The following is a 220,898-nucleotide window of genomic DNA, read 5'->3' on the forward strand; positions in this document are numbered from 1 at the left end:
TGATGCGGTGGCGCGCCGCGATCTCCTCCTGGGTGCCGTGGCTCATGTTGAGTCGGAACACGTCCGCCCCGGCCGCCGCGAGGGCCGCGATGGTGGCGTGGTCGCTCGACGCGGGGCCGAGCGTGGCCACGATCTTGACGTTCCGCATACGGCGCATTCTTTCTCCTCCCGCGTCGGCCTTGCCTGCGCGCTAACCGTGTTAGGGATATCACCGCGTCAGTGCGGCATTTCGCTTTCGCGCGCAACCCGGCTGTGGCATGGGCCGGCGTCAGATCCGCATGACCGACCACGCCTATCATATCCAAGGCGCTGCGCGCCCGGCGCGCTGGCTCGTCACCTGCGACCACGCGACGAACCGCGTGCCGGAGGCGATCGGCGGCGGCAGCCTCGGCCTGCCGGAGGCGGAGATGGCGCGCCACATCGCCTACGACCTCGGCGCGGCGGGCCTCGCCCTCGCGCTGGCCGAGCGGCTGGAGGCGCCGGCGATCCTGTCGGATTTCTCGCGCCTCGTGATCGACCCCAACCGGGGCGAAGACGACCCGACGCTGGTGATGAAGCTCTACGACGGGACGATCATCCCCGGGAACCGCCACGCCGACGCGGCCGAGGTCGAGCGCCGCCTCGACCTGCTCTACCGGCCCTATCACGCGGCGCTGGCCGATCTCGCGGCGCGGCGGGACGACACGGTGATCCTGTCGGTGCATTCCTTCACGCCGCAGCTGCGCGGCCGTGCGCCCCGGCCGTGGCACATCGGGGTGCTGCACGGCCACGACACGCGGCTCGCCGATCCGCTGATCGCGCGGCTCTCGGGCGAGGGCGATCTCTGCGTCGGGCGCAATCAGCCCTACGGCGGGCATCTGCCCGGCGACGCCATCGCGCGCCACGCGCTCGCGGAGGGCCGGCTCAACGTGCTGGTGGAGGTTCGGAACGACCTGATCGGCACCCCGGCGGAGCAGCGCGCCTGGGCCGACCGGCTGGCGCCGGCGCTCATGGCGGCGCTCGCGGACACGGGGCTCTGAGCACGCCTTGAACCGCGCGCGCCGGAGCCGCAGGTTCTGACGACAGAGAGGAGGGCCCGACATGGACGAGCAGACCCGCACCGAACTCGAGGCCGCCGCCTTCCGCCGCTTGCGCCGGCACCTGATGGAGGACCGGCCGGACGTGCAGAACATCGACCTGATGAACCTCGCCGGCTTCTGCCGCAACTGCCTGAGCCGCTGGTATCAGGAGGCGGCCGCCGACCGCGGCATCGAGATGGGCAAGGAGGAGGCGCGCGAGATCTTCTACGGCATGCCCTACGATCAGTGGAAGGCGGGGCATCAAACGGAGGCCAGCGCGGCGCAGCAGCAGGCCTTTGAGAAAAGCTTCGCCGAGAACGTCGGCCGCGAGGACGGCTGAGCCGCGGGCGCATAGCGCCCCGGCCTGTGCGGCCGGGGCGGATCTTGGGCCGTGCCTCAGCGCGGCGTTTCGCTCTCGGCCTTGCCCTCGAAGCGGGTCACGGTGACCGTCTCGGCGTCCGTCTGCACCTGCTCCTCGGGGAGGAAGAGCGCCTCGGTCTCGATCTCGACCTGCTGGCCGGTGACCGGCTCGCCGGGGATGCCGTGGCGGGGGTGGTCCTGATCCGTCGGGAGCACTGCCGATGCGGTGCCGGCGGCGACGAGAAGGGCGGCTGCGGATGCGATCGTGGTTTTCATCGTTGTCCTCTTTGCGTGGAGGCCCGACCGGCCGGGCCGGTGCGGGCGGTTGCGTCATCGTTTCGTGACAGGGATCTGGGGTCCGGTCGGCGCCGGTTCAAAGCACATGCGATCAACGGAATGTGTGCGGGCGCACATGCCGTGCAGCCGCAGTATACTGCGCCATTCTTTGTTTTATTTCAGGAGCTTGACGCCGGGTCGCGCACGCGCGGCTCACAAGCCTGCGACCGCCTCTTGCCGAAATCGGCTGTCAGTGTGCGCTGCCGCAGGGCGCCGGCCCGGCGCGGGCGCCGGGCCGGGCCGCCCGCTCAGATCGCCGCCTTGCGGCTCTCCTCGAGGTAGATCTCGCGCAGGCGCGCCGCGACGGGGCCGGGCGCGCCGGTGCCGACCGGCGTGCCGTCGATCTCCACCACAGGCATCACGAAGGTGGAGGCGGAGGTGACGAAGGCCTCGTCGGCGGCCTGCGCCTCGGCGATGGTGAAGGGCCGCTCCTCGACCTCCATCTGCGCCTCCTCGGCATAGCGCAGGACCGCGGCCCGGGTGATGCCGTGCAGGATGTCCACCGAGCGCGGGCGCGTGACGATCCGGCCCCCGGATACGATGTAGGCGTTGTTCGAGGTGCCCTCGGTCACGGTGCCGTCCTCGACCATCCAGGCGTCGTCGCAGCCCTCGGCCTTGGCCATCATCTTGCCCATCGATGGGTAGAGAAGCTGCACCGTCTTGATGTCGCGCCGGCCCCAGCGCAGGTCGTCGATCGAGATCACCCTGATCCCCGTCTTCGCCTGCGGCGCCTCGGCGAGGCCGGGCTTCGACTGCGTGAAGAGGACCACGGTCGGCGCGACCTCGTCGGGGTCGGGAAAGGCGAAGTCGCGGTCGGCCGGCGCGCCGCGGGTGATCTGAAGGTAGATCAGCCCGTCGGTCAGCCCGTTGCGGCGCACGAGTTCGCGGTGGATCTCCAGCAGTTCGTCGCGCGTGACGGGCGCGTGCATCGAGAGCTCGGACAGCGAGCGGTCGAGCCGCGCGGCATGGCCGTCGAAATCCACGAGCTTGCCGTCGAGGACGCTGGTCACCTCGTAGACCCCGTCGGCGAAGAGAAAGCCCCGGTCGAAGACCGAGACGCTCGCCGCGTCCTCGGGCAGGTAGTCGCCGTTCACGTAAACGGTTCGGGTCATGGCGCGTGCTCCTCGTCTCGGTCCCCTGCTGTCTCCGCGCGATCCGCCGCGAGGTCAAGACGGGGCGTGTCGCAGGGGGCCGGCGACGCCGCCGGCCGCCCGCGTCAGCCCCAGAGCGCGGCCTCCGGCGGGTGCACGCCCTCCGCGTCGTAGACGAGCGGCGGCTCCCGGTCCTCGGCCAAAAGGAGCGGGCCGTCGAGGTCCACCACCTCCGCGCCCTGCGCGGCGATCACCGCGGGCGCCATGGCGAGCGAGGAGCCCACCATGCAGCCCACCATCACGCGGTAGCCCGCCGCTCGCGCCGCGTCGCGCAGCGCGAGCGCCTCGGTCAGCCCGCCGGTCTTGTCGAGCTTGATGTTGACCATGTCGTATTTCCCCGCGAGCGCGGGCAGCGACGCGCGGTCGTGGCAGGCTTCGTCGGCGCAGACGGGCAGGGGGCGCGCCATGTCGCCCAGCGCGTCGTCCGCGCCCGCCGGCAGCGGCTGCTCGACCATTTCGACGCCGAGCCGCAGGAGATGCGGCGCGAGATCGGCGTAGACCTCCGCCGTCCAGCCCTCGTTGGCGTCCACGATCAGCCGCGCGTCCGGCGCGCCGGCGCGCACCGCCTCGAGCCGCGGCATGTCCTCGGGCGTGCCGAGCTTGATCTTCAGAAGCGGGTGGTGCGCGTTCGCGGCGGCCTTCGCGCGCATCGCCTCCGGCACGTCGAGCGAGAGCGTGTAGGCGGTCACCAACGGCCCCGGCGCGGCGAGCCCCGTGATCTCCCAGACGCGGCGCCCGGCGCGCTTGGCCTCCAGATCCCAGAGCGCGCAGTCCACCGCGTTGCGCGCCGCGCCGGCGGGCAGCGCTTCGGCGAGCGCGGCGCGGTCGAGCCGTTCGGGCAGCGCCGCGATCTGCGCGGCGACGCTGTCGAGCGTCTCGTCGTAGCGCGCGTAAGGCACGCATTCGCCCCGCCCCGTGGCGCCTGCGTCGGTGGCCCGCACGGTCAGGACCTCCGCCGCCGTGCGCGAGCCGCGCGAGATCGTGAATACCTCCCGGAGCGCGAAGGCCTCGCGCGTCACCTCGATCTGCACCGTGTCCCTCCGTCGCCGGTCACCCGGGACGTGCCAGTAGCACAGCCGCGCCCGGCGAGACAGGGCGCGGCGCGACCTATCCGTTCGGATGGGTGCGCCATACGGAAAGCCGCTGGCGCACGACGCGCGGATGCGTATCTTTCGATAAATCGAGGGAGGCGGGGATGCGCATCATTTCGGCACAGTCGCAGGCCGAAACAGCCGCGGCGGCGGCGGAGGACGTGGCGCGGGCGCTCGACGTCGATCGTCGCGGCGCGCCCGATTTCGTCGCGCTTCATTTCGGCGACGCGATGCCGGCCGAGGCGCTGCGGGCCGCCGCGCGCAGCGCGCTCGGGACGGAGGCGCTGCACGGCGGGTCCTCCTGTCTCGGCGTGATGTCGCGCGACGGCCTCGCCCTCGACACCGGCGGCGGCGCGGCGGCGCTCGCGCTCTACGATCCCGAGGGCAGCTACGGCACCGCGTCGCGGGACCTCGGCGACGACGCGACGGCGGCGGCGCGGCAGGCGGCGGAAACGGCGCTCGCCGCGGCCGGCCGGCCGGGCGAGCTGCCGGATCTCGTCTGGCTGACGACGGCGCCGGGGCGCGAGGAGCAGGTGCTCGCCGGGCTGCGCGCCGTCTTCGGCGCGGAGACGCCCATCGTCGGCGGCAGCGCGGCGGACGCCGACGTGCAGGGTGGCTGGCGCCAGATCGGCCCCGGCACGAGCCACGCCGACGGCGTGGTGGTCTCGGTTCTCTTCCCCTCGCGGCCGATCGCCTCGGTCTACCAGAGCGGCTACGGCCCGACGGGCCGGAGCGGGGTCGTCACCCGCGTCGCCGGGCGGCGGCTCTACGAAATCGACGGGCGCCCGGCGATGGAGGTCTACCGCGACTGGACGGGCGGCGCGGTGCCCGCGGCCGGTGAGGCCCCGGTCTCGATCCTCGCCGACGCGACCTTCTGGCCGCTCGGACGGGTGGCGCGCCATGTCGCGGGCGTGCCCTTCCACCTGCTCGGACACCCGGCCGTGGCCTATCCCGACGGGTCGATGGATCTCTTCGTCGATCTCTCCGAAGGCGATCGGCTCTGGCAGATGGCGGGCTCCTCCGACAGCCTCGTGGGGCGCGCCGGCCGCGTCGCCGCGCAGGCGCGCGAGGCGGCGGGCGGCGCGGGCGGCGCGCTCGTGATCTACTGCGGCGGATGCATGCTCGCCGTGCGCGAGCGCATGGAGGACGTGCGCGCCGGGGTCGACGCCGCGCTGGAGGGCGCGCCGTGGATCGGCGTCTTCACCTTCGGCGAGCAGGGCGTGCCGCCGGGCGGACAGGCGGAACACGGCAATCTCATGATCTCGTGCACGGTCTTCGCAGATCGGGTATGACAGACCGAGCGGACGCGTGCATGCTGCTTGGCGTCGTTTTGCACCGCCGGTCCGGCGTCCCCGCCGCCGGCAGATGCGGGCGGCGGGCCGACCGGGTCCGGCATGAGGACGCGGGCGCCGTAGGGACTGAAGATGACGATCGAGACGGAGACCGGCTTCATCTCCCGGGAGGAGTTCGACCGGGAGCGCCGCGCCCGCGAGGCCGCCGAGGCGGAGCTCGAGGCGCGGACGTCCGCGCTGCGCGAGGCCGAGGAGCGTCTCCTGCGCGAGCGCGAGGCGCTGCGCGCCGCGCTCGCCGAGACCGAAACGGCCCGCGCCCGCGAAACCGCGGCGCTCGAGGCGCAGTCGATTCTCGCCCGCGCGCTCGAGGCGCTGTCGGGGCGCACCGGCGCGTCGGAGGCCATGCAGGCGTTGCTCGACACGCTGCGCGAGGCCTACGGCTGCACCGACGCCTGTTACCTTCAGGCGCATGGCGGCGGCGGCGTCCGGGTCGCCGCGGCGGCGCGCCGCGACCGGGCGGGCACCGATCTGCCGCTGCCGCCGGTGACGCTGTGCCGCGCCCGCCGGATGGCGGGGCTCGCGCCGGCGGCGGGCGATGCGCCGCTGCCCGAGGGCTTCGCCGGGTTGTCCACCGTGCTGATCGTGCCGCTCGGCCTGCACGAGGAGACGGCGGGCGCGCTCCTGCTGTGCGGCGCGGAGCGTGCGCCCTTCACCGCCGCTGACCTGCGCCTGATGGAGCGCGTCGCGGCGATCGCCGTGCAGACGCTCACGGCGCTCCGCGAGGCGCGGCGCCACGCGCTGCTCGTGGCCCTGATCGAGGGCCGCGCGGTCGAGGAGACCGACGGCGTGCTCGACGCGCCGCTGGAGGCCGTGCACCGGGCCTTCCGCCGCCTGACCGACATCCAGGGCGAGGTGGTGGGCATCCTCGGCTCGCTGCTCGATGCGGCGCCGGACGGGATCGACGCCGCGCTCGACCGGGCGCTCGCGCGTCTCGGGCGCGCGATCGGCGCCGACCGCGTCCGCCTCCTGCGCCTCGCCCCCGGCGAGATGGCCGTGCAGGCCGCGCACCTCTGGTGCGCCGACGGGGTGGCGGCGGACGACGCGGGCGCGGCGCAGGGGCTCGCCGCGTGGCACGCGCGCCTCGCCGCGGAGGAGGACGTGCTGATCCCCGACGCCGCGGCGCTGCCAGAGGACTCGCCGGACCGGGCGGCGCTGGCCGCGGCGGGCACGCGCGCCCTCCTCGCCGTTCCCATGCGGCAGGACGGCGTCCTGCGCGGGGTCCTGTCCTGCGAGGTGGTGCAGGCGCCGCGCAGCTTCCTGCCCGGAGAGGTCCACCTGATCCGCTCGGTCGGCAAGGTGGCCGATTCGCTCCTCGCCCGGCGCGAGGCGGAGGCCGCTGCGGCGGCCGCGCACGCGGAGACCGCCGCGGAACGCGCGCGGCTGGAGTCGGTGCTCGAGGCGATGCCCGATCTCGTGGTGGAGCTGGACCGCGCGGGGCGCTTCGTCACCTGGCACTCGGGCGCGGTGATCGTGCCGGACGAGATCGGCGCGGCCTTCGCCGGTCAGACGCTCGAGGCGATGCTGCCGCCGGAGCTCGCTGCCGAGGCGCGCGCGGTGCTCGCCGAGATCGACGCCGGAGGCGTGCCGGAGCCGCGCGACTTCGCGTTCGACGTCACCGGAGAGGGCGCGCGGCGCTGGCAGCTCTCGGCCTCGGCGAACGGCACGGCCGGATATCTCTTCGTATTGCGAGACGTGACGGAGGCCCACGAACAGACGGCGCGCATCGCGGAACTCTCGGAGATCGCGCAGCGCACCTCGAACCTCGTCGTGATCTCGGACGCGGCGCGGCGGATCACCTGGGTCAACCGCGCCTTCGAGGAGACCTCGGGCTGGTCGCTCGACGAAGTGAAGGGCCGGAGCGCCGGCAGCTTCCTGCAGAGCGAGGAGACCGATCCCGAGACCGTCGCGCAGCTGCGCGCCGCGCTCGACGCCGGAGAGCCGGTGCAGGCGGAAATCCTGAACCGGGCGAAGGACGGCCGGCCCTACTGGATATGGCTCGACATCCAGCCGCTGCGCGGCGCGGACGGCACGCTCGAGGGCTTCATGGCGGTGGAGACCGATGTGACCGAGCGCCGCGCGCAATCCGACGCGCTGCGCCGCGCGGCGGAGGACGCGGCGCAGGCCCGCGCCACGCTCGAGGCGGCGGTCGAGGCGCTGCAGGACGGTTTCGTCCTCTTCGACGCGGACGACCGGCTGGTGATCTGCAACGAGCGCTACCGCCAGATCTACCCCCGCTCCGCCCCGGCGATCGTCCCCGGCGCCACCTTCGAGGAGATCCTGCGCTACGGCCTCGCGCGGGGCGAATACGCCGAGGCCGCGGGGCGCGAGGAGGCGTGGCTCGCCGAGCGGCTGGAGCGCCACCGCGCGTCCGAGAACGAGATCGAACAGGAGCTTTCCGACGGGCGCTGGCTGCGCATCTTCGAGAAGGCGACGCCCGACGGTGGGCGCGTCGGGCTGCGCGTGGACGTCACCGCGCTGAAGCTCGCCGAGAAGCGCGCGCAGGCCGACCGCGCCGCGGCCATGGAAGCGAGCCAGGACGGCATGGCGATCACGGACGCCGAGGGGCGCTTCCTCTACATGAACCGGGCGCATCTGGAGCTCTTCGGCTACGAGTCCGAGACCGAGGTCATCGGCAAGTCGTGGCGGATGCTCTATCCGCCCGCGGCCGCGGCCTGGATCGAGACGCACGCGATGCCCGAAATCGCGCGCACCGGGCGCTGGACCGGCGAGATCGAGGGCGTGGCGCGCGACGGCGCGCCGGTCGATCAGGAAGTCTCGCTCGCGCTGAAGGCCGACGGCGGCCTCGTCTGCACGACGCGCGACATGCGTCCGCGCCGGCGCGAGGCCTCGGAGCGGGCGCGCCTCCACGAAGAGCTTCAGCTCGCCCGCCGGCGCGAGGTGGTAGGGCAGATGGCGGCCGGCCTCGCGCATGACTTCAACAACCTGCTCGCCGCGATCTCCGGCAGCGCCTTCCTGATCCAGGACACGGCGCCCGGCACGGTCGCCGAGGAGGCGGCGCGGCGGATCGAGGCGGCGACGCAGGGCGCCGGGGACCTCGTGAAGCGCCTGCTCACGCTGGGCCGGGGGGAGGCGGCGCGGGAGCGGATCGACCTCTGCACGCATCTCCGCGAGGCGGCCGATCTCATCCGGGCCGGTCTGCGCGCACCCGCGCGGCTCGCCCTCGAGCTGCCGGACGCCCCCGTCGAGGTCGAGGCCGATCCGACCGACATCCTGCAGCTCGTCCTCAACCTCGGGATCAACGCGCGCGACGCGCTGGGCGACGGCGCGGGGGAGATCACGATCGCGCTCGACCCGGCGGACAGCGCCGACCTCTCCGGCCCCTTCGCGCTCGGCCGGCCCGACCCGGCGCGGCGCTACTGCCGGATCACCGTCTCTGACACCGGCGTCGGCATGACGCCGGAGACCGCCGCGCGCGTCTTCGAGCCCTATGCCACCTCGAAGGGCGCGGACGGCTCGGGGCTCGGGCTCGCCATCGTCTCCTCCGTCGTCGCGGCGGCTGGGGGCGCGATCCGGCTGGACAGCCGGGTGGGCGAGGGGACGACCTTCGCGGTGCTCTGGCCGGTCACGCCGGCGGTGGCCGACACGGCCCCGGAGAGTGGGACGGGCCGGCTCGACGGGCGCGCGGTTCTGCTCGTCGACGATCAGCAGGACGTCCTCGACGGGATCGCGAGCTTCCTCGAGGCCGCCGGCGCCGAGGTCGCGCCCTCGGACCAGCCGCAGGATATACTGGACGCGCTCGAGGAAGATCCCGGAGGATTCGATCTGCTCATCACCGATTTCGACATGCCCGACATGGACGGCGCCACGCTCGCCCGGGCGGCGCGCGAACGCGCGCCCGGCCTTCCCGTGGTGCTGGTCACGGCGCTCGCGGACCTGCCGGTACGTCACGATGGACTTTTCGACGCCGTGCTCGGCAAGCCGGTGCAGCGGGAGGCGCTCGTCGCGGCCGCGGAGGCGGCCATATTGAAAACCGAAGACCGAGGAGCCGCGTCATGCGCATCCTGATCGCGGACGACCACGGGTTGCTGCGCGACACGCTCGAACTCTGGTTCCGGCACGAGGAGATCGAGGTCACGCCGACCGAGGATCTGGACACGGCGCTGGCGGCGATCGCGCGAGAGGCGCCCTTCGATCTCGTTCTCCTCGATTACGGCATGCCGGGGATGAATGGCCTCGACGGCCTGCGCCGGACGCTGGCCGAGGCGAAGGGCGCGCGCGTCGCCGTCATGTCCGGCGTCGCGTCCCGCGACGTGGCCGAGGCGGCGCTCGACATGGGCGCGGCCGGGTTCCTGCCCAAGACGCTGCCCGCGAAGTCGATGGTCCACGCCGTGCGCTTCATGGCCGCCGGCGAGCAATACGCGCCGGTCGATTTCATGACCGCCGCGGCCGTGCCGGAGGGCGGCAACGCCCTTGCCGACCTGCTGACCCCGCGGGAGCGGCAGGTGCTGGAAAAGGTGGGCGCGGGGCTCTCCAACAAGGAGATCGCCCGCGCGCTCGGCATCCGCGAACCCACGGTGAAGCTTCACATGAAGACGCTCTATCGCAAGATCGGCGCCAGCAACCGGACGCAGGCGGCGCTGATGGCGAAGCAGGCCGGGCTGGTCGGCGCGTTCCGCCCCGCCGAGCCGCCGCAGGGCGCGCCGCGCGCCCGTCGTCAGGGCTCGTGACCGGCGCTCGCGCCAATCCCGGCACGGTCGACGCGGGCCGGCCGGGGTCTAGCTCTCTCCCATGCGCACTGTCTTCGCCCTCGCCGTCGCCGCGCTCGTGATCGCGGGCCACGTCGGGCTCTGGACCTCCGACGCGGTGCCGCCCGCGCTGAAGGCCGACCTGACGCGGATCAACGCGCTCGCCTGGGGCGTGGTGCTGCTGCCCGCGGGCGGCGTGGCGCTCTGGCGCCGCGCGCATCGCCGCCGCGCGGCGGAGACAGCGCGCCGGGCGCCGCGCGCACCTTGACCGCGCCGGGCGCGCGCGGATAGGCGCGCCGGGTCACCCCGAGGAGCGCCGCCCATGTCGCAGACCCTGACCGTCGCCGCCGCGCAGTTCGCGAGCCACATCGGCGACCCGGACGCCAATTTCGGGGAGCACCACGTCTGGGTGGCCGAAGCGCGCAAGGCCGAGGCCGACGTGCTCGTCTTCCCCGAGCTCAGCCTCGCGGGGCATTACGGCGCCGAGCGGCTGCTCGACATCACCATGAAGCGCAACGATCCCCGCCTGCTCGCGCTGTCGCGCGCGGCGGGCGAGACGATCCTCGTCGTCGGCTTCATCGAGGAGGGACCGGCCGCGCAGTTCTACAACGCCGCCGGCGTCTACAAGGGCGGGCGCTGCATCTACCTGCACCGCAAGATCAACCTGCCCTCCTACGGCAAGCTGATCGAGACCAAGTACTACGCGCAGGGCCGCTTCGTGGACACCCACGCCATCTCCGAGGACTGGCGCCTCGGGCTCCTGATCTGCGCCGATCTCTGGAACCCGGCGCTCGTGCACCTGGCGTTCCTGCACGGGGCGACGCTGCTGGTCTCGCCGATCTCCTCGGGCGTCGAGGCGGTGGGCGAGGCCTTCGACAACCCCGCCGGCTGGGCGGCGACGATGCACTTCTACTCGATGATGTACGGCGCGCCCTCGGTCATGGCGAACCGCGTCGGCCCGGAGGAGGACCTGACCTTCTGGGGCGGCTCGCGCATCCTCGGCCCCTTCGGCGAGCCGCTCGCCGTCGCGGGGACCGAGCCCGAACTCATCGCCGCGACGGTGGACTACGCCGAGGTGCGCCGCGCCCGCGCGCTCCTGCCCACGGTGCGCGACAGCAACATGGGGCTCGTCGAGCGCGAGATGAACCGCCTGATCGACCGCCTCGGCGTGCCCGACATCATCCGCGACGACGGCTGAGGTGGACGGGCGATTTTTCGTACGAAAAATCGCCGCCGCGCCCTGGGTGGCCGGCGCACCGCGCTGGGGCTCGAAAATTCTTCGTACGAAGAATTTTCGCCCGGCCCGGCGGCGCCGCCGGGCCCCTTCCACCGGGGCGCGCGATCGGCTATCTCCCGCGCGTTCCCGAAGCCCGAAGGACCGCGCCATGAAATTCACCCTCTCCTGGCTCAAGGACCATCTCGACACGACCGCGGGCGTGGCCGAGATCGCCGAGGCGCTGACCGACCTCGGCCTCGAGGTGGAGGAGGTGCACGACCCCGCCGCGCGGCTCGCCGGCTTCACGCTGGGCAAGGTGCTCGAGGCCGAAAAGCACCCGGACGCCGACCGCCTCCGCGTCTGCCGCGTCGAGACCGACCGGGGCGAGGCGCAGATCATCTGCGGCGCGCCGAACGCCCGCGCGGGCATCACCGCGGTGATCGCGCATCCCGGCACCTATGTCCCCGGCATCGACACCACGATCCAGGTGGGCAGGATCCGCGGCGTCGAGAGCCACGGCATGATGTGCTCCGAGCGCGAGATGGAGCTTTCGGAGGAGCACGACGGCATCATCGAGCTGCCCTCCGGCGAGGTGGGCGAGCGTTTCGTCGACTGGCTGGCCGTGCATGACCCGGCCAAGGTGGACCCGGTGATCGAGATCGCGATCACCCCCAATCGGCCCGACGCGCTCGGCGTGCGCGGTATCGCCCGCGATCTCGCCGCGCGCGGCCTCGGCACGCTGAAGCCGGTCGAGAGCGCGCCGGTCCCCGGCGCCTTCCCGAGCCCGGTGGGCGTGACGATCGACGCGGACACGCGCGACGGCTGCCCGGTCTTCGCGGCGCGCGTGATCCGGGGCGTGCGCAACGGCCCCTCGCCGCAATGGCTGCAGGACCGGCTGCGCGCCATCGGGCTGCGCCCGATCTCGGCGCTCGTGGACGTGACGAACTTCTTCACCTTCGACCGCAACCGCCCGCTGCACGTCTTCGACGCGGCCCGCGTCTCGGGCGATCTGCGCGTCCACCGCGCCGCGGGCGGCGAGACGCTCGAGGCGCTCGACGAAAAGACCTACGCCTTTCCCGAGGGCGCCGTCGTGATCTCCGACGACGCGGGCCCCGAGAGCATCGCCGGCATCATGGGCGGCGCCGCGACCGGCGTGACCGAGGAGACGGTGGACCTCGTCCTCGAAAGCGCCTTCTGGGATCACGTGCAGATCGCGATGACCGGCCGCGCGCTCAGGATCAACTCCGACGCGCGCTACCGCTTCGAGCGCGGCGTCGATCCGGCCTACACCCTGCCGGGGCTCGAGGACGCGACGCGCATGATCCTCGATCTCTGCGGCGGCGAGGCCTCCGAGGTGGTCGTCGCCGGCGCGGTGCCGGACCACGCCCGCGCCTACCGGCTCGACCCGGCGCGCGTGCGCTCGCTCGTCGGCATGGACCTGCCCGAGGCGGAGCAGCGCCAAACCCTGACCGCCCTCGGCTTCACCCTCGAGGGGGACATGGCGCATGTCCCCTCGTGGCGGCCCGACGTCATGGGCGAGGCGGATCTGGTCGAGGAGGTCGCGCGCATCGCGAGCCTGACGAAGCTCGAGGGCAGGCCCCTGCCGCGGCCCTCGCCGGGGGTGACGGCGCCGGTGCTCACGCCGCTCCAGCGCCGCGAGCAGGCCGCGCGCCGCGCGCTGGCCGCCGCGGGCTTCAACGAGTGCGTCACCTACAGCTTCATCGACGCCGCCGCGGCGCGGCTCTTCGGCGGCGACGACCGCCTCGCGCTCGAGAACCCGATCTCTTCCGAGATGACGCACATGCGCCCCGACGTGCTGCCCGGCCTCCTGCAGGCCGCGGCGCGCAACCAGGCGCGCGGCTTTTCGGACCTCGCGCTCTTCGAGATCGGCCCGGCCTTCCACGGCGCCGAACCGGGCGAGCAGCACCTGCAGGTCGCGGGCCTTCTGGTGGGGCGCGCCGTGCCGCGCAACGTCCACGGTCCGGCGCGCGACGCCGACACCTTCGACGCCAAGGCCGCCGCCGAGGAGGTGCTCGCCGCGCTCGGCGCGCCGGCGGGGGTGCAGGTCCTGCGCGGCGGGGCGGAGTGGTGGCACCCGGGGCGCCACGGCCGCGTCTGCCTCGGCCCGAAGAAGACGCTCGGCACCTTCGGCGAGCTGCACCCGCGCGTGCTGCAGGCGCTCGACGTGAAGGGGCCGGCGGTGGCCTTCACCCTCTGGCCGGAGGAAATCCCGCCGCCGCGCCGCGCGGGCGCCGCGCGCCCGGCGCTCGCGGCCTCCGACCTGCAGGCGGTGGAACGCGACTTCGCCTTCGTGGTTGACGACCGGGTGGAGGCGGCGAAACTGGTCTCGGCCGCGCGCGGCGCCGATAAGGCGCTGATCGAGGACGTTCGGGTCTTCGACGAGTTCGCGGGCGGCGCGCTGGGCGAGGGGCGCAAGTCGCTCGCGCTCTCGGTGCGCCTCCAGCCGCGCGAAACGACGATGACCGAGGCCGAGATCGAGGCCGTATCGGCCCGCATCGTGGAGAAGGTGAAGGCTGCCACCGGCGCCGAGTTGCGCGGCTGAACCGCGCCCGGGGCGGCCCCGAGACGCGAGGAGGCCGCGATGTTCGAGGACCGGAAAGAGGCGGGCGAGGCGCTGGCCGAGCGGGTGGCGGCCGCGCGCCCGGAGCGCCCCGTCGTGCTGGCGCTGCCGCGCGGGGGCGTGCCCATCGCCGCGACGGTGGCCGAACGCCTCGGCGCGCCGCTCGACCTGTTGCTCGTGCGCAAGCTCGGCCTGCCCGGGCACTCCGAACTCGCCGCCGGCGCGCTGGTCGAGGGCGACCCGCCGCAGGCGGTCTACAACCCGGAGGTGCTCACCATGGCCGGCCTCGACGAGCGCGACTTCGAGGGCCAGATCGCCGACAAGACGCAGGAGATCGCCGAGCGCCGCGCGCGCTGGCTCTCGGGGCGCGCGCCGGTGGATCTGTCTGGACGCACGGCGATCGTGGTGGACGACGGCATCGCCACGGGCGCGACCGTGCGCGCGGCGCTGCGCGGCCTGCGCGCCCGCGCGCCGGCCGCCGTCTGGCTCGCCGTGCCCGTCGCGCCGCCCGATACGCTGGAGCGCCTCGCCCACGAGGCCGACGAGGTGATCTGTCTCGACCGGCCCCGCGACTTTCAGGCGGTGGGGCTGCACTACCGCCGGTTTCCGCAAGTGAGCGGCGAGGAGGTCGCCGACATCCTCGCCCGGTTCGACACCTCCGACAGGAGACCCGAATGACGCTGACCGTCTATCTCGCCGGAGAGATCCACTCCGACTGGCGCGAGGAGGTGAAGACCGCCGCCGCCGGGCTCGACGTGCGCTTCACCGCGCCGGTGACCGACCACGCGGCGAGCGACGACTGCGGCGTGGCGATCCTCGGCGCGGAGGAGGACAAGATCTGGCACGACCGCAAGGGCGCGCTCCTCAACGCCATCCGCACCCGCACCGCCATGGAGGAGGCCGACGTGGTCGTCGTCCGCTTCGGCGAGAAATACAAGCAGTGGAACGCCGCCTTCGACGCGGGCTACGCCGCCGCGCTGGGCCGGCCGCTCGTCATCCTCCACCCGCCTGAGCACGACCACGCGCTCAAGGAGGTGGACGCGAGCGCCAACGCCGTCGCCCGCGAGCCGCGCCAGGTCGCCGACATCCTGCGCTACGTGCTGGAGGGCCGGCTGCCCTGAGGGCGCCGGCCGCGGCGCGCCCACACAGGACAGGCCGCCCGGCGCCGGGCCTCCGCCCCGCGCTTAACGCGGCCGGGGCGCCGCCTTGGCCGATCCGCGCCCCGCGGCGGCGGCGCCGCTGCGTCGGGCTCATCCGCGCGGGCGGGGTCATGGCGTCGGCGTTCGCCGGGCTCCCGGCCCGTCCGGATCTTCAGCGACAGGCGGCGGCCGCGCTCCCCGGCCTCAGGCGCCGGGGGTCGACATCCCCGACGCGGCGCCGCGCGGCGATCGTGGCGCGCCGTCTCCGCCCTGCGGCCCCACGCGGCGACGCGGCGCTCGGCGTGACGGTCGCCCTGCTCGCCGGCACGCTGCGCGCGGAGGGCGGCGCAGCCCTCTCCCCTGAAACCGCCCCGCCCATCATCTTGGCCGAAATACTCCGGGGGGAGTCGCGCCGCAGGCGCGACGGGGGGCAGCGCCCCCCGCGCGGCGGCTCAGCCCTCGCGCGGGGGGATGTCGCGCGCGCGGATCACCGCCGGCCGCGCGAGGAATCGGTCGAGATAGGCCACCGTGCGCGGGTGCTCCTCCCAGCCCACGAGCGCCTTCGCGCCGTAGAAATCGAGCGCGTTCAGCCACGGCGCGAGCGCCATGTCGGCGATGGAATACGCGCCCGCGATCCACTCGCGGTCCTCGAGCGCGGTCTCGATCACGCCGAGCAGGCGGCGCGCCTCGCCCACGTAGCGCTCGCGCGGGATCGGGTCGGCGACCTCCGCGCCCTTGAACTTCACGAAGAAGCCGAGCTGCCCGAAGAGCGGCCCCACGCCGCCCATCTGGAACATCAGCCACTGGATCGTCTCGTGCCGGCCGCGCGGGTCGGCGGGCAGGAAGCGGCCGGTCTTCTCGGCGAGGTAGATCAGGATCGCGCCCGATTCGAAGAGGCCGAAGGGGCGGCCGTCCGGCCCGTCGGGGTCGATGATCGCCGGGATCTTGTTGTTCGGGTTGAGCGAGAGGAACTCGGGGCTCTTCACGTCTGCGTCGTCGAGCGTGACGCGGTGCGCCTCGTAGGGCAGGCCGGTTTCCTCGAGGAACACCGAGACCTTGATGCCGTTGGGCGTCGGATAGGAATAGAGTTGCAGGACCGAGGGGTCCTGCGGCGGCCAGCGGCGGGTGATCGGAAACGCGTCGAGCGATGCCATGCGGGGCTCCTTTCTGTGCGCCGCGCACCCTAACCGCTGGCGGCCCGAGGGAAAGAGGCGCGCGCCGGCGACACGACCGGGCGCGGTGCGAAGCGCTGACGAGGGAGAGCGCCATGCAGACCCTGACGGAGGTGGCGGCAGGCTACGGCCCGCTCTTGTGGACGGCGCTCGAGGCGCTGGTGGTGCTCGGGGTCGGCTGGACCCTCGCCGCGATGATCGCCCGCGCCGCGGGCCAGCGGATCACCGCGAGCCGGCGCATCGATCCGACGCTCGGCCATTTCGCGGCGAGCGTGATCCGCTGGGGGCTGCTCCTCGTGGTGGCGATCGCGGTGCTCGGCGTCTTCGGGATCGAGGCCACGAGCCTCGTGGCCGTCCTCGGCGCGGCGACGCTCGCCGTGGGGCTGGCGCTGCAGGGCACGCTCTCCGATCTCGCCGCCGGGGTGATGCTGGTCATCTTCCGGCCCTACCGGGTCGGGCAGTACGTCGACATCGGCGGCACCTCGGGCACGGTGGCGCGGATCGATCTCTTCGCGACCGAACTGACCACGTCCGACAACCTCCAGGTCATCCTGCCCAACGCCCGCGCCTGGGGCGCGGTGATCACCAATTACTCGGCGCACGACACCCGCCGGCTCGATCTCACCGTCGGCATCGACTACGGCGACGACCCGGAGGAGGCGATGGCGATCATCCGCCGCCTCGCCGAAGACGACGACCGCGTGATGGAGGACCCGGCCCCTTCGGTCCACGTCGCGGCCCTCAGCGAGAGCGCCGTCGACCTCGGCGTGCATCTCTGGTGCCGGGCCGGGGATCACTGGGCGCTGAAGTGCGACATGCTGAAGCGCGTCAAGGCCGCCTTCGACGCGGCCGGCGTCACGATCCCCTATCCGCACCGCGTCGAGGTCCGCAAGGACGGCTGAGCGGTTTGTGTCGCGCGCCCGGCCGCGCTAGGCCCTCCGGCAGGGGCGTCGCCCCGCCGCAGAGGAGAGCCGCCATGTCCCGTCCCGCCGGAGCGCCGCGATGAGCCGCACCGCCCTCGTCACCGGCGCCGCCGGCTTCATCGGGTTTCACCTGGCGCGCCGCCTGCTGGCCGACGGCTGGCGGGTGGTGGGCCTCGACGCGCTGACGGATTACTACGACCCGGCGCTGAAGCGCCGGCGCCTCGCCCGTCTCGAGGAGACGGCAGGCTATGCGCATGTGACGGACCGGATCGAGGCGCCGGGCGTTCTCGCCGACCTGATGGCCGAGCACGCGCCGGAGGCGGTGCTGCATCTCGCCGCGCAGGCCGGCGTGCGCTATTCGCTGGAGGCGCCGCGCAGCTACCTCGAGAGCAACATCGCCGGCACCTTCGAACTGCTGGAGGCGGCGCGCGCGCATCCGCCCGCGCATCTGCTCATCGCCTCGACCTCTTCGGTCTACGGCGCGAACACGGCGATGCCCTACGCCGAGACCGACCGCGCCGACCACCAGATGTCCTTCTACGCGGCGAGCAAGAAGGCGACCGAGGCGATGGCCCATTCCTACGCCCACCTGTTCGGCCTGCCGGTGACGCTCTTCCGCTTCTTCACCGTCTATGGGCCCTGGGGGCGGCCGGACATGGCGCTCTTCAAGTTCGTCGCGGCGATGCTCGAGGGGCGCCCCATCGAGGTCTACAACCGCGGCGAGATGATGCGCGACTTCACCTATGTCGACGACCTCGTGGAGGCGGTGGCGCGCCTGATCCCGGCGGTCCCGGGCGCGCAGCCGGTCTGCGAGACCGACAGTCTCTCTCCGGTGGCGCCGTGGCGGGTCGTCAACATCGGCAACGCGCAGCCCGTGCGGCTCGGCGATTTCATCGCCGCGGTGGAGGCGGCGCTCGGCCGGCCGGCCGAAAGGACGCTCCTGCCGATGCAGCCGGGCGACGTGCCGGCGACCTGGGCCGACGTGACGCTCCTCGACGCGCTGACCGGCCCGCGCCGGGCGACGCCGCTCGCCGAGGGCGTGCAGGCCTTCGTGGACTGGTATCTCTCCGAGTATCGGGCCGGGGACGCAGGGCCGCGTTGACGCCGCCCGCGCGCTGGAGGACAACGCGCGCGGAACAGGCGACGGGAGCGCAGGGCACATGAAGATCGCCATGATCGGGACGGGCTATGTCGGCCTCGTCTCCGGGGTGTGTTTCTCGGACTTCGGGCACGAGGTCGTCTGCGTCGACCGCGACGCGGAGAAGATCGCGCGGCTGGAGCGCGGCGAGGTGCCGATCTACGAGCCGGGGCTCGACCGGCTCCTGGAGAAGAACGCCGCCGCCGGGCGGCTGCGCTTCACGGGCGACCTCGCCGCGGCGCTCGACGGCGTGGACGCCGTTTTCATCGCCGTGGGCACGCCGACGCGCCGCGGCGACGGGCACGCGGATCTTTCGCACGTCATGGCCGCGGCCGAGGAGATCGCCCGCGCCGCGCCCGACGGCGTGGTGATCGTGACGAAATCCACCGTGCCGGTGGGCACCAACCGCAAGGTCCGCGAGGTCGTGGCGGCCGCCAACCCGGCGCTCGACTTCGACGTGGCCTCCAACCCCGAGTTCCTGCGCGAGGGCGCGGCGATCGACGACTTCATGCGCCCCGACCGGGTCGTCGTCGGCGTCGAGAGCGAGCGCGCGGCGGAGGTCATGGCGGCGATCTACCGCCCGCTCTACCTGCGCGATTTCCCGGTGGTGACGACCGATCTCGAGTCCGCCGAGATGATCAAATACGCCGCCAATGCCTTCCTCGCCACGAAGATCACCTTCATCAACGAGATCGCCGCGCTCTGCGAGCGCGCGGGCGCGGACGTGAAGGAGGTCTCGAAGGGCATGGGCCTCGACAAGCGGATCGGGCCGACCTTCCTGCACGCGGGCCCCGGCTTCGGCGGGTCGTGCTTTCCCAAGGACACCCGCGCGCTCGCCCGGATCGGGCAGGAGCACGGGCTGCCCCTGCAGATCACCGAGGCGGTCATCAAGATCAACGACGAGGTCAAGCGCCGCATGGTCGAGAAGATTACCGAGCTCTGCGGCGGCTCGGTCAACGGGCTGACGGTCGCCGTGCTCGGCGTGACCTTCAAGCCCGAGACCGACGACATGCGCGAGGCGCCCTCGCTGACGATCGTGCCCGCGCTGGTGGGCGGCGGGGCGCGCGTGCGCGTCGCCGACCCGCAGGGCCGGCGCGAGGGCGAGGCGCTGCTGCCCGGCGTCGCGTGGTGCGACGACGCCTATGCGGCGGCCGAGGGCGCGGATCTCCTCGTCCTGTTGACCGAGTGGAACGAGTTCCGCGCGCTCGACCTCGCCGATATCGCCGGCCGCATGGCCACCCCCCGCCTCGCCGACCTGCGCAACGTCTACTCGGCCGAGGCCGCGCAGGCCGCGGGCTTCGCGGCCTATACGGCGGTCGGGCGCGAGGGGGTCGGGGCGGACTGATCCTCGGGCGCGGCCTGCGGCGGCACAAAAGGAGGCATTGCGCCCATGCGCGCGCTCGACGGGTTCGGCCATCGCGGCACGGTGGGGCTGACGCTGCTCGCGTCGCTTCTCTGGGGCGTGTGGTGGATCCCCATCCGCTGGCTCGAGAGCGGCGGGCTGCCCGGGGTCTGGGCGAGCCTCGCCATGGGGCTCGCCGCGCTGCCGGCCTTCGCCGTGCTCGCCGCGCGCGAGGGGGCGGGCGGGCTGACGGCGCCGCGCGCGCTCGCCGGGGCGCTCTGCGTGGGGCTCGCGGCGATGCTCTACAGCACCGCGCTCGTCTTCACGGACGTGGTGCGCGCGGTGGTGATCTTCTACCTCGCGCCCGCCTGGTCCATCCTGATCGAGTGCCTGTTCATGGGCCGGCGCTGGAGCCTCAGGAGCGCCGGGGCGCTCGCGCTCTCGCTGCTCGGGGTGGCCGCGATCTTCCGCTTCGACGTGGCGGCGGACCGCTGGGCCGCGGGCGACGCCATCGCGCTGGTCTCCGGGCTCGCCTGGGCCGTGGGCGCGGCGCTCGTCTTCGCCCGGCCCGGGGGGCGGCCCGCGACGCTCGCGCTCTTCGCCACGCTCGGCATGGTGGCCGCGGCGGCGGGGGTTCTGGCGCTCTCCGGGGGCGCGGCCGGCCGCTGGCCCGGCGGCGGGCCGGCGCTCGCCGCGACGCCGCTGGCGCTGGCGACGGGGCTTTTCTACCTGGCGCCCGTGCTGCTGGTGACGCTCTGGGCGGCGCAGCGCCTCGCGCCCGCGGCGATGAGCTTCCTGCTGACCGCGGAGATCGTGGCCGGCGTCGTCTCGGGGGCGGTGCTGCTGGCGGAGCCCTTCGGCTGGCCCGAGGCGGCGGGCGCGGGGCTGATCATTCTCGGCGCGCTCGTCGAGGCGGGCGCGCCGGTGGGCGCGGCGCGGCGCAGCGGGTGAGCCGCGGGAGGGGGCTGTCCGCCCCCTCTTGGCCTGCGGCCAATTCACCCCCGAGAGTATTTGGGCCAAGATGATGGGGCCGGGCGGGAGCTTTCGGCGGCGTTCGACGGCGTCGGTCGCGCGGCGCGTCGGAGGCGGGACATGGCCCGGCCGATCGGATCGAGGGGCATCGACCGGCGCGAAGAGGGCGGCGCGCGGGGGCGCGCAGATTTTCTGGAACCTGTGCCGTGCCGTCACGTTTCCGGTGTGCGCCTTTGACATCCAGAGGTGCCTGTCCCTCCCCAAGGCGGTTGCGTCCCCCGGCGCGGCCGCCTCCCCTTTTTTCACGGGATCGCGCGTCTGCCCTGCGGCATGGGTGCGTTGGCCCTTGCCGGCGGGTGCGGTCGCCATGGGGCGAAGGTGTCCGGTGCGCCGAGCGCCTGCCGTGCCTCACCGGACGAAAACAGGTTGGACTAAGGGGCCCGGTGGCGCGCCGGCGGGCGTCGTCCGTCCGCGCGTCCGGGGACGGCGGAGGCGCAGGCTGCAGGTCCGGGAGGGTGTCGCCCCGGGGGCCGCGCCGCTGAGGTGCGCGGCCGCTGCCGTGCGCCTGTGCCCCGTGCGCCGGGCCCTTCGGCCGCCTCGCGAGAGCGGCCGTGTCACGTGTCCCGACGCCGCTGTCCCGCCGCGGGGCGGGGGCGGGCGCAAAAAGGCCCGCGACACGGGATGCCGCGGGCAGCCGGGCGCGGCCCAGGGATCAAACCGCGCCGTGGGGGCGGGACGGGCCTCAGGCCGCGTCCCTGTTCACATGTCCGGTGGCGATCTCGGTGAAGGCCCGGTCACCGTCGTAGGACTTGTCGAGGCAGGTCTGCGCCGCGCCGGCGTCCTCGTCGAGGCCGAGGCGGCGGGCGAAGGCGCGGATCGTGCCGTAACCGGCGATTGCGTAGTGGGCCATGAGCTGATAGGCGGCGATGATCGCGGCGTCGCGCGTGTCGCCGTCGGTGAAGCGCTCGCCGAAGATCTCCTTCTCGGTTTCGGCGACGAGCCCCTCCATGCCGGCGCTGTGGCGCGCCGCGGGGTCGGCGCCATGCGCCGCGGCGAGCTGGGCCATGGTGTCCCGCCCGCGTTGGATCCCGTCCACGCCGCGCTCGAGGGCGGCCTTCAGCTCGCTGTCGGTGGCGGCCTCGGCGAGCTTGCGCGTCACGGCCTCTGATTGACGGCAGGCGCTGTGCATGTCCTGCACCTGCTCGAGATAGAGGTCCTTCAGGTCGTCGTTGGCCATGGGAACGTCTCCTTCGTCGCGGGCGCCGCCTGTGGGCGGCGCTTCGGAGGATCAACGGGCGCGGCCCGGGCCTTGTTCCTGCGCGGGCCGGCGACGGCCTGCGGGGGTTGACCGCGCGCGTGGCGCGCCTGCCCTGACCGGCTAGGAAACGGCCCCGCCGGGGCGGTGCCGGCGGGGCCGTGCGGGCCGGAGCCGCGCGGCGCGCTCAGCCGTCGCCGCCCGCGTCGAGCGGCAGCGCGAGGAAGGTGTAGGCGCCGTTCCGGAAGACCCGGAGGAGGAGCGGCCGGTCGCCCTCGTCCGCCGCGGCGGCGGCCTCGCGCAGGGCGGCGACCTCGCGCAGCGCCTCACCGTTCGCGGCGGCGATCACGTCGCCCTGGCGGAGGCCGGCGGCCGCCGCGGGCGAGCCCGGCGCGACCCCGGCGACGACGAGGCCCTCGACGCGCGGGGGCAGATCGGCGCGGGCGCGCAGCTCGTCGGTGAGCGGCGCGACCGTCACGCCGAGCCGCGACTCGCCGTCCCGGCCTCGCTCGGGCGCCTGCCGGCGGGGCTCTCCGCGCGCGAAGAGGCCGGCGGGCTGTTCGCCGATGGTGACGGTGAGCGTCTCCTCGGACCCGTCGCGCAGCACGGTGACGGGCACCTCCTGCCCGCTTTCGAGCGCGGCGACCGCGAAGCTCAGCGCGCGCGGATCCTCGATCGCCTCGCCGGCGATCGAGGTGATCACGTCGCCCGCCCGCAGGCCGGCCGCGGCGGCGGGGCTGTCCTCGGTCACCTGCGCGACGAGCGCGCCGCCCGCGTCTTCGGGCAGGTCGAGCGCCGCGGCGAGGGCGGCGTCTACGGGCTGCATCCGCACGCCGAGGTAGCCGCGCTCCACCTCGCCGTCGTCGCGCAGGTCCGCGATCACCGACTGCGCCACGCGCGAGGGCACCGCGAAGCCGATGCCGACGCTGCCGCCCGAGGGCGAGACGATCGCCGTGTTCACGCCCACGACCTCGCCCGCGGTGTTGAAGAGCGGCCCGCCCGAGTTGCCCCGGTTGATCGCCGCGTCGGTCTGCAGGAAGGCGTCGTAGGGGCCCGATCGGATGTCGCGCGAGCGCGCCGAGAGGATGCCGGCGGTGACGCTCGCCTGCAGGCCGAAGGGGTTGCCGATGGCGACCATCCACTCGCCGACCGCGACATCCCGCGAATCGCCCCAGGCGACGGCGGGCAGCGCCGCGTCGGTCTCGACCTTCAGCAGCGCGAGATCGGTGGCCGGGTCGGTGCCCACGACCTCGGCCTCGAGGCGCGTCTCGTCGGCGCGCACCACCTCGACCTCCTCGGCGCGGCGGACGACGTGATCGTTGGTGACCACGTAGCCGTCGGGCGAGATGATGAAGCCCGAGCCCTGCGCGCGCATCGGCCCGCGCTGCATCGGCCCCGGCCCGCCGAAGAAGTCGCGCAGGCCGGGTGGCAGCTGCGGGCCGGGCCGCGGCCCCTCGGCGCGCGCCGGCGCGGTCGAGAGGATGCCGACCACCGCGGGCTGCTTGTCGGCGACCATCGCCGCGAAGCCGGGCGGCGTGGCGTAGCCGTTCCCGGGGGCGGTGGTCTGCGCGCTCTCCTGCGCGCCGGCGGCCGGCGCGGCGAGCAGCGCCGCGGCGAGCGCGGCGGCCCGGGGCGCCTGCGGAAGGGCGGACGGTCTCGTCATCGGGGTGCCTCCTTCGGACGTGTTTCGGTGGATCAGGCCGGCGCCGCCTCTGTCGCGGCGGGCGCGGCGTGCAGGGTGTCGGCGTCGAGCCAGGCGCGCACGGTCCGCGCGAAGCGCCGCTGCGCGGTGAGCATGGGCAGGTGCCCCGTGTCGGTCAGCTGCGCGACGCCCGCGGGCAGGGCGCGCGCGAGCTCCAGCTGGTGGGCGACGGTCACCACCGGGTCGCGCCGGCAGATCACGACCGTCACCGGCGTGGCGAGGCGCGCGAAGCTGTCGAGCGCGCTCTGCCCCCGCGCCCAGACCGCGAGCGCGCGGATCGTCGCCGGATCGCCCCCGGCGAGGTCGCGGCGCATCGCGGGCGGCACCGCTTCCAGCCGTTCCCCGGGGGCGAGGGAGGCGGTCATCCACGCCGCGAAGCGGTCCGCGTCGGCGAGCCAGTGCCGGATCAGCACCTGCGCCGAGAGCGGCCCGACGAGCGGCATTCCCGTGGCGACCCGCACGCGCAGCGTCGCCCGCTTGCCGCAGTCGCCCGCGTGGATCGCGCCCACGACGAGCGCTCGGGACACGAGATCGGGCCGCTCGCGCGCGATGAGGAGCGCGAGGTAGCCCCCGAGCGAATGCCCGATCAGCTGCACGGGCCGCCCGCCGCTTTCGGCCTCGATCACGTTCGCCATGTGCCGCGCGAGCGCCGCGGGCTGGGCCAGCAGGGCCGCGGCGCCCGGCAGCCGTGGCGCGTCCGCGCGGTGGCCGGGCAGGGGCGGCGCGAGCACGGCCTCGAGGCCGAGCGCCTCCCGCAGCGGCGCCCAGAGCGCGGGGCTCTCGAGCAGACCGTGCAAGAGGACGACCGGCCCGCGCGGCCCGGCCGCCGGGGCGGGACCGGCGCCTGCGCGCGTCTCCGGGCAACGAAGCTCTTGCGACATGCGGGCCCCTCGCCGGCCGGCGCGGACCGCCCGCGCCGTCGCGAGGCCAACACCGGCGGGCGCCCGGCGGTTCCCCGCGCTCAGGCCGGCGCGGTGACGGCGCGCCCCGCCGCCGCGCGCACGAGCGCCGCGAAGATGCGGCGCTGCGCGGCCTGATAGAACAGGTGCTCCGGGTGCCACTGCACGCCGAGGGCGAAGGGCGGGCCGGGCCGCTCGATCGCCTGGATCATGCCGCCCGCGTCCTCGGCGGCGACGCGCAGCCCTCGGCCCAGCCGGTCCACCGCCTGCGTGTGAAGCGCGTTGACAAGCATCTCCTCGCGCCCGGCGATCCCGGCCAGGAGCGTGCCCCTGCAGGCGCGCACGCGCCGGCGCGGCAGGATCGTGCGGTAGCGGCGCGAGCCGGGAAAGGCCGCGTAGGCGTCGGCGTGGAGCGTGCCGCCGAGCGCGACGTTGAGCATCTGCGCGCCCCGGCAGATGCCGAGGACGGGCAGGCCGCGCTCCAGCGCCTCCTCGGCGAGGCGGCGCTCGAGCGCGTCGCGCGCGGGGTCGAGGCGCACCTCGGCCCGGATCTCTCCGCCGTAGAGCGCGGGCGAGATGTCGTCGCCGCCGCCGATCACCAGCCCGTCGACCGTATTGAGCTCCGCCGCGCGCCCGGTGCCCCAGCGCACCGCGCGCCCGCCCGCGAGCCAGACGTTCAGCGCGACGAGCGGAAAGATGCGCCAGCCCGAGCGCGCCGAGGTGGTCACCGCGATGCGCGGCCGCGCGGTCATGCCTCCTCCGCCGCCGGGCCGCCCGCGGGCGCGAGCGCGGCGAGGGGGCCGAGCGCCGCGGTCACCGCCGCGCCGTCGGCCGCCGCGGCGAGGCGCGCGGCGAGCGCGTCGTCGGCCGCCACGCGCTCCACGAGCCACCAGCGCCGCCAGTCGTAGGCGAGGCTCCAGCCCGCCTCGCCGAGGCGGCTTTCTGGCTGGCGGAAGTGATAGGCGGGCCGCGCGGCGACCGCGCCCGCCGCCGCCGGGTGGCGCGCGAACCGCTCCGGCGCGAGATGCGCGTAGGCGGGCATCAGGTCGAGCCCGTGGTTGCGCGACGACAGATGCGCGTCGATCAGGTCGAAGAGCGCCGCGGGCGGCGCATCGGGGGCGAGCGCGGCGAGGGCGTCCCTGAAGCCCGGCGGGAAGGGCGCGGTGAAGGGGAGCACGCGCCGGCTCATGTCCATCGGGTCGCGCGCGCGCAGCCAGTCCTCGAGCAGCGCGAAGGCGCGCGCCACGCGGGGCAGGTCGCGCCCGGTCTCCGGGTCGGCGAGCGTGACGTTGAGGTGCAGCCCGAAGCTGTGCACGAGATGCGCGCGCGAGCCCTCCGCGCCGGCCTCCGCCAGCGCGGCGGCGAGCGCGTCGGCCGCCTCGAGCCGGTCCTGCGCGAGCGGCTCGGTCACGATCTCGATCGGCACCACCTGCCGCGCCACGGCGACGCCCACCTCGGCCGCGCGGTCGGTGCCTTCGGGCCTGAGCGCGGTGTCGAGATAGACCTTGAGCGTGCCGAGGCGGCTGTCCTCGACGCGCCATTCGCTCGCCGAGACCTGCCGCACGCGCCCGCCCGCGACGTCGCGGCAGAGCTCGGCCGCGGCATCCGGGGCGAGCGCACCGAACTCCAGCTCGACGCCGACCGCGCGCGGCGCGCCCGACCCCTCGGGCAGATCCGGGAGCGTCGGAAAGCGCGCGTCGGGTGGATGCGCGGGCAGGGGGGAACGCTGGGCCATCCTGTGAAGGCTAGACCGGGGCGCGCCGCGCGTCCAACGCGGGCGGAACCCGCCGCTGGGGCGCCTCCTTTCGTGAACAGCGATCCCACCCGGAGGAGGCGAACATGACCCGCTCCGCCCGAGAGACCCGCCGCGGCGCGCCGGAGATCCGCGTGCCCGCCCACGATCCGCGCAGCGACCGCGTCGAGGTGCCCCACGCCGCCAACGGACCGGCGACGCCCGTGCGCTCGGGCCGCGTGCCCGTGAGCCCGGGCCGCCGCCCGCGGGCGATGGGCACCGGCGCGATCCCCGAAACGCGGGTCGATCTCGACCGGCCCGATGCGGCGCACACGCCCGGCGGCCCGGCCTCCGACACGCGCACGCCGCCGCGCGACGGCCCGCTCTCGGCGCCGAGCGACGCGCCCGGCGCGCGCCGGGCGACGGCGCTGCGCCACGGGCTGATCGCCCTCGCCGTCGTGGCGGCGGGCGCGCTGGCGGTGGTGCTGCTCTGAGACACGGAAAACGGCCCCGCCGAAGGGCGCGGCGGGGCCGGCTCGGGCGGGGCGCGACGGGCGATCAGTACCAGCCGCCCTCGGCGACCTCGGGCATCTCCTCGATCGCGCTCTCGGTCATGTTGGTGACGTAGTCGATGGACCCGGCGCCGGCCTCGATGCGGCGCACGTCCTGCATCGACAGGAGCACCGTCTGGTCCCCGATGTCGAGGAAGCCGCCGTGCTCGATCACGAGGCCCGCGGCGGTCCCGTCCTCGTTCAGCACGACGTCGGTGATGCTGCCGACCTGCTGCCAGTCGTCGCGCACCGCCTCGAAGGTGGTGGCGTCGGTCCAGTCCTCGTCGGACCACTCCTGGGCGACGGCGTAGACGTCGCCGCCGACGATCTCGGAGGTGCGCAGCATCCCGGCGAGCGCCGCGTCGGAGGTCATGCCGCTGGCGTAGTCGTCGGTGGCCACGACGCCGTTGCCGTCCGCTCCTTCGCGCGGGGTGGGGTCGGTCTCCGCGGTCATGCCGTCGCCGGTCTGCATGTCGGTCTGATCGCCGCTTTCCTGGGCGAGGGCGGGCGCCGCGGCGAGCGCGGCGGCGGACGCGAGAAGCGTGAAGCGAGTCATGGGGTCCTCCTTCGGTGGACGTATGGCGCGGGGCGGGGCAGGTCCTCCGCCGCTCTTCGGTGAACGTGAGGGCGGAGGCGCAGTTCCCCGTGCGCCACGGCCCGGCGGCGCGCCGCTCAGGCGGCGGCCATTTCGCGTGGGTCGTGCATCCCCTCCTTCACGCCGAAGCGCACGAGCGCCACGTTCACCGGCCAGGCGGCGAGCAGGCCGAGCGTCAGCGAGGTCATCATCGAGGTCCAGAACAGCACGTCGCCGAGCCCGGCGTCCCGCGCGAGCCAGAGGTCCACGCCGATCGCCACGACCTCCATCACCACGATCGAGGCCGTTTCGCTCAGGAGCGAATCACGCAGCGCCCGCCCGAAGGGCACGCCGTCGTGCAGGAGCGGGCCGAGGGTCAGCACGATCCCGAAGGTGAAGGCGAAAGCGAAGGTGACGAGCGCGGTGGGCGTGGTGCCGAGCGCGAGGATCCCCGCGGCGAGGATCAGCCCCACGATCTCGCCCATGCCGCAGCCCGAGTAGCAATGCGCCGTCGAGCGCCAGCCGCGCCGCCAGATGGTGTCGCGCGCGATCTGCTTGCGCCCCGTGGTCCAGTAGATCAGGAGCCCGACCGGCCCCGAGTAGAGCGTGGTCAGCGCCCAGACCACCTTCATCAGCGGCCCGATCTCGGGGTTGGCGCGGCGGAAATCGGCCAGCAGGACGCCGACGCTGGCGAGCGACAGGGCGAGCCAGACGATCAGGACGGCGGGCTGCGCGAGGAACGCGGCGAGAGTCTGATGCACGGGTGGCGCTCCGTCCGGGGACGCCGCGCCAACCCCGCCGCGCGGGCCGTGGTTCCGTCCGCGCTCCGCTCAGGCCGGTGGCGACACGGGGCGTGACACGAGCGTCGTCGTCCTCGATCTCGCGTAGGTGCGGCCGGGCGCGATGCGTGGTGCGTCGCCGCGTGGCGCGGACGGCGCCCCTGAATGGGCCGCAGGCGCGGCATGCCGAGCACGCTTGCGGCAATCGCCCCGCCGCGGGCGAGGGGCGCGCCGGTGAGCAGGGCGGCAGAGCTCCGGGCCGTCGCCGCGGGCCGGCAGGCGTGCGCGGCGCGGCGGGCCGGGCGGTGGCGCGGGTCGCGTGATCCATGGCGAACTTCGCTCGTTGCGCGGGGGCTATCGGTCGTTCGGCGCGTGTCCGATGCGCTGGGGGTGCGGCGGTTTCACGTCTCGACACCGGCTGTCACTCCGCTATGTCTGGCGACGTTGACACGAAGGAGACACGGCATGGACGGCAGCAGCATGCAGCAGGACCTCGCGCCGGAGCTCGCGGCGCGGCGGGAAGCGGCAATGGCGTCGCTCCGCAGATCGGCGCAGGCGCGCGAGGCGCAGGGCTATGCGCTCATGGCCGCCGCGATGAGCATGGCGCCCGCGGCGGAGGGCGAGGGGCTCCTCGGCAAGGCGGTGCATTATTCCAAGCTCTTCCTCATCGCCTTCGCGATGCTCGCGCCCAACTACCTCGTCTGGCGCCTGCTCCTCTGAGCGGGCCGCGACGCGACGGCCGGGGCGGCGACGTCCCGACCGCCGGTCCCCGTCCCGCGGCCGAGGCTCGACGCCCACGCCCCGCCGGGACGCTGTTTCTCCTCTGACATCTTATCAACCGGTCGCTCGGGCCGATGCCCGCCCGTGGTGGCGTCGAACACCCGGTGTCGCAGGCGCCGCCATTTCGTCTGGCGCGCGGTCGAAAGGCGTCGCCGCCGGGGAAGGAGATCGCGCGGGCGATTCGGTGAGTCTGCGGCGCTTCGGCTTGGGATGGTCCGCGGACGTATCATGCAGGCTGCGGGGACAGCGCGTCGCGCCCCTCGCGACGGTCAGGCATCTCTAGCCGTCAAGGCGCGTCTTGCGGTCGGCCGGACCTCGTCGCGGCGCGCGTGACGCATCCGATCGACCGGCCTCGGCGACACGCGCCGCGTGTCGGCGTATCGCGCTCATGTCCGCAATGTCGGAGTTTTGGTGGAGCCTACCGGGATCGAACCGGTGACCTCTTGCATGCCATGCAAGCGCTCTCCCAGCTGAGCTAAGGCCCCTTCGGTGTCGCGTGAGTAGTGGGAGCGCGGCGCGGGATCAAGCGAAAAAATCCGCGCCGCGACGTCAGCCTTCGTCCTCGTCCGAGGAGACGTCCGCGATGTCGTCGAGCGAGACGTTGCCGTCGTCCTCGTCCTCGAGCACCTCGTCGCCGAGATCGACGTCCACCGAGTCGCCCTCGATGACTTCGCCCTCTTCCGAGGTCTCTTTCGTGCTCTTGCCCTTTGCGGGTTCGGGCTCGGGCGAGAGCATCTTGCTGCGCCCGGTCTCGGTATCCACGATCTCGCCCGTGTAGGGGCTGACCACGGGATCGCGGTTCAGGTCGTAGAAACGCTTGCCCGTCGTCGGGCAGAGCCGCTTCGTGCCCCATTCTTCCTTGGGCATGGTCATCCTCTTCTCGTGTCCGCACTTGCCGGCGACTCGGCGCTCCTGACATAAGGGCGCGAGGCTTGTCAAAAGGCTTCGCCGAAGACCGCCGGAGATCGCGCATATGGGCCAACGCGTCCTGCCGGGCAACCCCCCTCTGACGCTGACACTCCGCCGCTCGGCGCGGGCGCGGCGCATCGCGCTGCGCGTCTCGGCGCTCGACGGGACGATCACCCTGACGGTGCCCCGGGGCGCGAGCGAGGCGGAGGCGCTCGACTTCGCCCGCGCAAAGGCCGATTGGCTGCGCGCGCGCGTCGCCGACCGGCTCGGCGCGGTCGTCGTCGGCCATGGCGCGGCGCTGCCCGTGGAGGGGCGCACCCTCACCCTCGCGCCCGGCGCGGGGCGGCGGGTGCAGGCCGAGGGCGCGGTGCTGCGCGTGCCCGGCCCGGCCGAGCAGGCGGGCGTGCGGACGCAGGGCTGGCTGAAGGCGCTGGCGCGCGAACGGCTGGCCGCGGCCGCGGACCGGCACGCCGCCTCGCTCGGGCGGCCCTATGCCCGGATCACGCTGCGCGACACGCGCTCGCGCTGGGGCTCTTGCTCGGACCGGGGCGCGCTCAGCTTTTCGTGGCGGCTGGTCATGGCGCCGCCCGAGGTGCTCGACTACGTCGCCGCGCACGAGGTCGCGCATCTGGCCGAGATGAATCACTCGGCCGCCTTCTGGGCGGTGGTCCGCCGGCTCTACGGCCCGCACGAGGCCGAGCGGCGCTGGCTCCACGAGGAGGGACCGGCGCTCCACCGCTACCGCTTCGGCGCGCATTGACGCGGGCGCGTGGCGTGATCACAGATAGGCCATGCTGCTCGCCCCACGCTCCTCCGAGGCGCTGCCCGCCGCCCATGACCGCGTCTATCGCGGGCTGCGCGCGCGCGTCATGCACGGGCAACTCGCGCCGGGACAGGCGCTGACGCTGCGCGGCATCGGCAAGGAGTTCGACGTCTCGATGACGCCCGCGCGCGAGGCGCTGCGCCGGCTGGTCGCGGAGGGCGCGCTCTCGATGACCTCCTCGGGGCGGGTCTCCACGCCGGAGCTCTCCAACGAGCGGATCGAGGAACTGGCGGCGATTCGCGCGCTCCTCGAGGTCGAGCTCGCGAGCCGCGCGCTGCCGCGCGCGCACATGGCGCTGATCGACCGGCTGCAGACGATCAACACCGCCGTCGGCGAGGCGGCGCAGCGCCAGGACGCGGTGGCCTACATCCGCGCCAACCTGGAGTTTCACCGCACGCTCTACCTGCGCGCGCAGGCGCCTGCGATGCTGGCCATGGCCGAGACGGTCTGGCTCCAGATGGGGCCGACCATGCGGCGGCTCTACGCCAAGCTCCAGCGCCGCGAGCCGCCGCAGTATCACCGCCTCATCATCGCCGCGCTCAAGGCGGGCGACGAGCCGGGCCTGCGCCTCGCGGTGCGCTCGGACGTGACGCAGGGGCTCAAGATGCTGGCGAGCTGATGGGCCACGTCGAGACCGCGACGCTCGCGCCGGTGATGCTGGCGCTCGGCGGGCTCTTCCTCGCGGGGCTCGCGGCGGATACGCTCGGACGGCGCACGGCCCTGCCGCGGGTGACGCTCCTTCTGGCCTGCGGGATCGTGGCGGGGGGCGGCGGGCTCGACCTGATCCCGCAGGCGGCGCAGGACTGGTACGGCTTCCTGTCGGTCACGGCGCTGACGATGGTGGCCTTCCTGCTCGGCGGCGCGCTCGACGCGGGCACCCTCGCCGCGCACGGCCGCGCGATCCTCGCCATCTCGCTCGCCATTGTCGGCGTCACCGCGCTCGCCGTGGCGGCGGGGCTCTGGGCGGTCGGGCTCGACCCGGCGACGGCGGCGGTGCTCGGCGCCATCGCAACCGCCACGGCGCCCGCCGCGACGCAGGACGCGATCCGCCAGAGCGGGGCGCGGGGCGGTTTCGTGGACACACTCCGGGGCATCGTGGCCATCGACGACGCCTGGGGCATGGTGGCCTTCGCGCTCGCCGTCGTGGCGGCGCAGGCGCTTCTCGGGGCGACCGGCGGGCAGATGCTGGCCGACGCGGCCCGCGAGATCGGCGGCGCGCTGGCGCTCGGCCTCGCGCTGGGCTGGCCGGCGGCGATGCTGACCGGCCGGCTCTCGCCCGGGGAGCCCCTGCAGACCGAGGCGCTCGGCCTCGTCTTCCTGACCGCGGGGCTCGCGATCTGGCTCGAGGTCTCCTTCCTGCTCGCCGGGATGACCGTGGGCGCGGTGATCGTGAACCGCGCGCGCCACCACGAGCGCGCCTTCCACGAGATCGAGCATATCCAGTGGCCCTTCATGGTGCTCTTCTTCGTGCTCGCGGGCGCCTCGCTCGACCCTGGGAAACTCGCCGCGCTGGGCGGGCTCGGCGCGGCCTACGCGGCGCTCCGGGTCGGCGCGCGGATGCTCGGTGGATGGCTGGGCGCGCGCCTCGCCGGCGCGCCGCGGCGCGAGCGCTGGCTCTACGGCCCGGCGCTCCTGCCGCAGGCGGGGGTCGCGGTGGGCATGGCGCTGGTCGCCGCGCAGGAGTTTCCCGACCGCGCCGAGACGATCCTGACGCTCACCATCGGGACGACGGTGCTCTTCGAGTTGATCGGCCCGGCGGCGACGATATGGGCCGTGCGGCGCGCGGGACGCTGACGGGCGGCGCGTGGCGCGCCGGAATGGGGGCGGCGCCGATCGCCCGCGGGCGCCGGCCATCGACCGGAGGTCGGACGCGGCGCGCCGGGCGAAAGCGCCCGCGTTCAGCCGGCGAGGCCGCGCGCGCCCATCTCGAGGAACTTGTCGCGCCGGTCGGCCCGCAGGCCCGCGCGGTCGGTCCCCTCGAGCTCGCCCAGCATGGCGCGCAGCGCCTCGCCCACGGCGGCGATCGTGCCCTCGGCGTCCCGATGCGCGCCGCCGAGGGGTTCGGACACGATCCGGTCGATCACGCCGAGCTTCTTCAGGTCCTGCGCGGTCAGGCGCAGCGCCTCGGCCGCCTCGCGCATCTTCTCGGCGTCCTTCCAGAGGATCGAGGCGCAGCCCTCGGGCGAGATCACCGAGTAGATCGAATGCTCCAGCATCGCGACGCGGTTCGCCGTGGCGAAGGCCACCGCGCCGCCCGAGCCGCCCTCGCCCACGATGACCGAGACGAGCGGCACGCCGAGGCCGAGGCACGTCTCGGTGGCGCGCGCGATCGCCTCGGACTGGCCGCGCTGCTCGGCGCCCTTGCCGGGGTAGGCGCCGGGCGTGTCCACCAGCGTGATCACCGGCAGGCCGAAGCGGTCGGCCATCTCCATCAGGCGGATCGCCTTGCGGTAGCCCTCGGGGCGCGCCATGCCGAAGTTGCGCTCCAGCCGCGTCTTGGTGTCGTGGCCCTTCTCGTGTCCGATCACCATGACGGGCCGGTCGTCGAACCGCGCGAGCCCGCCGATCACCGCGTGATCCTCGGCGAAGTTGCGGTCGCCGGCGAGCGGCGTGAACTCGGTGAAGAGCGCGTCGACGTAGTCCGCCCCGTGCGGGCGCTGCGGGTGGCGGGCGACCTGGGTCTTCCGCCAGGGCGAAAGGTCCTTGTAGAGCTGGGCGCGCATGGTCCGCGCCTTCGCGTCGAGCGCCTCGGCCTCGGCGTTGAGGTCCACGCCCTCGCCGGAGCGCGCGAGCGCGCGCAACTCCTCCGCCTTGCCCTCAAGCTCGGCGAGCGGCTTTTCGAAATCGAGATAGATCGTCATGACCGCCTGTCCGTGTTCCGCGGGTATATGACGACGGCCCCCGGCGGATGCAACCGGGCACGCGGGCGCCCCCGGCCGGAACGACGAAGGGCGGCCCCATGGGGCCGCCCTTCGCGCGCGTCGTGGCGAGCGCCTCACCGTGCGGCGATCATCTCGGCCTGTTTCACGATGACCTCGGCCTGCTTGATCGAGGCGATGTCGATCAGCTTGCCCTTGTAGGTCGCCGCGCCCTTGCCGGCGGCCTTGGCCTCTTCCATCGCGGCGATGATGGCGCGCGCGTCCTCGACCGCCGCGTCCGTGGGCGTGAAGACCTCGTTGGCGAGCGCCACCTGGCTCGGGTGGATGGCCCATTTGCCGACGCAGCCCAGCGTCGCCGAGCGCAGCGCCTGCGCCTTGAAGCCGTCGGGATCGGAGAAGTCGCCGAAGGGGCCGTCCACCGGCAGGAGGCCATGGGTCCGGCAGGCGGCGACGATGGCGACGATCGGGTAGTGCCACGGATCGCCGTAATGCGTCTCGCGCGTGCCCTCGTGCTCCTTGGGCGAGAGCATGTAGTAGTTCGACTGCGTGCCGCCGATGTGCGTCGTCGCCATGCCCATGTAGGCCGCGTAATCCGCCGGGCCGAGCGAGAGCGCTTCCATCCGCGGGCTCGCCGCCGCGATCTCCTCGACATGGGCGAGGCCGGCGGCCGTCTCGATGATCGCCTCGAATCCGATGCGCTTGTCCTTGCCGCTCGCCGCCTCGGCGGCGGTGGCCAGCGCGTCGACCGCGTAGATGTCGCCGGCGCAGCCCGCCTTGGGGATCATGATCAGGTCGAGCCGGCCCTTCGTTCCCTCGATCAGCTCGACCACGTCCTTGTGCCAGTAGGGCGTGTCGAGCCCGTTGATCCGCACCGAGAGCGTCTTGGCGCCCCAGTCCACGTCGTTGATCGCGTCCACGACGTTCTTGCGCGCGGCGTCCTTGTCGTCGGGCGCGACCGAGTCCTCGAGGTCGAGGTTGATGACGTCGGCGTCGCTCTTGGCCATCTTCTCGAAGAGTTCCGGCCGCGAGCCGGGGCCGAAGAGCTGGCAGCGGTTGGGACGCGCCGGCGGCGCGGGGGGGATCGTGAAGCTCATGCGGGTGTCCCTCGTCTGTCAGGATGCGGAAATTCCCTCCGCGGGCTAGTGGATCGCCCCCGCGCGCGCAAGAGTGTTTCGCCGCGCCGCCGCATCGTGCAGCTTTGTGAGGCGACGCCGGCGGGCGGCGGTCCCGGCGGGGCAGGATGCCGCGCAAGCGGGCGCCGGCGGGAGGATCTTGCGCGCAGCGCGCGCTGTGCGGGAGCTTTGCGATGCATTTCCCGCACGTCGCGTTAGACTGCCCCCGAACGAGGGAGACCGCGATGATCCAGACACCCTACCTGCTCTTTCTGGGCGACGCGCCCGATCCGCTCGCCGCGAAGGTCGCGCAGGGGATCCGGGACTGGCGGCCCGAGAACGCCGTCGGCCAGTACCGGATGGCGGGCTGCAAGGCCGATCTCGGGCTTCCGGACATGGATCTCGCCGCGGCGAAGGCCGCCGGGGCGCGCACGCTGGTGATCGGCGTCGCCAACCGCGGCGGCGTGATCTCCGCCGCGTGGAAGAAGGTGCTGATCGCCGCGCTGGAGGAGGGCTTCGACCTCGCCTCGGGGCTCCACAACCTGCTGCGCGACGAGGAGGATCTCGTCGCCGTGGCGAAGGCCACCGGCCGCATGCTGCACGACGTGCGCGTGCCGGAGGTGGCCTATCCCATCGCCGACGGCACGCCGCGCGCGGGCAAGCGGCTGCTCGCGGTGGGCACCGACTGCTCGGTGGGCAAGATGTACACAACGCTCGCCATCGACGCCGAGATGCGGCGCCGGGGCATGGCCTCGACCTTCCGCGCGACGGGGCAGACGGGCATCCTGATCACCGGCGACGGCGTGCCGCTCGACGCGGTGGTGGCCGATTTCATGGCCGGCTCGATCGAGTGGCTGACGCCGGCGAACGCCCCGGACCACTGGGACGTGATCGAGGGGCAGGGGAGCCTCTTCCACGTCTCCTATTCCGGGGTGACGATGGCGCTGATCCACGGCGGCGCGCCGGATGCGCTGGTGCTCTGCCACGAGCCGACGCGCCCGCACATGCGCGGGCTGCCGGACTACCCGGTGCCGCGCCTCGAGGATCTGCGCGATCTCTCGCTGACGCTCGCACGGGTGGCCAACCCGCGCTGCGTGGCGACCGGCGTCTCGGTGAACACGCAGCACCTTTCGGAGCAGGAGGCCCTCGACTACTGCGCCGAGGTCGAAGCGCGCATGGGCCTGCCCACGGTCGATCCCTTCCGCCACGGCGCCGCGCGCCTGATCGAGCCGCTCGCCGCCCTCTGAGCCCCGGGTCCCCGTCGCGGACCACGGCTGCCCGCCGGACGCGGCGCCACGTCCCGGGGCGTCTCGCCCGGCAGGTCCACACCGCCCGCCCCCATCATCTTGGCCCAAATACTCCGGGGGTGAATTGGCCGTGAGGCCAAGAGGGGGCAGCGCCCCCTCCCTGTCCGTCGCCGCCCCTCGAGACCCGCACTCGAGCGAGAGCGCCCGCCGCGGCTGCCGGCCCCCTGCCGGGCGGGACGACGGCGCGCGCCTGCGCCCCCTCCCGTGCCGCGGCCGGTCGCCGGAACGAGGCCTGTCCGCCGCGCGACATCGCATCCACGGTGCCCCGCGCCCGACGCGCGCCCGGTCGGGCGCGAGGAGGGCCGGAACCGCCGCGCGGGCGGGGCGTTCCGTCAATGACGGGCTACGGCCCGTGCCGCAGACGGGAGCGACGCCATGCAGATCACCGACCTCGAGACCCTCGACCTTTCCAAGGGTCAGGAGGCGCGCTCGGCCGAGGCGCAGATCGCCGGCGCCTTCGACGCGTTCGGCGCCAAGGCCTCCGACCCCGCCCTGACGGCGCTCCTGCACGGCGAGGTGCCCGAGGCCGCTGGCCACCGCGACGCGCTGGCCGAGGTCATCGCCGCGCATGACGCCGCCCCCCGCGCGCACGCGGATCGGAAAATGCGCGCCATGCTCGACGAGGCGGACCGCTGGGCGGGCGCCATCGAGGACGCCGGCGCGCGCGACGCGGCGCGCGGCGCCTCGGCGCAGCGCGGGCAGCACGACGAGATCGCGCGCCATTGCAGCCTCGTGGCCCGGGCGAAACCGCTCGGCATGCGCGACCGGTCGCGCCTCGAGGCCATCGTCGCCGCGGAAAAGGAGGCCGACGCGCGCCTGACCGAGATCGCCGAGGCCGGCGTCACCACCGAAGCCGCCTGACGCCCGCTGCGGAGATCCGACATGCAGCCCTCTCGTCCCCCCGCCGCCCCGCCGGACGCTCTGCAGAGCGCCGGCGCGCAGGCCGCGGCGCCCCTCGCCGAGCACATCGCACGGGCGGCCGAGCCCCTGCCCGAGATCGACGACGCGGCCTTCGCCCGCGCCTTCGACCGCTTCGCCGACCGGCGCGTGGTGCTCCTCGGGGAGGCGAGCCACGGCACCTCGGAGTTCTACCGCGCCCGCGCGGCGATCACCCGGCGGCTGATCGAGGAGCACGGCTTCACCCTCGTCGCGGTGGAGGCCGACTGGCCCGACGCCGCCGCCGTGAACCGCTACGTCGCCCATCACGCGCCGCGCGCCGAGGAGGCGCGCGCCTTCCACCGCTTCCCCGACTGGATGTGGCGCAACACGGTGGTCGAGGGCTTCGTTCACTGGCTGCGCACGCACAACGCGCGCCTCCCCGACCCGGCCGCGCGCGCGGGGTTCTACGGGCTCGACCTCTACAACCTGCGCGACGCGATCGCGGAGGTGCTCGCCTATCTCGACCGGGTGGACCCGCAGGCCGCGCGCGTCGCGCGCGAGCGCTTCGGCTGCCTGACGCCCTGGCAGAAGGATCCGGCGGTCTACGGGCGCGCGGCGCTCACCGAAGGCTACGCCGCCTGCGAGGAGGAGGTCGTCACGCAGCTGCGCGATCTGCTGGCGCATCGCCTCGACTACGCGGCGCAGGACGGCGAGAGTTTCCTCGACGCGGCGCAGAACGCCCGGCTGATCCGCGCGGCGGAGCGCTATTACCGGATCATGTACTACGGCGGCGCGGAAAGCTGGAACCTGCGCGACACGCACATGTTCGAGACGCTCTCCAACCTCCTCGCGGCGCGGGGGCCGGAGGCGAAGGCCGTGGTCTGGGCGCACAACTCCCACATCGGCGACGCGCGCGCGACCGAGATTGGCGCGCTGCGGGGCGAGCTCAATCTCGGCCAGCTCTGCCGCGAGCGCTGGGGCGACGAGGCCGCGCTGATCGGCTTCGGCACCAACACCGGCACCGTCGCCGCCGCGAGCGACTGGGGCGGGCCGATGGAGGTCAAGCGCGTGCGCCCCGCGCGCGCCGACAGCGTCGAGCGGCTCTGCCACGAGAGCGGCGTTGGGCGCTTCCTGCTCGATCACCGGCGCGATCCGGCGCTTGCCGAGCGCCTCGCCGAGGCGCGCCTCGAGCGCTTCATCGGCGTGATCTACCGCCCCGAGAGCGAGCTCCTGAGCCACTACGCCGACGCGGCGCTCTCGCGGCAGTTCGACGCCTGGGTCTGGTTCGACGAGACCGAGGCGGTCACGCCGCTGCGCGCCGAGCACCTGCGCGCCGGGGTGCCGGACACCTATCCCTTCGGCCTCTGACGGGGGCGCGGCGCGGGCGCGACGTCGGCGGCGGGGGAGGGGGGCTGTCCGCCCCCCTCTTGGCCTTCGGCCAATTCACCCCCCGAGAGTATTTGGGCCAAGATGATGGGGCGGGGGCTGCGTGGCCGTCCCGCTGGAGGGCGCGGTCGCGGGAGGTCGGTTCGGCTGAGGGGAAGCCGGTGTGGTGGCGCACGAAAAAGCCCTGGCACCGCGGGTGCCAGGGCCGGAAAACCACTACGGCCCGTCAGGGCGCCGCGGTTCAGCTTCGCAGCCGCTCAGAGCAGCCCTTCGCGCTGCGCCTTCTTGCGCGCCAGCTTGCGTGCGCGGCGAATGGCCTCGGCCTTTTCGCGTGCCCGCTTGTCGGACGGTTTCTCGAAATGTTGCCGGAGCTTCATCTCGCGAAACACGCCCTCGCGCTGGAGTTTCTTCTTCAGCGCGCGGAGCGCCTGATCGACATTGTTGTCGCGAACGCTGACCTGCATGTAGGGGTCACCACCTTTCCGTCTGGACGTTGCGCCATAAGTGAAGCGGCACTATAGCCGCGTGCGCGGCCCGAGTCCACTGCGCGGATGCGACCTCTGGACAGATGCGCGCCGCGCGCCTTGAATGGCACGCAGACGTCCGACGCCCGACGCCCCAATACCCGAGGAGGTTCCATGCCCGCAGACATGCCGCCCGAGACCGACCGCGAGGCGCTGCTCGACGCGGCGCTCCTGCATGTGCCCTTCGACGGCTGGTCGGAGGACGCCTTCCGCGCCGCGGTGCGGGATGCGGGCGTCGAACCCGCGCTCGCCCGGGCGCTCTTTCCGCGCGGGGCGGTGGATCTCGCCGTCGCCTTCCACAAGCGGGGCGACGCGCAGATGGAGGCGCGGCTCGCCCGGGCCGATCTGTTGGGCATGCGCACGCGCGAGCGGGTGAGCTTCGCGGTGCGCGCCCGGATCGAGGCGGCCGGCGACACGGAGGCGGTGCGCCGCGCCGCGTCCCTCTTCGCGCTGCCGCCCTACGCGCCCGAGGGGGCGCGGCTCATCTGGGAGACGGCGGACGCCATCTGGACCGCGCTCGGCGACACCGACCGCGACGTGAACTACTACACCAAGCGCGCGACGCTCGCCGGCGTCTACTCCGCGACGGTGCTCTACTGGCTCGGCGACGACACGCCGGACGCGGCGGCGACCTGGTCCTTCCTCGACCGGCGGATCGAGGACGTGATGCGCATCGAGAAGGTCAAGGCAAACCCGGTGGTCAAGCGGCTCTTCGCCGGCCCCGAGTGGGTTCTGAACCGGGTGGCGGCGCCGCGCGGGCGCGGGGCCGCCGACATGCCCGGGCACTGGCCGGCGCCCGCGCCGCAGGAGTGACGCCATGGGAGAGCGCATGATGCGCGCCGTCGAGATCGGCGAACCCGGCGGGCCGGAGGTCTTGCGCGCCGTGACGCGCCCGGTGCCCGAACCGGGGCACGGCGAGGTGCTGATCCGCGTCGCCTACGCGGGCGTCAACCGGCCCGACGCGCTGCAGCGGGCGGGCGCCTACGCCCCGCCGCCGGGGGCGTCGGACCTGCCGGGGCTCGAGGCCGCGGGCGAGATCGCGGCCGTCGGCCCGGGGGTCGCAGGACTGTCCGAGGGGGATCGGGTCTGCGCCCTGCTGCCGGGCGGGGGCTATGCCGACTACGCCGTCACCCCGGCGGCGCATTGCCTGCTGGTTCCGGCGGGCATGGGGCTCGACGCGGCCGCCTGCCTGCCGGAGACCGTCTTCACCGTCTGGTCGAACGTCTTCATGCGCGGCGGGCTCGAGGCGGGGGAGCGGTTTCTGGTGCACGGCGGGAGCTCGGGCATCGGGACCACGGCGATCCAGCTCGCCCGCGCCTTCGGCGCGCGCGTCTTCGCCACCGCCGGCTCCGAGGAGAAATGCGCGGCCTGCCTGCGGCTCGGCGCGGAGCGGGCGATCGATTACCGCGCGGAGGATTTCGTCGAGGTGCTGAAATCCGAGGGCGGCGCGAACGTGATCCTCGACATGGTGGGCGGCGACTACATCGCGCGCAATCTCAAGGCGCTGGCCGAGGAGGGGCGGCTCGTGCAGATCGCCTTCCTGCAGGGGCCGAAGGCCGAGATCAACTTCGCGCCCCTGATGATGAAGCGTCAGACGATCACCGGCTCCACGCTGCGCCCGCAGTCCGACCTCGCCAAGGCGCGCATCGCCGAGGGGCTGCGCGCGCATGTCTGGCCGCTGATCGAGGCGGGCCGCATCGCGCCGGTCATGGATTCGGAGTTCGCGCTGGAGGAGGCCGCGGCGGCGCATGCGCGGATGGAGAGCTCGGCGCATATCGGCAAGATCGTGCTCCGCGCCGCGGGCGGCTGATGGCGGGCGAGGAGACGCCGGCGCGGGCGACCCCGCTCGACCTGTTGCACGACTGGGCCGTGCGCGACAGCTTCGAGGCCTTCCGCGAGCCCATGGCGCGCGCCATGCTCTTTCCGGAGAAGGCCGACCTGCGGCGCTGGGCCTGCGCGCGGGCGCGCGACCGCTTCGGCGCCGGCGGGCTCTACGCCGAGTTCGGCGTCTGGCGCGGGCACGGCGTCAACCTCTTCGCCCGGGTGCTGCAGGAGATCGGCGTTACGGTCTGGGGCTTCGACAGCTTCGAGGGGCTTCAGGAGGACTGGACTGGCCACCCGCGCGGCGGGCGCAGGGGCCGTTTCTCGACCGGCGGCGCGGCGCCCGAGGTGCGCGCGAACGTGCGGCTGGTGCAGGGCATGGTGCAGGACACGGTGCCGGGGTGGCTGGCGGAGACGCCGGGCCCCGTCGCCTTCGCGCATGTCGACCTCGACACCTACACGCCGACGCGCTTCGTCCTCGACGCGCTCTACCCGCGGCTCGTGCCGGGCACCGTGCTCGTCTTCGACGAGCTCTACGGCTACCCGGGCTGGCGCGCGCATGAATACCGCGCGCTCACCGAGGCGCTGGGCGCGGAGGGCTACGACTTCGTCGCCTTCTCGGAGCAGGCCGTGGCGCTGGAGATCGCGGCATTGCGCTGACGGCGCCCGGGGAGGGGGGCTGTCTGCCCCCCTCTTGGCCTGACGGCCAATTCACCCCCCGAGAGTATTTGGGCCAAGATGATGGACCGGGACGGACCGGGGTGGTGGCGGGGCGATCGCCCCTTTCCTTCGCGCGGTGCGTTCATTATATGCGCGGTGAGTTCCCCGACAACTCGAACCGCCCCGGCCCGGGGCAGCCCGATCCCGGGCGGCGGGGAAGCCGTATTCGAGGAGATATCTGGCATGGCGAAACTCTTGCATCCGAAGGCGACCGCCGTCTGGCTCGTGGACAACACCACGCTCACCTTCAAGCAGATCGCCGATTTCACCGGCATGCACGAGCTGGAGATCCAGGGCATCGCCGACGGCGACGTGGCCGCGGGGGTGAAGGGCTTCGACCCGGTGGCCAACAACCAGCTCGAGGCGGAGGAGATCCGCAAGGGCGAGGAGAACAAGCTCTACAAGCTGAAACTGAAGCCGAACCCGGCGGCGCGCGACGAGGACAAGCGGCGCGGCCCGCGCTACACGCCGCTGTCGAAGCGGCAGGACCGGCCGGCGGCGATCCTCTGGCTGGTGAAGTTCCATCCCGAGCTCGCCGACAGCCAGATCTCTCGGCTCGTGGGCACGACGAAGCCGACGATCCAGTCGATCCGCGAGCGCACGCACTGGAACATCGCCAACATCCAGCCGATCGATCCGGTGGCGCTGGGGCTCTGCAAGCAGACCGAGCTCGACGAGGCGGTGCAGAAGGCGGCCGAGCGCAAGGCGCGCGCCGGCGAGGTCATGTCCGACGACGAGCGCCGGCGGCTGGTGACGACCGAGCAGAGCCTCGGCATGGAGGCCGAGCCGCGCATGCCGTCCTCGATCGAGGGGCTCGAGTCGTTCACCCTGTCGGGCGCGCCGGAGGAGAGCGAGGAGGAGGCACCGTCGGAGGAGAGCTACCGCGACGCCGAGAGCTTCTTCAACCTGCCGGGCGACCCGGAGGAGGACGACGACGAGGACGAGGAGGCCGGGCGCGGCTGAGGTCTGGGCGCGCCGGGTCGGGGCCGGGTGCGGGTGGCGCAGCCGTGCCCCGCGGTAGGCCTTTCGTCCGGCCGGGGCGCGGCGCATCACCGATCGCGGAGAGAGCGGCGACGCAGGGCGCGAGGTGGCCCTGTCGCGGTCAGGTGCGGCTCGGCGTCCGGGCGGTGCCGCCTGCCGCAGTGTCCGGGCAGGTATGCTCGGGGCCGCAGGGGCCGGGTGACATGCTGCGGCGGTGCGCGCGCGAAGAGGCCCGGCAGGGCCGATGAGCGCCCGCTCAGAGCGGCTTGCGCGCCTCGAGGGCGGCGGTGATCGTGCCGTCGTCGAGGAAGTCCAGCTCGCCGCCGATGGGCACGCCCTGCGCGAGCGACGTCAGCGTGACGCGCGCTTCCAGCTGATCGGCGAGGTAATGCGCGGTGGTCTGCCCGTCGACGGTGGCGGGGAGGGCGAGGATCGCCTCGCGCACCGCCTCGTCGTCGATCCGCGCCAGCAGCGTCGGGATGCCGAGCTCCTCCGGCCCAACCGCGTCGAGCGCCGAGAGCGTGCCGCCGAGCACGTGGTAGCGCCCGCGGAACACGCCCGCACGCTCCATCGCCCAGAGATCGGCGACCGTCTCGACCACGCAGATCTGCCCGTTGGCGCGCGCGGGATCCGCGCAGATCGGGCAGAGCGCCGCCGTGCCGATGTTGCCGCAGCGCTCGCAGGCCTGCGCGGTGTCGGCGACGAGCTGCATCTGCCTCGCGAGCGGGCCGAGCTGGCCCTCGCGGCGCGCCACGAGGTGCAGCACCGCGCGCCGGGCCGAGCGCGGCCCGAGGCCCGGCAGCTTCGCCATCATCTCGATGAGGCGTTCGATCTCGGTGGGCTGGGTCATGCCCCGGCGCCCCGCGCGGGCCGGATCAGAACGGCAGCTTCATGTCGGCGGGCAGGCCCATCTCCTCGGTCAGCTTCTGCATCTGCTCCTGCGCCGATGCGTTGGCCTTGGTCTGCGCCTCCTTGATGGCGGCGAGGATCAGGTCCTCGACCACCTCCTTGTCGTCGCCCGAGAAGATCGAGGGGTCGATGTCGAGCGAGGTGAGCTCGCCCTTGAGCGTCGAGACGGCCTTGACGAGCCCGCCGCCCGCCTCGCCGGTGACGGTCATGGCCTTCATCTCTTCCTGCAGCTCCGCCATGCGCTCCTGCATCTGCTTGGCGGCCTGCATCATCTTGGCCATGTCGCCCATCTGGCCCAGTCCCTTGAACATCTCAGGCTCTCCCGGTTCGGGTTGTGTCGCGGTCTAGATACGTGCGCGCTGCGGGCCGGGCAAGGCGGGGCGCGCAACGCCGGGCGGGCGCGGCACGGTGGCGCGGGCGCGCTCAGTCCTCCTCGAAGGGGTCCCATTCCTCCTCGACCTCCGGCAGCGCCTCCTCCGAGGCGGCCTCGGCCGCGGTGGGGGCGGGGCGCACGGAGGTCACCTTCGCTTTCGGGAAGGCGGCGTAGACCGCCTGCATCAGCGGGTGACCGTGGAGCGCGGCGGCGCGCGCCTCGGCGACGGTCGGCCCGCCGCCCGCGTTGACCACCGTCACCGACCAGCGCGCGCCGGTCCACTCCTTCAGCCGCCGCGCGAGCTCGGGGATCAGCCCGTCGGGGGCGTCCGGCGTGAGCTCGGCCTCGATCCGGCCGGGGCGGTAGGCGGCGGGCTTCAGGCAGTGCTCCACGTCGTAGAGGAGCTTGAGCTCGCCCTGCGCGCGGATGAGCTCCACCACGTCGTCGAAGCGCGGGTAGGCCCAGAGCGTCTCGGGCGCCTCGGCGGGGGCGAGCGCGGCCTGCGGGCCAGCCTGCGGGCCGCCGGAGGGCGCCTGCGGCGGGGCGGCCGCGCCGCGCGCCTGCGTCGCCCCGCCCGCGGGCGCCCCGGAGCCGGCGTGGCCGGCAGGCCCGCAGCCGGGGCCGGCGGGGGGCGGCTGATCCTGCAGGCGGCGCAGCAGGTCCTCCGGCGCGGGCAGTTCGGCGACATGCGTCAGCCGGATCACCGCCATCTCGGCGGCCATCATCGGGTTGGGCGCGATCGCCACTTCCTCGAGCGCCTTCAGCAGCATCTGCCACATGCGCGTGAGCGCCCGCATGGGCAGCCGATCGGACAGGTCCTGCCCGCGCCGGCGCTCCTCGGGCGCGACGGTGGGATCTTCGGCGGCGCCCGGGGTGACCTTCACCACGCTGATCCAGTGCGTGATCTCGGCGAGGTCGCGCAGCACCATCGCCGGGTCCGCGCCCTCGGCGTATTGCGCCGAGAGTTCCTCGAGCGCGGCGTCGGCCTTTCCTTCCATGATGCGCTCGAAGAGGTCGAGCACCCGCCCCCGGTCGGCGAGGCCGAGCATCGCGCGGACTTCCTCGGCGGTGGTGGGGCCGGTGCCGTGGCCGATCGCCTGATCGAGGAGGGAGGTCGCGTCGCGCGCCGAGCCCTCCGCCGCGCGCGCGATGAGCGCCAGCGCGCCGTCCTCGATCTCCGCGCCCTCGGCGGCGGCGATGCGGCGCAGCATCTCCGTCATCACCTCGGGTTCGATGCGGCGCAGGTCGAAGCGCTGGCAGCGCGAGAGCACCGTCACCGGCACCTTGCGGATCTCGGTGGTGGCGAAGATGAACTTCACGTGCTCGGGCGGCTCCTCGAGCGTCTTGAGGAGCGCGTTGAAGGCCGAGGTGCTGAGCATGTGCACCTCGTCGATGACGTAGACCTTGTAGCGCGCCGAGGCGGCGCGGTAGCGCACCGAATCGATGATCTCGCGCACGTCGCCGACGCCGGTGTTAGAGGCCGCGTCCATCTCGAGGACGTCGACGTGCCGGCCCTCGGAGATCGCGGTGCAGTGCTCGCAGACGCCGCAGGGCGCGGTGGTCGGCCCGCCGGTGCCGTCCGGGCCGATGCAGTTGAGCCCCTTGGCGATGATCCGGGCGGTGGTCGTCTTCCCCGTGCCGCGGATGCCGGTCATGATGAAGGCCTGCGCGATGCGGTCGGCGCGGAAGGCGTTCTCGAGCGTGCGCACGACCGCATCCTGCCCGACGAGATCGGCGAAGGTCTCGGGCCGGTATTTCCGGGCGAGAACCTGGTAACCGCCGCTCTGGGTCTCGGACATGCCCTGTCGCTCCTCGGGGATTCGCGCGCCGGGACAGACTAGGCCGCGCGCGCGGCGAGTTCCACCGCCGCCCGCGGATCGTCCGGCGCGCGCCGCCGGGCCCGGTGCGGGCGTTCCGATCACTCATTGCGTCGGGCTGTCGGGGAAGGTGAGAGGTTGGAAAGCGACCCAAGCGGGGCTCGTTACGGCTGCTTCCTTCCGGACCTGACCGGGTTGGCGAGGCGCTTGCCCGCACCAACCTCTCAAGCTGGGATGTAGCGACCGTGCGGCGCGCCCGCAAGGGGGCGCGGCGGCCGCGCGCTCAGAGATGCAGACGCAGGCGCAGGAACCCCTCGGCGTCGGTCCCGAGGTCCTCGGGCGCGAAGGGCGCGATGTCGGCAAGATGGGCGCGCGCGCCCGGTGCCGTGGCGAGGATCGCCGTCGTCCCCGGCATCGGCGCGAAGGCGAAGGCGGCCGCGGACGGCGGATCGAGCGGGCCGCGCGCGGCGAGCGCGTCGAGCGTTTCGCGATTCGTCACCGGCCGGGGCAGGGGGACGACGGCCTCCGCCGGCGCCGCCCCGGCGGCGAGGCGGTGGCTGTTCGTGGCCAGTAGGAAACGCGCCTCCGGCGCCACCTCGCGGCCGTGGCGCAGCACGCGGCGCAGCCGGGCGGGATCCTCCGGTGGCGCGGCGAGGTCGATCTCCGCCGTCACCCCCGCGATCATGTCGAGCGTGTAGGCGCGCACGCCCGGCGCGAGGAGGGGGGCGTCACGCGCCCCCGGTGCGAGGCGCGCGAAGGCCGCCGCGCTCCGCGCGAGCCAGCGCCGCAGGTCCGCGCCCGTCAACACCAGCGCGCGCAGCGCGTTCGGGAAGGGGTAGAGATCGTCCAGATGCCGGGCCTGCAGCGGGCCGGCGGGGATGTCGGTGAAATGCGCGGGCCCCGCGCGGCCGCCGGCGCGGAAGGGCGCGGCGGCCGAGAGCACCGGCAGCCCCGCCCATTCGGTGCCCGCGACCGCCTCGGCGAGCCAGAGGCGCTGCGCCTCGGCCACGACTTGCACCGCCGGGGCGCGGCCGAGGGCGGCGAAATGGGTGTGAAGCGCCACGCGGCTTTCGCCGACCGGCCGCCGGATGCGCGCCAGAGCCGCCGATTGCGCGGGCGCCAGCCGGGCGGAGAGCGCTCGGTCGCCTGCCGCCTCTCCACTGGCCGCGCCGGGCCGCACGAGGCGCCCGTGGCCGCCGTCCACCCGCCAGCGCCCGCCGTCGCGCACGAGGGCGAGCTCGATCACCCCGAGCGCGCGCCCGCCTGCGCCCGGCATCGTCGCGGGACGTCCGTTCAGCCGCCCGGCGGCGGGGTCCACCGCCCGCGCGGCGGCGTGGTCCGGCCCCGGAAAGGCGAGATGGGTGTGCCCGGCGACGAGGGCGTCCACCCCCTCGACCTCGGCGACGGCGAGCGCGGCGTTCTCCGCGCCCGGCGCCGTCGCCGCCGGGTCGATCCCGGCGTGGGCGAGCACGACCACGACCTCCGCGCCCGCCGCGCGCAGCGCCGGCACCCGCCGCCGGGCGGCGGCGGCCATGCCGGTGACGCTGAGCCCGCCGGGAAAGTGATGCGCGTTCCAGCGCGCCACACCCGGCGTCGTCAGGCCGAGGACGCCCACCCGCAGCGGGTGGCGCACCCCCGCGCCGTCGGCGATCTCGCGCTCCAGCAGCGCGACGGGCGGCAGGACGGAGGTGCCGTCCGCCTGCACGAGGTTGCCGAGGACCACCGCCGGCCCGGCCTGTGCGGCGAAACGCCGCACCGCCGCGAGCCCGAAGTCGAAGTCGTGATTGCCGAGCGTCGCCGCGTCGTAGCCGAGCGCGCGGAAGGCCTCGGCCACCGGCATCGGGCCGGGGCCGCCGGTGCCCGCTTCGCCGAGGGGCGTGCCCTGCAGCACGTCGCCGTTGTCGAAAAGAAGCGTCGCCCCCGGCCCCGCGCGCAGCCGCGCCATGACCGGGGCCAGCGCGGCGAGCCCGGCGCCCGGTGCCGGGCGGTCCGACAGGTAATCGTAGCCGAGCAGATTGCCGTGCAGATCGCTCGTCGCCATCAGGCGCAGATGCGCCTCGCCGGCGCGGAGCCGGCCGAAGGTCTCGTCGTCGGGGTGCACGTCGAACGGTCGGCGCCTCGGTTGGATCTCCGCGGCCGGTTCCGGCCGCGGGGTCGAGCGTAGCGGCCGCGCGGGCGCCATGCAATCATGGGTTGTTTTATCGCTTTCTCTTTCGCGTCTCTGGGCCTCTGGCTTCCGCCGCCCCGCCGTGCGAAACCCACGCCCATGCGGATCGCGGAACAGGTCACTTTCGGCGGCTCGGCGCTCGACCGGGCGGACGCGCTCCGGACGGATCCGGCCGCGCTGGCGGCGGCGCGGGCCGATCCGCGGGCGCGGGCGGTCGCGCTCTGGCGCGGCAAGCCGCTCCTCGCCGGGGCGCGGCGCGACCGGCTCGCGCGGCTGCCGCTCGGTCACCCGGCGCTGGCGACGGCCGCGACCGACCTGCTTCTGGGCTGCGAGGCGGGCGCGGCGGTCTTCGCCGCCGATCTCTCCGCCTGGGTGCCGCCGGAGGGCGTGCCGGAGACGCTCGGCGCCTTCGCCGACCCGAGCGAGCAGCGTCACCCGGCGCTGCCCGCGGATCACGCCTTCGCCGAGTTGCGCACGCACATGGTCGCCCTCGCCCCGCGCGACGCGGAACTCGCGGCGACGGCGCGCGGGCTTCTCGGCTGGCACCGCAGCCACGGGTTCTGCGCCCGCTGCGGGGCCCCCAGCGCGGCGGAGCGCGCCGGCTGGATGCGCCGCTGCACCGCCTGCGGCGCGGCGCATTTCCCGCGCACCGATCCGGTGGCGATCATGCTGGTGACGCGCGGCGATCACGCGCTGCTCGGCCGCTCGCCGGGCTTTCCCGAGGGGATGTATTCGCTCCTCGCCGGCTTCATCGAGCCGGGCGAGACGGTGGAGGCCGCGGTGCGCCGCGAGGTCGCCGAGGAAAGCGGCATCCGCGTCGGGCGCGTCGGCTACATGGCGAGCCAGCCCTGGCCCTTTCCCGCCTCGCTGATGATCGGCTGCCACGCGGAGGCGGTGAGCGCCGAGATCCGCGTCGATCCGACCGAGCTCGAGGACGCGCTCTGGATCACGCGGCGCGAGTTGCAGGATGTCTTCGCCCATGCGCACCCGCGGCTGTCCGCGCCGCGGCCGGGCGCGATCGCGGAGTTCCTGCTGCGCGCCTGGCTCGCCGACCGGCTGGACTGAGCGGCATGCGCATCAAAGCCGAGACGGAGGTCGCGCTCGCGCCCGGGGCGGCCTTCGACGCGCTCGCCGCGCTGCCGCCGATGGAGCATCTCGCCCGGCATCGCGCGCTCGAGGTCGCGCGCCTCGACGCCACGCCGCCCACGGCCGAGGGCGCGCGCTGGCGCCTCGCCTTCACGCTCGCCGGGCGGCGCCACTCGGTCGACGTGCGCCTCGCGCGGGTCGCGCGGCCGGAGCTCCTGTTGTTCGAGAGCCGGGGGGAGGCCGTCGCCGCGACGACGCGTCTCGCGCTCGCAGCCTCGGGGCATGGCGCGCGGCTGCGCGTGGTGCTCACGCCGGAGCCGCGCGGCCTCGCCGGGCGGGTGGTGATGCAGGCGGCGCGCCTCAGGCGGGAGCGGATCGAGGCGGGCCTTGCCGCGCGGCTCGAGGCCTACGCCCGGCGGCTCGAGGCGCAGGTCGGCTGAGCCGCCTCAGCGCTCGTGGCGCATCGGGTGGGCCGGGTAGACGCCGAGAATCGTCAGCGTGTCGGTGAAATAGTCGAGCTCGTCGAGGGCGAGGCGCACCGACGGGTCCTCCGGATGGCCCTCGATGTCGGCGTGAAACTGCGTCGCGTGGAACGAGCCGCCGACCATGTAGCTTTCGAGCTTGGTCATGTTGACGCCGTTCGTCGCGAAACCGCCGAGCGCCTTGTAGAGCGCGGCGGGGATGTTGCGCACGCGAAAGACGAAGCTCGTCATCATGCCGTGGTCGCCGCGCCGGGTCAGGTCCGGCTCGCGCGCCATGACGAGGAACCGCGTGGTGTTGGTGCTCTGGTCCTCGATGTGGCGGGCGAGCACGTCGAGCCCGTAGATCTCGGCGGCCAGATCGCCGGCGAGCGCGGCGAGCGCGGGCTCGCCCGCCTCGGCGACGTGGCGCGCCGAGCCGGCGGTGTCGGCGCCGGTGACGCGGTGAATTCCGTGCGCGCGCAGGAAGTTGCGGCACTGCCCGAGGAGCATCGTGTGGCTCATCGCGCGCTCGATCCGCTCGAGCGGCGTGCCGGGCAGGGCGAGCAGGTTGATGTGCACCCGCACGAAGGCCTCGTCCACGATGTGCAGCCCCGAGCCCGGCAGCAGCGCGTGGATGTCGGCGACGCGCCCGAAGGTGGAGTTCTCCACCGGCAGCATGGCGAGTTGGGCGGAGCCGTCGCGCACCGCCTCCATCGCGTCCTCGAAGGTGCGGCAGGGCAGCGCCTCGAGCTCGGGGCGGGCGTCGTGACAGGCCTGATGCGAGTAGGCGCCGGGCTCGCCCTGGAACGCGATGCGTGCGGTCATGGTCGCCGTCCGTAAAAGATCCCCCCCGAGGGGGCCATTTGGTCGCGCCCTCTACACCTTGCGCCCCGAGGGTGGAACCCTATAGATACCGCGCGACGGACACCGGGAGAGGCGGCGACCCATGCTAGACACGATGACGTTCACGAAGGTTCTCGGCGGCTTCTGCGGGGCGCTTCTGATCTTCCTTCTGGGGACATGGGCGGCCGAGTCGCTCTACCGCGTCGGCACCTACGGCGAAGAGACGGCCGCCTACGTGATCGACACCGGAGAGGAAGAGGCGGCGGCCGAAACCGAAACCGCGGACGCCGAAGAGGTGGCGGAGCCGGAAACGCCCTTCGTCCAGCTCGTCGCGCAGGCCGACGCCTCGGCCGGCGAGAGCGTCTGGCGCCAGTGCGCCGCCTGTCACGCGATCGAGGAGGAGCGCAACGGCGTCGGCCCGCACCTCAACGGGCTGATCGGGCGCGAGATCGCCTCCATCGACGGCTTCCGGTATTCGGGCGCGCTGCCCGAAGAGGGGGCATGGACCTGGGAAAACCTCGATCCCTGGCTCGAAGCGCCGCGCGAGTTCGCCTCCGGCACCTCGATGGCCTACGGCGGCCTCGCTGACGCCGAGGATCGCGCCAATCTGATCGCCTATCTCTACAGCTACACCGAGGGCGCGGAGCTGCCCGAGGCCGAAGCGGCCGCCGCACCTGCCGAGGAGGCGCCCGCGACCGAGGAGGCCGCGACCGAGGAGGCTCCCGCCGCGGAAGAAACCGAGATGGCGGCGGTTGAGACGGAAACCGTGACCGAAGAGGCGGCGACCGAAGAGGCGGCGACCGAAGAGACCACGGACGAAGCCCCGGCGGAGACCGAGATGGCCGCCGCGGCGGATGACGCCTCGGGCGGTGGCGAAATGTCCGAGTTCGCGCAGGCCGTCGCCAACGGCGACGTCGACAACGGCGCGAGCGTCTTCCGCCAGTGTCAGGCCTGCCACGTCGCGGATCAGGAGCAGAACCGCGTCGGCCCGCACCTCGTCGGCATCATCGGCCGCGAGATTGGCTCGGTCGAGGGCTTCCGCTACTCCGGCGCGCTGCCCGAGGGCGAGTGGACGGTCGACGAGATGAACGCCTGGCTCGAGGCGCCGCGCGACTACGCGCCCGGCACGACGATGGCTTACGCGGGGCTGCGCGACATGCAGGACCGCGCCGACCTCGTCGCCTGGCTCAAGTCGCTCGAAAACTGAGGCAGGCCTCGGGAACGCATTCGCCGCCGCGCCCGCACCCCGGGCGCGGCGGTTTTCGTATGGTCGCCCGATGCGTCCGGAGGGCCGGCTCACGCATTCGCAACTTGAACCGGCGGGATGTGGCAATCTAGCGTGGGCGCGCCATCTTGTGCAGGCGAAAGACCCGTGACCGGCAGCCGGAGGACCCGCTTCATGCCCGCATCCCGCGCCTCGCGCCCCCGCCGCGCGCTCGCCCTCGCCGCCGCGATCGCGGCCTTCGCCGGCGCGGGCTGGAGCGCGCCCGAGACGCCGCGCTTCACGCCGGAGCCGAGCGAGGCCGCGCTGGCGCAGGGCGCCGAGGAGGTCGTGGTCACCCATGGCTACAACTTCTTCGGTAAGCTGAGCTATCCGCCGGATTTCGAGCATTTCGACTACGTGAACCCCGACGCGCCCAAGGGCGGGGAGATCTCGCTCTGGGCGCCGGGCACCTTCGATTCGATGAACCCCTATTCGCGCAAGGGCCGGGCCGGGCGCTATTCGTGGATGATGTACGAGTCGCTCCTCGGCAGCATGCCGGCGAGCGGCGCGGGCCTGCCCGCTGACCGGATCGGGGAGGCCTACGGCCTGCTCGCGTGGAAGGTGGAATACGACCCCGGCAAGACATGGGCGATCTTCCACATGCGGCCCGAGGCGCGGTTCTCCGACGGCACGCCGGTGACGGCGCACGACGTGGTGTTCAGCCACGAGCTGCTGCTGGATCAGGGCCTTCCGAGCTACGCGCAGGCGGTGTCTCGCCGCGTTCTCTCGGCCGAGGCGCTGGACGACCACACGGTGAAATTCACCTTCGCCGAGGGCATCTCGCGCCGCTCGCTCATCGATCAGGTGGGCGGGGTGCCCGTCTGGTCGCAGCGCTGGTTCGAGGAGACCGGCGCGCGCCTCGACGAGCCGCGGCTCGAGGCGCCGGTGGGCTCCGGCCCCTACATCGTCGAGGAGGTGGACGTGAACCGCTCCATCACCTACCGGCGCAACCCGGATTACTGGGGCTGGCACCTGCCGATCAACAAGGGCCGGCACAACTTCGACCGCATCCGCGTCGAGTATTTCGCCGACGACAACGCCGCCTTCGAGGCGTTCAAGGCCGGCGTCTACACCTTCCGCGCGGAAGGAAACTCGCGCAAATGGGCGACCGGCTACGAGTTTCCGGCGGTGGACGCGGGGCAGGTCGTGCTGGAGGAGCTGCCCGACGGCACGCCGCCGACGCCGACCGGGATCGTCTTCAACCTCGGCACGGAGGTCTTTCAGGACAAGCGCGTGCGCGAGGCGATCTCGCTCGCCTACAATTTCGAATGGACCAACGCCTCGCTGCAGTACGGGCTCTTCGAACAGCGCCATTCCTTCGTGCAGGACACGCCGCTCATGGCCGAGGGGCCGCCCGAGGGCGCGGAGCGCGCGTTCCTGCAATCGCTCGAGGGCGTCGAGATCCCCGAGGCCGTGCTGGAGGAGCCCGCGCGGCGCGCCCATTCCTCGAGCGAGGGCCGGCTGATCGACCGGCGCAACCTGCGCCGCGCGATGGGGCTTCTGGATGAGGCCGGCTGGACCGTGGGCGACGACGGCATGCGCCGCAACGCCGAGGGCGAGGTGCTGAGCCTCGATTTCCCGATTTCCTCGTCCTCCTCCGCGACGCTCGAATCGGTGGTCGAGACCTTCGCGCAGAACCTCGAGCGCATGGGCGTCGACATCACCGTCGAGCGGATCGACCCCTCGCAGTACACGCTGCGCTCGCGCGAGCGGGACTACGACCTGATCTTCGACAACTACCGCGCCTTCCTGCAGGCGGGCACCGGCCTCATGCAGATGTACGGCTCGCGCGAGGCGGAGTTCAGCCTGTTCAACCCCGCGGGCCTCGCCAGCCCGCTGGTGGACGCGGTGATCGAGGCGGCGCTCGAGACCGACAGCCGGGAGGAGGAGGCGGCGGCGCTCATGGCGCTCGACCGCGTGCTCCGGCACGAGTTCTTCATGATCCCCGTCTGGTACAACGACAGCCACTGGGTCGCCTACTGGGATCAATACGCCCACCCCGAGGAGATGCCGCCCTACGCGCTCGGCACGCTCGATTTCTGGTGGTACGACGCCGAGGGCGCCGAGGCGCTGCGCGACGCCGGCGCGCTGAGGTGATCCCGGCATGAGCGCCTACATCCTCCGCAGGCTGTTGCTGATCATCCCGACGCTGCTCGGGATCATGGTCATCAACTTCACGCTGGTGCAGTTCGTGCCAGGCGGCCCGGTGGAGCAGATGATCGCGCAGATGCAGGGGCAGGGCGACGTCTTCGAGGGCTTCGCCGGCGCGGGCGAGGACGCGGGCGCGTCGTCCGCCGAGGAGCTCGAAGGCTACGCCGGCGCGCGCGGCCTGCCGCCGGAGTTCATCGAGGAGCTCGAGGCGCAGTTCGGCCTCGACGAGCCGCCGCTCGAACGCTTCTTCGGCATGCTCTGGGATTACATGCGCCTCGACTTCGGCGAGAGCTACTTCCGAAAGATCGGCGTGACGGAACTCATCCTCGAGAAGATGCCGGTCTCTATCTCGCTCGGCCTCTGGTCCACGCTGATCGCCTACCTGGTCTCGATCCCGCTCGGCATCCGCAAGGCGGTGAAGGACGGCACGCCCTTCGATCACTGGACGAGCGGGGCGATCATCGTGGCCTACGCGATCCCCGGGTTCCTCTTCGCGATCCTGCTGCTGGTGCTGCTGGCGGGCGGGAGCTACCTGCAGATCTTCCCGCTGCGCGGGCTGACCTCCGAGAACTGGGAGGAGCTCAGCCTGCTGGGCAAGGTGGCCGACTACTTCTGGCACATCGCGCTGCCGGTGGCGGCCTCGACGATCTCGGCCTTCGCGACGCTGACGCTGCTGACGAAGAACTCCTTCCTCGACGAGATCAAGAAGCAATACGTCATCACCGCCCGCGCCAAGGGCGCGAGCGAGCGGCGCTTGCTCTACGGTCACGTCTTCCGCAACGCGATGCTGATCGTGATTGCGGGCTTCCCGGCGGTCTTCATCGGCGTCTTCTTCACCGGGAGCCTCATCATCGAGACGATCTTCTCGCTCGACGGTCTCGGCCGGCTCGGCTTCGAGGCGGCGGTGGCGCGCGACTACCCGGTGATCTTCGGGACGCTCTTCATCTTCGGCCTGATCGGGCTGATCGTCGGCATCATCTCGGACCTGATGTATGTCGCCGTCGATCCGCGCATCGACTTCGAGAAGCGGATGGGCTGAGCCATGCAGGAGCGCGCGCCCGACGTCACCCCCACCGAGGAGGCGGTCCCCTACAAGGAGCGGATGCCGGGCCACATGGCGCCCGCGCCGGTCGCGCCGCCCCAGAAGCGCAGCTGGCTCTCGCCGCTGAGCCAGCGGCGCTGGCGCAACTTCAAGGCCAACCGCCGCGCCTACTGGTCGCTGATCGTCTTCTCGGTGCTCTTCGGGCTGTCGCTCTTCGCCGAGTTCCTCGCCAACGACAAGCCGATTCTCGTCAGCTACCGGGGCGAGATCCGGATGCCCGTCTTTCAGTTCTACCCCGAGGCGGCCTTCGGCGGCGACTTCAAGACCGAGGCGATCTACCGCGACCCGGAGGTGCAGTGCCTGATCGTCACCGGCGGGCTCGGCGACTGTTTCATCGAGCCCGAGGCGCTGATCGAGGACGCGGGCGACGGCGTGGTGAACGGCTCCGAGATCGAGAGGGGCTGGCTGCTCTGGCCGCCCATTCCCTACGCCTACGACACGGTGGTCGACCGCCCCGGCGCCGCGCCCTTGCCGCCCAACGGCGAGAACCTGCTCGGCACCGACGACACGAAGCGCGACGTGCTCGCGCGGATCATCTACGGCTTCCGCCTGTCGATCCTCTTCACCCTGATCGTCACGGTGCTCGCCTCCACCATCGGGATCGTCGCGGGCGCGGTGCAGGGGTTCTTCGGCGGGCTGCTGGACCTGATCTTCCAGCGGATCATCGAGATCTGGCAGGCGACGCCGGCACTCTACATCATCATCATTCTCTTCGCGATCCTGGGGCGAAGTTTCTGGCTGCTGGTCCTGCTGACCGTGCTCTTCGGCTGGACGGCGCTCGTGGGCGTGGTGCGCGCCGAGTTCCTGCGCGCGCGCAACCTCGAATACGTGCGCGCGGCGAAGGCGCTCGGCGTCTCGAACTGGACGATCATGTTCCGCCACATGCTGCCCAACGCCATGGTGGCGACGCTGACCATGCTGCCCTTCATCGTCACCGGCACCATCGCCACCCTCGCGGGGCTCGACTTCCTCGGCTTCGGGCTGCCGTCCTCGGCGCCCTCGCTCGGGGAGTTGACCCTTCAGGCCAAGCAGAACCTGCAGGCGCCGTGGCTCGCCTTCACCGCCTTCTTCACCTTCGCGATCATGCTGTCGCTGCTCGTCTTCATCTTCGAAGGGGTGCGCGACGCCTTCGACCCGAGGAAGACCTTCAAGTGAGCGCGCTGCTGACCGTCCGCGACCTTTCCGTGACCTTCCGCCAGGAGGGCGAGGCGGTGCGCGCCGTGCGCGGCGTCTCCTTCTCGGTGGACAAGGGCGAGACCGTCGCGCTCGTGGGCGAGAGCGGCTCGGGCAAGTCGGTCTCGGCGCTCTCGACGGTCTCGCTCCTCGGCCCGGCGGCGGAGGTGAGCGGGTCGGTCACCTACGACGGCCAGGAGATGATCGGCGCCGACGAGGCGCGGCTGCGCCGGGTGCGGGGCAACGACATCAGCTTCATCTTTCAGGAGCCGATGACCTCGCTCAACCCGCTCCACACCATCGAGAAGCAGCTGCGCGAGAGCCTCGCGCTGCATCAGGGGGTGGTGGGCGACGCAGCGCGCGATCGAATCCTCGACCTGCTCGAGCGTGTCGGCATCCGCGAGGCGGAAAGCCGGCTGGGCGCCTATCCGCATCAGCTCTCCGGCGGGCAGCGCCAGCGGATCATGATCGCCATGGCGCTCGCCAACCGGCCCGACATCCTGATCGCCGACGAGCCGACCACCGCGCTCGACGTGACGATTCAGGCGCAGATCCTGGAGCTTCTCGCCCGCCTCAAGGCGGAGGAGGGGATGGGCCTTCTCTTCATCACCCACGACCTCGGCATCGTGCGGCGCATCGCGGACCGGGTCTGCGTGATGAAGGACGGCGAGATCGTCGAGAGCGGCGAGACCGCGGCGCTCTTCGCCGCGCCCCGGCATCCCTACACGCAGATGCTGCTCGCCGCCGAGCCCGCCGGCACGCCCGAGCCCGTCGCCCGCGCCGCCGAGGAAGTCGTGCGCACCGACAACCTCAAGGTCTGGTTCCCGATCCAGCGGGGCTTTCTCAAGCGCACCGTGGGCCACGTGAAGGCCGTCAACGACGCGACGATCAGCGTGCGCGCGGGCGAGACGCTCGGCATCGTGGGCGAGAGCGGCTCGGGCAAGACGACGCTCGCCATGGCGCTCATGCGGCTCATCGGGTCGGAGGGCGGCATCACCTACATGGGCGAGGACGTGAACGCCTGGTCGGTGAAGAAGCTCCGCCGCCTACGCCGGGACATGCAGATCGTCTTTCAGGACCCCTACGGCTCGCTCAGTCCCCGCATGACCTGTCATCAGGTCATCGCCGAGGGCCTCGGCGTGCACGGCATGCGCGAGACGGGGCGCGACGAGCGCAAGCTCGTGGCCGAGGTCATGGCCGAGGTGGGCCTCGATCCCGCGACGATGGACCGCTACCCGCACGAGTTCTCCGGCGGGCAGCGCCAGCGCATCGCCATCGCCCGCGCCATGATCCTGCGGCCGAAGCTCCTCGTGCTGGACGAGCCGACGTCGGCGCTCGACATGACGGTGCAGGTGCAGATCGTGGATCTGCTGCGCGAGCTTCAGGCGCGCCACGGCATGGCCTATCTCTTCATCAGCCACGACCTGCGCGTGGTGCGCGCCATGGCGCATCAGGTCATGGTGATGCAGGACGGCGACGTGGTCGAACACGGCCCCGCAGAGGCCGTCTTCGAGCGCCCGCGCGAGGCCTACACCCGCAAGCTCCTCGCCGCGGCCTTCGATCCGCCGGGGCGCGTGGCCTGAGGCCCCGCTGGGCCGCTCAGAGCCCCGGAAATTCCACCGCGACGAGGGCGTGATCGCTCGCATGGGGGCGGTGCCAGCCCGTGCCTTCGAGCCGGCGGCCCGCGTGGCGCTCCGCCTCGCGGCCTAGCCCGGCGCGGTGGAGGCGCGGGCGCGCCTGCGCAAAGCGCCCGGCGAGCGCGGGCGAGGCCAGAAGCGCGTCGGGCCGCCCGTAGCCGCCCGAAACCGAATCGTGCCACGACCAGCGCTCGCCCGGCGGAAGCCGGCCGAGCAGGTCGACCGAGAAGGGCGCGAGCAGCGGCGCGATGGCGGGCGCCTCCCCGCCCGCGGGCTCGTTCAGGTCGCCGAGCACCAGCCAGAGCGCCGCGGCCGGCTCGGCGAAGCGCGCCTCGATCAGTCGGCGCACCGCCTCGGCCTCCAGCCGGCGCACCCGCCACGCCTTCTTCGCGCGGGGATAGGGCGCCTTGAAGTGGCAGACGAAGAGGGTGAGCGCCCCGACCCGCGCGGTCAGGCAGTCGCGGCGAAAGACCGGGCGCGCCGGATCGATCCATCGCGGCGTCTCGAGCCCGAGGTCGGCGGGCGTGAGCGCCGCGTGGCTTTCGACCTCGGCGAGCGGCCGGCGGCTCATCAGGGCGACGTCCTGCCCGCGCCCGTCGTTGCCGGGCAGGCAGACCCGGTGCGGATAGCGCGGGCCGCCGAGCGGCGCGAGCAGGCGGTCGTGGAAGGCGTCGAGCGCGGCGCGGTCGAAGACCTCCTGCAGGGCGAGGACGTCCGGCGCCGCCTCGGCGATCAGCCGCGCGCCGAGGCGCCGGTCGTCGGTGTCGTGGCGGGCCGCCTCGGGCCCGGTCTCCACGTCCATGTCGCGCGCGCCGTCGAAGTGGCCGTGGCGCAGGCGCAGGTTCTGCAGGTTGAAGGTCGCGACGCGCATCGGCCCTCCCTGCGCGCGCTCATCGGCCCGTCGCCGGGCCTCTTCGCGAGACGCGCCCGCACGGGCGCGCCGAGCGCCCCCGTCAAGAGCGCCCGTTCATGAGCGCCCCCCGTCAGATCGCGGGGGAGTGCCCCGCCTTGTCGAGCTCGTAGGCGTCGAAGGCGCGCGCGATCATCCGCGTCAGCGGCCGCGCCGGACCGGGCACGGAGAGCCCTGTCTCGGTCACCTCCAGAAGCCCGTCGAAATCGCGGTCTGCGGCGCGGAACATCTCCATGAGCCGGTCGTGCGGCACGCCGAAGTCGCGCGCGATCTCGTCGGCCTCCACGCGGAAGTCGCACATCAGCGCCTCGATCACCCGGCCGCGCCAGCGATCCTCGTGCGACAGGATGTGCCCGCGCGCGGTCGAGAAGCGCCCCTCGCGGATGGCCGCCGTGTGCGCGGAGGTGGCCGGCGCGTTCTGCGCGTAGCCCTGCGGGAAGCGCGAGATCGAGGAGGCGCCGACGCCGATCAGCGCCTCGGCGGTGTCGTCGGTGTAGCCCTGGAAATTGCGGCGGAGGTGGCCCGTCCGCGCGGCGACGCCGAGCCCGTCCTCGGGCCGGGCGAAGTGGTCGATGCCGATCTCGTCGTAGCCGTCCCAGACGAAGAGCCGGCGCGCCACGTCGAAGAGCGCGAGCCGCTCCTCGGGCGTCGGCAGCGCGTCCGACGGGATCATCTGCTGGCGCTTGGCCATCCAGGGGACATGCGCGTAGCCGTAGAGCGCCACCCGGTCGGGCGAGAGCGACAGGAGCTTCTGCACCGTCTCGGTGATGCGCTCGCGCGTCTGGTGGGGCAGGCCGTAGAGGATGTCGGCGTTCAGGCTCTCGACCCCGCGCGCGCGGATCATCTCCACCGCGTCGCGCGTGACGTCGAACTCCTGGATGCGGCCGATGGTGTTCTGGATCTCCGAATCGAAGTCCTGCACCCCGATCGAGGCGCGGTTCATCCCCGCGGCGGCGAGCGCGTCGAGGCGCGGGCCGTCGATCTCGTTCGGGTCGATCTCCACCGAGAACTCGTAAGGATCCGAGAAGGGCGCGACCTCGGCCGTGGCCTCGGCGAGCGCGGTCATCATCTCGGGCGTCAGCAGAGTCGGCGTGCCGCCGCCCCAGTGCAGGCGGCGAATCGTCACGCCGGGCGCGAGGCGGTCGCGCAGCATGGCGAGCTCGGCCTTGAGCACCTCGAGATAGGCCGCGACCGGCGCGTCGCTCTGTGTGCCCTGCGTGCGGCAGGCGCAGAACCAGCAGAGCCGACGGCAGAACGGCACGTGAATGTAGAGCGAAATCTGCGCCCCGGCCGGCACGGCGCCGACCCAGTCCGAGAAAACGCCCGAGTCGACCCCGCCCCCGAAGTGGGGGGCCGTCGGGTAGCTCGTGTAACGCGGCACCTTCGCGTCGAAGAGTCCGAGCTTTGCGAGTTGTGTTCGGCTGACCATGTCACTACACTTAGACAGGAGGGAGCGTAAGGGCTTTGACCCAGATCAACACGCGCGAAGAAGGCGTTACATGCTGAATGAACCGATGTCCTCCCTCTCGCAGAACTGCTCGGATTGTCCGATCCGTCACCGAGCCGTCTGCGCACGCTGCGACGGAGACGAGCTCTCGCAGCTGGAGGAGATGAAATACTACCGCACCTTCGAGCCGGGGCGGACCATCGTCTGGTCCGGCGACCGGATGGATTTCGTGGCCTCCGTGGTGTCGGGAATCGCGACGCTGAGCCAGACGATGGAGGACGGGCGCACCCAGATGGTCGGCCTGATGCTGCCGTCGGATTTCATCGGCCGCCCCGGGCGGACGACCTCGGCCTACAACGTCGTGGCGACGACCGACGTGGTGATGTGCTGCTTCCGCAAGAAGCCCTTCGAGGCGATGATCGAGCGCACGCCGCACATCGCGCACCGGCTTCTCGAGATGACGCTCGACGAACTCGACGCCGCGCGGGAGTGGATGCTGGTGCTCGGCCGCAAGACCGCGCGCGAGAAGATCGCGTCGCTCCTGTCGATCATCGCGCGGCGTGACGCGTCGTTGCAGCTGCGCGGCACGCAGGGGCCGCTCGTCTTCGACCTGCCCCTCACGCGGGAGGCGATGGCCGACTACCTCGGCCTGACGCTCGAGACGGTGAGCCGGCAGATGTCGGCGCTCAAGCGCGACGGCGTGATCGAGCTTCAGGGCAAGCGCCACGTGACCGTGCCCGATTTCAACCGCCTCATGGAAGAAGCGGGCGACGACGCGGACGGCGGGCTGCTGGTCTGACGCGCGCGGCGTGACGCCACGGGCGGCGGCTGCGTGGTGCGCAGGCCCCTCGGGTGTGGCGATGGCGGCTGAGGGCGGACGCGTAACGCCCACGCGGCTTGCCAGGGAGCGGAGCGCGGCGCGCACGCACCCTGCGGGCGCCCCGGCATCGCGCGGACAGGCCGCTCCTTACCCCGCCGCGGTTCCGTCCTGCCAGCACGGCAGCAGGTCGCCCGGCTCCGGCGTCGCGTGATAGACCGCGCGCGCGATGGCGCGCGACAGGCACAGCGCCGCGGCGTGCCCGATCATCAGCCGTTCGGTCTCCGGCGCCTCGAGCGGGCTCGCGCCGGTCGCCACCCCGAAGACCAGATCGCCGTCGTTCGGCGTGTGGGCGGGCACCACGGCGCGCGCGATGCCGTCCTGCGCGGCGGTCGCCATGCGCTGCGCGTCGGCCTTGGTGAGCGCGGCGTCGGTGGCGACCACCGCGATCGTCGTGTTGCCCTGCGCGGCGAAGGCGGTGTGCTTGCGGCTTTCCAGCGTCCGGCCCAGCCCGGCGGCGGGATCGGGGCCGAGACCGCCGAACTCGCCCCCGATCTCGTAGGGCGCGGCCCAGAAATGGCGCTGCCCCGGCGTGGTGACGGCGCCCACCGGGTTCGCCGCGACGAGCGCGCCGACGGTCGCCCCGGTCTCCAGCACGAGGGAGGCGGAGCCGAGCCCGCCTTTCAGCATCCCGGTCAGCGCCCCGGCCCCAGCGCCCGCGGTGCCGAGCGCGAACTCCGCCGCCGCGGCGGCGTAGGCGCGCGCGCCGAGGGCGGGGTAGGGGCTCTCGGTCCAGTCCTTGGCTCCGCCGTTCAGCAGGTCGAAGAGGATCGCCGCCGGCACGATGGGCACCCGCGCCGGCCCGACCGCGAAGCCGCGCCCCTCGGTGCGCAGCGCCTGCACGACGCCGTCCGCCGCGGCGAGGCCGAAGGCCGAGCCCCCCGACAGCACGAGCGCATGCACCGCCTCCACCGTCTTGTCGGGCGCGAGGAGGTCGGTCTCGCGCGTGCCGGGCGCGCCGCCCATGACGCTGACCGAGGCGGTCAGGGGCGCGTCGGCGGTCACGACGGTCACGCCGGACTTCAGCGCCGCGTCCGCGGCGTTGCCGACCCGGAGGCCGGGGACATCGGTGATCAGGTTCCTCGGTCCGGGTCTCATCGCATCCTCCCAACGCCGTCGCCGCGCGTCGTCTCAGCAGGTTTCGCCGCGTCGGGCAATGCGTCGGAGCGCACGCGAGAGGTCGTTGCCCCGCCGCACGGCTTCTGAGACACTTCCCGTCACGGGTCCGAAACAGGAGTCTCCATGCCGCTGCGCGCCGTTCTCGCCTCGCTCGCCCTCGTCGCCGCCGGATGTGCGGCCGTCGTGTCCATGCCGGAGCCGCCCGAGGGGCAGGCCCTTTACGCCGAGTATTGCGCCGCCTGCCACGGCCCGGGCGGCCGGGGCGACGGGCCGCTCGCGGGCGAGGGCGGGCTCGCGCCGCCGGATCTCACCCGGATCGCGGCGCGCCGGGGCGGCACGTTTCCGCGGGCCGAGGTTCTGTCCACGATCGACGGCTACACGCGCGGGCAGGCGCACGGCGTGCAGATGCCGGAGTTCGGCGATCTCCTGATGGGAGAGACCGTGCCGGTGGATACCGGCGACGGGCGGATGTCGCCGGTGCCGCGCCCGCTCGCCGCGCTTCTCGTCTACATCGAAAGCATCCAGCAGGAGGCATCGTGATCCGCACCGCGCTCACCCTCGCCGCATTGGCGGCGGCCGGCCCGGCGGTCGCCCAGGACCCGGAGGCGGGCGAGGCGATCTACCGCACGCACTGCGCCGCGTGTCACGGCATCGACGCCGAGGGGAACGGCCCGATGGCGGGCGTGCTCACGATCAAGCCCACCGACCTCACCGCGCTCTCGGCCGACAACGACGGCGCCTTCCCGTCGCTCGACGTGGTGCGGCGCATCGATGGGCGCGATCCGCTCGTCGCGCACGGCAGCCCGATGCCGGTCTACGGCGATTTCTTCGAGGGCGGGCGCGCCGTCGCCGTCTCCGCGCCCTCGGGTCAGCCGGTGATGACGACGGAGCCGGTCGCCGACCTCGTCGCCTGGCTGCGCAGCGTGCAGGACTGAGGCGCCGCGGGTGGGCCGGGGCCTGCCCGGCGCCGACCCGCGGCCCGCATGAATGGCGCAAGGGCGGTCAGCCCCGCCAAGCCAGGGCTGCGTCGCCGGCAGGCGCACGCCTCACCGGCGCGCCCTGCCTGACCGACGGCCTCAGCCCCGGCAAATCCCCTCCACCTCTACGCCGCGCCAGGGCACGATCACGTTCGCCCCGGCGAGCGCGGCGTCCAGATCGCCGAGCGGCAGCGCCTCGCCCAGCAACGCGCGCAGGCGGTGCGTGCGCGGCGCCTCCGGGTCGAGCACGGTGCAGCAGACGTATTCCTCCATCACGGCGCCCTGCTGCTCGTAGCCGAAGTCGAGGAAGTCGGCCGTCTCGCTCTCGAAGAGGTAGGGATCCTCCGAGCGCATGTGCTCGCCCGCCGCGCGGAAGGGGTGGTAGCCCGTGCGCTCCCGCGCCTGCCACTGCCAGACGTGGGTGAGCTCATGCGCGAGCAGCATCGCCTCGGCCAGATGGAGCCGCTCGGGGAAGTCGGGCAGGAAATCCGGGGCGTAGAGATCGCGGCGGAAGAAGACCCGGTCGAAGAGCGCCACGGCCCCCGGCGAGACCTCCACCGGTTCGCCCACCGCGCCCGGCGGCCAGATCCGCTCCCGGCAGCTGGTGCGCGGGCGGGGCGGGCGGACCCAGGTGTAGGAGCCCACGAGCGCGCCGTCGTGGAGCCGCACCCGCTCCACGTCGAGCGCGGGACCATGCGTGAGTGCGGCGAAGGCGCGCTCGCCCTCCGTCAGCGGCCGCCCGCAGGCCGCGAGCGCGAGACAGAAGAGGAGAAGGGCGCGGCGCATGGGGGAAGGATACGCCCGCGGGCGAGGCGGACAAGGGCGGCCGGTCGTCGGCGGTGCGGACCTGCGCGGATCGTGACAGGGCGCCGGGCCACGCCCGCGGTCTTGTGACCGGGTGACGCGCGACTCTGCGGCCTCACCCCTCCCGGCACCGCCGATCAGGGCAAGGCGCCGCGTTTCTGGCGGCGGGGTCCGCCGCGCGGCGATGCGGAGCGCCCGCGCCGGGGAACCGGGCGGGCCGCGCGCGCCTTCCCCCGGCATGGCCGACGCCGCGCGCACCGTGATCGTCCACGAGACCGCCCGCCCGCCGCGTGGGGGCCTCTGGCTCGCCGCGCTCGCCGTCGTGCCGCTGCTGCTCGCCGTGCCGGCGCTCTGGCTCCTGCCCGGGGACCTCGTGCGGGAGGCGGCGCGGCTCTGGGCGGCGGCGCTCACGCTCTTCTTTTCCGGCGTGCGGCGGGGGCTGAGCTTTCGCACCGAGGGCGGGGCGACGGGCGCGCAGATGACGGCCTTCGCCGGCCTCTTCGCCGCCGGGCTCGCCGCGCTGCTGCTGCCGCCGGTCGCGGCGCTCTGGCTTCTCGCCGCGGCGCTGGGCGCGCTCGCGCTCGTCGATCCCCGGGCGGCGGAGCGGGGCGAGGTGCCGATCTGGTTCGCGGGGCTGCGCGCGGTGCAGATGCCGGTGGCGGCCGTGGCCCTCGCCGCGCTCGCGCTGCTCTGAGCGCGGGCGCGGGCCATTGACCGGCCGGGGAAACCGCCGCATATGCGGTCGCATGACCGAGCTCGCCTATATCCGCAATTTCTCCATCGTCGCGCACATCGACCACGGGAAATCCACGCTCGCCGACCGGCTGATCCAGCTCACCGGCACGGTGGCCGAACGCGACATGAAGGAACAGCTCCTCGACGCGATGGAGATCGAGCGCGAGCGCGGCATCACCATCAAGGCCAACACCGTGCGCATCGAGTACCCCGCGCAGGACGGCCATACCTACATCCTCAACCTGATCGACACGCCGGGGCACGTCGACTTCTCCTACGAGGTCAGCCGCTCCATGCAGGCGGTGGAGGGCTCGCTTCTCGTGGTGGACGCCACGCAGGGGGTGGAGGCGCAGACGCTCGCCAACGTCTATCAGGCGATCGAGGCCGACCACGAGATCGTGCCGGTGCTCAACAAGATCGATCTGCCCGCCGCCGAGGTCGACCGCGTTAGCGAGCAGATCGAGGAGGTCATCGGCATCGACGCCACCGACGCCGTGCAGATCAGCGCCAAGACCGGCGTCGGCATCCCCGACGTGCTCGAGGCGATCGTGCGCCGCCTGCCGCCCCCGCCGGAAGGCGACGCCACGAAGCCGCTCAAGGCCATGCTGGTCGATTCGAAATACGACCCCTACCTCGGCGTCGTCGTCATCGTGCGCGTGATCGACGGCGTGCTGAAGAAGGGGCAGCGCATCCGCATGATGCGCACGGGCGGCACCTACGACATCGACCGCGTCGGCGTCTATCGCCCGGCGATGGAGAACGTGGACGTCCTCCACCCCGGCGAGATCGGCTACATCACCGCCTCCATCAAGCAGGTGCGCGACACTCGCGTGGGCGACACCATCACCACCGAGAAGCACGGCTGCGCCGACCCGCTCCCCGGCTTCAAGCCGAGCCAGCCGGTCGTCTTCTGCGGCCTCTTCCCCGTGGACAGCGCGCAGTTCGACGACCTGCGCGAGGCGGTGGAGAAGCTCGCGCTGAACGACGCCTCCTTCACCTACGAGGTCGAAAGCTCCGCGGCGCTCGGCTTCGGGCTGCGCTGCGGCTTCCTCGGGCTTCTGCACCTCGAGGTGATCCGCGACCGGGTGGAGCGCGAATACGCGATCGAGCTCATCACCACGGCGCCCTCGGTCGTCTATCACGTCTACATGAAGGACGGGGAGCGGATCGACCTGCACAACCCCGCCGACATGCCCGACCCCTCGCTCGTCGAGCACATCGAGGAGCCGCGGATCAAGGCGACGATCCTCGTGCCCGACGAGTTCCTCGGCGACGTGCTCAAGCTCTGCCAAGAGCGCCGGGGCCTCCAGCTCGACCTGACCTACGCCGGCAACCGGGCGATGGTGGTCTATGACCTGCCGCTGAACGAGGTGGTCTTCGACTTCTACGACCGGCTGAAATCGGTGACCCGCGGCTACGCGAGCTTCGACTACGAGATCACCGGCTACCGCGAGGACCGGCTGGTCAAGATGCAGGTGCTCGTCAACGACGAGCCGGTGGACGCGCTCGCCACCATGGTCCACCGCGACCGCGCCGAACAGCGCGGCCGGGCGATGTGCGAAAAGCTCAAGGACCTGATCCCGCGCCACATGTTCAAGATCCCGATCCAGGCGGCGATCGGCGGTAAGGTCATCGCCCGCGAAACCCTCGCCGCGCTGCGCAAGGACGTGACGGCGAAGTGCTACGGCGGCGACGTCTCGCGCAAGCGTAAATTGCTTGATAAGCAAAAAGCTGGTAAGAAGAAGATGCGCCAGTTCGGCAAGGTCGAGATCCCGCAGGAGGCGTTTATTTCGGCGTTGAAGATGGATGGGTAGACGGGCTTGTGGTGTCAAGTCTCTTTCGGACACGGCGTTCCGAATTATGTCATTGGTATCCGACAGCTTCTATGCTGCGTCGTAGCATGGGCTGAGCCCAGAGTTTTATAGGAAATTGATGGGCTTGAGCCGCGCCAGCCCGCCAGGCGGCGCGGCTCGAGATCAATGTCTACCGAAACGCGGGCGCTTTCTGCGCGTGCTCGCGATACACTTGGAAAATCTGCTCGAGTTGCTCCTCGCAGGCCTCGGCGCACTCCTGAATAAGGTAGGCAAAGTAGTCCACGTCAAGATCATGCCCGTCGATGATCAGGGAAGCGATGAACTTCATCTTTTTCAGGGCGTTATCCGAGTCTTGAGGTTGTGTTTCTAAAATACGCCGCTCGAGCACCTCCAAGTGATACTGAAACAACGAAATCTTCACGTCCTGTTCTTCCAGTCGCTCCAGTTGGGAGTCGACCGACGGGTCGCACTCCATCTTCTTTGAGAGAAGGGAGGCCGGAAGCTTGAATCGCCGGACGAGGGATGCCCTGCGACGGCCTGCCTCAGCGCTTGTATAGTGAGGCTCATCAGGCGGCCGGCGATCGGCATCGTCCTCAGGCGGCTGGTAATGACCATTGTCTTCGGGCGCAGCTACCGCTTGCCGCACGGCCTGTGTGAGTTCTTCTGCCTCAGCGGTTTGTTCATCGGATTTCCGCGCTGACAAATCGGCCTGCCGCGTCAGACGTTGCGCCATCTCCTCGAGTTCTTTGGTCGCCTCGTCCAGAGCTTGCACGAAATGCCAATACTGACGCGTCAACTCAATAATCGATTCGTCTTTCGGCTCAAGCCCGTGCGCGATTGCAGTCTTGAGTCTCTTTCTGTCTACTAGGCCCATCATTGCATCCCCTCATGTGTTCTGGCGGTGATCAGTCAACTAGGACGTGTGCCACGAGAGGGGGGATAACCTGCGGTTCGTCTAAAAAGTGGGGCGAGTCTGGGATGTCTTCTGGGCCTAATTTCGGCACCGCGGCCTTCTTGGTTGATGAAACCTTAACGCTGCGGCGGATACACCACCTCCCTGAACTCCCGCCACTCCCGCTTCGAGAGCCCTGATGTCTCCTGCGTCACCTCCTCACCGTTCAACATCCGGCGGAGGCAGTCGAGGGCGGCGGCCGACAGCGTCGCGCCCCCCACGCGGTAGTCGAGGAAGGCCTTCCACGCCAGCGGGACCCAGTCGGCGACCAGCCGCCCGATCTCCTCGGCGTAGACGCGGATCTCGTATTGCGCATGGGTGTCGGCCCTGAGCCGCAGGAAGTGGAAGAGGTTGTGCAGGTCCGTCTTCCAGTACCACTGTGTGTAGATGTTGGCCGGCAGGTTCATCCGCGCGAGCTCGCGGGCGAGGCCCTGCTGCCCCTCGGTCGAGATCATCTCCTCGTAGTGGTCGTAGGCCCGCGCGGCGTCGCCCTTGAGGATCTCCAGCACCCGCGCGGATTCCTCCGGGCCCAGCACCTCGCCCCGCCCTTGGTTGTTCACCGTGGACTGCGCGGCGAGCGCGGACGGATCAGGGATGTAGAACTCCCGGTCGAGGATCGAGTAGCGCGCCGAGTATTCGTTGACGTTCGCCGTGCGGTGGCGGATCCACTGCCGCGCGACGAAAACGGGCAGCTTCACGTGCAGCTTGACCTCGCACATCTCGAAGGGGGTCGAGTGCCAGTGCCGCATGAGGTAGCGGATCAGCCCCTCGTCGTTCGAGACGTGCCGCGTGCCGGCCCCGTAGCTCACCCGCGCCGCCTGCACGATCGCCGCGTCGTCGCCCATGTAGTCGATCACCCGGACGAACCCGTGGTCGAGCACCGGGTGCGCAGTGTAGAGATGCGCCTCCATCCCCTCGGAGACCGCGCGCAGGGTCTGGCGCGGCGTGGCGCGCTGTTGCGCGATCTCGTCTTCCTGCTCGGGCGTGAGCGGCATGGGCGACTCCTCCAGGGGTGACTCGGTTTTGCGGCGACCATATCTTGAGAGGCGGCGCAGGAAAACCACCAGATCGGGTGGCGGCAAATTCGCCGCAGTCCGCGGAAAAATCGGCGATCCGCGGAGCCCCACACGTTGACGCGAGCGCGTCACACGCGGAAGTTTGCGAAAAACCCAAAAGATACGAGGACGCGTGCAGTCATGACCCGATCCCTGTCGCTGCTCTCCGTGCTGGCGCTGGTCGCGGCCTGCTCCAGCAGCGAAGATGGTTCGAACCCGTTCGATCCGCCCCCGCCGGACGACGGCGGCGAGACCTCCGACGACGGTCAGCCGCCCCCCCCGCTCGGCGGCGGCGCGCTGCCGCCCGGGACCGCGAACCCGACGCCGGACGCCTCCATCACCCGCTACGAGGAGCGGACCGACCGCGGCGACGGCTTCGCCGAGGCGCCGAGCTACGACGCCGCGACCGACACCTTCGTCGTGGACAACCTGCCGTTCGACGGCGACAACACCTACACCCGGGACGCCGCGGTGGCGAGCCTCGGGCCGCCGGGTGCACAGGGGCCGTTCGCCGTCTACGAGAACGCGGATACCGTGCCTGACCCGGAAACCGGCACCCCGATCGATCAGCTCGCGCACAAGGTGCTCTTCCAGCGAAGCCCCTCGGGGCGGACCGAACTCGTCATCATCCGGGCGGCCGACTACGAGCCCTTCGGTTTCGGCGGCTGGGCCTACCAGCGCAACGGCGGGGTGGAGCTGCCGGAGACGCTGCAGGCCACCTTCTCGGGCGATTACGCCGCGCTTCGTGATTTCGACGGTCGCGCGGGACTGGAATACGCGACGGGTGCGGTGAGGCTCGACGTCGACTGGGAGGATTTCAACGGAACCTCGGTACAGGACGCGATCAAGGGCACCATCACCGATCGGCGCATCTACGATCTCTCCGGCGCCGATGTGACGCAAGATTGGCTCGACGCGCTCGGCGAAGAGGCCGGCCGGCCCATCATTGATCTGCCGGCCGTGCAGATCGTTATCAGGCCGAGCACCGTCGACCAGAACGGAGAGATCGCGGCGACCGTGCGGAGCGCCTATACCGACGACGCCGGGGAGCCGCAGCAGTACGAGACCGGGACGCTGAACGCGATCCTCGCCGGGCCGACGCCGGACGAGATTGTCGGCATTGTCGAGATCGAGAGCGATGATTTGATCTCGGGCGACGGCACGGTCCGCGAAACCGGAGGGTTCGTTGCGAACCGCTAGGCGGTCTCCATGGTGCCTTCCGCCTCGTCTCGTCATCATCGGCCTTTTGTGCGTCTTGTCCGGCCTGCCGGCGCAGGCCGGAGAGGCGGAAGTCACACCCGATGAACTGCGCGCCGTCGCCCGAGAGGCATTGCGCCGCGCCGAACCGGATGTTGCCGTCGGCTACGCCGAAGCCCTGCTGACGCGAAACGACGAGGATGTCGGCGCCCATCTCCTTCGCGCCCGCGGCCTGCGCGACATGGGGCGTGAGGGTGAGGCGCGTGCTGCGGCGATGTCGGCCTGGCGGCTGGCCGACACGCCCGAAGCGCGGCATGCCAGCGCGCTGGTGATGGCGCAGGCGCTCGCCTCGGCGGGGCAACGGACGCGCGCGCAATGGTGGCTGCGCCGGGCTGTCCATCACGCGCCGGACGAAGCGGCGCGACGACGCGCCATTCGGGATTTCCGCTACGTCCGGGCGCGCAATCCATGGTCCACCGAGCTCCGCTTCTCGGTCGCGCCGCGCTCCAACGTCAACGGAGGCAGCGCACGGTCGACTATACGGATCTACGACCTGCCGTTCGATTTTCGTCTCAGGGGGAGCGCGCAGGCGCTCTCGGGCACCGAGATCGCCGCGGGCGTCTCGACAGGCTACCGCCTGCGCGGGTCGGCGCGGCGCAAGACGGAGGCGATCCTGCGTGCGGATTACCGGACCTACCGGCTGACGGACGACGCGCAGGACAAGGCACCCACCGTCGAAGGCTCTGATTTCGCACTCGGATCACTGGCCGTGACGCTCGCCGAAACCTGGCGGAGCCGGACGGATGGCGCCCCGCGGCGGGTCGCCGCCACGCTGGGGCAGGTCTGGTATGGCGGCGCGCCCTACACCAGCTTTCTGCGCCTTTCGGGCAGGCGGCACTGGGCGCTCGGGTCCCGCAGGACCGCGCATGTTTCGGTCATGGCCGAAGCCCAGCGAGGCCGCGACGGACGGGCCGACAGCGGCAAGCTGCGTGTCGGCGCCGGCACCGCCCGCCAGCTTGCGTCCGGGCATCGCCTGCGCCTTCACGTCGCTGCGACGGCAAGCCGGTCCCGGGCCGCCGCGCGCGACTACGACCGGCTCGAGGCCGGCGCCCGGCTCGACCTCGCGGAGCCGGTCCTGGGCGCGGTGCTGGATTTCGGCCTTCGCGTCGAAGGTGAGAGCTACGCCGGCCGGTTCTTCGGGATGACGGGGCGCGAGGACAGGACCGTGACACTCGACGCGACGGCCGATCTGGCCGAGCTCGAACAGTATGGCTTCATGCCGTCGGTCACGATCCGCGCCGAACGCACCCAGTCCACCCTCGGGCTTTACGACACCGAGAAGCTGGGGCTCGAACTGGGGTGGCGCTCGGCGTTCTGACGGCCCGCCTCTCGACTCTCGAGCGCGGGCGCCTAGGATCGTGCGGGCACCAACGGAGGAGCCGCGCGCATGACGATCCGCTACCTGCACACGATGGTCCGGGTGAAGGACCTCGAGGCGTCCAAGGCCTTCTACGAGCTGCTCGGCCTCGTCGAGACGCGGCGCATGGACAGCGAGCAGGGCCGCTTCACCCTCGTCTTCATGGCGCCCCCGGGGCAGGAGGAGTGCCCGGTCGAGCTGACCTACAACTGGGACGGAGACGAGGGGTTGCCCTCCGACAGCCGGCATTTCGGCCATCTCGCCTACGAGGTGGACGACATCTACGCGATGTGCCGTCACCTGCAGGACAACGGCGTGACCATCAACCGCCCCCCGCGGGACGGGCGCATGGCCTTCGTCCGCTCGCCCGACAACATCTCGGTCGAGCTCCTGCAGAAGGGCGAGGCGCAGCCGCCGGCCGAGCCCTGGGCGAGCATGGGGAACACCGGGCATTGGTGAGGGCGCTCGCCCTCCTCGCCACGCTCTGGGCGGGTGCGGCCGGGGCGGCGGAATGCCGGCTCGCGCTCCTGCTCGCCCTCGACGTGTCGAGTTCGGTGGACGCGGAGGAACACGCGCTCCAGCGCGAGGGGCTCGCCGCGGCGCTCGCCGCGCCCGAAATCCGGCGCGCGATCCTCGGCGAGGCGCCGGGGCACGTGGTGCTCGCCGTTTACGAGTGGTCGGGGCGCAACCAGCAGGACGTCGTGCTGCCCTGGACGGTGCTCGACGGCGACGCCGCGATCGACCGGGCGGCGGCGGCGCTGCGCGGGGCGCCGCGCGCCTTCTCGCGGTTTCCGACGGCGGTGGGCTACGCGCTCGGCTTCGGGGTCGGGATGTTCCGGCGCGGGCCGGACTGCGCGCGCCGGGTGCTCGACGTTTCGGGCGACGGCATCGGCAACGACGGCTTCGAGCCCGTCCACGCCTACCGCCATTTCGACTTTTCCGGCGTCACGGTGAACGGCCTCGCCGTGGGCGGCCACGATCCGCAGGTGCGGGACTACTACATGTTCGAGCTGCGCCGCGGCCCCGGCGCCTTCGTCGAATACGCCGAGGGCTACGCCGACTTCCGCCGCGCGATGGAGCGCAAGCTCCTGCGCGAGATCCGCGGCATGGTGATCGGGCGCGCGGGCGACTGAGAGGGTGGCCCCGCGCTCGCGTCGGTTTCGACCGATGCGCGGCGGTGGCAGCGTCCCGGGCCGCCCCGGGTGCGCCCGCTGGCGTGATCCGGGCGATCGGGGCAGGGCGCGCCCGCCGGCTACGCTCACTCGGCCGAGACGCGCTCCTCGCTCTCCCATGTGCCGGCGGCGGCGAGGATGCGCTCGGGCGTCTCGAAGGCCTCGCGCAGGAGGCGTTCGTAGAGCGCGGCCTCCGCCGCGCGGTCGAGCGGCGCGTCGGCGCCGGAGACTATCATCAGCGCCTCTTCCAGCGCGGCGACGGTGCCCGAGCCCTCGTCGAACTGCGCCTTCTTGCGCCAGACGAGGCTCTCGGGCAGCAGGTCGGCCACCGCCTTGCGCAGGATCCATTTCTCGGTCGTCGGCCCGGTGGATTCGCGCGCCTCCGGATCGGTGCGGCGCATCTTGAGGGTGGCGGGAATCGACTGCGCGAAGTCGATCAGGTCGCGGTCGAGGAAGGGCGTGCGCGCCTCGAGGCTTTCGGCCATGGTCACCCGGTCCACGCGCTGCAGGTTGATGTTGTGCATCGCGTTCAGTGACCGGGTGAGCTCCTGCGCGAGCTCGTGGGGGTGGTCGGCGTAGCCGTGGTGGTAGGTGTAGCCGGCGAAGAGCTCGTCGGCGCCCTCGCCGGTGAGCACCGCTTTCACGTGCCGCGCCGCGAGGCGGGCGGCGAAATGCGTCGGCACCGCCGAGCGCACGAGGTCCACGTCCGCGCTTTCGAGGTGGTAGATCACATGCGGCAGGACGCGGGCCACGTCGCGGGCGGTGAAGACCTCCTCGTAGTGGTCCGAGCCGATGTGCGCGGCGACCTCGCGCGCTGCGGCTAGGTCGGCGCTGCCCTCGGTGCCCACGGCGAAGGTCTTGAGCCGGTAGGGCGCGAGGCGCGCGGCGAGCGCGGCGATGATCGAGCTGTCGAGCCCACCGGAGAGGAAGCTGCCCACCTCGACGTCGGCCAGCATCCATTTCGCCACCGCCTCGTCGAGGACGAGGCGCAGCTCGCCGGCCACGGCCTCCACGTCGAGGCCCGGCTCCTCCTCGGCGGCGCCGTGGGGCGTGCGGTACCACTGCCGCAGGCCGTCGCGGCTGTCGTAGAGCATGCCGGGGCCGATCGCCTCGACCGCCTCGACCTCGATGCCGTCGAAGGCCTTGAGCTCGGAGGCGAAGGCGAGGCCGCCGCCGATGCGCGCCATGTAGAGCGGCTTGATGCCCAAGGGATCGCGCGCGGCGATGATCCGCGTCTTCGTCGCCAGCACGAAGGCGAACATGCCGTCGAGCCGGGCGATCCAGCGCAATTCGCCCGAGCGGAAGAGATGCAGGATCGACTCGCTGTCGCTTTCGGTCTCGAAGGCGCTCTCGCCGAGGATCGCGCGCAGGTCGGCGTGGTTGTAGATCTCGCCGTTGGCCACCAGCAGGTCGCCCTTGTCCCAGATCGGCTGGCGCCCGTCCTCGGGGCCGATGATCGAGAGGCGGCAGTGCGCCATCACCACCGGCGCGCCCTGACCGCGCACCACCTCGACCGCGTCGGGGCCGCGGTGGGCGATCTTCGAGACCATCTTCTCGGCGAGCGACTCGTCGCCGATGTTCCAGAGACAGACAAATCCGCACATGGGTCCATTCGCTTTCGCTGTGCCCGGACGCGGCGCCGGCCGGGCGCGCGGGGCGGCCGGCCGGAGGGCGCGTCGATATGGGCTGAAGCTTTCCGTGCGTCCGAGAGTAAGGGCTCCGCCCCGGGGCACAAGGGCGATTGCGACGCATCCGGCACACGAGACGTCGTTTTCAGGCCATGACTGGGGCGTCCTGCGGCACGCCCGGCACAGCTCGAGTACGGGGCGCGTTGCACCGGGCCGCGATCCGCTGGAAAATGGGGCCGCCAGAGGGAGGACGCCCGAGATGACCGAGACCACGCGCGAGGCGCTGCGCGCCGCGGCGCTCGCCTATCACGCCGAGCCCGCGCCGGGGAAACTCGAGGTGCGGGCGACCAAGCCGCTCGCCAACGGCCGCGACCTCGCCCGCGCCTATTCGCCCGGCGTGGCGGAGGCGAGCCTCGAGATCGCGGGCGACGAGACCGCGGCGGCGCGCTACACCACGCGCGGCAACCTCGTGGGGGTGGTCACCAACGGTTCGGCGGTGCTCGGCCTCGGCGACATCGGCCCGCTCGCGGCGAAGCCGGTGATGGAGGGCAAGGCGGTGCTCTTCAAGAAATTCGCCGGCATCGACTGCTTCGACGTCGAACTCGACGCGCGCGACCCCGAGGAGCTCGCCCGGATCGTCTGCGCGATGGAGCCGACCTTCGGGGCGATCAACCTCGAGGACATCAAGGCGCCGGACTGCTTCGTGGTCGAGCGCATCTGCCGCGAGCGAATGAACATCCCCGTCTTTCACGACGACCAGCACGGCACCGCGATCGTCGTGGGCGCCGCGGCGACCAACGCGCTGCGCGTCGCGGGCAAGCGGTTCGAGGACATCAAGGTGGTCTCGACGGGCGGCGGCGCGGCCGGGATCGCCTGCCTGAACATGCTGCTGAAGCTTGGCGTGAAGCGCGAGAACGTCTGGCTCTGCGACATTCACGGCCTCGTCCACGCGGGCCGCGAGGTGGACATGAACCCCGAGAAGGCCGCCTTCGCGCAGGAAAGCGACAAGCGGACCCTGTCGGAGGTGATCGAGGGGGCGGACCTGTTCCTCGGGCTCTCGGGGCCGAAGGTGCTCACGCCCGGGGACGTGGCCCGCATGGCCGGGCCGCCGATCCTCTTCGCGCTCGCCAACCCGGTGCCGGAGATCATGCCGGAGGAGGCGCGCGCGGTGGCCCCCGATGCGATCATCGCCACCGGGCGGAGCGATTACCCCAACCAGGTCAACAACGTCCTCTGCTTTCCCTTCATCTTCCGCGGCGCGCTCGACGCGGGCGCGACCGAGATCAACGACGCCATGCAGATCGCCTGCATCGAGGGCATCGCCGAGATCGCGCGCCAGACGACGAGCGCCGAGACGGCGGCCGCCTACCGGGGCGAGGCGCTGACCTTTGGGCGCGACTACCTGATCCCGAAGCCCTTCGACCCGCGCCTCTCGGGCGTGGTGGCGACGGCGGTGGCGAAGGCCGCGATGGAGAGCGGCGTCGCCGCGCGCCCCATCGCCGATCTCGACGCCTACAAGCGCGGGCTGGAGGCGAGCGTCTTCCGCTCCGCGCTGCTCATGCGGCCGGTCTTCGAGGCGGCGGCGACCGCGCAACGGCGCATCGTCTTCGCGGAAGGCGAGGACGAGCGCGTGCTGCGCGCTGCGCAGGCGATCCTCGAGGAGACCACCGAGACGCCGATCCTCATCGGCCGGCCCGAGGTGATCGCGCGCCGCGCGGAGCGCTACGGGCTCGAGATCCGGCCGGGCCGCGACCTGGAGATCGTGAACCCGGAGAACGACCCGCGCTACCGCGACTACTGGCAGACCTATCACGAGCTCATGGCGCGCCGCGGCGTCACCCCGGACATCGCGCGGGCGATCATGCGCACCAACACCACCGCCATCGGCGCGGTCATGGTGCAGCGCGGCGAGGCCGACAGCCTGATCTGCGGCACCTTCGGCGAATACCGCTGGCATCTGAACTACGTCACGCAGGTGCTCGGTCGCGACGGATACCGCCCGCACGGCGCGCTCTCGCTGATGATCCTCGAGGACGGGCCGCTCTTCATCGCCGACACCCATGTCCACGCCGAGCCCGCGCCCGAGCAGATCGCCGAGGTGGCCGTGGGCGCCGCGCGCCACGTCCGCCGTTTCGGGCTGACCCCGAACGTCGCGCTCTGCTCGCAGTCGCAGTTCGGCGCGATGGCCGAGGGCACGGGCGCGCGCCTGCGCGAGGCGCTCGCGCGTCTCGACGCGCAGGAGGCCGATTTCGCCTACGAGGGCGAGATGAACATCGACGCCGCCCTCGACCCCGAGCTCCGCGCGCGCGTCTTTCCGGAAAACCGGATGCAGGGGGCGGCGAACGTGCTGGTCTTCGCGCATGCCGACGCGGCCTCGGGCGTGCGCAACATCCTCAAGATGCGGGCCGGCGGGCTGGAGGTGGGGCCGATCCTGATGGGCATGGGCAACCGCGCGCATATCGTGACACCCGCGATCACCGCGCGCGGGCTTCTCAACATGGCCGCGATCGCGGGCACGCCGGTCGCGCACTACGGCTGACCCCGCGCCGGGGGCGACCGAGTGGGGGCGCTGCCCCCCTCGCCCCTGTCGGGGCTCACCCCCCGGGATATTTATGCCAAGAAGAAGGGGCGGACGCCGTCCGCGGGCGGGCCCGCCCGGCCGGCGGTGGGGGCGTCGGGGCATCATGGTATCCCGTGCCGCCCGCGGGCGGGGCGCTCAGCCGGCGCCCTCGGGCCGCTCGAACTGCAGGCGGTGCAGGCGGGCGTAGGCGCCGCCCGCGGCGAGGAGCGTCTCGTGCCGCCCCGTCTCGACCACGCGGCCGTCCTCCATAACCACGATGCGGTCGGCGTCGTGGACCGTCGAGAGGCGGTGCGCGATGACGAGGGTCGTGCGCCCCTCGGTCAGGCGGTCGAGCGCCGCCTGCACGACCTTCTCGGAGGCGGTGTCGAGCGCGGAGGTCGCCTCGTCCAGCAGCAGGACCGGCGTGTCGCGCAGGAGCGCGCGGGCGATCGCCACGCGCTGGCGCTGCCCGCCCGAGAGGTTGGAGCCGCGCGGGCCCACCGGCGTGTCGAGCCCGTCTGAGAGGCGCGGCAGGAAATCGCTCACATGCGCGGCGTCGAGCACCTCGCGCAGGCGCTCGGGCGGCACGTCCTCGCGCCCGAGGAGGATGTTCTCGCGCAGCGTCTCGTCGAAGAGGAGCGCGTCCTGCGTGACGACCGAGAAGAGGCGGCGGAGATCGGCGAGGTCGAGGTCGGCCACCGGCACGCCGCCCACGGTGACGCGCCCCGACTGCGGATCGACGAGCCGGGTGAGAAGGCTGAAGACGGTGGATTTCCCCGCGCCTGAGGGGCCGACGAGCGCCGTGGTCCGCCCCGCCTCGGCGGTGAAGGTGGCCCCGGCGAGCGCTGGCGTGTCGCCGTAGGCGAGGTGCACGTCCTCGAGCGCGATCTCCGGCACGCCCTCGGGCGGCGGCGCGGGGCGCGCCGGCGAGCTCAGCGCCGGGGTGAGCGAGAGGAGCTCGCGGATGCGCTCGACGCTCGCCGCGGCCGTCTGCCAGACGCCGGCGATATTGCCGAGACGGCGCACGGGATCGAAGGCGAGACCGATCGCCGTGAAGAAGGACATGAAATCGCCGACCGTCTTGTCGCCGGACAGGATCTCGGAGCCACCGTAGTAGAGCACGCCCATGAAACCGAGCCCCGCCATCACGTCGATCATGCCCGGGATCATCGCCTTACCGGCCGCGGCGCGCGTTTCCGTCAGGACGCGCCGCCGCGTGAGGCGCTCGTAGCGCGCGGCCTGATAGGCCTCGAGCGTGTTGAGCTTGACCGGCACGATGCCGAGGAAGATCTCGTTAAGCCGGGTGGACAGGCCGGCGGCCACGTCGCGGGCGCGGCGGGCCTGGGCGCGGGTGTAGCGCTGCAGGAAGAGGACCGGCGCAATCACGAGCGGCGCGCCGACGCAGGCGATCAGCGTCCAGCGCCAGTCCACGCCGAGCGCGACGGCGAAAAGCGCGACGACCGAGACCGCGTCGCGCCCCGCCCCGGTCAGGATGGTCCGCCAGACCTGATTGAGCGCGCCCACGTCGCCCTCGATCCGCTGCATCAGGTAGCCCGGCGGATGCGTCTGGTGGAAGCTGCCGTCGAGGCGCATCAGGTGGCCGAGGAGGTCCTGCCGGATCTGCGCGGCGGAGAGCTCGGAGAGCCGGGTCAGCAGCACCCGCTGCGCCACGCCGGAGAGCCCGCGCGCCGCGAAGATCGCGAAGAAGGCGAGACCGAGGAGCGGGATGGCCCCCGCGTCGCCGCCGACGAAGATGCGGTCGAACATGGGCTTCATCATCCAGCTCAGAAGCCCGAGCATGCTGCCCTCGACGATCATGAAGGCGAGCGCCACCGACAAGAGCTTCCAGTGCGGCCGGAGGTAGCGGCGCCAGAGCCAGAGGAAGAGCCCGCGGGTGTGCGGCGTGTCCCGAGCGGTCATGCCACCTCGTGCGCGGGGCGGCGCGCGTCGAAGCCCGCCTGGATCGCCCGGTTGTCGTATTCCTCCGCGATCCATGCCTCGAAATCGATGGCGCCGCGCGCCTGCCGGGCCTCGTAGACGTCGAGGATGTAGTCCTGAACGCCCGTCTTCGTCGATTTCAGGTGAATGTAGCGCAGGCCCAGCTGCTTCCGGGCCTCGGCGACGGAGCGGCCTTCGAACACCATGAGATAGGCCGCCGCGGCGAAGCCCGCGCGGTCGGCGCCTGACTTGCAGTGGAACAGGAACGGCCGCTCTGCGGCGCGCATCGCCTCCAGCATCTCGAGGATGCGGGCCGCCGGCACGGCGTGGCGCGCGCGCAGTTCGGCGTCCACCATCGTCAGGCCGAGCGCTGTGCAGCTCTCGCGCTCGAACAGGTAATGCGCGTAGCGCCCCGGCCCGCGCAGGTTGATGACCGTGCGGATGCCCATGTCGCGGTAGCGGCGCAGGCGCGCGTGCGTCGGCTGGTTGGAGCGGTAGACGCCGGGCGCGATCTCGAAGAAGTTGGTCCAGACCGTGCGCAGGAACGCATGATCGAGGACCTGGTAGTGCCACCACGCCGCCCGGCGCCCGGCGGGCGTCGATATGTCCCTGCCGAAGCTGCGACGCATGGTCCGTTCGGTCCGGTCGAACCAGTGATAAAGTCTCGTCAGCATCGCGGGCGCGCTCGTCATGTCGCCTCGCCGTGTAGAGGCTGCGCCCCGCGCTGGCAAGCGCGGCCCTCGGACGTTGACGCCGGCGGCGCGCCGGCTAGTGTCGCGCCGCCACGCACGGAGACGCCGCCATGAGCCTCGCCCAGGGTCGCCCCTATCTCGCCATTCCCGGCCCCTCGGTCGTGCCCGACCGGGTGCTCGCCGCGATGCATCGCCCCGCGCCGAACATCTACGAGGGCGAGCTGATCGAGATGACCGCGGGCATCGCCCGCGACCTCTGCGGCGTGGCGCGCACCGGGGGCGACGTGGCGATGTATGTCGCCAACGGGCACGGCGCGTGGGAGGCGGCGCTCGCCAACACGCTCGCGCCGGGGGACAAGGTTCTGGTGCTGGCCACCGGGCGCTTCGGGCACGGCTGGGCGGAGATGGCCGAGGCGATGGGCTTCGAGGTCGAGATCCTCGACTTCGGCAAGCGCGCGCCGGCCGATCCCGAGCGGCTGCGCGCCGCGCTCCGGGCCGACGCCGGCGGGCGCATCGGCGCGGTGCTGGCCACGCATGTGGACACGGCGACCTCCCTGCGCAACGACGTCGCGGCGCTGCGGCAGGTGCTCGACGAGACGGGGCACGGCGCGCTCCTCATGGCGGACTGCATCGCCTCGCTCGCCTGCGACCGCTTCGAGATGGACGCATGGGGCGCGGACGTGATGGTGGCGGGCAGCCAGAAGGGGCTGATGGTGCCGCCGGGCATGGCCTTCGTCTTCTTCAACGCCCGCGCGTCCGCGGCGCGGGCGCGGCTGCCGCGGGTCTCGCGCTACTGGGACTGGGCGCCGCGCGCCGCGCCGGAGCAGTTCTACCAGTATTTCGGCGGCACGGCGCCGACGCATCACCTCTACGGGCTGCGGGAGGCGCTCGACATGATCGCCGAGGAGGGGCTGGAGCATGTCCTCGCCCGGCACGCGACGCTCGCCCGCGCGATCTGGGCGGCCTGCGCCCGCTGGGGCGAGGGCGGGCCGCTCGAGCTCAACATCGCCGATCCCGCGCACCGGAGCCACGCGGTCACCGCGCTGCGCATCGGCGCGCCGCACGGGGAGCGGCTGCGGGCCTGGATGGCCGGGGAGGCCGGCGTGACGCTGGGCATCGGGCTCGGCATGGCCGAGCCGGGCACGCCCGAGGCGGGAGGCTTCTTCCGGATCGGGCACATGGGGCATCTCAACGCGCACATGGTGCTCGGGCTGCTCGCCTCGCTCGAGGCCGGGATGCGCGCGCTGGAGATCCCCTTCGCGCCCGGCGGCGCGGAGGCGGCCGCGGCGGTCGTGGCCGAGGCCGCGGCGCCGCCCGCCCGCAGCGCCGCCGGCTGACGGGCGCCTCGCGCGTCACCGACGCGATGCAGGTCGCGGCGCCGACCCGGCGAACGCCTCGTGAACTACGGCTACGTCAGCGACCTGATCCTGCAGGACGGCGCGGTCGAGGCCGTGGTCGTGCAGCCCAACGTCGCCTATGGCGCGGTCGGCTACCGGGCCTATCCGTATTACGGCTACCCGGACGGCGCCGGATGGTCGGCGGGCAGCCTCTACTACGACATGCCCTATCGGCTCGAGGACATCGGCGAGGTGGAGACCTTCGACTACGGCGACCTGAGCAGCTGAGGCAGTCGGAGATGGGTCCGCGGGCTGCGCGCGGGCCCTTTGCCGCCCCGCAGAATGCGTGCTCGCACGCATCGCTCATGCGAGCCTGTCGGTGCGTGGTGACCACACCCCCCTACCGGCGCCAGTGCCGGCACTTGAGGCGTGTGCTCGCGCGCAATTGGCATGGCCTTCCACGGGTGCGTGGTGACCACGCCCCCTGCAGATCTTGTCGTCCGATGCGTGATCTCAGGCCGGAGACGGCGCCGTCAGTGCGTCCACATGCCCCGCCGGTCGGAGGCGAAGTTCTCGCCGTAGCCGCGCGGGCGCACGTTCGTCCGGCGCTTGTGCGGCTCGAACACCTGCGCGTCGATGTCGTGCTCGCGCGCGTATTCGAGCGCCGCCTCCTTCGTGTCGAAGGTCAGCCGCACCTGCGCCTGCGTGTCCGCGGAGGACGTCCATCCCATCAGCGGATCGACCTCGCGCCGCGTTTCGGGGGCGAACTCGAGCACCCAGTGCTTGGTCTTCGCCGTCCCGGAGGAGGTGGCGGACTTGGCGGGTTGGTAGATGCGGGCGCGCATGGACCCCTCGCTGTCGTGCCGAATGCGGTGCGTCAGTCTCGCCGTCGATATGGACCACGCACGCCGGCGCGGCAAGACCCCCGCGCTGCGGCGGGCGGGGGCGCTCCGGCAGACCTTGGCCATCCGGCCTTTCGCGGGGAGCGAGGGGTGGGTAATGTGCGATCGGCCGAAGGCCAAGGAGCTGCTTGCGGTAAAATTGTACATCCTCGGTGTCACTTCACGCAAACAGATTCCGCGCCCCGGCCGGGCGCCCGTCTTGAATCCCGGCCCGCCGACGCCAGCTTCTGAAGCTCGAAAGGAGTGCCCATGCCCGACGACGTGCTGCACGCCCCGGCCCCCGACGTCCGCGCCCGCCCCAAGCTCGAGGGCGGCAAGCGCTTCGTCATGCAGACCGACTTCGCGCCGGCGGGCGACCAGCCGACGGCGATCGCCGAGCTGTCTGAGGGCGTCCTCTCCGGCGAGCGCGATCAGGTGCTTCTCGGCGCCACCGGCACCGGCAAGACCTACACCATGGCCAAGATCATCGAGGAGACGCAGCGCCCCGCGATCATCCTCGCGCCCAACAAGACGCTCGCGGCGCAGCTTTACGGCGAATTCAAGGGCTTCTTTCCCGACAACGCGGTCGAGTACTTCGTCAGCTACTACGACTATTATCAGCCGGAGGCCTACGTCCCGCGCTCGGACACCTTCATCGAGAAGGAGGCGCAGATCAACGAACAGATCGACCGGATGCGCCACTCGGCCACCCGGGCGCTCTTGGAGCGTGACGACGTGGTGATCATCGCCTCGGTCTCCTGCATCTACGGTATCGGCTCGGTCGAAACCTACGGGGCGATGACGCAGGACCTGAAGGCCGGCGAGAGCTACGATCAGCGCGCGATCATCGGCGATCTCGTCGCGCAGCAGTACAAGCGCAACGATCAGGGCTTCCAGCGCGGCACCTTCCGCGTGCGCGGCGACGTGATCGAGCTCTGGCCCGCCCACCTCGAGGACCGCGCCTGGCGCTTCAGCTTCTTCGGCGAGGAGCTCGAGGGCATCACCGAGTTCGATCCCCTGACCGGCGAGCGCTCGGGCACCTTCGATCAGGTGCGCATCTACGCCAATTCGCACTACGTCACGCCGAAGCCCACGCTGCAGCAGGCGATGACCCAGATCCGCAAGGAGCTGCGCCAGCGCCTCGACCAGCTGGTGAACGAGGGCAAGCTGCTGGAGGCGCAGCGCCTCGAGCAGCGCACCAACTTCGACCTCGAGATGATGGAGGCCACCGGCGCCTGCAACGGGATCGAGAACTACTCGCGCTACCTCACCGGCCGCGCGCCGGGTGAGCCGCCGCCGACCCTCTTCGAGTTCATCCCCGACAGCGCGATCGTCTTCGCCGACGAGTCCCACGTCAGCGTGCCGCAGATCGGCGGCATGTACCGCGGCGACTACCGGCGCAAGTTCACGCTGGCCGAGCACGGCTTCCGCCTGCCGTCCTGCATGGACAACCGCCCCCTCAAGTTCGAGGAATGGGACGCCATGCGCCCGCAGTCGGTGTTCGTCTCCGCCACGCCGGGCCCGTGGGAGATGGAGCAGACCGGCGGCGTCTTCACCGAGCAGGTGATCCGCCCCACCGGCCTCCTCGACCCTCCGGTGGAGATCCGGCCCGTCGCGATGCAGGTGGACGACCTCCTCGACGAGGTGCGCAAGGTCTCGGCCAAGGGCTACCGCACGCTCTGCACCACGCTGACGAAGCGCATGGCCGAGGACCTGACCGAATACCTGCACGAGCAGGGGATCAAGGTCCGCTACATGCACTCCGACATCGACACCATCGAGCGGATCGAGATCTTGCGCGACCTGCGCCTCGGCGCTTTCGACGTGTTGGTGGGCATCAACCTCCTGCGCGAGGGGCTCGACATCCCCGAATGCGGGCTCGTCGCGATCCTCGATGCGGACAAGGAGGGCTTCCTGCGCTCCGAGACCTCGCTCATCCAGACCATCGGCCGCGCCGCGCGCAACGCGGAAGGAAAGGTGGTGATGTACGCCGACAAGGTGACCGGCAGCATGGAGCGCGCCATCGCCGAGACCGACCGCCGCCGCGCCAAGCAGATCGCCTACAACGAGGCGCACGGCATCACCCCCGAGACCGTGAAGAAGAACGTGGAGGACGTGCTCGCCGGCCTCTATCAGGGCGACGTGGACATGAACCGCGTCACCGCGCAGGTCGAGAAACCGATGGCCGGCGCCAACCTGCAGGCCCATCTCGACGGCCTGCGCGAGGAGATGCGCAAGGCCGCCGAGAACCTCGAGTTCGAGGAGGCCGCAAGGCTCCGCGACGAGGTCAAGCGGCTGGAAGCGGTCGACCTCGCCGTCCACGACGACCCGCTGGCCCGGCAACAGGCCGTGGAGAAGGCCAGCGCGGAGGCCGTGGGGAAGAGCGGCCGGTCCACCGCGGGCCGCGCCGGGCAGCGCGGGGGTAACGTGAAGCGGAAGCGGTGAAGTGAGCGCGTCGCGCGCACATGGTCCGCCTCGGTTCGGTGACCCACGGGCGGCGGGTGCGGCACCCGCTTTCGCGCCGTCCGCCCCCGTCGCGTGCACGTGTGCGGACGATCGGCGGGGCACCCCGGCGCCCTCCAGCGACGCGTGACGTCCCTTGGTTGAACTGCGTGACGCGCTGCACGGAGACGTCGGGCGCCTTGACAGCGGCCCAGCCGCCGCCCCGGTGGTTTGCGCCCGGCGCCGGAGCGCGTATGGAGAGGGCCGCACGCCACGAGGACCGCAGCCCATGACATCACGCAGTATCCCCGACAATCTCACCATCGTCGAGCACCCGCTCGTGCAGCACAAGCTCACCCACATGCGGGAGAAGTCGACCTCGACCGCCGGTTTCCGCCGCCTCCTGCACGAGATCGCGCAGCTTCTGGCCTACGAGGTGACGAGCCACCTTGCCCTGACGACGCAGCCCATCGAGACGCCGCTCGGCGAGATGGACGCGCCGGTGCTCGCGGGCAAGAAGCTCGCCCTGATCTCGATCCTGCGCGCGGGCAACGGCCTGCTCGACGGGGTGCTCGAGCTGATCCCCTCGGCCCGGGTGGGCTTCGTCGGGCTCTACCGCGACGAGGAGACGCTGCAGCCGGTGCAGTACTACTTCAAGGTGCCCGACGGGCTCGACGGGCGGCTGGTGATCGTCGTGGACCCGATGCTCGCCACGGGCAACTCCTCGGCCAAGGCGGTGGAGCTCCTGAAAGAGCAGGGCGCGCGCGACATCCGCTTCCTCTGCCTGCTCGCCGCGCCGGAAGGGGTCCGCCGCATGGCCGAGGCGCACCCGGACGTGCCGATCGTGACGGCCGCGCTCGACGAGCGGCTGGACGAAAACGGCTACATCGTGCCCGGCCTCGGCGATGCGGGCGACCGCATGTACGGCACTAAATAAGCCGTCCGCGCGCTTTACTCGCGCGATATCCTGCGGCATGCTGCCCCTGCATCTGTGGGGGACGAGATGAAGCGCAGAACAGCGATCCCGCGCGGCGCGCTCCTCGCGTGTCTCGTTTGTGTCGGGCTTCCGGCCACGGCGCAGCGGCTGGAGACCGCGGGCCCGCCGGCCGAGTTTCCGCCCGACGGCTACGAGGACCGGCAGTTCGTCGACAGCCGCGGCTGCGTCTACATCCGCGCCGGCGTCGACGGCACGGTCACCTGGGTGCCGCGCGTGAACCGGGACCGGGAGCATCTCTGCGGCTTCGAGCCGACCTTCGCCGAGGCGCCCGCGCCCGATCCCGCGCCGGAGGCCGTGCCGCCGGAGGGGGAGGCGGCGCCCCGGCGTGCCGAGCGGGAGACCGCCGCGGCGTCCGAGCCGGCAGCGCGCGCGCAGGAGACGTCGGCTGCCCCACGGCGCGCCGCCGGGGCCGCGACCGGGACCGCCGCCGCCGCGCCCCGCGCGGCGGAGAGTGCGCGCACGCGCATCCTGCCGAAGCCCGATCCCGAGGCGGTCGCCGTCGCCGTCCCCGGGGGATACGAGCTCGCGTGGGAGGATGGCCGGCTGAACCCGTACCGCGGTGCGCGCACGCCCGCCGGCGGCGCGCAGATGCGGACGGTCTGGACCGACACCATCCCGCGCCGGCTCGTCGACCCCGCGCGCCGGGCGGTAGTCGCGACGCGGGAGGCGCAGGCGCCCTCTGCCGACGGGGCGTCCCGGCGGCCGCAGGTGTCTTCGAGGGACGCGCCCGTGCGCCCGGGACGGGATGCGGAGGCGGCCGCAGGCGCCCGGCCGGCGGCGGGCGAGGCGGCGGTTCGCGCCGGGGTCTCAGATGCGCCGTCCGGGCGCCGCTTCGTGCAGGTGGGCACCTTCGGCGTCGCCGCGAACGCGCGGCGCACGGCCGAGCGGATCGCCGGCTTGGGGCTGCCGGTGCGCGTGGTCCGCGCCTCGGGCTATCGCGTCGTGCTCGCCGGCCCCTTCGAGGCGGCGGGCGACCTGCGCGGCACGCTCGACGCGGCCCGCGGCGCGGGCTTCGGCGACGCCTTCCTGCGCGACTGACCCGTATCGCCTGCGGCGCCAGGGCGGCGTTTGCCGGGGGCGGCCCGCTCGCGGCGGGCCGGCGTCGCGGTCCGGATCACTCCTCGCAGATGCTCTGAAGGCGGAGCCAGTCCGCGTCGCTGAGCGCAGGCCGCGTCGGGTGAGCGGCCACGGCGTCGGCCTCGATCAGGCCGAGCACCGTCTCGCCGGTGACGTCGCGCGCGTAGGCGTAGGGGCGGGCGCTGAGCTCGGCGGCCTCGAAGGCGGCGAGCAGCGTGGCGTCGGGCACCGGCGTCGGCGGCGCGGTCAGCAGCCGCTCCGCATGCCGGCGCAGGAGGTCCGGCGGCAGCCGCCCGGTGGTCAGCACGCGCAGGCTCGCCGGGAGGCCCCCCGCCCGCAGGAGGCGCGCCAGCGGGTCCTCGTCGCCCTGCCGCGCGGCCTCGGCCAGAACGAACCCGGCGGGCACGTCCGGCTCGGCCGGGTCCTCCACGAGCGCGCGGTCCAGCAGGATCCGCCCGTCGGGCAGGCTCGCCGTGGCGACCGGGCCCTCGCGCAGCACCACGAGCCGCCCGGCCGCGTCCGGACCCAGCACCCGCGCCGCGAGCGCGGCGAGCGCCGCGTCGCCCTCCGGCGTGTGACAGGGGCGGCCGCCGAGCGCGCGGATGTCCGCCATCAGCGCCTCCGACACCTCGGCGCGTTTCGCCGGGGGCAGCACGCGGAGCGCATGGTCGCGCAGCGCGCCCGGAAGCCAGAGCGCCGCCGCCGCCGCGATCGCCGCGGCCACGGCCAGCCCGCCCGTCAGGCGCAGCCGCCCGGCCCGCGGCCGCCGCCGCGCCACGGCGCGGCGCACCCGCTCGATCGCCTCGATCATGTCGGAGGCGATCTCGCCCAGCTCCAGCTCCTCCCCCGGGTCGCCGTCGGGATGGTAGAGCGCCGGCATCTCGCCGGGATTGGCGCGGGCCACGGCGGCGAGCGACCAGTGCGCGAGGGCGCGGTCCTGCATGTCGGTGATCGTCAGGCTGGCCTCGCCGAGCGCGACCACCACGTCCTGCCGCTGCGCGTCGGGGGCCGCGCGCCAGATGCCCGGCGCTTCCAGGCGGGCATACTGCTCGAGGGCGGTCATGGGCGCACTGTTCCGGTTCCTGCCTGCCCCGGCGCGATACCACGCCCGCGCGCGGGGCGGCAATGCGCCGCGCCGCGGCGGAGCCGCCGAGGGCCGCGGCGCGGGCGCCTCAGAGCGCGCGCGCGACGTTGCGCAGCTCGAACTTCTGGATCTTGCCGGTCGAGGTCTTGGGCAGCTCCCGGAAGACGACCGCCTTCGGGGTCTTGAAGCCCGCGAGCCGTTCGCGCGCGTAGGCGATCAGCGTGGCCTCGTCGGCCTCCGCGCCGTCCTTGAGCTCGACGAAGGCGCAGGGCACCTCGCCCCATTTCTCGTCGGGCTTGGCCACCACCGCGCAGAGGAGCACCGCGGGATGGCCCATCAGCACGCCCTCGACCTCGACCGAGGAGATGTTCTCGCCGCCCGAGATGATGATGTCCTTGGCGCGGTCCTGAATGCAGAGGTAGGTATCCGGGTCCTGCACGGCGATGTCGCCCGAGTGATAGACGCCGCCCTTGAAGGCCTCGGCCGTCGCCTCGGGGTTCTTCAGGTAGCCCTTCATCACGCCGTTGCCGCGAAAGACGATCTCGCCCTGCGTCTTGCCGTCCATCGGCACCTGGACGCCGTTTTCGTCCACGACGCCGACGTGCTCCATGAAGGGCATGGCGACGCCCTGCCGCGCCTTCTTCGCCGCGCGCGCCTCGCCCTCGAGCGTGTCCCACTCCGGGCCCCAGGTGCATTCGGTCGCGGGCCCGTAGGTCTCGGTCAGGCCGTAGACATGGGTGATCTCGAAGCCCATCGGCTCGATCGCGGCGAGGGTGGCCGGGGCAGGGGGCGCGCCGGCGGTGAAGACCTCGACGGTGTGGTCGAACGCCCGCCGCTCCTCCGGTTTGGCGTTGATCAGCGTGTTGAGCACGATGGGCGCGCCGCCGAAATGGGTCACCTTTTCATCGGCGATGGCGTCGAAGATCGGCTTCGCGGCGATGTCGCGGCAGCAGACGACCGTGCCGCCCACCGCCGGCATCATCCAGGTGTGACACCAGCCGTTGCAGTGAAAGAGCGGCACGATGGTGAGATACCGGGGATAGAGCACCATCCGCCACGACAGCACCTGTCCCATCGCGTTCAGATAGGCGCCGCGGTGGTGATAGACGACGCCCTTCGGCCGCCCGGTCGTGCCGGAGGTGTAGTTGAGCGCGATGCTCTCCCACTCGTCGCCGGGCATCACCCAGTCGAACGCCGGGTCGCCCGAGGCCAGAAGCTCCTCGTATTCGGGATACTCGCCGAGGTGATGGACGCCCGCGTGATCGTCGGCCACCTCGACCACCGCAGGGGCGGGGCCCTCCATCCGCTCCAGCGCCTCGGCGGCGAGCGGGATGAACTGCGGATCGACGAGCAGGACGCGCGCCTGCCCGTGGTCGAGGATGTAGGCCACGGTGTCCGGGTCGAGGCGCACGTTGATCGTGTTCAGCACCCCGCCGCAGGCCGGCACGCCGAAATGCGCCTCCGCCTGCGCGGGGACGTTGGGCAGGAGCGTCGCCACCACGTCGCCCGGCGTGACCCCGATGCCCGTCAGCGCCGAGGCGAGGCGGCTGACGCGCTCGGCGTATTCGCGGTAGCTCCGCCGGACGGGGCCGTAGACGAGGGCCTCCTGGTCGGGAAAGACCGCCGCCGCGCGCTTCAGGAACGACAGCGGCGTCAGCGGCACGAAATTCGCCGCCGTCTTCTCGAGTCCCGTCTCGTCCGCGAGCCAGCCCATGTCCGATCGCCTCCCCTTTTCCCGGTCGGGGGGACGGTATAGGGAAATATTGTTGCGTCGCAAGCCGGAGACGGATGATGAGTGTTGCCGATACCGCGCGGGGCGGCACCGCGGCCGGGGCGCTGTCGATGCTCGCCGCCATGGCGGTGATCGGGCTGATCGACAACGCGGTGGCGCTCATCGCGCGCGACATGGGGCTCTGGCAGTTTCAGCTCGTGCGCGGGCTGATCTGCCTGCCGCTGCTGGCGGCGGCCTCCGTGGCGCTGCGCCAGCCGATTCGCGCGGTGTCGCTCCGGGCGGTGACGGCGCGCAGCGCGGTGGTGACGGTGGCGATGTCGCTCTACTTCGGCGCGCTCGCCTTTCTGCCGATCGAGCAGGCGCTCGCCGGGCTCTTCACCTCGCCGATCTGGATCCTCGTGATCACCGCGCTCGCCCTGCGCCGGCCTGTCGGGCGGGCGCGCGTGGCGGCGGTGGCGCTCGGGTTTCTCGGGCTGATCGTGGTGCTGGAGCCCGACCCGGCGCAGCTGTCGCCGGTGATCCTGATGCCGGTGCTGGGCGGCGCCTTCTACGCGGTGGGCATGATCGCCACCAACACGATCTGCGCGCGGGAGAACGCGCTCACGCTGCTCACCGGCATGATCCTCTGCCAGATCGCGCTGAGCGCCGTGGCGCTCGCCCTGATCGCCGCGCTCGCACCCGAGGCCGCGCCGGGCGCGGACGGCTTCCTGCTGCGCGGCTGGACGTGGGAGCTCGGCGCCGCCGGGCCGTGGCTCCTCGTGCAGGCGGTGGGCTCGCTCGTCGGCGTCGGCCTCATCATCCGCGCCTATCAGCTGGGCGAGCCGAGCTACATCGCGCCCTTCGAATACGCGGCCTTCATTTCGGGGCCCTTCTTCGCCTGGGCGCTCTTCGGCCATCTCCTCGGGGTGCAGCAGCTTATCGGCATCGTCCTGATCGCCGCCGCCGGCACGCTCGTCGCGCTCCGGATGCGCGAGGCGGGCTAGCCCGTCCGTGACGGCCGGCCGGCGCGCGCTACCTCGGCTAAGTGATGGACAGAGGAGGCGCGCGTGGCAGCGGAAAGTCGTGTCGAACTCTCGGGGCTCGTGCTGGAGACCGAGATCGGAACCTATGGCCCCGACGACGTCGTGCCCGAGGCGCATGTCCTCGATCTCGCGCTCGGCATCGCGCCCGAGCTGGTGCTGGTGGCCGAGGATTCGATGGCGGCGATCTTCGACTACGATCCGCTGATCGCAGAACTCCGGCGGCTGGCCGCGGACGGCCCCTACGAGACGCAGGAGCGCCTCGTCACGCGCATGGCGGCGGCCTGTGCGCGGCAGCCGGAGATCCGGTCCCTCGACATCGCGCTCCGCAAGCGGCCGGTGCATGGCGGCACGGGCGAACTGGGCGTGCGTCTGACGCTGGATGCGGAGGGCGTGACGGCGCTGCGGGCCGGTCCTGCGCCGGGCTGACCCGGACGCGGTGCGCTGTATCGCTTCGGAAAGTCTGTCTGGAGCGGGCGATGAGATTCGAACTCACGACCCTTACCTTGGCAAGGTAATGCTCTACCCCTGAGCTACGCCCGCTCGCTGTCCGGGCGCGCGGCCCGGTAAACCCTGACTGGAGCGGGCGATGAGATTCGAACTCACGACCCTTACCTTGGCAAGGTAATGCTCTACCCCTGAGCTACGCCCGCCCGGTCAGGTAGCGGGGAGATATAAAGATCGGCGCGCGGCTGCAAGGGGGAATTTCGCCCCCGCGGTCAAAGGATCGCGTGGCCGAGCACGCCGAGCGCCCCGGCGATCAGCACGACCACCGTCAGCAGCCAGCCGCCGCCGCGCAGCGCGGGCACGTTGGGTCGGCGCGCCATGCCGGCGCCGTGCATCGTCCGCGCGACGAGCAGGGCGCCGCCGTAGGTGTGCAGCGCCAGCGCCGGCATCCCCAGCGCCTCGCCCATCGCCATGAGGATCAGCGCGAGCGGCACGTATTCGGCGAAGTTGCCGTGTGCGCGGATCGCGTCCGAGAGCGTCGGGTCGCCCCCGTCGCCCGAGGCCGCCCGCGCGCGCACGCGCCGCGCGACGACCCAGAGGCTGAGGCCGACGAAGAGGAGGCCGAGAAGCCCCGCGTAGATGGGCGTCACGGCGAAGGTGATCTCCGGGCTCGCGGGCAGGGTCATCGGCGCTTCCTCACTCGAACTCGACCAGCAGGTCCTTGGCGTCGATCTGCGCGCCGGCCTGCACGTGGACGGCCTTCACCACGCCGTCGCGCTCGGCATGCAGCCCCGTCTCCATCTTCATCGCCTCGATGGTGAGTAGCAGGTCGCCCTCCGCGACCTTCTGGCCGGGCTTGACCGCGACGCTCGCCACCACGCCGGGCATCGGCGCGCCGACATGGGCGGCGTTGCCGGTTTCCGCCTTGGGGCGCGCGGCGGCCTCGGCCTTCACCTTGCGGTCGGGGACGCGCACGATCCGCGGCTGGCCGTTGAGCTCGAAGAAGACGCGCACGTCGCCCTCCTCGTGCGTCTCGCCCACGGCGACGAGGCGGATCTCAAGCGTCTTGCCCGGGTCGATCTCGGCGGTGATCTCCTCGCCCGGTTCCATGCCGTAGAAGAAGGTGCGCGTGGGCAGGGTGCGCACGGGGCCGTAGGTCTCGTGCCGGCGGGCGTAGTCGGTGAAGACCTTGGGATACATCAGGTACCCGTTCAGATCCTCGTCGTCGATCTCGCGCCCGCCGAGCGCCTCGGAGGCCTCGCGGCGCTTCGCCTCGAGGTCCTCGGGCGGCAGGTGCGCGCCGGGCCGCTCGGTGTTGGGCGCCTCGCCCTTCAGGATGCGGCGCACGATCGCGTCCGGAAAGCCGCCCGGCGGCTGGCCGAGGTTGCCGCGCATCATGTCGATCACCGAGTCGGGGAAGCTCACTTCCTTTTCCGGGTTCTCGACGTCGGCGCGGGTCAGGTTCTGGCTGACCATCATCAGCGCCATGTCGCCCACCACCTTCGACGACGGCGTGACCTTCACGATGTCGCCGAACATGTCGTTCACCTCGGCGTAGGCGTGGGCGATCTCGTGCCAGCGTTCCTCGAGGCCGAGGGAGCGCGCCTGCGCCTTGAGGTTGGTGAACTGCCCGCCCGGCATCTCGTGCAGATAGACCTCGGAGGCGGGCGACTGCAGGCCGCTTTCGAAGGCGGCGTAATGGTGGCGCACCGCCTCCCAGTAGTTGGAGATCTCGCGCACCGCGTCCGGGTCGAGCCCCGTGTCCCGCTCGGTGTGCGCGAGCGCCGCGACGATCGTGCCGAGCGTCGCCTGGCTCGTGTTGCCCGACAGCGCGTCCATCGCGCAGTCCACGGCGTCCACGCCCGTCTCGGCGGCGGCGAGGATCGTGCCGGCGGCGACGCCCGCGGTGTCGTGGGTGTGGAAGTGGATGGGCAGGCCCACTTCCTCCTTGAGCGCGGTGAAGAGGGCGCGCGCGGCGGCGGGCTTCAGGAGGCCCGCCATGTCCTTCAGCCCGAGGATATGCGCGCCCGCGTCGCGCAGCGCCTTGCCCATCTCGACGTAGTATTTCAGGTCATATTTCGCGCGGTCCGGGTCGAGGATGTCGCCCGTGTAGCAGATCGTGCCCTCGCAGACCTTGCCGTTCTCGATCACCGCGTCCATCGCGACGCGCATGTTCTCGACCCAGTTGAGGCTGTCGAACACGCGGAAGACGTCGATGCCGGAGACGGCGGCCTGCCGCACGAACTCCTGCACGACGTTGTCGGGGTAGTTGGTGTAGCCCACCCCGTTCGCGCCTCTGAGCAGCATCTGCGTCATGATGTTGGGCATCGCCGCGCGCAGGTCGCGCAGGCGCTGCCACGGGCATTCCTGCAGGAAGCGATAGGCCACGTCGAAGGTCGCGCCGCCCCAGCATTCCACGCTGAAGAGCTGCGGCAGGTTGTGGGCGTAGGCCGGCGCCACGCGGATCATGTCGAGCGAGCGCATCCGCGTGGCCAGCAGCGACTGATGCCCGTCGCGCATCGTCGTGTCGGTGATCAGAAGCTGCGGCTGCGCGGCCAGCCAGTCGGCCACTGCCTGCGGGCCCTCTTTCTCCAGCAGCGTGCGGGTGCCCGGCGCGGGGTCCTCGGCGCGCAGGCGCGGCGGCTTCGGGTCCTTCAGGTCGGCGCGCGGGCGGGGGCGGTCCTTGGTCTCGGGGTGGCCGTTCACCGTCACGTCGGCGATGTAGGTCAGCACCTTGGTGCCCCGGTCCTTGCGCTCGGGGAAGTCGAAGAGCTCCTCTGTCTCGTCGATGAAGCGGGTGGAGTAGTCGTTCGACAGGAACTTGGGGTGCTTGAGCAGGTTCTCGACGAAGGCGATGTTGGTGGCCACGCCACGGATGCGGAATTCGCGCAGGGCGCGGTCCATCCGCGCGATCGCCTGTTCCGGCGCCGGCGCCCAGGCGGTGACCTTCACCAGGAGCGAATCGTAATACCGCGTGATGACGCCGCCCGCGTAGGCCGTGCCGCCGTCAAGGCGGATGCCCATGCCCGTGGCCGAGCGGTAGGCCGTGATGCGGCCATAGTCGGGGATGAAGTTGTTCTGCGGGTCCTCGGTGGTGATCCGGGTCTGCAGCGCGTGGCCGTTGAGCGCGATGTCGCCCTGGCTCGCCATGCCCGTCGCCTCGGACAGCGTCTTGCCCTCGGTCACGAGGATCTGCGCGCGCACGATGTCGATGCCGGTGACCTCCTCGGTCACGGTATGCTCGACCTGGATGCGCGGGTTGACCTCGATGAAGTAGAAACGCCCCGTCTCCATGTCCATCAGGAATTCGACGGTGCCGGCGCACTGATACCCCACATGCGCGGCGATCTTGCGGCCGAGTTCGCAGAGCTCGGCGCGCTGGGCGTCGTCGAGGTAGGGCGCCGGCGCGCGCTCCACGACCTTCTGGTTGCGCCGCTGCACCGAGCAGTCGCGCTCGTAGAGGTGATAGATTGCGCCGTGCCGGTCGCCGAGGACCTGCACCTCGACGTGGCGCGCGCGCGGGATCATCTTCTCGAGGTAGCCCGCGCCGTTGCCGAAGGCGGCCTCGGCCTCGCGCCGGCCCTCGCGGACCTTCTCCTCGAGTTCGTCCTCGGACTGGATCGGGCGCATGCCCCGGCCGCCGCCGCCCCAGCTCGCCTTGAGCATCAGCGGATAGCCGATTTCGGATGCCTCGCGGCGGATGGCGTCCATGTCGTCGCCGAGCACCTCGGTCGCGGGGATCACCGGCACGCCCGCCTCGATCGCCACGGCCCGCGCGCTCGCCTTGTCGCCGAGCGCGCGCATCGTCTCGGCGCGCGGGCCGATGAAGGCGATGCCGGCGGCGTCGCAGGCCTCCACGAAATCCGGGTTCTCCGACAGGAGGCCGTAGCCCGGGTGGATCGCGTCGGCGCCGCAGGCCTTCGCCACGCGGATGATCTCGGGGATCGAGAGATAGGCCTGCACCGGCCCCAGCCCCTCGCCGATGCGATACGCCTCGTCCGCCTTGAAGCGGTGCAGCGAGAGCTTGTCCTCCTCGGCGTAGATGCCGACCGTGCGCTTGCCCATCTCGTTGGCGGCGCGCATCACGCGGATGGCGATCTCGCCCCGGTTGGCCACCAGGATCTTGCGGAATTCGGTCATCGGCGCTGTCCCTCCGTCGCGTCGCCCGTTGAGTATGCGGTTTCGCGCGGATCGTAAACGGCGCGAAACGCCGCCTCAGACCCGCCGCACGACCACGTCCGACAGCCGCGCCGCCCCGAGCTGACCCATGTTCGCCGCGAGGTCCCGGCGCAGGATGTCGATCAGGTGCCCGGGCCCCTCGGCGCCGAGCGCGGCGACGGCGTAGTGCCACGCCCGCCCGAGCATCACGAAATCCGCGCCGAGCGCGAGCGCGCGCAGGATGTCGAGCCCGCCCTCGACGCCTCCGTCGAACACCAGCGGCAGGCGCGTCGCCGCGCGGATGGCGGGCAGCGCCTCGGCCGTGGCGGGCGCCGCGTCGAACTGGCGGCCTGCGTGGTTCGAGACCCAGACCGCGTCGACGCCCTCGGCCTCGCAGAGCGCGGCGTCCTCGGCCCGGAGCACGCCCTTCACGACGAGCGGCCCGTCCCAGTGCGCCCGGAGCCAGCGCAGGTAATCCAGATCGGGCGAGGTGCGCAGCATGTAGCCCACGTGCCCCGTCGAGGACATGCCGCGCCCCGAACTTTCCACGTAAGGGTCGAGCGTCCTGAGCCGCGGCAGCCCCGCCCGCGCCGTGGCGAGGCTCCAGCGCGGGCGCGCGGCCATCTGCGCCACCAGCCGCGGCGTGAGCTTCGGCGGGATCGTCAGGCCCGAGCGCGTCTGCCGCTCCCGACGGCTGGGCACCGGCACGTCCACGGTGAGCACGAGCACCGAGAAGCCCGCCTCGCGCGCGCGCGTCAGCATGTCGGCGCGGATCTCCGGGTCGCGCGGCGGGTAGAGCTGGAACCAGCCGTGCGGCGCGGCGATCGGCCCGATCTCCTCGGGCGGGCGCGTCGCCACCGTCGAGAGCCCGGCGGGCAGCCCCTCCGCCGCGGCGGCGCGGGCGATCATGCGCTCCGCGCCCGGCCAGATCAGTCCCGACATGCCGAGCGGCGCCGCGCCGAAGGGCAGGGGGTGGTGATGCCCGAAGAGTTCGGCCGAGAGGTCCGGCGTCACCTCGCCGTGCAGCACCGAAGGGTAGAAGCGCACCGCGTCCAGCGCCGCGCGGTTGCGGCGCGGCACGCTCTCGTCGCCCGTCGCGCTGTCGAGATACTCCCAGACGAAGCGCGGCACGCGGGACCGCGCGCGGGCGCGCAGATCGGAGATCGCGGGGAAGCGGGCGTCGAGATCCATGCGCGCCGTCTGCCCCGCCGGCGCGCGCATGTCCAGCGCCGCGGCGGCCGCCGTCAGAGCCAGACGAGCCAGATCATCGGCACCGCGACGACGACCACGATCGCCTCGAGCGGCAGGCCCATGCGCCAGTAATCGCCGAAGCGATAGCCGCCGGGGCCGAGGATCAGCGTGTTGTTCTTGTGCCCGATCGGCGTGAGGAAGGCGCAGGAGGCCCCGACCGCGACCGCCATCAGGAAGGCGTCGGGCGAGGCGCCGAGGCGCTGGGCCATCTCGATCGCCACCGGCGCCGCGACGACCGCCGTCGCGGTGTTGTTGAGGATGTCCGACAGCGTCATCGTCACCACGATCAGCGCGCCGAGCACCGCCCAGACCGGCCAGCCCGCCGAGAGCGCCAGCAGCCCCTCGGCGACGAGCGAGGTGCCGCCCACCGCCTCCAGCGCGGAGCCGAGCGGGATCAGGCTGCCGAGGAGGACGATCACCGGCCATTCGACGTGATCGTAGACCTCCTTGAGCGGCAGCACGCCGGCGAGGACGTAGGCCACCGCCACCAGCCCGAGCGCCACCGGCAGGTCGACGAGCCCGAGGCTCGCCGCGAGGACGCCGGCGGCGAAGAGCGCGACCGCGGCCCATGTCCGGGACGTCTCGGTCACCGTCACGCCCCGGTCGGCGAGCGGCAGCACGCCGAGCCATTCCACCACGTCCGTCTCGCGCTCCTTCGGCGCGAGCAGCAGCAGGATGTCGCCCGGGCGCAGGTTCGTCTGGCGCATCCGCTCGGTGATCCGGCGCCCCTCGCGCGAGACGCCGAGCAGGAGCGTCTGCTGGCGCCAAGAGAGGCCCACCGCCTGCACGCTGCGCCCGGCGATGCGCGCGCCCTCGGGCACGACGGCCTCGACGAGGGTCAGCCCCTCGCCCTCGGCCTTCAGGCGCTCCTCGCGGCCGCGCTCGGCGAAGGCGAGCGAGAGGGTGGTGCGGAACTCCTCCAGCGCCTCGGGCGTCGCCTCGATCACCAGCGCGTCGCCGGCGGCGATCTCGGTGTCGGCGGAGGTGCCGTAGCGCCGCCGCCCCTCGCGGACGAGGCCGATGATCGCGACGTCGGCCTCTTCCGCCGCGTCGTAGAGATCGCGCACGCGCCGGCCGATGCAGTCGTTGTCGTCCGGCACGGTGAGCTCGGCGAGATAGCGCTTGTCCGCCTGCCCGCCCGTGGCGCTCTCCTCGCGCACGGGGATGAGCCGCCAGCCGACGAGCGCGACGAAGGCCATGCCCGCCGCCGCCACGGCGAGGCCCACGGGCGCGAAGTCGAACATGGCGAAGGGGGCGCCGAGCTCGTCCTCGCGGATGGTGGCGACGATGATGTTGGGCGGCGTCCCGATCAGCGTGATCATGCCGCCGAGGATCGTGGCGAAGGCGAGGGGCATCAGCGTCGCCCCCGCCGCGCGCCCGGCCTTGCGCGCCACCGCGATGTCCACCGGCATCAGGAGCGCGAGCGCCGCCACGTTGTTCATGAACCCCGAGAGCGCGGCGCCCAGCCCGCCGAGGAGCGTGATGTGCGTCTGTGGGCTCCGCGTCCGGTCCATCAGCCGGTGCGTCACGAAATGCACGACACCCGACCGCGAGAGCCCGCCCGAGACGATCAGCACCAGCGCCACGACGATCACCGCCGGATGCCCGAAGCCCGAGAACGCGTCGTCGGCGGGCACCACGCCCGCCACCACGCCGACGAGGAGCGCCGCGAAGGCCACGAGATCGTAGCGCCAGCGCCCCCATAGAAGCCCCGCGAAGACCGCGCCGAAGAGCGCGAAGAGTATGGCCTGATCCTGCGTCACCCCCGCAGGGAAACCCGCGCCGCCCCTGCATGCAAGCGCCGTCGGGCGGGGATTGAACCGGCGGCCGGCTCTGGCCTATACCGCCGGGGTCGCATCACAGGGAGCGGAGACCACCATGGCGGGCCATTCCAAATGGGCCAACATCCAGCACCGCAAGGGCCGTCAGGACGCGGCGCGGTCCAAGCTGTTCTCCAAGCTCTCCAAGGAGATCACCGTCGCCGCCAAGATGGGCGACCCGGACCCCGAGAAGAACCCGCGCCTGCGCCTCGCGATCAAGGACGCGAAGTCCAACTCGATGCCCAAGGACAACATCGAGCGCGCCATCAAGAAGGCCGCGGGCGGCGAGGGCGAGGCCTACGAGGAAATCCGCTACGAGGGCTACGGCCCGAACGGCGTGGCGGTGATCGTCGAGGCGATGACCGACAACCGCAACCGCACCGCGTCCAACGTGCGGGCGACCTTCGGCAAGCACGGCGGCAACCTCGGCGAGACGGGCTCGGTCGGCTTCATGTTCGAGCGCAAGGGCGAGATCGTCTATCCGGCGGACGCGGGCGACGCCGAGTCGATGCTCGAGGCCGCGATCGAGGCGGGCGCGGAGGATGTCGAAAGCTCCGAGGACGGGCACACCGTCTGGTGCGCCGACACGGACCTGAACGACGTGGCCGAGGCGCTCGAGGCGCAGCTCGGCGAGTCCGAGACCACGCGCCTCGTCTGGAAGCCGCTCAACACCACCGAGCTCGACCTCGAGGGCATGCAGAAGCTCATGCGCCTGATCGACGCGCTCGAGGACGACGACGACGTGCAGCGCGTCACGACGAACTTCGAGGCCCCGGACGAGGTGATGGCGCAACTCGCCTCCTGACCCGCGCGGGGCCGCGCCGGCGCGGGGTGTCGGTCGCTCGCTGACGGACCGCCGTGGCCGGAGTGGTGACGCCTTGCCCTTTCGGACGTCTGCGCGCCTGCGAACGGGCGCGGCGTTCGGCACTGACCGCTGCACCGCCCGGTCTGATCCCCTCACGCCGTCCCGCGCGCGCCGTGTCGCCCTGAACCGGCCCGCGAGCGATGGCGCGCGCGCCCCGTCACCGCGCGGCGTCGCGGACCTCGCCGGGCGCCCCGGCCTGCGCCGTCGCGACACGCGGTCCCCGGGCGCGCGGTGGTCCGGTCGCGCCCCCCTTGCCCTCGGTCGCGCTTTGGGGTCCTCTCGCGCGCATGGCCGAGCCCCGTGCGGATACCCGGCCCCTCGCCGGGGCGCTCTGGATGCTCGCCGCGGGGCTCTGCTTCGTCGCGGTCACGGCGCTCGTGAAATACCTCGGCGACCGGGTGCCCGCGCCGCAGTCGGCCTTCCTGCGCTATCTTCTCGGCCTCGTCTTTCTGCTGCCGGCGCTGCGCCCGCTCCTGCGCGCGCGGCCGACGCGGCGCCAGCATGTCCTCTTCGGGGTGCGCGGGCTCTTTCACGCCATGGGCGTGATGCTCTGGTTCTATGCCATGACGCGCATCCCGCTCGCGGAGGTGACGGCGATGAACTACCTCTCGCCGGTCTACGTCACCGTCGGCGCCGCGCTCTTCCTGGGCGAGCGGCTGGCGCTGCGGCGCATCGGGGCGGTGGCGGTGGCGCTCGCCGGGGCGATGGTGATCCTGCGCCCGGGTTTCCGCGAACTCGATCCGGGGCACCTCGCGATGCTCGGGACGGCGGCGATCTTCGGCGCCTCCTACCTGCTCGGCAAGGTCGTCTCGGACGAGACCGATCCGGCGCTCGTGGTGGCGATGCTCTCGGTCTGGGTGACGGTCGGCCTCGTGCCCTTCGCCGCCGCCGTCTGGATCGCGCCGACGCTGGCCGAGCTCGGGGTGCTTCTGGCCGTGGCCTTCTTCGCCACGGGCGGGCACTACGCGATGTCGCTCGCGTTCCGCGCGGCGCCGGTGACGGTGACGCAGCCGGTGACCTTCCTGCAGCTCGTCTGGGCGGTGATCCTCGGCGCGGCGGTCTTCGGCGAGGCGATCGATCCCTTCGTCGTCACCGGCGGGCTGATCATCATCGGCGCCGTCAGCTTCATCACCTGGCGCGAGGCGATGCTGAAGCGCCGCGCGATCACGCCGGCGGGGCCGGAGACCAAGGGCTGAGCGCGGCCTGCGCGCCACGGTCCGCGCGATCGTTAACCATTTATTAACTTTTGGCTTGAGCGACGCCGCGCGTGCTGGCGGAGTGGGGCCATGCGCGCGCTGCTCACGCTCTGCCTTCTGCTCATGGTCACGCCGCTCGCCGCCGCGCCGGTGGGGCCGGCGCGGGTGATCGACGGCGACACGCTCGAGATCGGCGAGACCCGCGTGCGCCTGCACGGCATCGACGCGCCCGAGATCGGCCAGCCCTGCCGCGACGGGGGCGAGGTCCGCGACTGCGGGCGCTGGGCGGCCGAGGCGCTGCGCGCCCGGGTCGAGGGCCGCGTCCTGCGCTGCGAGGCGCGCGACCGCGATCGCTACGGCCGGGTCGTCGCGCGCTGCGAGGCGGGGGGCGAGGACGTGGCCGCGGCGCTCGTGCGCGCGGGGCTGGCCTTCGCCTACCGGCGCTACTCGACCGACTACGTGGACGCCGAGGCGCGCGCCCGCGCCGCCGGGCGCGGCCTGCATCGGGTGCGCATCGCGCGCCCCGAGGATCACCGCCGCGCGGCCCGGACGCCCCAGCGCGCGCAGGGCTGCGCGATCAAGGGCAACGTCGCCCGCGACGGCGAGCGCATCTATCACCTGCCCGGGCAGCAGTTCTACGCCCGCACGCGCATCTCCGAGCGCCACGGCGAGCGCTGGTTCTGCTCGGAAGCCGAGGCCCGCGCCGCCGGCTGGCGCCGCGCGCGCCGCTGAGGCGGTTGATCGGGATCAAGGCCCGGGGCAGGGCGCGGCCCTAGGGTCAGGCCGACACGAAAGGAGACCGCATGTCCCATACCCCGCACGAGCTCAACGACGAGTTTCCCGGCTACGCCGCGAAGATCAGCGAGCTCAAGCAGAGCGACGCGCATTTCGCCAAGCTCGCCGAGGACTACCACGAGCTGAACCGTCAGGTGCACACCGCCGAGACCAACGTCGCGCCGGTCGGGGACCTGACCGAGGTGGAACTCCGCAAGAAGCGCGCCGCGCTCAAGGACGAGATCGCCGCCTACCTGAAGGACTGATGAGTCCGCGCCGGGCGGCGCGCGCCGCTCGGTGCGCCCGTGCGGGCGCGTCTCGCGAGACGGCCCGCGAGGGCCGCCGAGCGCCCGCTCAGGCCACGTCGTAGGGCAGCACCTCCCGCCGGTCGGGGTCGATCCGCAGGTGGCGCTCCAGCGGCGGCACCGAGCGCTGGTGACAGTTCGCGCGCTCGCAGATGCGGCAGGAGATGCCGATCGGCTCGAAGGCGCGGGCGTTCTCCAGGTCGAGGTCGTCGGCATAGACCAGCGCGCCGGCGTGCGCGACCTCGCAGCCGAGCGCGATGGCGAAGCGGCGCACCGGCGCCCCGAAGCGCCCGCCGGGCTTCGAGACGTCGCGCGCGAGGCTGATGTAGCGCACGCCGTCCGGCGTCTCGGCCAATTGCCGCAGGAAGCGGCCCGGCGTCTCGAAGGCGCGGTGCACGTTCCAGAGCGGGCAGGCCCCGCCGAAGCGGGCGAACTGCAGCCGCGTGGCCGAGTGGCGCTTGGTGATCGTGCCCGCCTGATCCACCCGCACGAAGAAGAAGGGCACGCCCTTCGCCCCCGGCCGCTGCAGCGTCGAGAGGCGGTGCGCCACCTGCTCGATCGAGGCGCCGAAGGCGAGCCCCAGTCGCTCGAGGTCGTGCCGCGTGCTCTGCGCGGCCTCGAGAAAGCGCGCATAGGGCATCATCGCCGCCCCGGCGAAGTAGTTGGCGAGCCCGATCTTGGCGATGGCGCGCGCCTCCTCGCTCTGGAAGCGGCCGAGGTCGAGCGTCGCCTCCAGCAGCCGGTCCTGCGTCAGAAGGGCGAGCTGCAGAAGCATCTGGAAGGTCTGCGTCTCCGCCGCCGCGCGGGACGAGAGCGTGAGCCGCCGCGCCTCCGGGTCGTAGCGGCGCAGCGTCTCCGCGTCGGCGTGATCGACCGTCACGCCCTCGGCCGCGAGCCGGTCGGCGGCGTGGGCGCGCATGTCGCCGGTGTCCGCGGCGAAGCGCTCGGCCGCGCGGTCCACGGCGTCGATGTAGTTGTCGCAGTAGTGGAAGAAGTCGCGCACCTCCTCCCAGGGGGAGGGGCGGGCGCTGGCCTCGGCGCCGCCGAGCGCCTCGTCGAGCGCGGCGAGGCGTTCGTGCGCCTCGCGGTAGGCGCGGTGCAGGTCAAGGAAGGCCCGCGCAAGCGCGGGGGCGTTCGACGCGGTCAGCCGCAGGTCCGGCATGGGCGGCGCATCGGCGAAGACGGGATCGGCCAGCGCCTCGCGCATGTCGGTGACCAGCCGCTCCGCCTCGCCGGAGCCGAGCTCGGTCACGTCGAAGCCGAACTCCTGCGCGAGCGCGAGCAGCACGGTCGTCGAGAGCGGCCGGTTGTTGTTCTCCATCTGGTTGAGATACGGCAGCGACACGCCGAGCTTCGCGGCGAAGGCCTTCTGCGTGAGGCCGAGGCGCTGGCGCAACTCGCGCAGCTTGGCGCCGGCGTAGATTTTCCTGGGCGGCATCGCGGGGCTCGCTTCGCGGGTTCGCAGGCCGAGAGCCTAGCTTTGCAAACCCGCCCTGCCAAGCGCCTCAGAGGCCGAGCTGGCGTTCGCGCCGGATGACCACGAGCATCGCGAGGATGCCGCAGGCCGCCGAGCCGCCCATCAGCAGGATCAGCGGATAGGGCCCGGTGCCCGGCCCCAGCGCGAGCCCCGCCACCGCCGAGAGCGCCGCGCCGCCGCCGATCATCACCGCGCCGCCGACCCCGCTCGCCGTGCCGGCGAGATGCGGGCGCACCGACAGAAGCCCCGCTGTCGCCGTCGGAATGGCGAGGCCGTTGCCCAGCCCGACGAAGGTGATCAGTCCGAAGAAGGTCTCCGCCGTGTCGCGCCCGGCGAGGGTGAGCCCGAGCGACACCGCCATCGCCGCCGTCAGGATGCTGACGCCCGTCAGCACCAGCGGATTGATCCCCACCCGCGTGCTCAGGAGCCCCGAGAGCCAGTTGCCCAGCAGGTAGCCCACCGCCGGCGCCCCGAAATAGACGCCGAGGCGCGCCGGGCTCAGCCCGTAGATCTCGGTGCCCACGAAGGGCGCGCCGCCGAGGTAGGAGAAGAAGGCCCCGCCCGCGAAGGCCCCGGCGAGGCAGTAGCCCCAGAACCGCGGCGAGCGCAGGAGCTCGGGGTATTCGCCGAACTGCGCCCGCATCGTCAGGCCGCGGCGGGTCCCGGTCTCGCCGAGGTCCGCCCAGGCCAGCGCGGTGAGCGCGACGCCGGCCGCGAGCAGCAGCCAGAAGTTCGCCTGCCAGCCGAAGGCTTGGTCGAGCGCGCCGCCGAGCGCCGGGGCGAGCATCGGCACGACGGCCATGCCCATGGTGACGTAGGCGATGCGCGATCCCGCCTCCTCCATCGGCACCATGTCGCGCACCACCGCCCGGCCGAGCACCATGCCGACGACGGCGAAGGCCTGGATCATGCGAAAGACCATGAAGAGCGCGAGGCTCGGCGCGTAGATGCAGCCGAGCGTGGCGAGGCAGAAAATCGCCAGCGCGCCGAGGATCACCGGCCGCCGCCCGATGTTGTCGGCCACTGGCCCCGCGAGCAGCTGGATCACCGCGCTCGCCGCGAGGTAGATCCCGACCGACAGCCCCATGACCGCCGCCGTCGTCCCGAAATGCGCGCCCATCGTCGGCAGGCTGGGCAGGAAGACGTTCATCGCCATCGCCTGCAGCCCGGACAGCAGGATCAGCGTCGCGATGTGCGGCGGCGATGTCTTGTCGAGAAGGCGCACCCGGCTCAGGTCGGACATGGGAGCGGGCGTAGGGCGCGGCGGCGCCTGTGTCCATCCGGCGCGCCGCTGCCGGACGCGAAGCTTCGCAGGTTTTCAGTTCGCAGGCCCTGAGTTTGACCTAATTTGCAAATTTGCCGAAATTTTCTTTCGCGCCGCCGGTCTGGTCGTTAAGGGAACGTGACGCCGGACAAGGGGGGACCATGAAGGACATCCTGCAGGAACTCGAGACCCGCCGCGCCGAGGCCCGCCTCGGCGGCGGTCAGAAGCGGATCGACGGCCAGCACGCCAAGGGCAAGCTCACGGCGCGCGAGCGCATCGAACTGCTGCTCGACGAGGGCAGCTTCGAAGAGTTCGACATGTTCGTCACCCACCGCTGCACCGACTTCGGCATGGAGGAGTCGCGGCCCTACGGCGACGGCGTGGTGACCGGCTGGGGCACGGTGAACGGCCGGCAGGTCTACGTCTTCGCGCAGGATTTCACGGTGCTCGGCGGCTCGCTCTCGGCCACGCACGCCATGAAGATCGTCAAGATCATGGACATGGCGATGCAGAACGGCGCGCCGGTCATCGGCATCAAGGACTCGGGCGGCGCCCGCATCCAGGAGGGCGTCGACAGCCTCGCCGGTTACGGCGACGTCTTCGACCGCAACATCATGGCCTCGGGCGTCGTGCCGCAGATCAGCGTCATCATGGGCCCCTGCGCGGGCGGCGCGGTCTATTCGCCGGCGATGACGGACTTCATCTTTATGGTGAAGGATTCCTCCTACATGTTCGTCACCGGCCCCGACGTGGTGAAGACGGTGACCAACGAGCAGGTCACCGCCGAAGAGCTCGGCGGCGCGACGACCCACACCCGCAAGTCCTCCGTCGCCGACGCGGCCTTCGAGAACGACGTCGAGGCGCTCGCCGAGGTGCGTCGCCTCGTGGACTTCCTGCCCGGCAACAACCGCGAGGGCGTGCCGGTCCGCCCCTTCTTCGACGACCCGAAGCGCGTCGAGCCCAGCCTCGACACGCTGGTGCCGGAAAACCCCAACACGCCCTACGACATGAAGGAGCTGATCCTGAAGGTCGCGGACGAGGGCGACTTCTACGAGATCCAGGAGGATTTCGCGAAGAACATCATCACCGGTTTCATCCGGCTCGAGGGGCGCACCGTGGGCGTCGTGGCGAACCAGCCGATGGTGCTGGCCGGCTGCCTCGACATCGATTCGGCGCGCAAGGCCGCGCGCTTCGTGCGCTTCTGCGACGCCTTCGAGATCCCGCTCCTGACCTTCGTCGACGTGCCGGGCTTCCTGCCGGGCACGAAGCAGGAATACGACGGCATCATCAAGCACGGCGCGAAGCTCCTCTTCGCCTATGGGCAGGCCACGGTGCCGAAAGTCACCGTCATCACCCGCAAGGCCTACGGCGGCGCCTACGTCGTCATGGCCTCGAAGCACTTGCGCGGGGACTTCAATTACGCCTGGCCCACCTCCGAGGTCGCGGTCATGGGCGCCAAGGGCGCGGTGGAGATCCTCTATCGCTCCGAGCTCGATGACCCCGAAAAGATCGAGCGGCGCACGAAGGACTACGAGGACCGCTTCGCCAATCCCTTCGTCGCCGCCGAGCGCGGCTTCATCGACGAGGTGATCCAGCCCCGCTCCACCCGGATGCGCGTGGCGCGCGCCTTCGCCAGCCTCCGCAAGAAGAAGGTGGAGACGCCCTGGAAGAAGCACGACAACATCCCGCTCTGAGCGCGCCGCGGTGCTTCTTCTTGGCCCAAATATCCCCGCCGGAGGCCGGCGCGCCCCGCGCGCCGTTCCGCCTGACCCGCGCGCCACGCCCGCGGCGGCGCGCGCCGGGGCGTGCCAGTGCCGCGCCGCCGGGCATCCGTCGGTCGAAAACGCGCGGCCGGGGCCGCTGCGTGGGCCGGTCCGCGCGAGGCCTGCGCGCGTTTCCGGGAATTTTCGCGCGGAGCGTGGCGCGGATGCGACACTCGCGGCGTCCCGCGCGCGTGGGCGCGGCGGCGCATGTATTTCCGGGAACGGATCGCGTAGGTTAGGCGATGGTTGCGTGCAAGTGACCGCACTCTGCGCGGCATTCTCTGCGGGCGTTGGCGCCCGTACGGGACAATCCGCTTTTGACAGGAGAGAGAAATGTCCAAGAGCATCAAGCTGCTTGCCATGCTGGGCTTCGTCGGCGCTGTCGCCGCCTGCGCCCAGCAGGAAGAAGAGATCGTCGTGGTCGAGCCCGAGCCGATCACGACCGAGCCGGAATCGACCGGCAAGTACAAGTAAGATCGAACGGGGGCAGGCCCGGCCTGCCCCCGCTCCCCGCGGCTGCGGCGGGCCCCCGGGGGGTGCCGCATGATCAAGCACCGCGGCTTTCCCTCGCGTCTCGCGGGGACGGATTTCCAGTTCACCATCCGGCGCGCGAACGCCAAGGGGGCGACACCGATCGTCCGGCGTGACCGCTACGCCGACCGGCGCCCGGCCGATCGCGCGGCCGACGCGGCTTTTCTCGCCGCCCTGATCGAGCATTTCGGGAGCGCGCCCTTCGCGCGCGGCAATCTCGACGCCGGGCGGCTCTCGTGGCTCTTCGGGCGCGAGGTTCTGCCGGCCGAGGACCCGTTCGACCCCCGCGACTACGATGCGCGGCTGGTGGTCGACATCGACGCCGCGCGCGCGGCGTTTCCCGAAATCTCCGAGGGGGAGGCGGGGCCGTGACCGCGCGGCGTGTCGGACCCATCCTGGCCCGGTGCGATGCGCGGGCGGCCGCCGACGGCGGGGCGCCGCGCGCTCCGGCGTTGCGCGCGCCGCGCCCGGGAGAGAGGCTGGGGACGCGAGGGAGCCGGTCCGCCGCGCCGCACGCGGCGAGCGCCGGTCCCCGTTCCCCTTCCCCTTTCGGGCGGCGCGGCCTCACCCCGGGCCGGCCGCCCCTCTTTTCGGGGCGCGGCGGCGGCGGGCGGGCCGAACGGCCGGGCCGGGCGGGCGGAGGCCCGCGCCCACAGAGGTCGGGGCCGCGGGGGCATCCGCCCCGCGCGGTCCTCTTTCATGAAAACGCGGGCCGGCAGCGGCCCGGAACGGGAGAGGGGAGCGGATGTTCAAGAAGATCCTGATCGCCAACCGGGGCGAGATCGCCTGCCGCGTCATCAAGACCGCGCGCAAGATGGGGATCGCCACCGTCGCGGTCTATTCCGACGCCGACAGGAACGCGCTGCACGTCGAGATGGCCGACGAGGCCGTCCACATCGGCCCGGCGCAGGCGAATCAATCCTACATCGTCATCGACAAGGTGATGGAGGCGATCCGCCAGACCGGCGCCGAGGCGGTGCATCCGGGCTACGGCTTCCTGTCCGAGAACCCGAAGTTCGCCGAGGCGCTGGAGGCCGAGGGCGTCGCCTTCATCGGCCCGCCCAAGGGCGCGATCGAGGCGATGGGCGACAAGATCACCTCGAAGAAGCTCGCCGACGAGGCGGGCGTGAGCACCGTGCCCGGCGTCATGGGCCTGATCGACGACGCCGAGGAGGCGGTCCGCATCTCCTCCGGGATCGGCTACCCGGTGATGATCAAGGCCAGCGCCGGCGGCGGCGGCAAGGGCATGCGCATCGCGTGGAACGACGAGGAGGCGCGCGAGGGCTTCCAGAGCTCGAAGAACGAGGCGGCGAGCTCCTTCGGCGACGACCGCATCTTCATCGAGAAATTCGTCACCCAGCCGCGCCACATCGAGATTCAGGTGCTCGCCGATCAGCACGGCAACTGTATCTACCTCGGCGAGCGTGAATGCTCGATCCAGCGGCGCAACCAGAAGGTGATCGAGGAGGCGCCCTCGCCCTTCCTCGACGCCGAGACCCGCAAGGCGATGGGCGAGCAGGCCGTCGCCCTCGCGCAGGCGGTGGGCTACACCAGCGCGGGCACGGTCGAGTTCATCGTCGACGGCGAGAAGAACTTCTACTTCCTCGAGATGAACACCCGCCTTCAGGTGGAGCATCCGGTCACCGAGCTCATCACCGGCATCGACCTCGTCGAGCAGATGATCCGCGTGGCCGCCGGCGAGAAGCTCGCCCTCGCGCAGGACGACGTCAAGCTCGAGGGCTGGGCGATCGAGAGCCGGCTCTACGCCGAGGACCCCTACCGCAAGTTCCTGCCCTCCATCGGGCGGCTCACGCGCTACCGCCCGCCCGAGGAGATCGCCAGCCCCGAGCGCGTCGTGCGCAACGACACGGGCGTCTTCGAGGGCGGCGAGATCAGCATGTACTACGACCCGATGATCGCCAAGCTCTGCACCTGGGCGCCGACGCGCGCCGACGCGATCGAGGGCATGCGCCAGGCGCTCGACGGCTTCGAGGTGGAGGGGATCGGCCACAACCTGCCCTTCCTCTCGGCGGTGATGGAGCACCCGAAGTTCGTCGCCGGCGACATGACGACGGCCTTCATCGCCGAGGAATGGCCCGAGGGCTTCGCCGGCGAGACGCTCGCCGCCGACGCGCTGCGCCGGGTCGTGGCCGCGGCCGCCGCGATGCACCGCGTGGCCGAGATCCGGCGCACGCGCATCTCGGGGCGGATGGACAACCACGAGCGCAAGGTGGGCGCCGACTGGATCGTGACGGTGCAGGGCGAGCGCCACGTCGTCACCATCGACGCCGACCGCGAGGGCGCGACCGTGCGCTTCGAGGACGGCACCGAGCATCGCGTCGTCGGCGACTGGACACCCGGGCGGCCGCTCGCCCGGATGACGGTGGACGGCGCGCCGCTCACGCTCAAGATCGGCAAGATCACCGGGGGCTTCCGCATCCGCACGCGCGGCGCGGACCTGCGGCTGCACATCCGCTCGCCCCGGCAGGCCGAGCTCGCCGCGCGCATGCCCGAGAAGGAGCCGCCCGACACCTCGCGCATGCTCCTCTGCCCGATGCCGGGCCTCCTGATGAAGGTCGACGTCGAGGAGGGCATGGAGGTGCAGGAGGGTCAGGCGCTCTGCACCGTCGAGGCGATGAAGATGGAGAACATCCTGCGCGCCGAGCGCACCGCCGTGGTGGCGAAGATCAACGCCGGTCCGGGCGACAGCCTCGCCGTGGACGACGTGATCATGGAATTCGAGTGAGGGGCGAGGCCCGCATATCCCTAGCGTCGCCGGCCGCGGCCGGCGCGCCTCAGCCCGACCCGGCGCGCTCGCGGACTTCCTGCTGGCGCAGGGGCTGCTTGTCGATGGAGCGCATGACCTGCTCCGCGTCCCAGGGCAGCGGCTTGCGCGTGATCAGCGTGCCGTCCTTGGCGATCACGGCGAGCATGAAGCCCCGCGGGCGCAGCTCTTGGCGCAGGTCGGACCGCGCGCCCGGCTCGGTGTCGGTGAGCACCACGACGTCCCGGTCGGCGAGCGACTCCTCGCGGTCGCGGATCGCCTCCATCTGCCGGACGAAGCGCGGATCGGCGGGGCTGTCGGCGAAGACGATAACCGGCCGCGCGACCCAGCGGAATTCCTCCAGCGTGGCGTCGGTGCCGTCGCGGATGATGGATTGCGCCTGCTCGGTTTCGGTCTGCGCGGCCTCCGCCTCCTGCGCGGCGACGGGCGCGGCTGCGAGCGCAGCGAGAAGAAGCGCGGCGATACGGGTCATGGCACCTCCTGTCGGCGAAGATATAGGCGCCGTGACGCAAAAAGCGAAGCCGCCGCAAGCCGATCCGGCACGATTTGCCGCGGGCCGTGGCGCGCGCGCCGGGCGGCGGCCCGGGATGCGGGGGCGCGGCGTCGCCGCACGCCAGAACAAGGGAAGGACGAGAGCATGACGTCGAAGTTCGAGACCTGGCGCAAGCTCGCCGAGAAGGAGCTCAAGGGCCGCGATCCGGCCGAGCTGACCTGGCACACGCTCGAGGGCATCCCGATCAAGCCCCTCTACACCGAGGAGGACACCGAGGGGCTCGACCACCTCGGCAGCCTGCCGGGCGAGGCCCCCTTCGTGCGCGGCCCGCGCGCGACCATGTACACTGGCCGGCCCTGGACGATCCGGCAATACGCCGGCTTCTCGACGGCCGAGGAATCCAACGCCTTCTACCGCCGGGCGCTCGCGGCCGGGCAGCAGGGCGTCTCGGTCGCCTTCGACCTCGCCACGCACCGCGGCTACGACAGCGACCACCCGCGCGTTCTTGGCGACGTGGGGAAGGCCGGCGTGGCGATCGACTCGGTCGAGGACATGAAGATCCTCTTCGACGGCATCCCGCTCGATCAGGTCAGCGTCTCGATGACCATGAACGGCGCGGTGATCCCGGTGATGGCGAATTTCATCGTCGCGGGCGAGGAGCAGGGCGTCGACCGCGCGCAGCTGTCGGGGACCATCCAGAACGACATCCTGAAGGAGTTCATGGTCCGCAACACCTACGTCTATCCGCCCGAGCCCTCGATGCGGATCGTCGCAGACATCATCGAGTACACCGCCAACGAGATGCCGCGGTTCAACTCGATCTCGATTTCAGGCTACCACATGCAGGAGGCGGGCGCGAACCTCGTGCAGGAGCTCGCCTTCACCCTCGCCGACGGCAAGGAATACGTGAAGGCCGCGATGGCGCGCGGCATGGACATCGACCGCTTCGCGCCGCGGCTGTCGTTCTTCTTCGCGATCGGGACGAACTTCTTCATGGAGGCGGCGAAGCTGCGCGCCGCGCGGCTCCTCTGGCACCGCATCATGGAGGAACTCGGCGCGCAGGACCCGAAGTCCAAGATGCTGCGCACGCACTGCCAGACGAGCGGTGTCAGCCTCGCCGAGCAGGACCCCTACAACAACGTCGTGCGCACCGCCTACGAGGCGCTCTCGGCGGTGCTCGGCGGGACGCAGTCGCTGCACACCAACGCGCTCGACGAGGCGATGGCGCTGCCCTCGGACTTCTCGGCGCGCATCGCGCGCAACACGCAGCTCATCCTGCAGGAAGAGACCGGCGTGACCAACGTCGTCGATCCGCTCGCGGGCTCCTACTACGTCGAGAAACTGACGAGCGACCTGGCCGAGGCGGCCTCGGAGCTCATCGCCGAGATCGACGGCATGGGCGGCATGACCAAGGCCGTCGCCTCGGGCATGCCGAAGCTGCGCATCGAGGAGACGGCGGCGACCCGGCAGGCGATGATCGACCGCGGCGACGAGACCATCGTCGGCGTCAACAAGTACCGCCTGCCCGAGGAAGAGGAACTCGACATCCTCTCGATCGACAACGCCAAGGTCCGCGCGAGCCAGATCGCTCGGCTCGAGAAGGTGCGCGCGGCCCGCGACCAGGCGGCCTGCGACGCGGCGCTCGACGAGCTCGCGCGCGTGGCGGGCGAGGGCGGCAACCTGCTCGAGGCGGCGGTCGAGGCCGCGCGGGCGCGCGCCACGGTGGGAGAGATCAGCATGGCGATGGAAAAGGTGTTCGGCCGCCACCGCGCGGAGGTCAAGACGCTCGCCGGGGTCTACGGCAAGGCCTACGAGGGCGACGCGGGCTTCGCCGCGATCCAGAAATCCGTCGAGGGCTTCGCCGAGGCGGAGGGCCGCCGACCCCGGATGCTGGTCGTGAAGATGGGCCAGGACGGCCACGACCGCGGCGCCAAGGTGATCGCCACCGCCTTCGCCGACATCGGCTTCGACGTGGACGTGGGCCCGCTCTTCCAGACGCCGGAGGAGGCGGCGCAGGACGCTATCGACAACGACGTGCACGTGGTCGGCATCTCGAGCCAGGCGGCGGGGCACCGCACGCTCGCCCCGCAGCTCGTCGAGGCGCTGCGCGAAAAGGGCACCGAGGACATCCTCGTGATCTGCGGCGGGGTGATCCCGCAGCAGGACTACGATTTCCTGAAGGAGTCGGGCGTCAAGGCGATCTTCGGTCCGGGCACCAACATCCCGGAGGCGGCGCAGAACATCCTCGATCTGATCCGCGCCGCGCGGGCGGGCGCGGCGGCCTGAGAAAAGGGACCAGAGACGGGGGCAGGGGGGCTGTCTGCCCCCCTCGGCGGCTGGCGCCGCCTCACCCCCCGAGGGTATTTCGGGCAAGAGGAAGGACCGGGCCGAGGCGCTTTGCGGCAGGGGGAGCGCAGGGCGTCGAGGGCGACAGGGGGGCTGTCTGCCCCCCTCGGCGGCTGCGCCGCCTCACCCCCCGAGGATATTTGACCCAAGAAGAAGGAGCCGGGACAGTGCCGGAGATGGAGATCGACCACCTCGGCGTGGCGGGAGAGACGCTGGAGTCCGCGGCGGCGCATGTCGAGGCGGCGCTCGGCGTGACGCTGGCCGCGGGCGGGCGGCACGCGCGGTTCGGCACCTGGAACCGGCTTCTGGGGCTCGGCGCGGGGGAGTACCTCGAGGCGATCGCGGTGGACCCGGCGGCGCCGGCGCCGGGGCGGGCGCGGTGGTTCGGGCTGGACGCCCGCACCGGGGCGCCGCGGCTGCAGGCCTGGATCGTGCGGGTGCCCGATCTCGACCGGGCGCTCGCCGCGCTGCCGGAGGCGGGGGAGCCCGTGGCGCTGGAGCGGGGCGATCTGCGCTGGCGCATGGCGGTGCCGGAGGCGGGCGCGCTGCCGTGGGACGGGTGTTTCCCGGCGCTCATCGAATGGGAGGGGGCGGCGCATCCCGCGCCGCGGCTGCCCGAGGCGGGCTGCCGGCTCGCTGCGCTCGAGGTGGCGCATCCGGAGGCGGCGGCGCTCGCCGCGCGGCTCGCGCCCCATCTCGACGACCCGCGCGTGACCTTCGCGGCGGGCGCGCCGGCGCTCTCGGCCGTGATCGAGACGCCGGACGGGCCGCGGCGGCTCGTCTGAGCGGGCGGGCAGGGCGCATGGGCAAACGGCGCGCGCGGCGCTAGGATCGGGTCATGTCGATCTGGCGCCGCATCGCCGACGCGGTCTCCGCGCTTCGTCAGGGAGAGAGCCTGACCACCGTCTTCGACCGGCTGCGCGCGCCGCCGGAGCGGAGCGTGGCCTTCACCATCGCGGTGATCGCGCTCGGCGCGAAGATGGCCAAGGCCGACGGGCGCGTGACGCGCGACGAGGTCGCCGCCTTCCGGGAGGTCTTTCGCCTCGCGCCGGAGGAGGAGCGCAACGCGGCGCGGGTCTTCGATCTCGCGCGGCAGGACGTGGCGGGCTACGAGGCCTACGCCCGGCGCATCCGGGCGATGTTCGGCGAGGGCAGCCCGACGCTCTGCGACCTGATGGAGGGGCTCTTTCACATCGCGCTCGCCGACGGGGCCTACGACCCGCGGGAGGACGATTTCCTCGCCCGGGTGGCGGAGATCTTCGGGCTGCCGGAGCGGGAGTTCCGCGCGCTCCGCGCGCGTTTCGTGCCCGAGGGGCGCGATCCTTACGCGGTGCTCGGCGTCGCGCCCGACGCCGGGCTGGAGGAGATCCGCGCGGCCTGGCGGCGGCAGGTGCGCGAGACGCATCCCGACGTGATGCTCGCCCGCGGCGTGCCGGAGGAGGCGATCCGCCTCGCCGAGCGGCGGATGCAGGACCTGAACCGCGCGTGGGAGGAGATCCGCGCCGAGCGCGCGGCCTGAGCGGGCTTTGCCGGGGGCGCGCGCCGGGTTACGATCGCACCCATGACCCGCGCCGTGCTCGCCCTGATCCTCGCCCTCGCCGCCGCGCCCCTCGCCGCCGAGGAGGCGGCGCCGGCGGAGCGTGCCGAGGACGGCCGCGGCCTGATGGAGGAGGGCGCGCGGCTCTTCTTCCGGGGGCTCATGTCGGAGCTCGACCCGGCGCTCGACGAGCTCGAGGGGATGGCCGGGGAGATCGGGCCGGCGGTGCGTGACTTCGCCCGCGAAATGGGGCCGGCGCTCGCCGAGCTTCTGGAGCGGGTCGAGGACTGGAGCGCCTATCACCCGCCCGAGATGCTGCCCAACGGCGACATCATCCTGCGCCGCAAGGAGGAGCGCGCCCCGCCGCCGCCGGAGGAGGAGGAGGATGCCGCGCCCCCGGGTCCGGTGGAGCTCTGAGGCTCAGCGCCGGCGGTCGAGCTTCGTGGAGAGATGGACGAGGCTTTCCGAGCCGCGCACACCGCGGGCCTCTCCGATGCGGTCGAGCGCGGTGTCGAGCGTCTCGGTGTCGCGCGCGGCGAGGGTGGCGATCATGTCCACGCGTCCGGTCGTGGTGTGCACCGTCTCGACCTCCGGCATCGCCCTGAGGCGGGCGAGCACCTCCGCGCCGGCGCGCGGCTCCACCGAGATCAGCACCGTCGCGCGGAGGGGCGGCGCGAGCGCGGGGCCGGGGCGCAGGGTGTAGCCGGCGATCGCGCCCGTGCGCTCGAGCCGCTCGATGCGCGCCTGCACGGTCGACCGCGCGAGGCCGAGGCGGCGGGCGAGGGTCGCCGCCGGCTGGCGCGCGTTCTCGGCGAGGAGCGCGAGGAGGGCGGTGTCTGTTTCGTCCATGCGTCGGCCGCTGTCGTCGTTTCGCCGAAGATTAGGCCGCTTTCGCCGGAAGTGCCAAGACAAACCGGCGGCCCGGCGGGGCATCCTGTCGCAGGAGGGGCCGACACAAGGCCCGAGCAGGGAGCGCGCCATGACCCGAATGACCGATATCGCGCCGGATGTCGCGGACCTCGCCCGGGCCGCGTCCGGGCGCCCGTGCCTCGTCTTCGACGCCGAGCGGCTGACGCGGCAGGCCCGGCGGTTCCGGGCGGGCTTTCCGGGGCTCGTCACCTATGCCGTCAAGGCCAATCCGCTGCCGGAGGTGCTGCGCACGCTGGCGCGGGCGGGGATCGGGGCCTTCGACGTGGCCTCGCCCGCCGAGATGGAGGCGGTGCGCGCGGCCGTGCCGGGCGCGGTGCTGCACTACCACAACCCACTGCGCGCGCCGGAGGAGGTCGCCGCGGGCGCGCGGCACGGCGCGGTGTCGTGGTCGGTGGACGACGCGCCCGGCCTCGACCGGCTCGCGCCGCTTAAGCCCGGCACGGAGGTCGCGGTGCGGCTGCGCCTGCCGGTGCGCGGCGGGGCCTATGACTTCGGCGAGAAGTTCGGCGCCGACCCGGAGGCGGCGGCGGCGCTTCTCGGCGCGGTCGCGGCGCGGGGCTTCGCGCCCTCGCTCACCTTCCACCCGGGCACGCAGTGCGGCGACCCGGAGGCCTGGGCCGCCTACATCCGCGCGGCGGCCGGCGTGGCCGGGGCGGCGGGCGTGCGGCTGCATCGGCTGAACGTCGGCGGCGGCTTTCCGCATGGCCCGGACGGCGACGGCGCGCTCGAGGCGATCTTCGCCCGCATCGCGGCCGAGACGCGCGCGGCCTTCGGCGCCGCGGCGCCCGCGCTCGTCTGCGAGCCGGGGCGCGCCATGGTCGCCGGCGCCTTCGGCGTGCTCGCCCGGGTCAAGGCGCTGCGCGGCGACGGGGCGGTGGTGCTGACCGACGGCATCTACGGTGCGCTCGCCGAGTGGCGCGACGTGCCGCGCAGGCCGGAGGTCGCGGTGCTCGACCCCGCGGGGCGGCCGCGCGGCGCGCCCCAGCGGTCGCGCGTGGTCTTCGGCCCCACCTGCGACAGCATCGACCGGCTGCCCGACCCGCTCGCCCTGCCGGGCGACATCGCGGAGGGCGACGCGGTGCTCTTCGCCGGCATGGGCGCCTATTCGGCGGCGCTCGCCACGCGGTTCAACGGGTACGGCGATCTCTCGGTCGTCGAGGGGCGGCTCGGGGACTGAGGGCTGGACAGTGCCGCGACGCGGCGTAGGTTGCGCGCCGGAGCACAGCGCGAGGGGAGCCGCGGGATGGAGAAGTTCGGGCGCAGCCAGCCGGTCACGCGGATCGAGGATCGTCGCTTTCTGACGGGACACGGCCGCTACGTGGACGACATCGCGCCGGCGGGCGCGCTGCACGCGGTCGTCGTGCGCTCGCCCGTGGCGCATGCCGATCTCGCCGCGCTCGACGTGGAGGAGGCGCGCGCGGCCGAGGGCGTCGCCCTCGTGCTGACCTGCGCCGACCTCGAGGCCGCGGGGATGAACGTCGCCATGGGCGCCGGGCGGGTCGAGAACCGCGACGGCACGAAGGCCGCGCGCACCGACCGTCCGCTTCTGGCGCGCGACCGGGTGCGCTTCGTCGGCGAGCCGGTGGCTCTGGTCGTGGCCGAGACGCTGCAGCAGGCGCGCGACGCGGCCGAGCTCGTCATGCCCGACTACGAGGACCGGCCCGTGAAGCTCGACATCGCCCCGGGCGGCGAGACGCTGCACGAGAGCGCGCCGGACAACCGCGCCTTCGACTGGGGCATCGGCGACGAGGCGGCGACCGAGGCCGCCTTCGCTCGCGCGGCGCACACCGTCTCGCTCGAGCTCTACGACAACCGGGTCATCACCAATTCGCTGGAGCCGCGGGGCTGCTACGCCGAGTGGGACGGCGCGCGGCTGCACGTCGCGATCAACGGGCAGGGCGTCTGGGGGCAGAAATCGGCGCTCGTCAAGGCGCTGAAGCTGCCCGAGGACGCGGTGCAGGTCACCAACCCGGACGTGGGCGGCGGCTTCGGCATGAAGGGCGCGCCCTATCCGGAATACGCGGTCGTCGCCCATGCCGCCCGCGTGCTCGGCCGGCCCGTGCGCTGGATGTCGGAGCGCACCGAGGCGATGCTCTCGGACCACGGGGCGCGCGACCTGACCTCCTACGCCGAGCTCGCCTTCGACGCCGATCACCGCATCCTCGCCTACCGGGTGCACAACCGCTCGAACCTCGGGGCCTACAACTCCAACTTCGGGCAGTTCATGCAGAGCACGCTGTTCTCGAAGGTGTTCACCGGCGTCTACGACATCCCGGTCGCATGGCTCCGCTCGGAGGGGATCTACACCAACACGACGCAGGTAGACGCCTATCGCGGCGCCGGCCGGCCCGAGGCGATCTACGTGATCGAGCGCATGATGGACCGCGCGGCGCGCGAGCTCGGCACCGACCCGTGGGAGCTGCGCCGCAAGAACTTCATCCGGCCCGAGCAATTCCCCTACACCACCGTCGCGGGCGAGAGCTACGACGTGGGCGACTTCGGCCGCCTCCTCGATCGCGTCGAGCGCGAGGCCGATCGCGCGGGCTTCGCCGCGCGCCGGGCCGAGAGCGACGCGGCGGGCAAGCTGCGGGGGCTCGGCCTCTGCTATTACATCGAGAGCATCCTCGGCGACCCGTCGGAAAGCGCGCGGGTGGAATTCCATGCCGACGGCACCGCGGCGATCTACGTGGGCACCCAGTCGAACGGGCAGGGCCACGAGACGGTCTACGCGCAGTTCCTCTCGGATCAGACGGGCATCCCGGTGGAGAAGATCCGCGTGGTGCAGGGCGACTCGGATCTCATCAAGCAGGGCGGCGGCACGGGCGGCTCGCGCTCGGTGACGGTGCAGAACACCGCGACGCTCGCCACGGTCGAGACGATGGTCGCGGCCTTCCGCCCCTACCTCGCCGGGAAGATGGGCGTGGCCGAGGCGGAGGTGAGCTTCGACGACGAGACCTTCCGCGCGCCGGGCTCCAACCTGACGCCGACGCTCTTGGAGGCGGCCGCGATGGCGCGGGCCGACGGGCGGGAGGATCTTCTGACCCACGAGGCGCGCACGACGCTGCCGGGGCGATCCTATCCCAACGGCGCGCATGTCGCCGAGGTGGAGGTGGACCCCGAGACCGGCGAGGTGCGCGTGCTGCGCTACACGGTGGTCGACGATTTCGGCAACCTGATCAACCCGCTGCTCGCCGAGGGGCAGGTCCACGGCGGCGTCGCGCAGGGGATCGGGCAGGCGCTGATCGAGAACACGGTCTTCGACGAGGAGGGCCAGCTCCTGACGGCGACCTTCATGGACTACGCCATGCCGCGGTCCACCGACCTGCCGATGTATCGCTTCCACTCGGAGCCCGTACCCTCGGTCAACAACGTCATGGGCATGAAGGGCTGCGGCGAGGCCGGGACCGTCGGCGCGCTCGCCGCGGTGGCGAACGCGGTGCAGGACGCGCTCTGGGAGCGCGGCGTGAGGCAGGCCGACATGCCCTTCACTCCGCGCCGCGTGTGGGAGATGCTTTCGACCGCGCAGGCGGCGGAGTAGGCGCCAAACGCGCGTGTGCGCCAAGGCCGTTCGAAGGGCCTTGGCCGGCGCCCGGCGGCGGCCCGCGTCAGTGCGCCTGCGGGCCGCGCTTGATCTCGCCGTGGTCGAGCACCGGCGCGGCGTCGAGGTCGGCGGCGTTCAGCATCGAGGCCACGCGCTCGAGCGCGGCGACGATCATCGCCTGTTCCCAGTCCTCGAGCCCCTCGAAGGCGCGCACGTATTGCTGTTGCAGCGCGTCGGGGGCGCGGCCCACGGCCTCCTGACCGGCGTCGGTGAGCACGACGTTGGTCTGCCGGCGGTCGCGGCTGGAACGTTCGCGGCGCAGCATCCCCTTGGCCGAGAGCCGGTCGAGCAGGGTGGAGACCGTCGCCTGGCTCACCCCCATCTGCGCCGAGAGTTCCTTGGGCGTCACACCGTCGCGCATCGCCACGATCTGCAGCACGCGCACCTGCACGGGCGTCAGCCCCGCGGTGCGCGCGAGCTCGCGCCCGTAGAGTTCGGTGGCGCGCAGGATGCGGCGCAGCGCGATGAGGCTCTGGTCTGTCCTGTCCACGTCGGGCCCCGAGATGGCGTCGAATGTCAGGCCCATAGGCGTCCTTTCCGGGTCAGCGCAAGAAGCATTTAGTTAGCCTAGTTAAAGAAATCCGGACGGGAATCAAGGGCGCTGGCAGAAATTTTAAGACTGTCGTAGTACTAGAGGCCTGATAAATAATACAAAATCTGTCAACACAAGCTTATTTCGTTAGCCTAGTTGACCGATCTTCGAGCGTGCTTATATTGCGAGGCGAACAACCAAGGGAGCTGTTCCGTGTCGAACGTTCGCCAGATCGATCCTCAGGGGGGCGGCCGCATCCGCTTCCGCAAGCCGGAGCCGCAGGACGGCGCGGCGGTGTGGGAGCTCGTCGCGGCCTGTGCGCCGCTCGACGAGAACTCGATGTACTGCAACCTGATCCAGTGCGATCACTTCCGCGACACCTGCATCCTCGCCGAGCGTGACGGGCAGGTGCTGGGCTGGATCTCGGGCTATCGGCTGCCCTACGACCCGGAGACGCTCTTCGTGTGGCAGGTCGCCGTCTCCGACGCCGCCCGTGGCGAGGGGCTGGCCAAGCGGATGCTGGGCCGACTGCTCGACCGCGACGACTGCGCCGGCGTGACCCGCTTGCAGACGACGATCACGCGCGACAACGACGCGAGCTGGGGGCTCTTCAAGAGCTTCGCCCGCGCCGAGGACGCGCAGTTCGACGCGCAGGCGCATTTCACCCGCGACACGCACTTCCGTGGCTATCACGCGACCGAGCACATGGTCACGATCAAGCTGCCGGAAGCCGAGAGCCGCGCCGCCTGAGCGCAGGCCTCGCCCGGCAGAGTCATCCAGACGAAAGAGTTTCCCATGAAAGATACCGCTTTCACCGACCAGTCGGCCGGCGACACGGCCATTTTCGAGCGACGCGAGTCGGAGGTGCGCAGCTACTGCCGCGGCTTCCCGGCCGTGTTCACCAAGGCGCAGGGCTCCACCCTGACCGACGCCGAGGGGCGGGAGTACATCGACTTTCTCGCCGGGTGCTCGTCGCTCAACTACGGGCACAACGACCCGGACATGAAGGCCGCGCTGGTGGCTCACGTCACCGACGACGGCATCGCCCACGGCCTCGACATGTATTCCGCCGAGAAGGCCGCCTTCCTCGAGACCTTCGAGCGGCTGATCCTTTCGCCGCGCGGCTGGGATCACCGGGTCATGATGACCGGCCCCACCGGCACCAACGCCGTCGAGGCGGCGATCAAGCTCGCCCGCAAGGTGACGGGCCGGCGCAACGTCGTGGCCTTCACCAACGGCTTCCACGGCATGACGCTGGGCGCGCTCGCGCTTACCGGCAACGCCTCCAAGCGCGCGGGCGCGGGCACCGAACTGAACGGCGTCACGCATATGCCCTACGACGGCGCGCTGGGCGAGGACGTGGACACGCTCGCGATCGTCGAGGCGATGATCGAGAACGGCTCGTCGGGTGTCGACAAGCCCGCGGCCTTCGTGGTCGAGCCGGTGCAGGGCGAGGGCGGGCTCAACGCCGCCTCCGAGGCCTGGCTCAAGGGGCTCGACGCGCTCGCCAAGAAGCACGGCATCCTGATGATCGTCGACGACATTCAGGCGGGCATCGGTCGCGCGGGCGGCTTCTTCTCCATCGACGGCATGGGAATCGAGCCCGACATGGTGCCGCTGGCGAAGTCGCTCTCGGGCTTCGGCCTGCCCTTCGCCATGCTGCTCGTGAAGCCCGAGCTCGACGTCTGGAAGCCGGCCGAGCACAACGGCACCTTCCGGGGCAACACGCATGCCTTCGTCACCGCGCGCGCCGCGCTGGAGAAGTTCTGGTCCGACAACGCCTTCCTGACCGAAGTTCAGGAGAAGGGCGAGCACCTGAAGGCGCGCCTCGAGACGATGGCGCGGATGGTGCCGGGCGCCCGGCTCAAGGGCCGCGGCATGATGCGCGGCATCGACGTGCGCGACGGCGAGCTGGCCGAGGCGATCTGCGCGCGCTGCTTCGAGGAGGGCCTCATCATCGAGACCTCGGGCGCCGAGGACGAGGTGGTCAAGGTGCTCGCGCCGCTGACCACGCCGATGGCGCAGTTCGACCGCGGCCTCGACATCCTCGAGGCGGCGATCCGGGAAAAGACGGCCAAGCCGATGGCGGCGGAGTAAGACAGATGATCGTCAGGGATTTCGAAGACCTCAAGACGTCCGACCGGACGGTGAGCGACGCCAACTGGACCAGTGTGCGGATGCTGCTGGCCGACGACGGGATGGGATTTTCGTTCCACATCACGTTCCTGGACGCCGGCAGCGAGCACAGCTTCCACTACAAGCACCACTTCGAGAGCGTCTACTGCATGTCCGGCACCGGCTCGATCACCGACCTCGAGACCGGCGAGACGCACGCGATCCGGCCCGGCGTGATGTATGCGCTGGACAAGCACGACCGGCACACGGTGCGCGCCGATCCGGAGGGCGATCTGGTGATGGCCTGCGTCTTCAACCCGCCGGTCACCGGCAAGGAAGTGCACCGCGCCGACGGCTCCTACGCCCCGGCGGACGAGACCGCGGAGGCCTGAGCCGCCCACAGGACCCCGGCTGCCGCGCCCGCGACGGGCGCGGCCGCCCAGCCAGACAGACCGCCGCGCCCCGGCGCGGCCGGCAAGCCAAGCAGACCGCGGCGCCGGGCGACGGCGCGGCGGGGAAAGGCGAAAACCCCATGAGCGACAGTCGATCCCATACCGTCGAGAAGATCGGCGGCACCTCCATGAGCCGCTCGCGCGAGCTGCTCGACAGCCTCTTCCTGAACGGCGGCGGCGATCCCTACGGCCGCGTCTTCGTCGTCTCGGCCTACGGCGGGATCACCGACCTGCTGCTCGAGCACAAGAAATCCGGCGAACCGGGGGTCTATGCCCTTTTCGCCAACGCCGAGAACGATCAGGGCTGGTCGGACGCGCTGAACCGCGTGGCCGAGGCCATGAAGGCGGCGCATCGTGACGTCCTCGAGCACCCGGCCGACATCCAGGAGGCCGACGACTTCGTGCGCGAACGCCTCGAGGGGGCGCGGTCGTGCCTGATCGACCTGCAGCGGCTCTGCTCCTACGGGCACTTCCGCCTGTCCGAGCACATGGGGCTCATCCGCGAGCTTCTCTCGGGGCTCGGCGAATCGCATTCCGCGCAGGTGACGACGCTGCTCCTGCGCCGGCAGGGGGTGGACGCGCGCTGCGTCGATCTCTCCGGCTGGCGCGACGACGCGGAGGTCAGCCTCGACGAGCGGATCGACCGCGGCTTCGCCGACATCGACCTCGCACGCGAGCTGCCCATCGTGACCGGCTACGCGCAATGCGCCGAAGGGCTGATGAACCGCTACGACCGCGGCTATTCCGAGGTGACCTTCGCCAACATCGCCGCGCGCACCGGCGCGGGCGAGGCGATCATTCACAAGGAGTTCCACCTCTCCTCCGCCGACCCGAAGCTCGTCGGCGCGGAGAACGTGCGCAAGCTCGGCCGGACCAACTACGACGTGGCCGACCAGCTGTCGAACATGGGGATGGAGGCGATCCACCCCTCCGCGGCCAAGACCCTGCGCCAGGCCGGCATCCCGCTGCGCGTGACCAACGCCTTCGAGCCGCAGGACCCGGGCACTTTCATCGACGAGGCCCCGGCCGAGGCGCCGGGCGTCGAGATGGTCACCGGCCTCGACGTCTTCGCGCTGCAGGTCTACGAGCCCGACATGGTCGGCGTGAAGGGCTACGACGCCACCATCCTCGAGGCGCTGACGCGCCACGGGCTGCGCATCGTCGCCAAGACCTCGAACGCGAACACGATCACGCACTACGTCGACGCCTCGATGAAGTCGGTGCGCCGGGTCGAGCGCGATCTCGCCAAGGCCTACCCGAGCGCCGAGATCACCACGCGCAAGCTCGCCGTCGTCTCGGCGATCGGGCGCGATCTCTCGGGGCTCGGCGCGCTCTCGCGCGGGCTCGCGGCGCTCGACGCGGAGGGGATCGAGCCCGTCGCCGTCGCGCAGGGGCCGCGCAGCGTGGACATCCAGATCGTCCTGCCGCGCGACACGACCGATACCGCGATCCGCGCGCTGCACCGCGCGCTCGTCGAGGAGGCGACGGCGGACGAGTCGCCGCGCCCCGCGAAGTCCCCGCAGCTCGCGGCCTGAGGCGGGTGCAATTCACATCCACGTGATTGCGCCTTAAGGGCCGCGGACCGCGACCTAGATGACACAGTGGGCGGCGGTTCGGAACACCGTCGTCCACTTCACTGTCCCTCGTTCCGACACTGGCGTCCGGGGTCCCCTCCGGGCGCCTTTTTTGTGGCGTCCCCGCCGCTTCGGCGTTTACGCTCGGCCCATGTCCGAGAGCTACACCGACGCAGACCTTCGCGCCATCCTCGAACGCACGCGCACCATCGCCGTGGTGGGCGTCTCGATGAACCCGGTCCGGCCGAGCGCCTATGTCACGCGCTACCTCGCGCTCAAGGGCTACCGGGTGATCCCGGTCAACCCCGGCCACGCCGGCGCGACCGTGCAGGGCGAGACCGTGCGCGCCAGCCTCTCCGAGATCACTGAGCCGGTGGACATGGTGGACATCTTCCGCCGCTCCGAGGCGGTGCCGCCCATCGTCGATGAGGCGCTCGAGCACGTCCCGGGCCTGCGTACGATCTGGATGCAGATCGGCGTCGAACACGCCGGGGCCGCCGCCGAGGCCCGCGCGCGCGGCGTCGAGGTCGTGATGAACCGCTGCCCGAAGATCGAGTATCAGCGCCTCTTCGGCGAGCTTCGCATGGGCGGCTTCAACACCGGCGTCATCAGCTCGAAGCTCTGAGGCCCGGTTTGCCCCGCGCGGGGCGGCGTGCTAGGCGCGACGCCGCTTGCGAGGCGGCGGGGCGGGCTCTTGGACCGGATAGCGCGGGAGACGGCGGAGGACGCTTGGGAGGTCGAGGCGCTCTTCGACCTCGCCTTCGCGCCGGGGCGCGAGGCGCTGTCCTCCTACCGCCTGCGCGAGGGCGTGGCGCCGGTGGCCGAGCTCTGTCTCGTCGCGCGGGACACGGGCGGCACCCTCGGCGGCGCGATCCGCCACTGGCCCGTGCGCGCGGGCGGGCGGCGGGCGCTCCTGCTCGGGCCGGTGGCGGTGCACCCGACGCGGCAGGGCGAGGGGCTGGGCGGTGCGCTCATCCGCGAGAGCCTCGACGCGGCGGGGCGCCTCGGCTGGGCGCGGGTGCTGCTGGTGGGCGACGCGCCCTATTACGGGCGCTTCGGCTTCGCGCCGCTCGCGGCGGTCGAGATGCCGCCGCCGACGAACCCCGCGCGGGTGCTCGGCCTTTCGCTCGTGCCCGGCGCCTGGGACGGGATCGCGGGGCCGGTGACGCGGGCGGCTTGAAACGCCGGGCCGGACGCCCGATCTTTCGGAGATGACCGGCCCGGACCCCGACGCATGACGCAGACCGACCTCGTGCCCGCCCGCCTTTCGGCGGAGCTCGACGTGCTCGCCGCGCGCCTCGACGCGGCGGAGGGCACGGCGATCCGCCTCCTGAACTACGTGGGCGGGCGCGCCGAGACCATGCTGGAGCGCCTGCCGCCCTGGGCGCGCGCCGAGCTCGAGCGCGGGACCGAGCGCGCGCTCGGCTACGCGGTGGAGGCGGCGCAGGTCTCGCGCGGGCAGCTCGGTGATCAGCCCGCTTGGGTGAACACGGGGCTGACCACGGTGCTCGGCGCGGCGGGCGGCGCGGGCGGGCTGGCCACGGCGCTCGCCGAGCTGCCCGTGACGACGACGGTGCTCTTTCGCGCGATCCTCGGCACCGCGGAGCGTCACGGCTTCGACCCGGACGACCCGGGGGTGCGCCGCGACGGGCTCACGGTCTTCACCGCCGCCGGCCCGCTGGAGCACGACGACGGCGCCAATACGGGCTTTCTCGCCGCGCGGATGACGCTGACCGGCGCCACGGTGAACACCATGATCGCCCGGGTCGCGCCGCGGCTCTCGGTAGTGCTGGGCCAGAAGCTCGCCGCGCAGACGGTGCCGGTGCTCGGCGCGGCGGCCGGCGCGGCGACCAACTACGCCTACACCAGATACTATCAGGAAATGGCGCATGTGCACTTCGGCCTCGCCCGGCTCGCGCGGGAGGGCGGACAGGACACCGCGGCCCTGACCGAGGCCCTGCGCGCGCGCCTGCCCGCGCGTGGCTGAGCGCCTCGCCGCGGAGATCCGCGCCTGCCGCCGCTGCGCCGACCGGTTCGCGGCGACGGCGACGGCGCATGCGCCGAACCCGGTCGTCTGGTTCCGCCCCGGCGCGCGCATCCTGATCGCGAGCCAGGCGCCGGGCCTGCGCGTGCACCGCGCCGAGCGGCCGTTCTGGGATCTCTCGGGGCGCCGCCTGCGCGAGTGGCTCGCAATGAGCGAGGCGGAGTTCTACGACCGCGACCGGGTGGCGGTGCTGCCCACGGCCTTCTGCTTTCCGGGCTACGACGCGAAGGGCGCCGACCTGCCGCCGCCGCCCGTCTGCTGGGAGACCTGGCACGCCCGCGCGCTCGCGGCGATCGGGGAGGTGCGGCTGCGCGTGATCGTCGGCGGCGCGGCGCAGAGGCGCCACCTCGGCACCCGCGCGGGCGTGACGGAGACGGTGCGCGACTGGCGCGCGCATGCCCCGGGCACCTTCGTCCTGCCGCACCCGTCCTGGCGCAACAACGCCTGGCTGAAGAAGAACCCGTGGTTCGAGGCGGAGCTGCTGCCCGAGCTGCGCGCCGCCGTGCGCGCCGCGCTCGCCTGAGGCCCGCTCGTTCGCGCGCCGTGCGGGCGCGCCTCGCTGGTGTGCGGTGCATCGTATCGGCCGGGTCGGTGTCGTCCGGCGGTGCGACCGGCCGAGGGGGTGCCCGGGCGAGGGCCGCTCGCGCGCGCCCTTGCGGGCGCGCCTCGCTGGTGTGCGGTGCATCGTATCGGCCGGGTCGGTGTCGTCCGGCGGTGCGACCGGCCGAGGGGGGGGCGCTCGTTTGATGCCTGCTCGTTCGCGCCCCTTGCGGGCGCGTTTCGCTGGTCTGCTTTCTCGACGGTCCGGGAAGCAGCGGCGTCCGGGCCGGGGCTGGGCGGTCGGCTCCGAGGCGCCTGGGGTGCAGGCTGCGGCGCTGCGGCGGCGCGCGCGGGTCGGTTGCGCGGGGATCGGGGGCGTGCGTCCTGCGGGCGGCCCGCGCGGGGCGCGGGTGACGCCGCGGGCGTCGCGGCTCGCCGTCCGTCGGACCGGACGAGCGGCGGCATGGTTCGTCGGCCGATCCTGTGCGCCGTCGCGCGGTCGCGGGGTGCCCCGGATGGCGAGGCGCGCGCGCCTCGTCTTGCCGCCGCCCCGGCGCGCGGCTAGGTCCGGGCCATGGACACGCCGCTCGATCAGGCTCACGCCGCGATGGAGGCCGCCCCGGAGGACGAGGGCCGCCGCCGCGCCTTCTACGACCGGCTCGCGCTGTCGGAGCTTTACCTGCTGCTGGACCATGAGGCCGAAGACGACCGGCTCAGCCCCCGGATCTTCCCGCTGGAGGAGGGGCGGATCGTCGTCGCCTTCGACCTGGAGGAGCGGCTGTCCGCCTTCGCCGGCGGCGCGGCGCCCTATGCGGCGCTCTCGGGCCGGACGCTCGCGCGGATGCTCGCCGGGGAGGGGCTGGGCCTCGGCCTCAACCTCGAGGCGCACTCGGCGATCCTCCTGCCGGGCGAGGCGATGGCCTGGCTCGCCGAGCGCGCGCCGGAGGCGCCGCGCGCCGTGGCGGAGCGGCCCGTGGCGCTGCACCCGCCGGGGGATCTGCCCGAGGGGCTGCTCGCCGCGCTCGACGCGCGGCTCGCCACGGCGGGCGGCCGGGCCGGGGCCGCGTGGCTCGCAGAGGCGGAGTATGCGGGCGGCGGGCGCGCGGCGCTCCTCGCCTTCACCGACGTGGCGCCGGGCGCGGACGGGGCGCTCGCGCAGGCCGCGGGCGAGGCGCTCGCCTTTTCCGGGCTGGAGGCCGGGTGGCTCGACCTCGCCTTCGCGGCCGAGGGGGAGGCGCTGGCCGAGCGGCTCGCGGCGGTGGCGCTGCGCATCGATCTGCCGGCGGCGGAGGCGCCCGACGCGCCCGACGCGCCCGCGGCCCCGGGGCAGGACCCGGACCGCCCGCCGCGCCTGCGGTGAGGGACGGCTTGAGCTTCCGCCCGGTGGAAGCTTTATATCGGTGACTACCAAGGAGGGAGGGTCTTTCATGCTGCGTCTCTGTCGCCCCGTCACTGCCCGTGTCGCCGTCGCCGCGGCGCTCGCCGCGGTCCCCGCGCTCGCCCAGGCCACCGAGATCCGCGTCGCCAAGACCAGCGGCTGCGGCTGCTGCGTCGCGTGGATGGAGCACGTCGAGGCGCACGGCTTCACCGCGGAAGGCGAGACCCTCTTCGGCGGCGCGCTCGTGCGGCGCAAGCTGGAGCTCGGCGTGCCGCCGGAGATGGCCTCCTGCCACACCGCCGAGGTCGAGGGCTACGTGATCGAGGGCCACGTCCCGGCCGAGGACATCCGCCGCCTGCTCGACGAGCGGCCCGACGCCATCGGCCTCGCCGTGCCGGAGATGCCGCTCGGCTCGCCGGGGATGGATTTCGGCAGCCGGTCGGAGCCCTACGCCGTCCACCTGATCCGCCGCGACGGCAGCACCGAGGTCTTCGCGCGCCACGAGTGACGCGCCCGCCGTCGCGTGTCCGGTCGGCGGTCGCCCCGGCGCAAGCCCGGGGCGCAAGGTGCGGGCCATCCGGCCCGCCCGCGGGCGGTCGAGGATTGCCGGCGCAGGGGGCGGCGCTAGCTCCCCCCGCATCGCTGGGACGGAGGGCGCGGTGACACGACTGGGCCGTATCGCGCTGGTGGCCGCGCTGACGCTCGCGCCCGCCACCGGCTGGGCGGAGAGCGCGATCTCGCTGGACTACGCGCCGGAGACGCGCGCGGTCACGCTCACGCTGCCCGAGGGCGCCGCGCCGGCGGCCGCGCCGCCCGATTGGCTGCGCCGCACCGGGCCGCGCCGGTTCGAAGGGACCCTGCCGCCCCTGTCGGAGGCGCGCGCGACCGCCGCGGCCGTCGGCGAGAGCGCCTTCATCCTCGGCGCGCTCGGCTGGATCGACGGGGCCGGGTCGGCGCCGATCCGCCTGTCCGTGCCGGCGGGCTACCGCGCCGTGGCGAACCGCGATCTCGTGTCGGAGACGCAAGAGGCGGGCCGGTACATCGCGCGGTTCGTGGGCGATGCCGCGCGCGGGCCGGTCCATGTCATGGCCGGGCCCTACACGATCGGCGAGGCTGCGGGCGCCGGCGCGCGGCTCAGGACCTATTTCGCGCCCGCCGACCACGCCGCGCAGTCCGAGGCCTATCTCGCCGCGGCGGAGGGTTACATCGCCCGGTATTCCGCGCGGATCGGCGCCTATCGCTACCCGGATTTCTTCGTCGTCGCCGCGCCGGTGCCGGTCGGACTGAGCTTCGGCAACACGACCTTCGTGGCCGAACGCATCCTCGGGCACGACTACATGCGCGGGCGCTCGCTCGCCCACGAGGTGCTGCACGCGTGGTGGGGCGGCGCGGTCGGGATCGACGCGGAGACCGGCAACTGGGCGGAGGGGCTCACCACCTATCAGGCGGATCACGCGCTGGCGGCGGAGACGGCGCCGGACCGCGCGCGCGCCCTGCGGCGGGGCTGGCTCGAGGCGCTGGCGCGCGGGGACGCGGCGCGCCGGCTGCGGGACTTCCGCTCGCCGGCCCACGCGCCGGATCAGGCGGTGGGCTACGGGAAGGCGGCGCTCGTCTTTCACATGCTGAAGGCGGAGATCGGCGCGCCGGCCTTCGAGGCGGGCCTCCGTCGCTTCTGGAGCGACAATCGCGGCGGGCGGGCCGGGTGGCGCGATCTGCGCCGGGCCTTCGCGCGCGCGGCGGGCCGGGACCTCGACTGGTTCTTCGATCAGTGGCTCGACCGGCCGGGCCTGCCCGAGGTGCGGCTCGGCGCGGCGGAGGTGACCGCGACGGACGAGGGCTACGCGACCACCGTCACGCTGACGCAGGCTTCGCCCGCATGGCGTCTGCGCGTGCCGCTTCGGCTCGAGACGGCGGCGGGCACGGAGCGCCATGTGGTCGAGCTGCGCGGGCCGCGGACGGAGGCGCGGCTGACCAGCCCGGCGCGGCCGCGGGCGCTCGCCGTCGATCCGGGGTTCGATGTGGCGCGGCATCTCCTCGACGGGGAGCGGCCGCCGACGCTGCGCGACGTGCTGTCGGCCGGGCGCGTCGCCGTGCATCCGGGCGGCGAGGCTGTCGCCGAGGCGCTGATCGGCGCGCCGGTCACGCGCCTCGACCGGGATGGGGGCGTGCCGAACGAGGCCGATGCGGTCGTCGTCGCGGGCGCCACCGCCGAGGTCGCGGCGCTGCGCGAGGGGCTCCTGCCCGGCGCCCCGCCCGAGGAAGCGCGCGCCGGGCGCGCGCGGGCCTGGGTGGAGCGCGACGCGGCGGGGCGGACGTGGCTCTTCGCCTCCGCCGCGCGGCCCGAGACCCTGCCGGAGGCGCTGCAGACGCTCCGGTATTACGGTGGTGCGAGCCATGTCGTGATCGCGGCCGAGGGACGGCCGCGCAGCGGGCGCTGGCCCGTCGAGGCGAGCCCGATGGTCGTGCGCTTCGACTGACGGGCGTCGCGCGCAGGCCGAGGGGGCGCGGCTGTAGAAGCCCGCACCGGCCCGCGGCGCCGCGGCTGTCGCGCTTCGGCGTATCGGCCGGGCGCCGGCGCCCCGGCGGCCGTGTCGCGTCCCGGCGACCGGGGGCGGACTTACCCCAGCTCGCCCTGCGCCGTGCAGAGCACCTCGCCGAGGCGGGCGAAGGCGGCCTCGCGCGGGGAAGTGCGCCGCCAGACCAGCGCGACCTCGCGCGGGCGCGCCTCGGGCAGGGGGGTCAGGCTCACGGGCTGGCCCGCGGCGACCCCGGCGCGCACCGCGAGATCGGGCAGCAGCGTCGCGCCGAGCCCCTCGGCCACCATCGCCGTCAGGGTCGTCAGGCTCGTCGCCTCGAAGCTCTCGTCGCGCTGGAGCCGGCGCGTCGGCATCGAGGCGAGAGCGTGTTCCTGCAGGCAGTGGCCCCGCTCCAAGAGCAGGAGCCGCCCGGCCTCGAGCGTGTCGGCCGCCGAGGCGCCGGGCGGCGTGGCGAGGTGATAGCCGTCCTCGAAGAGCGGATGCACCGAAAGCCCGCCGGTGTCGTAGGGCAGGGCGATCAGCGCGACGTCGAGCCGGCCCGAGGTCACCCCCTCGATCAGGCTGTCGGTCATCTCCTCGCGCAGGAAGAGGCGCAGCGCCGGAAACCGCGCGCGCAGGAGCGTCAGCGCCCGCGGCAGCAGGAAGGGCCCGACCGTCGGGATCGCGCCGAGGCGCAGGTCGCCCTCCTCGGGGTGGAGATGCGCCGCGGCGAGTTCCTCGATCTCCTGCGCGCCGGTCAGGAGCTTGCGCCCCCGCGCCGCGATCTCGGTGCCGAGCGCCGTCATCACGACCGAGCGGCGGTCACGCTCCACCAGCTGCACGCCGAGGCGATCCTCGAGCTCGCGCAGCCCGGTGCTGAGCGTGGGCTGGGTGACGTTGCAGCGCCGCGCGGCGCGCGAGAAGCTGAGCTCGTCGGCCACCGCGACGAGGAAGCGAAGGTGGCGCAGCGTGATCATGGGGCAGGGTCCGGCGCGTCTACTTATTCTGATATACGATAAGAGTGATCGTTCTTTTCGACTTTCCTGAATAAGTCAAGCCTGCTATACCCTCACCCATCACGGGACGGAGCCGACGCGGCCCCACGCCGCCCGGCGCACCGGCCCGCTGCACCGCAACCCCCGAGGGGAGATATCGACATGGACGGAAGCGACACGCCCGCCGGCAAATGCCCGGTGATGCACGGAGGTCTCACGGAGACCGGCACCTCCAACATGGACTGGTGGCCGAATGCGCTGAACCTCGACATCCTGCATCAGCATGACCGCAAGACCAGCCCGATGGGCGAGGACTTCGATTACCGCAAGGAGGTCCGCGAGCTGGACTTCGACGCGGTCAAGGCCGACCTCGAGGCGCTGATGACCGAAAGCCAGGACTGGTGGCCGGCCGACTGGGGTCACTACGGCGGCCTGATGATCCGCATGGCCTGGCACGCGGCCGGCTCCTACCGCACCGCGGACGGCCGCGGCGGCGGCGGCACCGGCAACCAGCGCTTCGCGCCGCTGAACTCCTGGCCGGACAACACCAACCTCGACAAGGCGCGGCGCCTGCTCTGGCCCGTGAAGAAGAAGTACGGCAACCGCCTGAGCTGGGCCGACCTCTTCATCCTCGCCGGCAACGTCGCCTACGAGTCCATGGGGCTCAAGACCTACGGCTTCGCCTACGGCCGCGAGGACATCTGGCACCCCGAGAAGGACATCTACTGGGGCGCCGAGAAGGAATGGCTCGCGCCGTCGGACAGCCGCTACGGCGACCTCGAGAACCCGGCGACCATGGAAAACCCGCTCGCCGCGGTGCAGATGGGCCTGATCTACGTGAACCCCGAGGGGGTGAACGGCCAGCCCGACCCGCTCAAGACCGCCGAGCAGGTGCGCGAGACCTTCGCGCGCATGGCGATGAACGACGAGGAAACCGTCGCGCTGACCGCGGGTGGCCACACCGTCGGCAAGTGCCACGGCAACGGCGACGCGACCGAGCTCGGCCCCGATCCGGAAGCGGCGGACGTGCACGAGCAGGGCATGGGCTGGAACAACCACGTCTCGCGCGGGGTCGGCCGTGACACGGTCACGAGCGGCATCGAGGGCGCCTGGACCACCTATCCGACGCAGTGGGACAACGGCTACTTCTACCTCCTGCTCAACTACGACTGGGAGCTGAAGAAGTCGCCCGCGGGCGCCTGGCAGTGGGAGCCGGTCGACATCAAGGAAGAGGACAAGCCCGTCGACGTCGAGGACGGCGTGACGCGCCTCAACCCGATCATGACCGACGCCGACATGGCCATGAAGATGGACCCGGCCTACCGCAAGATCTCGGAGAAGTTCTACAACGACCCCGACTACTTCTCGGAGACCTTCGCGCGCGCCTGGTTCAAGCTCACGCACCGCGACATGGGCCCGAAGGAGCGCTACATCGGCCCCGAGGCGCCCGACGAGGACCTGATCTGGCAGGATCCGGTGCCGGCCGGCACGACCGACTACAACATCGGCGGGCTCAAGGCGGCGATCGCCGAGAGCGGGCTGTCCGTGGCCGACATGGTCGCCACCGCCTGGGACAGCGCGCGCACCTACCGTCAGTCGGACATGCGCGGCGGCGCCAACGGCGCGCGCATCCGCCTCGCGCCGCAGAAGGACTGGGAGGGCAACGAGCCCGAGCGCCTCGCGCGGGTGCTTAAGGTGCTCGAGCCGCTGGCCGAGAAGTTCGGCGCGAGCGTCGCGGACACCATCGTGCTCGCCGGGAACGTCGGCATCGAGCAGGCCGCGACGGCGGCGGGCTTCGACGTCGAGGTGCCCTTCGCGCCCGGCCGCGGCGACGCCACCGACGAGATGACCGACGCCGCCTCCTTCGAGCCGCTGGAGCCCGTCGCCGACGGCTTCCGCAACTGGCAGAAGAAGGACTACGTCGTGCAGCCCGAGGAGATGCTCCTCGACCGGGCGCAGCTTCTCGGCCTCACCGGGCCCGAGATGACGGTGCTCGTGGGCGGCATGCGCGCGCTCGGGGCCAACCACGGCGGGGCGCCGCACGGCGTCTTCACCGACCGGGCGGGCGCGCTGACGCCGGACTTCTTCGTCAATCTCACCGACATGGCCTACAAGTGGGAGCCCGTCGGCGAGAACCTCTACGAGATCCGCGACCGCAAGACGGACGCGACGAAGTGGACCGCCACGCGCGTCGATCTGGTCTTCGGCTCGAACTCGATCCTGCGGGCCTACTCGGAGGTCTACGCGCAGGACGACAACGCGGAGAAGTTCGTGAACGACTTCATCGCCGCCTGGACCAAGGTGATGAACGCCGACCGCTTCGACCTCGAAGCCTGAGGCCCGCGGCGCACCTCGCGCTGCCTCCAACGATCCCGGCCCCGGCGCGCTGCGCGCCGGGGCCTTTTTCTTGCGCGCGGCGCATCGCCGGACGTGGGCGGCCCCGCGGGCCGGGCCGCGCGCGCCGCCTTCCGTCTTCATCGAAACGACATGCGCGCTTCAGCGATCTGTCATGTGGCGCCACTAGGTTGGCGACACCGATCAGCGCGGGATCGCGCATCCTTCAGGAGACGACATGCGACAGACGATGACCGCCCTCGCGGCGCTGCTCACGGGCACGGCCGCCATGGCGCAGGACCTGCCCCAGGCCGACAACGAATGGTTCACCGCGGCCCAGGAGCGGCTCCAGCAGGAGCTCGCCAAGGCGCCCAACACCAACCGCGCGACCAACGTGATCCTGATGGTCGCGGACGGCAACGGCGTGGGCTCCAACTACATCACCCGTGTCTTCAGCGGGCAGCAGGAGGGCGGCCTCGGCGACGATTACGTCCAGTACCACGAGACTTTCCCCTATCTCGCGCTGGTCAAGACCTACAACGTCAACGCGCAGACGCCGGATTCCGCCGGCACCGGCACCGCGATGATGGCGGGCGTCAAGACCAACATCGGCATCATCGGCGTCGATTCGGACGTGGTGCGCGGCGACTGCTCGACGCTGCCGGGCAACACCGTCGCCTCGATGAACGAGATCGCGCACGAGATGGGCAAGGCGACGGGCATCGTCTCGACCGCGCGCATCACCCACGCGACGCCGGCCTCGGCCTACGCCAAGACCGTGGACCGCAACTTCGAGGCGACGGTGCCTGAGGGCTGCGACACCCAGACCGACATCGCCAACCAGCTGATCGAGGCGATGGAGTCGGGCCTCATCGACGTGGCGATGGGCGGCGGGCGCCGCAACTTCGTCGACGCCTCGATGGAGATCGAGGAGGGCACGACCGGCCGCCGCGAGGACGGGCGCAACCTCATCGAGGAAGCGCAGGCCGAGCTCGGCGCGCACTACGCCTGGAACCAGGAGAGCTTCGAGGCGGCGCCGACCGACGGCACCCCGATCCTCGGCCTCTTCGAAAGCTCGCACATGCAGTACGAGGCCGACCGCGGCGACGAGCCGAGCCTCGCCGAGATGACCGCCAAGGCGATCGAGACGCTGCAGGCCTCGGGCGGCGAGAACGGCTTCTTCCTGCAGGTGGAATCGGGCCGCGTTGACCACGCGAACCACGCCGGCAACGCCGGCCGCATGGTGCGCGACGGCCGCGCCTTCGTCGAGGCGATCCGCGTCGCCGACGAGATGACCGACGACGCCAACACGCTCATCGTCGTCACCGCCGACCACGAGCACGCCATCGGCCTCAACGGCTACTGCGGGCGCGGGTCGAACATCCTCGGCCTCTGCGCGGAGATCAACAACGAGGGCGTCGAGACCACGGGCGAGCCGATCCTCGCGGACGACGGCAAGCCCTACACGGTCGTCGGCTACCTGAACGGCGCCTCCTCGGTGCTGCTGCGCCAGCCCGGCGGCGAGTACTTCGGCGCGCGCCCCGACGTGACCGAGGAAGAGGCCACGGACATCGACTACGTCCAGCAGGCGCTGATCCCGCGCTCCTCCGAGACGCACTCGGCCGAGGACGTCGCCGTCTACGCCAAGGGCCCCTTCGCCCATCTCTACGAGGGCACGATCGAGCAGAACGTGATCTTCCACGTGATGCATCACGCCCTGACCGCCGAGTGATCTCGCGGACCTGATCCACGACCGGAGGGGGCCGCGCGCCGGCCCCCTTCCTCACGCAGAACGACGGCGTCGCGCCGGGGGTCCGGCCCGGTCCCCGACACGACCCGCGCGACGCCACGGGAGACGACCATGCACCGCCGCCATTTCCTCACCCTGTCGGCCGCCGGCGCCCTCGCCGCGCCCGCCGCGCTCCGCGCTCAGGCGGAGGAGCCGCTGCAGCTCCGCCGGCTCTACACCGACGACCGCGATTTCTCGGAGACCGCCCGCAGCCTCGAGGGCGACCGCGTGCTCTTCGAGGGCTTCATGGCGCCCCCGCTCGAGGCGAACTCGACCTTCTTCGTGCTGACCAAGATGCCGATGTCGGTCTGCCCCTTCTGCGAGACCGAATCCGAATGGCCCGACGACATCCTCGCCGTCTACACCAAGCGCGTCTATCGCGTCGCGCCCTTCAACCGGAAGATCCACGTGCGCGGCGAACTGGAGCTCGGCCCCTACCGCGATCCGGACACCGGCTTCCTGAGCATGGTGCGCGCCGTGAACGCGACCTTCGACTACGCCTGATGCCCGGCGCCGCGCTCGAGATCGAGGGGCTGTCGGTGCGCGGCGCCCGCGGGCGTGCGCTGCTCGACGTGCCGCGCTTCGCGGTGGCGGCGGGCACGGCGCTCGCCGTGCGCGGGCCGTCGGGCGCGGGCAAGTCCACCTTCCTCCACGCGCTCGCCGGGCTGGTGCCGGCCGCCGCGGGCGCGGTGCGCTGGGACGGCGAGGACATCGCCGCGCTCCCCGAGCCGGCGCGCGCGGCCTTCCGCCGGCGCCGGGTCGGCTTCGTCTTTCAGGAACACCTCCTCTTCGAGGAGCTTTCGGCGCCCGAGAACGCCGCCATCGCCGCGCTCTACGGGCCGCGCGCGGGACGCGACGCCGTGCACGGGCGCGGCCGCGACCGGCTCGCCGAGCTGGGGCTCGACCCGGGCGAGACTCGCCGCTCCGACACCTATTCCGGGGGCGAGCGGCAGCGCATCGCGGTGGCGCGCGCGCTCGCCACGGACCCGGCGATCCTGCTTGCCGACGAGCCCACCGCGAGCCTCGACCGCGCGAACGCCGACCGTCTCGCCGACGAGCTCGTCCGCCTCGCCCACGAGGAGGGGCGCACCCTCGTCGCGGTGAGCCACGACCCGGCGCTGCACGCCGTGGCCGACCGGGTGATCGACCTCGCCGACGGGCGCATCACGGAGGACGCCGCGCCATGACCGACCTCTGGTTCGCGCTTCCGGTCGGGGTTCAGGACGCGGCGATCGCGCTCGCCCTGCTCCTGCCCGCGCTCGGGATCGGCGCGGTCGCCCTGCGCGGGTTCCGCGTCGGCCCGCTCCTGCGCGCGCTCCTGCGCCGGCAGGCCTGGATCAGCGTGGTCTTCACCGCGCTCATCGCGGTCTCGGTCGCGCTCGGCGCAGCGCTCATCGCGCAGGAGCGCGGGCTGCGCGAGGGCACCGCCCGCGCGGCCGAGAAGTTCGACCTCGTCGTCGCGGCGCCCGGCAGCGAGATCACCGCGATGCTCGCCGCCGTCTACTTGCAGCCCGCGGACGTGCCGCTCGTCGACGGCGAGACCTACGCCGAGATCGTCGCCCACCCGCGCGCCGAGCTCGTCGCGCCCATCGGCTTCGGCGACAGCTGGCAGGACGCGCCGGTGATCGGCACGACGGCCGACTTCGCCGCGTATCTCTCCGGCCGCCTCGCCGAGGGGCGCCTCTTCGCGCGGCCCTACGAGGCGGTCGCGGGGGCGCGGGTGGACCTCTCCGTCGGAGAGACCTTCCAGCCCGCGCACGGCCACGGCGACGCCGCGCAGGAGGGGATGCACGACGTCGACTACGAGGTGGTCGGGCGGATGCCGATGACCGGCTCGCCGTGGGACCGCGCGCTGCTCGTGCCGATCGAGTCGGTCTGGGAGGTGCACGTGCTGCCCAACGGCCACGGCCCGGACTGGGACCGCGTGCCGGGGCCGCCCTTCGACCCGGCGCATTTCCCGGGCACGCCCGCCGTCCTCGTCAAGGCCGACAGCCTCGGCGGCACCTACGTCATGCAGGCGGCCTTCACCGACGGCGAGACCATGGCTTTCTTCCCGGGCACCATCCTCGCACGGCTTCACGCGCTGATGGGCGACATCCGCGAGGTGATGTCCATTCTCGCCGTGATCACGCAGGTGCTGGTGACGGCCGGCGTGCTCGCCGGGCTGACGATGCTGACGCGGCTGCTGGCGCGGCGCCTCGCGCTCCTGCGCGCGCTCGGCGCGCCGCGGCGCTTCGTCTTCGCGCTGACATGGAGCTACGCGACGACGCTGATCGTCCTCGGCGCCGCCATCGGCCTCGGCCTCGGGATCGCGGCGACCGGCGCGATGTCGGCGGCGATCACCGCACGCACCGACATCCTCGTCGAGGCGCGCCTCGGCTGGCGCGAGGTGCATCTCGTCGCTGGCTTCGTGAGCCTGACCGCGGCGCTCGCGCTCCTGCCGGCCTGGCTGACCATGAACCGCCCCGTCATGTCCGACCTCAGGGGCTGAACCGAAGGAGACCCCGATGCCCGTCCGTCCGCTCGCCCTCGCCGCGCTCGTCGCGCTCGCCCCGGCCGCCCTTTTGGCCGGCGACGCCCACGACCACGACGCGCACGACGACCACGCCGAGGAACACGCCGACCACCTCGCCGAGGCCGGCGACCTGCGCCTCGTCCACGCCTGGACGCGCGCGACGGCGGCGGATCACGCGCTCGTCTTCATGGAGATCGAGAACGCCGGCGCCACCGTCGTGCTCACCGGCGCGGAGAGCCCGATGGCCGAGCGCGTCACGCTCGTCGCCTTCCGCATGACCGGCGAGGGCGGCGCCTACGAGGCGCTTCCCGAGCTTCCCGTGGCGCAGGGCACCGAGGTCGAGCTCGCGCCGGAGGGGCTGGCGCTGCGGCTCGACGGTGTCGCCCGGCCGCTCGCCGAGGGCGACACGCTCCCGGTCGAGGTGCGCTTCGGCGACACGCACGTCGAGGTGACCGCGCAGGTCGAGGCCGCCGACGCCCGTCAGCACAGCCACGCGGGCCACGCGCACTGAGCCCGGCCCGTGCGGGCGGCGGCGCGGAGACCCCGGCGGAGCGGGCCCCGCGCGGCCTGCCCGGACCGGGCGCCCCCGAGCGAGGAGGGCCCGCGCGGGCCCGACGCGCGACCCGCTGAGCCCGAGCGAGGAGGGCCCGCAAGGGCCCGACGCGCGGGCCGCTGCGCCAGAGCGAGGATGGCCCGCGAGGGCCCGACGCGCGGCGGAATGCCCCTTGGGCCGCGGCTGTCCGCGCCGCGGCCCTTTTCGCGCGCGCCCGTGCGGCTTACCCTTGCGCGCACGTCACGCAGGGGAGGCCGCGCGATGGACCGTTTCGACCGCATTCCCGAAACCGCGCTCGGCTGGCACCGCGCCGGGCGCGGCGCCGCGCTCGCCACCGTGGTCGAGACCTGGGGCAGCGCGCCGCGCCGGGTGGGCGCGCAGCTCGCCGTCTCCGGCGAAGGCGAGATCGAGGGCTCCGTCTCGGGCGGCTGCGTCGAGGGCGCCGTGGTCGCCGAGGCGCTGGAGGCGATCGGGGACGGCGCGCCGCGGCTCCTGACCTTCGGGGTCTCCGATGAGGACGCCTTCGCCGTGGGCCTCGCCTGCGGCGGCACGATCCGCGTGCTGGTGGAGCCCGTGGGCACCGCCCTACCCGAGGCGCTGCTCGAGACCCTCGTCACCCACCGCACGGAGCGCCGGCCGGTCGCCCATGTCGCCGACCTCGAGGGGGCGCGCCCGCCGCGGCTGGAGACCGAGGGCCACGCGGAGCGCTTCCGGATGGACCGCTCCGGCGTGGAGGCCGACGGGCGCAGCTTCGTCGCCGTGCACAACCCGCCGCTGCGCCTGATCGTCGTCGGCGCGGTGCACATCGCGCAGGCGCTCGTGCCCATGGCCCGCATGGCGGGCTACGATCCGGTCCTGATCGACCCGCGGGAGGCCTTCGGCTCCGAGGCGCGCTTTCCGGGCGAGCGCATCCTGCACGACTGGCCGGACGCGGCGGTGGCGGCGGTCGGCCTCGACACGCGCACGGCGGTCGTCCTGCTGACCCACGATCCGAAACTCGACGACCCGGCGCTCGCGCAGGCGCTGCGCTCGCCGGCGTTCTACATCGGCGCGCTGGGCTCTACGCGCACGCACGCCAAGCGCGTCGCGCGGCTGACCGAGGCGGGTTTCACCGAGGCCGAGATCGCGCGCATCCACGCCCCCGTGGGCCTCGACATCGGCGCGGCCGGCCCGGCGGAGATCGCGGTGGCGATCCTCGCCGAGATGACGCGGGTGCTGAGGCAGGGGGCATGAAGTTCGGCCCCGTGCCGCTCGATCGCGCGCAGGGCGCGCTCCTCGCGCATTCCGTCCGCCTCGCGGGCGGCAAGCTGAAGAAGGGCCAGCGCCTCGGGCCCGAGCATCTCGCCGCGCTGGCGGCCGAGGGGCACGCCGAGGTCACCGTCGCTCGCCCTGAGCCCGGCGACGTGGACGAGGACGCCGCCGCCGCGCGGCTCGCCGCCGTGCTGGTGCCCGATCCGGCGGATGCGGGGCTGCGCCTGACCGAGGCCTTCACCGGCCGCGTCAACCTGATCGCCGGGGGGCCGGGCGTCGTGGTGATGGAGGCCGACCGGCTCCATGCCCTGAACGCGGTGCATCCGATGATCACGCTGGCCACCGTGCCGCCCTTTCAGCAGATGGCGGCGGGCGGCATGGTCGCCACAGTCAAGATCATCTCCTACGCCGTGCCGGGCGCGGCGCTGGAGGCCGCCTGCGCCGAGGGGGCCGGGGCGATCCGCCTCGCCCGGCCGGTGCTGCGGGCGGCGACGCTGATCGTCACCGAGATCCCCGGCGGCGCGGGCGAGAAGGGCGTGCCCGCCATCGCCGGCCGGCTGGAGGCGCTCGGCCTCGGGATGCGCGGGCCGGTCACGGTGCCCCACGCCACGGCGCCGCTCGCCGAGGCGGTCGCGGCGGCGGAGGGCGACCTGGTGCTGATCCTCACCGGGTCGGCGACCTCCGACGCCGAGGACGTGGCGCCGCGGGCGGTGCGGCAGGCGGGCGGCACGGTGGAGCGCTTCGGGATGCCCGTCGACCCGGGCAATCTCCTCTTTCTCGGGCAGCAGGGCGGGCGGCCGGTGATCGGCCTGCCCGGCTGCGCGCGATCGCCGGCGCTCAACGGCGCGGACTGGGTGCTCGCGCGGGTGGCCTGCGGGCTCGCGGTCACCGGCGCGGACATCGCCGCGATGGGGGTCGGCGGGCTCCTGAAGGAGATCCCGAGCCGCCCGCAGCCGCGCGCTGGGCGCAAGGGGTGAGACGGGCGGTCGCGGGGCGCTCTGCGCTGAGCTTCTAGGGAGACGCCGATGCGCTGCACGCGGATCGCCGCGACGCCCGCCGCTGCCCTCGCCGCCCCGGCGGCGCAGGCGCAGGTCGAGGGCGCCCATGTCGCCGCCACCTCGGGCGACACCGTCTTCGCGGGGGACGACGCCCGAAACGCCGCGCTGCTCGACGCGCTTCAGGCCGCGGAGGTGCCGCACGCGGTGCGCGTCTTCGGCGGCGCGCGGCATGCCGTCACCGTCCGGGGCTCGGAGGATTACGACCTCGCCGCCGACCGCGCCAGCCGGGACGCGCTCGAGAATTTTCTCTCGGATCGCTTCTGAAGGCGGGGCAGGGGGGCTGTCTGCCCCCCTCTTGGCCTGCGGCCAATTCACCCCCCGAGAGTATTTGGACCAAGATGATGGGACGGCGCGGGTGGTTGCCGGGGTGGTCAGCCGGTGACCGCGCCGAAGCGCTCCGCGAGGCGCGCCCAGGCGTCGGGCGAGGCGGCGGTGAGGAGGACGCCGTCGCGCCGGGCGGCGGAGTAGGGCGTGCCGTCGAGGAAGGCCGCGACGCCCCCGGCCTGCCGGCAGAGGAGGACACCGGCAGCGTGGTCCCAAGGCATCGGATCGATGCCGAGGCAGAAATCGGCGTGGCCCTGCGCGAGCAGGCGGTATTCGTGCGCCGAGCAGCGCAGAGAGGTCGCGCGGCGGAACTCCGGAAAGAGGGCGGCGACGGCGCCCTGCCGGTCCTCCGGGACGAGGGAGAGCGGCACGAAGCCAGACATCTCCGCGATCTCGCGGGAGGGCGCGACCGCGAGGGGCCGCGGCGCGCGGCCGGGGCGCTCGAGCCGTGTGGGCCGGTCCTCGGCGGCGGTGATCCAGTCGTCGCAGACGGGGTCCAAGATCATCGCCCAGATGGGCGCCCCGCGGCGGCAGGCGGCGAGGATCACGCCGAAGAGCGGCAGGCCGCGCGCGTAGTTCTACGTCCCGTCCACGGGATCGACGACGAAGGACAGCTCGGCCTCCGCGATCCGGTCGGGGAGCTGCGGGTCGGCTTCCGCCGCTTCCTCTCCGACGATCAGGGCCCCGGGAAAGAGCGCGGCGAGGCCGCGGGCGATCATCGCCTCGGCGGCCGTGTCGGCCGCGGTCACGAGGTCGTCGGGGCCGGATTTCTCCGTCACCTCGGCGGCGGAGAGCGCGCGGAAGCGCGGCAGGATCTCGGCCCGCGCGGCGCGGCGGACGAGGTTGACGATCCGCGCTTCCTCGGCGGGGGTGAAGGGCATGGGCGGGGCTCCGGCGGCGGGACGGGCGCGATGTGCCAGCGCGCCCGCGCCGCGGCAAGCCTATTCGCGCGCGCGCAGGACCCGCGCGGGGCGCGCGGCGAGCGGGCGCCACGCGAAGGCGAGCGTGGCCGCGAGCGTCGCCGCGACCCCGCCCGCCACGATGGCGATGGCCGAGGGCCAGATCACGGCGAAGTCGGTCTCCATCACGAAATGCGTCACCGCCCAGCCGCCGCCGATCCCGGCGGCGAGCGCGACCGCCGCGGCGCCCGCGCCGATCAGCCCGGCGCGCAGCGCGAAACTGATCAGGATGCGGCCGCGCGCCGCGCCCAGCGTCTTGAGCACCGCCGCCTCGTAGGTGCGCGCGCCCTCGCCGGCGGCGGCGGCACCGATCAGCACGAGAAAGCCCACCACCAGCGTCGCCGAGGCGCCCCAGGCGGTGGCCCCGGCGATCCCGGCCAGAAGCTCCGAGACGCGGTCGATCGCGTCGCGCACGCGGATCGCGGTGATGTTGGGATAGGCGGAGGCCAGATCGCGCAGGATCGCCGCCTCCGCGGCCTCCTCGGCGTAGACGGTGGCGATGTAGCTGTGCGGCGCGGCCTCGAGCGCGGCGGGGTTCATCGCCATGATGAAACCGATGCCGGCGGTGGAGAAATCCACCACGCGCAGGTTGGCGACCTCGGCGGTGATCTCGCGGCCGAGGATGTTGACGGTGAGCGTGTCGCCCACGGCGAGCCCGATCTCGGCGGCTTCCTCGGCGGCGAAACTGACGAGCGGCGGCCCGTCGTAGTCCGCGGGCCACCACGCGCCGGCGGTGATCTCGGCGTCCTCCAGGGGCGCGGCGGAGTAGGTCACGCCGCGGTCGCCCTGCAGCACCCAGTGATCGCCCGCGACCTCCGCCGCCGGGCGGCCGTCGATCTTCGTGATGATGCCGCGCAGCATCGGCGCGCTCTCGACCCGCGCGACGGCCGGGTCGTCGTCGAGCCGGGCGCGGAAGCCCGGCATCTGGTCCTTCTGGATGTCCACGAAGAAGTAGCTCGGCGCCACCTCGGGCAGATCGCGCGAGATCGCGGCGCGGAGGTTCCCGTCGATCTGCCCGATCGCGGCGAGCACCGAGAGCCCCAGCCCGAGCGAGAGCATCACCGGCGCCACCGCGCCGCGCCGCGCGCCGATCGCGTCGAGCGCCCAGCGCAGCGCCGCGCGCCCCCGCGCCGCCCGGACGGTGCGCCGCGCGAGCCAGCGCAGCCCCTCCGCCGCCACGGCGAGGAGCGCGAGCGCCCCGGCGATGCCGCCGGCCGTCCAGAGCGTGAGCGCGGCGTTGCCCGAGAACCAGACGGCGAGCCCGACGAGCGCCGCGACGAGCGCCGCCGTCGCCGCGACGTAACGCGCCGCCGGCAGCGCGCGCGCGCCCTCGAGCGCGTCGCGGAAGAGCGTGGCGGCGCGCACCTCCTCCGTCCGCGCGAGCGGCCAGAGCGTGAAGATGAGCGCCGTCAGCACGCCGTAGAGCGCGGCCTCCGCGAGCGGGCCGGCGTAGAGCGCGAAGCGCGCCGGCACCGGCAGCCGCGCCTCGATCAGCGGCGCGAAGGCGAGCGGCACGAGCGCGCCGAGCGCCAGGCCGATCGCGACGCCGATCGCGGCCAGCGCGCCGATCTGCAGGAAGTAGGTGCGAAAGACGGTCGCCCGGTCCGCGCCGAGCGTGCGCAGCGTGGCGATCACGCCGGTCTTCTCGCCGAGGTAGGCGCGCACCGCCGCCGAGACGCCGATGCCCCCGACGGCGAGCCCCGAAAGCCCGACAAGCACGAGGAAGGCGCCGAGGCGGTCGACGAACTGCGCGATCCCCGGTGCGCCGTTGCGCGCGTCGCGCCAGCTGAGCCCCGCCTCCCCGAAGCGCGCCTGCGCCTCGGCGCGGGCCGCATCCAGATCGGCGCCCGGCGGCAGGTCGAGGCGGTACTTCGTGGAAAAGAGCGTGCCGGGCTCCAGAAGCCCGGAGCCGGCGAGCGCCTCGGTCCGCACCAGCGTGCGCGGCCCGAGCGCGAAGCCGTCGCCCGCGGCGTCCGGCTCCCGATGGAGCCGCGCCGAGAGCACGAAGGCCTGCGTGCCGAGGCGGAAGGTGTCGCCGGGGGCGAGGCCCAGCCGGTCGGCGAGCACCGGTTCCATCACCGCGCCGGGCCGCCCCTCGGTGCCCGCGAGCGCCGCGTCGAGGGGCATATCGGGCGCGAGCTCCACCGCGCCGAGCAGCGGATAGGCCGCGTCCACCGCCTTGACCTGCGTGAGCGCGCGCTCCGTCTTGCCGCCGCGCTCCACCACCGCCATGGAGCGGAAATCGACGACCTCCGAGACCTCCGTCGCGATCCGCTCGAAAAAGGCGCGCTCCGCGTCGGTCGCGTAACGGTAGGTGAGTTCCGCCTCCGCGTCGCCGCCGAGGAGCACCGCCCCCTCCGCCGCGAGCCCGCCCTCGATCGCGGAGCGCACCGTGCCCACGCCGGCGATGGCGGCCACGCCGAGCGCGAGGCAGGCGAGGAAGATCCGGAAGCCCCGAAGCCCGCCGCGCAACTCGCGCCGGGCGATGCGCGCGGCGGCGGGCCAGCTCATTCCGCGGCCTCGCGCGCGTCCGCGGCGATGCGCCCGTCGGCGAGCGGCACGACCCGGTCGCAGCGCTCGGCCAGCCGCCGCTCGTGCGTCACCAGCACCAGCGTCGCCCCGTGCCGGTCGCGCAGCCCGAAGAGGAGATCCACGATCGCCGTGCCGGTCGCGCTGTCGAGGTTACCGGTCGGCTCGTCGGCGAGCAGGATCTCGGGCCGCGGCGCGGCCGCCCGGGCGAGCGCGACGCGCTGCTGCTCCCCGCCCGAGAGCTGCGCGGGGTAATGGCCGGCGCGATGGCCGAGCCCCACCGCCTCGAGCTCCGCCGCGGCGCGGTCGAAGGCGTCGCGTTGCCCGGCGAGCTCCAGCGGCGTCGCCACGTTCTCGAGCGCCGTCATCGTCGGGATCAGGTGGAAGGACTGAAAGACCACCCCCATGTGATCGCGCCGGAAGCGGGCGAGCGCGTCCTCGTCCAGCGCCGTCAGATCCCGCCCGAGCGCCTGCACGCGGCCCGAGGTGGCGCGCTCCAGCCCGCCCATCAGCATCAGGAGCGAGGATTTCCCCGAGCCCGACGGCCCGACGAGCCCCACGGTCGCGCCCCGCGCGACCTCGAGGGTGAGCCCGTGCAGGATTCGCACCGGCCCGGCATTGCCGTCGAGCGTCAGGGTGACATCTTGCAGGGCGAGAACCGGATCGGTCATGGAAGGGACCTCATGCTGACGCGTGCAAGATATGGGGCGTGGCTCGGCGAAGCCAAGGCGGCGCTCGCCGCGCTCTGCCTGCTCGCCGCGCCCGCGGCGGCCGAGGAGGTGACGATTGTCGCGCTTGGCGACAGCCTGACGCAGGGCTACGGCCTGCCCGAGGCCGAGGGCTTCGTGCCGCAGATGCAGGACTGGCTCGACGCGCGCGACGCGGAGGTGGAGCTCGTCAACGCCGGCGTCTCGGGCGACACCACCGCGGGCGGCCTCGCGCGGGTGGAGTGGTCGTTGACGCCGGAGGTGGACGGGATGATCCTCGCCCTCGGCGGCAACGACCTCCTGCGCGGGATCGACCCGGCGGTGAGCCGCGAGAACCTGCGCGGCATCCTCGAGGCGGCCGAGGCGCGCGACCTGCCGGTGCTCCTCGTCGGGCTGGAGGCCACGGGCAACTACGGCCCGGACTACAAGGCCGCCTTCGACGCCATGTATCCCGACCTCGCCCGGAGCTACGACACGCTCTACGCCGAGAATTTCCTTGCGCCGCTCTCCGAGGACGGCGACCCGGCCGCCGCGCGCCGCTTCCTGCAGGCCGACGGCATCCACCCCAACGCCGAGGGCGTCGCCCGCATCGTCGCGGCGCTCGGCCCGAACGTGCGCGCGCTCGCCGAGGCCGCCCGCGCGGACGCCGGCGGCTGACGGGACGCCGGCGCCGGCGACGCTAACGTCCACACGCGGGACGCCGGCGCCGGAGACACGAAGGCCACACGAAAACGGGCCGCCCGAGGGGCGGCCCGTCCGGAAAATCGAGCGCTCGCGGCTTACGCGAGGGCGATGTTCACCGCCGATTGACGGCCGTCACGGCCGGTCTCGAGATCGAAGGTGACCTTCTGATCGTCGGCGAGGCCGGTCAGGCCCGAGCGCTCGACGGCCGAGATGTGCACGAACACATCCTTGCCGCCCGTCTCGGGCGCGATGAAGCCGTAGCCTTTGGTGGTGTTGAACCATTTGACGGTGCCATTGGCCATCGTCAGTCTCCTGTCTGTCTTGCTGCCCACACCATGCGGCAGCGCGGCTCGGTCAGTTGGGGATCGTGAAACTGAGCCGTTCAGAGCAGCAGTCTTCGATAGCCTTAACGTCGCAGCCGAAAGATGGCGGGTCGGCCCCGCGTTGTCAATGGCGCGGACGCGGCCCGCCCCTTCTTCTTGGTCCAAATATCCTCGGGGGGTGAATTGGCCGTCAGGCCAAGAGGGGGGCGGAGAGCCCCCCTCCGCCCGCGCCTCAGGCGAAGGCCTGAAGCCCCGTGATCGCGCGCCCGAGTATCAGCGCGTGCACGTCGTGCGTGCCCTCGTAGGTGTTCACCGTCTCGAGGTTCAGCATGTGCCGGATCACCTGGAACTCGGCGGAGATGCCGTTGCCGCCGTGCATGTCGCGGGCGTGGCGCGCCACGTCGAGCGCCTTGCCGCAGTTGTTGCGCTTGACGATCGAGATCATCTCGGGCGCGGCGTCGGCGGCGTCCATCAGCCGGCCCACCTGCAGGCTCGCCTGCAGCCCGAGCGCGATCTCGGTCTGCATGTCGGCGAGCTTCTTCTGGAAGAGCTGCGTCTGCGCGATGGGCTTGCCGAACTGCTTGCGGTCGAGCCCGTAGGCCCGCGCCGCGTGGAAACAGAACTCCGCCGCGCCGAGCACACCCCAGCTGATGCCGTAGCGCGCGCGGTTGAGGCAGCCGAAGGGCCCCTTCAGCCCCGCGACGTTGGGCAGGAGCGCGTCCTCGCCGACTTCGACGCCGTCCATCACGATCTCGCCGGTGATCGAGGCGCGCAGGGAGAGCTTGTTCGCCACCTTCGGCGCCGAGAGCCCCGTCATGCCCTTCTCGAGCACGAAGCCCTTGATCTTGCCGTCGTGCGCGTCGGACTTCGCCCAGACGACGAAGACGTCCGCGATGGGCGAGTTGGAAATCCACATCTTCGACCCCGTCAGGCGGTAGCCGCCCTCGATCTTCTCGGCGCGCGTCTTCATGCCGCCCGGGTCGCTGCCCGCGTCCGGCTCGGTCAGCCCGAAACAGCCGATCCACTCGCCCGAGGCGAGCTTGGGCAGGTATTTCCGCCGCTGCGCCTCGGTGCCGTAGGCGTAGATCGGATACATCACGAGGCTCGACTGCACCGACATCATCGAGCGGTAGCCCGAATCGACGCGCTCGATCTCGCGCGCGACGAGGCCGTAGCTCACGTAATTCGCCCCGAGGCCGCCGTAGGCCTCAGGGATGGTGGTGCCGAGCAGCCCCATCTCCCCCATCTCGCGGAAGATCGAGGGGTCCGTCGTCTCTTCCTCGAAGGCCTCGATCACCCGCGGCTGCAGCTTTTCCTGCGCATAGGCGCGGGCGCTGTCGCGGATCATGCGCTCATCTTCCGTGAGCTGCGTCTCGAGGCGGAACGCATCCTCCCAGTCGAAGCGGCCGAGATCGGGGGCGTCCTTGGCCTTCAGCTCGGGCGTCGGCATGTCGAGGGTCATCGGGCTCTCCTTCCTGCGGGACAGAGCGTCCCGGTATCTGAGTGTCGCGGCGAGAATACTATTGCATCCCTGCCGGGAAAAACGTCTTTCCGCGATAGTTTCATGCACTAAATGCATGCGTCATGCCGTGGTCCCGCCGCTTCCTCCCGTCGCTCGCCCTTCTCCGCGCCTTCGAGGCGGTGCTGCGCACCGGCGCCACCACCGCCGCCGCCGAGGAGCTCGGCATGAGCCAGGGCGCCGTCAGCCGCCACATCCAGAGCCTCGAGGCGCAGCTCGGCACGACCCTCTTCCTGCGCGAGCGCCGGCGCCTCGTGCCGACGCAGGCCGCGCGCGACTACGGGCGGAGCGTGGGCCGGGCGCTCGACCTGATCGGCCGCGCCTCGATGGAGCTCGCGGCGAACCCCGGCGGCGGCACGCTCTCGCTCGCCATCCTGCCGGCGCTGGGCACCCGCTGGCTCGCGCCGCGCCTGCCGGCCTTCCTCTCGGCGCATCCCGGCGTGACGCTCAACCTCGCCACGCGGCTGCGCCCCGTCGATTTCGACGCCGAGGGCTTCGACGCCGCGATCCACTTCGGCACGCGGGATCGCGCCGACTGCGACTACCTCGACCTCGGCGCCGAACCGCTCGTCGCCGCGTGTTCGCCAGCGTTCCTCGCCGCGCATCCGGTGGCCGGGCCGCGCGATCTTCTGGAGTTGCCGCTCCTGCAACTGGAAACGCGCCCCCGCGCCTGGGAGCGCTGGTTCGCCCACCACGGGGTCGCGCAGATCGCGCCGCAGGGGATGATCTTCGACCAGTTCGCGACGATGACCCAGGCTGCCATCGCCGGCGTCGGCATCGCGCTCCTGCCCGAGTTCCTCGCCGAGGCCGAGTTCGCCGACGGCCGCCTCACCCGCGCCTGGGGCGCGCCGGTGCCGGGCCGCGGGCGCTATTGGCTCGTCTGGCCGCGCACGCGGGCCGACTACCCCCCGCTCCGCGCCTTGCGCGACTGGCTCGCGACCCAGCCGCTGAAGGGCGCGTCCTGATCCGGCTCGCCGCTCCGCCGGCCGCGACGGGCAGGGCCTGACGCACCGGGCCGGGACATGCGACGCGGCGTGCCGGCGGTCGCTGAAATGCCGTGCCGCTCACGCGTGCGCGGTTCGGGCGAGGGGCGCTGCCCCTCGCGCTCCCCGGAGTATTTCCGCCAAGATGATGGGAGGGCGCCGGTCCATCATCTTGGTCCAAATACTCTCGGGGGGTGAATTGGCCGCAGGCCAAGAGGGGGGCAGACAGCCCCCCTCCTACCCCTCTCCCTCGAGCCCGAGCGGCGCCGGNCCCGGCCCGGCGCGTGCGCCGGGCGCCGATCGGGCGTCAGCCCAGCCGCCCGTCCGCGTCGATGCGCCGCGCGCCGCCCAGCCAGGGGGCGAGCGCCGCGGGCAGGGTGACCGAGCCGTCGGCATTCTGCCCGTTCTCCAGCACCGCGATCAGCGCGCGGCCCACGGCGAGGCCCGAGCCGTTCAGCGTGTGCACGAACTCGGGGCGCGCGCCCTCCTCGGGGCGGTAGCGCGCGTTCATGCGCCGCGCCTGGAAGTCGCCGCAGACGGAGACCGAGCTGATCTCGCGGTAGGTGCCCTGGCCGGGGAGCCAGACCTCGATGTCGTGGGTCTTTTGCGCGCCGAAGCCCATGTCGCCGGTGCAGAGGACGACCGTGCGGTATGGCAGCTCCAGCTTCTCGAGGATCGCCTCAGCGCAGCGGGTCATGCGCGCGTGCTCTTCGAGGCTCTCCTCGGGCCGCGTGATCGAGACCATCTCGACCTTCTCGAACTGGTGTTGGCGCAGCATGCCGCGCACGTCCTTGCCCGCGCTGCCCGCCTCCGAGCGGAAGCACTGCGTGTGCGCGGCGTAGCGGCGGGGCAGGGCGCCCGCGTCGAGGATCTCGCCCGCGGCGAGGTTGGTGAGCGTCACCTCGGCCGTGGGGACGAGCCACCAGCCCTCGTCCGTCTTGTAGCTGTCCTCGCCGAACTTCGGCAGCTGCCCGGTGCCGAACATCATCTCCTCGCGCACCAGTACCGGGGTCCATGTCTCGGTCAGCCCGTGCTCGGTGACATGTGTGTCGAGCATGAACTGTGCGAGCGCGCGGTGCAGCCGCGCCACCGCCCCCGACATCACTACGAAGCGCGAGCCCGATAGCTTCGCGGCGGCCTCGAAGTCGAGGCCCGCGGCGGCGGCGGGGATCTCGAAGTGTTCCCTCGCGTCGAAGTCGAGCGCGCGGGGCGCGCCCCAGCGGCGGATCTCGACGTTGTCGCCCTCGTCCGCGCCCTCGGGCACGTCGTCGAGCGGCAGGTTGGGGAGGCGGGCGAGGGCGTCCTGCAACTCTGCATCCTTCGCCTTCGCCTCGGCCTGCATCGCGGCGACCTCGGCCTTTTTCTCGGCCACGAGCGCGCGCAGGCGCGCGAACTCCGCCTCGTCGCCGGCGGCCTTGGCCTTGCCCACCTCCCTTGACGCGCGGTTCTGCTCGGCCTGCGCCGCCTCGGCCCTCTGGATGGCGTCGCGCCGCGCCGCGTCGAGCGCGCGGAGCGCGGCCGAGGCCGGCGCCTCGCCGGGCCGGCGCGTGAGCGCGGCGTCGAAGGCCTCCGGATTGTCGCGGATGAAGCGGATGTCGTGCATGGGCGCCCTCACTCGATCTGTCGCGGCGCCTTATGGCGGATTTCGCGGGGCGAGGGTAGGGCGCCCGACGGGGGGCCGCGTCCCGGGGCGGCCGGGCGTGCGGCGCCGTCCCGGTCCTTCCCCGAAGGCAGGCTACCGGCCCGCGGGGGATGCGTCCATGTGCCCGCGGGGCGCCTGGCCCGGCGCCGTCGGCGCCGCTTGCATCGGGGCACTGCCCCGCATAGGTTCCGCCAAACTTTTGCGGGGGTCGCCCCGCGCTTTCTCAGGGAGTTCCCGATGGACGGTGCCGGCGCCTTCGCCCAGCTTCTGCCGCTGATCCTGATCTTCGCGATCATGTATTTCCTGCTGATCCGCCCGCAGCAGAAGCGCGTCAAGGAACATCAGAAGATGGTCGAGGCGCTGCGGCGCGGCGATCAGGTGGTCACGCAGGGCGGCCTCATCGGCAAGGTGACCAAGGTCAAGGACGACAACGAGATCGAGGTCGAGGTCTCAGACAACGTCCGCGTGCGGGTCGTCAAGAACACCGTGGCGCAGGTGCTGAACAAGACCGAGCCCTCGGGCAGCTGACCCCTCCGGCCGCGCGGAAAGGGCCCGCCTCATGCTGCAGATCGACCTCTGGAAGCGCGTCCTGATCTGGGCGGCCGTCGCGGTGGGGCTTCTCCTCGCGCTGCCGAACCTCTTCTACGAGCACGTCGAGACGCACAACGACGCCGTCGCTGCAATCGAGGCGCGCGGCGGCGAGGCGACGCCGGAACTCGCCGCCGAGGCGGCGATGTGGCCGGACTGGATGCCGTCGAGCCTCGTCAACCTCGGCCTCGACCTGCGCGGCGGCGCGCATCTCCTGGCCGAGGTGCAGGTGGGAGACGTCTACGAGAGCCGGATGGAGGCGCTCTGGCCCGAGGTGCGCGACGTGCTGCGCGACGAGCGCGACGTGGTGGGCACCATCCGCCTCCAGCCCTCGGCGCCCGACGCCCTGCGCGTGCGGCTGTCGCAGCCCGAGGGCATGAGCCGCGCGCTCGAGGTGGTGGGCGGCCTCGCGCGGCCGGTCGGCGCGGCGGCGGGCGCCGGCGCGCAGGATCTGGAGGTGCGCGCCGAGGGCGACGAGCTGGTCGTCACCCTGTCCGAGGCCGAGAAGCGCGCGACCGACGACCGCACCGTGCGTCAGGCGCTCGAGATCATCCGCCGCCGGATCGACGAGGTGGGCACGCGCGAGCCCACGATCCAGCGGCAGGGCGCGGACCGCATCCTGATCCAGGTGCCGGGCGTCGGCTCGGCCGCCGAGCTCAAGGAGATCATCGGCACCACCGCGCAGCTCACCTTTCATCCCGTGGTCAGCCGCAACGCCGACCCAGATCAGCCGCCGGGCATCGGCAACGAGACGCTGCCGTCGATGGACCAGGAGGGCGTGTTCTACACGGTCGAATCCGCCCCCGTCGTCACCGGCGATCAGCTCGTCGACGCGCAGCCCTCCTTCGACGAGAACGGGCGCCCGGCGGTCACCTTCCGCTTCAACCCGACGGGCGCGCGGGCCTTCGGCGACTACACGGCGGCCAACATCGGCAACCCCTTCGCCATCGTGCTCGACGACGAGGTGATCTCGGCCCCCGTCATCCAGAGCCACATTCCCGGCGGCAGCGGCATCATCACCGGCAACTTCACGGTGGAGGAGTCCACGAACCTCGCCGTGCTCCTGCGCGCCGGCGCGCTGCCCGCGGGGCTGGATTTCCTCGAGGAGCGCACGATCGGCCCCGAGCTCGGCGCCGATTCGATCGAGGCGGGGCGGATCGCCACCATCGTCGCCTTCGCCGCAGTGCTCGCCTTCATGGGGCTGAGCTACGGCCGCTTCGGGCTCTTCGCCAACGTCGCGCTGATCCTCAACATCGCGCTCGTCTTCGGGCTTTTGTCGCTCATCGGGGCGACGCTGACGCTGCCCGGCATCGCGGGGATCGTGCTGACCGTCGGCATGGCGGTGGACGCCAACGTCCTCGTCTTCGAGCGTATCCGCGAGGAGTTGCGCACCGCGCGCGGGCCCTCGCGCGCGATCCAGCTCGGCTACGAGAAGGCGCTCTCGGCGATCGTGGACGCCAACCTGACCACCTTCATCACCGCGGTCATCCTTTACGTGATGGGCTCGGGCCCGGTGCGCGGCTTCGCGATCACCCTCGGGCTCGGCATCCTGACCTCGGTCTTCACGGCGATCTTCGTCACGCGGCTCCTGATCGTGATGTGGTTCGAGCGCCGCCGCCCCCGGACGCTGGAGGTCTGACATGCGCCTGCGCCTCGTTCCCGAAAACACGTCCTGGGATTTCTTCTCGCGCCCGAAGCTCTGGCTCGGCATCTCCGCGGGGCTGATCCTTCTGTCGCTCGTCTCCTTCGTGCTGCAGGGGCTGAACTACGGCATCGACTTCCGCGGCGGCACGACGATCCGCACCGAGAGCGCGGAGCCGGTGGACGTCGGCGCCTATCGCGACGCGCTGCAGGCGCTGGAGCTCGGCGACATCACCATCTCCGAGGTCTTCGACCCGACCTTCGGTCCGGATCAGAACGTCGCCATGGTCCGCATCCAGGCGCAGGAGGGGCAGGAGAGCGTCACGGTCGAGACGATCGAGCGCGTGCGCGGCGCCCTGCAGGAGGTCGCGCCCGACATCGAGTTCGTCTCGGACGAATCGGTCGGCCCCAAGGTCTCGGGCGAGCTCATCCAGACCGCGATCATCGCGGTGCTGCTCGCCATCGGGGCGGTGCTCGTCTACATCTGGCTGCGCTTCGAGTGGCAGTTCGCCCTCGGGGCGGTCGCGGCGCTGGTGCACGACGTGGTGCTGACGATCGGCATCTTCTCCGAGCTTCAGATCCGCTTCGACCTCGCCATCATCGCGGCGCTGCTGACCATCGTCGGCTACTCGCTCAACGACACCGTGGTCGTCTTCGATCGGGTTCGCGAGAACCTGATGAAATACAAGAAGCGGCCCCTGCGCGAGGTGCTCAACATCTCGATCAACGAGACGCTGAGCCGGACCTTTATGACCTCGGCGACGACGCTTCTGGCGCTGATCTCGCTCTTCGTGCTCGGCGGCGACGTGATCCGCGGCTTCGTCTTCGCGATGATCTGGGGCGTGATCGTGGGCACCTATTCCTCGATCTTCATCGCCTCGGCGACGCTCCTCCTGCTGGGGGTGAAGCGCGACTGGTCGAAGCCGGATCAGACCGCGGGCACGCAGTTCGGCGACGTCGACGCCTGACCCCGTGACCGGGCAGGGGCGGCGTGCTAGGTCCGCGGCGAGCGACGGAGAGGACCCATGCGCATCAACGAAGTGGTCTACAACGACGCCCTGCCGGTGGACGGCTACGGCCCCGGCTTCTTCCGCGTGGGCGGCGAGCTGCGCGAGGGCGCGGTGCTCTTGACGCCCGCGGGCGCGCGCGTCTGGGGCGGCTACGAGGACACCGCGCCGCTCCTCGCGCTCGCCGGTGAGGTGGACGTGCTCTTCCTCGGCACCGGGGCGGAGATCGCGCATATCCCGGCCGACCTGCGCCGCGCGCTGGAGGAGGCCAACATCGGCGTCGAGAGCATGGCGACCGGCCCCGCCTGCCGGAGCTATAACGTGCTCCTGTCCGAGGGGCGGCGCATCGCGCTCGCCGCGCTCCCGGTCTGAGGGGGGCGCCGGGGCCTCGCCGGGCGCCGCGCCCGCGTGACGAAGGCGGGCGGCGCGCGGTGGACGCGCGGCCGGGGTCGGCGGCTGCGACGCGAGCCGAGCTATCGCGGGTGTGGCTGGTTGCCGCGGTCGTGACGGGCGCCGCGGCGCCGGGGACGCGGCCGGGACCGGTGGTCATGACAGGCGCCGGGGCGCCGAGCGTGCGGCCCGGTGCGGTGGCCATGACAGGCGCCGCCGCGTCGGGCGCACGACCGGACTGCACTCCCGCTCAAGGGGCTGCGGCGCCGGGTGCGCGCCCTGCTCCGCCCACCCCGCAACGTAGCCCCGCGCGCCCCCGGCGGCGGGACGCCACGCGCCCGCTTCCCCCCGCGCGCGGTTTGGGCTAAGCGAGCGGGGATGCTTCTGTCGGTGCACGATCTGGCCGTCGCGCGGGGCGGCGTTCCCGTCCTCGAAGGGCTGAGCTTCGCGCTCGCGCCGGGCGAGGCGCTGATCCTGCGCGGGCCGAACGGCTCGGGCAAGACGACGCTGCTGCGCACGGTCGCCGGGCTGCAGCCGCCGCTCGCGGGGCGCATCGACGCCGCCTCCGACGCCATCGCCTACGCCGCCCATGCCGACGGGCTGAAGGCCACGCTGACGGTGACCGAGAACCTGACGTTCTGGGCGCGGGTCTTCGGCACCGGCGACATCGCGCCGGCGCTCGCCGCCTTCGCGCTCGAGGATCTGGCCGACCGGCCCGCCGGCGCGCTCTCGGCCGGGCAGAAGCGTCGGCTGGGGCTCGCGCGGCTGCTGGTCACCGGGCGGCCGGTCTGGGCGCTCGACGAGCCGACCGTCTCGCTCGACACGGCGGCGGTGGGGCTTTTCGCCGACGCGGTGCGCGCGCATCTCGCGCGCGGGGGCGCGGCGCTCATCGCCACGCATATCGACCTCGGGCTGGAGGCGCGGCATTTCGACGTCGCCGTCTGCAAGGCCAGCCCGCGCGCGGCCGCCGAAGACGAGGCTTTCCTGTGATCGCGCTTCTGGCCCGCGACCTGCGGCTCGCCGTGCGCGCCGGCGGGGGCTTCGGCCTCGGCCTCGCGTTCTTTCTGATCGTCACGGTGCTGGTGCCCTTCGGCGTCGGGCCGGAAACGGAGCTTCTGGCGCGGATCGCGCCGGGCATCCTCTGGATCGGCGCGCTGCTCGCCTGCCTCCTGTCGCTCGACCGCATCCTCGCGCTCGACTGGGAGGACGGGAGCCTCGACCTGCTGGCGACCGCGCCCCTGCCGCTCGAGGCGCTGGTCAGCCTCAAGGCGCTCGCGCACTGGATCACCACGGGCCTGCCGCTCGTCCTGGTCGCGCCGGCGCTCGGCGTGCTGCTGAGCCTGCCGGCGGAGGGGTATCTCTGGATCCTCGTCTCGCTCGCGCTGGGCACGCCCGCGCTCTCGGTGATCGGCACCTTCGGCGCGGCGCTCACCGTGGGCATCAAGCGGGGCGGGCTCCTGTTGTCGCTTCTGGTGCTGCCGCTCTACGTGCCGACGCTGATCTTCGGCGCCGAGGCCGCGCGGCGGGGCGCCGAGGGGTTTTCGACCGCGACGCCGCTCGCGCTGCTGGCGGGCATCACCTTCGGGACGATCGCGCTTCTGCCCTTCGCCTCCGCGGCGGTGTTACGCATCAACCTGCGGTGAGGCAGATTGCGCAGGCGGCCGTGACGGACTAGATCAGACCGAGGATCAGGGGACCGACGATGGAACAGCGCGCTACCGCTTCGCTCTGGGAATGGGCCAACCCGGTCAAGTTCCTGCGCCTTTCCGGCTGGCTTCTGCCCTGGGTCTCCTGGGGGGCGGCGATCTGCCTCGCCGTGGGGCTCGTCTGGGGCTTCTTCTTCACGCCGGACGACTTCCGGCAGGGCTCCACCGTGAAGATCATCTATCTGCACGTGCCCGCGGCGCTGATGGCGATCAACATCTGGATCATGATGCTGGTGACCTCGCTGATCTGGGTGATCCGGCGGCACCACGTCTCGGCGCTCGCCGCCAAGGCCGCGGCGCCCGTGGGCGTGGTGATGACGGCGATCGCCCTCGTCACCGGCGCGCTCTGGGGGCAGCCGATGTGGGGCACATGGTGGGCCTGGGACCCGCGGCTGACGAGCTTCCTGATCCTCTTCCTCTTCTACCTCGGCTACGTCGCGCTCTGGGAGGCGATCGAGAACCCGGATACGGCGGCGGACCTGACGGCGATCCTCTGCCTCGTCGGTTCGGTCTTCGCGCTCCTGTCGCGCTATGCGGTGCTCTTCTGGAACCAGGGGCTGCATCAGGGCGCCTCGCTCTCGCTGGATGCCGAGGAGAACGTGCACGACGTGTTCTACATCCCGCTGCTGGTCTGCATCGCGGGCTTCGTCCTCCTGTTCGTGGCGCTCCTGCTGCTGCGCACGCGCACCGAGATCCGCGCGCGGCGGATCAAGGCGCTTCAGGCGCGGGAGCGGGCGGCATGATGCCGGATCTCGGAAAATACGCCTTCGCGGTGCTCGCCTCCTACGGGTCGAGCCTCGCGCTCCTCGCGGTGATCGTCTGGGCGAGCCTGCGCCGCGCGCGGCGGATCCGCGCCGATCTCGAGAAAGTGGAGGCCCGCCGCGATGGCAAGAGTTAGCCCCCTGATGGCGCTGCCGCCGGTCCTCTTCGTGGCGATCGCGACGCTCTTCTATTTCGGCATGAACCGCGAGAACAAGGACGCCATCCCCTCCGCCCGGCAGGGGCAGCCGGCGCCGCCGGTGCAGCTGACCGCGCTTCAGGGCAAGACGCCCTTCACCGACGCGGACCTGCGCGAGGGGGGCGTGAAGCTGGTGAACTACTGGGCGAGCTGGTGCGCGCCCTGCCGCGTGGAGCATCCGCATCTCGAGACCCTCGCCGACGAGGGCATCCCGATCTACGGCGTCAACTACAAGGACGAGCCGGGCAAGGCGCTCGGCTTCCTCGAGGAGCTGGGCGACCCCTACGCGGCGATCGGCGCCGACGCGAGCGGGCGCATGGCGCTTGACTGGGGCGTCTACGGGGTGCCCGAGACCTACGTGATCGACGCCGACGGCACCATCGTCACCCGCTTCGCCGGGCCGATCACCGAGCGCGTGCTCGAGACGACGATCATGCCCGCGATCGAGGAGGCCGGCGGCCTGCCCGAGTAGGCGTCACGCGCCGAAGATCACCGCCAGCGCGATCAGGGCCGCGGCTTCGAGGCCCGAAGCGAACAGGCCGGGCCACGCCCGGCCGTGTGAGCATTTTCGCATGTGCCCTCCGCAAACGCGTTACCCCCGCCGGGGGGCGGGGGTAACAGCGTCGTCTTGACGAAGGGTTGACCGGCGCGGGGCCGGGCGGCGTCACTCCGCCGCCATCGGCTCCTGCGCGAGGTTGCGCAGCACGTAGTGCAGCACGCCGCCGTTCTCGACGTATTCTTTCTCGACCGCGGTATCTATGCGGCACTTGAGGGTGATGTCCTTCGTCGTGCCGTCGCCGTAGGTGATCGTGGCGGTCACCTCCTGCTGCGGCTTGACGTTCTCGAGCCCCTTGATCGTCACGCTCTCGTCGCCCGTCAGGCCGAGCGTCTTGCGCGTGTCGCCGCCAGTGAACTCGAAGGGGATCACGCCCATGCCGACGAGGTTGGAGCGGTGGATGCGCTCGTAGCTCTCGGCGATCACGGCGCGCACGCCGAGAAGCGCGGTGCCCTTCGCGGCCCAGTCGCGCGAGGAGCCGGCGCCGTACTGCTCGCCCGCGATCACGACGAGCGGCACGCCCTTTTCCTGCCAGGCCATCGCGGCGTCGTAGATCGGCATCTGCGAGCCGTCCGGGCCGAGGGTGTAGCCGCCCTCCACGCCGTCCAGCATCTCGTTCCGGATGCGGATGTTGGCGAAGGTGCCGCGCATCATCACTTCGTGGTTGCCGCGGCGGGAGCCGTAGCTGTTGAAGTCCTTCGGCGCGACCTGCCGCTCGGTCAGGTACTTGCCCGCGGGGGTGTCGGCCTTGAACGCGCCGGCCGGCGAGATGTGGTCGGTCGTCACCATGTCCCCGAAGAGGCCGAGGATGCGCGCGCCCTCGACGTCCTCGATGGTGCCGGCCTCGGGGCTCATGCCCTGGAAGTAGGGCGGGTTGCGCACGTAGGTCGAGGTCGCGGGCCAGTCGTAGGTCTCGCTGTCGGTGGTCTCGACCGCGCGCCACTTCTCGTCGCCCTCGAAGACGTCGGCGTATTTCTCCTGAAACGCCTCGCGGGTGACGGTCTTCTCGACGAGCTCCGCAATCTCCTTGGGATCGGGCCAGATGTCCTTGAGGTAGACGGGGTTGCCGTCCTTGTCCTCGCCCAGCGGTTCGCGGGTGATGTCGACGTTCATGTCGCCCACCAGCGCGTAGGCCACGCAGAGCGGCGGGCTGGCGAGGTAGTTGGCGCGCACGTCCGGGCTGATCCGGCCCTCGAAGTTGCGGTTCCCCGAGAGCACCGAGACGCCGATCAGGTCGTTGTCGTTGATGCACTTGGAGATTTCCGGCGCGAGCGGGCCGGAGTTGCCGATGCAGGTGGTGCAGCCGTAGCCCACGAGGTTGAAGCCGATGGCGTCGAGATCCTCCTGCAGCCCCGCGGCCTCGAGGTAGTGCGAGACCACCTGCGAGCCCGGCGCGAGCGAGGTCTTGACCCACGGCTTGCGGTTCAGGCCCAGCTCGCGCGCCTTCCGCGCCACGAGCCCGGCGCCGATCATCACGTAAGGATTCGAGGTGTTCGTGCAGGAGGTGATCGAGGCGATCACGATCGAGCCGTCGTGCATCTGGTAGTGATGCTCGTCGGTCTGCACGAATCCGCGCTTGTGGTGGCCCTCGTCGCCGGGGATCTCCACCGGCTCCGGCGCGCCGCCTTCGCCCTCCCAGCGGACCTCGGAGGTGTGGTTGACGTTCTCGCACTCGCGCTGGCCCTTGACGTAGGCGTGGAAGGCCGAGGCCGCCTTGTCGAGCGCGATGTAGTCCTGCGGCCGCTTCGGCCCCGAGATCGCCGGCACGATGGTGCCCATGTCCAGATGCAGCGTGTCGGTGTAGACGGGCGCGTAATCCGGCCCGCGCCACATGCCGTTGGCCTTGGCGTAGGCCTCGACCAGTTCGACGCGGGTCTCGTCGCGCCCCGTCTGGCGCAGGTAGCGCAGCGTTTCGTCGTCCACGGGGAAGAAGCCGCAGGTCGCGCCGTATTCGGGCGCCATGTTGGCGATGGTCGCGCGGTCGGCGAGCGGCAGGTGATCGAGCCCGTCGCCGTAGAACTCCACGAACTTGCCGACGACGCCCTTGGCGCGCAGCATCTCCACGACCTTGAGCACGAGGTCCGTGCCGGTCGCCCCCTCCATCATGCGCCCCGTCAGCTCGAAGCCCACGACCTCGGGAATGAGCATCGAGATCGGCTGGCCGAGCATCGCGGCCTCCGCCTCGATGCCGCCCACGCCCCAGCCCAGAACGGCTGCCGCGTTGATCATGGTGGTGTGGCTGTCGGTGCCCACCAGCGTGTCGGGATAGGCGACCTGTTCGCCCGACTGGTCGGTGTCGGTCCAGACCGTCTGCGCGAGGTACTCGAGGTTCACCTGGTGGCAGATGCCGGTGCCCGGCGGCACGACGCGGAAGTTGTCGAAGGCCTTCTGCCCCCACTTGAGGAAGGTGTAGCGCTCGATGTTGCGCTCGTACTCCCGGTCCACGTTCATCTGAAAGGCGCGGGGGTTGCCGAACTCGTCAATCATCACGCTGTGGTCGATCACGAGGTCGACCGGGTTGAGCGGATTGATCTTCTGCGCGTCGCCGCCGAGCTTCTGAATGCCGTCGCGCATCGCGGCGAGGTCGACCACCGCCGGCACGCCGGTGAAGTCCTGCATCAGCACGCGCGCCGGGCGGTAGGCGATCTCGCGCTGGGTCTTGCCGCCCTGCGCCGCCCAGTCGGAGAAGGCGCGGATGTCGTCGGTGTCGACGGTCTTGCCGTCCTCGAAGCGCAGCATGTTCTCGAGCACGACCTTGAGCACCGCGGGCAGGCGCGAGAAGTCGCCGAGCCCGGCCTCCTCCGCCGCGGGGATCGAGTAATAGGCATACTGCGCGCCGCCCGCCTCGAGGCGGCGGCGGGTGCTGGCGGTGTCCTGTCCGGTGACGATGGGCATCTGCTGGCCTCCGTGAGGTGTCTGCGGGCGCGCGGCCGGTCGCGTGACCGATCGGGCCGCTGGCGCCGCTCTCGCGTCGCATGTATCCCCTCGGCGGCCCGCGGATCAAGAGGGGGCGGGGCATTTTTGTATACGACGGTGCACATACGCCGGTCGCAGCCCTCTCGCAAAACGGTGATTGGCCTTCGTGCTTCCGCGCGCTTTAGTGCTATGTCGGCGGAAGGGGCACGACGACACCGGGGCACGTGACGTGATGTTCGGACTACTCAGGCTCGGCGCGGCGCTCTGGATGGCGCTGGCCGCGAGCGTCGCCGCGGCGGGCGAGCGCGGCGTGCTGGTGGAGCTCTTCACGTCGCAGGGCTGCTCGGCCTGCCCGCCGGCGGACCGCCTGCTGGGCGAGCTCGCGGCGCGCGACGACGTGATCGCGCTCTCGCTGCACGTCGATTACTGGGATTACATCGGCTGGGCCGACAGCTTCGCGCAGCCCCGCTTCACCGCGCGGCAGAAAGCCTACGCCCGCGCCGCGCACAGCCGCTCGATCTTCACGCCGCAGATCATCGTGGACGGCGAGGATCGCATCATGGGCGCCAAGGCGATGACCGTGATGGACCGCATCCGCGCCCACGCCGAGGCGCCGCGGCCCGTCTCGCTCTCGCTCCGGCGCGAGGGCGGGCGGCTCTTCGTCACCGTCTCGGCCGAGCGGCCCGTGGGCCCGGCGGTGATCCAGCTCGTGCGCTACCGCCCCTCGGCCACGGTGCACATCACCCGGGGCGAGAACGCGGGGCGCACGGCGGAGTATCACAACATCGCCACCACCTGGCGCGCGCTCGCGCGGTGGGACGGGGCGGCGCCCCTGCGCCTCGCGACCGAGATCGAGGGGGAGCGCCCGGTCGTCGTCATCGTCCAGTCCGAGCGTCATGGCCCCGTGCTGGCCGCCGCGCGCCTGCGCTGACGCCGCGCCTGCCGCTCGGGCTTCCAGCGGCGGTGAATCCAGAACCACTGCTCCGGCGTCTCGCGCACGCGCGCCTCGAGCCGCGCGCTCATCTCGCGCGTCATCTCCAGCGGGTCGCCATGCGGCACGGGCGCCTCGAAGACGATGCGGAACGAAAGCCCGTCCGGCCCCCGGATGCCGAAGAAGGGGATGAGCTCCGCGCCGGTCTTGCGCGCGATCTCGGCGGCGGAGGTGAGCGTCGGCGCAGGCTTGCCCAGAAAGTCGATCGGCGCCCCGGCGCCCGCGTAGGTGTCGAAGAGCAGAACGCCCATGCCCCCCGCCCGCAGGTGCCGCACGAGCCCCATCGTGCCCCGGCGGCCCTGTTCGAACACCGGGCCGGAGAGCGCGTGCATGTTCGCCGCGTAGTGGGCGTTGAAATGGGGGTTGGCCATCGGCCGGTAGAGCCCGCCCACCCGGTGGCCGCGCTCCACGAGGGCCGCGCGCGGCGCCTCGTGGTTGCCGAAATGCCCGGTGACGAGGAGCACCGGCCGCCCCTCGGCCTGCGCGGCTTCGATCGCCGCGAGGCCCGCCCCCTCGGGCGGCCGGCCGCGCACCCGCGCGCGCAGGCCCGCGACGTCGTAGTTCTCGATCATGGTGCGGCCCGCGTTCTCGGCCGCGGCGTCGGCGATGCGGCGGCGCTCGGCCTCCGGCAGGTCGGGCCAGACGTGGGCGAGGTTGGCCCGCGCCCGCGCCCGCCACCCGGCGAGCGGCGCGACCACCCGGCGCATGAGCCACCCCATCAGCCGCACACGCGCGCCCCAGGGCAGGAGGAGCGCGAGCCGGATCGCCGCCTGCCCGGCGAGGTCGGTGGCGCGGTCCAGCCGGTCGTCGCGCGGGGATTTCGCCCGTTTCGCCATCGGTCTTCAGGCGGCCCGCGTCTCGCGGTGCCAGACGTAGACGCCCGCGCCGGCGATGACGCTCATTCCCGCGAGCGTCCAGAGATCCGGCACCTCGTCGAAGAAGAGGAGCCCCCAGAGCGTGGCGAAGACGAGCCCGGCGTAGGCGAAGGGCGCGACGAGCGCCGCCTCGCCCTGCTGCAGCGCGGTGATCAGCAGGAGCTGCGCGAGCGTGGCCAACACGGCGAGCGCGCCGACGCGCAGGAGGGTGCCGGTGTCGAAGGTCGGCCAGTGGAAGGGCACGATGCAGGAGAGCACGACCGCGCCGAGGAGCCCGGTGTAGACGAGCGAGGTCCAGCGGTCCTCGTCCCGCCCGACGAAGCGCGTGGTCAGCGCATAGGCCGAGTAGAAACAGGCCGCGCCGAGCGGCAGCAGCGCGTGCGGCGTGAAGACCGCGGTGCCGGGCCGGATGATCAGCAGCGCGCCGACCAGCGCGGCGAGCACCCCGAGCGCCCGGCGCGGGCCGAGCCGTTCGCCGAGAAAGAGCGCGGCGCCGAGCGTGATCAGCAGCGGATTGACGTTCATCACCGCGGTCGCCTGCGCGATCCCGATGTTGGCGAGCCCCCAGAAGAAGAGCGCCGTCGCGCCCAGCAGGTAGAGCGAGCGCAGCGCCTGAAGCCCCGGGTAGCGGGTGCGCAGCACCGACCCGAGGCGCGGCGCCACGAGGATCAGCACCACCACCGTCTGCCCGAGATAGCGCACCCAAAGCGTCGGCACGATGCCGATGCGCCCGGTCAGCGCCTTCGCCGTGGCGTCCATCAGCGTGAAGCAGAAGACCGCGCCGATCATCAGGAGGATCGCCCGCGCCGCGTTGCCGGGCGCGGCCCCGGCGCGGGGCGGCGGCGGTGTCGGGGCAGGCGAGGGGGCGAGCGGCGGCATGGCGCGACACTAGGCCCGGCCCCGGCGGGTGTCCATGCCGCCCCGCGCCGCGATGGCGCGCGCGATCGCCCACGCGCCGGGCGCCCGGCGGGGCCCCCGCCGATCTCGGCCGGCGCCCGCCTTCTGCGGCTTCCCCGCGCGCCGACGCCGCGCGCGGCCCCCTGACCCATTCAACAGAAAGGGCGACCCGCGGGGCCGCCCTTTCGCCGCAAGGCCGGGGCTCTCAGCCCATCACTTGCTTGACGCAGGCCTGCTGCTCGGAGTCCCAGACCATGCCGTCGGCGCAGGACATCGCCTGATGCGACTTGCCGGCGCACATGGCCATCGACATGGCGGGCACGAGGGTCAGCGCCGTGGCGGCGGCGAGGGTCTTCAGCTTGGACATCACACTCTCCCTTTCGCTGGCCGGGAACAGGGTAGCATGACGCCGGGTCAGATCAATCGCCGGTCTCGCCGAAAACGCGCGCGAAGATCGTGTCGACGTGTTTGAGGTGGTAACCGAGGTCGAACTGCGCCGCGATCGCCTCTTTTCCGAGCGCCGCGACGACGTCGTCATCGGCCAGAAGCTCGGTCTGGAAATCGCGGCCCTCTTCCCAGACCTTCATCGCGTTGCGCTGTACCATCCGGTAGGCGGCGTCGCGCGTCACGCCGGCCTGCGTCAGCGCCAGAAGCACCCGCTGGCTCATGGCGAGGCCGCCGAGGCGGTCCATGTTGGCCTGCATCCGCTCGGGATAGATCACCAGCTTGTCCACGACCTGCGTCAGCCGCGCGAGCGCGAAGTCGAGCGTCACCGTCGCGTCCGGCGCGGTCACCCGCTCGACCGAGGAATGCGAGATGTCGCGCTCGTGCCAGAGCGCCACGTTCTCCATCGCCGGGATCACCGCCGAGCGCACCAGCCGCGCGAGGCCCGTCAGGTTCTCCGACAGCACCGGGTTGCGCTTGTGCGGCATCGCCGAGCTGCCCTTCTGGCCGGCGCTGAAGAACTCCTCGCCCTCGAGCACCTCGGTGCGCTGCATGTGCCGGACCTCGGTGGCGAGGTTCTCGACCGAGCTCGCCACCACGCCCAGCGCGGCGAAGAAGGCCGCGTGCCGGTCGCGCGGGATCACCTGCGTCGAGATCGGCTCGGGCGCGAGGCCCATCCGCGCGCAGACGTGCTCCTCCACCCGCGGGTCGACGTTGGCGAAGGTGCCCACCGCGCCGCTGATCGCGCCGGTGGCGATCTCCTCGCGCGCGGCGACGAGGCGGCGGCGGCCGCGGTCCATCTCGGCGTAGAAGCGCGCGAAGGTGAGGCCCATGGTCGTCGGCTCGGCGTGGATGCCGTGGCTGCGCCCGATGCGCACGGTCTCCTTGTGCTCGAAGGCGCGGCGCTTCAGCGCGGCGAGCAGCGCGTCCATGTCCGCGATCAGGATGTCGGCGGCGCGGGTGAGCTGCACGTTGAGGCAGGTGTCGAGCACGTCCGAGCTGGTCATGCCCTGATGCACGAAGCGCGCCGCGTCCTCGCCCACGATCTCTCCGAGGTGGGTGAGAAAGGCGATGACGTCGTGCTTGGTGACCGCCTCGATCTCGGCGATGCGGTCCACGTCGAAGGTCGCGTCCCTGGCTTTCCAGACCGCCGCGGCGTTCTCCTTCGGGATGACGCCGAGCTCGGCCATCGCGTCGCCCGCGTGCGCCTCGATCTCGAACCAGATGCGGAAGCGCGTCTCGGGCGACCAGACGGCGACCATCTCGGGGCGGGAATAGCGGGGGATCATGCGGCGCTCCTCTCAGGCTCGCGCGGGGTCTAGACCGCGCCGGGGCCCGAGACAAGCGGCTCAGCCGCCGCCCGCAAGGGCGAGAAGCGGCAGGAGGAGAAGCGCCGCGATGCCGGCGCCGAGGCCCCCGTCGCTGCCCCCGTCGCTGCCCCCGTCGCTGCCGCCGTCGTCGCCGTCGTCGTCCTCCGGCGGCTCCTCCTCCGGCGGCGGCTCGGTGCCCGAGGCTTCGGCGAACGCCCCCGCGAAGCTCTAGGTCATCTCCGGTCCGTCGAAGGTGACCTGCAGGATCTCGCGCGGGTCCAGATCGGCCGAGAGGGTCGTGCCCTCGACCGCGGCGCCCTCGGGGGCCTCGGTCACCGTGGCGCGGGATTCGGTGCTGTCGGGGTCCTCGCCGTCGCCCACGCCGATGCGCGTCAGGGTCACCGCGCCGGGATCGGAGATCAGGTTGGAGAGATCGACCTCGGCCGTCTCCGCCTCATCGCGCGTGTTGGCGAGATAGGCCACCATGCGGTCCGGCGCGGCGAACATATGCACGTCCACGGCGCCGTCGTCGGTCGAGGTCTCGGTCTCGCGCGACTGCGCCCTCAGATCCACCGCCCGCGTGCCCGGAAGCGCCGCCTGCATCTCGGCGAAGAGCGCGCCGGCCGGCGTCAGCTCGGTCTCGCCCACCTCGCCGCCGAGGGTGTTGGCGGTGTTCTGCTGGAGCGGCCAGACATGCGCCGCCTCCACGTCGGCGAGGCCCATCGCCTCCACCGTGTTCAGAAGCTCGTGCGCTTGGTCGAGGCCGTAATCCTCGCCCCGGTCATACAGTTCCGTGGAAGCCGAGCGGTTCCACTCGGTCACGTAGGTGTCGAGCTCCGGGCGGTCGTCCTGCCAGGTGATGTCGATCGTCTCGAGCTCGAAATAGCGGCTGTTCTGGTTCTCGGGCCCCTTGGAGTAGAGGTGCGTCACCACGTCGTCGATCGCCGGCGCCTCCGTCGCGTCGAACTCGTTCCGGATTAGCGCGTCGGCGACCCGGGGCCAGGCCACTTCGCCGTTGAGATACTCGTAGGTGGGGGTGTCGAGGGTGACGCCGTAATCCTCCTCGATCGCGTCGAGGATGTCGCGCGAGCTGCCGAGGTCGCCGTACTCCGGCTGCAGGTCCGAGTTGTCGAAGTTCTTGCCCGACTGCACGAGGATATCCGTCTCCTCGAAGCGCTCCGCGCGGGGGTGGGCGGTGAGCTCCTCGTCCACGATGCGCGCCATCTCGCTCGCGACGCGCCCGTATTCGGTCGAGCTCATCTCGCCGCTGCCCCAGTACTCGTTGCCGATCTCGATCGCCTGAAGCTCGGGGTCGCCGTAGGCGCCGTCGAGCGTGTCGCGCAGGAAGCCGCGCAGCTCCTCCTCCTCGACGGCGGCGAACCGTTCCCCGTTTTCGTCCCGCGCCTCGGACAGCTGATTCCGCGTGGGCAAAACGAGGTTCACCGCGCGGTCGGTCTCCTCGGCCCAGCCCATGAACTCCGACATGGGCAGGAAATCGATCGTCTCGCCGGTGGCGACGTCCGTGACCCGATCGTTGTCCGGGTTCGAGATGTCGAAATAGGTCTCGGTCAGCGCGCCGCCCGGATAGCGGATCTGCTCGACGCCGAGCGCGTCGGCGATCACCGGATAGGTGTCGTCCGGCCCCACGCCGTCGCGCGTGGCGAGGATGTTGCCCCCGAACATCTCCCCGGGGATGGCGTTGTCGTCCACACCGACGACCGACGGCTTGACCATGCGTGTTCACCTCTTCGCTGCTTTCAGCGAACGCGCGGGCCCGGTCTCCGGTTCCGTAAGGTTACCCGCTGGCGCGCTCGGTCTCGATCCGGCTTCGCCGCTCGAGCGTTTGGTGCACGGGGCACTTGTCGGCGATCTCCATCAGCCGGGCGCACTGCTCCTCGGTCAGATCGCCGGTGAGGCGGATCACCCGGCGAAAGACGTCGATCTTGGCGCCGCCGCTCTCCTCGGCGTCCGCGGCGTGGCGCTTGGCGTGGGTGACGTCGACCGACACGTGGTCGAGCGGCCAGCCCTTGCGCCGGGCGTACATGCGGATCGTCATCGAGGTGCAGGCGCCGAGCCCGGCGGCGACGAAGCCGTAGGGCGACATGCCCTGGTTCGTGCCGCCCACGTCCCGCGGCTCGTCGGCCTGCGCGTGATGCCAGGGCCCCGACTGGATATCCTGCAAGAAGCCCTTGGGATCGGATTCGCTCACCCGGACCACGCCCTCGGGCGCGTCGGCGGGCGGCTCGGGCTGCTCGAGCGCGAGATAGCGCCGCGCCCAGGCCGCGATCACCGAGGCCGCGTAATCCGCGTCGCGCGCGCGGCTCACGAGGTGGTCGGCGTCGTCGAGGGTCACGAAGCTCTTGGGGTGTTTCGCATTGGTGAAGATGCGCGTGGCGTTGTCGATGCCCACCACCGCGTCGCGCGGGGCGTGCATCACGAGAATCGCGCGGCGCAGATTGCGGATGTCGTCGACGAGGTCCGCGCCCTCCACGTCCTCGAGGAACTCCGCCGAGATGGTGAAGGGCCGTCCGCCGAGGTCCACCTCGGCGCGGCCCGTCTCGCGGATTTCGTCCAGGTTGGCGCCGAAGTTGTGCGTGACGTGCTCGGGGTCGCAGGGCGCGTTCAGCGTGGCGACGGCGCGCGCGCCCTCGATCCGGCGCGCGGCGCGCAGCACCGCCGCCCCGCCCAGCGAGTGCCCGATCAGGAGCGACGGCGCGAGCCCGCGCGCCTCGAGCGCGGCGGCGGCGGCGACGAGGTCCTCGACGTTGGAGCTGAAGGAAGTGTTGGCGAACTCGCCCTCGGAATGGCCGAGCCCGGTGAAGTCGAAGCGCAGCACCGCGATCTCCATCGCCGCAAGGCGGCGCGCGATGCGCCGCGCGGCGGCGATGTCCTTGCCGCAGGTGAAGCAATGCGCGAAGAGCGCCGTCGCCGCGGGCGGGCCCGCCGGCCGCTCGAGCCGCGCGTCGAGGGTGTGCCCGTCGTGGCCTTCGAAGGTGAAGCGCTCGCTCTGCATCGCGTCTCTCCCGGCAGTGATCCGCGCGCAGCCTGTCGGCCGCGCGCGCCCGGTGCAAGCCGCCTCACGCCGATCTCGCGCGCCGGTGACGCGGCCGGGCGAAGCCGCTTGGAAGCGGCTTCGCAAGCGGTTTTCAAACCGCTTGCCGCCCGGTGGCGCGAGTCGCGCTCGGGCGGCCGGGCGCGGCGCGGTTCGGGCCGGGGGCACCGGCGCCGGTGGTGGTCGGAGCGAGATGGACACGCCGGGCGTCCGCGCGCTCAGTCGATCAGCGTCGAACGGAAGGGCGCGGCCGAGCCGCGCGCCGCGGGACGGCCCGGCCTTGCCGGTGGGGCGGCCATGGGCTTTCATGCCCGGCATGGGCCGCGCCCGCCCGGGCGCGGCGGGGCGGGCGTCGTGTCCGGCGTGCCCATGCAGCGTGACGGAGGTGAAGGCATGCGACACGAGGGGCAGGGGCACGACCCGGAGGCGGCGCAAGCGGCGCGTGCCGGGACCGACGCGCCCGTCCTTCAGCGCCGCATCCCCTTCGACACGACCGCGCCGCGCCTGCCGGGCACGGCGCCGCTCGACCCTGCGGCGTGGCTCCTCGCGGACGAGGCCTTCGCAGCGCAGATGGCGCTCCGCGACTGGCTGATCGGAGAGCGGCGCGACGCGGTGATCCGGCTCGACCCGGCGGCGCGGCCCGCGGCGGAGGAGCTTCTGGAGGTGACCCTCGCGCATCTCGCCACGCGGCCGGGCTACCGGATCGACGGCGCGCGCGTCCTGCGGCCCGACGGCGTCTCCGTCCCCCTCGACCGGGGCGATCCGATGGCCACGCTCGGCCGCCTCGCGCAGGAGGATTTCTGCCTGATGGAGAAGCGCGGCGCCGAGCATGTGCTCACCGCCGCCGTGCTCTGCTTCCCGGCGAGCTGGACGCTCTCGCAGAAGTTCCTGCGCCCGCTCCTGCGCATCCACGCCCCGGTCGCGGAGTACGACGCGGCGCTCGCGCGGCGGGTGCAGCGCCTCTTCGACGGGGTGCAGCCGGGCCGGCCGCTCTGGCGCTTCAACCTGTTGGCCTACGACGACCCGGCGCTCTTCCAGCCGCGCCGCGAGGGCGAGGCGCGTGCCGCCGCGCCGGACGCGGGCTACCTGCGGGCCGAGCGCCAGTGCATCCTGCGCCTGCCGGCCACGCGGGCGGTGGCCTTCACGATCCACACCTGGGTCGTGGCGCGGGGCTCAGACGAGGCCGGAGAGGCTGGGCATCATGCCTGAGGCGCCGAGCGCGAGGAAGGTGCCCGTCAGGGCGAGGGCATGCGCGCTCAGCCGGAAATCCTCGCCGCGCATCAGGTTGTAGACCGCGAGCGAGGCGCCGACCGGCGGCGCGAGGATCGCCACGGAGGCGTTGACCGTCCAGGTGGCGAGGCGCGCCTCGATGGGCATGGCCACGTCGTCCGCGTCGGAGGCGGGGGCGCTCTGCGTGCGGCGCCGGGCGCCGCTCCGGGGCGAGGCCCGGTCCCAGGCCCGGTCGAGCTCTGGCGCGACGAGGTCGATGTCGGGGAAGATGTCGATCGCGTCCCCCGCGTGTCCGGGCGTGGTATCGGCGGGCGCGTCGCTCCGCGCGAGGTGGAATTCCGAGCGGAACCGCGCGCTCGTCATCAGCCCGGCGTGGCCCGGCAGGCGCACGAGATCCGCCTCGGTGCGCGCGATCAGCGTGTCGACGACCTGCGCCAGAACGGCCGACAGCGTCGCCTCGTCAACGCCCGGGTCGATCGCGAAGACCTGCAGCGAGACGAGCGCGGCGGGCGGCGCGATATCGGGATAGGCCTCGGCGAAGACCTCGAGGCCGGGGCCGAACTCCTCCGGCGGGACGGTGCCGCCACGCTCGGGGGGCGCGAAGATGTCGAAGCGCGTGCAGACCGTCGCGCCGGGAACAGCCTGCGGGTCGTCCGAGATGCCCGCGGCGGTCGCCGGCTCTCCTGTCGCGCGCTGGGCGGCCGCGATGTCGTCGCGCATCGCCGCCCGGTCGAAGGCGCGGTCCCCGGAAAAGATCAGGACCGCGTGATGAATCACCCCGTCGCCGCTCATGGTCCCCTCCAAAACGTCTCGTTTCTTCCGAAAGTTGTAGAGGTCGATCGGGGAGAAACTGTGTCGAGTTCCCAGAAACAGTTGGGCAATTCCGCGTCCACGGGCCGATTGTCGCCACGGATGGAACGGACGGGCGCGCAAGGTCTTGCGATTCGCGGGGATGGCGCGTGTGCGCCCGCGCGCCGGGCCTGTCCGGCAGCGCCGCGCGCGGTCCGCGGGGCCATGCGGCGGCACTTCCGCGGACACGTCATGCGTGTGAGGGGCGGGCAGGTGCGCTCGACGCCTGGCGCGTCACGGGTCAGACCGGCATCAGCGCAGCGACCTGTGCGAAGGCGCCGGTATGCTCCAGCGCCGTGAACAGCCCGACGAGCGAGCAGGCCTGCGCGGAGAGGCGCAGGTTCGGACCGTCGCGAAGCTGGACGGCGAGGAGGACCGGGGCCAGCGGCAGCCAGATCAGGGCGGCCGCCCCCGAGAAGGCCCAGGCGGCGAGGCGCAGCGGCGCGCTCTGCGGCGCGTCGTCGGTGCCCTGCGCCGGGGCCGGGGTGTCGGTGACGAAGGCGGCGCGCAGGCCGGCGTCGCCGGCCGCGCCAAGGGTGTCCCGGGCCGGGGCCGGACGCGATACGGGGCGCGGGGCGTTCCGGACCGCGCCGGGGCGCGCCGGGCGGATACCGCCGGCGGCGCGGCGCGCGAGTGCGATGAACTCCTGCGCGTCGACGACGCTGGTTTCGTCCTGCCATTCGATCTGTTCGGGAGTCAGGCGCACGGCGAGGCGGTAGACGAGATGGAGCAGCAGCGCCTCCCCCGTGGTGCCGGGCTCCTCGCGCGATCGGTCGGCCACGCGCAGCGACAGCCGCGCCGCCCCCTCGGCGGCGAGCCGCACCGTCGCCTCGTCGGTGCGCAGCCAGAGCGCGCCGTCGGCGCGGAGCCCCGCGTCCTCGACCGTCTGCCCGGCGCTCTCCAGCCAATCGCCGATGCGGTCCATCAGCGTCTCGGGCGAGGGCGCGGGCCCGGCGAGGCGCAGCGCGGCGAAGTGGCAGGGCATCTCGGTCACGGCGGTCATCGGCCCCTCCTGAAACGCGTTCAGGTTGTGCGTAGCCTGTCTCTGGGGCGATTCTTGGGGGCGATTGTGCCGGAATTGGGGCGATCCGCGCCGCGCTGTCGCAATCCTGCGTTGCGCGCATGAAAAAGGGGCGCCCGTTCGGGCGCCCCCTCGGCTGGCCGTGAGCGCGGCTCAGCAGCTGTAGTACATCTGGAACTCGACCGGGTGCGGCGTGTGCTCGTAGCGCTCGATCTCTTCCATCTTCAGCTCGACGTAGCCCTCGATCTGGTCCTTGGTGAAGACGTCGCCTGCGAGCAGGAAGTCGTGGTCGGCCACGAGGGCGTCGATCGCCTCGCGCAGGGAGCCGCAGACCGTCGGGATGCCCTGAAGCTCCTCCGGCGGCAGGTCGTAGAGGTTCTTGTCCATCGCCTCGCCCGGGTCGATCTTGTTCTTGATCCCGTCGAGGCCGGCCATCAGCAGCGCCGCGAAGGCGAGGTAGGGGTTGGCCGAGGGGTCGGGGAAGCGGGCCTCGACGCGCTTGGCCTTCGGGCTCTCGGCCCACGGGATGCGGATGCAGCCCGAGCGGTTGCGCGCCGAGTAGGCCCGCAGCACCGGCGCCTCGAAGCCCGGGATCAGGCGCTTGTAGGAGTTGGTCGAGGGGTTGGTGAAGGCATTGAGCGTCTTGGCGTGCTTCAGCAGCCCGCCGATGAACCAGAGCGCCTCCTGGCTGAGGTCGGCGTATTTGTCGCCCGCGAAGAGCGGCTTGCCGTCCTTCCAGATCGACATATTGACGTGCATGCCGGTGCCGTTGTCGCCCGCGATCGGCTTCGGCATGAAGGTCGCCGTCTTACCGTAGGCCTGCGCGACGTTGTGGATGACGTACTTGTACTTCTGAAGCTCGTCGGCCTGCTTCTTGAGCGAGTTGAAGATGAGGCCGAGCTCGTGCTGGCAGGAGGCGACCTCGTGGTGGTGCTTGTCCACCGCCATGCCGATGCGCTTCATCGTCGACATCATCTCGGAGCGGATGTCGTGCCCGTCGTCGAGCGGCGGCAGCGGGAAGTAGCCGCCCTTCACGCCGGGGCGGTGGCCCGTGTTGCCCATCTCGTACTCGGTGTCGGTGTTCCAGGAGCCGTCCTGGGCGTCCACCTCGTAGGAGACCTTGTTGATCGAGGCCGAGAAGCGGACGTCGTCGAACAGGAAGAACTCCGCCTCCGGCCCGAAGAAGGCCATGTCGCCGATGCCGGAGGACTTCAGGTAGGCCTCGGCCTTCTCGGCGGTGCCGCGCGGGTCGCGCTCGTAGGGCTCGCCGGTGTCGGGCTCGCGGATCGAGCAGTGCAGCGCCAGCGTCTTCTCGGCGAAGAAGGGATCGATGTAGCCGCTGTCGAGGTCGATCTCCATGTTCATGTCGGAGGCTTCGATCCCCTTCCAGCCGTTGATCGAGGAGCCGTCGAACATGAAGCCCTCGTCGAGGAAGTCCTCGTCCACCTCGTCGGCGATCACGGTGACGTGGTGCACCTTGCCGCGCGGGTCGGAGAAGCGAAGGTCGACGTAGGCGACCTCCTCGTCCTTGATCGTCTTGAGAATCGATTCCTTGCTCATTCCCTGCGTCCCTTTCGCTTGCTGGGGTCTCGTTCGGGGTCTCAGATCGCGTCCGAGCCGCTCTCGCCGGTGCGGATGCGGATGGCCTGTTCCACGGGGCTGACGAAGATCTTGCCGTCGCCGATCTTCTCGGTCTTGGCGGCGGCGACGATCGCCTCGACGGCGGCGTCGACCTGCGCGTCGTCGAGCACGACCTCGACCTTCACCTTGGGCAGGAAGTCCACCACGTATTCGGCGCCGCGGTAGAGCTCGGTGTGGCCCTTCTGGCGCCCGAAGCCCTTCACCTCGATCACGCTGAGGCCCTGCACGCCGACGTCCTGCAACGCCTCCTTCACCTCGTCGAGTTTGAACGGCTTGATGATCGCTTCGATCTTCTTCATGGCGGCCTCCTCGCTCCGGTCAGTCCGGGTCACACCACGGCCCGCGGGGGCGCTCAATCGAATTGCGCCGGAGGGGCGCGGGGCGCGCGGGCTGGGCTCCGGCGGCGGCGCGAATTTGGGCATAGCGCGCAAAAATCGGGCAGTTTGTGAAAACGCCGCCGTGGGCTTGTCCCGGGCGGCGCCCGGCGGCCATATCCCGAGGGGAGCGAGGCGACGCGAGGTGCGGGATGACCGAGACTGCGGGCGAGCCGCTCGTGACGGCGGCGCAGATGCGCGCGCTTGAGACGCGCGAGATTGAGGCCGGGCGCGTCACCGGCTGGGCGCTCATGTCCCGCGCGGGCGAGGGGATCGTCGCGGCGCTCCTCGCGCGGTGGCCCGCGCTCGTCGCGCGGCCGCACCGCGCGGTGGTGCTCTGCGGGCCGGGCAACAACGGCGGCGACGGCTTCGTGGTGGCCCGGCTGCTGAGGGGCCGCGGCTGGCAGGTGCGCGTGCTGCACTGGGGCACGCGCGAGAAAATGTCCGCCGACGCGCAGGCCGCGCACGACCGTTGGCGCGCGCTGGGCCCGGTCGAGCCGATGGACCCGGAGGCGATCGCCGCGGCGCGCGCCGATCTCTTCGTCGACGCGATCTTCGGCACCGGGCTCTCGCGCGCGGTGCCGGATCTGGTGCACGACGCGCTCGACGCGGCGCGGCGCGCGGCCGATGCCTCCGCCGGCCGGCTGGTCGCGGTGGACATGCCGAGCTGGTTCTCGAGCGATTCGGGCGCGCATCTGGGCCGGGACAACCCGGCGCGCTTCGATCTGTTGGCGGCGGTGCGGCCGATGAAGCTCGGCCAGTTCACCGGCGCGCTGCCGGCCCATGTCGCGGCCGTCGCCCCGGTCGAGATCGGCCTGCCCGCGCCGGAAGAGGCGGTGCGCCTGATCGGCCCGCCTGACGATCTCTCCAAGCCCGCCGGCACGGCGGCGCACAAATACACGCAGGGCCACGCGCTCGTGCTTTCGGGCGGTGCGGGGCGCACCGGGGCGGCCCGCCTCGCCGCGCGGGCGGCGCTCCGCGTGGGCGCCGGGCTGGTGACGCTGGGCGCGCCGGACGACGCGCAGGCGGAATGCGCGGCGCAGCTCACGGCGGTGATGCTGCGCGAGATCGGCGAGGGGCGCGCGCTCGCCGCGGCGCTGGAGGACCGGCGGCTCGACGCGCTCTGCCTCGGCCCCGGCCTCGGCGTGGACGAGAGGGGCGCGGGGCTCGTGGCGGCGGCGCTCGCCTCGGGGCGGCGCGCGGTGCTCGACGCCGACGCGCTGACGCTGCTCGCCGACCCGGAGCGGGGGCTCTTCGCGTCGCTCCACGCGGGCTGCCTCCTGACCCCGCACATGGGCGAGTTCGCGCGGCTCTTCCCCGATCTGGCCCGCCGCGTGACGGAGGAGGCGGCAGAGGGCTGTTCGCGCGCCGACGCCGTCCGCGCCGCGGCGGCGCGGGCGGGCTGCACCGTGCTGCTCAAGGGCGCCGATACCGTCGTCGCCGATCCGTCGGGCGACGTCGCGCTCAACGCCGCGCTCTACGACCGCGCCGCGCCGTGGCTGGCGACGGCGGGGGCGGGCGACGTGCTCGCGGGTCTCGCCGCGGGGCTCATGGCGCGGGGGCGCTCGCCCGCGCGGGCCGCGACCGCCGCGGCCTGGCTCCATGTCGAGGCGGCGCGCCGGGTCGGGCCGGGCCTGATCGCCGAGGATCTGCCCGAGGCGCTGCCCGCGGTCCTCGCCGCGCGCGAGGCCGAGGCGCCCGCGGGCGCCGGGATACCCGGGGGATGACGACTTTCCCGCTCGCCTCGCGCCGTCCGCTTTGCTAGACCCGGCCCCGCGCGGGTGTGGCGGAACCGGTAGACGCACTTGGTTTAGGTCCAAGCGCCGCAAGGCGTGGGGGTTCGAGTCCCTCCACCCGCACCATTCCTGACATGCGACACGCGGGCGCGGCGCCGGAACCGGGCGGCGCGCGGGGCGGTTCCCCATCCGACGATCGACACGAACCAAGGAGATCGACGGATGAAGGGACCCGACGTATCGCTTCGACACCTTCAGCGCGCGCTGACGATGGAGCTGACGACGATCAACACCTACCTCTACCAAGAGCGCAAGCTCGACGACTGGGGCGTCGACCGCCTCGCCGCGCGCATGGCCGAGGAGATCGACGAGGAGCGCGGCCACGCGAAGGCCTTCCTGACGCGGCTCCTGTTCCTCGATGGCGAGGCGGACATGCAGACCCTCGACCAAGTCGCCAAGCCCGAGAGCGTGCGCGGCATCTTCGAGACCCAGCGCGAGATGGAGCGCGAGGCGCGCGCCTATTACGCCCGCGCCGCCGACGAGGCGCGGGCCGCCGGCGACCTCGGCACCTTCGAGCTCTTCATGCGCATCCTCAAGGACGAGGAGGAGCACATCGACTTCGTCGAGGAGCAATTCGACCTGATGGAGATGATGGGCGATCAGCTCTACGTCGCGCGGCAGGTGTCCTCGGTCAGCAAGGACGACGGCGAGGACGACGCCCCGTAAGCGCCCCGCAAGAGCTCCGCCCGCGCCGGGCGTGTCCCGCGCCCGGCGTTTCGGCTTGCATGGATGCGGCGCCCTTTCTAGAAGGACGCCTAATTTTTCGAGTGCCTCCTCTTCAGGGGGCCGTTCCGACATGAGGGCATGATGCAGGTCACCGAAACCCTGAACGAAGGGCTCAAGCGCGGTTACGAGATCGTCGTGACGGCCGACGAACTGGACCAGAAGGTGCACGAGAAGCTCGTGGAGGCGCAGCCCGAAGTGGAGATGAAGGGCTTCCGCAAGGGCAAGGTGCCGCTCGCGCTTCTCAAGAAGCAGTTCGGCGAGCGCCTGCTCGGCGAGGCGATGCAGGAAACCGTCGATCAGGCGATGTCGGATCACTTCGAGCAGACCGGCGACCGCCCGGCCGCGCAGCCCGACGTCAAGATGAAGAACGAGGACTGGAAGGCCGGCGACGACGTGCACGTCGAGCTCAATTACGAGGCGCTGCCGGACGTGCCGGAGGTCGATTTCTCCGGGATATCGCTCGAGCGCATGGCGGTGAAGGCGGACGAGGCCGCCGTCGACGAGGCGCTGCAGAACCTCGCCGAGAACGCGCAGGACTTCGAGGACCGCGAAGAGGGCGCCGCGGCCGAGGACGGCGACCAGGTGGTCATCGATTTCACCGGCAAGCTCGACGGCGAAGCCTTCGAGGGCGGCGCGGCGGAGGACTATCCGCTGACCCTCGGCGCGGGGGCCTTCATCCCGGGCTTCGAGGAGCAGCTCGTCGGCGTGAAGGCCGGCGACGAGATTGAGGTCAAGGTCACCTTCCCCGAGGACTACGGCGCCGAGCACCTCGCCGGCAAGGAGGTGACCTTCGACGTCACGGTGAAGGCCGTGAAGGCGCCCAAGGCCGCCGAGATCGACGACGAGCTCGCCAAGAAGTTCGGCGCGGAGGATCTCGAGTCGCTCAAGGGGCAGATCCGCGAGCGGCTGGAGGCCGAGTACAACGGCGCCGCGCGGCAGGTCGTCAAGCGCAAGCTGCTCGACCAGCTCGACGAACAGGTGGATTTCCCGCTGCCCCCGGGTCTGGTGGATTCGGAAGCCAAGCAGATCGCGCATCAGCTCTGGCACGAGGAGAACCCGGACGTGCAGGGCCACGATCACCCCGAGATCGAGCCGACCGACGAGCACCGAAAGCTCGCCGAGCGGCGCGTGAAGCTCGGCCTTCTGCTCGCCGAGCTCGGCCAGCGCGCCGAGGTGGAGGTCACCGACTCCGAGATGACGCAGGCGGTGATGCAGCAGGCGCGCCAGTATCCCGGCCAGGAGCGGCAGTTCTTCGAGTTCGTGCAGCAGAACCCGCAGATGCAGCAGCAGCTTCGCGCGCCGATCTTCGAGGACAAGGTCGTGGATTACATCCTCGAGCGTGCCGAGGTGACCGAGAAAGAGGTCAGCAAGGACGAGCTTCAGGAAGCCGTCGATGCGCTCGAGGAAGAATGAAGAAAGCGGCGGCCGCCGGGCGAGGCCCGGCGGCCATGCGAACGCGTCAGCCCGCGGCGCGGTCGAGCGTGTCCGGCGTCCGGCCGCCCGCGCCGAGGACGGCCTCGGCCAGCGCCAGCGCTTGATCGAGTTCCCGCGCCGTGCGTGCGGCATTGATCTGCGCGCGGCAGTACTCCTCCAGTGCCGCGCGATCCGCCGACGGCGCCTTGTCCTGCTCCGCCTCCGTCTGCATGACAGGCGGTGCGGCGTCGGGCGGCGGCGCCAGAGCGAGCGCGGCGTCGTCGGACAGGTGCACGTCGTGGTGGATGCCGGCGAAGGCGCGGACGCGGTCCACCCGCTCTTCGGTGCAGTCCAGAAGCGCGGCGAGCGCCGGGACCTTGCCCATCGGCGCGCGCTTGCCGACGTAATCGTAGGGTGCGCAGTCCGACCGCTTCAGCACGCGGTCCATCACCGGGTCGATCACCGTGACGATATCGCTGATGCCCGAGCGCATCGCGTATTCCAGGGCGCCGATCATCAGCTCGCAGGTGGCGTAGGAGACCGAGTTGCGCGCCTTGCCCCGGCCGAGTCGCTCGGTGTCCACGCAGAAGCGCGTCGATTCCCAGATCGTCGCGGCGCGCAGCGGCGGCTCGCCGTCGAGGATGTCCGAGAACACCTCGGACAGCATGTGCGGCCCCGTCGTCTGAAGCGCGCGCACGCAGGCGACCACGTGCCCCGCGTCGTCGAGGCCCAGCACATAGTCCGGGTCGAGCGCGTCGAAGCGGTCGATCTCCCGCCCGTCGGCGGTGCACTCCACGTCCCAGCCGAGCCGGTCCGCGAAAACCCTCTTGCGCAAGCGGAACATCTCGTCCAGCAGGTGCCCGAAGCGGTGCGCGTTGACGGCGTCGATCACGATGATCATCTGTCTTCCCCCAAAGTTGGTGTCTGTCCCCGAAAGACAGCGTACCCGCTGCAGGCGAGCGTCTCCTATTAGGGGAATCCCGTAGTGCCTTGACTTGCGGGGCTAGAGATGCGCGTCGACAGGCGCCCGGCTGAACCGGGCGCAGCAGAATCACAACCAGTGGTGGAATCAGTCCGCCGTGGCGCGGCGCCCTAGAGCGAGGTCAGGAGACCGAGCCCGATCGCCCGCGCGACGGCCTGCGGCGTGGTCAGCGCGCAGAGCTTGCTGCGCGCCGAGCGCAGGTGCACCTCCACGGTGCGGCTGGAGATGCCGAGGATATCGGCGACGTCCTGCTGCGACTTGCCTGCCGCCGTCCATTGCAGGATCTCGGTTTCCCGCGACGACAGCGCGGGGTGGCGCAGCGCGCGCGACAGCGCGTCGGAGCGCATGACCGAATCGTGCAGATACACTGCCGCGGACTGGAGCTCGCCCATGGTGGAGCGCAGGAGCATATCCCACTCACGCGTCGTGCAGTCCTTGCTCACGCTCAAGAGGCCCAATTCGCCGTAGGGACCGCGCACCGGGACCGTCACGCCGTGATCGGCGATGCCGAACTCGCGCGCGGCGCCGAAGACGGTGCGGTAGTGTCGATCGTGTTCCAGCCGGCGCCAGTCCACGGGCGCGATGCTGCGCCCGGCCGTCAGGAGCGTCGGGTCGATGTTCTGAAAGCCTTGCTCGGCGTAGTGGCGCTTCCACGCGTCCGGGTAGGTGACGTAGCCGTGCATCTGGCGCTGCACGGGGTTCGCGCCCGCGTAGGCGGCATGGTCGAAGCCGAAGCGGTCGCGGAGCTGTGCGAGGAACGCGTCGAAGGGGCGGTCGTCCGGGCCCAACTGTCCGAGATCGACGAGATCCATGGCGCCGCTCCCCCGTGTCGTCGCGCGGTCACGCGTTGAGCTCGGCCTCTTCCGAAGGGACGCTGCGCCGCGCCATGGAGGCGACCATCTCCAGGACGACCTTCTTCTGGTCCTCGGGCAGGCGCAGGTAATCCCGGACGAGCCGTATCGCCCGCGGGTCGCGGAAGAGCTCTTCGCCCGGCCCGCTCGGGGCGGGCGCGGCTGCGTCGCTCGCGCCCTCGAAGAAATAGGTCACGGGGACGTCGAGCGCGCCGGCGATGGCCCAGAGGCGCGAGGCGCTCACGCGGTTGGCGCCGCTTTCGTACTTCTGGATCTGCTGGAATTTCACGCCGGCGCGCCGGCCGAGTTCCGTCTGGCTCATGCTGAGCGCGACGCGGCGTTCCCGGATGCGCCGCCCGACCTCGGTGTCGATCTGTGTCATGTGTCCGGTCTGCTCTCTCGTAGCGGTCGCATGATGTCGTCGGCCCGTTGCCGCGGCGACGTCGGGTCGCGGCGCCGAATCCCGTTCGTTGCATGGTGCCTGCAATCGTGGTGTGTCGCAACGCTTTCGTGGCGTGGCACTATCGAAAGCTGTGTCGAGAGCGCAACGCCGTGATGTCTAAGGGCCAGACGATCCGCCGACCGCGTGCGGTTCGGGCCGGGCGGCGCGCGGGGCGCCGCCCGGTCGGAGCGCGGGGCTCAGGCGTCGCGCGGGTCCATGCTCGGACGCGCGTCGGGGGCGGTTTCCTCGCCCTCGCCGTCCTCGTCGAGCTGCGCGGTGCCGATGTCGTCGAAGAGCTCGGAAATCTCGAACTCCGCCTGCGCTTCTTCCTCGGCGGCGGCTTCCTGAATCGTCTTGCCGGAGGCCTGCAGATCGGCCTCTTCCTGCGAGCGGGCGACGTTCAGGGTGATCGTCGCCTCGACCTCGGGGTGCAGGCGCACGATGACCGTGTGCAGCCCGAGCTCCTTGATCGGACGATCGATCCGCACCTGCTTGCGGTCGACGGAGAAGCCCGCCTCGCCGGCGGCCTCGGCGGCGTCGCGCGGGCTCACCGAGCCGTAGAGCGAGCCGCGGTCCGACGCCTGGCGAATCACGACGAACTGCTGCCCGTCGAGCCGCTCGGCCAGCGCCTCGGCCTCCTTGCGGGTCTCGAGGTTGCGCGCCTCGAGCTCGGCCTTGCGCTCCTCGAAGGCGGCGATGTTGGCCTTGGAGGCCATCAGCGCCTTGTTCTGCGGCAGAAGGAAGTTGCGGGCGTAGCCGGGCCGGACGTCCACGACGTCGCCCATCTGGCCCAGCTTGGCCACACGTTCCAGAAGGATCACTTGCATGACAGGGGCCTCACTTCACGGCGTAGGGCAGCAGCGCCAGAAAGCGCGCGCGCTTGATCGCGCGGGACAGTTCGCGCTGCTTCTTCGAGGACACGGCGGTGATCCGCGACGGCACGATCTTGCCGCGCTCCGAGATGTAGCGCTGCAGCAGCTTCGTGTCCTTGTAGTCGATCTTGGGCGCGTTGTCGCCGGAGAAGGGGCAGACCTTGCGGCGGCGGAAAAACGGTTTTGCGGCCATGGGTTACTCTCCTGTTCCTCAGCGGCGTTCGCGGTCGTCGCGCTTCTGCATCTGCACCGACGGGCCCTCTGCGTGCTTGTCCACCTTGATGGTGAGCACGCGCATGACGTCGTCGTGCAGGCGCATCAGGCGCTCCATCTCCTGCACCGCCGGCGCGGGCGCGTCGGTGCGCAGGAAGGCGTAATGGCCCTTGCGGTTCTTGTTGATCTTGTAGGCCATCGTCTTGACGCCCCAGTACTCGCTGTCCACGAGTTTGCCGCCGTTGTCGGCGAGGACGCTGCCGAAGTGCTCGATGAGCCCCTCGGCCTGCGCGTTGGAGAGATCCTGACGCGCGATGAAGACATGCTCGTAAAGCGGCATGCGGGCTCCATTCATTTTCGGGCGCACTTCATAGGGCCGGCCTGTCGCCCTCCGCACCGACCCACGAGAGGCTGCGCCGTTGCGTGATGAACGCGAAGGGAAGGGGCCGTATACAGCCCTGAGCGCTGAACGCAAGGCCGCGGCGGCTGCCGAGGAGGCGCCGCGGCCCGGCCGCATTTTCGCCCGATTGGCGGCCGAGGCTCCCGTCACGACGCCGACCGAGCGACCGCGACCGACAGGACGATGACCATGGCCCCGATCGACCCCCTCCACCGCACGTCCGCCGCCGCGCCCATGGTTCTGCGCGCGCTCTGCACCGTCAGCGGCGGGCTGACCGGCGGGCTCTTCCTGGGCTTCGCGCTCGCGCTCTGGATCTGGCCGGGCTCGAGCGTCGCGGCGGAGGTGCTGACGATGAAGGCGGGGCTGAGCGCCTTCCTCGTCATGGCCGGGACGACGCTGATCTCGGCCGCGCGCGGCGCCTGAACCGTCGAGCCGCGCCGGCGCGCTTGCGCGGCCGCGTGGCGCTCTGTATGCCCGCCTCCGAGCGAAAGCAGCCGGAGGAACCCATGAGCCGAGCCTTCGTCTTTCCGGGGCAGGGCGCGCAGAGCGTCGGCATGGGCCGCGCGCTGGCGGAGGCCTATCCCGCCGCCCGCGCGGTCTTCGAGGAGGTCGACGACGCGCTCGGGCAGAAGCTGAGCGCGCTGATCTGGGAGGGCGACGCGGAGACGCTGACGCTCACCCGCAACGCGCAGCCCGCGCTCATGGCCACCTCGCTCGCCGCGATGAGCGCGCTCGAGGCCGAGGGCGTGCGCATCGGCGCGGCGGCCTTCGTCGCGGGACACTCGCTCGGCGAATACTCGGCGCTCGCGGCGGCGGGCGCGCTCACGGTCGCCGACGCCGCGCGGCTCCTGCGCCTGCGCGGCGAGGCGATGCAGCGCGCGGTGCCGGTGGGCGAGGGCGCGATGGCCGCGCTCCTCGGCCTCGGGCTGGAGACCGCGCGCGAGGTCGCCGCGGAGGCCGCCGAGGGCGAGGTCTGCGCCGCCGCCAACGACAACGACCCCCAGCAGGTCGTCGTCTCGGGCCACAAGGCCGCCGTGGAGCGCGCCGTCGAGATCGCGCGGGGCCGGGGCGCGAAGCGGGCGATGCTGCTCCCGGTCTCGGCGCCGTTCCACTCGCCCCTGATGCAGCCGGCGGCGGAGGAGATGAAGGCGGCGCTGAACGACGTGCGCCTCGCCGCGCCCGCCGTGCCCCTCGTCGCCAACGTCCGCGCCGAGGCGGTGGAGGACCCCGACCGCATCAGGCTCTGGCTCGTCGAGCAGGTCACCGGCGCCGTGCGCTGGCGCGAGAGCGTGGAGTACATGGCCGCCGAGGGCGTGACCGACTACTGGGAGATTGGCGCGGGCAAGGCCCTCTCCGGCATGATCCGCCGCATCGACCGGCAGGCCGCCACCCGCCAGATCGGCACGCCCGAAGAGGTGCGCGCCGCGGCCGAGGCGGTCGCCTGACCATGCCGCTCCTCGAGGCCGGGGGGCGGCGCATCTTCTTCGCCCATGTCCCCAAGACAGGGGGGACGAGCGTCGAGGCCTACATGGCCACCAAAGGCGCGGTCTCGATGCTCTCGCCGGGCCGACCGCTGCCCGGCGAGCGGGTCACCGCGCAGCACTACCACCGCGACCTCTACCTGCCGAAGCTCGCGGAGACGCGGGTGGACGCGTGGTTCGCCGTCCTGCGCGACCCCGTCGATCGGCTCGTCAGCGAATACCGCTTCCGCCTGCGCCGCCGCGCCGGGCTGCACGCGCTCGACCCGCGCATCTGGTTCGGCCGCTGGCCGGTCAAGCTCGACGGGCGCAGCCGGCACCTGACGTTCGGGGAATGGGTCGAGGCGGTCTTCGCCGCCTGCCGGCGCGACCCCTGCGTGAACGACAACCACATCCGCCCGCAGGCGGACTTCGTCTGCGAGGGCATGACGCTCTTCGCGCTCGAGGACGGGTTGGAGCCCGTGTTCCGCTGGATCGACGCGCAGACGGACGGGGCGCCGTCGGACGGCCGCTTCGAGGCGAAGCGCACCGCTGGCCGGCGCCCGCTCGTGACGGAGGCCCTGCGCGCGCGCATCGCCGACTTCTACGCCGGGGATAGCGCGCTCCTGTCGCGGCGCCTCGGGCAGAGCACGGAGAGAGCATGAATCCCCTCATGGCCCTGCGCAACATGGTCGTCTTCCGCCGGATGGAGATGACCCATGCGAACCTGAATAATTCCGCTGCGGTGGCAGCTTTTCCCGAGCTTCGGGTCTTCTTCAACCGGATCAAGAAGTCGGGCAATTCAACAGTCACGGCTTTTCTCGCCGAGCTGGCCGCCGAAGAGACCGGGCAACGCTTCGGCACCGTGCGCGACGCCAAGAAGGCGGCGCTCTCCCCCGTACGCTGCAGCTGGCGCGAGGCGCGCGAGATGCGGGATTACACGCGCTTCACCGTGGTCCGGAACCCGTATGATCGCGTGCTCTCGGCCTTCCTGAACAAGGTCGCTCTCGGAGAAGAGGGGAGCGACAGCCGCAAGCGGCGGTTCCGCGTCGTGCCCGGTTGGGGCGAGGCGACGCCGGACGGCTTCGCGCGTTTCGTGGCCTTCCTCGACGAGCGCGGTCTGCATCACGATCGCCACTGGTGGCCGCAGCGCGAGCTGCTCGTCATGCCGCCCGAGCGGTTCCACCTCATCGGACGCCTCGAGACGCTGCCCGAGGACATGGCGCGCCTGTTGACCATGATCGGCCGTGACCCTGAGCGCGCCCGCTCTCTGGGACAGCCACACCCGCTGGAAGCCAGTCAACCGCTCAAGATCACCGGGGCGACAGCGAAGCGCGCCGCGTTCTACACGCCGCAACTCGCCCAGACCGTGGGTCGCCTTTACGCCGCTGATTTCGAAACCTTCGGATATCCGGAAGACTGGGCCTGAGCGGGGCTCACGTGTCCGCCCCCTCGAAAAGCGACAGCACCTTGCGCCGCTGCGCCGCCTCGGAATAGCGCCCGGCGGTCGCGGTCAGCGCCGCGGCGTCCGGCGGCGCGTCCAGCACGGCGGCGATCTGCGCGGCGAGGTCCTCGGCGTCGTCCATGCGCGCGATGCGGCCCGCGCCGGTGCACTCGAGGATCTCTACCGCGCCCGGCGTCGCGGTGGCGACTACGGGCACGCCGTGGGCGAGCGCCTCGATCACGACGTTCGGAAAACCCTCCCAGCGCGAGGGCAGGACGAGGAGATCGGCGCTCTGGTATTCCGCCGCCACGTCGGACACATGGCCGAGGAAGGTGACGGCCCCGGCGATGCCGAGCCGCTCGGCCTGCCGCGCGAGTGTGCGGCGCTGGCGGCCGTCGCCCGCGATCCTGAGCCGCACGTCACGGTCGCGCCGGACCCGCGCGAGCGCCTCGAGCAGGAGGCCGACGTTCTTCTGCGGCGTGAGCCGCGCCACGCAGAGAAGCGTCGGCGGCCCCTCGCGGGCGACGCGCTCCGGCGGCGTCCCGGGGAGGGGCACGGCGTTGGGGATCACGGTGATGCGGTCGGCGGGCACGCCCCAGTTCTCCGCGATCTGCCGGGCCATGCCCTCGGTCAGCGCGATCACCCGGTCGGCGCGGGCGTAGGCGCGGCGGAAGAGCCAGCGCTTGTAGAGCCGCACGGGCAGGCTGCGCATCTCGGTGCGCGACCAGGTGTGATGCGCCTCGCGCAGGATCACGCGGGGGGGCGCCTCGCGCCCGCGCAGCGCGAGCATGAGGCCCAGCATGTTGGCGATGTCCACGACGAGGCAGACATCGGGCCGCAGCTCGTCGATCAGGCCGCGCAGGGCGGCGCCGGCCTGCAGGTTGCGGCGCGCGGGCAGGATGCGGAGCGCGACCCGCTCGGTGTCGAGCCCGAAGTCCCCGGCCTGCGGCGCGTCGAGCGCGGCGAGGGTGACCGTATGGCCCGCCTCGGCGAGGATCATGGCGTATTTGACCGCGTTCTTCCCCGCGCCCCCCGAGACCGAGCGGACGTAGATCAGGATGCGGCGTGTCTCTGCCATGGCGCCCTCCAGAGGCTCGGACCCGCGCTCGCCCGCGCGCGTTAACGGTGCGCGCCGGGGCCGGGTTGCCGGCGCGGGCACGACTGGATAAGCGGAAGCACCTTGAAAGCCAAGAGGAACGCCGATGTTCGATCTGACGGGAAAGACGGCGCTGGTCACCGGCGCCTCGGGCGGAATAGGCGGCGAGATCGCGCGCGCGCTGCACGGCGCGGGGGCGACCGTGGCGCTCTCGGGCACGCGCGAGGGCCCGCTCGAGGAGCTGGCCGCCGCGCTGGGCGAGCGCGCGCATGTCGTGCCCTGCGACCTTTCGGACGCGGCGGCCGTGGACGCGCTGCCCAAGCGCGCGAGCGAGGCGATGGGCGGCCTCGGCATCCTCGTCAACAACGCCGGAATCACCCGCGACGGGCTCTTCATGCGCATGTCGGACGAGGACTGGCAGCAGGTGCTCGACGTGAACCTGACCGCGACGATGCGCCTCTGCCGCGCCTCGCTGCGCGGCATGATGAAGGCGCGCTGGGGCCGGATCGTCAACGTGGGCTCCGTCGTGGGGTCCATCGGCAACCCGGGGCAGGCGAACTACGCCGCCGCGAAGGCCGGGCTTTCCGGGCTCACGAAGTCCATCGCTCACGAGGTCGCCCCGCGCGGCGTGACGGCGAACATGGTCGCGCCCGGCTTCATCACCACCGCGATGACCGACAAGCTGACCGAGGATCAGCGCGCCGGCCTCCTCGAGCGGGTGCCGACGGGGCGCATGGGCGAGGCGCGCGAAGTGGCCGGCGCGGTGCTCTACCTGGCGAGCCCCGAGGCGGCCTACGTCACCGGCGCGACGCTACACGTCAACGGCGGCATGGCGATGCTCTGACGCTGCGCGAGGCGCCTGCGAAAGCGTTTGCCATCCCCGGCGCATGTGCTATAGGCGCGCCTGATTTGGGCGGGGCCGTGACCGGCACCGGCCCGAGGCCGCCGCGCGGCACGACGACGCGCCCTTCCGGGCGCAGAGAGGCGCCGGACCCGAGGGGCGAGGGCAGAACAGGGCGAAGGCCCGGAAGGACAACGAGGACCTGGATATGAGCGACATCGCGGATCGCGTTAAGAAGATCGTCGTAGAGCATCTCGGCGTGGAAGAGGACAAGGTCGGCAACAGCGCCTCCTTCATCGACGACCTCGGCGCCGACAGCCTCGACACCGTCGAGCTGGTCATGGCCTTCGAGGAGGAGTTCGGGATCGAGATTCCCGACGACGCCGCCGAGAACATCCAGACCTTCGGCGACGCGGTGAAGTTCATCGAGGACGCTCAGTAAGACACCCGGCACGGCCGGATCGGGGCGGCATCCGGGGACGGGTGCCGCCTTCGTTTTGCGCCTCCCGCCCCATCTCTGCCGGGCCGGGGGCGGGCCTTGCCCCGCGCGGGCGGGAGAGGCTAAGAGCAGGCCAGTCACAAGCAGGAGTGCGGGCGATGCGGCGCGTTGTCGTTACGGGGTTGGGACTTGTCACGCCGCTGGGATGCGGGGTGGAGACGACGTGGTCGCGCCTTCTCGAGGGGCGCTCGGGGGCGGGGACGATCACCCGCTTCGACGCCTCGGGTCTCGCCACCACCTACGCCTGCGAGGTGCCGTTCGGCGACGGCGCCGACGGCAGCTTCAACCCCGACGACTGGGTGGCGCCCAAGGAACGGCGCAAGATCGACGAGTTCATCGTCTACGGCCTCGCCGCCGCGCAGCAGGCGGTCGAGCAGGCCGGCTGGAGCGACCCGGCGGAGGCCGAGAAGCTGCGCACCGGCGTGATGATTGGCTCCGGCATCGGCGGGCTCAACTCCATCGCGGAGACGGCCTGCCTGATCCGCGACAAGGGGCCGCGCCGCGTCTCGCCCTTCTTCATTCCCGGCTCGCTCATCAACCTGATCTCGGGGCAGGTGAGCATCCGCTACGGCTTCAAGGGGCCGAACCACGCGGTCGTCACCGCCTGCTCGACGGGCGCGCACGCCATCGGCGACGCCGCGCGGCTGATCCGGGACGACGACGCCGACGTGATGCTCGCCGGGGGCGCCGAGGCCGCGATCAGCGAGATCGGCATCGCGGGCTTCAACGCCTGCAAGGCGCTCTCGACCAAGTACGGCAACGCGCCCGAGGCGGCGAGCCGGCCCTACGACTGCGACCGCGACGGCTTCGTCATGGGCGAGGGCGCGGGCGTCGTCGTGCTCGAGGAATACGAGCACGCCAGGGCCCGCGGCGCGACGATCTACGCCGAGGTCATCGGCTACGGCCTCTCGGGCGACGCCTACCACATCACCGCGCCGTCCGAGGACGGCGACGGCGCGGAGCGTTCGATGCGCGCGGCGCTGCACAAGGCGGGGCTCGAGCCCGGCGCGATCGACTACATCAACGCGCACGGCACCTCGACCATGGCCGACGTGATCGAGCTTCAGGCGGTCGAGCGGATGCTCGGCGAGGCGGCGGAAAAGGTCACCATGTCCTCGACCAAGTCGATGACGGGCCACCTGCTCGGCGCGGCGGGCGCGATCGAGGCGATCTTCTCGGTCCTCGCCATCCGCGATCAGGTCGCGCCGCCGACGATCAACCTCGACGCGCCCGCGGTCGAGACGCCGATCGACCTCGCCCCCAACGCGAAGCGCGATCGCGAGATCAACGTGGCGCTCTCCAACTCCTTCGGCTTCGGCGGCACCAACGCGAGCGTGCTTTTCGGGAAGGTCGCGTGAATGTGGCGCAGCATCGCGTCGAACGCTCTGACGCTGATCGCCGTGGTGCTGTTTCTCGGGGCGGGGCTCGTTCTCTGGGGTGAGCGGAGCTATCGCGCCGCCGGCGCGCTCGACCGCCCCGTCTGCGTGAGCGTGCCGCGCGGCGACACGCTGCGCGCGCTCTCCACCCGGCTCGAGGACGACGGCGTGATCTCGTCGGGCCTGATCATGCGGCTCGCGGCGGAGTACGGCGGCATGGCCGGCGACCTGAAGGCGGGCAATTTCCTGATCGAGCCGGGCGCGTCGATCGCCGACGTGCTCGGCAAGGTCACCGGCGACGGCATCAGCGACTGTGGCACCGTCGTCACCCTGCGCATCGGCGTGAATGCCGCGCGGGTCGACGTGCTGCAGTTTTCGTCCGAGACCGGCGCGATGGAGGTCTCGGCCGAGATCGACCTCGCGGCCGAGACGCGGCCCGCGATCTACGAGGAGGCCGTCTCGGACCCGGTCACCGAATACAACGTGATCACCGCCGAGGGCGCGACGAGCTGGCAGGTGGCGCAGGCGCTCGGGGGCTTCGACGTGCTCACCGGCGCAATCGAGGAGACGCCGGCGGAGGGCTCCCTCGCCCCGGGCGGCTACACCGTGCGCCGCGGCGACGACCGCGCCGACCTGATCGCCGAGATGCAGGCCCGGCAGGCGGAGATCCTCGCCGAGGCCTGGGCGGCGCGCGCGCCCGGCCTGCCGCTCGAGACCCAAGATGAGGCGCTGATCCTCGCCTCCATCATCGAGAAGGAGACCGGCGTCGGGGCGGAGCGCCGCCGCGTGGCGAGCGTCTTCGTCAACCGCCTCGAGCGGGGGATGCGGCTGCAGACCGACCCGACGGTGATCTACGGTGTCACCGAGGGGCGCGGCGTCTTCGGCCGCGGCCTGCGCCAGAGCGAGCTGCGCGAAGCGACGCCGTGGAACACCTACGTCATCGACGGGTTGCCGCCGACGCCGATCGCCAACCCGGGCCGCGCGGCGATCGAGGCGGCGGTGACCCCGGCCTCGACCGACGATCTCTTCTTCGTGGCCGACGGGACGGGCGGGCACGCCTTCGCCGAGACGCTGGCCGAGCACAACCGCAACGTCGCCCGCTGGCGCGAGATCGAGGCCGAGCGCGCCGCCGAGGAGGATTGAGCGGGCGCGCATCGGCCCTTCCGGGCCTCTTTGCGCCGGGCGCCCGGTCTTGAAATTGTCCAATCGCAACGGGCGCTTGGCGCGCTGCGCGTTGCGCAACGCGATTGACCCGGCGCGCGGTTTCGCCTATAGGTTGTGTCACGCTGGACGGCGTGTACAGGGCGGCGCGGGATACCCCGCGGCCGCCCTTTTTCGTGTCCGCCCGGCGCGCACCCACCAACCGAAAGGCCGGCCCGTGTCCACCATCCTGACGACCGAGGCGGCGGAGGCATCGCCCCTCGACGACGAGATCGCGAGCATCGCGCACCAACTCCGCGAGATGCGCCACGAGCTCGAGGACTTCCAGCACATGCTCGCGCGCGGCGACTGGGAGGAGGCGCGCGAGGCGGGAAAGGCCGTCGCCTCGGTCAAGCAGTGGATCCGGCTGGCGATAGAAGCGGAGATGCTGCTGCATGCGCGACGACGCAAGACATCCGGCCTCGGCCGGGGAAGCTACGCCCTCGACCTCGCCGCCGCCCGCGCCGAGATCGACGCTCGACTGGATCGCCTGCGCCGCACCGGAGGTGCGCCGGCGGTTTCTTGACGGCCTCGGCGACGGCGAGCTGCTGGCGCTGCCGTTTCTCTTCGAGCTCTGGGCGATGGCGCATCAGCGCCCGCCCGAGGGCGACTGGCGGACATGGGTCGTGCTCGGCGGCCGGGGGGCGGGCAAGACCCGCGCCGGCGCAGAATGGGTGCGCGCCGAGGTGGAGGGGCCGCGCCCGCTCGATCCGGGCCGCGCCCGCCACCTCGCGCTCGTGGCGAGACCTACGACCAGGTGCGCGACGTCATGGTGCTGGGCGAGAGCGGCATCCTCGCCTGTTCGCCGCCCGACCGCCGGCCCGACTGGGAACCGTCGAAGCGCCGGCTCGTCTGGCCCAACGGCGGGGTCGCGCAACTCTTCTCGGCGCACGACCCGGAGGCGCTGCGCGGCCCGCAGTTCGACGCGGCCTGGGCCGACGAACTGGCGAAATGGCCGAACGGGCAGGCGGCCTGGGACATGCTGCAGTTCGCGCTCCGCCTCGGAGAGCGCCCGCGCGCCTGCGTGACGACGACGCCGCGCAACGTCGATGTGCTCAAGCGCCTGCTCGAGCGCGAGTCGACCGTCGTCACCCGCGCCGGCACCGCGGCGAACCGCGCCAATCTCGCCGAGAGCTTCCTCGACGAGGTGCACGCGCGCTACGCGGGCACGCGGCTCGGCCGGCAGGAGCTCGACGGGGTGCTCCTCGAGGATGCGGAGGGCGCGCTCTGGACGGCCGCCGGGCTCGAGGGCGCCCGCGTCGCGCGTCCGCCGGAGCTGGACCGGATCGTGGTCGCCGTCGATCCGCCCGCCACGGGCCACGCGACGAGCGACGCCTGCGGCATCGTGGTCGCCGGCGCGACGCTCGCCGGCGAGGTCGCGGACTGGCGCGCCGTGGTGCTGGAGGACGCGAGCCTCGGCGCGGCGCGGCCCTCGGACTGGGCCGAGGCGGCGGTCGCGGCGATGGAACGCTGGGGCGCCGAGCGCCTCGTCGCGGAGGTCAACCAGGGCGGCGAGATGGTCGCCGAGGTGATCCGCCAGGTCGATCCGCTGATCCCCCTGCGGCAGGTGCGCGCGACGCGCGGCAAGCTCGCCCGCGCCGAGCCGGTCGCCGCGCTCTACGAGCAGGGGCGGGTGCGCCATCTGCCGGGGCTCGCGGAGCTCGAGGCGCAGATGACGCGCATGACGGCGCAGGGCTACGACGGCCCCGGCAGCCCGGACCGGGTGGACGCGCTGGTCTGGGCGCTGCACGAGCTGATGATCCTGCCGGCGGCGCGCTGGCGCCGGCCCCGGCTGCGCGCGCTCTGAGCGGCGCGCGGCGCGGGCCGTGGGCGAAGGCGGTTCTAACCGCCTTCGCCGCTGCCGCGCGGCGGGACGACCGCAGGGGGCGCGCGGCGTCGGCGGTGGCGGGGGGCGCTGCCCCCCGTCGCGCCTCTCGGCGCGACTCCCCCCGGAGTATTTTCGCCAAGATGATGGGCGCGGGTGGCGCGTCGCCGTGCGGGGGCGCGGGGGGCCCTGTCGTGCCGGGGCCGGTTCGCAGGAGACACGCTGCGTGCGCGCGGGGCGGGGCGCGGCGTGGCCACTGCGCGACAGGGTGCGACGGGGCGCGACGCGGCACGACGGGGCGCCCCTCCCGCGCTCGGCGCTCCGGCGGCTGCCACGGCCGTCCGTCCCGGCCGTGATCCGGGCGCTTCTCTGTGTGCCCGGGTGGTTTGCTGGTCGAGGGGCTCGGGACCCGGCGTGTGCGGCGGCGCGGCGCGTCAGTGGGTGTTGCGCGCGGCGTGGCGGGGCGTGCGGCGGGATTTCGCTGGGTTAATGGGGCCGGGGCTAGAAGGCCCTTCGAAACGGCGCGCGGCTCGCCCGGCGCCGAGAGACGAAGGAGCCCCGCATGGTCTTTCCCTTCCGCCGCCGCCGTCCTGCGCCCGAGGCCAAGGCGCGCGCCGCCCAGCCGGCGATCGTCTGGGCGGGGGCGGGGCGCGTCGCCTGGAGCCCGCGCGAGGCGGGCGCGCTGATGCGGTCGGGCTTCGCCGGCAACCCGGTGGGCTTCCGCGCGGTGAAGCTCGTCGCCGAATCCGCCGCGGCTCTGCCGCTCGTCCTGCAGGACGCGGCGCGGCGCCACGAGAGCCACCCGATCCTGTCGCTCCTGCGCCGGCCGAACCCGGGGCAGGGGCGCGCCGAGCTGATGGAGGCCGTCTACGGCCAGCTTCTCCTGAGCGGCGACGCCTGGCTGGAGGCGGTGGCGGGCGCGGAAGGCGCGCCGGTGGAGCTGCACGTCCTGCGCTCGGACCGGATGCGCGTCGTGCCCGGCGCGGACGGCTGGCCGGCGGCCTACGCCTACACGGTGGCCGGGCGCACGCATCGCTTCGACGCCGCGGCGCGGCCCGCGCCGGTCTGCCATCTGCGCAGTTTCCATCCCCAGGACGACCACCACGGGCTCTCGCCGATGCAGGCGGCGGCGCAGGCGGTGGACGTGCACAACGCCGCCTCGCGCTGGTCGAAGGCGCTTCTGGACAATGCCGCGCGGCCCTCGGGGGCGATCGTCTATCAGGGTGCCGACGGCGGCGGCGGGCTCGCGCCCGAGCAGTACGACCGGCTCGTGGCGGAGATGGAGAGCTATCACCAGGGCGCGCGCAACGCCGGGCGGCCGATGCTCCTCGACGGGGGGCTCGACTGGAAGCCGATGGGCTTCTCGCCCTCCGACATGGAGTTCCAGCAGACCAAGGAGGCGGCGGCGCGCGAGATCGCGCTCGCCTTCGGCGTGCCGCCGATGCTGCTCGGCCTGCCGGGGGACGCCACCTACGCCAACTACCAGGAGGCGAACCGCGCCTTCTTCCGGCTCACGGTGCTGCCGCTCGCGGCGCGGGTGACGGCGGCGCTGGGCGACTGGCTGTCGGAGCATTTCGGCGCGGCGCTCGCGCTCAAGCCGGATCTCGACCAGGTCCCGGCGCTCGCCGCGGAGCGCGACGCGCAGTGGGCGCGCGTGGGCGTGGCGGATTTCCTGACGCGCGCCGAGAAGCGGCGCCTTCTGGGGCTGCCGGCGGAACCGGCGGCGGAGGACGCGGCGGATGGCTGAGCGGCACGACGGGCGGCCGGGTCCCGAGACGCCGGCCTGCGCGCCGGCGCTCCGGCTGGAGGCGCACGAGGCGATGGCGCGGCTGCAGTTCGAGACCGTGCACCGCCGGCTCGAGAAGATCGAGGCGATGATGGAGCGGCTCGAGCGGCGGCTCTGGATCAGCGTCTACGGCGTCGTGGGGATGATCCTCGCGCAGGCGGTGCAGTCGATGGCGCAGGTGGCGCCGTGAGGAGGGACGGGATGGAACTGGAACGCAAGTTCGCGGGCGGCGCGGTGGCGCTCGAGGGCGCGGCGCGGATCGAGGGCTACGCGAGCCTCTTCGGCGCGCCGGATCAGGGCGGCGACGCGGTGGCGCCCGGCGCCTTCGCGGGCTCGCTCGGGCAGGGCCGCGCGGTGCGCCTGCTCTGGCAGCACGACCCCGCGCAGCCGATCGGCGTCTGGGAGGAGCTGCGCGAGGACGCGCGCGGGCTCTTCGTGCGCGGGCGGCTGCTGACGGAGGTGGCGCGCGGGCGCGAGGCGGCCGCGCTTCTGAAGGCCGGCGCGATCGAGGGGCTCTCGATCGGCTACCGCACGCGGCGCGCGGAGCGGCGCGCGGGCGGGCGGCTCCTGACGGAGGTCGAGCTCTGGGAGGTCTCGCTGGTGACCTTTCCGATGCTGCCCGCCGCGCGCGCCGAGGCGAAGGAGGAGGCGCAACAGGACGCCGAGGAGGACGGGGGCGCGGCGGCGCTGCGCGCGCTCGCCGAGGGCGTCGAGGCCGCGCGCCGGGCGCTGCGCGGGTGACGAAGAGCAATCCGGAGGACGGCATGAGCGAGACGACAGAGGCCGGCGCGACCCCCGCGCCGGTGGCCGAGGCGAAGCGCGCGATGGCGGGGTTCGCGAAGGATTTCGGGGAGTTCCGGCAGGAACTTCACGCACGACTTCAACAGCAGGAAGAGCGACTGACCATGCTTGATCGCAAGATGCAGAGCCCGGCGCGCCCGGCGCTCGCCCGCGCCGCCGACGAGACGGCGCCGCACGCCAAGGCCTTCGGGTCCTACCTCCGCTCGGGCGACGACGAGGGGCTGCGCGGCCTCGAGCTCGAGGGCAAGGCGATGACCTCGGCGGTGGCGGCCGACGGCGGCTATCTCGTCGATCCGGAGACCGCCGAGACCATCCGCGGCGTGCTCGATTCCACCGCCTCGATCCGGCGCATCGCCAATGTCGTCCATGTCGAGGCGACCGCCTACGACGTGCTCGTGGACACGACCGAGGTGGGCGCCGGCTGGGCGACCGAGAGCGACGCGGCGGCCGAGACCGGCACCCCGGCGATCGACCGCATCTCGATCCCGCTGCACGAGCTCTCGGCGCTGCCGAAGATCAGCCAGCGGCTGCTCGACGATTCGGCCTTCGACATCGAGGCCTGGCTCGCCGGCCGCATCGCCGAGAAATTCGCCCGCGCCGAGGCGGCGGCCTTCGTCGCGGGCGACGGGGTGGACAAGCCCCGCGGCTTTCTCACCCATCCGGCGGTGGCCGACGCGAGCTGGAACTGGGAGAGCCTCGGCTACGTGGCGACCGGCGCGGACGGCGCCTTTGCCGGGGCCGAGGCGCTGATCGATCTCGTCTACGCGCTCGGCGCGCGCTACCGCGCCAACGCGCGCTTCGTGATGAACTCGCGCACCGCCGGCGCGGTGCGCAAGCTCAAGGACGCCGACGGCCGCTTCCTCTGGTCCGACGGGCTGGCGGCCGGCGAGCCCGCGCGGCTCCTCGGCTATCCGGTGCTCGTCGCCGAGGACATGCCCGACATCGCAAGCGGCGCGGACGCCATCGCCTTCGGCGACTTCCGCGCGGGCTACACCGTGGCCGAGCGGCCGGACCTGCGCGTGCTGCGCGATCCCTTCAGTGCCAAGCCGCATGTCCTCTTCTACGCGACCAAGCGCGTGGGCGGCGACGTGACCGACTTCGCGGCGATCAAGCTCCTGCGCTTCGCCACCGCCTGAGCGGGGCTGCGAGGGGGCGCGCGCGGGCCTTGACGGGACCGCGCGCGCCCGAGGGCCCCGGCGGGGCTGGACCATCGGGAGACGTCACCCATGCTGATCGAAGAGACGCCGCTCGATCCGGCGGCCCTGCCGGTGCAGGCTTTCCGCGCGCATCTGCGCCTCGGCACCGGCTTTTCGCAGGACGACCTGCAGGGCCCCGTGCTCGAGGCGGTGCTGCGCGCGGCGCTGGCCGCGATCGAGGCGCGCACGGCCAAGATCCTGCTCGCCCGCGATTTCGCGCTGAGCCTGCCGGCCTGGGCGGAGCCCTGCGGCCAGCCGCTGCCGCTCGCCCCCGTGACGGCGGTGCACGAACTCGCCCTGCGCGACGCCGCGGGCGAGGAGCGGGCCGCGGCGGCCGACACCTGGCGGCTGGAGGCGGACACGCACCGCCCGGTGCTGCGCGCCGCGGGCGCCGCGCTGCCGGCGATCCCGGCGCGCGGCGCGGCGGTGATCCGCTTCGCGGCGGGCTTCGGCGCCGCCTGGGCCGAGGTGCCCGCGGACCTGCGCCAGGCGGTCATGCTGCTCGCCGCGCATTACTACGAATACCGCGACGCGGCCTCGGCGGGCGCCGAGGCGATGCCGGCCGCCGTCGCCGGGTTGATCGGGCCGTGGCGGGCGCTGCGCCTCGGCGCGGGAGGGGCGGCATGAGGGCGCCGCGGCTCACACGCGCTCTCCTGCTGGAAGCGCCGCGCGACACGCCGGACGGGGCGGGCGGCACGGCCACGGGCTGGACCCCGCGCGGCACGCTCTGGGCCGAAGTGGTCGCGGGCACGGGCCGCGAGGTCGCCGCGACGGGCGGCGCGGTCGCGGCGACGCCCTACCGCATCACGGTGCGCGCCGCGCCGCCGGGCTGCGAGGCGCGCCCGCGCCCCGGCCAGCGCTTCCGCGAGGAGGCCCGCGTCTGGCGCATCCGCGCCGTCGCCGAGGCCGATCCGGCCGGCCGCTACCTGACCTGTTTCGCCGAGGAGGAGGTCGCGCCATGAGCTACGCCCTCTCCGCCGCCCTGCAGGCCGCGGTGCACGCGCGCCTCTCGGGCGATCCCGCGCTCGGCGCGCTCACCGGCGGGCACGTCCACGACGCGCCGCCGGCGGGCAAGCTGCCGCCGCTTTACGTGCTGATCGGGCCGGAGCGCGTGCGCGACCGCTCCGACGCGAGCGGGCCGGGGGCCGAGCACGACCTGACCGTGACCGTCGCCGGCGAGGACGGGAGCTTCCGGGCCGCGAAGGAGGCGGCGGCGGCGGTCTCCGCGGCGCTTCTCGACCCGCCGCTCGCGCTCGACGCGGGGCGGCTCCTGCACCTGAGCTTCCGCCGCGCGCGGGCGGACCGTGGGCCGAAGGGCCGCGGCCGGCGCATCGACCTGACCTTCCGCGCGCGCGTAGCGCCGGAGTGAGACCACGGAGGAGAGACGACATGGGCGCCCAGAGCGGCAAGGACATGCTGATCAAGGTGGACCTGACCGGCGACGGCCAGTTCCGCACCATCGCGGGGCTGCGCGCCACGCGGCTTTCGTTCGACGCCGAGCAGGTGGACGTCACCAGCCTCGAAAGCGCGGGCGGCTGGCGCGAGCTGCTGGCCGGGGCGGGGGTGAAATCCGCCACCATCGCGGGCTCCGGCGTCTTTCGCGACGCCGACACCGACGCCCGCGCGCGGCAGGTCTTCTTCGACGGGGCGACGCCGGAGTTCCAGGTGGTGATCCCGGATTTCGGCACCATCGCCGGGCCGTTCCAGGTCACCGGGCTCGAATACGCGGGGCGTCACGACGGCGAGGCGACCTACGAGATCGCCCTCGCCTCCGCCGGCGCGCTCAGCTTCACGGCGCTCTGATGGCGAACCCTCATCGCGGGGAAGTGGCGCTCGTGATCGACGGCGAGCGCCGGGTGATGCGCCTGACCCTCGGCGCGCTCGCGGAGCTGGAGGCGACGCTCGGGGCCGACAGCCTCGTGGCGCTCGCCGAACGCTTCGAGGCGGGCCGCGTCTCCGGGCGCGACGTGCTCGCGGTGCTGGTCGCCGGGCTGCGCGGCGCCGGCTGGGAGGGCGCGGCCGCCGACCTGCGCACCGCCGAGATCGCGGGCGGCCCGGTGGCGGCGGCGCGCGCGGCGGCCGAGCTTCTGGCGCGCGCCTTCCTGCCGCCGGAGGAGGCGCCGTGAGCGGGCTCGACTGGCCGGCGCTGATGCGCGCGGGGCTCGGGCGGCTGGGCCTGCGGCCGGCCGAGTTCTGGGCGCTCACGCCCGCCGAACTCGCCGTGATGCTGGGCGCGGGCGCGGGGCCCGGGCCGATGGGGCGCGCGCGGCTCGACGCCTTGATGCGCGCCTATCCGGACGTTGCGACGGAGGAAAGCGATGAGCGACCCTGAGGAGGCCGAGGCGCTGGACGAGGCGCTCGAGGCGCTGGAGACGCGCCTCGGCGGCGCGGCCGACCTGGCCGCGGGTTTCGAGGCCGAACTGCGCCGGGTGAACGCGACCTTCGACGCCGCCGGCAAGGGTGCGGCGCGGCTCGAGCGCTCGCTCGAGCGCGGGCTGCGCCGGGCGATCGACGGGGTGGTCTTCGACGGCGCGAAGCTCTCGGACGCGCTGGGCGAGATGGCGGCGGGGCTCGCCGACACGGCCTATTCCGCGGCGGTCAAGCCCGTGACGGGGCATGTCGCGGGCCTTCTGGCCGACGCGGCGCAGGGGGTCTTCGGCGCCTCGGCCTTCGCCGACGGGGCGGGCTTCGCGCAGGGGCGCGTCATGCCCTTCGCCTCGGGCGGGGTGGTGCGCGAGGCGACGCGCTTTCCGATGCGCGGCGGCACGGGGCTCATGGGCGAGGCGGGGCCGGAGGCGATCCTGCCGCTCGCCCGCGGCGCCGACGGCAAGCTCGGCGTGCAGGCCGCGGGGGGCGCGCGGCCCGCCGCGGTGACGATCAACGTCACCACGCCCGACGTCGAGGGCTTTCGCCGCTCGCGCACGCAGATCGCCGCCGAGATGTCGCGCGCGCTCGCCCGCGGGCAGCGCAACCGCTGAGCCGAGGACGCGGCCGCCCGCACCCGCCATCAGACCGGAGGACCAGAGGCATGAGCTTTCACGAGATCCGCTTTCCGCCCAACCTGAGCTTCGGCTCCACCGGCGGGCCGGAGCGGCGCACCGAGGTCGTCGCCCTCGCCTCCGGCCACGAGGAGCGCAACACGCCCTGGGCGCAGTCGCGCCGGCGCTACGACGCGGGCGTCGGGCTGCGTTCGCTCGACGACATCGCCACGCTGGTCGCCTTCTTCGAGGCGCGGCGCGGGCGGCTGCACGGGTTCCGCTGGAAGGACTGGGCCGATTATACCTCGTGCCCGCCGAGCCGGCGCCCCGCGCCCACCGATCAGGTGATCGGCCACGGCGACGGGGAGAGCCGCGTCTTTTCCCTCTGCAAGACCTACCGCTCGGGGGAGGGCGCCTACACCCGGCCCATCGCCAAGCCGGTCGCGGGGAGCGTGCGCCTCGCCGTGCAGGGCGACGCGCTGCGCGAGGGCGTGGATTTCGAGCTCGACGCGACGCGCGGCACGGTGACGCTCGCCCGCGCGCCCTCTCGGGGCATGGAGATCACCGCGGGCTTCGAGTTCGACGTGCCGGTGCGCTTCGACACCGACGCCATCCGCACGAGCGTGGCGAGCTTCCGCGCCGGCGAGGTGCCGAGCGTGCCGGTGGTGGAGGTGCGGGTCTGATGCAGGAGGCGTTGCAGGACCATCTGGCGCAGGGCGCGACGACCGTCGCGCGGGCCTGGGCGGTGACGCGGGCCGACGGGGTGACGCTCGGCTTCACCGATCACGACCGCCCGCTCGCCTTCGAGGGCGTGGCGTTCCGCCCCGAGACCGGGCTGTCGGCGGCGGCGCTGCAGCAGACGACGGGGCTTTCGGTGGACAACACCGAGGCGCTCGGCGCGCTCTCGGACGCGGCGATCCGCGAGGCCGACATCGCCGCGGGCCGCTGGGACGGGGCGGAGGTGCGCGCATGGCTCGTGGACTGGTCCGACGTCGCCGCGCGGCAGCTGATCTTCCGCGGCACCATCGGCGAGCTGCGCCGGGTGGATGGCACCTTCCACGCCGAGCTGCGCGGGCTCGCGGCGGCGCTCAACCGGCCCGGCGGGCGCGTCTTTCAGCGCCCCTGCGCGGCGGTGCTGGGCGACGCGGCCTGCGGCGTCGATCTCGCGCGGCCGGGCTATCGCCACGAGGGGCCGGCGCTCGCCGTGGAGGAGGACGGGCGCGTGCTGCGCTTTCCGCCGCTCGCGGGCTACGCGCCGGCGTGGTTCGACCGCGGGCGCGTGGAGGTGCTCGGCGGCGCGGCCGCCGGGCTCTCGGGCGTGGTCAAGCGCGACGTGGCGGAGGCCGGCACGCGGGCGATCGAGCTCTGGACGCCGCTCGGCGCCGCGCCCGCGCCGGGCGATCCGATCCGCCTCGAGGCGGGCTGCGACAAGCGCTTCGAGACCTGCCGGGCGAAGTTCGCCAATGCGCTCAACTTCCAGGGCTTCCCGGACCTGCCGGCGGAGGACTGGGTCACCGTGCCGCCGGCGCGCTCGGGCGAGACCGGCGGCGGGAGCCGGCGATGAGCGGGCCGGGCGCGCGCGTGGTCGCCGTCGCGCGGGGCTGGATCGGCACGCCCTACGTGCACCAGGCGAGCTGCCGGGGCGCGGGGGCGGATTGCCTCGGCCTGATCCGCGGCGTCTGGCGCGAGGTCATGGGCGCCGAGCCCGCCCTCGTGCCCGCCTACACGCCCGACTGGTCGGAACCGGCGGGGGAGGAGCGGCTCTGGGCCGCGGCGCGCGCGCATCTGGTGGCCGCGCCGCGCGGCGCGGCCGCGCCGGGCGACGTGCTGCTCTTCCGGATGCGGGCGGGCGCGGTGGCCAAGCACCTCGGCATCCAGGGGCGCACCGGCGCGGGGGCGACGGTGATCCACGCCTATTCCGGCCAGGGCGTGGTCGAAAGCCCCCTCGGCCCGGCCTGGGCGCGGCGCGTCGTGGCGCGGTTCCGCTTTCCGGACGGGGCGGAATGAGGCGCGCGGGCGGGGGCGGCCAAGCGCCTTGGAAGGCGCTTGGCAAGGCGCTTCGAAGCGCCTTGCCGGCGCGGGACGGCTGACGGGAGCGAGCGATGGCGACGATCCTTCTATCCGCGGCGGGTGCCGCGCTGGGCACATCGCTCGGCGGCACGGTGCTCGGCCTCTCGGCGACGGCGGCGGGGCGCTTCGTCGGCGCGAGCCTCGGGCGCGCGATCGACCAGCGCCTTCTCGGCGAGGGCTCCGAGGCGGTGGAAACCGGCCGGCTGGAGCGCATCCGCCTCACCGGCGCGGGCGAGGGCGCGCCGATCCCGCGCGTCTTCGGCCGCATGCGCGTCGGCGGGCACGTGATCTGGGCGAGCCGCTTCACCGAGGTGGTCACGACCGAGGGCGGCGGCGGCGGCAAGGGCGCGCCGCGCCGCCCGGATGTGCGGCGCATCTCCTACCGCGTGAGCCTCGCCGTCGCGCTCTGCGAGGGCGAGATCGCGGGCGTCGGCCGCGTCTGGGCCGACGGCGGCGAGATCGCGCCGGCCGATCTCGAGATGCGCGTGCACACCGGCGCGCGCGACCAGAGGCCCGATCCGCTGATCGAGGCGATCGAGGGGCCAGGGCAGACGCCGGCCTACCGCGGCACCGCCTACGTCGTGCTCGAGGCGCTCGACCTCGGCCGCTTCGGCAACCGGGTGCCGCAGTTCAGCTTCGAGGTGATCCGCCACGAGCAGCCCGACCGCCCCGGCGCGGAGGTGGATGTCGCGCGCTCGGTGCGCGGCGTCGCGCTGATCCCGGGCACGGGCGAGTATGCGCTGGCGACCGAGCCCGTGGCGCTGCCGGTCGACCGGGGCCGCTGGCGCATGGCCAACGTGAACACGCCGCTCGGGGTGGCGGACCTGCCCGCCTCGCTCGACGCGCTGGGCCGCGAGCTGCCCGATTGCCGCGCCGTCTCGCTCGTGGTGAGCTGGTTCGGCGACGACCTGCGCTGCGGCGACTGCACGCTTCGCCCGCGCGTCGAGCAGACCGAGGCCGACGGGCGGGAGATGCCCTGGACCGTCTCGGGACTGTCGCGGGCCGAGGCGGGCCGCGTGCCCGCGAAGGACGGCCGCGCGCTCTACGGCGGCACGCCCGCCGACGCCGCGGTCGTGCAGGCGATCCGCGCCCTGCGCGAGAGCGGTCGGGCGGCGCTCTTCTATCCCTTCGTCCTGATGACCCAGACCGAGGGCAACACGCGCCCCGACCCCTGGACCGGGGCGGAGAGCCAGCCGGTCCTGCCGTGGCGCGGGCGGATCACCGCCTCGGTCGCGCCGGGGCGGGCGGGCTCGCCCGACGGCACGGCGCAGGCGGACGCGGAGGTGGCGGCCATCTTCGGCACCGCCGCCGCCGCGGATTTCACGGTGGGCGACGGCGTGGTCCATTACCACGGCCCCGACGAATGGAGCTTTCGCCGCTTCATCCTGCACTACGCCGCGCTCTGCGCCGCGGCGGGGGGCGTGGAGGCCTTCTGCATCGGCACGGAGATGCGCGGGCTCACGCAGATCCGGGGCGCGCAGGGCTTCCCGGCGGTCGCGGCGCTGCGCGCGCTCGCGGGCGAGGTGCGCGCGCTCCTCGGCCCGGAGGTGAAGCTCGGCTACGCCGCCGACTGGTCGGAATACTGGGGCTATCAGCCGCCCGACGCGCCGGGCGACCGCTACTTCCACCTCGATCCGCTCTGGGCCGACGACGCGATCGATTTCGTGGGCATCGACAACTACATGCCGCTGTCGGACTGGCGCGACGGGGCCGACCACCTCGACGCGCACCGGGGCGCGATCCACGACCTCGACTACCTGAAGTCCAACGTCGAGGGGGGCGAGGGCTACGACTGGTATTACCCCTTCGAGGAGGCGCGCGCGGCGCAGATCCGCACGCCGATCACCGACGGCGCGCACGGCGAGCCCTGGGTCTGGCGCGTCAAGGACATCCGCGGCTGGTGGGAGAACGCCCACTTCGAGCGCATCGGCGGGGTGCGGCAGCCCGCGCCGACGCCTTGGGCGCCCCGCTCCAAGCCCGTCTGGTTCACCGAGATCGGCTGCCCGGCGGTGGACAAGGGCACCAACCAGCCGAACAAGTTCCTCGATCCGAAGTCCTCCGAATCCGCGCTGCCGCATTTCTCCGACGGCCGGCGCGACGAGACGATCCAGGCGCAGTACATCCGCGCGCTCACCGCCTACTGGCGCGACCCGGCCAACAACCCGGTCTCGAAGATCTACGGCGGGCGCATGGTGGACATGGACCGCTGCTTCGTCTGGGCGTGGGACGCGCGGCCCTTCCCGTGGTTCCCGCAGGCGCGCGAGGTCTGGGCCGACGGCGACAACTACGCGCGCGGGCACTGGCTGAACGGCCGCGCCTCGGGGCGGAGCCTCGCCTCCGTGGTGGGCGAAATCTGCGACGCCGCGGGGCTTGCGGCGCACGACACCGCCCGCCTCTTCGGCCATGTGCGCGGCTATCTGGAGGCCGAGGGCGGCACGGCCCGCGCCGCGCTGCAGCCCCTGATGCTCGCCCACGGGTTCGACGCGGTGGAGCGCGACGGCGCGCTGCGCTTCCTCCCCCGCGAGACGGAGCGCGCGGCGCTCCTCTCGCCCGAGGCGCTGGCCGAGAGCGACCGGCTGGAGGGCACGGTCGAGGCGACGCGCGCCGCCGAGGCCGAGCAGTCGGGGCGCGTGCGCGTGCGCTTCACCGTGGCCGACGGCGATTTCGAGGCGGCCGCGGAAGAGGCGATCCTGCCGGGCGAGCCGAGCCGGCAGGTCGCCGAGGCGGCGCTGCCGCTCGCCCTGACGCGGGGCGAGGGGCGGCTCGTGGCCGAGCGCTGGCTCGCCGAGGCGCGGGTGGCGCGCGACGGGCTGCGCCTCGCGCTGCCGCCCTCGGCCTGGGCGCTCGGGGCGGGCGACGTGATCCGCCTCGGGCCGGAGGGCGCGCGCTTTCGCATCGACCGGGTGGAGCAGGGCGAGGTGCGGCTGGCCGAGGCGGTGCGGATGGAGCCCTCGGTCTATCGCCCCGCGGGCGTCGCGGAACGGCCGCCCCGCCTCGCCCCCTTCGTGCCGGCGGTGCCGGTCACGGCGCTCTTTCTCGACCTGCCGCTCCTGCGCGGCGACGAGGTGGCGCATGCGCCGCATGTCGCGGCCACCGCCGCGCCGTGGCCCGGGCGCGTGGCGCTCTACGAGGCCGTCGAGGACGCGGGCTACGCGCTTTCCGAACTGATCGAGGCGCCCGCGGCGATCGGCGTGACCGAGGGGCCGCTCGCCGCCGCGCCGGCCGGGCGGATCGACCGCGGCCCGGCGCTGCGGGTGCGGATGCTTTCGGGCCGGCTCGCGGCGACGGACGACGCGGGCCTGCTCGCGGGGCTGAACGCCTTCGCCATCGGGGACGGCAGCCCGTCGAACTGGGAGATCCTGCAGGCGCGCGACGCCGAGATGATCGCGCCCGACACGTGGCTCCTGTCGCATCGGCTGCGGGGGCAGGCGGGGAGCGACGGGATCATGCCCGAGGTCTGGCCCGAGGGGGCGTGGATCGTCGCGCTCGACGGGGTGCCGCGCCAGATCGACCTCTCGCCCGCCTTCCGTGACGTGGCGCGGCACTGGCGCGTCGGGCCGGCGGGGCGGGCCTACGACGACCCGAGCTACACGCACCACGTCCTCGCCTTCGCCGGCGAGGGGCTGCGGCCCTACCGCCCCGCGCATCTGCGGCTGGAGGCGGCGGGCGGCGATCTGCGCGCGCGCTGGGTGCGGCGCACGCGCATCGACGGCGACGGCTGGGCCGCGCCGGAGGTGCCGCTGGGCGAGGAGGCGGAACTCTATCTCGTGCGGGTGAGCGCGGGCGGCGCCGTGCTGCGCGAGGCGCAGGTGAGCGCGCCCGAGTGGATCTACCCGGCCGCCGCGCAGGCCGCCGACGCGGGCGCCGGGGCGCGCGTGGTCGAGGTGGCGCAGGTCTCGGCCCGCTACGGCCCCGGCCCCTACGCCCGCGTCGCGGTGCCGGGCTGATGCAGCCGGTGCACTGGGGCGACGTGACGGCGGCGGCGCGCGCGCTTCTCGGCGCGCCGCCGGAGGCGCGCAGGCCGCGGGCGCGCGCGATGATCGAGGCCGCGCATGCTGCGCACGCCTACATGAAACGCACGGGCCGAGGGCATCCGCGCCTCGGCAACGGCGCCTTGCAGACCTTCGCGCGGCGGCGGACGCTGCCGCCCGAGCCGCCACCGTCGGACCCGGTCTATGCGGATTGCCTCGTCGCGGTGCTCGCCGCGCTCAGAGACTGGCGCGCCGATCCGGCGCGGCGGTCGCGGCGCCGTGGCTGATGGCGCTGGTGCGGCGCGCGTCGCTGCCGCCGGAGCCGCCGCCGTCTGACCCGGCGTTCGCGGCGGCGGTGGTCGCCGTGGTTGCCGTGCTCACCGCACTCGCCGACTGGCGCCGTGACCCGGGCCGCCGCTCGCGGCGCCGTGGCTGAGTTCCGCCGCCCGTCAGCCCGCCGCCCGTCAGCCCGCCGCGCAGCTCACGCAGCGCGTCGCGGCGGGGTCGAGGTCGAGGCGCTTCGGCGCGATGGGCTCGCCGCAATCCTCGCAATAGCCGTACTCGCCCTCCTCCAGCCGCGCGAGCGCGGCGGTCAGGCGGCGGCGTTCGGCGTCGCGCCGGGCCTGCGTCGCGCGCGCCATCGACTGCGACAGGAGCGCGTCCTGCCGCGAGAGCCGCCCCATCGCCTGCTGGTCGAGCGCCACCGTCTCCTGTCCGCTCTGGCCGCGGTCGTCGCCCGCGTCGAGCTCGGCGAGCGCGGCCTCGAGGCGCGCGCGCACGGCGGCGGTGTCGGTCACATCCATGCAGGATCCCTCTTTCCGGCGTTCCGTTCCGAGACTAGATGCCGCATACTCATGGACGCAACACGCCCCGGCGGGAGGACGCCATGCCCGAGAGCCGCGCGAGACTGGCCGAGCTCGACCCCGTCTGGGACCGCATCCGGGCCGAGGCCGAACAGGCGATACTCGACGAGCCGCTCCTCGGCGGGCTCATCCATTCGAGCGTGCTGCACCACGCCTCGCTCGCCCGGGCGCTCGCCTTCCGGATCTCGATGAAGCTCGCCTCCGGCGAGATGTCCGAGCAGATCCTGCGCGAGATCGCGGACGAGGCCTATGCCGCCGACCCCGACCTCGTGCAGGCGGCGCGCGCCGACATCGCGGCGGTCTACGACCGCGACCCGGCGTGCCACCGCTTCCTGCAGCCGCTTCTCTTCTTCAAGGGGTTCCAGGCGCTGCAGTCCTACCGCCTCGGGCACTGGCTCTGGCGGGAGGGGCGCCACGACCTCGCCTATTTCGTGCAGACCCGCGTCTCGGAGATGTTCGGGCTCGACATCCACCCGGCCGCGCGCGTTGGGCAGGGGATCATGATCGACCACGCGCATTCCATCGTCATCGGCGAGACGGCCGTGGTGGGCGACAACGTCTCGATGCTGCATTCGGTGACCCTCGGCGGCACCGGCAAGGAAGAGAGCGACCGCCACCCCAAGATCGGCTCCGGCGTGCTGATCGGCGCGGGGGCGAAGGTGCTCGGCAACATCTCGGTGGGCGATTGCTGCCGGATCGCGGCGGGCTCCGTCGTGCTGGAGGACATCCCGCCGAAGAAGACCGTGGCCGGCGTGCCGGCCCGGATCGTCGGGGAGGCGGGCTGCGCGCAGCCCTCGGTGACGATGGATCACCTCCTCGCGCAGGGGTGAGGCGCGCCGGGGCCGCGGGGCGACGGCGCAGGAGAGGGCGCGCCGGACCGCCGGCAGGCGCGGTCCCGCGGCGGCCCGTCCCGGCGCGTGCGACGGGGACTGACCGGCCGGTTCCCGCCTGCGCCGCGAGATCACGCTGCGAAAGGCAGGGTGACGCGGGCCCGCCGGGCGAATTGCCGACGGCAGGGGGCGACGCCTGGACACGGCCGCGAGCCCTCGCCGGCTTGCGGCATCTGCGGCCCCGGCGGCCGTGACGCGCCGCTTTCCCCTTGCCGGCGCCGGGGGGCCGCCCTAGGCCCTTCTGCATGAGGATGTTGTTTCTGGGCGATGTCGTCGGCCGCGCCGGCCGGGCGGCGGTGGTGGAGCGCCTGCCGAAGCTCCGGGCGGAGTGGCGGCTCGACTTCGTGGTGGTCAACGGCGAGAACGCGAGCCACGGCATGGGGCTCACCGGCGATCACGCCAAGCTTCTGCTGGAGGCGGGGGCGGACGTGCTGACGCTCGGCGATCACGCCTTCGATCAGAAGGACATGCTGAGCTACATCGAGCGCGAGCCGCGCATCCTGCGCCCGCTCAACTACGCGCGCGGCGCGCCGGGGCGCGGGCACGGCGTCTTCGAGGCGACGCAGGGGCGCCGCGTGCTCGTGGCGCAGGCGCTCGGCCGGGTCTTCATGAACAAGCCCTACGACGATCCCTTCTCCGAGATCGACCGCGTGCTGCGCGCCCATCCCCGCGGCGGCATGGTTCAGGCGAGCCTCGTGGACATGCACTGCGAGGCGACCTCCGAGAAGATGGGCATGGGCCATTTCTGCGACGGCCGGGCGAGCCTCGTCGTCGGTACGCACACCCATGTGCCCACGGCGGACGCGCAGATCCTGCCGGGCGGCACCGCGATGCTCTCGGACGCAGGGATGTGCGGCGATTACAACTCCGTCATCGGCATGGAGAAGGACGAGCCGCTGCGCCGCTTCGTCACCGGCATGCCCAAGGGCCGCTTCACGCCCGCGGGCGGGGAGGCGACGCTCTCGGGCGTCTACGTCGAGACCGACGACCGCACGGGCGCCGCGACGCGGGTCGCGCCGGTGCGCCTCGGCGGGCGGCTGGAGGCGGCCGCGCCGTGAGCGGGGCGGAGCGCTGGGGGCTCGTGCTCGTCCTCGTGGCGCTCGGCGCCGGCTGGGGGCTGACGACGCCGCTCGCCAAGATCGCCGTGACGGGCGGGCACGGGCACTTCGGCCTCGTCTTCTGGCAGCTCGCGATCGGGGCGGTGGCGCTCGGCGCGCTGAACGCGGCGCGGGGCCGGGGACTGCCGCGCGGGGCTCGCCACCTGCGGCTCTACGCGATCATCGCGGTGATCGGGACGGTGCTGCCCAACTCGGCGAGCTACCTCGCGGTGGGGCATCTGCCGTCGGGCGTGCTCTCGATCCTGATCTCGCTCGTGCCGATGTTCGCCTTTCCCATCGCGCTCGCGCTCGGGATCGACCGGTTCTCGGGCTGGCGCTTCGCGGGGCTGCTCGCGGGGCTCGCGGGCGTGGTGCTGATCGTCGCGCCGCGGTCGAGCCTGCCGGACCCGGCGATGATCCTCTGGGTGCCGGTGGTGCTGATCGCGCCGCTCTTCTACGCGATCGAGGGCAATTTCGTCGCGAAACACGGCACCGAGGGGCTGGACGCGATCCAGACGCTCTTCGGCGCGTCGCTCATCGGCGCGGTGCTCGCGGCGCCGCTGGCGCTGGGCAGCGGGCAGTGGATCGACCCGCGCCCGCCATGGGCCCTGCACGATCTCGCGGTGGTCGGCGTCGCGCTCGTCCACGCCGGGGTCTACGTCAGCTACGTCTGGCTCGTGGGGCGCGCGGGGTCGGTCTTTGCCGCGCAGGTCGCCTATCTGGTGACGCTCTGGGGCGTGCTCTGGGCGAAGCTCCTGCTGGGCGAGGTCTATTCCGGCTGGATCTGGGCCGCGCTCGCGCTGATGCTCGCCGGGCTCTTTCTCGTTCAGCCCCGGCCGAAGGGCATGCTTGCGCGGCGCGTGGCGCTCGCGGATACTGCGCGCCGGCGCTAGACGGCGGGAGCGGGCGTGGCGGATTTCATCGAACTCGGCCGGACCGGCGAGGCGATCGTGGCGCTCGGCGTGCTCGTGGCCATGTTCGCGCTCTTCGTGCGCGAGGTCTATCCGACCGAGGTCGTGGCCATCGGGGGCGTCGCGGTGCTGCTCGCGACGGGCGTTCTGCCCTATGACGCGGCGCTCGACGTTCTGTCGAACCCCGCGCCCTGGACCATCGCGGCGATGTTCCTGATCGTCGGCGCGCTGGTGCGCACCGGCGCGCTCGATGCCTTCACCACGCTCGCCGACCGCAAGGCCCGCACCAGCCCGCGGCTGGCCATCGTGCTGCTGATGAGTTTCGTCGTCCTCGGCTCGGCGGTGATGAACAACACGCCGGTCGTCGTGGTGATGATCCCGGTCTTCGTGCAGCTCGCCCGCAGCCTCGGCGTGTCGGCCTCCAAGGTGCTGATCCCGCTGTCCTACGCGGCGATCATGGGGGGGACGCTGACGCTGATCGGGACGTCGACGAACCTTCTCGTGGACGGGGTGGCGCGCACGCACGGCTTGGAGCCCTTCACCATCTTCGAGGTCACGCCGCTCGCGCTCGTGCTGGTGGCCTGGGGCATCCTTTACCTCAGGGTCGTGGCGGCGCGCGTCCTGCCCGACCGCGACAGTATGGCGGGGCTGCTTTCGGACCGCTCGCGCATGAAGTTCTTCACCGAGGCGGTGATCCCGCCCGAATCGAACCTGATCGGGCGCGAGGTGCTCGACGTGCAGCTCTTCAAGCGCGAGGGTGTGCGGCTCGTCGACGTGATCCGCAACGAGGAGTCGCTGCGCCGCGATCTGGAGGGCGTGACGCTGCAAGTCGGCGACCGGGTGGTCCTGCGCACGCAGATGACCGAGCTCCTGTCGCTCCAGCGCAACAAGTCGCTGAAGCGCGTCGACCAGATCTCGGCCAAGGAGACGACGACCGTCGAGGTGCTGATCACGCCGGGCGCGCGCATGGTGGGCCGGCGGCTCGGCGATCTGCGGCTGCGGCGGCGCTACGGGGTCTATCCGCTCGCCGTGCACCGCCGGAACCAGAACATCGGCCGCAAGATCGATGATCTGGTGGTGCGCGTGGGCGACACGCTGCTCCTCGAGGGTGCGCCGGAGGACATCAAGCGGCTGGCGCAGGAGATGGGCCTCGTGGACGTCTCGCAGCCCTCGGCGCGCGCCTTCCGGCGCAGCCACGCGCCCGTCGCGCTGGCCGCGCTGCTGGGCGTCGTCGGGCTCGCCGCGCTGGGGGTGGCGCCGATCCTCCTCCTCGCCGTGGTGGCGGTGGCGGCGGTGCTGCTGGCGCGCTGCATCGACGCGGAGGAGGCGTTCTCCTTCGTCGAGGGGCGGCTCCTCGCCCTGATCTTCGCGATGCTCGCCGTGGGCGCCGCGCTGGAAAGCTCGGGCGCCGTGGCGCTGATCGTGGAGGCGGTGGCGCCCTACCTCACGGGGCTGCCCGCGCCGCTTCTGGTCTGGGCGGTCTTCCTGCTGACCTCGGTGCTCACCGAGCTCGTCTCGAACAACGCGGTGGCCATCGTGGTCACGCCCATCGCCATCGGGCTCGCGCAGGCGATGGGGATCGACCCGCGCCCGCTGGTCGTGGCGGTGATGGTCGCCGCCTCGGCCAGTTTCGCCACGCCGATCGGCTACCAGACGAACACGCTCGTCTACGGCCCCGGCGGCTACCGCTTCACCGATTTCATGAAGGTCGGTATCCCGCTGAACCTGAGCATGGGGGTGATCTCGGCGCTGCTGATCCCGGTGATCTGGCCGCTCTGACAGGGGCAGGGGGGCGCTGCCCCCCTCGGCCCGTGCCGGGCCTCACCCCCCGGAGTATTTGCGCCAAGATGATGGGGCCGTCCGGGCGAACAGGGCTGGAACATCCTGCGAACACGTGCTTTCGCGCCGCGGCGGGCTGCGCTACAGTGGCGTCATGAGCACTGCGCCCGACACATCCCTCAGCCAGCGCGCGATGAGCGCGCGCGCCGCGCCCTATCTCGACGGGCTCAACCCCGCGCAGCGCGCGGCGGTGGAGGCGCTCGACGGTCCCGTCCTGATGCTCGCCGGCGCGGGCACCGGCAAGACCAAGGCGCTGACCACCCGCATCGCGCATCTGTTGAACACCGGCCGCGCGCGGCCGAACGAGATCCTGGCGGTGACCTTCACCAACAAGGCCGCCCGCGAGATGAAGGAGCGAATCGGCCGGCTGCTCGGCGAGGCGGTGGAGGGGATGCCGTGGCTCGGCACCTTCCACGCGATCTGCGTGAAGCTCCTGCGCCGGCACGCCGAGCTCGTCGGGCTCAAGTCGAATTTCACCATTCTCGACAGGGACGATCAGCTGCGGCTCCTGAAGCAGTTGATCCAGGCCGAAAACATCGACGAGAAGCGCTGGCCGCCGCGCCAGCTCGCCGGGATCATCGATCACTGGAAGAACCGCGCCTGGACGCCGGAGACGGTGCCCGCCTCGGAGGCGGGCGCCTACGACAACCGCGGCACGAAGCTCTACGCGCTCTACCAGGCGCGGCTGAAGGAGCTGAACGCCGTGGATTTCGGCGACCTGCTCCTGCACATGGTCACCATCTTCCAAACGCACGACGACGTGCTGGAGCAGTATCGCCGCTGGTTCCGCTACATCCTGGTGGACGAGTATCAGGACACCAACGTGGCGCAGTATCTCTGGCTGCGCCTGCTCGCCGGCGGGCATCACAACATCTGCTGCGTGGGCGACGACGATCAGTCGATCTACGGCTGGCGCGGCGCCGAGGTGGGCAACATCCTGCGCTTCGAAAAGGATTTCCCGGGCGCGCAGGTGATCCGGCTGGAGCAGAACTACCGCTCGACGCCGCATATCCTCGCCGCCGCCTCGGCGGTGATCGCGGGCAACCGCGACCGGCTGGGCAAGACGCTCTGGACCGAGGCCGAGGAGGGCGAGAAGGTCCGCCTGATCGGGCACTGGGACGGCGAGGAGGAGGCCCGCTGGATCGGCGAGGAGATCGAATCGATGCAGCGGGGCACGCGGGGGATGCGGCCCTTCTCCCTCGACGAGATCGCGATCCTCGTGCGCGCCTCGCATCAGATGCGCGCCTTCGAGGACCGGTTCCTGACCATCGGGATGCCCTACCGGGTGATCGGCGGCCCGCGCTTCTACGAGCGGCAGGAGATCCGCGACGCGATGGCCTATTTCCGCCTCGCCGTCTCCCCGTCCGACGATCTGGCCTTCGAGCGGGTGGTGAACACGCCGAAGCGCGGCCTTGGCGACAAGGCGCAGCAGAAGATCCAGGTCGCCGCGCGCGAGGCGGGCGTGAGCCTCGTCGAGGGGGCGAAGCGGCTTCTCGCCGCGCGCGGGCTCACGGGCAAGGGCGCGGCGGAGCTCGCGAAGCTTTTGGACGGGATCGACCGCTGGGGGCGCATGGCGGGCGATCCGGAGGTCGGCCACGTCGAGCTCGCCGAGATCATCCTCGACGAATCGGGCTACACGGCGATGTGGCAGAACGACAAGACGCCGGAAGCGCCGGGCCGGCTCGAGAACCTCAAGGAGCTCGTCAAGGCGCTGGAGGAGTTCGAGAATCTCACCGGCTTCCTCGAGCACGTGAGCCTCGTGATGGACAACGAGTCCGAGGGCGAGGGCGCCAAGGTCAGCATCATGACCCTGCACGGCGCGAAGGGGCTGGAGTTTCCGGCCGTCTTCCTGCCGGGCTGGGAGGACGGGCTCTTCCCCTCGCAGCGCGCGATGGACGAGCAGGGGCTCAAGGGCCTCGAGGAGGAGCGCCGCCTCGCCTACGTCGGGATCACGCGGGCGGGCGAGGTCGCGACCATCTCCTTCGCGGGCAACCGGCGCGTCTTCGGGCAGTGGCAGTCGCAGCTTCCCTCGCGCTTCGTGGACGAGCTGCCCGAGGACCACGTCGAGGTGCTGACGCCGCCCGGGCTCTACGGCGGCGGCTACGGCGCGGCGGCGAGCCGCGGCATCGAGGTCGAGGCGGCGCGCGCCGACGTCTACAACTCCCCCGGCTGGAAGCGGATGCAGGCGCGCGCGGGCGAGCGGCCGGTCAGCCAGCCGCGCGAGACGCGACACAGCGTCATCGACCTCGAGGCGGTGAGCGCCCACACTGTGGGCGAGCGCGTCTTTCACCAGAAGTTCGGCTACGGCGCGGTCGTCGGCATCGAGGGCGACAAGCTGGAGGTCGACTTCGAGAAGGCCGGGCCGAAGAAGGTGATCGCGCGCTTCGTGACGGCGGCGGACGACATCCCCTTCTGACCGCCCGTCCGAGCGGCGCGCCCGCGCGTGGGATCGCGTGGGCGGCGCTTGCTTTCGTGGGGCGGAGACGAAAGAGCGGTGGCGCCAGGGAGGAGGAGGGCGCCACCGCTCTGAACGGCGAAACGTCCAGGGAGGAGGAGGGACGCTTCGATCCGAACCGGGCGGGATGGTGATCCGCGCCCGTATGCTCGCGGCTGCCGGACCCTCAGGGCCTTGCAGCCAGTCACGGAACGCCCAGGGAGGAGGAGAGAGCGCCCCGATCTCGTGCGGGCGGGGCCTGCGGCCGCGCCCTCTGTAAAATGCGGCGGCGTCAGGGAGGAGGAAGACGCCGCCGCGAGTGACAGAAAACCCAGGGAGGAGGAGAGGGCTTTCTGAACTCTATCTCGTGAGCGCCGCACCGTGGTGCCCTGCGCTGTTGATCCTCAATTTAGCCAAATGCTGCGCCTGCACAATGGCTGGCTGGTCAATGCTGCCATGCGGCGAACGCATATGCAGTGCTGACCTATTTTTTCGGCGCTCGCGCCGCCCCTTTGATGCGTGCGGCGGCACTCCGTGAACGTGATTGGGCCGGCCGCAATGTGGCTGGCAGCGCTCGCGCGGCCGGCGCGCGCCTTGGTGCCCGTCCCATGGGCGCGCGTGCCACCGGATGGGCGCGGGGCGGCGACTCGCGCCGCGAGTCGGCGGGACTCATCGAAAATCGGACAGTCTCGAAGGATCGCGAGGCGCTTCGCCGCCTGTGTTGCGTGCGCGCAACATCGCCCGCGTGCGACCGGATGGCGCAGATATGCCGCCGGGCGCGCGCCGCGGCGCAAGATCTGCCCTCGCGTCACCGCGCGGGGCGCCCGACGCGGGCGTCCTTCTCCCCGCAGCGCCCTCGGCCCATGCGGTCCCACAAAAAGGCATTGATTTCCACGCAGGGCCATGGCAACACTATACCCGTGATGAGGGACAGAACGAGGCAGTGAGAGCGATCCACCGCAGAGACCCAAAAGGGCCGCGGGTTTCATACAGGCAACACCCCTTCATCAGGACTGACGAGTTCCGGGGCGCAGGCAGCAGACATCCCCCCAGGTGACGCTGCGCCCGGACAGCCCGGCGACGGGACGAGGGCGGCGGATCGGGCGTTGGCAGCAGCCCGGTCCGCCGTTTCGTTTTCGGCGCCCGGGTGAACGAGCGGAGGTAACAGGACCGTGGGCGTCACCTTCCGGGGCGAGAGCCTCCACAAGGTGGACAGCAAGGGCCGGGTCTCGATCCCGGCCGGCTTCCGCCGTGTGCTGGAGGCCGGCGACCCCGATTGCAGCCCCGGTCAGCCGCCCCGCGTCGCTGTGGCCTACGGCGACCGCAGCGGCCGGCGTCTCGAGTGTTTCACCATCGACGAGATGAACGCCCTCGGCGCGCGCATCCGCAGCCTGCCGCGCAAGGACCCGCGGCGCGAGCCGCTGACCGAGCTCTACGTGCGCAACGTGGTCGAGCTGACGCTCGACGACAACGGCCGCATCGTCCTCGGCCAGGCGCTGCGCGCGCCCTTCGCCATCGAGGGAGAGGCGCGCTTCGTCGCCGAGCTCGACCATTTCGAGATCTGGTCGCCCGAGAAATACGCCGACAAGCAGGCGCGCATTGAGGCCGTGCTCGAGGAGATGGATCAGGCCGACGACCCGCTCGCGCTGCTCGACGACGTGCCGGACCCGGAGGCGTGAGGCGTGGCAGGCGCCGCGCCGCATACGCCCGTGCTGCTCGCGCCGCTCCTCGCGTCGGTGGCGCCGGTCACGGGCCGCTGGCTCGACGGGACGCTCGGCGCGGGCGGCTACGCGCGCGGGCTGCTGGAGGCCGGCGCCGATCAGGTCATCGGCCTCGACCGCGATCCGCTGGCGCTCGAGCTCGCGGCGGAGTGGGGCGCGGCCTGGGGCGACAAGCTGCGGCTGGTGCAGGGCGTCTTTTCGGAGCTCGACCGCCACGCCACCGAGCTGCAGGGCGTGGTGCTCGACCTCGGCGTGTCCTCGATGCAGCTCGACCGGCCCGAGCGGGGTTTCTCGTTTCAGGCGGACGGGCCGCTCGACATGCGGATGAGCGGCGCGGGCCCCTCGGCCGCCGATCTCGTCAACGAGACGCCGGAGGCGCGGCTCGCCGACATCCTCTACGCCTACGGCGAGGAGCGCGCGAGCCGGCGCATCGCGCGCGCCATCGTCAAGGCGCGCAGCGCCGCGCCGATCACGCGCACCGGGCAACTCGTCGAGATCGTGGAGCGCTGCCTGCCGCGCCCGAAGCCGGGGCAGGCGCACCCGGCGACGCGCAGCTTCCAGGCGCTGCGCATCGCGGTCAACGACGAGCTCGGCGAGCTGCACGAGGGGCTCATGGCCGCCGAGCGCGCGCTCGCGCCGGGCGGCGCGCTCGCGGTGGTGACCTTCCATTCCATTGAGGACCGGATCGTGAAGCGCTTCATGCAGCGCCGCGCGGGGCAGGGCGGGCGGCCCAACCGCTTCGCCCCGGAGGTGGAGGCCGAGGCGCCGCGCTTCGAGATCGTCACCAAGAAGGCCATCGGCCCCGACGCGGCCGAGATCGCCGCCAACCCGCGCGCGCGCTCGGCGAAGCTGCGCGTGGCGCGGCGGACGGCGGCGCCGGCCGGGCCGATCGCCGCGGAGGAGATCGGATTGCCGAAAGTCTCAGGGGAATAGCGACATGCGCACCGTGATCTTCGTGCTGACCGCGCTCGCTGTGATCGGGCTCGCCTTCTGGGCTTACCGCGAGAACTACCGCACCCAGCAGGCCATCGCCGAGACCGAGCGCCTGCAGGAGGAGATCGCCGCGGCGCGCGCCCGCCTCGGGGTGCTACGCGCCGAATGGGCCTATCTCAACCGGCCCGACCGGCTGATGGCGCTCGCCGAGATGAGCTTCGACCAGCTCGGCCTGCTGCCCTTCCGGCCCGAGCAGTTCGGCCGCATCGACCAGGTCGCCTATCCGGCGGCCGAGCGCCCGGTGCCGGGCCTCGTCGGGGCGGTGGAGCTTTCGTCGCAGGAGGCCGCGCGATGATCCGCCGGCCGCTCCGCCCGCTCGCCCGCATCCTCGAGGCGCGCGCCCGCGGCGAGAGCCCGGACGCCATCGAGCGCGAGAACATCCGCCTGCGCCACGAGGAACAGCGCGACCGGCTGCGCCAGCGCGCCGAGATTCGGCTCATGGTGCTGGGCGTCGGCTTTCTCTGCGCCTTCGGGGTGATCGGCGCGCGCATGGCTGACCTCGCCGCCTCCGAGCCGGAGGAGCCGCGCGTGCGCGCCTCCTCGGCCGCGATCCTCGCGCAGCGCGCCGACATCACCGACCGCCGGGGCCGCGTGCTCGCCACGAACATGGAGACGCACAGCCTCTACGCCCATCCGCAGGACATGATCGAGCCCGAGCGCGCGGCGCGCGCCCTCGCCGAGATCTTCCCCGATCTCGACGAAGAGCGCCTCGTCGCGGACTTCACCGGCGCGCGCAAGTTCCTCTGGGTCAAGCGGCGCATCAGCCCCGAGCAGAAACAGGCGGTGCACGACATCGGCGAGCCGGGGCTGCTCTTCGGCCCGCGCGAGATGCGGCTCTACCCGAACGGCGCGCTCGCGGCGCATGTCCTCGGCGGCGCGGGCTTCGGGCGCGAAGGCGTCCACGCGGCGGAGGTCGTGGGCCGCGCCGGGGTGGAAAAGACCTTCGACGACCGGCTGCGCGATCCCGCGCGGGGTGGCGCGCCGCTCGCCCTCTCGCTCGATCTGACGGTGCAGGCGGCGACCGAGCGGGTGCTCGACGGCGCGATGCGCCTCTTCGACGCCAAGGGCGCGGCGGCGGTGCTGATGGACGTGGAGACGGGCGAGATCGTCAGCCTCGCCAGCCTGCCCGATTTCGACCCGAACGACCGCCCCGCCGCGGCGGCGGGCTCCGATCCGGGCGAGAGCCCGCTCTTCAACCGTGCGGTGCAGGGGGTCTATGAGCTCGGCTCGACCTTCAAGATCTTCACCGCCGCGCAGGCGCTCGAGCTCGGCGTCGCCGACGACGAGACGGTGATCGACACATCGGGGCCGATGCGGATCGGCGGCTTCGCGATCCGCGAGTTCCGCGGCAAGAACTACGGCGAGCAGACGGTCGAGGGGATCGTCGTCAACAGCTCCAACCGCGGCACCGCGCGCCTCGCGCTGGAGATCGGGGCGGCGGACCAGCGCGCCTTTCTCGAGCGCCTCGGCCTGACCGAGCCCGTGCCCCTCGAGATGCCGGAGGCGCGGGGCGGCGTGCCGCTCCTGCCCGAGCGCTGGGGCGACGTGGCGACGGTGACCGTCTCCTACGGGCACGGCATCTCGGTCACGCCGCTGCACCTCGCCGCCGCTTACGCCACCATCGCCAACGGCGGGCGACAGGTGGTGCCGACGCTCCTGAAGCAGGACGCGCCGCAGGAGGGGCCGCAGGTCATGGCGCCGGAGGTCGCGGCGGCGGCGCGCGACATGCTGCGCCGGGTGGTCACCGACGGCACGGCGAGCATGGCGGAGGTCGAGGGCTACCGCGTCGCCGGCAAGACCGGTACCGCCGACAAGCCCGACCCGACGGGCGGCTACTACGAGGACCGGGTGATCGCCACCTTCGCCGCCGTCTTTCCCGCCGACGCGCCGGAGTACGCGCTCGTCGTCACCCTCGACGAGCCGGTGGAGACGAGCGGCGAGGAGGTGCGCCGCTCGGCCGGCTGGACGGCGGTGCCGGTGGCCGCCGAGCTCATCCGGCGGGCCGCGCCGCTCCTCGGGCTCCGGCCGGAGATTGAACCCGCGCCCGTGACCGGTGTAACGCTGACGGCGAACTGAGCCGGCGCGGGGCCGGAACGTCTCAACCAGCGAAAGGCGCAGCCGTGAGCGGGACCAAGACCCTCACAGACCTGGGGCTCGCGGCGCGCGGCGGCGCGCCGGCCGGGATCACCGGGCTCTCCGTGGACAGCCGCGCGGCGGCGCCGGGCCATCTTTTCGCCGCCTTGCCGGGCGTGCGCGCGCATGGCGCGGGTTTCGTGCCTCAGGCGCTGGAGCGCGGCGCGGTGGCGGTGCTCACGGATGCCGAGGGCGCGGCGCTCTGCGGCGAGGCGGTCGCGGCGGCGGGAGCGGCGCTGATCGTGTCGGACGAGCCGCGCGCGGCGCTCGCGCGCGCCGCGGCGCTCTGGTCCGGGGCGCAGCCGCGCGTCATGGCGGCGGTGACTGGCACCAACGGCAAGACCTCGGTGGCAAGCTTCCTGCGCCAGATCTGGATCGCGCTCGGCCACCGGGCGGTGAACCTCGGCACGACGGGCGTCGAGGGGGCGTGGGAGACGCCGCTGCGCCACACCACGCCGGAGCCGATCACGCTGCACCGCGTGCTCGCGGAGGCCGCCGCGGCGGGCGTCACCCACGCGGCGATGGAGGCCTCGAGCCACGGGCTCGACCAGCGCCGGCTCGACGGCGTGGTGCTGACGGCGGCGGGCTTCTCGAGCTTCAGCCAGGACCACCTCGACTACCACCCGGACCTCGACGCCTATTTCGACGCCAAAGCCGGGCTCTTCGCCCGCGTGCTGGGCGAGGAGGGCGCGGCGGTCGTCAACCTCGACGCCGAGCGCGGCTTCGACATGGCCGCCATCGCGCGGGCGCGCGGGCAGCGGGTGATCGGCGTCGGCCGCGGGCCGGAGGCCGACCTGCGCCTCGTCGCGCAGCGCTGCGACCCGCAGGGCCAGGAACTGCGCCTGTCGTGGGGCGGTGCGGCCTATCAGGCCAAGCTGGGGCTCGTCGGCGATTTTCAGGCGTGGAACGCCGCGCTCGCCGCCGGGCTCGCCATCGCCTGCGGCGACGCGCCGGGTCGGGTCATGGCCGCGCTGCCCGCGCTCGAGACGGTGCGCGGGCGGATGCAGCTCGCCGCGGCGCGCACCAACGGCGCGGGCGTCTACGTCGATTACGCGCACACGCCCGACGCCGTCGCCACCGCGCTGCGCGCGCTGCGCCCGCACGTCATGGGCCGGCTCGTCGCGGTGATCGGCGCGGGCGGCGACCGCGACGCCGCCAAGCGCCCGCTGATGGGCGCGGCGGCCATGGCCGAGGCCGACCACGTGATCGTCACCGACGACAACCCCCGCAGCGAGGACCCGGCCACGATCCGCGCCGAGGTCATGGAGGGCGCGCCGGACGCCGAGGAGGTGGGCGACCGGGCCGAGGCGATCCTGCGCGCGGTCGCCGCGCTCGGCCCCGGCGACGCGCTGCTGATCGCGGGCAAGGGCCACGAGACGGGGCAGGAGATCGCGGGGGTCACCTATCCCTTCGACGACGCCGAGCAGGCGAGCCTCGCCGTCGCCGCGCTCGAGGGGCGCACCGCATGAGCCTCTGGACCGCCGCCGAGGCCGCGCGCGCCACCGCCGGCCGCGCCACGACCGACTGGGCGGCGACGGGCGTCTCGATCGATACGCGCACCCTCGCGCCCGGGGATCTCTTCGTGGCGCTCACCGCGGCGCGCGACGGGCACGATTTCGTCGCCGACGCGCTGGCGAAGGGTGCGGCCGCCGCCATGGTCGCCCGCGTGCCCGAGGGCGTCGGCCCGGAGGCGCCGCTCCTGATCGTGGACGACGTGCAGGTGGGTCTCGAGGCGCTGGGCCGTGCCGCGCGGGCGCGCACGCGGGCCCGGGTCGTCGCGGTCACCGGCTCGGTCGGCAAGACCTCCACCAAGGAGATGCTGCGCCGGGTCTGCGCGGGGCAGGGGCGAACCCACGCCTCCGAGGCGAGCTACAACAACCACTGGGGCGTGCCGCTGACGCTCGCCCGGATGCCGGCGGAGACCGACTTCGCGGTGATCGAGATCGGCATGAACGCGCCGGGCGAGATCGCGCCGCTCTCGGCGCAGGCGCGGCCCGACGTGGCGCTCGTCACCACCGTCGCGCCCGCCCACCTGGAGGCCTTCGGCTCGATCGAGGGGATCGCCGCCGAGAAGGCATCCATCGTCGCGGGGCTCGCGCCCGGCGGTACGGCGGTCGTGCACGGCGATCTCGACGTCTCGCCGATGCTCGAAGAGGCCGCGCGCCGGGCCGGTGCGGCGCGGGTCGTCACCTTCGGCGAGGCGCCGCGCAACCATCACCGGCTCCTGCGCGCGACGGTGCGCGACACCACCACCGTCGCCGAGGCGCGGGCCTGGCGCACGCCGCTGCTCTACAAGATCGCGGCGCCGGGGTGGCATTTCGCGCTCAACGGGCTCGCCGTGCTCGCCGCGGCGCGGGCGCTCGGCCTCGACCGGGCGCTGGCGGTCGGCGATCTGGGGCGCTGGTCGCCGGTCGCGGGGCGCGGCGCGCGCGAAGCGATCCGCCTCGACCCGGTGGAGCGCGACGTCGTGATCGAACTCATCGACGAGGCCTACAACGCCAATCCCGCCTCGATGGGCGCCGCGCTCGAGGTGCTGGCGGGCGCGGCGGTGCGCGACGTGATCGGACGCAAGGCCGCCGGCCGGCGCGTCGCCTACATCGGCGACATGAAGGAGCTCGGCCCGGAGGCGGCGGCGCTGCACGCCGCGCTCGCCGACCACCCGGCGATGGCGCGCATCGACGTGGTGCACACGGTGGGCGATCTCGCCGGGCACCTGTACGCGGCGCTCCCGCCCGGACGGCGCGGGCGCCACACCGGCACCGCCGAGAAAATGGCCGCGGGCGTGCGCCGCGATCTCGACGCGGGCGACGTGGTGATGGTCAAGGGCTCGCTCTCGACCGGGCTCGGCGCCGTCGTTGACGCGGTGCGGAAACTGGGGCATGCCGCCCCGCGATCCGGCTCGGGGGACGACTGAATGCTCTACTGGCTCACGCTCCTGAGCGACGGCGGCGACGCCTTCAACCTCTTTCGCTACATCACCTTCCGCGCCGGCGGGGCCTTCCTGACGGCGCTTCTCTTCGGTTTTCTCTTCGGCCCGCCGCTCATCAACGTGCTGCGCCGCAGTCAGGGCAAGGGGCAGCCGATCCGCTCCGACGGGCCGGAGACCCATGCGACGAAGGTCGGCACGCCAACCATGGGCGGGCTGCTGATCGTGGGCGCGCTCGTCACCTCGACGCTGCTCTGGGCGCGGCTCGACAACGCCTTCGTCTGGATCGTGCTCTTCGTGACGCTCGCCTTCGGCGCGATCGGCTTCGCCGACGACTACGCCAAGGTGGCGCGGCAGAACGTCAAGGGCGTGCCCGGCAAGCTGCGCCTCGCGCTCGGCTTCCTGATCGCGGCCGTCGCGGCGGTCTGGGCCGCGCATCTGCATCCGCCCGAGCTCACCAACCAGCTCGCCCTGCCGATCTTCAAGGACACGCTCGTCAATCTCGGCGTGCTCTTCGTGCCCTTCGCGATGATCGTGATCGTCGGTGCGGCGAACGCGGTGAACCTGACCGACGGGCTCGACGGGCTGGCCATCATGCCGGCGATGATCGCGGCCGGCACGCTCGGCGTGATCGCCTACGCGGTGGGCCGGGTGGATTTCACCGAGTATCTCGACGTGCATTACGTTCCCGGCACGGGCGAGATCCTGATCTTCACCGCCGGGCTCTTCGGCGGCGGGCTCGGGTTTCTCTGGTACAACGCGCCGCCCGCGGCGGTCTTCATGGGCGATACGGGGAGCCTGGCCCTCGGCGGCGCGCTCGGCGCCATCGCGGTGGCGACCAAGCACGAGATCGTGCTGGCCATCGTCGGCGGGCTCTTCGTGGTCGAGGCGCTTTCGGTGATCGTGCAGGTGCTCTATTTCAAGCGCACCGGGAAACGGGTCTTTCTCATGGCGCCGATCCATCACCACTACGAGAAGAAGGGCTGGGCCGAGCCCACCATCGTGATCCGCTTCTGGATCATCTCGCTCATTCTCGCGGTGATCGGGCTGGCCACGCTCAAGGTGCGCTGATGCGGGCGGGCGCGCGCATGGCCGGCGTGGCCCGGGGGGCGCTGCCCCCGTCGCGCGCGGGGCGCGCGACTCCCCCGGGATATTTGGACCCAAGAAGAAGCGGGGGACCGGCCGGCCCCGCGCGGCGCGGCATGGAGGCGGGCGGATGATCCCGGTCGGCGGCTTCGCGGGCCAGCGGGTGGCGGTTCTGGGCCTCGGGCGCTCGGGGCTCTCGGCGGCGCGGAGCCTCGCCGCCGGCGGGGCCGCGCCGGTTCTCTGGGACGACCGGCCCGAGGCGCGCGCGGCGGCCGAGGCGGAGGGCTTCGCGCTGCACGACCTGTCGCGCGCGGGCGCCTTCGAGGGGGTCGCGCGGCTGATCCTGTCGCCGGGCATCCCGCATCTCTATCCCGCGCCGCACCCGGCGGTGGCGGCGGCGCAGGCGGCGGGCGTGCCGGTGGACAACGACGTGGGGCTCTTCTTCGCGGCGCTCGGGGCCGGGGACTGGGTGCGCTTCGACGCGCCGCCGCAGGTGGTGGCGATCACCGGGTCGAACGGGAAATCCACGACCTCGGCGCTCCTGCATCACGTGCTGCGCGACGCGGGCCGGCCCGCGCAGCTCGCCGGCAACATCGGGCGGGGGGTGCTCGATCTGGACCCGCCGGGCGAGGGGGAGGTGATCGTGCTGGAGCTCTCGTCCTACCAGACGGAGCTCGCCCGCGCGCTGACGCCGGACGTCGCGGTCTTCACCAATCTCACGCCCGACCATCTCGACCGGCACGGCGGGCTGGGGGGCTATTTCGCGGCCAAGCGGCGGCTTTTCGCCGAGGGCGGGCCGGACCGCGCGGTGATCGGCGTGGACGAGCCGGAGGGGCGCTTCCTCGCCGGGCAACTGGCCGAGGCGCCCTCGGACGACCGGGTGATCCGCGTCTCGGCGGCGGGAAAGATCGGCGGCGCGGGCTGGAGCGTCTTCGCGCGCAAGGGGTTCCTGACCGAGTGGCGGCGCGGGCGGCAGGTGGCCGCGATCGACCTGCGCGGCGTCAAGGGGCTGCCGGGCGCGCACAACCACCAGAACGGCTGCGCGGCCTATGCGGCGGCGCGCGCGCTCGGGCTGGGGCCGAAGCTGATCGAGCGGGCGCTGCACAGTTTCCGGGGGCTGCCGCACCGCAGCCAGGTGGTGGCCGAGGCGGGCGGCGTGACCTTCGTCAACGATTCCAAGGCGACGAACGCCGCCTCGGCGGCGCGCGCGCTCGCCGCCTTCCCGCGCATCCGCTGGATCTGCGGCGGGCTGGAGAAGGAGGGCGGGCTCGAGGCGCTCGCGCCGTACCTGCCCCATGTCGCGCGCGCCTACGTCATCGGGCGCGAGGCGCAGGGTTTCGCGCTCAAGCTCGGGGGCGTGGAGGCGGAGGTCTGCACCACCATGGCGCACGCCGTCGCCCGCGCGGTGGAGGACGCGCAGCCCGGCGAGACGGTGCTGCTCGCCCCGGCGGCGGCGAGTTTCGATCAATACGACAGCTTCGAGCGCCGGGGCGAGGATTTCGTGGCCGAACTGCGTGCGCGGCTCGGCGCCGGCTGAGCCCGCCCGCGCGCCGGACGGCTGGCGCGGGGCGCGGAATTCGGATAGGCTCCTCGCAAGGCTCCGCGAAAAAGGAGCCGCGACGAGGCAGCGAGCGGCAGGCTCATGACGGACATGATCTATGGCTCGGTTCCCGCGCGGACCGCCGAGCCCATCCTTCCGCGGTGGTGGCGCACCGTGGACAAATGTACGATTTCCTGCGTCCTGATCCTTTTCGCGCTCGGCATCCTTCTGGGGTTCGCGGCCTCCCCGCCGCTCGCCGAGCGCAACGGCTTCGGGCACTTCCACTACGTCGAGCGGCAGGCGGTCTTCGGCGCCGTTGCGCTCTGCGCGATGCTCGTCGTCTCGATGCTGAGCCCGACGGCGGTGCGGCGGCTCGCGGCGCTGGGCTTCGTCGGGGCCTTCGTGGCGCTGGCGCTGCTGCCGGTGCTCGGCACCGACTTCGGCAAGGGGGCGGTGCGCTGGTATTCGCTGGGCTTCGCGGCGCTGCAGCCCTCGGAATTCCTGAAGCCGGTCTTCGTCGTCGTCGCCGCCTGGTTCATCGCGGCGAGCCAGGAGATCAACGGGCCGCCGGGCCGGACCTGGTCCTTCGCGCTGACGGTGGCGATCGTGGCGATGCTGGCGCTGCAGCCCGACTTCGGGCAGGCGGCGCTCGTTCTCTTCGGCTGGGGCGTCGTCTATTTCGTGGCCGGCGCGCCGCTCGCCATTCTCTTCGCGGTGGCGGGCGCCGTGGTGATGGCGGGCTCGGTCGCCTATTCGAGCTCGGAGCATTTCGCGCGGCGCATCGACGGCTTCCTCTCGCCCGAGCTCGACCCGACCACGCAGCTCGGCTACGCCACGAACGCCATCCGAGAGGGCGGCTTCTTCGGGGTCGGCGTCGGCGAGGGGCAGGTGAAATGGTGGCTGCCCGACGCGCACACCGATTTCATCGTCGCCGTGGCGGCGGAGGAATACGGCCTCGTCCTCGTGCTCGCGCTGATCGCGCTCTATGCGGGGATCGTCGTGCGCTCGCTCCTGCGCCTCACGCGGGAGCGCGATCCCTTCGTGCGGCTCGCGGGGGCGGGGCTCGCCGCGATGTTCGGCGTGCAGGCGATGATCAACATGGGCGTCGCCGTGCGCCTCCTGCCGGCGAAGGGCATGACGCTGCCCTTCGTGAGCTACGGGGGCTCGTCGCTGATCGCCACGGGCATCGCGATGGGGATGCTGCTGGCCTTCACGCGCACGCGCCCGCAGGGCGAGATCGGCGACATCCTGCGCGGGCGGCGGCGGTGGTGAGCGGCGCCGCGCCGCATCTCCTGATGGCCGCCGGCGGCACCGGCGGGCACATGTTCCCCGCGCAGGCGCTCGCCGAGGCGATGCTCGCGCGCGGCTGGCAGGTGACGCTGACGACCGACCCGCGCGGGGCGCGCTACACCGGTGGCTTTCCGCATTCCGTCCGGGTCGAGCGTATCGCTTCGGCCACCTTCGCGCGCGGCGGCGCGCTCGCGAAGCTGGGCGTGCCGCTGCGCATCGCGGGCGGCGTCGCGGGCGCCTGGGCGCGGATGCGGCGCGACCGGCCGGACGTGGTGGCGGGCTTCGGCGGCTATCCGACGATCCCGGCGTTGGTGGCGGCCGAGCTTTTGCGCCTTCCGCGGCTCGTGCATGAACAGAACGGCGTGCCGGGCGAGGTGAACCGGCGGTTCGCGCCGCGGGTCGAGGCGGTCGCCTGCGGGACCTGGCCCACGGAGCTGCCCGCGGGAGTGGAGGCGGTGCACACCGGCAACCCGGTGCGCGCCTCGGTCGCGGAGCGGGCGGGCGCGCCCTACATCCCGCCGGGCGATTACCCCATGTCGCTTCTGGTGATCGGCGGCAGCCAGGGGGCGCGCATCCTCTCGGACACGGTGCCGGGCGCGGTGGCGCGGCTGCCGGCGGCGCTGCGCGCCAACCTGCGCG

208 protein-coding genes, 4 tRNA genes, 1 other RNA gene and 2 pseudogenes (2 of these 215 cut by a window edge) are annotated in these 220,898 nt (G+C 72.6%); 143 read left to right on the forward strand and 72 right to left on the reverse strand.

Annotated features, from left to right (window positions below; genetic code table 11):
* On the reverse strand, nt 1-157 hold the start of the coding sequence (gene pyk, locus DRV84_RS00310) for a pyruvate kinase (protein WP_115977756.1). Its footprint begins 1,289 nt before the window's first position; the window shows 157 of its 1,446 coding nt (coding positions 1-157); the start codon lies at nt 155-157; its stop codon lies off the left edge, out of view.
* A gap of 121 nt (nt 158-278) precedes the next feature.
* Between pyk and DRV84_RS00315 the strand changes: the two genes are divergently transcribed.
* Both DRV84_RS00315 and DRV84_RS00320 read left to right on the forward strand, forming a co-directional pair.
* Entirely contained in the window at nt 279-1,019 is a 741-nt protein-coding gene (locus DRV84_RS00315; RefSeq protein ID WP_115978032.1) for an N-formylglutamate amidohydrolase, read from the forward strand.
* A gap of 61 nt (nt 1,020-1,080) precedes the next feature.
* Nucleotides 1,081-1,398, forward strand: coding sequence for a DUF1244 domain-containing protein (locus tag DRV84_RS00320; RefSeq protein WP_115977757.1), 318 nt, complete (start codon nt 1,081-1,083; stop codon nt 1,396-1,398).
* Between the two features lie 56 nt (nt 1,399-1,454).
* Here DRV84_RS00320 and DRV84_RS00325 read toward each other — a convergent pair whose 3' ends face one another.
* The 3 genes from DRV84_RS00325 to dgcA form a co-directional block, all read right to left on the reverse strand.
* A complete protein-coding gene (locus tag DRV84_RS00325; protein WP_115977758.1) occupies nt 1,455-1,694 on the reverse strand; it encodes a hypothetical protein in 240 nt (79 codons plus the stop codon).
* A gap of 308 nt (nt 1,695-2,002) precedes the next feature.
* A complete protein-coding gene (locus DRV84_RS00330) occupies nt 2,003-2,866 on the reverse strand; it encodes a D-amino-acid transaminase (protein ID WP_115977759.1) in 864 nt (287 codons plus the stop codon).
* Nucleotides 2,867-2,970: 104 nt separating this feature from the next.
* On the reverse strand, nt 2,971-3,936 hold the full coding sequence (gene dgcA / locus DRV84_RS00335) for an N-acetyl-D-Glu racemase DgcA (RefSeq protein ID WP_115977760.1): 966 nt from the start codon (nt 3,934-3,936) through the stop codon (nt 2,971-2,973).
* A 164-nt stretch (nt 3,937-4,100) separates the two neighbouring features.
* Between dgcA and DRV84_RS00340 the strand changes: the two genes are divergently transcribed.
* From DRV84_RS00340 to DRV84_RS00375, 8 genes are all read left to right on the forward strand, one after another.
* Nucleotides 4,101-5,288, forward strand: a complete 1,188-nt coding sequence (locus DRV84_RS00340) for an FIST signal transduction protein (protein ID WP_115977761.1) — start codon at nt 4,101-4,103, stop codon at nt 5,286-5,288.
* 132 nt (nt 5,289-5,420) lie between these two features.
* Nucleotides 5,421-9,374, forward strand: a complete 3,954-nt coding sequence (locus tag DRV84_RS00345) for a PAS domain S-box protein (RefSeq protein ID WP_115977762.1) — start codon at nt 5,421-5,423, stop codon at nt 9,372-9,374.
* On the forward strand, nt 9,362-10,036 hold the full coding sequence (locus tag DRV84_RS00350; protein WP_115977763.1) for a response regulator transcription factor: 675 nt from the start codon (nt 9,362-9,364) through the stop codon (nt 10,034-10,036). Before DRV84_RS00345 ends, DRV84_RS00350 begins: the two co-directional genes overlap by 13 nt.
* 61 nt (nt 10,037-10,097) lie before the next feature.
* Nucleotides 10,098-10,322, forward strand: coding sequence for a phenylalanyl-tRNA synthetase subunit beta (locus DRV84_RS00355; protein WP_115977764.1), 225 nt, complete (start codon nt 10,098-10,100; stop codon nt 10,320-10,322).
* A gap of 54 nt (nt 10,323-10,376) precedes the next feature.
* Complete coding sequence (locus DRV84_RS00360) at nt 10,377-11,252, forward strand: nitrilase-related carbon-nitrogen hydrolase (RefSeq protein ID WP_115977765.1); 876 nt, start codon at nt 10,377-10,379, stop codon at nt 11,250-11,252.
* Between the two features lie 187 nt (nt 11,253-11,439).
* Entirely contained in the window at nt 11,440-13,833 is a 2,394-nt protein-coding gene (gene pheT, locus DRV84_RS00365; protein ID WP_115977766.1) for a phenylalanine--tRNA ligase subunit beta, read from the forward strand.
* Nucleotides 13,834-13,872: 39 nt separating this feature from the next.
* On the forward strand, nt 13,873-14,529 hold the full coding sequence (locus DRV84_RS00370; protein ID WP_115977767.1) for a phosphoribosyltransferase: 657 nt from the start codon (nt 13,873-13,875) through the stop codon (nt 14,527-14,529).
* Nucleotides 14,526-14,972, forward strand: coding sequence for a YtoQ family protein (locus tag DRV84_RS00375; RefSeq protein WP_115977768.1), 447 nt, complete (start codon nt 14,526-14,528; stop codon nt 14,970-14,972). The genes DRV84_RS00370 and DRV84_RS00375 overlap by 4 nt, the downstream gene beginning before the upstream one ends.
* A 470-nt stretch (nt 14,973-15,442) precedes the next feature.
* Here DRV84_RS00375 and DRV84_RS00380 read toward each other — a convergent pair whose 3' ends face one another.
* Complete coding sequence (locus DRV84_RS00380; RefSeq protein WP_115977769.1) at nt 15,443-16,144, reverse strand: glutathione S-transferase family protein; 702 nt, start codon at nt 16,142-16,144, stop codon at nt 15,443-15,445.
* A 113-nt stretch (nt 16,145-16,257) separates the two neighbouring features.
* Here DRV84_RS00380 and DRV84_RS00385 point away from each other — a divergent pair, with 113 nt between their 5' ends.
* The 4 genes from DRV84_RS00385 (at nt 16,258) to DRV84_RS00400 (ending at nt 20,516) form a co-directional block, all read left to right on the forward strand.
* Nucleotides 16,258-17,064, forward strand: a complete 807-nt coding sequence (locus DRV84_RS00385; RefSeq protein WP_115977770.1) for a mechanosensitive ion channel family protein — start codon at nt 16,258-16,260, stop codon at nt 17,062-17,064.
* Between the two features lie 100 nt (nt 17,065-17,164).
* Complete coding sequence (locus DRV84_RS00390; RefSeq protein WP_115977771.1) at nt 17,165-18,187, forward strand: SDR family NAD(P)-dependent oxidoreductase; 1,023 nt, start codon at nt 17,165-17,167, stop codon at nt 18,185-18,187.
* A 58-nt stretch (nt 18,188-18,245) separates the two neighbouring features.
* Nucleotides 18,246-19,568, forward strand: a complete 1,323-nt coding sequence (locus DRV84_RS00395; protein WP_115977772.1) for a UDP-glucose dehydrogenase family protein — start codon at nt 18,246-18,248, stop codon at nt 19,566-19,568.
* 45 nt (nt 19,569-19,613) lie between these two features.
* Nucleotides 19,614-20,516 (forward strand): DMT family transporter, encoded by a 903-nt coding sequence (locus DRV84_RS00400; protein ID WP_115977773.1) that lies wholly within the window; start codon nt 19,614-19,616, stop codon nt 20,514-20,516.
* Between the two features lie 763 nt (nt 20,517-21,279).
* Here the strand turns inward: DRV84_RS00400 and DRV84_RS00405 are convergent.
* The 5 genes from DRV84_RS00405 to DRV84_RS00425 all read right to left on the reverse strand — a co-directional run bounded on the left by DRV84_RS00405 (nt 21,280) and on the right by DRV84_RS00425 (nt 26,128).
* Nucleotides 21,280-21,774, reverse strand: coding sequence for a YciE/YciF ferroxidase family protein (locus tag DRV84_RS00405; RefSeq protein ID WP_115977774.1), 495 nt, complete (start codon nt 21,772-21,774; stop codon nt 21,280-21,282).
* Nucleotides 21,775-21,979: 205 nt separating this feature from the next.
* Nucleotides 21,980-23,455 carry a Do family serine endopeptidase gene (locus tag DRV84_RS00410; protein WP_115977775.1) on the reverse strand — a complete coding sequence of 492 codons (1,476 nt, stop codon included), beginning with the start codon at nt 23,453-23,455 and terminating at the stop codon, nt 21,980-21,982.
* Between the two features lie 32 nt (nt 23,456-23,487).
* A complete protein-coding gene (locus DRV84_RS00415; RefSeq protein ID WP_115977776.1) occupies nt 23,488-24,375 on the reverse strand; it encodes an alpha/beta fold hydrolase in 888 nt (295 codons plus the stop codon).
* 80 nt (nt 24,376-24,455) lie between these two features.
* A complete protein-coding gene (locus DRV84_RS00420; protein WP_115977777.1) occupies nt 24,456-25,145 on the reverse strand; it encodes a gamma-glutamyl-gamma-aminobutyrate hydrolase family protein in 690 nt (229 codons plus the stop codon).
* A complete protein-coding gene (locus DRV84_RS00425; RefSeq protein ID WP_115977778.1) occupies nt 25,142-26,128 on the reverse strand; it encodes an amidoligase family protein in 987 nt (328 codons plus the stop codon). Before DRV84_RS00425 ends, DRV84_RS00420 begins: the two co-directional genes overlap by 4 nt.
* 104 nt (nt 26,129-26,232) lie before the next feature.
* Here DRV84_RS00425 and DRV84_RS00430 point away from each other — a divergent pair, with 104 nt between their 5' ends.
* Nucleotides 26,233-26,619, forward strand: a complete 387-nt coding sequence (locus DRV84_RS00430; RefSeq protein ID WP_115977779.1) for a hypothetical protein — start codon at nt 26,233-26,235, stop codon at nt 26,617-26,619.
* Between the two features lie 64 nt (nt 26,620-26,683).
* On the opposite strand, the gene DRV84_RS00435 is transcribed toward DRV84_RS00430, so the two are convergent.
* Both DRV84_RS00435 and DRV84_RS00440 read right to left on the reverse strand, forming a co-directional pair.
* Nucleotides 26,684-27,232: a PRC-barrel domain-containing protein gene (locus DRV84_RS00435; protein WP_115977780.1), complete on the reverse strand. Its 549-nt coding sequence runs from the start codon at nt 27,230-27,232 to the stop codon at nt 26,684-26,686.
* Nucleotides 27,233-27,348: 116 nt separating this feature from the next.
* Nucleotides 27,349-28,011 carry a DUF4396 domain-containing protein gene (locus DRV84_RS00440; protein WP_192881376.1) on the reverse strand — a complete coding sequence of 221 codons (663 nt, stop codon included), beginning with the start codon at nt 28,009-28,011 and terminating at the stop codon, nt 27,349-27,351.
* Between the two features lie 483 nt (nt 28,012-28,494).
* Here DRV84_RS00440 and DRV84_RS00445 point away from each other — a divergent pair, with 483 nt between their 5' ends.
* Nucleotides 28,495-28,749 (forward strand): hypothetical protein, encoded by a 255-nt coding sequence (locus DRV84_RS00445; RefSeq protein WP_115977781.1) that lies wholly within the window; start codon nt 28,495-28,497, stop codon nt 28,747-28,749.
* Between the two features lie 469 nt (nt 28,750-29,218).
* On the opposite strand, the gene DRV84_RS00450 is transcribed toward DRV84_RS00445, so the two are convergent.
* Both DRV84_RS00450 and DRV84_RS00455 read right to left on the reverse strand, forming a co-directional pair.
* Nucleotides 29,219-29,294 (reverse strand) — tRNA-Ala (locus DRV84_RS00450).
* Nucleotides 29,295-29,358: 64 nt separating this feature from the next.
* Complete coding sequence (locus tag DRV84_RS00455) at nt 29,359-29,676, reverse strand: TIGR02300 family protein (RefSeq protein WP_115978034.1); 318 nt, start codon at nt 29,674-29,676, stop codon at nt 29,359-29,361.
* 106 nt (nt 29,677-29,782) lie between these two features.
* On the opposite strand from DRV84_RS00455, the gene DRV84_RS00460 reads away from it, so the two are divergent.
* The 3 genes from DRV84_RS00460 to DRV84_RS00470 are packed head-to-tail and all read left to right on the forward strand — an operon-like array spanning nt 29,783 to nt 32,335.
* Nucleotides 29,783-30,478: a M48 family metallopeptidase gene (locus DRV84_RS00460; RefSeq protein WP_115977782.1), complete on the forward strand. Its 696-nt coding sequence runs from the start codon at nt 29,783-29,785 to the stop codon at nt 30,476-30,478.
* Between the two features lie 31 nt (nt 30,479-30,509).
* Nucleotides 30,510-31,160 carry a GntR family transcriptional regulator gene (locus DRV84_RS00465; RefSeq protein WP_115977783.1) on the forward strand — a complete coding sequence of 217 codons (651 nt, stop codon included), beginning with the start codon at nt 30,510-30,512 and terminating at the stop codon, nt 31,158-31,160.
* Nucleotides 31,160-32,335, forward strand: coding sequence for a cation:proton antiporter (locus DRV84_RS00470; RefSeq protein WP_115977784.1), 1,176 nt, complete (start codon nt 31,160-31,162; stop codon nt 32,333-32,335). The genes DRV84_RS00465 and DRV84_RS00470 overlap by 1 nt, the downstream gene beginning before the upstream one ends.
* 104 nt (nt 32,336-32,439) lie before the next feature.
* Here DRV84_RS00470 and DRV84_RS00475 read toward each other — a convergent pair whose 3' ends face one another.
* Together DRV84_RS00475 and DRV84_RS00480 are read right to left on the reverse strand one after the other, a co-directional pair.
* Nucleotides 32,440-33,402 carry an acetyl-CoA carboxylase carboxyltransferase subunit alpha gene (locus DRV84_RS00475; RefSeq protein ID WP_115977785.1) on the reverse strand — a complete coding sequence of 321 codons (963 nt, stop codon included), beginning with the start codon at nt 33,400-33,402 and terminating at the stop codon, nt 32,440-32,442.
* A gap of 134 nt (nt 33,403-33,536) precedes the next feature.
* A complete protein-coding gene (locus DRV84_RS00480; RefSeq protein ID WP_115977786.1) occupies nt 33,537-34,514 on the reverse strand; it encodes an HpcH/HpaI aldolase/citrate lyase family protein in 978 nt (325 codons plus the stop codon).
* 263 nt (nt 34,515-34,777) lie between these two features.
* On the opposite strand from DRV84_RS00480, the gene dgcN reads away from it, so the two are divergent.
* The 3 genes from dgcN (at nt 34,778) to DRV84_RS00495 (ending at nt 38,086) form a co-directional block, all read left to right on the forward strand.
* Complete coding sequence (gene dgcN, locus DRV84_RS00485; RefSeq protein ID WP_115977787.1) at nt 34,778-35,779, forward strand: N-acetyltransferase DgcN; 1,002 nt, start codon at nt 34,778-34,780, stop codon at nt 35,777-35,779.
* 435 nt (nt 35,780-36,214) lie between these two features.
* A complete protein-coding gene (locus DRV84_RS00490; RefSeq protein ID WP_115977788.1) occupies nt 36,215-36,700 on the forward strand; it encodes a DUF892 family protein in 486 nt (161 codons plus the stop codon).
* 21 nt (nt 36,701-36,721) lie between these two features.
* On the forward strand, nt 36,722-38,086 hold the full coding sequence (locus DRV84_RS00495) for an erythromycin esterase family protein (RefSeq protein WP_115977789.1): 1,365 nt from the start codon (nt 36,722-36,724) through the stop codon (nt 38,084-38,086).
* 275 nt (nt 38,087-38,361) lie between these two features.
* Here the strand turns inward: DRV84_RS00495 and rpsU are convergent, their stop codons facing one another.
* Nucleotides 38,362-38,568 (reverse strand): 30S ribosomal protein S21, encoded by a 207-nt coding sequence (rpsU, locus tag DRV84_RS00500; protein ID WP_115977790.1) that lies wholly within the window; start codon nt 38,566-38,568, stop codon nt 38,362-38,364.
* Nucleotides 38,569-38,742: 174 nt separating this feature from the next.
* On the opposite strand from rpsU, the gene DRV84_RS00505 reads away from it, so the two are divergent.
* The 4 genes from DRV84_RS00505 to DRV84_RS00520 all read left to right on the forward strand — a co-directional run bounded on the left by DRV84_RS00505 (nt 38,743) and on the right by DRV84_RS00520 (nt 42,132).
* Nucleotides 38,743-39,441, forward strand: coding sequence for a COQ9 family protein (locus tag DRV84_RS00505; protein ID WP_239994941.1), 699 nt, complete (start codon nt 38,743-38,745; stop codon nt 39,439-39,441).
* A gap of 4 nt (nt 39,442-39,445) precedes the next feature.
* Complete coding sequence (locus DRV84_RS00510; protein ID WP_115977792.1) at nt 39,446-40,438, forward strand: NAD(P)H-quinone oxidoreductase; 993 nt, start codon at nt 39,446-39,448, stop codon at nt 40,436-40,438.
* Entirely contained in the window at nt 40,438-41,109 is a 672-nt protein-coding gene (locus DRV84_RS00515) for a class I SAM-dependent methyltransferase (RefSeq protein WP_115977793.1), read from the forward strand. The genes DRV84_RS00510 and DRV84_RS00515 overlap by 1 nt, the downstream gene beginning before the upstream one ends.
* A gap of 243 nt (nt 41,110-41,352) precedes the next feature.
* Nucleotides 41,353-42,132 (forward strand): DUF1013 domain-containing protein, encoded by a 780-nt coding sequence (locus DRV84_RS00520; RefSeq protein ID WP_115977794.1) that lies wholly within the window; start codon nt 41,353-41,355, stop codon nt 42,130-42,132.
* Nucleotides 42,133-42,406: 274 nt separating this feature from the next.
* On the opposite strand, the gene recR is transcribed toward DRV84_RS00520, so the two are convergent.
* From recR to DRV84_RS00545, 5 genes are all read right to left on the reverse strand, one after another.
* The gene (gene recR / locus DRV84_RS00525) at nt 42,407-43,000 is read right to left on the reverse strand and encodes a recombination mediator RecR (RefSeq protein ID WP_115977795.1); all 594 of its coding nucleotides are present in this window, start codon (nt 42,998-43,000) and stop codon (nt 42,407-42,409) included.
* 25 nt (nt 43,001-43,025) lie between these two features.
* On the reverse strand, nt 43,026-43,370 hold the full coding sequence (locus DRV84_RS00530; RefSeq protein ID WP_115977796.1) for a YbaB/EbfC family nucleoid-associated protein: 345 nt from the start codon (nt 43,368-43,370) through the stop codon (nt 43,026-43,028).
* 112 nt (nt 43,371-43,482) lie between these two features.
* Nucleotides 43,483-45,231, reverse strand: a complete 1,749-nt coding sequence (locus DRV84_RS00535; protein WP_115977797.1) for a DNA polymerase III subunit gamma/tau — start codon at nt 45,229-45,231, stop codon at nt 43,483-43,485.
* Between the two features lie 147 nt (nt 45,232-45,378).
* An RNA gene (gene ffs / locus DRV84_RS00540) (signal recognition particle sRNA small type) lies at nt 45,379-45,475 on the reverse strand.
* A gap of 57 nt (nt 45,476-45,532) precedes the next feature.
* A complete protein-coding gene (locus tag DRV84_RS00545; RefSeq protein WP_158547707.1) occupies nt 45,533-47,350 on the reverse strand; it encodes a 5'-nucleotidase C-terminal domain-containing protein in 1,818 nt (605 codons plus the stop codon).
* Between the two features lie 165 nt (nt 47,351-47,515).
* On the opposite strand from DRV84_RS00545, the gene nudC reads away from it, so the two are divergent.
* Both nudC and DRV84_RS00555 read left to right on the forward strand, forming a co-directional pair.
* Nucleotides 47,516-48,481: an NAD(+) diphosphatase gene (gene nudC / locus DRV84_RS00550; RefSeq protein ID WP_115977799.1), complete on the forward strand. Its 966-nt coding sequence runs from the start codon at nt 47,516-47,518 to the stop codon at nt 48,479-48,481.
* 5 nt (nt 48,482-48,486) lie between these two features.
* Complete coding sequence (locus DRV84_RS00555; RefSeq protein WP_115977800.1) at nt 48,487-48,942, forward strand: hypothetical protein; 456 nt, start codon at nt 48,487-48,489, stop codon at nt 48,940-48,942.
* Between the two features lie 6 nt (nt 48,943-48,948).
* Here DRV84_RS00555 and DRV84_RS00560 read toward each other — a convergent pair whose 3' ends face one another.
* Nucleotides 48,949-49,788 carry a prephenate dehydratase gene (locus DRV84_RS00560; RefSeq protein WP_115977801.1) on the reverse strand — a complete coding sequence of 280 codons (840 nt, stop codon included), beginning with the start codon at nt 49,786-49,788 and terminating at the stop codon, nt 48,949-48,951.
* Nucleotides 49,789-49,921: 133 nt separating this feature from the next.
* On the opposite strand from DRV84_RS00560, the gene DRV84_RS00565 reads away from it, so the two are divergent.
* From DRV84_RS00565 to DRV84_RS00585, 5 genes are all read left to right on the forward strand, one after another.
* Nucleotides 49,922-51,013, forward strand: a complete 1,092-nt coding sequence (locus DRV84_RS00565; RefSeq protein WP_239994942.1) for a c-type cytochrome — start codon at nt 49,922-49,924, stop codon at nt 51,011-51,013.
* 192 nt (nt 51,014-51,205) lie between these two features.
* Nucleotides 51,206-53,167 (forward strand): extracellular solute-binding protein, encoded by a 1,962-nt coding sequence (locus tag DRV84_RS00570; protein WP_115977803.1) that lies wholly within the window; start codon nt 51,206-51,208, stop codon nt 53,165-53,167.
* A 7-nt stretch (nt 53,168-53,174) separates the two neighbouring features.
* Nucleotides 53,175-54,260, forward strand: coding sequence for a microcin C ABC transporter permease YejB (locus DRV84_RS00575; protein WP_115977804.1), 1,086 nt, complete (start codon nt 53,175-53,177; stop codon nt 54,258-54,260).
* 63 nt (nt 54,261-54,323) lie between these two features.
* A complete protein-coding gene (locus DRV84_RS00580) occupies nt 54,324-55,478 on the forward strand; it encodes an ABC transporter permease (protein ID WP_192881382.1) in 1,155 nt (384 codons plus the stop codon).
* Nucleotides 55,475-57,079 (forward strand): ABC transporter ATP-binding protein, encoded by a 1,605-nt coding sequence (locus DRV84_RS00585; protein WP_115977805.1) that lies wholly within the window; start codon nt 55,475-55,477, stop codon nt 57,077-57,079. Before DRV84_RS00580 ends, DRV84_RS00585 begins: the two co-directional genes overlap by 4 nt.
* Before the next feature lie 16 nt (nt 57,080-57,095).
* Here the strand turns inward: DRV84_RS00585 and DRV84_RS00590 are convergent, their stop codons facing one another.
* Nucleotides 57,096-58,004, reverse strand: coding sequence for an endonuclease/exonuclease/phosphatase family protein (locus DRV84_RS00590; protein WP_115977806.1), 909 nt, complete (start codon nt 58,002-58,004; stop codon nt 57,096-57,098).
* Between the two features lie 112 nt (nt 58,005-58,116).
* Entirely contained in the window at nt 58,117-59,472 is a 1,356-nt protein-coding gene (gene hemN, locus DRV84_RS00595) for an oxygen-independent coproporphyrinogen III oxidase (protein ID WP_115977807.1), read from the reverse strand.
* Between the two features lie 70 nt (nt 59,473-59,542).
* On the opposite strand from hemN, the gene fnrL reads away from it, so the two are divergent.
* Nucleotides 59,543-60,289: a transcriptional regulator FnrL gene (fnrL, locus tag DRV84_RS00600; protein ID WP_115977808.1), complete on the forward strand. Its 747-nt coding sequence runs from the start codon at nt 59,543-59,545 to the stop codon at nt 60,287-60,289.
* 168 nt (nt 60,290-60,457) lie between these two features.
* On the opposite strand, the gene DRV84_RS00605 is transcribed toward fnrL, so the two are convergent.
* Nucleotides 60,458-61,465 (reverse strand): P1 family peptidase, encoded by a 1,008-nt coding sequence (locus DRV84_RS00605; RefSeq protein ID WP_115977809.1) that lies wholly within the window; start codon nt 61,463-61,465, stop codon nt 60,458-60,460.
* A gap of 144 nt (nt 61,466-61,609) precedes the next feature.
* Here DRV84_RS00605 and DRV84_RS00610 point away from each other — a divergent pair, with 144 nt between their 5' ends.
* Complete coding sequence (locus DRV84_RS00610; protein WP_115977810.1) at nt 61,610-62,026, forward strand: c-type cytochrome; 417 nt, start codon at nt 61,610-61,612, stop codon at nt 62,024-62,026.
* The gene (locus DRV84_RS00615; protein ID WP_239994943.1) at nt 62,023-62,421 is read left to right on the forward strand and encodes a c-type cytochrome; all 399 of its coding nucleotides are present in this window, start codon (nt 62,023-62,025) and stop codon (nt 62,419-62,421) included. Before DRV84_RS00610 ends, DRV84_RS00615 begins: the two co-directional genes overlap by 4 nt.
* Before the next feature lie 141 nt (nt 62,422-62,562).
* Here DRV84_RS00615 and DRV84_RS00620 read toward each other — a convergent pair whose 3' ends face one another.
* The gene (locus DRV84_RS00620; RefSeq protein WP_115977811.1) at nt 62,563-63,249 is read right to left on the reverse strand and encodes a hypothetical protein; all 687 of its coding nucleotides are present in this window, start codon (nt 63,247-63,249) and stop codon (nt 62,563-62,565) included.
* A gap of 256 nt (nt 63,250-63,505) precedes the next feature.
* Between DRV84_RS00620 and DRV84_RS00625 the strand changes: the two genes are divergently transcribed.
* Entirely contained in the window at nt 63,506-63,961 is a 456-nt protein-coding gene (locus DRV84_RS00625) for a DUF3429 family protein (RefSeq protein ID WP_158547709.1), read from the forward strand.
* Nucleotides 63,962-64,013: 52 nt separating this feature from the next.
* The gene (gene lepA, locus DRV84_RS00630) at nt 64,014-65,816 is read left to right on the forward strand and encodes a translation elongation factor 4 (RefSeq protein ID WP_115977813.1); all 1,803 of its coding nucleotides are present in this window, start codon (nt 64,014-64,016) and stop codon (nt 65,814-65,816) included.
* 169 nt (nt 65,817-65,985) lie between these two features.
* Here lepA and DRV84_RS15380 read toward each other — a convergent pair whose 3' ends face one another.
* Together DRV84_RS15380 and thyX are read right to left on the reverse strand one after the other, a co-directional pair.
* Nucleotides 65,986-66,693: a hypothetical protein gene (locus tag DRV84_RS15380; RefSeq protein ID WP_147298814.1), complete on the reverse strand. Its 708-nt coding sequence runs from the start codon at nt 66,691-66,693 to the stop codon at nt 65,986-65,988.
* 152 nt (nt 66,694-66,845) lie between these two features.
* Nucleotides 66,846-67,763: an FAD-dependent thymidylate synthase gene (gene thyX, locus DRV84_RS00640; protein WP_115977815.1), complete on the reverse strand. Its 918-nt coding sequence runs from the start codon at nt 67,761-67,763 to the stop codon at nt 66,846-66,848.
* Between the two features lie 201 nt (nt 67,764-67,964).
* On the opposite strand from thyX, the gene DRV84_RS00645 reads away from it, so the two are divergent.
* The 4 genes from DRV84_RS00645 to DRV84_RS00660 all read left to right on the forward strand — a co-directional run bounded on the left by DRV84_RS00645 (nt 67,965) and on the right by DRV84_RS00660 (nt 71,570).
* Nucleotides 67,965-69,023, forward strand: a complete 1,059-nt coding sequence (locus DRV84_RS00645; protein WP_115977816.1) for a hypothetical protein — start codon at nt 67,965-67,967, stop codon at nt 69,021-69,023.
* Nucleotides 69,024-69,078: 55 nt separating this feature from the next.
* Entirely contained in the window at nt 69,079-70,398 is a 1,320-nt protein-coding gene (locus DRV84_RS00650) for a tetratricopeptide repeat protein (protein WP_147298815.1), read from the forward strand.
* Nucleotides 70,399-70,467: 69 nt separating this feature from the next.
* Nucleotides 70,468-70,896 carry a VOC family protein gene (locus DRV84_RS00655; RefSeq protein WP_115977818.1) on the forward strand — a complete coding sequence of 143 codons (429 nt, stop codon included), beginning with the start codon at nt 70,468-70,470 and terminating at the stop codon, nt 70,894-70,896.
* Nucleotides 70,893-71,570, forward strand: coding sequence for a DUF1194 domain-containing protein (locus tag DRV84_RS00660; RefSeq protein ID WP_420852962.1), 678 nt, complete (start codon nt 70,893-70,895; stop codon nt 71,568-71,570). Before DRV84_RS00655 ends, DRV84_RS00660 begins: the two co-directional genes overlap by 4 nt.
* A 125-nt stretch (nt 71,571-71,695) precedes the next feature.
* Here the strand turns inward: DRV84_RS00660 and asnB are convergent, their stop codons facing one another.
* Nucleotides 71,696-73,213 carry an asparagine synthase (glutamine-hydrolyzing) gene (asnB, locus tag DRV84_RS00665; protein WP_115977819.1) on the reverse strand — a complete coding sequence of 506 codons (1,518 nt, stop codon included), beginning with the start codon at nt 73,211-73,213 and terminating at the stop codon, nt 71,696-71,698.
* Between the two features lie 283 nt (nt 73,214-73,496).
* On the opposite strand from asnB, the gene DRV84_RS00670 reads away from it, so the two are divergent.
* The gene (locus DRV84_RS00670; protein ID WP_115977820.1) at nt 73,497-75,776 is read left to right on the forward strand and encodes an NADP-dependent malic enzyme; all 2,280 of its coding nucleotides are present in this window, start codon (nt 73,497-73,499) and stop codon (nt 75,774-75,776) included.
* Nucleotides 75,777-75,953: 177 nt separating this feature from the next.
* On the opposite strand, the gene DRV84_RS00675 is transcribed toward DRV84_RS00670, so the two are convergent.
* A complete protein-coding gene (locus DRV84_RS00675) occupies nt 75,954-77,717 on the reverse strand; it encodes an ABC transporter ATP-binding protein (RefSeq protein WP_115977821.1) in 1,764 nt (587 codons plus the stop codon).
* Nucleotides 77,714-78,427 (reverse strand): tyrosine-protein phosphatase, encoded by a 714-nt coding sequence (locus DRV84_RS00680; protein ID WP_239994945.1) that lies wholly within the window; start codon nt 78,425-78,427, stop codon nt 77,714-77,716. Before DRV84_RS00680 ends, DRV84_RS00675 begins: the two co-directional genes overlap by 4 nt.
* A gap of 110 nt (nt 78,428-78,537) precedes the next feature.
* Between DRV84_RS00680 and DRV84_RS00685 the strand changes: the two genes are divergently transcribed.
* Complete coding sequence (locus DRV84_RS00685; RefSeq protein WP_115977822.1) at nt 78,538-79,764, forward strand: pyridoxal-phosphate-dependent aminotransferase family protein; 1,227 nt, start codon at nt 78,538-78,540, stop codon at nt 79,762-79,764.
* 60 nt (nt 79,765-79,824) lie between these two features.
* Complete coding sequence (locus DRV84_RS00690) at nt 79,825-80,052, forward strand: hypothetical protein (protein WP_115977823.1); 228 nt, start codon at nt 79,825-79,827, stop codon at nt 80,050-80,052.
* Nucleotides 80,053-80,297: 245 nt separating this feature from the next.
* Here DRV84_RS00690 and DRV84_RS00695 read toward each other — a convergent pair whose 3' ends face one another.
* Nucleotides 80,298-80,609 carry an ETC complex I subunit gene (locus tag DRV84_RS00695; protein WP_115977824.1) on the reverse strand — a complete coding sequence of 104 codons (312 nt, stop codon included), beginning with the start codon at nt 80,607-80,609 and terminating at the stop codon, nt 80,298-80,300.
* 306 nt (nt 80,610-80,915) lie between these two features.
* Here DRV84_RS00695 and uvrB point away from each other — a divergent pair, with 306 nt between their 5' ends.
* From uvrB to DRV84_RS00710, 3 genes are all read left to right on the forward strand, one after another.
* The gene (gene uvrB / locus DRV84_RS00700) at nt 80,916-83,090 is read left to right on the forward strand and encodes an excinuclease ABC subunit UvrB (RefSeq protein WP_115977825.1); all 2,175 of its coding nucleotides are present in this window, start codon (nt 80,916-80,918) and stop codon (nt 83,088-83,090) included.
* A 286-nt stretch (nt 83,091-83,376) separates the two neighbouring features.
* Nucleotides 83,377-84,024, forward strand: a complete 648-nt coding sequence (gene upp / locus DRV84_RS00705) for a uracil phosphoribosyltransferase (protein WP_420541637.1) — start codon at nt 83,377-83,379, stop codon at nt 84,022-84,024.
* A 66-nt stretch (nt 84,025-84,090) separates the two neighbouring features.
* On the forward strand, nt 84,091-85,122 hold the full coding sequence (locus tag DRV84_RS00710; protein ID WP_115977826.1) for an SPOR domain-containing protein: 1,032 nt from the start codon (nt 84,091-84,093) through the stop codon (nt 85,120-85,122).
* Between the two features lie 76 nt (nt 85,123-85,198).
* On the opposite strand, the gene DRV84_RS00715 is transcribed toward DRV84_RS00710, so the two are convergent.
* Together DRV84_RS00715 and DRV84_RS00720 are read right to left on the reverse strand one after the other, a co-directional pair.
* Complete coding sequence (locus DRV84_RS00715; RefSeq protein WP_115977827.1) at nt 85,199-86,224, reverse strand: hypothetical protein; 1,026 nt, start codon at nt 86,222-86,224, stop codon at nt 85,199-85,201.
* 109 nt (nt 86,225-86,333) lie between these two features.
* A complete protein-coding gene (locus tag DRV84_RS00720; RefSeq protein WP_115977828.1) occupies nt 86,334-87,959 on the reverse strand; it encodes an AMP-binding protein in 1,626 nt (541 codons plus the stop codon).
* Between the two features lie 77 nt (nt 87,960-88,036).
* Here DRV84_RS00720 and DRV84_RS00725 point away from each other — a divergent pair, with 77 nt between their 5' ends.
* Nucleotides 88,037-88,960, forward strand: a complete 924-nt coding sequence (locus tag DRV84_RS00725; protein ID WP_239994946.1) for a DMT family transporter — start codon at nt 88,037-88,039, stop codon at nt 88,958-88,960.
* A gap of 63 nt (nt 88,961-89,023) precedes the next feature.
* Complete coding sequence (locus tag DRV84_RS00730) at nt 89,024-89,425, forward strand: dihydroneopterin aldolase (RefSeq protein ID WP_115977830.1); 402 nt, start codon at nt 89,024-89,026, stop codon at nt 89,423-89,425.
* Nucleotides 89,426-89,464: 39 nt separating this feature from the next.
* On the opposite strand, the gene DRV84_RS00735 is transcribed toward DRV84_RS00730, so the two are convergent.
* The 6 genes from DRV84_RS00735 to DRV84_RS00760 all read right to left on the reverse strand — a co-directional run bounded on the left by DRV84_RS00735 (nt 89,465) and on the right by DRV84_RS00760 (nt 96,615).
* Nucleotides 89,465-89,539: transfer RNA gene (locus DRV84_RS00735), tRNA-Gly, on the reverse strand.
* A gap of 35 nt (nt 89,540-89,574) precedes the next feature.
* Nucleotides 89,575-89,649: transfer RNA gene (locus DRV84_RS00740), tRNA-Gly, on the reverse strand.
* 66 nt (nt 89,650-89,715) lie between these two features.
* A complete protein-coding gene (locus DRV84_RS00745) occupies nt 89,716-90,129 on the reverse strand; it encodes an MAPEG family protein (protein WP_115977831.1) in 414 nt (137 codons plus the stop codon).
* Nucleotides 90,130-90,139: 10 nt separating this feature from the next.
* Nucleotides 90,140-93,583: a pyruvate carboxylase gene (locus tag DRV84_RS00750; protein WP_115977832.1), complete on the reverse strand. Its 3,444-nt coding sequence runs from the start codon at nt 93,581-93,583 to the stop codon at nt 90,140-90,142.
* A gap of 75 nt (nt 93,584-93,658) precedes the next feature.
* A complete protein-coding gene (locus tag DRV84_RS00755) occupies nt 93,659-94,792 on the reverse strand; it encodes an alpha-hydroxy acid oxidase (protein ID WP_115978040.1) in 1,134 nt (377 codons plus the stop codon).
* A gap of 53 nt (nt 94,793-94,845) precedes the next feature.
* Nucleotides 94,846-96,615 (reverse strand): SLC13 family permease, encoded by a 1,770-nt coding sequence (locus DRV84_RS00760; protein WP_115977833.1) that lies wholly within the window; start codon nt 96,613-96,615, stop codon nt 94,846-94,848.
* A gap of 115 nt (nt 96,616-96,730) precedes the next feature.
* Here DRV84_RS00760 and DRV84_RS00765 point away from each other — a divergent pair, with 115 nt between their 5' ends.
* From DRV84_RS00765 to DRV84_RS00780, 4 genes are all read left to right on the forward strand, one after another.
* A complete protein-coding gene (locus tag DRV84_RS00765) occupies nt 96,731-97,477 on the forward strand; it encodes a YebC/PmpR family DNA-binding transcriptional regulator (protein ID WP_115977834.1) in 747 nt (248 codons plus the stop codon).
* 347 nt (nt 97,478-97,824) lie between these two features.
* Nucleotides 97,825-98,733 (forward strand): DMT family transporter, encoded by a 909-nt coding sequence (locus DRV84_RS00770; protein ID WP_239994947.1) that lies wholly within the window; start codon nt 97,825-97,827, stop codon nt 98,731-98,733.
* Between the two features lie 90 nt (nt 98,734-98,823).
* Nucleotides 98,824-99,465: a thermonuclease family protein gene (locus tag DRV84_RS00775; RefSeq protein ID WP_192881377.1), complete on the forward strand. Its 642-nt coding sequence runs from the start codon at nt 98,824-98,826 to the stop codon at nt 99,463-99,465.
* 71 nt (nt 99,466-99,536) lie between these two features.
* A complete protein-coding gene (locus DRV84_RS00780) occupies nt 99,537-99,773 on the forward strand; it encodes an HP1242/YdcH family protein (RefSeq protein WP_115977836.1) in 237 nt (78 codons plus the stop codon).
* A gap of 88 nt (nt 99,774-99,861) precedes the next feature.
* Here DRV84_RS00780 and DRV84_RS00785 read toward each other — a convergent pair whose 3' ends face one another.
* Both DRV84_RS00785 and DRV84_RS00790 read right to left on the reverse strand, forming a co-directional pair.
* On the reverse strand, nt 99,862-101,250 hold the full coding sequence (locus DRV84_RS00785) for a helix-turn-helix domain-containing protein (RefSeq protein WP_115977837.1): 1,389 nt from the start codon (nt 101,248-101,250) through the stop codon (nt 99,862-99,864).
* Between the two features lie 67 nt (nt 101,251-101,317).
* The gene (locus tag DRV84_RS00790) at nt 101,318-102,532 is read right to left on the reverse strand and encodes a multidrug effflux MFS transporter (RefSeq protein ID WP_115977838.1); all 1,215 of its coding nucleotides are present in this window, start codon (nt 102,530-102,532) and stop codon (nt 101,318-101,320) included.
* Between the two features lie 182 nt (nt 102,533-102,714).
* Here DRV84_RS00790 and DRV84_RS00795 point away from each other — a divergent pair, with 182 nt between their 5' ends.
* The 4 genes from DRV84_RS00795 to DRV84_RS00805 all read left to right on the forward strand — a co-directional run bounded on the left by DRV84_RS00795 (nt 102,715) and on the right by DRV84_RS00805 (nt 107,593).
* Nucleotides 102,715-104,247, forward strand: coding sequence for an acyl-CoA carboxylase subunit beta (locus DRV84_RS00795; RefSeq protein ID WP_115977839.1), 1,533 nt, complete (start codon nt 102,715-102,717; stop codon nt 104,245-104,247).
* Between the two features lie 402 nt (nt 104,248-104,649).
* The gene (locus DRV84_RS15740; protein ID WP_192881378.1) at nt 104,650-104,790 is read left to right on the forward strand and encodes a hypothetical protein; all 141 of its coding nucleotides are present in this window, start codon (nt 104,650-104,652) and stop codon (nt 104,788-104,790) included.
* A gap of 69 nt (nt 104,791-104,859) precedes the next feature.
* Nucleotides 104,860-105,219 carry a hypothetical protein gene (locus DRV84_RS00800; RefSeq protein ID WP_115977840.1) on the forward strand — a complete coding sequence of 120 codons (360 nt, stop codon included), beginning with the start codon at nt 104,860-104,862 and terminating at the stop codon, nt 105,217-105,219.
* Between the two features lie 373 nt (nt 105,220-105,592).
* Nucleotides 105,593-107,593 (forward strand): acetyl-CoA carboxylase biotin carboxylase subunit, encoded by a 2,001-nt coding sequence (locus DRV84_RS00805; protein WP_115977841.1) that lies wholly within the window; start codon nt 105,593-105,595, stop codon nt 107,591-107,593.
* Nucleotides 107,594-107,642: 49 nt separating this feature from the next.
* Here the strand turns inward: DRV84_RS00805 and DRV84_RS00810 are convergent, their stop codons facing one another.
* A complete protein-coding gene (locus DRV84_RS00810) occupies nt 107,643-108,104 on the reverse strand; it encodes a DUF4174 domain-containing protein (RefSeq protein ID WP_115977842.1) in 462 nt (153 codons plus the stop codon).
* A gap of 165 nt (nt 108,105-108,269) precedes the next feature.
* Here DRV84_RS00810 and scpA point away from each other — a divergent pair, with 165 nt between their 5' ends.
* The 4 genes from scpA to DRV84_RS00830 all read left to right on the forward strand — a co-directional run bounded on the left by scpA (nt 108,270) and on the right by DRV84_RS00830 (nt 112,425).
* Nucleotides 108,270-110,411 carry a methylmalonyl-CoA mutase gene (gene scpA, locus DRV84_RS00815; RefSeq protein ID WP_115977843.1) on the forward strand — a complete coding sequence of 714 codons (2,142 nt, stop codon included), beginning with the start codon at nt 108,270-108,272 and terminating at the stop codon, nt 110,409-110,411.
* A gap of 236 nt (nt 110,412-110,647) precedes the next feature.
* The gene (locus DRV84_RS00820) at nt 110,648-111,256 is read left to right on the forward strand and encodes a VOC family protein (RefSeq protein WP_115977844.1); all 609 of its coding nucleotides are present in this window, start codon (nt 110,648-110,650) and stop codon (nt 111,254-111,256) included.
* Between the two features lie 53 nt (nt 111,257-111,309).
* Nucleotides 111,310-111,990 (forward strand): molecular chaperone DjiA, encoded by a 681-nt coding sequence (locus DRV84_RS00825; RefSeq protein ID WP_115977845.1) that lies wholly within the window; start codon nt 111,310-111,312, stop codon nt 111,988-111,990.
* Between the two features lie 42 nt (nt 111,991-112,032).
* Nucleotides 112,033-112,425, forward strand: coding sequence for a hypothetical protein (locus DRV84_RS00830; protein WP_115977846.1), 393 nt, complete (start codon nt 112,033-112,035; stop codon nt 112,423-112,425).
* Nucleotides 112,426-112,428: 3 nt separating this feature from the next.
* On the opposite strand, the gene DRV84_RS00835 is transcribed toward DRV84_RS00830, so the two are convergent.
* Nucleotides 112,429-112,857 (reverse strand): Lrp/AsnC family transcriptional regulator, encoded by a 429-nt coding sequence (locus DRV84_RS00835; RefSeq protein WP_239994948.1) that lies wholly within the window; start codon nt 112,855-112,857, stop codon nt 112,429-112,431.
* 130 nt (nt 112,858-112,987) lie between these two features.
* On the opposite strand from DRV84_RS00835, the gene DRV84_RS00840 reads away from it, so the two are divergent.
* The gene (locus tag DRV84_RS00840) at nt 112,988-114,115 is read left to right on the forward strand and encodes an alanine racemase (protein WP_115977848.1); all 1,128 of its coding nucleotides are present in this window, start codon (nt 112,988-112,990) and stop codon (nt 114,113-114,115) included.
* A 66-nt stretch (nt 114,116-114,181) separates the two neighbouring features.
* On the forward strand, nt 114,182-116,476 hold the full coding sequence (locus DRV84_RS00845) for a xanthine dehydrogenase family protein molybdopterin-binding subunit (RefSeq protein ID WP_115977849.1): 2,295 nt from the start codon (nt 114,182-114,184) through the stop codon (nt 116,474-116,476).
* Between the two features lie 67 nt (nt 116,477-116,543).
* Here the strand turns inward: DRV84_RS00845 and DRV84_RS00850 are convergent, their stop codons facing one another.
* Nucleotides 116,544-117,065: a MarR family winged helix-turn-helix transcriptional regulator gene (locus DRV84_RS00850; protein WP_115977850.1), complete on the reverse strand. Its 522-nt coding sequence runs from the start codon at nt 117,063-117,065 to the stop codon at nt 116,544-116,546.
* A 219-nt stretch (nt 117,066-117,284) separates the two neighbouring features.
* Between DRV84_RS00850 and ectA the strand changes: the two genes are divergently transcribed.
* The 11 genes from ectA (at nt 117,285) to DRV84_RS00905 (ending at nt 127,651) form a co-directional block, all read left to right on the forward strand.
* Complete coding sequence (gene ectA / locus DRV84_RS00855) at nt 117,285-117,821, forward strand: diaminobutyrate acetyltransferase (protein WP_239994949.1); 537 nt, start codon at nt 117,285-117,287, stop codon at nt 117,819-117,821.
* 45 nt (nt 117,822-117,866) lie between these two features.
* Complete coding sequence (ectB, locus tag DRV84_RS00860) at nt 117,867-119,168, forward strand: diaminobutyrate--2-oxoglutarate transaminase (RefSeq protein WP_115977851.1); 1,302 nt, start codon at nt 117,867-117,869, stop codon at nt 119,166-119,168.
* Between the two features lie 5 nt (nt 119,169-119,173).
* Nucleotides 119,174-119,578 (forward strand): ectoine synthase, encoded by a 405-nt coding sequence (locus tag DRV84_RS00865; RefSeq protein ID WP_115977852.1) that lies wholly within the window; start codon nt 119,174-119,176, stop codon nt 119,576-119,578.
* A 140-nt stretch (nt 119,579-119,718) separates the two neighbouring features.
* A complete protein-coding gene (locus tag DRV84_RS00870) occupies nt 119,719-121,173 on the forward strand; it encodes an aspartate kinase (protein WP_115977853.1) in 1,455 nt (484 codons plus the stop codon).
* Nucleotides 121,174-121,363: 190 nt separating this feature from the next.
* Nucleotides 121,364-121,837, forward strand: a complete 474-nt coding sequence (locus tag DRV84_RS00875; RefSeq protein WP_115977854.1) for a CoA-binding protein — start codon at nt 121,364-121,366, stop codon at nt 121,835-121,837.
* Between the two features lie 69 nt (nt 121,838-121,906).
* The gene (locus tag DRV84_RS00880; protein WP_115977855.1) at nt 121,907-122,392 is read left to right on the forward strand and encodes a GNAT family N-acetyltransferase; all 486 of its coding nucleotides are present in this window, start codon (nt 121,907-121,909) and stop codon (nt 122,390-122,392) included.
* A gap of 54 nt (nt 122,393-122,446) precedes the next feature.
* Complete coding sequence (locus DRV84_RS00885; protein ID WP_115977856.1) at nt 122,447-123,199, forward strand: EcsC family protein; 753 nt, start codon at nt 122,447-122,449, stop codon at nt 123,197-123,199.
* Complete coding sequence (locus tag DRV84_RS00890) at nt 123,192-123,779, forward strand: uracil-DNA glycosylase family protein (protein ID WP_115977857.1); 588 nt, start codon at nt 123,192-123,194, stop codon at nt 123,777-123,779. Before DRV84_RS00885 ends, DRV84_RS00890 begins: the two co-directional genes overlap by 8 nt.
* A 591-nt stretch (nt 123,780-124,370) precedes the next feature.
* On the forward strand, nt 124,371-125,156 hold the full coding sequence (locus tag DRV84_RS00895) for an SseB family protein (protein WP_115977858.1): 786 nt from the start codon (nt 124,371-124,373) through the stop codon (nt 125,154-125,156).
* A gap of 67 nt (nt 125,157-125,223) precedes the next feature.
* Nucleotides 125,224-125,682, forward strand: coding sequence for a DUF411 domain-containing protein (locus tag DRV84_RS00900; RefSeq protein ID WP_115977859.1), 459 nt, complete (start codon nt 125,224-125,226; stop codon nt 125,680-125,682).
* Nucleotides 125,683-125,833: 151 nt separating this feature from the next.
* Entirely contained in the window at nt 125,834-127,651 is a 1,818-nt protein-coding gene (locus DRV84_RS00905) for a M1 family metallopeptidase (RefSeq protein WP_147298816.1), read from the forward strand.
* Nucleotides 127,652-127,791: 140 nt separating this feature from the next.
* Here the strand turns inward: DRV84_RS00905 and DRV84_RS00910 are convergent, their stop codons facing one another.
* The gene (locus DRV84_RS00910) at nt 127,792-128,667 is read right to left on the reverse strand and encodes a hydrogen peroxide-inducible genes activator (protein ID WP_115977861.1); all 876 of its coding nucleotides are present in this window, start codon (nt 128,665-128,667) and stop codon (nt 127,792-127,794) included.
* A gap of 180 nt (nt 128,668-128,847) precedes the next feature.
* Here DRV84_RS00910 and katG point away from each other — a divergent pair, with 180 nt between their 5' ends.
* From katG to DRV84_RS00955, 9 genes are all read left to right on the forward strand, one after another.
* The gene (gene katG / locus DRV84_RS00915; RefSeq protein ID WP_115977862.1) at nt 128,848-131,022 is read left to right on the forward strand and encodes a catalase/peroxidase HPI; all 2,175 of its coding nucleotides are present in this window, start codon (nt 128,848-128,850) and stop codon (nt 131,020-131,022) included.
* A gap of 235 nt (nt 131,023-131,257) precedes the next feature.
* Nucleotides 131,258-132,751 carry an alkaline phosphatase gene (locus DRV84_RS00920; protein ID WP_115977863.1) on the forward strand — a complete coding sequence of 498 codons (1,494 nt, stop codon included), beginning with the start codon at nt 131,258-131,260 and terminating at the stop codon, nt 132,749-132,751.
* 129 nt (nt 132,752-132,880) lie between these two features.
* Nucleotides 132,881-133,312: a hypothetical protein gene (locus DRV84_RS00925; RefSeq protein ID WP_115977864.1), complete on the forward strand. Its 432-nt coding sequence runs from the start codon at nt 132,881-132,883 to the stop codon at nt 133,310-133,312.
* A complete protein-coding gene (locus DRV84_RS00930; RefSeq protein ID WP_115977865.1) occupies nt 133,312-133,995 on the forward strand; it encodes an ABC transporter ATP-binding protein in 684 nt (227 codons plus the stop codon). Before DRV84_RS00925 ends, DRV84_RS00930 begins: the two co-directional genes overlap by 1 nt.
* The gene (locus DRV84_RS00935) at nt 133,992-135,299 is read left to right on the forward strand and encodes an FtsX-like permease family protein (protein ID WP_115977866.1); all 1,308 of its coding nucleotides are present in this window, start codon (nt 133,992-133,994) and stop codon (nt 135,297-135,299) included. Before DRV84_RS00930 ends, DRV84_RS00935 begins: the two co-directional genes overlap by 4 nt.
* A gap of 16 nt (nt 135,300-135,315) precedes the next feature.
* A complete protein-coding gene (locus tag DRV84_RS00940; RefSeq protein ID WP_115977867.1) occupies nt 135,316-135,834 on the forward strand; it encodes a copper chaperone PCu(A)C in 519 nt (172 codons plus the stop codon).
* A 303-nt stretch (nt 135,835-136,137) separates the two neighbouring features.
* Complete coding sequence (locus DRV84_RS00945) at nt 136,138-137,109, forward strand: XdhC family protein (RefSeq protein WP_115977868.1); 972 nt, start codon at nt 136,138-136,140, stop codon at nt 137,107-137,109.
* Nucleotides 137,106-138,104, forward strand: coding sequence for a molybdopterin-binding protein (locus DRV84_RS00950; protein ID WP_115977869.1), 999 nt, complete (start codon nt 137,106-137,108; stop codon nt 138,102-138,104). The genes DRV84_RS00945 and DRV84_RS00950 overlap by 4 nt, the downstream gene beginning before the upstream one ends.
* 48 nt (nt 138,105-138,152) lie before the next feature.
* Nucleotides 138,153-138,449: a dienelactone hydrolase family protein gene (locus tag DRV84_RS00955; protein WP_115977870.1), complete on the forward strand. Its 297-nt coding sequence runs from the start codon at nt 138,153-138,155 to the stop codon at nt 138,447-138,449.
* 107 nt (nt 138,450-138,556) lie between these two features.
* On the opposite strand, the pseudogene DRV84_RS00960 reads toward DRV84_RS00955, so the two are convergent.
* From DRV84_RS00960 to DRV84_RS00970, 3 genes and pseudogenes are all read right to left on the reverse strand, one after another.
* A pseudogene (locus DRV84_RS00960) lies at nt 138,557-139,390 on the reverse strand (inositol monophosphatase family protein).
* Between the two features lie 60 nt (nt 139,391-139,450).
* Nucleotides 139,451-141,979: an ABC transporter permease gene (locus DRV84_RS00965; RefSeq protein WP_115977871.1), complete on the reverse strand. Its 2,529-nt coding sequence runs from the start codon at nt 141,977-141,979 to the stop codon at nt 139,451-139,453.
* On the reverse strand, nt 141,976-142,668 hold the full coding sequence (locus tag DRV84_RS00970; RefSeq protein WP_115977872.1) for an ABC transporter ATP-binding protein: 693 nt from the start codon (nt 142,666-142,668) through the stop codon (nt 141,976-141,978). The genes DRV84_RS00965 and DRV84_RS00970 overlap by 4 nt, the downstream gene beginning before the upstream one ends.
* Nucleotides 142,669-142,680: 12 nt before the next feature.
* Between DRV84_RS00970 and DRV84_RS00975 the strand changes: the two genes are divergently transcribed.
* Entirely contained in the window at nt 142,681-143,361 is a 681-nt protein-coding gene (locus tag DRV84_RS00975; RefSeq protein WP_115977873.1) for an arylesterase, read from the forward strand.
* 122 nt (nt 143,362-143,483) lie between these two features.
* On the opposite strand, the gene DRV84_RS00980 is transcribed toward DRV84_RS00975, so the two are convergent.
* Nucleotides 143,484-143,690: a cold-shock protein gene (locus tag DRV84_RS00980; RefSeq protein ID WP_115977874.1), complete on the reverse strand. Its 207-nt coding sequence runs from the start codon at nt 143,688-143,690 to the stop codon at nt 143,484-143,486.
* Nucleotides 143,691-143,943: 253 nt separating this feature from the next.
* Entirely contained in the window at nt 143,944-145,173 is a 1,230-nt protein-coding gene (locus DRV84_RS00985) for an acyl-CoA dehydrogenase (protein WP_115977875.1), read from the reverse strand.
* A 122-nt stretch (nt 145,174-145,295) separates the two neighbouring features.
* On the opposite strand from DRV84_RS00985, the gene DRV84_RS00990 reads away from it, so the two are divergent.
* Entirely contained in the window at nt 145,296-146,195 is a 900-nt protein-coding gene (locus DRV84_RS00990; protein WP_115977876.1) for a LysR family transcriptional regulator, read from the forward strand.
* A 325-nt stretch (nt 146,196-146,520) separates the two neighbouring features.
* Here DRV84_RS00990 and serS read toward each other — a convergent pair whose 3' ends face one another.
* Nucleotides 146,521-147,816, reverse strand: coding sequence for a serine--tRNA ligase (serS, locus tag DRV84_RS00995; protein WP_115977877.1), 1,296 nt, complete (start codon nt 147,814-147,816; stop codon nt 146,521-146,523).
* A gap of 276 nt (nt 147,817-148,092) precedes the next feature.
* Here serS and yajC point away from each other — a divergent pair, with 276 nt between their 5' ends.
* The 9 genes from yajC (at nt 148,093) to DRV84_RS01040 (ending at nt 154,617) form a co-directional block, all read left to right on the forward strand.
* Nucleotides 148,093-148,383 carry a preprotein translocase subunit YajC gene (yajC, locus tag DRV84_RS01000; protein ID WP_115977878.1) on the forward strand — a complete coding sequence of 97 codons (291 nt, stop codon included), beginning with the start codon at nt 148,093-148,095 and terminating at the stop codon, nt 148,381-148,383.
* A gap of 31 nt (nt 148,384-148,414) precedes the next feature.
* Nucleotides 148,415-150,082 (forward strand): protein translocase subunit SecD, encoded by a 1,668-nt coding sequence (gene secD, locus DRV84_RS01005; protein ID WP_115977879.1) that lies wholly within the window; start codon nt 148,415-148,417, stop codon nt 150,080-150,082.
* A 1-nt stretch (nt 150,083) separates the two neighbouring features.
* Nucleotides 150,084-151,052, forward strand: a complete 969-nt coding sequence (gene secF, locus DRV84_RS01010; protein ID WP_115977880.1) for a protein translocase subunit SecF — start codon at nt 150,084-150,086, stop codon at nt 151,050-151,052.
* A 57-nt stretch (nt 151,053-151,109) separates the two neighbouring features.
* Entirely contained in the window at nt 151,110-151,463 is a 354-nt protein-coding gene (locus DRV84_RS01015; RefSeq protein WP_115977881.1) for an Mth938-like domain-containing protein, read from the forward strand.
* 396 nt (nt 151,464-151,859) lie between these two features.
* On the forward strand, nt 151,860-152,471 hold the full coding sequence (gene ccmA / locus DRV84_RS01020; RefSeq protein ID WP_115977882.1) for a heme ABC exporter ATP-binding protein CcmA: 612 nt from the start codon (nt 151,860-151,862) through the stop codon (nt 152,469-152,471).
* Nucleotides 152,468-153,124, forward strand: coding sequence for a heme exporter protein CcmB (ccmB, locus tag DRV84_RS01025; protein ID WP_115977883.1), 657 nt, complete (start codon nt 152,468-152,470; stop codon nt 153,122-153,124). The genes ccmA and ccmB overlap by 4 nt, the downstream gene beginning before the upstream one ends.
* Nucleotides 153,125-153,183: 59 nt before the next feature.
* Nucleotides 153,184-153,930 (forward strand): heme ABC transporter permease, encoded by a 747-nt coding sequence (locus tag DRV84_RS01030; protein ID WP_115977884.1) that lies wholly within the window; start codon nt 153,184-153,186, stop codon nt 153,928-153,930.
* Nucleotides 153,927-154,085 carry a heme exporter protein CcmD gene (gene ccmD, locus DRV84_RS01035; protein ID WP_115977885.1) on the forward strand — a complete coding sequence of 53 codons (159 nt, stop codon included), beginning with the start codon at nt 153,927-153,929 and terminating at the stop codon, nt 154,083-154,085. Before DRV84_RS01030 ends, ccmD begins: the two co-directional genes overlap by 4 nt.
* Nucleotides 154,072-154,617: a DsbE family thiol:disulfide interchange protein gene (locus DRV84_RS01040; protein ID WP_115977886.1), complete on the forward strand. Its 546-nt coding sequence runs from the start codon at nt 154,072-154,074 to the stop codon at nt 154,615-154,617. The genes ccmD and DRV84_RS01040 overlap by 14 nt, the downstream gene beginning before the upstream one ends.
* Before the next feature lie 192 nt (nt 154,618-154,809).
* Here DRV84_RS01040 and acnA read toward each other — a convergent pair whose 3' ends face one another.
* A complete protein-coding gene (gene acnA, locus DRV84_RS01045; protein ID WP_115977887.1) occupies nt 154,810-157,596 on the reverse strand; it encodes an aconitate hydratase AcnA in 2,787 nt (928 codons plus the stop codon).
* A 253-nt stretch (nt 157,597-157,849) separates the two neighbouring features.
* On the opposite strand from acnA, the gene DRV84_RS01050 reads away from it, so the two are divergent.
* Entirely contained in the window at nt 157,850-158,548 is a 699-nt protein-coding gene (locus DRV84_RS01050; RefSeq protein WP_115977888.1) for a DUF1223 domain-containing protein, read from the forward strand.
* Here the strand turns inward: DRV84_RS01050 and DRV84_RS01055 are convergent.
* From DRV84_RS01055 to DRV84_RS01080, 6 genes are all read right to left on the reverse strand, one after another.
* Nucleotides 158,512-159,444, reverse strand: a complete 933-nt coding sequence (locus DRV84_RS01055; protein ID WP_115977889.1) for a lysophospholipid acyltransferase family protein — start codon at nt 159,442-159,444, stop codon at nt 158,512-158,514. The two genes, DRV84_RS01050 and DRV84_RS01055, sit on opposite strands and share 37 nt — an antisense overlap.
* A 6-nt stretch (nt 159,445-159,450) precedes the next feature.
* Complete coding sequence (locus tag DRV84_RS01060) at nt 159,451-160,362, reverse strand: DMT family transporter (RefSeq protein WP_205026713.1); 912 nt, start codon at nt 160,360-160,362, stop codon at nt 159,451-159,453.
* 223 nt (nt 160,363-160,585) lie between these two features.
* On the reverse strand, nt 160,586-160,747 hold the full coding sequence (locus tag DRV84_RS01065) for an adenylosuccinate lyase (RefSeq protein ID WP_115977890.1): 162 nt from the start codon (nt 160,745-160,747) through the stop codon (nt 160,586-160,588).
* Nucleotides 160,748-160,799: 52 nt separating this feature from the next.
* Nucleotides 160,800-162,113, reverse strand: a complete 1,314-nt coding sequence (purB, locus tag DRV84_RS01070; protein ID WP_115977891.1) for an adenylosuccinate lyase — start codon at nt 162,111-162,113, stop codon at nt 160,800-160,802.
* 249 nt (nt 162,114-162,362) lie between these two features.
* Nucleotides 162,363-163,868: a type I secretion protein gene (locus tag DRV84_RS01075; RefSeq protein ID WP_115977892.1), complete on the reverse strand. Its 1,506-nt coding sequence runs from the start codon at nt 163,866-163,868 to the stop codon at nt 162,363-162,365.
* Nucleotides 163,869-163,929: 61 nt separating this feature from the next.
* A complete protein-coding gene (locus tag DRV84_RS01080) occupies nt 163,930-165,147 on the reverse strand; it encodes a bifunctional alpha/beta hydrolase/OsmC family protein (protein WP_115977893.1) in 1,218 nt (405 codons plus the stop codon).
* Between the two features lie 432 nt (nt 165,148-165,579).
* On the opposite strand from DRV84_RS01080, the gene DRV84_RS01085 reads away from it, so the two are divergent.
* Complete coding sequence (locus DRV84_RS01085; protein WP_115977894.1) at nt 165,580-166,395, forward strand: heme-dependent oxidative N-demethylase family protein; 816 nt, start codon at nt 165,580-165,582, stop codon at nt 166,393-166,395.
* Here the strand turns inward: DRV84_RS01085 and DRV84_RS01090 are convergent.
* From DRV84_RS01090 to DRV84_RS01105, 4 genes are all read right to left on the reverse strand, one after another.
* Nucleotides 166,360-167,208: a serine/threonine-protein kinase gene (locus tag DRV84_RS01090; RefSeq protein WP_115977895.1), complete on the reverse strand. Its 849-nt coding sequence runs from the start codon at nt 167,206-167,208 to the stop codon at nt 166,360-166,362. The genes DRV84_RS01085 and DRV84_RS01090 overlap by 36 nt on opposite strands.
* A 298-nt stretch (nt 167,209-167,506) precedes the next feature.
* Nucleotides 167,507-168,268: a hypothetical protein gene (locus DRV84_RS01095; RefSeq protein ID WP_115977896.1), complete on the reverse strand. Its 762-nt coding sequence runs from the start codon at nt 168,266-168,268 to the stop codon at nt 167,507-167,509.
* 171 nt (nt 168,269-168,439) lie between these two features.
* On the reverse strand, nt 168,440-169,846 hold the full coding sequence (glnA, locus tag DRV84_RS01100; RefSeq protein ID WP_115977897.1) for a type I glutamate--ammonia ligase: 1,407 nt from the start codon (nt 169,844-169,846) through the stop codon (nt 168,440-168,442).
* A 41-nt stretch (nt 169,847-169,887) separates the two neighbouring features.
* Complete coding sequence (locus DRV84_RS01105) at nt 169,888-170,226, reverse strand: P-II family nitrogen regulator (protein ID WP_115977898.1); 339 nt, start codon at nt 170,224-170,226, stop codon at nt 169,888-169,890.
* A 227-nt stretch (nt 170,227-170,453) separates the two neighbouring features.
* Between DRV84_RS01105 and DRV84_RS01110 the strand changes: the two genes are divergently transcribed.
* The 4 genes from DRV84_RS01110 (at nt 170,454) to tig (ending at nt 174,236) form a co-directional block, all read left to right on the forward strand.
* A complete protein-coding gene (locus DRV84_RS01110; RefSeq protein ID WP_115977899.1) occupies nt 170,454-172,028 on the forward strand; it encodes an NAD(P)H-hydrate dehydratase in 1,575 nt (524 codons plus the stop codon).
* A 50-nt stretch (nt 172,029-172,078) separates the two neighbouring features.
* Nucleotides 172,079-172,163: transfer RNA gene (locus DRV84_RS01115), tRNA-Leu, on the forward strand.
* 96 nt (nt 172,164-172,259) lie between these two features.
* Entirely contained in the window at nt 172,260-172,763 is a 504-nt protein-coding gene (locus DRV84_RS01120; RefSeq protein ID WP_115977900.1) for a ferritin-like domain-containing protein, read from the forward strand.
* Nucleotides 172,764-172,904: 141 nt separating this feature from the next.
* On the forward strand, nt 172,905-174,236 hold the full coding sequence (gene tig, locus DRV84_RS01125) for a trigger factor (RefSeq protein ID WP_115978044.1): 1,332 nt from the start codon (nt 172,905-172,907) through the stop codon (nt 174,234-174,236).
* 46 nt (nt 174,237-174,282) lie between these two features.
* Here tig and DRV84_RS01130 read toward each other — a convergent pair whose 3' ends face one another.
* The 6 genes from DRV84_RS01130 to rpsF all read right to left on the reverse strand — a co-directional run bounded on the left by DRV84_RS01130 (nt 174,283) and on the right by rpsF (nt 177,936).
* Nucleotides 174,283-175,137, reverse strand: a complete 855-nt coding sequence (locus tag DRV84_RS01130; RefSeq protein ID WP_115977901.1) for an acyl-homoserine-lactone synthase — start codon at nt 175,135-175,137, stop codon at nt 174,283-174,285.
* A gap of 191 nt (nt 175,138-175,328) precedes the next feature.
* A complete protein-coding gene (locus DRV84_RS01135; protein WP_115977902.1) occupies nt 175,329-176,030 on the reverse strand; it encodes an autoinducer binding domain-containing protein in 702 nt (233 codons plus the stop codon).
* Nucleotides 176,031-176,058: 28 nt separating this feature from the next.
* Nucleotides 176,059-176,451, reverse strand: coding sequence for a helix-turn-helix domain-containing protein (locus DRV84_RS01140; RefSeq protein WP_115977903.1), 393 nt, complete (start codon nt 176,449-176,451; stop codon nt 176,059-176,061).
* Between the two features lie 257 nt (nt 176,452-176,708).
* Entirely contained in the window at nt 176,709-177,338 is a 630-nt protein-coding gene (gene rplI, locus DRV84_RS01145) for a 50S ribosomal protein L9 (protein WP_115977904.1), read from the reverse strand.
* Nucleotides 177,339-177,348: 10 nt separating this feature from the next.
* On the reverse strand, nt 177,349-177,576 hold the full coding sequence (gene rpsR, locus DRV84_RS01150; protein WP_115977905.1) for a 30S ribosomal protein S18: 228 nt from the start codon (nt 177,574-177,576) through the stop codon (nt 177,349-177,351).
* An 18-nt stretch (nt 177,577-177,594) separates the two neighbouring features.
* The gene (gene rpsF / locus DRV84_RS01155; RefSeq protein ID WP_115977906.1) at nt 177,595-177,936 is read right to left on the reverse strand and encodes a 30S ribosomal protein S6; all 342 of its coding nucleotides are present in this window, start codon (nt 177,934-177,936) and stop codon (nt 177,595-177,597) included.
* Nucleotides 177,937-178,185: 249 nt separating this feature from the next.
* Between rpsF and DRV84_RS01160 the strand changes: the two genes are divergently transcribed.
* The 4 genes from DRV84_RS01160 (at nt 178,186) to DRV84_RS01175 (ending at nt 180,882) form a co-directional block, all read left to right on the forward strand.
* On the forward strand, nt 178,186-178,419 hold the full coding sequence (locus DRV84_RS01160) for a hypothetical protein (RefSeq protein ID WP_115977907.1): 234 nt from the start codon (nt 178,186-178,188) through the stop codon (nt 178,417-178,419).
* An 83-nt stretch (nt 178,420-178,502) separates the two neighbouring features.
* Nucleotides 178,503-179,441 carry an ACP S-malonyltransferase gene (gene fabD, locus DRV84_RS01165; RefSeq protein WP_115977908.1) on the forward strand — a complete coding sequence of 313 codons (939 nt, stop codon included), beginning with the start codon at nt 178,503-178,505 and terminating at the stop codon, nt 179,439-179,441.
* A gap of 2 nt (nt 179,442-179,443) precedes the next feature.
* On the forward strand, nt 179,444-180,118 hold the full coding sequence (locus tag DRV84_RS01170; protein WP_115977909.1) for a sulfotransferase family 2 domain-containing protein: 675 nt from the start codon (nt 179,444-179,446) through the stop codon (nt 180,116-180,118).
* A gap of 8 nt (nt 180,119-180,126) precedes the next feature.
* Nucleotides 180,127-180,882: a sulfotransferase family protein gene (locus tag DRV84_RS01175; RefSeq protein ID WP_158547710.1), complete on the forward strand. Its 756-nt coding sequence runs from the start codon at nt 180,127-180,129 to the stop codon at nt 180,880-180,882.
* Between the two features lie 7 nt (nt 180,883-180,889).
* On the opposite strand, the gene DRV84_RS01180 is transcribed toward DRV84_RS01175, so the two are convergent.
* A complete protein-coding gene (locus tag DRV84_RS01180) occupies nt 180,890-181,975 on the reverse strand; it encodes a glycosyltransferase (protein ID WP_115977911.1) in 1,086 nt (361 codons plus the stop codon).
* Nucleotides 181,976-182,099: 124 nt separating this feature from the next.
* Here DRV84_RS01180 and fabG point away from each other — a divergent pair, with 124 nt between their 5' ends.
* From fabG to DRV84_RS15525, 23 genes and pseudogenes are all read left to right on the forward strand, one after another.
* Nucleotides 182,100-182,837 carry a 3-oxoacyl-[acyl-carrier-protein] reductase gene (gene fabG, locus DRV84_RS01185; RefSeq protein WP_115977912.1) on the forward strand — a complete coding sequence of 246 codons (738 nt, stop codon included), beginning with the start codon at nt 182,100-182,102 and terminating at the stop codon, nt 182,835-182,837.
* Between the two features lie 205 nt (nt 182,838-183,042).
* Nucleotides 183,043-183,276: an acyl carrier protein gene (locus DRV84_RS01190; RefSeq protein WP_115977913.1), complete on the forward strand. Its 234-nt coding sequence runs from the start codon at nt 183,043-183,045 to the stop codon at nt 183,274-183,276.
* Between the two features lie 155 nt (nt 183,277-183,431).
* Nucleotides 183,432-184,691 carry a beta-ketoacyl-ACP synthase II gene (fabF, locus tag DRV84_RS01195; protein WP_115977914.1) on the forward strand — a complete coding sequence of 420 codons (1,260 nt, stop codon included), beginning with the start codon at nt 183,432-183,434 and terminating at the stop codon, nt 184,689-184,691.
* A complete protein-coding gene (mltG, locus tag DRV84_RS01200; protein ID WP_115977915.1) occupies nt 184,692-185,852 on the forward strand; it encodes an endolytic transglycosylase MltG in 1,161 nt (386 codons plus the stop codon).
* Between the two features lie 235 nt (nt 185,853-186,087).
* On the forward strand, nt 186,088-186,435 hold the full coding sequence (locus DRV84_RS15920; RefSeq protein WP_239994950.1) for a hypothetical protein: 348 nt from the start codon (nt 186,088-186,090) through the stop codon (nt 186,433-186,435).
* A 55-nt stretch (nt 186,436-186,490) separates the two neighbouring features.
* Nucleotides 186,491-187,716, forward strand: a pseudogene (locus tag DRV84_RS01205) (DNA-packaging protein).
* 580 nt (nt 187,717-188,296) lie between these two features.
* On the forward strand, nt 188,297-189,481 hold the full coding sequence (locus tag DRV84_RS01210; RefSeq protein ID WP_115977916.1) for a phage portal protein: 1,185 nt from the start codon (nt 188,297-188,299) through the stop codon (nt 189,479-189,481).
* Nucleotides 189,474-189,710, forward strand: a complete 237-nt coding sequence (locus DRV84_RS01215) for a GTA head formation protein, RCAP_rcc01685 family (RefSeq protein ID WP_115977917.1) — start codon at nt 189,474-189,476, stop codon at nt 189,708-189,710. The genes DRV84_RS01210 and DRV84_RS01215 overlap by 8 nt, the downstream gene beginning before the upstream one ends.
* 11 nt (nt 189,711-189,721) lie before the next feature.
* Nucleotides 189,722-190,261, forward strand: coding sequence for an HK97 family phage prohead protease (locus tag DRV84_RS01220; RefSeq protein ID WP_115977918.1), 540 nt, complete (start codon nt 189,722-189,724; stop codon nt 190,259-190,261).
* A gap of 23 nt (nt 190,262-190,284) precedes the next feature.
* Complete coding sequence (locus DRV84_RS01225) at nt 190,285-191,457, forward strand: phage major capsid protein (RefSeq protein ID WP_115977919.1); 1,173 nt, start codon at nt 190,285-190,287, stop codon at nt 191,455-191,457.
* Between the two features lie 90 nt (nt 191,458-191,547).
* Nucleotides 191,548-192,144 (forward strand): head-tail connector protein, encoded by a 597-nt coding sequence (locus DRV84_RS01230; RefSeq protein ID WP_115977920.1) that lies wholly within the window; start codon nt 191,548-191,550, stop codon nt 192,142-192,144.
* Complete coding sequence (locus tag DRV84_RS01235; RefSeq protein ID WP_115977921.1) at nt 192,141-192,479, forward strand: head-tail adaptor protein; 339 nt, start codon at nt 192,141-192,143, stop codon at nt 192,477-192,479. Before DRV84_RS01230 ends, DRV84_RS01235 begins: the two co-directional genes overlap by 4 nt.
* Nucleotides 192,476-192,886, forward strand: a complete 411-nt coding sequence (locus tag DRV84_RS01240; protein WP_115977922.1) for a DUF3168 domain-containing protein — start codon at nt 192,476-192,478, stop codon at nt 192,884-192,886. Before DRV84_RS01235 ends, DRV84_RS01240 begins: the two co-directional genes overlap by 4 nt.
* Before the next feature lie 20 nt (nt 192,887-192,906).
* Complete coding sequence (locus tag DRV84_RS01245; protein ID WP_115977923.1) at nt 192,907-193,320, forward strand: phage major tail protein, TP901-1 family; 414 nt, start codon at nt 192,907-192,909, stop codon at nt 193,318-193,320.
* A complete protein-coding gene (locus tag DRV84_RS01250) occupies nt 193,320-193,643 on the forward strand; it encodes a gene transfer agent family protein (RefSeq protein WP_115977924.1) in 324 nt (107 codons plus the stop codon). The genes DRV84_RS01245 and DRV84_RS01250 overlap by 1 nt, the downstream gene beginning before the upstream one ends.
* Nucleotides 193,640-193,849 carry a rcc01693 family protein gene (locus DRV84_RS01255; protein WP_192881379.1) on the forward strand — a complete coding sequence of 70 codons (210 nt, stop codon included), beginning with the start codon at nt 193,640-193,642 and terminating at the stop codon, nt 193,847-193,849. The genes DRV84_RS01250 and DRV84_RS01255 overlap by 4 nt, the downstream gene beginning before the upstream one ends.
* Nucleotides 193,836-194,495 carry a phage tail tape measure protein gene (locus DRV84_RS01260; protein WP_115977925.1) on the forward strand — a complete coding sequence of 220 codons (660 nt, stop codon included), beginning with the start codon at nt 193,836-193,838 and terminating at the stop codon, nt 194,493-194,495. The genes DRV84_RS01255 and DRV84_RS01260 overlap by 14 nt, the downstream gene beginning before the upstream one ends.
* A gap of 50 nt (nt 194,496-194,545) precedes the next feature.
* A complete protein-coding gene (locus DRV84_RS01265; protein ID WP_115977926.1) occupies nt 194,546-195,178 on the forward strand; it encodes a DUF2460 domain-containing protein in 633 nt (210 codons plus the stop codon).
* Nucleotides 195,178-196,059: a DUF2163 domain-containing protein gene (locus DRV84_RS01270; RefSeq protein WP_115977927.1), complete on the forward strand. Its 882-nt coding sequence runs from the start codon at nt 195,178-195,180 to the stop codon at nt 196,057-196,059. The genes DRV84_RS01265 and DRV84_RS01270 overlap by 1 nt, the downstream gene beginning before the upstream one ends.
* On the forward strand, nt 196,056-196,502 hold the full coding sequence (locus DRV84_RS01275; RefSeq protein WP_115977928.1) for an NlpC/P60 family protein: 447 nt from the start codon (nt 196,056-196,058) through the stop codon (nt 196,500-196,502). Before DRV84_RS01270 ends, DRV84_RS01275 begins: the two co-directional genes overlap by 4 nt.
* Before the next feature lie 95 nt (nt 196,503-196,597).
* Complete coding sequence (locus DRV84_RS01280) at nt 196,598-200,512, forward strand: baseplate multidomain protein megatron (protein ID WP_115977929.1); 3,915 nt, start codon at nt 196,598-196,600, stop codon at nt 200,510-200,512.
* Complete coding sequence (locus DRV84_RS01285; protein WP_115977930.1) at nt 200,512-200,823, forward strand: DUF7742 family protein; 312 nt, start codon at nt 200,512-200,514, stop codon at nt 200,821-200,823. Before DRV84_RS01280 ends, DRV84_RS01285 begins: the two co-directional genes overlap by 1 nt.
* Complete coding sequence (locus tag DRV84_RS15525; RefSeq protein WP_158547712.1) at nt 200,823-200,972, forward strand: hypothetical protein; 150 nt, start codon at nt 200,823-200,825, stop codon at nt 200,970-200,972. The genes DRV84_RS01285 and DRV84_RS15525 overlap by 1 nt, the downstream gene beginning before the upstream one ends.
* Nucleotides 200,973-201,000: 28 nt before the next feature.
* Here the strand turns inward: DRV84_RS15525 and DRV84_RS01290 are convergent, their stop codons facing one another.
* A complete protein-coding gene (locus DRV84_RS01290) occupies nt 201,001-201,339 on the reverse strand; it encodes a TraR/DksA family transcriptional regulator (protein ID WP_115977931.1) in 339 nt (112 codons plus the stop codon).
* 83 nt (nt 201,340-201,422) lie between these two features.
* Here DRV84_RS01290 and cysE point away from each other — a divergent pair, with 83 nt between their 5' ends.
* The 15 genes from cysE to DRV84_RS01365 form a co-directional block, all read left to right on the forward strand.
* Complete coding sequence (cysE, locus tag DRV84_RS01295) at nt 201,423-202,229, forward strand: serine O-acetyltransferase (protein ID WP_115977932.1); 807 nt, start codon at nt 201,423-201,425, stop codon at nt 202,227-202,229.
* Nucleotides 202,230-202,534: 305 nt separating this feature from the next.
* Nucleotides 202,535-203,347 carry a TIGR00282 family metallophosphoesterase gene (locus tag DRV84_RS01300; RefSeq protein ID WP_115977933.1) on the forward strand — a complete coding sequence of 271 codons (813 nt, stop codon included), beginning with the start codon at nt 202,535-202,537 and terminating at the stop codon, nt 203,345-203,347.
* Nucleotides 203,344-204,279 carry a DMT family transporter gene (locus DRV84_RS01305; protein ID WP_115977934.1) on the forward strand — a complete coding sequence of 312 codons (936 nt, stop codon included), beginning with the start codon at nt 203,344-203,346 and terminating at the stop codon, nt 204,277-204,279. Before DRV84_RS01300 ends, DRV84_RS01305 begins: the two co-directional genes overlap by 4 nt.
* Nucleotides 204,280-204,360: 81 nt before the next feature.
* Nucleotides 204,361-206,076, forward strand: a complete 1,716-nt coding sequence (locus tag DRV84_RS01310) for an SLC13 family permease (RefSeq protein WP_115978046.1) — start codon at nt 204,361-204,363, stop codon at nt 206,074-206,076.
* 154 nt (nt 206,077-206,230) lie between these two features.
* A complete protein-coding gene (locus DRV84_RS01315) occupies nt 206,231-208,552 on the forward strand; it encodes an ATP-dependent helicase (protein WP_115978047.1) in 2,322 nt (773 codons plus the stop codon).
* A 1,190-nt stretch (nt 208,553-209,742) separates the two neighbouring features.
* Complete coding sequence (locus DRV84_RS01320; RefSeq protein ID WP_115977935.1) at nt 209,743-210,249, forward strand: division/cell wall cluster transcriptional repressor MraZ; 507 nt, start codon at nt 209,743-209,745, stop codon at nt 210,247-210,249.
* 3 nt (nt 210,250-210,252) lie between these two features.
* Nucleotides 210,253-211,224, forward strand: a complete 972-nt coding sequence (gene rsmH / locus DRV84_RS01325; protein ID WP_115977936.1) for a 16S rRNA (cytosine(1402)-N(4))-methyltransferase RsmH — start codon at nt 210,253-210,255, stop codon at nt 211,222-211,224.
* 4 nt (nt 211,225-211,228) lie between these two features.
* Complete coding sequence (ftsL, locus tag DRV84_RS01330) at nt 211,229-211,579, forward strand: cell division protein FtsL (protein WP_115977937.1); 351 nt, start codon at nt 211,229-211,231, stop codon at nt 211,577-211,579.
* Nucleotides 211,576-213,360 carry a peptidoglycan D,D-transpeptidase FtsI family protein gene (locus tag DRV84_RS01335; RefSeq protein WP_115977938.1) on the forward strand — a complete coding sequence of 595 codons (1,785 nt, stop codon included), beginning with the start codon at nt 211,576-211,578 and terminating at the stop codon, nt 213,358-213,360. The genes ftsL and DRV84_RS01335 overlap by 4 nt, the downstream gene beginning before the upstream one ends.
* A gap of 44 nt (nt 213,361-213,404) precedes the next feature.
* Complete coding sequence (locus tag DRV84_RS01340) at nt 213,405-214,886, forward strand: UDP-N-acetylmuramoyl-L-alanyl-D-glutamate--2,6-diaminopimelate ligase (RefSeq protein ID WP_115977939.1); 1,482 nt, start codon at nt 213,405-213,407, stop codon at nt 214,884-214,886.
* Nucleotides 214,883-216,331: a UDP-N-acetylmuramoyl-tripeptide--D-alanyl-D-alanine ligase gene (locus DRV84_RS01345; protein WP_115977940.1), complete on the forward strand. Its 1,449-nt coding sequence runs from the start codon at nt 214,883-214,885 to the stop codon at nt 216,329-216,331. Before DRV84_RS01340 ends, DRV84_RS01345 begins: the two co-directional genes overlap by 4 nt.
* Nucleotides 216,332-217,414, forward strand: coding sequence for a phospho-N-acetylmuramoyl-pentapeptide-transferase (mraY, locus tag DRV84_RS01350; RefSeq protein WP_115977941.1), 1,083 nt, complete (start codon nt 216,332-216,334; stop codon nt 217,412-217,414). It abuts the gene before it with no gap.
* A gap of 145 nt (nt 217,415-217,559) precedes the next feature.
* Nucleotides 217,560-218,966, forward strand: coding sequence for a UDP-N-acetylmuramoyl-L-alanine--D-glutamate ligase (murD, locus tag DRV84_RS01355; RefSeq protein ID WP_115977942.1), 1,407 nt, complete (start codon nt 217,560-217,562; stop codon nt 218,964-218,966).
* 105 nt (nt 218,967-219,071) lie between these two features.
* Nucleotides 219,072-220,241 (forward strand): putative lipid II flippase FtsW, encoded by a 1,170-nt coding sequence (gene ftsW / locus DRV84_RS01360; RefSeq protein ID WP_115977943.1) that lies wholly within the window; start codon nt 219,072-219,074, stop codon nt 220,239-220,241.
* Between the two features lie 23 nt (nt 220,242-220,264).
* On the forward strand, nt 220,265-220,898 hold the 5' portion of the coding sequence (locus tag DRV84_RS01365) for a UDP-N-acetylglucosamine--N-acetylmuramyl-(pentapeptide) pyrophosphoryl-undecaprenol N-acetylglucosamine transferase (protein ID WP_115978048.1). Its footprint extends 455 nt past the window's final position; 634 of the gene's 1,089 nt are visible here — the first part of the coding sequence; it begins with the start codon at nt 220,265-220,267; its stop codon lies off the right edge, out of view.

This window comes from Rhodosalinus sediminis, assembly GCF_003385555.1.
Classification (GTDB): Bacteria; Pseudomonadota; Alphaproteobacteria; order Rhodobacterales; family Rhodobacteraceae; genus Rhodosalinus; species Rhodosalinus sediminis.

Excerpts from the sequence above, each read along its gene's own strand:
- DRV84_RS00655 (WP_115977818.1), top strand. The coding sequence starts at position 70,468 with ATGACGATCCGCTACCTGCACACGATGGTCCGGGTGAAGGACCTCGAG.
- DRV84_RS00415 (WP_115977776.1), bottom strand. The coding sequence starts at position 24,375 with ATGTCGCAAGAGCTTCGTTGCCCGGAGACGCGCGCAGGCGCCGGTCCC.
- DRV84_RS00965 (WP_115977871.1), bottom strand. The coding sequence starts at position 141,979 with ATGAGCTGGCCCGCCGCCGCGCGCATCGCCCGGCGCGAGTTGCGCGGC.
- DRV84_RS00820 (WP_115977844.1), top strand. The coding sequence starts at position 110,648 with ATGGAGATCGACCACCTCGGCGTGGCGGGAGAGACGCTGGAGTCCGCG.
- upp (WP_420541637.1), top strand. The coding sequence starts at position 83,377 with ATGACATCACGCAGTATCCCCGACAATCTCACCATCGTCGAGCACCCG.
- DRV84_RS00460 (WP_115977782.1), top strand. The coding sequence starts at position 29,783 with ATGGGCCAACGCGTCCTGCCGGGCAACCCCCCTCTGACGCTGACACTC.
- DRV84_RS00345 (WP_115977762.1), top strand. The coding sequence starts at position 5,421 with ATGACGATCGAGACGGAGACCGGCTTCATCTCCCGGGAGGAGTTCGAC.
- DRV84_RS01235 (WP_115977921.1), top strand. The coding sequence starts at position 192,141 with ATGAGGGCGCCGCGGCTCACACGCGCTCTCCTGCTGGAAGCGCCGCGC.
- fabF (WP_115977914.1), top strand. The coding sequence starts at position 183,432 with ATGCGGCGCGTTGTCGTTACGGGGTTGGGACTTGTCACGCCGCTGGGA.
- DRV84_RS01260 (WP_115977925.1), top strand. The coding sequence starts at position 193,836 with ATGAGCGACCCTGAGGAGGCCGAGGCGCTGGACGAGGCGCTCGAGGCG.
- nudC (WP_115977799.1), top strand. The coding sequence starts at position 47,516 with ATGCGGATCGCGGAACAGGTCACTTTCGGCGGCTCGGCGCTCGACCGG.
- thyX (WP_115977815.1), bottom strand. The coding sequence starts at position 67,763 with ATGCCGCTCACGCCCGAGCAGGAAGACGAGATCGCGCAACAGCGCGCC.
- secF (WP_115977880.1), top strand. The coding sequence starts at position 150,084 with ATGCGCCTGCGCCTCGTTCCCGAAAACACGTCCTGGGATTTCTTCTCG.
- DRV84_RS00510 (WP_115977792.1), top strand. The coding sequence starts at position 39,446 with ATGGGAGAGCGCATGATGCGCGCCGTCGAGATCGGCGAACCCGGCGGG.
- tig (WP_115978044.1), top strand. The coding sequence starts at position 172,905 with ATGCAGGTCACCGAAACCCTGAACGAAGGGCTCAAGCGCGGTTACGAG.
- serS (WP_115977877.1), bottom strand. The coding sequence starts at position 147,816 with ATGCACGACATCCGCTTCATCCGCGACAATCCGGAGGCCTTCGACGCC.
- DRV84_RS01225 (WP_115977919.1), top strand. The coding sequence starts at position 190,285 with ATGAGCGAGACGACAGAGGCCGGCGCGACCCCCGCGCCGGTGGCCGAG.
- DRV84_RS00745 (WP_115977831.1), bottom strand. The coding sequence starts at position 90,129 with ATGACCCTGCCCGCGAGCCCGGAGATCACCTTCGCCGTGACGCCCATC.
- DRV84_RS00885 (WP_115977856.1), top strand. The coding sequence starts at position 122,447 with ATGACGCAGACCGACCTCGTGCCCGCCCGCCTTTCGGCGGAGCTCGAC.
- DRV84_RS00530 (WP_115977796.1), bottom strand. The coding sequence starts at position 43,370 with ATGTTCAAGGGACTGGGCCAGATGGGCGACATGGCCAAGATGATGCAG.
- DRV84_RS00810 (WP_115977842.1), bottom strand. The coding sequence starts at position 108,104 with ATGACCCGTATCGCCGCGCTTCTTCTCGCTGCGCTCGCAGCCGCGCCC.
- katG (WP_115977862.1), top strand. The coding sequence starts at position 128,848 with ATGGACGGAAGCGACACGCCCGCCGGCAAATGCCCGGTGATGCACGGA.
- DRV84_RS00470 (WP_115977784.1), top strand. The coding sequence starts at position 31,160 with ATGGGCCACGTCGAGACCGCGACGCTCGCGCCGGTGATGCTGGCGCTC.
- DRV84_RS00985 (WP_115977875.1), bottom strand. The coding sequence starts at position 145,173 with ATGACCCTCGACATGCCGACGCCCGAGCTGAAGGCCAAGGACGCCCCC.
- DRV84_RS01210 (WP_115977916.1), top strand. The coding sequence starts at position 188,297 with ATGGTCTTTCCCTTCCGCCGCCGCCGTCCTGCGCCCGAGGCCAAGGCG.
- DRV84_RS00980 (WP_115977874.1), bottom strand. The coding sequence starts at position 143,690 with ATGGCCAATGGCACCGTCAAATGGTTCAACACCACCAAAGGCTACGGC.
- DRV84_RS00610 (WP_115977810.1), top strand. The coding sequence starts at position 61,610 with ATGCCGCTGCGCGCCGTTCTCGCCTCGCTCGCCCTCGTCGCCGCCGGA.
- dgcN (WP_115977787.1), top strand. The coding sequence starts at position 34,778 with ATGATCCAGACACCCTACCTGCTCTTTCTGGGCGACGCGCCCGATCCG.
- DRV84_RS01250 (WP_115977924.1), top strand. The coding sequence starts at position 193,320 with ATGGCGAACCCTCATCGCGGGGAAGTGGCGCTCGTGATCGACGGCGAG.
- DRV84_RS01130 (WP_115977901.1), bottom strand. The coding sequence starts at position 175,137 with ATGATCATCGTGATCGACGCCGTCAACGCGCACCGCTTCGGGCACCTG.
- uvrB (WP_115977825.1), top strand. The coding sequence starts at position 80,916 with ATGCCCGACGACGTGCTGCACGCCCCGGCCCCCGACGTCCGCGCCCGC.
- DRV84_RS00385 (WP_115977770.1), top strand. The coding sequence starts at position 16,258 with ATGCAGACCCTGACGGAGGTGGCGGCAGGCTACGGCCCGCTCTTGTGG.
- rpsR (WP_115977905.1), bottom strand. The coding sequence starts at position 177,576 with ATGGCCGCAAAACCGTTTTTCCGCCGCCGCAAGGTCTGCCCCTTCTCC.
- DRV84_RS00350 (WP_115977763.1), top strand. The coding sequence starts at position 9,362 with ATGCGCATCCTGATCGCGGACGACCACGGGTTGCTGCGCGACACGCTC.
- DRV84_RS00575 (WP_115977804.1), top strand. The coding sequence starts at position 53,175 with ATGAGCGCCTACATCCTCCGCAGGCTGTTGCTGATCATCCCGACGCTG.
- DRV84_RS01135 (WP_115977902.1), bottom strand. The coding sequence starts at position 176,030 with ATGGATCTCGTCGATCTCGGACAGTTGGGCCCGGACGACCGCCCCTTC.
- DRV84_RS00410 (WP_115977775.1), bottom strand. The coding sequence starts at position 23,455 with ATGACGAGACCGTCCGCCCTTCCGCAGGCGCCCCGGGCCGCCGCGCTC.
- fnrL (WP_115977808.1), top strand. The coding sequence starts at position 59,543 with ATGCTGAATGAACCGATGTCCTCCCTCTCGCAGAACTGCTCGGATTGT.
- DRV84_RS00495 (WP_115977789.1), top strand. The coding sequence starts at position 36,722 with ATGCAGCCCTCTCGTCCCCCCGCCGCCCCGCCGGACGCTCTGCAGAGC.
- rplI (WP_115977904.1), bottom strand. The coding sequence starts at position 177,338 with ATGCAAGTGATCCTTCTGGAACGTGTGGCCAAGCTGGGCCAGATGGGC.
- DRV84_RS00330 (WP_115977759.1), bottom strand. The coding sequence starts at position 2,866 with ATGACCCGAACCGTTTACGTGAACGGCGACTACCTGCCCGAGGACGCG.
- DRV84_RS01015 (WP_115977881.1), top strand. The coding sequence starts at position 151,110 with ATGCGCATCAACGAAGTGGTCTACAACGACGCCCTGCCGGTGGACGGC.
- DRV84_RS01240 (WP_115977922.1), top strand. The coding sequence starts at position 192,476 with ATGAGCTACGCCCTCTCCGCCGCCCTGCAGGCCGCGGTGCACGCGCGC.
- DRV84_RS01310 (WP_115978046.1), top strand. The coding sequence starts at position 204,361 with ATGTTCGCGCTCTTCGTGCGCGAGGTCTATCCGACCGAGGTCGTGGCC.
- DRV84_RS00670 (WP_115977820.1), top strand. The coding sequence starts at position 73,497 with ATGACCGAGACCACGCGCGAGGCGCTGCGCGCCGCGGCGCTCGCCTAT.
- DRV84_RS00475 (WP_115977785.1), bottom strand. The coding sequence starts at position 33,402 with ATGACGATCTATCTCGATTTCGAAAAGCCGCTCGCCGAGCTTGAGGGC.
- DRV84_RS00925 (WP_115977864.1), top strand. The coding sequence starts at position 132,881 with ATGCACCGCCGCCATTTCCTCACCCTGTCGGCCGCCGGCGCCCTCGCC.
- ccmA (WP_115977882.1), top strand. The coding sequence starts at position 151,860 with ATGCTTCTGTCGGTGCACGATCTGGCCGTCGCGCGGGGCGGCGTTCCC.
- rpsU (WP_115977790.1), bottom strand. The coding sequence starts at position 38,568 with ATGCAGGTCAGCGTTCGCGACAACAATGTCGATCAGGCGCTCCGCGCG.
- DRV84_RS00785 (WP_115977837.1), bottom strand. The coding sequence starts at position 101,250 with ATGCCGCCCAGGAAAATCTACGCCGGCGCCAAGCTGCGCGAGTTGCGC.
- DRV84_RS00870 (WP_115977853.1), top strand. The coding sequence starts at position 119,719 with ATGAGCGACAGTCGATCCCATACCGTCGAGAAGATCGGCGGCACCTCC.
- DRV84_RS01245 (WP_115977923.1), top strand. The coding sequence starts at position 192,907 with ATGGGCGCCCAGAGCGGCAAGGACATGCTGATCAAGGTGGACCTGACC.
- DRV84_RS00570 (WP_115977803.1), top strand. The coding sequence starts at position 51,206 with ATGCCCGCATCCCGCGCCTCGCGCCCCCGCCGCGCGCTCGCCCTCGCC.
- DRV84_RS01270 (WP_115977927.1), top strand. The coding sequence starts at position 195,178 with ATGCAGGAGGCGTTGCAGGACCATCTGGCGCAGGGCGCGACGACCGTC.
- acnA (WP_115977887.1), bottom strand. The coding sequence starts at position 157,596 with ATGCCCATCGTCACCGGACAGGACACCGCCAGCACCCGCCGCCGCCTC.
- DRV84_RS00750 (WP_115977832.1), bottom strand. The coding sequence starts at position 93,583 with ATGACCGAATTCCGCAAGATCCTGGTGGCCAACCGGGGCGAGATCGCC.
- DRV84_RS00435 (WP_115977780.1), bottom strand. The coding sequence starts at position 27,232 with ATGACTCGCTTCACGCTTCTCGCGTCCGCCGCCGCGCTCGCCGCGGCG.
- DRV84_RS00425 (WP_115977778.1), bottom strand. The coding sequence starts at position 26,128 with ATGGCCCAGCGTTCCCCCCTGCCCGCGCATCCACCCGACGCGCGCTTT.
- DRV84_RS00800 (WP_115977840.1), top strand. The coding sequence starts at position 104,860 with ATGATCAAGCACCGCGGCTTTCCCTCGCGTCTCGCGGGGACGGATTTC.
- DRV84_RS01345 (WP_115977940.1), top strand. The coding sequence starts at position 214,883 with ATGAGCCTCTGGACCGCCGCCGAGGCCGCGCGCGCCACCGCCGGCCGC.
- DRV84_RS00560 (WP_115977801.1), bottom strand. The coding sequence starts at position 49,788 with ATGACCGCACGCATCGCGTTCCAGGGCGAGCCCGGCGCCTACTCGCAT.
- DRV84_RS01090 (WP_115977895.1), bottom strand. The coding sequence starts at position 167,208 with ATGAGCGGCGACGGGGTGATTCATCACGCGGTCCTGATCTTTTCCGGG.
- DRV84_RS00370 (WP_115977767.1), top strand. The coding sequence starts at position 13,873 with ATGTTCGAGGACCGGAAAGAGGCGGGCGAGGCGCTGGCCGAGCGGGTG.
- DRV84_RS15740 (WP_192881378.1), top strand. The coding sequence starts at position 104,650 with ATGTCCAAGAGCATCAAGCTGCTTGCCATGCTGGGCTTCGTCGGCGCT.
- DRV84_RS00445 (WP_115977781.1), top strand. The coding sequence starts at position 28,495 with ATGGACGGCAGCAGCATGCAGCAGGACCTCGCGCCGGAGCTCGCGGCG.
- DRV84_RS01105 (WP_115977898.1), bottom strand. The coding sequence starts at position 170,226 with ATGAAGAAGATCGAAGCGATCATCAAGCCGTTCAAACTCGACGAGGTG.
- DRV84_RS00620 (WP_115977811.1), bottom strand. The coding sequence starts at position 63,249 with ATGCGCCGCGCCCTTCTCCTCTTCTGTCTCGCGCTCGCGGCCTGCGGG.
- DRV84_RS00930 (WP_115977865.1), top strand. The coding sequence starts at position 133,312 with ATGCCCGGCGCCGCGCTCGAGATCGAGGGGCTGTCGGTGCGCGGCGCC.
- DRV84_RS00765 (WP_115977834.1), top strand. The coding sequence starts at position 96,731 with ATGGCGGGCCATTCCAAATGGGCCAACATCCAGCACCGCAAGGGCCGT.
- DRV84_RS00805 (WP_115977841.1), top strand. The coding sequence starts at position 105,593 with ATGTTCAAGAAGATCCTGATCGCCAACCGGGGCGAGATCGCCTGCCGC.
- DRV84_RS01215 (WP_115977917.1), top strand. The coding sequence starts at position 189,474 with ATGGCTGAGCGGCACGACGGGCGGCCGGGTCCCGAGACGCCGGCCTGC.
- recR (WP_115977795.1), bottom strand. The coding sequence starts at position 43,000 with ATGACCCAGCCCACCGAGATCGAACGCCTCATCGAGATGATGGCGAAG.
- DRV84_RS00505 (WP_239994941.1), top strand. The coding sequence starts at position 38,743 with ATGCCCGCAGACATGCCGCCCGAGACCGACCGCGAGGCGCTGCTCGAC.
- DRV84_RS01040 (WP_115977886.1), top strand. The coding sequence starts at position 154,072 with ATGGCAAGAGTTAGCCCCCTGATGGCGCTGCCGCCGGTCCTCTTCGTG.
- DRV84_RS00875 (WP_115977854.1), top strand. The coding sequence starts at position 121,364 with ATGTCCGAGAGCTACACCGACGCAGACCTTCGCGCCATCCTCGAACGC.
- DRV84_RS01085 (WP_115977894.1), top strand. The coding sequence starts at position 165,580 with ATGCGACACGAGGGGCAGGGGCACGACCCGGAGGCGGCGCAAGCGGCG.
- DRV84_RS00465 (WP_115977783.1), top strand. The coding sequence starts at position 30,510 with ATGCTGCTCGCCCCACGCTCCTCCGAGGCGCTGCCCGCCGCCCATGAC.
- DRV84_RS01160 (WP_115977907.1), top strand. The coding sequence starts at position 178,186 with ATGGCCCCGATCGACCCCCTCCACCGCACGTCCGCCGCCGCGCCCATG.
- DRV84_RS00390 (WP_115977771.1), top strand. The coding sequence starts at position 17,165 with ATGAGCCGCACCGCCCTCGTCACCGGCGCCGCCGGCTTCATCGGGTTT.
- DRV84_RS00360 (WP_115977765.1), top strand. The coding sequence starts at position 10,377 with ATGTCGCAGACCCTGACCGTCGCCGCCGCGCAGTTCGCGAGCCACATC.
- DRV84_RS00715 (WP_115977827.1), bottom strand. The coding sequence starts at position 86,224 with ATGACCGCCCTCGAGCAGTATGCCCGCCTGGAAGCGCCGGGCATCTGG.
- DRV84_RS00480 (WP_115977786.1), bottom strand. The coding sequence starts at position 34,514 with ATGAGCTTCACGATCCCCCCCGCGCCGCCGGCGCGTCCCAACCGCTGC.
- DRV84_RS00830 (WP_115977846.1), top strand. The coding sequence starts at position 112,033 with ATGACCCGCGCCGTGCTCGCCCTGATCCTCGCCCTCGCCGCCGCGCCC.
- DRV84_RS01285 (WP_115977930.1), top strand. The coding sequence starts at position 200,512 with ATGCAGCCGGTGCACTGGGGCGACGTGACGGCGGCGGCGCGCGCGCTT.
- DRV84_RS01110 (WP_115977899.1), top strand. The coding sequence starts at position 170,454 with ATGACCGAGACTGCGGGCGAGCCGCTCGTGACGGCGGCGCAGATGCGC.
- DRV84_RS00580 (WP_192881382.1), top strand. The coding sequence starts at position 54,324 with ATGCCGGGCCACATGGCGCCCGCGCCGGTCGCGCCGCCCCAGAAGCGC.
- DRV84_RS00355 (WP_115977764.1), top strand. The coding sequence starts at position 10,098 with ATGCGCACTGTCTTCGCCCTCGCCGTCGCCGCGCTCGTGATCGCGGGC.
- DRV84_RS01275 (WP_115977928.1), top strand. The coding sequence starts at position 196,056 with ATGAGCGGGCCGGGCGCGCGCGTGGTCGCCGTCGCGCGGGGCTGGATC.
- DRV84_RS00845 (WP_115977849.1), top strand. The coding sequence starts at position 114,182 with ATGGAGAAGTTCGGGCGCAGCCAGCCGGTCACGCGGATCGAGGATCGT.
- DRV84_RS00780 (WP_115977836.1), top strand. The coding sequence starts at position 99,537 with ATGTCCCATACCCCGCACGAGCTCAACGACGAGTTTCCCGGCTACGCC.
- cysE (WP_115977932.1), top strand. The coding sequence starts at position 201,423 with ATGCCCGAGAGCCGCGCGAGACTGGCCGAGCTCGACCCCGTCTGGGAC.
- DRV84_RS00790 (WP_115977838.1), bottom strand. The coding sequence starts at position 102,532 with ATGTCCGACCTGAGCCGGGTGCGCCTTCTCGACAAGACATCGCCGCCG.
- mraY (WP_115977941.1), top strand. The coding sequence starts at position 216,332 with ATGCTCTACTGGCTCACGCTCCTGAGCGACGGCGGCGACGCCTTCAAC.
- ftsW (WP_115977943.1), top strand. The coding sequence starts at position 219,072 with ATGACGGACATGATCTATGGCTCGGTTCCCGCGCGGACCGCCGAGCCC.
- DRV84_RS00755 (WP_115978040.1), bottom strand. The coding sequence starts at position 94,792 with ATGGATCTCGACGCCCGCTTCCCCGCGATCTCCGATCTGCGCGCCCGC.
- DRV84_RS00400 (WP_115977773.1), top strand. The coding sequence starts at position 19,614 with ATGCGCGCGCTCGACGGGTTCGGCCATCGCGGCACGGTGGGGCTGACG.
- DRV84_RS15525 (WP_158547712.1), top strand. The coding sequence starts at position 200,823 with ATGGCGCTGGTGCGGCGCGCGTCGCTGCCGCCGGAGCCGCCGCCGTCT.
- DRV84_RS00520 (WP_115977794.1), top strand. The coding sequence starts at position 41,353 with ATGGCGAAACTCTTGCATCCGAAGGCGACCGCCGTCTGGCTCGTGGAC.
- DRV84_RS00770 (WP_239994947.1), top strand. The coding sequence starts at position 97,825 with ATGGCCGAGCCCCGTGCGGATACCCGGCCCCTCGCCGGGGCGCTCTGG.
- DRV84_RS00325 (WP_115977758.1), bottom strand. The coding sequence starts at position 1,694 with ATGAAAACCACGATCGCATCCGCAGCCGCCCTTCTCGTCGCCGCCGGC.
- DRV84_RS00725 (WP_239994946.1), top strand. The coding sequence starts at position 88,037 with ATGAGTGTTGCCGATACCGCGCGGGGCGGCACCGCGGCCGGGGCGCTG.
- DRV84_RS00935 (WP_115977866.1), top strand. The coding sequence starts at position 133,992 with ATGACCGACCTCTGGTTCGCGCTTCCGGTCGGGGTTCAGGACGCGGCG.
- DRV84_RS01335 (WP_115977938.1), top strand. The coding sequence starts at position 211,576 with ATGATCCGCCGGCCGCTCCGCCCGCTCGCCCGCATCCTCGAGGCGCGC.
- DRV84_RS01280 (WP_115977929.1), top strand. The coding sequence starts at position 196,598 with ATGGCGACGATCCTTCTATCCGCGGCGGGTGCCGCGCTGGGCACATCG.
- DRV84_RS00910 (WP_115977861.1), bottom strand. The coding sequence starts at position 128,667 with ATGATCACGCTGCGCCACCTTCGCTTCCTCGTCGCGGTGGCCGACGAG.
- DRV84_RS01060 (WP_205026713.1), bottom strand. The coding sequence starts at position 160,362 with ATGCCGCCGCTCGCCCCCTCGCCTGCCCCGACACCGCCGCCGCCCCGC.
- DRV84_RS01175 (WP_158547710.1), top strand. The coding sequence starts at position 180,127 with ATGGCCCTGCGCAACATGGTCGTCTTCCGCCGGATGGAGATGACCCAT.
- DRV84_RS00720 (WP_115977828.1), bottom strand. The coding sequence starts at position 87,959 with ATGGGCTGGCTCGCGGACGAGACGGGACTCGAGAAGACGGCGGCGAAT.
- DRV84_RS00710 (WP_115977826.1), top strand. The coding sequence starts at position 84,091 with ATGAAGCGCAGAACAGCGATCCCGCGCGGCGCGCTCCTCGCGTGTCTC.
- DRV84_RS01030 (WP_115977884.1), top strand. The coding sequence starts at position 153,184 with ATGGAACAGCGCGCTACCGCTTCGCTCTGGGAATGGGCCAACCCGGTC.
- yajC (WP_115977878.1), top strand. The coding sequence starts at position 148,093 with ATGGACGGTGCCGGCGCCTTCGCCCAGCTTCTGCCGCTGATCCTGATC.
- DRV84_RS00685 (WP_115977822.1), top strand. The coding sequence starts at position 78,538 with ATGAGCCTCGCCCAGGGTCGCCCCTATCTCGCCATTCCCGGCCCCTCG.
- DRV84_RS00920 (WP_115977863.1), top strand. The coding sequence starts at position 131,258 with ATGCGACAGACGATGACCGCCCTCGCGGCGCTGCTCACGGGCACGGCC.
- fabD (WP_115977908.1), top strand. The coding sequence starts at position 178,503 with ATGAGCCGAGCCTTCGTCTTTCCGGGGCAGGGCGCGCAGAGCGTCGGC.
- asnB (WP_115977819.1), bottom strand. The coding sequence starts at position 73,213 with ATGTGCGGATTTGTCTGTCTCTGGAACATCGGCGACGAGTCGCTCGCC.
- DRV84_RS01230 (WP_115977920.1), top strand. The coding sequence starts at position 191,548 with ATGCTGATCGAAGAGACGCCGCTCGATCCGGCGGCCCTGCCGGTGCAG.
- lepA (WP_115977813.1), top strand. The coding sequence starts at position 64,014 with ATGACCGAGCTCGCCTATATCCGCAATTTCTCCATCGTCGCGCACATC.
- DRV84_RS00645 (WP_115977816.1), top strand. The coding sequence starts at position 67,965 with ATGACCCGATCCCTGTCGCTGCTCTCCGTGCTGGCGCTGGTCGCGGCC.
- DRV84_RS00795 (WP_115977839.1), top strand. The coding sequence starts at position 102,715 with ATGAAGGACATCCTGCAGGAACTCGAGACCCGCCGCGCCGAGGCCCGC.
- DRV84_RS00605 (WP_115977809.1), bottom strand. The coding sequence starts at position 61,465 with ATGAGACCCGGACCGAGGAACCTGATCACCGATGTCCCCGGCCTCCGG.
- scpA (WP_115977843.1), top strand. The coding sequence starts at position 108,270 with ATGACGTCGAAGTTCGAGACCTGGCGCAAGCTCGCCGAGAAGGAGCTC.
- rpsF (WP_115977906.1), bottom strand. The coding sequence starts at position 177,936 with ATGCCGCTTTACGAGCATGTCTTCATCGCGCGTCAGGATCTCTCCAAC.
- DRV84_RS00825 (WP_115977845.1), top strand. The coding sequence starts at position 111,310 with ATGTCGATCTGGCGCCGCATCGCCGACGCGGTCTCCGCGCTTCGTCAG.
- DRV84_RS00395 (WP_115977772.1), top strand. The coding sequence starts at position 18,246 with ATGAAGATCGCCATGATCGGGACGGGCTATGTCGGCCTCGTCTCCGGG.
- murD (WP_115977942.1), top strand. The coding sequence starts at position 217,560 with ATGATCCCGGTCGGCGGCTTCGCGGGCCAGCGGGTGGCGGTTCTGGGC.
- DRV84_RS01140 (WP_115977903.1), bottom strand. The coding sequence starts at position 176,451 with ATGACACAGATCGACACCGAGGTCGGGCGGCGCATCCGGGAACGCCGC.
- DRV84_RS01170 (WP_115977909.1), top strand. The coding sequence starts at position 179,444 with ATGCCGCTCCTCGAGGCCGGGGGGCGGCGCATCTTCTTCGCCCATGTC.
- DRV84_RS00555 (WP_115977800.1), top strand. The coding sequence starts at position 48,487 with ATGCGCATCAAAGCCGAGACGGAGGTCGCGCTCGCGCCCGGGGCGGCC.
- glnA (WP_115977897.1), bottom strand. The coding sequence starts at position 169,846 with ATGAGCAAGGAATCGATTCTCAAGACGATCAAGGACGAGGAGGTCGCC.
- DRV84_RS00375 (WP_115977768.1), top strand. The coding sequence starts at position 14,526 with ATGACGCTGACCGTCTATCTCGCCGGAGAGATCCACTCCGACTGGCGC.
- DRV84_RS01265 (WP_115977926.1), top strand. The coding sequence starts at position 194,546 with ATGAGCTTTCACGAGATCCGCTTTCCGCCCAACCTGAGCTTCGGCTCC.
- DRV84_RS00990 (WP_115977876.1), top strand. The coding sequence starts at position 145,296 with ATGCCGTGGTCCCGCCGCTTCCTCCCGTCGCTCGCCCTTCTCCGCGCC.
- secD (WP_115977879.1), top strand. The coding sequence starts at position 148,415 with ATGCTGCAGATCGACCTCTGGAAGCGCGTCCTGATCTGGGCGGCCGTC.
- DRV84_RS00315 (WP_115978032.1), top strand. The coding sequence starts at position 279 with ATGACCGACCACGCCTATCATATCCAAGGCGCTGCGCGCCCGGCGCGC.
- DRV84_RS00430 (WP_115977779.1), top strand. The coding sequence starts at position 26,233 with ATGACCCGCTCCGCCCGAGAGACCCGCCGCGGCGCGCCGGAGATCCGC.
- hemN (WP_115977807.1), bottom strand. The coding sequence starts at position 59,472 with ATGGTCAGCCGAACACAACTCGCAAAGCTCGGACTCTTCGACGCGAAG.
- DRV84_RS00535 (WP_115977797.1), bottom strand. The coding sequence starts at position 45,231 with ATGTCCGAGACCCAGAGCGGCGGTTACCAGGTTCTCGCCCGGAAATAC.
- DRV84_RS00865 (WP_115977852.1), top strand. The coding sequence starts at position 119,174 with ATGATCGTCAGGGATTTCGAAGACCTCAAGACGTCCGACCGGACGGTG.
- ccmD (WP_115977885.1), top strand. The coding sequence starts at position 153,927 with ATGATGCCGGATCTCGGAAAATACGCCTTCGCGGTGCTCGCCTCCTAC.
- DRV84_RS00680 (WP_239994945.1), bottom strand. The coding sequence starts at position 78,427 with ATGACGAGCGCGCCCGCGATGCTGACGAGACTTTATCACTGGTTCGAC.
- DRV84_RS00970 (WP_115977872.1), bottom strand. The coding sequence starts at position 142,668 with ATGACCGATCCGGTTCTCGCCCTGCAAGATGTCACCCTGACGCTCGAC.
- DRV84_RS00955 (WP_115977870.1), top strand. The coding sequence starts at position 138,153 with ATGCGCTGCACGCGGATCGCCGCGACGCCCGCCGCTGCCCTCGCCGCC.
- DRV84_RS00565 (WP_239994942.1), top strand. The coding sequence starts at position 49,922 with ATGACGTTCACGAAGGTTCTCGGCGGCTTCTGCGGGGCGCTTCTGATC.
- DRV84_RS00675 (WP_115977821.1), bottom strand. The coding sequence starts at position 77,717 with ATGACCGCTCGGGACACGCCGCACACCCGCGGGCTCTTCCTCTGGCTC.
- DRV84_RS00420 (WP_115977777.1), bottom strand. The coding sequence starts at position 25,145 with ATGACCGCGCGGCCGCGCATCGCGGTGACCACCTCGGCGCGCTCGGGC.
- DRV84_RS00950 (WP_115977869.1), top strand. The coding sequence starts at position 137,106 with ATGAAGTTCGGCCCCGTGCCGCTCGATCGCGCGCAGGGCGCGCTCCTC.
- DRV84_RS00590 (WP_115977806.1), bottom strand. The coding sequence starts at position 58,004 with ATGCGCGTCGCGACCTTCAACCTGCAGAACCTGCGCCTGCGCCACGGC.
- mltG (WP_115977915.1), top strand. The coding sequence starts at position 184,692 with ATGTGGCGCAGCATCGCGTCGAACGCTCTGACGCTGATCGCCGTGGTG.
- DRV84_RS00380 (WP_115977769.1), bottom strand. The coding sequence starts at position 16,144 with ATGGCATCGCTCGACGCGTTTCCGATCACCCGCCGCTGGCCGCCGCAG.
- DRV84_RS00835 (WP_239994948.1), bottom strand. The coding sequence starts at position 112,857 with ATGGACGAAACAGACACCGCCCTCCTCGCGCTCCTCGCCGAGAACGCG.
- DRV84_RS00625 (WP_158547709.1), top strand. The coding sequence starts at position 63,506 with ATGGCCGACGCCGCGCGCACCGTGATCGTCCACGAGACCGCCCGCCCG.
- DRV84_RS01290 (WP_115977931.1), bottom strand. The coding sequence starts at position 201,339 with ATGGATGTGACCGACACCGCCGCCGTGCGCGCGCGCCTCGAGGCCGCG.
- DRV84_RS01180 (WP_115977911.1), bottom strand. The coding sequence starts at position 181,975 with ATGGCAGAGACACGCCGCATCCTGATCTACGTCCGCTCGGTCTCGGGG.
- DRV84_RS01075 (WP_115977892.1), bottom strand. The coding sequence starts at position 163,868 with ATGGTCAAGCCGTCGGTCGTCGGTGTGGACGACAACGCCATCCCCGGG.
- DRV84_RS00515 (WP_115977793.1), top strand. The coding sequence starts at position 40,438 with ATGGCGGGCGAGGAGACGCCGGCGCGGGCGACCCCGCTCGACCTGTTG.
- ftsL (WP_115977937.1), top strand. The coding sequence starts at position 211,229 with ATGCGCACCGTGATCTTCGTGCTGACCGCGCTCGCTGTGATCGGGCTC.
- DRV84_RS00895 (WP_115977858.1), top strand. The coding sequence starts at position 124,371 with ATGGACACGCCGCTCGATCAGGCTCACGCCGCGATGGAGGCCGCCCCG.
- DRV84_RS01190 (WP_115977913.1), top strand. The coding sequence starts at position 183,043 with ATGAGCGACATCGCGGATCGCGTTAAGAAGATCGTCGTAGAGCATCTC.
- DRV84_RS01065 (WP_115977890.1), bottom strand. The coding sequence starts at position 160,747 with ATGTCCAAGCTGAAGACCCTCGCCGCCGCCACGGCGCTGACCCTCGTG.
- DRV84_RS00945 (WP_115977868.1), top strand. The coding sequence starts at position 136,138 with ATGGACCGTTTCGACCGCATTCCCGAAACCGCGCTCGGCTGGCACCGC.
- DRV84_RS01220 (WP_115977918.1), top strand. The coding sequence starts at position 189,722 with ATGGAACTGGAACGCAAGTTCGCGGGCGGCGCGGTGGCGCTCGAGGGC.
- DRV84_RS00490 (WP_115977788.1), top strand. The coding sequence starts at position 36,215 with ATGCAGATCACCGACCTCGAGACCCTCGACCTTTCCAAGGGTCAGGAG.
- DRV84_RS00940 (WP_115977867.1), top strand. The coding sequence starts at position 135,316 with ATGCCCGTCCGTCCGCTCGCCCTCGCCGCGCTCGTCGCGCTCGCCCCG.
- DRV84_RS01050 (WP_115977888.1), top strand. The coding sequence starts at position 157,850 with ATGTTCGGACTACTCAGGCTCGGCGCGGCGCTCTGGATGGCGCTGGCC.
- DRV84_RS00900 (WP_115977859.1), top strand. The coding sequence starts at position 125,224 with ATGCTGCGTCTCTGTCGCCCCGTCACTGCCCGTGTCGCCGTCGCCGCG.
- DRV84_RS00405 (WP_115977774.1), bottom strand. The coding sequence starts at position 21,774 with ATGGCCAACGACGACCTGAAGGACCTCTATCTCGAGCAGGTGCAGGAC.
- DRV84_RS01055 (WP_115977889.1), bottom strand. The coding sequence starts at position 159,444 with ATGGCGAAACGGGCGAAATCCCCGCGCGACGACCGGCTGGACCGCGCC.
- DRV84_RS01300 (WP_115977933.1), top strand. The coding sequence starts at position 202,535 with ATGAGGATGTTGTTTCTGGGCGATGTCGTCGGCCGCGCCGGCCGGGCG.
- DRV84_RS00455 (WP_115978034.1), bottom strand. The coding sequence starts at position 29,676 with ATGCCCAAGGAAGAATGGGGCACGAAGCGGCTCTGCCCGACGACGGGC.
- DRV84_RS00340 (WP_115977761.1), top strand. The coding sequence starts at position 4,101 with ATGCGCATCATTTCGGCACAGTCGCAGGCCGAAACAGCCGCGGCGGCG.
- pheT (WP_115977766.1), top strand. The coding sequence starts at position 11,440 with ATGAAATTCACCCTCTCCTGGCTCAAGGACCATCTCGACACGACCGCG.
- DRV84_RS00840 (WP_115977848.1), top strand. The coding sequence starts at position 112,988 with ATGACCCGAATGACCGATATCGCGCCGGATGTCGCGGACCTCGCCCGG.
- DRV84_RS01315 (WP_115978047.1), top strand. The coding sequence starts at position 206,231 with ATGAGCACTGCGCCCGACACATCCCTCAGCCAGCGCGCGATGAGCGCG.
- DRV84_RS00695 (WP_115977824.1), bottom strand. The coding sequence starts at position 80,609 with ATGCGCGCCCGCATCTACCAACCCGCCAAGTCCGCCACCTCCTCCGGG.
- DRV84_RS01095 (WP_115977896.1), bottom strand. The coding sequence starts at position 168,268 with ATGACCGCCGTGACCGAGATGCCCTGCCACTTCGCCGCGCTGCGCCTC.
- purB (WP_115977891.1), bottom strand. The coding sequence starts at position 162,113 with ATGATCCCCCGCTATTCCCGCCCCGAGATGGTCGCCGTCTGGTCGCCC.
- DRV84_RS01080 (WP_115977893.1), bottom strand. The coding sequence starts at position 165,147 with ATGCAGAGCGAGCGCTTCACCTTCGAAGGCCACGACGGGCACACCCTC.
- DRV84_RS00320 (WP_115977757.1), top strand. The coding sequence starts at position 1,081 with ATGGACGAGCAGACCCGCACCGAACTCGAGGCCGCCGCCTTCCGCCGC.
- DRV84_RS15380 (WP_147298814.1), bottom strand. The coding sequence starts at position 66,693 with ATGATGGGCCTAGTAGACAGAAAGAGACTCAAGACTGCAATCGCGCAC.
- fabG (WP_115977912.1), top strand. The coding sequence starts at position 182,100 with ATGTTCGATCTGACGGGAAAGACGGCGCTGGTCACCGGCGCCTCGGGC.
- DRV84_RS00975 (WP_115977873.1), top strand. The coding sequence starts at position 142,681 with ATGCTGACGCGTGCAAGATATGGGGCGTGGCTCGGCGAAGCCAAGGCG.
- DRV84_RS01120 (WP_115977900.1), top strand. The coding sequence starts at position 172,260 with ATGAAGGGACCCGACGTATCGCTTCGACACCTTCAGCGCGCGCTGACG.
- DRV84_RS00850 (WP_115977850.1), bottom strand. The coding sequence starts at position 117,065 with ATGGGCCTGACATTCGACGCCATCTCGGGGCCCGACGTGGACAGGACA.
- DRV84_RS00775 (WP_192881377.1), top strand. The coding sequence starts at position 98,824 with ATGCGCGCGCTGCTCACGCTCTGCCTTCTGCTCATGGTCACGCCGCTC.
- ectB (WP_115977851.1), top strand. The coding sequence starts at position 117,867 with ATGAAAGATACCGCTTTCACCGACCAGTCGGCCGGCGACACGGCCATT.